Below are 171,640 nucleotides of genomic sequence, written 5' to 3' on the forward strand. Positions count from 1 at the left end.
CTGGTCGGCGAGGGCCTGCTTGGCATCGGCGTACCGGGTGACCAGCCACGCCTCCACACCACTGGGCAACCGCGTCCTGCGCACGGGCGCGTGCTCGCGGAGCCAGGCGTAGGCGGGGTAGGGGTCGGTGGCGAACTCCCAGGTGAAGAGCTCTGGTGCGACTGGCCCCTGGGCCTCGGACACGTGGACCCCTGCGGGGCAGGCTGCGGGGGCCGGCGGCTGGTCTTGCATGGGACGACGTTATCCGCCGCCACCCTCACCGGCTCCGCCGAGTTCGTCCTCAGTCGCCGGACGGGCTGACAGATGTCAGCCCGTCCGGCGACTGAGGACATCTTGTACGGGGGTCCAGGGGGTGGAGCCCCACGGTTTCGGGAAGGGGCGGGATTGGGGAAAGCCCCGCAGGGACCGCTTGGGCCAGTGGCTCAGGCGCCGGGCGGGGTGAGATTCGCTTCCGCCGACAGGACCGCGTCCCGGTAGGCCCGAGCCGCCGCTCTCAGGGCCGCCTCCGGGTCCACGCCCTCCGCCTCCGCGCGCAGGGCCAGCGTCAGGAGTTCGTAGCCGATGCCCTCGCCCGTCAGGGTCGGCACCTCAAGGCCCGCCGTCCGTACCCGGGACGCCAGTTTCGCCGCGAGGGCCAGGCCCGGCTGACCGAGGGGGATTCCCTCCGTGACCGATGAGCGCTGCTTCTCCTCCGCCTTCGTGCGGAGCCAGTGCGCCTTGACGTCCTCGGGGGTGTCCGCCGAGTCGTCGCCGAATACGTGCGGGTGGCGGTGGATGAGCTTCTCGACGATCGTGCCCGCCACGTCGTCGACGGAGAAGGGGGACTCCTCGTCCTCCTCCGCGATGCGGGAGTGGAAGACCACCTGGAGCAGGACGTCGCCCAGCTCCTCGCGCAGCTCGTCCCTGTCACCCTCCTCGATCGCCTCGACCAGTTCGTACGCCTCCTCGATCGCGTACTTCGCCAGGCCCTTGTGCGTCTGCTGGGACGACCACGGGCACTCGACCCGGATCTGGTCCATGACCTGGACGAGGTCGAGGAGGCGCGCGCCCGGCAGGTCGTACGACGCCGGGAGCAGTTCGAGGTCGGGCATCGCGACACGGCCCGAGCCCGCGAGCCTCGCGAGGCCGTCCGTCAGGGCGCTGTCGCCCTCGGCCGTGGCGACGACGAGGACCGTGCGGCCGCCGGCGCAGGCGTCCACCAGCTCCTGGGCCGTGGGCGAGGTCTGCTCCACGCGGACGCCCGCCTCACGCAGGTACGGCAGTTGGGGGTGCGTGGCGTCGGCGCACAGGACCTCGTCGGCCCCGTGCAGGGCCTGCCACGCGGGCCAGGACAGCAGACCGGGGGCCACGCGGTGGCTGGTGGTGAGGAGGATGACGCGGCCGGGGGCGTCGGCCGGGGGCGTGGTTGCGTTCACCCGTCGAACGTAACCCACGCCGCCGACGGCCCCCGACCGGCGTCCTTACGCCTGCTTGGGGGCCGCGGCGCCGTCCCCGGACACCTCGCGCACCCACGGCGTCTTGCTGTCGGCCCGCTTGCTCTTCTCCACGTCCCACGTGCCGTAGCGCGGGTTCAGGTCCACGTCCAGCCTCTTGGAGGCCTTGGAGAGCTCCTTCCAGAAGATCGCCTGGCCCTCCGGGGCGTTCATGTCCACGCCCAGTTTCCTGGCGAGCTTCTGGGCCTCGATCTCCGTGCGGAGGCTGTTCTCCAGCTGGGACGGGGCGACGCTGTACTGCTGGAGCCAGCCCTGTTCGAGCTGCTTCTTGCCGCCCGCCTGCTGCTCGAGGCCCGCTTTCATCGTCTGGATGTCGCGGCGTGACACGTCCACCCCGGCGTCGACGGCCGCGCGGTGCAGCACCTTGTCGAGGACCATCGTGTGCAGCGTGCTGCGGGTGAGGCCGCCGGACTTGGCGATGGCCTGCTCGTACTGCTGCTCGTCCGGGATGGCGGCGCGCTGCGCGGCGCGCACCTCGTTCACCCGGCCCTCCAGCTGCGAGACCGTGATCCGGTCGTTGCCCACGACGGCCGCGGCACCCGGATGGGCCTCGGCGCCGCAGGCGGTCAGGAGGGGGGCCGCGGCGATGGCCGCGGTGGAGAGGGTGAGCGCGGTGCGACGGCGGCGGTGCAAGTGAGCCTCCCGGTCGAGAGATTGTGCGGCGGTGCACAAAGTCTTGCGGTGATCGATGTTAGGCAGTGGCCGGTGTCTCGGCCACCCATTCGACCAACGATTCGAGGCAAGTTGGGGTACGTTCCCGCGTTCAGCCCCGCACCTGGCCCAGCCACTGCAACGTACGCCGGATCTCCGCCGGGAAGGGGTGGCCCACCCCGTGCATGCGCTCGGCGTCCATGAGCAGCCGTGCCAGCGTGTCGTGGGCCGCCGCGCGGTCGCCGAGGGCGAGGAGCAGGTGGCCGATGCGGCGGCGGATGTCGAGAGGGCGTTCGCGGTCGTCGGAGGCGTAGCGGTTCTCGTAGTAAGGGAGGAGCGCCCTGTACTCCGCGAGGGCCGCCGCCGGTTCGCCCAGTTGCTCCAGGCACTGCGCCGCCTCGTAGCGGAACTGGAGGGAGTGGGGGTCGGCCTGGCCGGATTCGGCGGCGCGCTCGTCGGCGAGGCGGCGCAGTTCGGGCAGGGCGCGGCGGTACTGGCCGTCGTCCATGAGGGTCGCCGCGTACTGCTTGCGCAGGGAGCGGACCACCGGGGAGTGCTCGCCGTGCTTGGCGGCGGCCGCGGGCAGGATCGAGCCGAGGATGTCCACGGCCTGGGTGATGCGGCCCTCGCCGAGGAGCCGCTTGACCTCGTCGACCGCGTGCACGACGTCGGTGTGGCTGCCGGGGGTCTGCCGGTGGTCGGTCCGGTCCGGCTGGATGGCGGGGGCGGGCGCCGGTGTCGTCGCGCGGTCGGGCCACGGGGCGTGCGGGCGCAGGAAGGGGCGGGTGGGGTCGAGCGGGCCGCCGGTCGGTATGCCGCGCGCGGGGAGCAGCGGGACCAGTTCCTCGTAGACCTCCTGGGCGCTGGCGTGCCGGTGCTGGGGGTCCTTGGCGAGGAGCCGGAGCACCAGGGCTTCGAGTGCCTCGGGGACCTCGGCTCGCAGGCGGCGGACCGGGAGCGGCGGTTCGTAGAGGTGGCGGTGCAGGACGCCGAGGGCGGTGGAACCGGAGAACGGCACGTCTCCGCTGAGGAGTTCGTGGAGAAGGACACCCAGGGCGTACAGGTCGGTGTACGGGCCTACCGCGCCGCCCATCGCCTGCTCGGGGGCCATGTACGCGGGGCTGCCGATGGGCGAACCGGTGTGCGTGAGGCGGGTGGTGTCGGTGTCCATGACCGAGGCGATGCCCAGGTCGAGGATGCTGATCGTGCCGTCCTGCTTGACCATCACGTTCCGCGGCTTGAGGTCGCGGTGCACGATCGGCACGGCGTGCACCGCGGAGAGCACGGCGCACAGCTGCGCGGCGATGGCGACGGCCCACTGCCACGGGTAGGGGTCGTGCTCGGCGAGGTGGTCGCCGAGGTCCGCCCCGTCCACGTACTGCATGACGAGGTAGAGGTCCTCGCCCTCCGTGCCCGCGTCGTGGACGGTGACGAGGCCCGGGTGGTCGACCTGCGCCGTGACGCGGCACTCGCGCACGAAGCGGCGGCGCAGCTCGTCGGCCTCGGCGCCCGCGACGCGGTCGGGGCGCAGGAGCTTGACCGCGACCCGGCGGTCGAGGCGTTGGTCGTACGCCGTCCAGACCTGGCCCATGCCGCCCTGGCCGATGAGCGTGGAGAGTTCGTAGCGCCCTGCGATGACACGGCCGCCGCGGCCGCCCGCCCCCGGTGACGTCCCCGATGACACGTTCAGTTGCCGCCTTCCTGCTTGCGCAGGTAGTCACTGAGCTCGTCGAGCTCGGCCTGTACTTGGTGGATGCGGGCCGGTGCGGGGCGCGTGGGCGGGGGCGGCGTCTGCTGGACCGGCGGCTGGTGCAATTGGGTGGGCTGGAGGTGGACGGGGGCGGGACCCTGCTGCTGCGGGTAGCCGTACGCGGGCTGCGGTCCCGCGTAGCCCGGGTACTGCTGGCGGTAACGGCTGAAGTGCCTGATGTCCGCGAACAAGTAGTAGGCGACGGCGGCGAGGAGCGTGGTCAGGAGGATGATCATGCCCGCGTTGCCCGGTCCCTGGAACTCCTCGTCGCCCGGGTCGATGCCGACGAGCACGAGGGCCGTCACGTCGAGCGCGGTCACGAGACCGAAGAGCACCCAGTCGTACGACTTGCGGGTCACGATCGCGAGGCGCAGCATCGGCGCCCAGGCGAGCAGGCCGCAGGTCACGACGGCGAGGACCACGAACAGCACGCGCAGCGTCACATGGGTGCCGCCGGAGTTCGGCGGCGGTTGCTGCGGCGCATAGCCGTGGCCGTGCATGGCTGCTCCTGGTGCCTGATGCGGCCGTACGTTCCCGCGGGGGCACGCACGGCCGAAAGTCGAAATACGAACTGATGCTGATTCGAGCGTATAGGCCGACACGTGGAAGCGGCCCGGGGTTGTACCGAACCGTTGCGGTACTGGTCACGTCCTGATCGCGGACCGATCCCGCGCCCGGCCGGAACCCGGTCGGCTCATTCCGGCGGAAGCGTGCCGTCCGTCAGTCCGTCGTGCAGACCCCGCACCAACTGCTCGCCCAGCCTGCCCGTCAGACGCAGGGCGTCCTCGAAGGCGGCGAGTGCGCGAAACCGCTCGCCGTAGCCGCGCTGTCCCTCCAGCGGCAGGCGCGGCAGCCGCAGTCGGCGGACGTCGAGCCGGGCCGCGGTGGAGGCGTAGCTGCTCGCCTGGCGGTTGTTGGCGGTGCCGCGCAGGAAGCCGGCGAGGAACCACGGGTCGAGGGCGGCGGGGTCGGGGCGCAGGAGGGTGAGCCCACGGCCGAGCGCGGCGCCCGCGGTGCTCTCGTCGATGACGCGGGCCGCGGTGCCGCCGCCGGAGACGGGGATGACGACGTCACCGGGGCGGGTCACCACGGGACTCTCCTGTGCCGGATCGGCCCCCGGATCGGACGATGGGTCGAGCGTGCCGGAGGGCTCCGTCCCGGCCAGCACGTCGTGCTCGGTGAGGACGCGTGTGACGCCGGGGGCCGCAGCCCCGGGCCCCGCCCCCGTCCCCGTCCCCGTCCCCGTCCCCGTACGCAGCAACAGGGCGCCCGCGCGGGCCAGTTCGCCCACGGTGGTCACCGGCCAGCGTTCCGCGTCGCCCGGCTTCGCGGGCGGCGGCATGAGATCCCCGGTGCGCCGCACGGCTTCGCCGAGCCGCTCGCGGACGGCTGCCAGCTCCTCGGCCCCGCCACCCGTGGCCGGTGGCGGCAGACGGCGGGCCGGGGCCAGATCGACCTCGTCGTCGAGGAGTTCGAGCACCGGCACACAGCGGGCGAGCCCGGGGCGTTCGTCGACCGTGCCGTGCCGGTCGAAGCTCCGCCAGACGTCGACGACGGCGTCCTGCACCGGACGCCATGCCTGCCGGTCCCTGCCGTCGGCGGCGGAGAGCCCCGCCGTCTCGACGAGGAGCAGCTCGGGCGGGGTCTTCGCGCCGGGCGTCGGCCTCTTCAGGACCCAGACGTGCAGCGGGATGTTGTACGGGGGTGCGGCGCCCGCGGGCAGCGCGATCACGGCGCGCAGGGCGCCGCGGCGCAGGAGGTCGGCGCGCACCCGGCGCCCGGAGCGGCGGGACGCGGCGGCGGGCGGCATCAGGAGGACGGCGGTGCCGCCGTCCCGGAGGCGGGCCAACGCGTGCTGGACCCAGGCGAGTTCGGACTCCGTACGGGCCGGGAAGCCGTACTCCCAGCGGGGGTCGTAGGCGAGTTCGTCGTGCCCCCAGTTGCGTTCGTTGAACGGCGGGTGGCAGAGCACGGCGTCGGCCCGCTCCTCGCCGAAGGCGTCCGCGCGCAGGGTGTCGGCGGTCGCGGCGCGCACGGTGGCGTCGGAGTGCAGGGCGAGGCGCAGCGCGGCGAGGGCGGCGAGTTCGGGGGCGCTGTCCTGGCCGTGGAGGCGCTGGTCGGGGCGGGGGGCGACGGCTCGCAGCAGGGCGCCGGTTCCGCAGGCGGGGTCGAGCACGGTCGGGGCGGGGCCCGCGAGCGCGGCCATCAGGTCGGCGGGACCGGCCGGAGTGAGCGTGTACTGCCGGGGGTTGGCGTCGATGTACCGCCCGATCAGGAACTCGTACGTCTGCCGGGCCCCCAGCTCGGAGGCGAGCTCGGCCGCGCCGCGCAGCAGCGGGACGGAGGGCAGGAGTTGTCCGGCGTCCGGGACGCGCACCGCCGCTCGATGCGGGCCGGCTCCGTCGGCCGGGGGTCGGCCGAACCGCGGGGTGACGACCTGGTCGATGGCCGCCGGGAGCAGGCGCGCCATCCGCTCGTCCGACACCGCGCTCACCTTGAGCCAGTCCGGGTGGCGGTCGTGCACGAGGAGCAGCGCGCAGCCCGCGTGGAGGAGTGCGGTGACGGGGCCCGCGGGGTGGCCCGCGAGGTGCTGCCAGACGCGTTCCTTCAGCGGCACCTCACCGAGCGCGCCCAGCTTGCCCTGCACGCGCAGCCACTCCTCGACCTCCGCGAGCGCGAAGGAGGGGCTGGTCTCGGTGCCTCCGACGGGCCTGGGGAAGTCGGGGTGGCGGCGGCGCCAGTTGCTGACGGCCGCCCGGCCGACACCGGCGAGCCGGGCGATCCCGGCGGCGGTCACCTCTGTCGCGCTGTCCCGCGCCGATTTGTCCCGCACCGACTGGCTCCTCTCGGTCCCGCTGGCCGCGCCGTGCACGGCCCTGGCGCGGCGCTGTGGCGCCGAGCATACCCACCGCATGCCGCACGCCCGCATTCACGGGCGTCAACCGACTATCCATGTGAACTCGTGTTGACTCGGTTCACAAGCTCTGCTGAGATGGTGACAGCGGGCAGCACCTCAAGCTCCACGCGCTCCGAGCTCTAAGTTCCAAGTTCCTGTGGGGGGATCTTCATGCGTCGTACCACTCTTGCCGCTGTATGCCTGGCCACCGCCGCGGCCGTCGGCCTCACGGCCTGCGGCACCGACACAGGCGGCTCCAAGAAGAGCGAGGGGAAGGTGACGGAGGCCAACAAGGAAGCCAACGAGGAGACCAAGAAGGAAACCGGCCCCTTCCCCGGCATGTCCGGGCCGGACATCGTCGACAAGGCCGTGCAGGCGACGACCGACGCCTCGTCCCTGAAGGTGAAGGGCAGCGTCCCCGACGAGACCGGCACCATCGAACTGGACATGGCCTTCGACACCAAGGGCCAGTGCGCGGGCACGATGGGCATGGGCGGGGAGGGTTCGCTCGACCTGATCACGACCGCGCGCACGGTCTACATGAAGTACGACGAGGAGTTCCTGCGCGCCCAGGGCAAGGGCCAGCCCGCGGCCGAGACCGAGGCCGCCGTGGACATGCTCGCGGGTCGGTGGGTGAAGACCTCCGCGACCGGCGCCGACGCGAAGGACATCGCCTCGTTCTGCGATCTGGACGTGCTGCTCGCCGAGTTCAAGGACGTCAACTCCGCCGCGCGCAGGGGCAAGGCGACCACGGTCGACGGCACGCCCGCCCTCACGCTCACCGAGAGCGACGGCGCCGACCGGTACACCCTCTACGTCGCCACGGAGGGCAAGCCGTACCTGCTGAAGGTCGTGAACGAGACCGCCAGGACGCCGGAGAGCCTGGCGTTCAGCGAGTTCGACGAGCCGGTCGACGCGACACCGCCCGCCGGCGACGTCATGGACATCGACAAGCTCGCGGGCTGACCCGCCCGTCCGACGCCGGCCGCGGTGCGGCCCGAGCTCACAGCACGTGCCGCACCCACACGTTCGGCTCCACGTACACCGCGTACCCGCGTTCCGGCTCGCAGAGCACCGGCACCAGCGCGCCCGGCACCTCGACGGGGCCGGCGGTGTCGAACGGCAGCCCGGTCCAAGACCGCCACTGCGCGAGCGAGCCGGACACCGTCATCGACGCGTGCGCCACCTTCTCGATGGTGCCGCCCGCCCGCACGTGCACCCGCAGCCACGGGTCGGCGGGCAGCCCGTCGTCCCGCTTGCGGACCGCGTACGAGTCGATCAGCGCGGCCGGTTCGAGGTGCTTGGCGTTCGGGCGGACCGGGGCCACGACCTGCGCGAAGCCACGCGCGCGGGCGTTCTCGCGCATCGCGGCGAGCATCCGCCCGGAGACGCCCTGCCCGAGGTACTCCGTCGCCACGGTGATCTCGATCGCGCTCACTGTGTCCGGCTTCCTGCCGTGCCGCAGGTCCGAGAACGCCCAGAGCATGACCTGGTCCCAGCCGCCGTCCGGCAGTTCCCCGCGCCCGGCGGCGTCCAGCGCGAACGGCACGCTGAACGCCTTGGCCGCGACCGCGCCCCGCTCGTCCGTGGCGACCAGGACGTACTCGGGCAAGTCCTTGACGATCCGCCCGATCATCGACCACGCGATGGGGTCGTTGCCGATGAACTCCGGCCAGGTGTCGTCCATCGCCCAGAGCGGCCCGGCGAGTTCGGGGCGCTCGGCCAGCGTCGTGATCTTCAGGTCCATGCCGCGGACGCTAGCGGGCGCGGGCCCGCCTGTTAAGTCGTTTTCCGCGCCCGCGCAATCGCTCAGCGCGCGTGGAACCGTCCGGGTGCGGCTGTCGGTCCTTCGCCCACCGGCAGCTTCTCCCGCGGACAGCCTGACAGGACCCGCTTCATCGCGTCCCGTTCGGCGCCCGTCACCCACACCTCGTACTTCTTCTTTACCGCCACCTGCCGCGCCACATAGGCACACCGGTAGCCCTTGTCCGGCGGCAGCCACGTGGCCGTGTCGCCGTCCCCCTTGCCGCGGTTGGGGCCCGCGTCGACCGCCAGGAGGTTGAGCGGGTCGTTGGCGAAGGCGATGCGCTTGCTCGGCTCCCACGTGCCCGCGCCCTTCTGCCAGGCGTCCGAGAGGGCGACGAGATGGTCTATGTCGACCTGGCTGCGACCGCGCACGAACGTGACGTCCTTACCGGTGTACGGGTCGGGTGAAAGCTCACCGGAGACGACCTCGCAGTCGCCGTCGCGGTACTTCACGTTCTCCAGGTCGCGTTTGAGGATGTCGTCGCGGGTCCCGCAGCTGTTGGAGTCCGTGTCGGCCCAGGGGCTGCCGAAGCGGTCGCGGTCGTAACCCGTCCTGGGTGCGCGGCCCTTGACGGTGAGCGTGTCCACCGCGGCGAGCGCGGGGCCCGCCTCGGTGCCGGGCCCGGAGGAGCCGCCGGGTTCCTCCTCCAGGGAGCAGCCGGTGACCGTTCCCGTGACGGCGAGCGCGAGCAGCAGCGCGGCCCGGACTCCCTTGCCGGGAGCGCTCACCGGACGGTCACCTCCGCGCCGAGTGCGAGCGTGCCGGGCGTCACGACGTCCGCGTACACACCGATGCACATGCCGCGCGAGGCGGTGAGCGTCTTGAGGATGCGGTTGTCGGCCGGGAGGCCGCGCTGGGCCTGGGTGGTCATGACGCAGCGCTCGATGCGCTTGACGACGCGCAGCCGCAGGTCGCCGTCGAAGGCGATCTCGCGTCCCACCCAGTCCTCCTCGACCCATGGCTCGTCGGTGCCGACCACGATGTTCTTGCGCAGCCTGCGCACGTCGACGGGGTCGGAGTCACCGAGCAGCTCGCCGAGCGCGCGCAGCGACGCGGTGCCGACGAGGGAGACGGCGCCCGCGTCCTGATGGCTCACCTCGCCCTCGCGCGCCAACTCCACTCCCGCGCCGAAGAGTTCACCGATCCGCGGATCGCCGGGCCGCAAGGTCTCGCCGTCCGGGGTGGTGACGACAGGGTCGTCGCCGTCGCCCTCGTACGCGGCGGCGTACTCCAGCATCCCGGGCGTCCGCCGGAACCGGCGGCTGTTCTTGCCGCTCCCCAGCTTCCCGTCCTCGTGCCGCAGGGCCCACAGCCGGTCACCGGCCACGCCCCGCTCGTCGATGACGAGCCGCTCGCACTCCTCCGCCAGCATCGACTTCACCGGAAAACAGCCGAGCCCCACAACGACCCCAAGCCCCACGGCACTTCCCCTCCCCTGGCCCACGCGCTCGCGCCTCTCACCGCCACCGTACCGAGTGACTGGTTTAGACCATAACGTCCCGGCCGGGCGGAGAGGCGGAAGGGCATCGTCGTGCGGCATTACCTCCGGCGTAATCGACCCCTGCGCAACCTCGCGGAAGTATCTGCCGTACCGCAGGGAAGCCGACCGAGGAGCAGCAGATGACCGTCACACCCTCCACCGAGGACGCCACCCGCGCCGCCGTCCAGACCTTCCTCCAGTGCAGGCTGACGGGCGACGCCGAGGGTCTCACCGCGCTCTTCGGCGACGACGTCGACTGGATGCTCGCCGAGAACCCGGGCGTGCCGTGGATCCGGCCGCGGTCCACCGCCGCCGAGTGCGCCGCCCAGTCCGCCGAACTCGCCGCGCACACGGTGCCGGAGAAGGCCGGTGCCACGGTCGACACCCTGCTGGTCGACGGCACCGACGCCGTGATCTTCGGACGGCTGTGGGGCACCGTGCGCGACACCGGCAAGTCCTTCGAGGGCCCCTTCGCCCTGCGCCTGACCGTCGAGGACGGCCGGGTCACGCGGCACCACCTCTACGAGAACAGCCGCTCGATCGCCGACGCCTGCGCCCCCTGAGACCCAGGTTTTACGGGTGCGCTGTCCCTACTTGGCGCGCGTGAGGTTCAGCGTCGCCTCCAGGAGGCGCTCCAGGTCGGCCGCGGAGTCCGCGTCCGCCGCCGAATCCTCCTTGCCGTCCCCCATCACCAGGTACCGCTGCGAGAGGCTGTCGGGCGGTACAACCCGCTTGAAGAGCGCGGGGGCTTCGCCTCCTACGAACCCAGGATCGACGTCAAGAACTCCCCAACCCAGCCGAGCAGTTCACGCCCGACCAGCGGCTTCCCGCCGACCTTGGCCGTCTTCGGGCGGGGGACCAGGAGCTGGTGGGCGTTCGCCTTGATGACCGTTCCCGGGTAGAGGCGCTTGAGGCGCAGTTCCTGCGACTCCCGCAGTTCCGCAGGGACGAACCGGATGTTGTTGCCCTGCAGCACGATCTCGCCGACCCCGCACGCACGCGCCAGCATGCGCAGGCCCGCCACCAGGAGCAGGTTCTCCACGGGTTCCGGCAACTTGCCGTAGCGGTCGGTGAGTTCCTCGCGTACGGCCTTGACGTCCTCTTCGCTGCTCGCCGAGGCGATCGAGCGGTAGGCCGCCAGGCGCAGCCGCTCCCCGGGGGCGTAGTCGTGCGGGACGTGCGCGTCGACCGGCAGCTCGACCTTGACCTCCAGCGGCGGCTCCTCCTCCACGCCGCCCTCCAGGGACGCGCGGTAGTCGGCCACCGCCTCGCCGACCATGCGGACGTACAGGTCGAAGCCGACGCCCGCGATGTGGCCCGACTGTTCGCCGCCCAGGAGGTTGCCCGCGCCGCGGATCTCCAGGTCCTTCATCGCCACGTACATGCCCGCGCCCATCTCCGTGTGCTGGGCGATGGTGGCGAGGCGCTCGTGGGCGGTCTCCGTGAGGGGCTTCTCCGGCGGGTAGAGGAAGTAGGAGTAGCCGCGCTCGCGGCCACGGCCCACGCGCCCGCGCAGCTGGTGGAGCTGGGAGAGGCCGAAGTTGTCGCCGCGTTCGACGATGAGGGTGTTGGCGTTGGAGATGTCGATGCCCGACTCGACGATGGTCGTCGAGACGAGCACGTCGTACTTCTTCTCCCAGAAGTCCACCACCACTTGTTCCAGGGCCTGTTCGGACATCTGGCCGTGCGCGGTGGCGATGCGGGCCTCGGGGACGATGTCCCGCAGGCGGGCCGCCGCGCGGTCGATGGACTCGACGCGGTTGTGGATGTAGAAGACCTGGCCCTCGCGGAGGAGTTCGCGGCGGATGGCCGCGCCGATCTGCTTCTCCTCGTAGGGCCCGACGAAGGTCAGGACCGGGTGGCGCTCCTCGGGCGGCGTGGTGATCGTCGACATCTCGCGGATGCCGGTCACGGCCATCTCGAGCGTACGGGGAATGGGGGTGGCCGACATGGTCAGCACATCGACGTTGGCGCGGAGCTTCTTCAGCTGCTCCTTGTGCTCGACGCCGAAGCGCTGCTCCTCGTCGACGATGACCAGGCCGAGGTCCTTGAACTTCGTCTCGGAGGAGAAGAGGCGGTGCGTGCCGATGACGATGTCGACCGAGCCGTCGCGCAGACCCTCCAGGGTGGCCTTGGACTCGGTCTCCGTCTGGAAGCGGCTCAACGCCCGCACCTTCACCGGGAATTGGGAGTAACGCTCGCTGAACGTGCCGAAGTGCTGCTGCACGAGCAGCGTCGTCGGGACGAGGACCGCGACCTGCTTGCCGTCCTGCACTGCCTTGAAGGCGGCGCGGACCGCGATCTCCGTCTTGCCGTAGCCGACGTCGCCACAGATCAGGCGGTCCATCGGGACCGTCTTCTCCATGTCCTCCTTGACCTCGGCGATGGTGGTGAGCTGGTCGGGCGTCTCCACGTACGGGAAGGCGTCCTCCAGCTCGCGCTGCCAGGGGGTGTCGGGGGCGAAGGAGTGGCCGGGGGCCGCCATGCGGGCGCTGTAGAGCTTGATGAGGTCGGCGGCGATCTCCTTGACCGCCTTCTTCGCGCGCGCCTTCGTCTTCGTCCAGTCGGCGCCGCCCAGGCGGTGCAGCGTGGGGGCCTCGCCGCCGACGTACTTGGTGATCTGCTCCAGCTGGTCGGTGGGGATGTACAGCCGGTCGCCGGGCTGGCCGCGCTTGGCGGGGGCGTACTCCACGACCAGGTACTCGCGGGTGGCGCCCTGGACGGTGCGCTGCACCATCTCGATGTAGCGGCCGACGCCGTGCTGCTCGTGGACGATGTAGTCGCCGGCCTCCAGGGTCAGCGGGTCGATCGTCTTCCTGCGGCGTGCCGGCATCCGCTGGCCGTCCTTGCCGGCCGCCTTCTGGCCGGAGAGGTCGGTCTCGGTGAGGACGGCGAGCTTGAGCGCGGGGTCGATGAAGCCGTAGTCGATGGAGCCGCAGGAGACGTGCACCAGCGAGGGCGTGAGTTCGCCCAGCTCGCCGTCCAGGCGGGCCGCGATGCCCTCGCCGCCCAGGACCTCGACGGTGCGGGCGGCCGGGCCGTGGCCCTCGGTCACATAGACGGTGCGCCAGCCGTCGGCGAGCCAGCCCTTGGTGTCGGCGAGTGCCTTCGCGGTGTCGCCGCGGTAGGTCTCGGTGGCGTGCATGCCGAGCTTGAGGGTGTCGCCCGCCGCGTCAGCGGCAAATGTCGCGGTGAGATCCTCGTCGACGGCGAACGGGGAGACCGACCACCACATCATGCCGAGGTCGCTCGCGTGGTCGCGGACGTCCGCGATGCCCCACAGGGAGGCCGCGCCCACGTCGATCGGGGCCTCTCCGCCCCCGGCGGTCGCGGCCCAGCTGGCCTGCAGGAACTCCTGCGAGGTCGCCACCAGATCGGCGGCGCGGGTGCGCACGCGCTCGGGATCGCAGACCACGGCCATGCTCTGCTCCGGCATGACGTCGAGCAGCAGCTCCATGTCGTCGACCAGGACCGGCGCGAGGGACTCCATGCCCTCGACGGCGATGCCCTCGGCGATCTTGCCGAGCAGCTCACCCAGCTCGGGGTGCGCCTCCGCAAGCGCGGCGGCCCTCTCCCGTACGTCGTCGGTGAGGAGCAGCTCGCGGCAGGGCGGGGCCCACAGGCCGTGCTCGGCGACTTCCAGGGAGCGCTGGTCGGCGACCTTGAAGTAGCGGATCTCCTCGACGTCGTCGCCCCAGAACTCGACGCGGAGGGGATGCTCCTCGGTCGGCGGGAAGACGTCGAGGATGCCGCCGCGCACGGCGAACTCGCCGCGCTTCTCGACCAGCTCCACGCGGGAGTACGCGGCTGCCGCGAGGGCCTCGACGGTCTCGTTCAGATCCACGCTCTCGCCGGTGCGCAGGGCCACGGGCTCCAGGTCGCCCAGGCCCTTGACCTGCGGCTGGAGGACCGACCGCACGGGGGCGACGATGACGGAGACGGGGCCCGTCTCGGGGTCGTCGGGGCGCGGGTGGGCGAGGCGGCGCAGGACGGCGAGGCGGCGGCCGACCGTGTCGGAGCGGGGCGAGAGGCGCTCGTGCGGGAGGGTCTCCCAGGAGGGGTACTCGGCGACGCCGTCCGGCGGAATGATCGTGCGCAGGGCTGCCGCCAGATCCTCGGCCTCACGCCCTGTCGCGGTCACGGCGAGGACGGTGCGCCCGGTCTCGCGGGCGAGGGCCGCGATGGCGAAGGGGCGCGCGGCAGGCGGGCCGACCAGGTCCACGTGGGCGCGGTTGCCGTCGGCGGCGGCCTTGACCGCTTCGGCGAGTGCGGAGTCCTTGACGACAGCATCGAGCAGACCGTGCAGGCTCATGTGGGCTTTCGCTTTCCGTCCAGGTACGAGGGCGCGCGAGGGCAACGCGAACCGCCCGGCAACGTCATACGGGCCGGGGGATCTCCAGCGTACGACTACGCACTGACAGCCGCAGGACGTCGAGGCCGAGAGGCAAGATCAAGCCCGGGTGGCTTCAGCCCCATGTGGCAGTCAGGTCCGCACAGCGCACCCTGATCGTTGCGTCAGTCAGTTCGATCTCGTGCACGATGCCTTCCTCCGTCGGCAGGATTTCGTCCAGCAGCACCGTGATGGCTTCCATCCAGTCGATGGACGACTCGTAGTCGACCGAGAAATGCGTGACACCGGTGTACACGATGCGCAGCCCTGCGGCGTGCTTCCACTGATTCGGCCGGAAGGTGATCGCGGCTGTGCCGGTCCCGCCCCTCGTGGATGTGGGCAGGGAAACGTCCGCGAGTTCCAGGTCCTTGACGCACCGCTCGGCGGTGTAGTCGTAGTGTCCGGCGTCGGACGCGAACGCGAGAGCTCCTTCGGGAAGGGAACCTCGCAGCTCGGGAAGGACCGCAAGGTAATCACGCGCGTCGGTCCGGAACCCGCGGTACTCGGGGTCCCAATCAACCTTCACGTATTTCATCCGCATGATCCCTTCAGGCGAGGCCGCTTCCACTTGTCACCGGAAATGTCTTCGGTTCCACGAGGTCCGATCCGCCCGGTCCGGCGCATGAACTTTACTGCTTCGCCCTTGAGGCGGCTTTCCACGCTCTGCGGCACCTGCACATCGGAGCTCAAGCGGTGTTTGTCGAACCAACCGTTGCTTCCGTACAGGCCGACCTCACGACCGTTCTTGTCGTACACGTGCATTTCGAAGTCCGTGGCATGTCCGATGTCGAAGGTGTCCATCCGCCCCCGATATCCCTCGCTGAGGTTGATCGGATCCTTCGGGCCCCGGCGGGCGAGGCCCAGCGGATCCTGCCAGGTCAGTGGATTCGGTACGTAGCCGTGGTGATTGGGAGCCGGCTCGAGGCCGAGTGGATCGGCGGAGACATACCGGGCCGCTTCCGGGTCGTAGTGCCGCGCATAGTTGTAGTTCAGTCCGGATTCCGCGTCGTGGTACTGCCCGGGGAAACGCAGCGGGCATGCGACGGCACCTGTCTCCGCGTGCGGGAGCTCCACACCCCACAGGGTGGTGCGGGCCTGCCAGGCGATCTCGCCGCCTGTCGTGACGAGTTCCGTGGGGGTGCCCACGAAATCGGTGACGATGGCGTGGAACGTCGCATCGTGGTCGGCGTGGGCGCCATCGGTCTGGGCCAGAGGCCGGTGAGAACCGGGTTCGTAGTCCCAGGACGTCACCATGCCGTCCTCGGCGGCCCGCTCCGCGAGCAGACTGCCGTCCCACGCGAACGTGGTCTGTTCGGCCACCTCCCCGTCCGGAGTCAGTAGGTGCTTGGCGACACGACGCCCGAGAGGGTCGTACACGTAGCGCCAGACCGCACCGTCAGGAGTCTTCACGCCGGTGAGTCGGTCCTCGGCGTCCCAGGCATAGGTCCATGTCTTTCGCTGCCCGTTTAGAAGCCGGCGGCTGCGCCGGACCAGACGCCCCTGCGGGTCATGCTCATGTCGGGTGCGTCCCGACCTGTGCACGAGGGTCCCGGTCGCCTCCCAGGCGCTCGGGACGGCCACCGGCGGGGCACCGGCAGCGGTCGTCTCGTCGCCGCCGGACTCGGCGACGAGGGGCGTCTCACCGTGGGTGAGGTTGCCTGCGCTGTCGTATGCGTAACGCTCGCTCCAGCCGGCGCCGTGCAAACCTGTGACCCGGCCGACCGTATCCAGGGTGAATCGTCGACTGCACGTGTCCGACCCACGGACCTCGGTCAGGTGCCCATCGGGCCTGTAGCTGTACGAGCGGCGTCGCAGGACTCTGCCGGCCGCCTCGGTGTGCCTACTGATCGTCTGGTCGGCCAACCTTCCGGCGACGTCCCAGCTCTGTGTGAGCGCGACCCCGTCTCCGTACAGGCGACCCGTTTCGTATCCGACGGCATTGTGCCGGAACTCCATCTGAGTACCGGCCATGACCAATGAACTGGGCCGGTCAGCCGCGTCGTACTCCCACCTGGACTCTCTTCCGGAAGGAGTACTACGAGTCGTCCGCCTTCCGGCGAGATCGTAGGTGTACGACATCACTGCCCCATTGACGCTCTCCCGCACGACCTGGCCCTGTGCGTCATAGGCCAGCTCGACCTCCGCGTCCCGGTTGGCGGTGCGGATCAGCCGGCCATAGGCGTCGTAGGCGTAGGAGGTGACCTCGCCGTCATCCGCGCGTGCCACCACCGCCTGCCCGAAGACGTCCCGCTCGTACACCGTGGTCTCACCCGCGCCATTCGTACGGGAAGCGAGCCGGCCCGCCGCGTCATGGGTGTAGGCGAGGCAACGCTCGTTGAAGTCGCTCTCGGCGACGAGGCGCCCTGCTGCGTCAAACGTGTAACGCCAGGTGAGCTGTTGCGGGTTCACCACTGCCGTCAGCTGGAGCTCGGTGTCGTACGCGAAGGCGTGGACCGTGCCGTCCGGGTCCTGGCGGCTCGTCGGCAACGCGAAGTGTGTGTAGGCGTGATGTGTGGTGTGTCCAGCAGCATCGACATGCGCAAGTACGTTGCCCTCGCCGTCCCTCTCCCAGGACTCGACCGCTCCGTTCGCCTCTTCGCGCCGTGTGAGGAAACCTTCGACCGTCCACGTGAGGCCGGTGACCGCTCCGGACGCATCCATGACGGAACGGATACGTCCAAATGCGTTCCGCCTGACCTGGGTTGTCTGCCCCAGTGGGTCAGTCACCGAAAGCACCAGCCCGGCCGCATCGCACACGGCGTGCTGGGTCCTGCCGAGCGGGTCGGTGACGGTGAGTGGACGCCCGGCCTCGTCGTACCCGAAGTGTGTATCGGCGCCCGCCGGGTCGGTCACCGTGAGCCGGTTGCCACGATCGTCATAGGCGTGCGACCAGACCAGACCGTCCTGATCGGTGATGGTCAGCGCCTGATGAAGTTCGTTGAAGACCGCGGTGGTGGTATTGCCGTCCGGCTGCGTGACGCCGGACAGGTTCCCTGCCTCGTCGTATGTGTACCGAGTGGTGTGGCCGAGCGGGTCGGTCCGTGACAGGAGCCGGTCCCGGTCGTCCCACGCGCTGCGGGTGGTGTTCCCCAGCGGGTCGGTCTCGGCGGTGAGCTGCAATCGGTCGCTGTACTCGTAGCGGGTGGTGTGGCCGAGCGAATCGGTGTAGCGGGTGGTGTGGTTCTCGGGGTCGTAGCCGACGGTGCAGTCAAGGAAGCCCCCTGCGCCCTCACCCCTTGTGCAACGGTCCTGGTCGTCGTAAGTGAAGCGGTACCAGGAGCCGTTGCGGTCGGTCCAGGAAGTGATGCGGCCCCTCTCGTCATAGGAGAACTCGAAGGGCAGCCCGGAGGAGTTGTAGATCCCGCTCAGATTGCCGTCGTTGTCGTACCGGTAGCGCAGCAGGGTGGTCCTGCCGTCCGGACCTGCCGCGGGGTCGCGCAGACGCAATCCGTGCACACGGCCACCGTCGGTATCGACGTCGATGTGGTACCCGCCGGAGTGGCGTACGGCCTGGGGGATGCCGTCAGGGGATCGGTCGACGTCGATGCGGTGACCGTTGCGGTCGGAGATCGCGGCCAGGTGCATGGTGAAGGCCTCGTCGGCGGCAGCAGCCCTGCCGGCCGGCGCGAAGTGACGGGTGTGGCCGGTCGCCGGGTCGGTGATGCGGATAGGGGCGCCAGGGGCTCCGTTCCAGTCCAGTGGCCGGCACGGGCCTTCAAGGGGCATGACGGAAGCGCCGGGCTGGGGAACCGGATAGCTGAGGATCATGCCGTCCTCGGTCGCGAACAGGGCGCCGTCGTGATCGAGTTCGAGTCGCTCATCCAGCGTGGAAGCCCACGAAGGGCCGAACCAGCGGCCTGACGCGTAGGTCGACAGGTGTGTGCGCCGCAGGATCAGCGGCAGCAGGCCCGGCAGTTCGACGTCCGTCGCTTCCATGATCATCTCGCCGGAGACCATGTCGATGGGGTCGCCGTTCTTGCAGCGGCCCTTGGCGGGCTTGCTGGTGGCCGCGTCGTCGGCGCCGCGCCGCAGACCGTTCTTGAGGCCATTGCCCAGCCCCTTGAGCCCTGCCTTGAGACCCTTCATGCCCTTGGCGAGGCCGCGGAGGCTGGTGAGGGCCTTCATTCCGGGGATGCAGTCCAGGGCGGCGAAGGCGACGTCGAGCAGCCCTGCTTCCCCGTTGGCGTATTTGTTGAGGGTGTCGGCGAGGACGACGAGGGCGGCGATGAGGACGATGGCGCCGAGGATCGGGCCGCCGACGATCAGCGCGATGACGCCGAGCACGGCCACGACGACCTTGCAGACGGCGACGATGGTGTCCCAGTTGTCGGTGACCCAGTCGCCGACCTCTTCCCACCACTTGCGGTTCTGGATGCCCGCGTCGGAGGCCTCTTCGAGCTTCTTCTTCGCCGTCCCGGCCGCGTTCTCGCGCATCTTGCGGGCGTCCTCGGCCATCTTCTTCGCGGCATCGAGGTTGCTCTTGGCAGCGGAGACATCCGACTTGGCGGCCGTCTGGGCCTTCTCGGCGGAGTCGGCGTTGCGGGTGGCGGCCTTGACCTTGTCCGGGTCGGGTTTGGGGACGTCCTTGCCGGCCTTGGTACCGCCGTCGTCATCCTTGTACTTGTCGGCTTCCTTGCCCGCGCGGTCCATCCAGGAGTCTGCTGAGGTCAGCCGGGACTGAGCGGCGGAGAGGCTGGTCTGCGCCTCGCGGCCCTGGGCCAATGCCTTGTCGGCCAAAGCCTGGGAGCGTTCCAGCTCCGGCCAGTACGTCGACAGGGCGTCGCCGGCCATCTCGTAGCTCTTCTTGAGCTTCTTCAACTTGCCCGGCGCGTCCTCGAACTCCGCCGTGAACGACTCCGCCGTCTTGCCCGCCCAAGTGAGGATCGCGTCCTCACCCGCCATGCCCTTGATGTCACGAAGGACCTTCGAGACGTCGTCGGCGAAGTCGTGCAAGTTCTTCGCCAGATTCCGGACTCGGTCCGGATCACCGGGAGTTGGGTCCTTGTCCAAATCAAGGACATGCCAATCCGCCGGACGATTCCCCGCCATGCCGCAACCCCCGCCGCTTCCGCCCCACAAGTACCCGTACGCACATGCGAAGGTAACGGATGTGACATCCGCCGCGTGCACGATGGTTCCCGAGCCGACGTCCAGTAACGGCATGACAGCACCGCGGCGCCTCGTCGGAAGTGGTGGTGGCCGGCCCGGCGAGCCTGCCACCACACTGCCGACGAGGCGCCGCGGCCCCGTCTCCCGCACCCCGTAGCGGGAGCTATTCCGTCGCGATGGCGTTCAGGACGTTCATCCGGCCCGCCCGGAAAGCCGGGACCAGCGCCGCGAACAGACCCACGAAAGCCGAGCCGATGAAGACGGTGATGATCGTCGGCCAGGGGATCTCCAGGACCTTCAGGCCCTCCAGGGCGAGCAGCTTCTGGGCCGTCGCCCCCCAGCCCATGCCGAGCCCCAGGCCGAGGAGGGCGCCGAAGAGGGCGATGACCACCGACTCCAGGCGGATCATGCGGCGCAGCTGTCGGCGCGAGAGGCCGATGGCCCGCATCAGACCGATCTCACGGGTCCGCTCGACCACCGAGAGGGCCAGGGTGTTCACCACACCCAGGATCGCGACGATGATCGCGAGACCGAGCAGGCCGTAGACCATGTTCAGCATCTGGCCGACCTGGTCCTTCAGCGTCTGCTTGAAGTCGGTCTGGTCCATGACCTTGTACTGCGGGTAGTCGGCCATGGCCGCCTTCAGCGACTTGTACGCCGCGTCCTGCTTCCCCTCGTCCGCCTTGGCGAACATGATCTCGTTCGGCGGCATGCGGTCGGCGGGCACGTACTTCGCGGCGGTCGAGATGTTCACGTACATCGCGCCCGAGTCGATCGAGGTCTCGCTCGACGTGATGGCCCGGACGGTGATGTCAGCCGTCCTGCCGTGGTCGAAGGCGAGCTTCACCTTGTCGCCGAGCTTGATGCCGTGGTCCTTGGCGAAGTCCTCGCCGACCGACATGGAGTCCGGCTTGTAGGCGTCGGCGAGCTTGCCGGCCACGGTCTCACTGCGCAGGTCCTCGGCGTACGTCGCGTCGGCGGCGCTCAGCCCCACCTTCTTCGCGGTCTTGCCGTTCGGCCCCGTCAGGTCCGCCCTGACGTCCTTGTACTCGGTGATGTGGGCGATGTGGTCGGCCTTCTCCAGCGACTTCGCGGCCTTCGGGGTGATCGCCTGGGTGTTGTTCGACTCGATGATGAAGTCCGCGCCGACCGACTTGTCGAGCTCGTCCGTGGCCGAGGCGACCATCGAGGAGCCGACCACCGAGAGGCAGGCGACCAGGGCGAGGCCGATCATCAGGGCCGCCCCCGTGGCGCCGGTGCGGCGCGGGTTGCGCAGGGCGTTGCGCTCGGCCATGCGCCCCACAGGGCCGAACCACCGCAGCAGTACGGCACTGATGACGCGGACCACGCCGTTGGCGAGGACCGGGCCGATGACGACGAAGCCGATGAGGGAGAGGACCACGCCGCCGCCGAGGAAGAGCGAGCCCTCGCTCGCCTTGTCCGCCTGCGACGCGGTGTAGAGGCCGAAGGCGCCGGCGCCGGTGAGGACCAGGCCGATGATCGAGCGCAGGACGCTCGCCTTGCCGTCGGCCGGTGTCCCGGCGTCGCGCAGGGCCGCCATCGGGGAGACCTTGGCGGCGCGCCGGGCGGGGAGGTAGGCGGCGAGGACGGTGACGACGATGCCGAGGACCATGCCGACCACCGGCGTCGTCCACTTCACCGTGAGGTCCTGCGTGGACAGTTCCATGCCCATGCCGGACATGAGCTGCATCAGGCCGACCGCGAGCCCGACGCCCGCGCCGACCCCGAGGACCGAGCCGATGACGCCGAGAAGGAGCGCTTCGACGAGCACGGAGCGGTTGACCTGCTTGCGGCTGGAGCCGATGGCGCGCATCAGGCCGATCTCGCGGGTGCGCTGGGCGACCAGCATCGAGAAGGTGTTGATGATGAGGAAGATGCCGACGAGGAAGGCGATCCCGGCGAAGCCGAGCATCGCGTACTTCATCACGTCCAGGAAGCCGCTGACGCTCTCGCGGCCGTCGTCCGAGGTCTCCTGCTGCGTCCTGACCTTGTACGCGGAGGCCTCGGCGCCCATGGTCTCGGTGACGTTCCGCTTGAGCTCCGTGTCACTGACACCGGCGGCGGCGACCACGTTGACCTGGGTGAACTTGCCCGTGGAGCCGATGAGTTCGCGCTGCGCGGTCGCCGTGTCGAAGTAGACGATCGCGGCCCCGGGGTTGGTCACCTTGAAGGTGGCTATGCCGGAGATCCTGGCGGTGTGGTCGCCGGAGACGGCGATGGTGCGCAGCTCGTCACCGATCTTGAGGTGGTGCTTGTCGGCGGTGTCGGAGTCGATCATCACGTCGGTGGGGCCTCGCGGGGCGTGCCCGGAGGTGATGTCCATCGAGCGCTTGTCGTTGTGCGTCCAGTTGCCGGCGATGGTCGGGCCGCCGCCGGTCGGACCCACGTTCTCCTTCTCGGAGTTGACGACGGTGACGGCGGTGCTGCTGACCGCGCCCTCCGCGGACTTGACCCCTTCGGCCTTCTTCGCCTGCTCGACGACCGAGGCGGGCAGCGACTCGGGCTTCCCGCTGTCGGGCGTCTCCCCAGAGGTCTCGGCGTTCTTGTCGGTGACGGTGACGTCAGCTGACGTCGCGGCGAAGAGCTTGTCGAACGTCGTGTTCATCGTGTCGGAGAAGACGAGCGTGCCGCAGACGAACGCCACCGACAGGACCACGGCCACGGCGGAGAGCGCCATGCGGCCCTTGTGCGCGAAGAAGTTGCGCATCGAGGTCTTGAGGACGGTCATGACGTGCGCCCCCGGGCGTCGAAGTCCTTCATGCGGTCAAGGACGCTCTCGGCGGTGGGCGAGTACATCTCGTCGACGATCCGGCCGTCCGCGAGATAGAGGACCCGGTCCGCGTACGAGGCGGCCACCGGGTCGTGCGTGACCATCACGATGGTTTGGCCGAGCTCGGTCACCGACTTGCGCAGGAAGCCCAACACCTCAGCACCCGCACGGGAGTCGAGGTTCCCGGTCGGCTCGTCACCGAAGATGATCTCGGGGCGCGCGGCCAGCGCGCGGGCCACGGCGACGCGCTGCTGCTGGCCGCCTGAGAGCTCGGTCGGGCGGTGCTTGAGGCGGCCCGCAAGACCGACGGTCTCCACGACCTGGTCCAGCCAGCCGCGGTCGGGCTTGCGGCCCGCGATGTCCATCGGGAGCGTGATGTTCTCGATGGCGTTGAGCGTGGGCAGGAGGTTGAACGCCTGGAAGATGAAGCCGATCCGGTCCCGGCGAAGCTGCGTGAGCTTCTTGTCCTTCAGGCCGGTGATCTCGGTCTCGTCGAGGTAGATCTGCCCGGAGGAGACGGTGTCGAGGCCCGCGAGGCAGTGCATCAGGGTGGACTTGCCGGAGCCGGAGGGGCCCATGATCGCGGTGAACTGCCCGCGGGCGATGTCCACATCGATCTCGTCGAGCGCCACGACCCGGGTCTCCCCGGTCCCGTACGCCTTCACGACCTGGCGCGCCCGTGCCGCCACGGCCGTACGCCCTCCAGTGCCCCCGTGCCTGGGAATGGTTACAGCCGTTGTCACGGTTAGTCTCCTAAGTCGGTTACGCGGTAGATCAGGTGTGCTCGGACGTGTTCGCTACGCATAAAGATTCTGGTCGTCCGACGCCCCAGGCGCGCTGGTGCCCAGCGCAGTCTTTTGCTGGGGAAAACCCCACCCCCGAAGGTGTGGCTGGTCCGACCCGGGAGCCCCCCGGTCCGCCCCGTCGGTCCGCCCCGTCGGCATAAAGCCAATCTAAGAAGCGCCCGGGGCCTTCTCGTCCTCCGGCAGTACGAACGCTCCCCGGTCCGTAGTACGGAGGTTCCCCTAGGGGATCTCCACCTCCCGGGGGAGCGGCTCTCGGGGTTGCTCCACCCTCCTGCCGATCGGACACCGGCCCACCTGCCGGGATGCTCTGCACCCCTGCCCCGCGGCCCACCCGGGTGAGAAGGTGGCCGGAAGCAATTAGATGCAGGGGGAAGGAATCTCGGTGGGCGGCACGGGCACGGGCGGCACAGACGGCACGGACGGCATACCTTCGGCCACGCAGGACACCCGGCGGCGCGGCCCCGTCGTGGCCGCCCTCATGCTCGCCATGGCGCTCGCCGCTCTCGACGCCACGATCGTCTCGACGGTCATCCCCCAGATCGTCGGTGACCTCGGCGGCTTCTCCGTCTTCTCCTGGCTCTTCTCCGGCTATCTGCTCGCCGTCACCGTCACCCTGCCCATCTACGGCAAGCTCTCCGACACCTTCGGCCGCAAGCCCGTCCTCATCGCGGGCAGCATCCTCTTCCTCATCGGCTCGGCCCTGTGTGCCGTGGCCTGGAACATGGGTGCGCTCATCGCCTTCCGCGTCGTCCAGGGCCTGGGCGGCGGCGCGCTCCAGGGGACGGTGCAGACACTGGCCGCCGACCTCTACCCGCTCAAGGAACGCCCCAAGATCCAGGCCAAGTTGTCCACCGTATGGGCCGCCTCGTCGATCGCGGGACCCGCGCTCGGCGGTCTGATCGCCGCGTACGCCGACTGGCGCTGGATCTTCCTGATCAACCTGCCCATCGGGGCGGTGGCCCTCTGGCTGATCGTGCGCCACCTCCACGAACCGCAGCGCGAGAAGGTGACCCGGGGGCGCACCGACTGGGCGGGCGCGCTCGCCGTCTTCGCCTGCGGCGGCGTCCTGCTCACCGCGCTCGTGCAGGGCGGCGTCGCCTGGGGCTGGCTCTCCGCGCCGTCGCTCGCGCTGTTCGCGGGCGGGCTGCTCCTCGCGGCGGCCGTCGTGGTCGTCGAGCGGCGCGCGGCCGAGCCGATCATCCCCGGCTGGGTCTGGCGCCGGCGCACCATCGCCGCGGTGAACCTCGCCCTGGGCGCCCTCGGCCTCCTGATGGTCGCGCCCACCGTCTTCCTGCCGACGTACGCCCAGTCCGTACTCGGCCTCGCGCCGATCGCCGCCGGGTTCGTGCTCTCCGCCATGACCCTGAGCTGGCCCGTCTCCGCCGCCCTGAGCCAGCACGTCTACCGCAGGCTGGGCTTCCGCAACACGGCGCTCATCGGCATCGGCGGTGCCGCGCTCTTCCTCTTCGCGTTCCCCTTCCTGCCCTATCCGGGGCAGGCCTGGCAGCCGGCGCTGATCATGCTGCTGCTCGGCGCGGCACTCGGCCTCTTCCAACTGCCGCTGATCGTCGGGGTGCAGTCCACCGTCGGCTGGTCCGAGCGCGGCACGGCCACCGCGTCCATCCTCTTCTGCCGCCAGATCGGCCAGACCCTGGGCGCCGCGCTCTTCGGCGCGGTCGCCAACGGGGTCCTCACCGCGCGGCTCGGCGGCGCGGGCTCCCTGGACTCGGTGGCCCACGCCCTCGAGGACCCGGCCTCGGTCGCCGACCCCGAACGGCTGCGGCGCGCCGTCGACTCGGCGGTCGACACGGTGTACGTGGGGGCGGGGTGCGCGGCGGTGCTCGCACTCCTCGTCCTGGTGTTCCTCGCGCCTCGGCGGTTTCCGGTAATCGGGGCAGACACCCCGGAAAACGGGGAGGTCAGCGCCCCGGAGAGCGGTACGAACAGCGAACTTGCCCCGCGCGAAAGCCCCGTGAACAGACCGGCGGACTAGACCGACCAACCAGTATGGGCAAAACCCTTCGCGGCTCTACTACTTACAAGTAACGTGCTCGATCCTCACCTCTCGCTCCCTGCGGTCCCGCACCGGACCGACGCCGCGCAAGGAGAACCGGGATGCCCTACCCTCACCAGCCCCAAAACCCGCACCACCCACAGCACTCCCCGCACCCGCAAAGCCCGCCGAACCCGCAGTACGGCCCGTACCCGCAAAACCCGCCGAGCCCCCAGCACCCGAAGTCCCCACAAAGACCCCAAGCCCCGCAGCAGCCCTCACAGCACCCCCCGGGCCTGCACGCCCCCTCGTACCCCACCTACCCCTGGCAGCCGGTCGCGCCACCACCTCCCCCTCCACCCCCACGGCTCCCCCGCCACCCCGCCCTCGGCCGCCACAGCGACCTGCGCCACCTGCGCAGCGCCTACCGCTGGCAGCGCCGCGTCGCCACCCTCACGGCCCTCGGCTACTTCACGCTCTTCCTGATCCTCTCCGCCTTCGCCCCGTCCCTGATGACGGGCACGGTCTCCGGCGGCCTCACCACCGGACTGCTGCTCGGCCTGTGCCAGGTGCCCGTCACGCTGCTCGCCATAGGGCTGTACGAGTACACGGCCCGCCGCAGGGTCGACCCGATGGCCGAACGGCTGCGCAAACTGGCGCAGTTGGAGGCCAACCGATGAGCCCCTCCGCTCTGCCGGTGAGCCCCGGCATCAGAAGCGGCGTCACACTGGCCGCCGACTCGGCCCAGGCCATGTCCCTGGTGGCGTTCACCGCCGTCGTCACCCTCACGCTGCTCCTGTGCGTGATGACGGGCCCCGACCGCGACAACCTCGGCGAGTTCTACACCGGCTACGGCGCCCTCTCCCCCATGCGCAACGGCCTTGCCATCGCGGGCGACTACATCTCGGCGGCGACCGTGCTCGGCACCGGCGGCATCATCGCGCTCCTCGGGTACGACGGCGTGGTCCTGGCCCTGAGCACCGCGCTCTCCCTGATGCTCCTGATGTTCCTGCTGGCCGAACCCCTGCGCAACGCGGGCCAGTTCACCATGGGTGACGTCCTGGCACGCCGGATGCCCGGCCGGGCCGTACGCATCACGGCCTGCGCGGCGACACTCGCCGCGCTGATCCCCCTGATGCTGGTGCAGCTTGCGGGCGCGGGTGACCTGCTCTCCTTCATCCTCGGATTCTCCGGCGAGGGAGTGAAGACGGCATGCGTCGTCGCGCTCGGCGCACTCATGATCAGTTACGCGGCGATCGGCGGCATGAAGGGCACCGCCCTCATCCAGATCCTGAAGATCGTGATGCTGCTCGGCTCCGGCGCGGTCATCGCCGCCCTGATCCTGCGCCGCTTCGACTGGGACCTGGGCGCGCTGCTGGCAGCCGCCGAGCAGGGCAGCGGGGTGGGCCCCGCCTTCCTCCAGTCCGGACTCCAATTCGCGGGCGGCCCCAACCCCGGCCTGGACATGATCAGTTCGGAGCTGACGGTGGTCCTCGGCGGCGCATGCCTCCCCCACGTGACGATGCGCATGTACACGGCCCGCAGCGCGCCCGAGATACGCCGCTCGATGTCCTGGGCGGTGTCCTTGGTGGCACTCTTCGTCCTCATCATCACGATCGTCGGCTTCGGCGCGACGGCGATGATCGGGCGCGCGGCAATCGCGCAGGCGGACCCCCAGGGCAACACCGCCTACCTCCTGGGCTCCAAGGCGGTCTTCGGCGCGAACGCCTCGACCTTCGAGACCCTCATCTTCACGACGGTCACCACGGCGATCTTCCTCACGCTGCTCGCCTCGGTCGCCGGAATGATCCTCGCCTGCGCCAACTCCCTGGCCCACGACGTCTTCGCGCATCTGCGCCTGCGCAGGGAGCTCACCCCGCGCCGCGAGATGACACTGGCCCGCGTCTCGGCGCTGGCCATAGGGGGCCTCGCGATCGTCCTCGCGGTCATGGTCCAGCACCACAACCTGCAACCGCTGGTCACCCTCTCCTTCTGCCTGGGCGCATCGGCCCTCGCCCCGGCCCTGGTCTACAGCCTCTTCTGGCGCCGCTACACCCGCCGGGGCCTCCTGTGGACCCTGATCGGCGGCACCCTCGGCTCGATCATCCTCATGACGGGCACCAACCTGGTCTCGGGCTCCCCCACCTCAGCGTTCCCGGACCACGACTTCAACTGGTTCCCTTTCACCACCACAGGCATCGCCTCCATCCCCCTCGGCTTCCTCCTGGGCTGGCTGGGCACGGTGACGTCGGGCCCCGGAGAGTCGGACGAGCAGCGCAGAAGGTACGAGGCGGTGGAGGGCTGGATCCTGGCGGGGGTGACGAGAAGGTAGAAGGGCGCGGGGCGGATCCGGGGTGCTCGGGTGGGTGGGCGGGAAATGATCCGCCGCGGAGCGGCGGCCTAGGACACCCGGCCGGTCAGCGCGGCGAGGCTGCTTCGGACGTGTTCCATGTGTGCCCGCACCTCGTCCCACTCCTCGCCGTGCTCCCGCAGCATCCGCTCCGTGTCCCGGGCGATCCCTTCCTCCCGCACCCCCGCCGCAGCCACCAGCTCCGCGCCTCGCGCCTCCGCGTCCTCCTGCCCGTGCCGGGCGGACTCCTCCGCCTCCGCGAAGGCCCGCTTTGCCTCGGACAGGCGGGCCTCGGCGGCGGCCACGAGCGAAGCCTCGTGAGCCTCCGCCTCGGCCTCCCGCAGGGCGATCTCCCGCTCGGCGGCATCCCACCGCTCGGCGTGCTCCTTCTCCTGCTCCTCCAGGAGCGCGGCACTGCGCTCCCGCGTCTCCCGCAGCGCCGCGAGGGCCTCGCCCCGCCACTCCTTCACGTCACGGCGGGCCGCGATCCGCGACTCGTCGGCCGAAGCGCGGCAGGCGAGCAGCCGCTGCCGGGACCGTTCCTCGGCCTCGCCGAGGATCTCGTCGGCGTACGCGCGAGCGGCCTCGCGGACCTCCCCGGCCTCCGCGTCGGCCGCCTCCGTCGCGCGCCGCGCATCGGCCTCGGCCTCCTCCCGTACGGCCGCGGCCTCCGCCTCGCTCAAGGCGAGGACGTTCCGCGCGCGCTCGCTCAACGTCTCGTACGTCTGAGGGGCGAGCCGCGAGACCACGTCCCGCAGCCGCTCCGCCTCGGCCTCCATCTCCTTGGCGAGGACGGTGAGCCGGGCGGCGCGTTCCCACGCGTCGTCGCGGTCCCGGGACAGATCGAAGGCGTACGCGTCCACCTGCTCGGGACGGTAGCCCCGGCCGCGCACGGCGACGAAGCCGTGCTCCGACGCCGTAGAACCGCTGCTCATCCTTGAATCCCTCCTCCGACGCACCACGCGCGTACTGCGCGATTGGCGCACATCTTGATGGATCAAGCGGAAGCGCTCATAACGCGACACTCCGCGCATCTCATCCGCTCAAGGATGCGTCATTTGCAAGCAGAAGCCGGAATCGGGGTTCCCGGGGTTGAGTGCCGCGGGGCAATCGGGTGGGTGGGCGGGGAAAAGTCGCCGCGAAGCGGCGGCCAGGACGACGCACGAGGCCGCGGCCCGAGAACGCACGAGGCGCCCGACCCAGACGATGGGTCGAGCGCCTCGCACACCGCAACGGAGCGGGGGCTGGGGCCGTGGCGGGGGTTACAGCAGGCCGTCCCACATCTGCTCGAGCAGCACCGACCACCAGCTCTCCGGCGACGCCAGCGCTGCCGGGTCCAGTGCCGCCAACTGGCTCTGGAAGTCCACGGTCCAGCGGCCCGCCTGCTCCTGGTTCAACCCGTACCGCAGCCGCCACATACGACCGAGCAACGCCAGGCAACGCGCGAACTCCGGCAGACCCGTGTTCACGAACTGCGGTGGCACCGGAGCACCACCCGGGCCGGACTCCACCGGCACGGCGACGATGTTCGCCGTGCCGTACTGGACGCAGATCGCGCGGCCGAAGTCACTGCCCATCACGAGATACGAACCGGCGTCCGACGCCGGCTGCACCCCTCGCTCCTGCGCCGTCTCGGCAAGCGTCGGCACCGGGCGGCCCGGCTGCGCCTGCGCCCAGAAGAACGGCCCGAAGTCGACCGGCAGACCCGCCACGACGAGCGTGTGCGCCACGAGATCGGGCACGCCCTGCCGGGAGACCGCCCGCTGGTCGAAGCGGAAGATGCCGGGCCCGAACGCACCCACCAGCTCCTGCGCCACTCCCTCCGGCGGAATCGGCGGCGCGGGCTGCACCTGCGGCAACGGCGCGCGTACCGGCGCGGGGCGCGCCGGACCGTCCGCGACCTGGTGCAACTCGGCCTGGTGCGCGATGAGCTGCTGCATGCCGCCCTGCCGGGACCCGTGATCCCTGCCGTACGGGGCGATGCTCGTGATCCGCGCCTGCGGCCAGGTCTCCCGGATCATGCGGGCGCAGTACGCGCCGGGCAGCTCGCAGGACTCCAGCTCGGTGTGGAGTTCGAGCACCTGCTGCGGCGGCACGTTCATGCCGCGCAGCTCGTGCAGGATCTGCCACTCCGGGTGCGGCGTGCCGGGCGCCGAGCGGCGGATGAGCTGCTGCTCGGAGCCGTCCTGCGCGCGATAGCGGAGTACGGCCTGATAGCCGGGGCCCACGGTCGGCTGACCGGTGGGCGGCTGCGGGTAGCCGTAGGGCTGACCGGGACCGGGCTGACCCGGCGCGGGGGGCGGCATGCCGGGGGCGCCCGGAGCGCCCGGAGCCTGCGGCGGCATCGGCGCACCGGGGCCGCCGACCGCGGGACCGGCCAGCATCGTCGCGGCGTGGTGAACACCGCCGCCGGGAGCGCCGGGAGCACCCGAAGCCGCCGGCGGCTGGGGCGCACCAGGAGCACCCGGAGCGCCGGGCGGACCGGGAGGCTGCGGGGCACCCGGAGCACCAGGAGCACCCGGCGGCTTGATCCCACCGGGACCGCCCAGACTCGGGTCCGCCAGCATCGTCGCCGCATGGTGCACACCACCGGGAGGCGTACCCGGAGCACCCGGAGCGCCGGGCGGGCCAGGAGGCTGCGGGGCACCCGGAGCACCCGGCGGCTTGATCCCGCCAGGGCCACCCAGACTCGGGTCCGCCAGCATCGTCGCCGCATGGTGCACACCACCAGGAGGCGTACCCGGAGCACCCGGAGCACCGGGCGGCTTCGGCGCGTCCGGAGCCGCGGGCGGCTGAGGTCCGTCGGGGCCGAGCGCCGACACGAACTGCGTCGGGACGTAACCGCCCGCGGGGGTGCCCGGAGCACCGGGGCCCGACGGCGGCGGCGTACCGCCCGGCGGCATGCCGGGAGTACCCGGGGCACCGGGAGGCGGCGGCGTACTCGCACCACCGCTGCCACGCGCACCACGCGGCGGCGCCTGCGCCTTGCTGGTCGCGGCGTCGGCGATGTCCCCCGCGCCGGGCGGCACGGGACCCTGCGGGTAGCCGTACGCGGAGGGGTCGGGGGCGCTCACGCCCGGAGGCGGCGGCATGTTCACCGCGGCACCGGCGGGCGGCGGCGGCATGTTCGGCCCCGGAGCGGACGGCGGCTGCGCACCGGGCGTACCGGGAGCACCGGGCCCCTGCGGATAGCCGTACGCGGACGCGTCAGGAACACCGGCACCAGCGGGCGGCGGCGGCATGTTCGGCCCCAGAGCGCCCGGCGGCTGCGTACCAGGAGCGCCCGCACCCGGAGGCGGCGGCATGTTCGGGCCGTCAAGCGCGGGTGCCACCGTCGTCGACGGAAGGCCGCTGCCGCCGTGCATCAGCGCGGTCTTGGCCTCCGGCGCCACACCGGGCGGCGGAGTGTCGTCGTCGTCACCGCCGACCAGCGGCGGCGCGAACACCGTCGCGGGCGCGGGCACCGAACGGTCGTCGCCGGAGTCCGCGTTGGTGTCCGTACCGGCCCACGGGGTGGCCCCGGCAGGCTCGCCGCTCGACCCACCGGCAGCGGGCCACGGCGTACCGCCACCCGGCGCCTCGGGAGAAGCGGACGCGGCGGGAGCCACGGGCGCCGCGTCCGACGGACCCGCGGCGGCCGGGACCGCATCCGAGGGACCCGCGGACGCACCCGCGGACGACCCCCCCCTGCGATCCGGGATGCCCAGCTTGTCCGCCGCCTCCTGGAGCCACTCCGGGGGGCTCAACAGGAACGACGTCTGATTCAGGTCGACCCGCTCCGGCGGGGCCGGCGCCGCGTCCTGCGGCGCCGTCTCCGGAGCGCCGTACTCCTCCTCGTACCGGCGGATCACCTCACCGACCGGCAGACCCGGCCAGAGCGTGGCGTCGCCGCTGTCGCGCGCGATGACGAGCCGCTGGCGGCCGCCGTCGGACACCGGACCGTCCTCACGGTCCTCCGCCCACACGACGAAACCCAGCTCGAACTCCCGTACCCGCACCGCACGGTGCTGGTAGCCGGGCACATCGCCGTTGATCCATTCCTCGGCGCGCTCCTGCGCCTGCGCGAAGGTCACCATCGAGAAGTCACTCCCCCACCGGGACGGCGCGCGCGAAGCCACCGTCCACCATCAGGTTCGCCACGGTCTCCAACTCAGGCGGATTACCCGCCAGCCGGGACAAGAACGCGTCGAAGTCGTCACCGCACGGCAGCAGCAGCCGCTGCACCCGCTCGGCGGGCTGCCAGCCCGCCGTCTCCGATACGTCCCGTGCGTCGTCGTACGCGCAGAACCACACCGAGCCGATCCGGTCACCCTTGACCTTCACGGCCAGGATGCCGCCCTGCACGAAACCGACCCCCAAGTAGTCCTTGGTGAGATGGTCGCGCAGGCATTTGTTCACGTACACCAGGTCGTTGACCGCGGCCTCGTCCCGCACCGTGAAGAACGGCTGGTCGATCAGGAGGCCCAGCTCCGCGTCGAGCGCCGTACCCACCGGCGCGCAACCGCCCGCCGCCTTAAGGAACGAACGGTAGGCGCCGGGCAGCCGGTAACCCAGCTCCTCCTCCGCGCCGAGAATCTCCTGCTCGCTCACCGCGACCGCCGACTTCGGCAGCGCGAGATGCGCGGGGCGGGTCTCCTGGAGCGGGCGCGTGCCCCTCTTGTCCTGGTCCACCGGCGTCGTGGCGAGCCCGCCGTGGTGCCGCAGGAGCGCCTTCACCTCCACCGGGACCAGCTCGAGACGCCGGCCGCCCGGCACGTGGTGCCAGGTCCAGCCGTGCGGGGTCGCCACCGGCGGAATCGTGTCCCACAGGTCGTGGTCCGCCGCGGCCATCGCCGCGTTCGCGGAGACGTAGTCCGTCAGGCGCAGCTCGTCTACGCCGAAACCCTCCGGGGGCTCGGCGATCTCGGCGGCCGCACGCGCGTAGGCCGAGAAGTCCGGATAGCCGTGCTCGTCCACCCGCACGCCTCTGGGATGGCGCGTGGCCCGGACCGGGTCCGGGAAGTGCACGACCTGCCCGGCGTAGGCCGCGTTCGGCGGTGCGGCTTGCTGCCCCAGCCGACCTGTCGTCATGGCGGTTGCCCCCTGCGGCACTGTTAATGGTTTCGCGGATCGGTGTGCGTGAATCGTGTGCGGGATCGATGTGCGTGGATCGTGTGCGTTGATCGATGCACGTGGGTCGATATGCGTGGGTCGATATGCGTTGATCGTGCGACTTCGTCCTGCGTTCCGCGGTCTGCGGATGTCGACAGCCTATGCGCAAGGACGACACCGGTCACCGGGCCTCCGGTTCCATGACCAGCAGCCACCGGACCGTCACCGTGCGACGAAAGCCGGGCGTGTCGCGGTGCCCCAGCTTCCGCACCACCCGCCCCATTTGGCAGGCTGTCCCCGCAACGCGGGGGCGTGGCACACGCGGTCACCGCCGCGAGTTGCGGGGAGGGAAGCACCACCATGCACACGGCACAGACCGGTACGGCCCACAACACAGCGGCCACGACGGCACCCTCGGCGACCGCCGAGCACACCGCCGAAGCAGGAGATCCACGCGTCGGCTGGAGCAGCGCGTCCGCGCGCGCACCCATGCTGCGCCAACGCCGCGACGGGATACTTCCCACCGTCGCCGCCGCACTCTCCGTCCGCGGCGCCACCCTCACGAGCACCGCGGGCCGCGGCGAGGAACCTCCCGCACTGCACCCACTCGTACAGGACTTCCTCGACACCCTCACAAGCGGTCAGCGCGAACGCTTCACCGGGCGGTGCGCCGAAGCCATCCTCATCTCGCGCCACCTCACGACGGCCGACACGAGCCGCTCCAAACGCGCGGCACGAAAACCGATGACCAACGGCGAGGCCCGCAAAGCCCTCAAGCACGCCAAGCTCACCACCCGCCGCATCCGCGAGGACGGCGACCCGCTGCACGGCGGCTTCGCCCGCCCCTGCCGCTCCTGCACCGCCCTCACCGCGCACTTCGGCGTACGGATCGTGGAACCCGCCACACCCGAATCCTGATCCCCACCACCGAACCGCACACCGCAACTGCGCACCGCGAACCGCAACGAGGGCCGCCCATGCACGCCGAACAGCACACCGAAAACCCCGCGCACGCCAACCCGACCGCCGCGGCACCCCGCTTCCCCGTCCCCGTCGACGCCGCCCTGCGCGCCGCCGGGTGGACACCCGGACGGTGGGACATAAAGCAGGCGGAGATCTGGGCCGACGTCCTGCGCCGCCACACCTCACCCGCGGGACACCAGCACGCCGTCTTCCCCGCCGCCGTCGAGGCCTGGGCCGAATTCGGCGGACTGCACATCACCCCGCAGGGCCCCGGCCGCCACATAGCGCCCGCCGCCGTGCACCTGGACCCCCTCTACGGCCTCCACCTCGCCCGCACCCTCGGCGACCTGGGCCGCGCACTCGACACCGAGGTGTGCCCCATAGGAGAGGAGACGGAGACCCAGGCACTCCTGGCCATCGACGCGGAAGGCCGCGTCTACAGCCTCGACCACAGCGGCGACTGGTACCTGGGCGCCCACATCGACGAGGCCCTCGCCACCCTGGCCTCCGGCACACAACCGGAACGCCTCAAGGCGGGCTGAGACACCCCACCGGCGACCGCCCCCCCTCGGCAACGGCCACCATCCTGGCGAACGGGCCCCGCGACAACAGCAGCAACCATCGGCGACATCAGGCCGGGCAGGCCGAGAAACCACCCGCCGACTGCGCCCCTCCGAAGGCAGGCCGCGGACCTCCGCAAGCCGGCTGCGGAGGAGCCCCGCGGCCATACGACCTAGGCCGCCGCCGGCAGCACCGCCGACACCCGGAAGCCGCCCGCGTCCGTCGGGCCCGACACGAAGACGCCGCCCAGCGCGACGACCCGCTCCTTCATGCCCACCAGGCCATTGCCCCCACTCGGCAGCCGGGCGTCCCCGGGACCCACCTCCGGCGGCGGCTCGTTCTCCACCTGCATCGCGATCTCCGCACCGCGGTGCGCGAGGCGGACGTACGTCTTGGCACCCGCGGCATGCTTGTGCACGTTGGTCAACGCCTCCTGGACCACCCGATACGCGGTCTGCTCGACGTCCGCCGCGTACGCACGGGACTCACCCTCCACGGAGAGATCCACCGCCATCCCCGCCGCACGGGACTGCCCCACCAACTCGTCCAGCTCCGCCAGACGCGGCCCCTCCTCGTCCACCGCACGCGAGGCGGCGGCGGCCGCGGCGAAACCCACGGCGGCCAAGGGCACCGCATCCGACACCGAACCATGCCGGCCCCCCGCCACCGGCGTCGGCTCCCCGGTCCGCAACACACCCAGCATCTCGCGCAACTCCGTCAGCGCCTGCCGCCCCATGTCACCCACCAGAGCCGCGTTCTTCACGGCCTTCTCGGGATCCTTCCGCGCGACGGCCTGCAACGCGGCGGCATGCACGACCATCAGACTCACCCGATGCGCGACCACATCATGCATCTCCCGCGCGATCCGGGTCCGCTCCTCGTTACGCGCCCACTCCGCCCGCTCCTCGGCCCGCTCGGCAAGCAGCTGCAACTCACCCTTCAGGCTGTCGGCACGCTCCCGCAGACTCTCCATGAGCCGCCGCCGCGCCCCGATATACAGCCCCAGCAGAATGGGCGGCGCGGTCAGACCGATGGACGTGGTGATCGCGATGAACGGTATGAACCCCTCCGCGAACCCCAGATCCCCGCTCTCCATGTCCTGCCGGGTCCGCACGAGCGTCACGATGAGCGTCCCCAGCAAGGACATCCCGGCGAGCGACCCGATGATCCGCCGGGGCAATTCAGAGGCGGCCAGCGTGTAAAGCCCGACGACAGTCAGGAAGATCCCCATCTGTGCAGGCGTGATCGCGATCGAAATGAGCACCACGGCGATCGGCCACCGCCGCCGCAACACCAGCGAAGCCCCCGCCAACACCCCGAACACGATCCCCACCCCCGTGGGAATCCCCGTGTCCCCCGCGAACGTGATCCCCTCGGCCCCGCACTCCGCCGCCGAGGCCAGCGCAAGCCCCACATCCAGCACGGCACTACGCCGCCGCTCCCACCACCACGGCCCGCTCAAGGCCGCACTGTGGCTCTCCCCCGTCGTGGTCATACCTTCCAGCCTACGGGCGACAACCCCTCCTTTTCCGGCGAGTTTCCGGCCCAGTGATCGAACGCACGCGTCGTTCGTCGTCGCGTGGAAGGCACTCGGTACGGCATAGTGTTGGGTGCCGAAACGGCGACCTGGCCAAATGTCCGGTTCAGGTTGCTTCATTCCCCCGTGGTGTAATTGGCAGCACTGTGGCTTTTGGTGCCATCTGTCCGGGTTCAAGTCCTGGCGGGGGAGCTTCTCTCGGGTCCTGACCTCAAGGTCAGGACCCGCCCTCATTTCCGCCCCGCAACGCCCCGGTATCCTGCGGATGTCCACTCCCCGCACATCCGAAGCCGAAGGGCACCCCCGTGAGCGCCAACAGCCCGGCAGCCGTCGTCGTCCTTGCAGCGGGTGAGGGCACCCGTATGAAGTCGGCCACTCCCAAGGTCCTGCATGAGATCTGTGGGCGTTCCCTCATCGGGCATGTGCTCGAAGCCGCGTACGCGCTGAGCCCGGAGCGGCTCGTCACCGTCGTCGGGTTCGCCCGCGAGCAGGTCATCGCGCATCTGGGGACGATCGCTCCGGACGTGCGCACGGCGTACCAGAGCGAGCAGAAGGGCACGGGCCACGCGGTCCGCATCGGTCTGGACGAGCTCGGCGGTGCCGTGGACGGGACCGTCATCGTCGTGTGTGGTGACACCCCGCTGCTGACCGGTGCGACTCTGCAGAAGCTGGCCGAGACGCACACCGGTGACGGCAATGCCGTGACCGTGCTGACCGCCGAGGTTCCGGACGCGACCGGTTACGGGCGGATCGTGCGGGACGGTGAGAGCGGCGCGGTGACCGGCATCGTGGAGCACAAGGACGCCACCGAGAAGCAGCGTCTGATCCGTGAGATCAACTCCGGTGTGTTCGCGTTCGACGGGCAGCTGCTCGCGAAGGCGCTGGGCAAGGTGCGTACGGACAACAGTCAGGGCGAGGAGTACCTGACCGATGTCCTGGGGATCCTGCGGGAGGCGGGGCATCGTGTGGGCGCGGCCGTCACCGGTGATCACGAGGAGATCGCGGGGATCAACAACCGCGTGCAACTGGCCGAGGCCCGCCGCACCTTGAACGACCGGCTGCTGACCGAGGCGATGCTGGCGGGTGTCACGGTCGTGGATCCGGCGTCCACGTGGATCGACGCGACGGTGACGTACGAGCAGGACGCGCTCGTGCACCCCGGCACGCAGCTCCACGGCGCCACGCATCTCGGTGAGGGTGCCGAGGTCGGGCCCAACACCCGCCTGACGAACACGAAGGTCGGTGCGGGGGCCCGGGTGGACAACACGGTGGCGTACGACTCCGAGGTGGGGGAGCAGGCGAGCGTCGGTCCGTTCGCGTATCTGCGGCCGGGCACCAGGCTCGGTCTGAAGGCGAAGGCCGGCACGTTCGTGGAGATGAAGAACTCGAAGATCGGTGAGGGGACGAAGGTTCCGCACCTGTCGTACGTGGGTGACGCGACGATCGGTGATTTCACCAACATCGGTGCTGCCAGCGTCTTTGTGAACTACGACGGTGAGGCGAAGCACCACACGACGGTGGGGTCGCACTGCAAGACCGGTTCGGACAACATGTTTGTGGCTCCTGTCACTGTTGGGGACGGGGCTTACACGGCGGCGGGTTCGGTCATCACGAAGGATGTTCCGGCGGGTTCGCTGGCCGTTGCCCGTGGGCAGCAACGGAATATCGAGGGTTGGGTGGCGCGTAAGCGTCCGGGCAGCGCGGCCGCGAGGGCGGCGGAGGCGTCGTCCGGGGAGCCCGGGAATCCGGCAAGCGGGAGCTGACCGGAAACAGGTGCGTCGGACACGGCGTACCGTGATAGATGCACACCATTTCGGCCGACTCAGCGCATCGGGACTGTGAATTTCCGGGGCGTGCGAGGACGGCAGCGGGAAGAACTCGTCTGAGGAGACTAGTGCTGTGACCGGGATCAAGACGACCGGCGAGAAGAAGTTGATGCTCTTCTCCGGCCGCGCCCACCCCGAGTTGGCCGAGGAGGTCGCACACAAGCTGGGTGTCGGCATCGTGCCGACGAAGGCCTTCGATTTCGCCAACGGCGAGATCTACGTGCGGTATCAGGAGTCGGCTCGTGGCGCGGACTGCTTCTTGATCCAGAGCCACACGGCTCCGATCAACAAGTGGATCATGGAGCAGTTGATCATGATCGACGCGCTGAAGCGTGCGTCGGCCCGCTCCATCACCGTGATCGTGCCGTTCTACGGCTACGCGCGCCAGGACAAGAAGCACCGCGGTCGTGAGCCGATCTCGGCCCGCATGGTGGCGGACCTCATGAAGACGGCGGGCGCGGACCGCATCCTCACGGTGGACCTGCACACGGACCAGATCCAGGGCTTCTTCGACGGCCCGGTCGACCATCTCTTCGCGCTGCCGATCCTCGCGGACTACGTGGGCGCGAAGGTCGACCGCTCGAAGCTGACCGTGGTCTCCCCCGACGCCGGCCGCGTCCGCGTCGCCGACCGCTGGTGCGACCGTCTGGGCGCGCCGCTGGCGATCGTGCACAAGCGCCGTGACAAGGACGTCGCCAATCAGGTCACCGTCCACGAGGTCGTGGGTGAGGTCGAGGGCCGCGTCTGCGTCCTGGTCGACGACATGATCGACACGGGTGGCACGATCTGCGCCGCCGCCGACGCGCTGTTCGCGCACGGTGCGGAGGACGTCATCGTGACGGCGACGCACGGTGTGCTCTCCGGTCCGGCCGCGGACCGTCTGAAGAACTCCAAGGTGAGCGAGTTCGTGTTCACGGACACGCTGCCCGACCCGGGCGACCTGGAGCTCGACAAGATCACGGTGCTCTCGATCGCGCCGACCATCGCGAACGCGGTGCGTGAGGTCTTCGAGGACGGTTCGGTGACGAGCCTCTTCGACGAGCAGGCGTAGTCCTCGCGGGCTTACTGAAGATCGATTTCTGGGGCGGCCTCCCCGCCGGGTAGACTCACGGAGTTGCTCGGCGAGGGAGGCCGTACTCATTGAGGTACGGCTGTCCGTTATCGACGCGCTCTTCGTAGCAGGCCGCCAGTCGTGGCCGGGTGACCGTCTTTTCCGTCACCACTTTTACGAGGAGTGCACATGTCCGAGGTGAAGATTTCCGCCGAGCTCCGCAGCGAGTTCGGCAAGGGTGCCGCCCGCCGTCTGCGTCGCGCCGACAAGCTCCCCGCCGTTGTCTACGGCCACGGCGACGAGCCGATCCACATCGCCCTGCCGCACCACGGCACCCTGATGGCGCTGAAGACCCCGAACGTCCTGATCAACCTGGACATCGAGGGCAAGAGCCAGCTGGTCATCCCCAAGGCCGTCCAGCGTGACGCCGTGCGCACCGGCATCCTCGAGCACGTCGACCTGCTCCTCGTCCGCAAGGGCGAGAAGGTCAACGTCGACATCTACGTGCACACCGAGGGCGAGCTCGCCCCGGGTGGCAACCTGCTCGAGCACGTGCTGAACGCGCTGCCCGTCGAGGCCGAGGCCACGCACATCCCGGAGTCGGTCACCGTCTCCATCGCCGGTCTTGAGGCCGGTGCGACCGTTCTCGCCAAGGACATCACGCTGCCCGAGGGCACGACCCTGGCCGTCGAGGAGGACACCGTCGTCCTGCAGGTCCTGGCCGCGCAGGCCGAGGAGGCCTCCGACGCCGAGGCCGAGGGCGACGCCGCCGCCGAGGCCTGAGCCTCGGCCTTGCTCGACTGAGCTCCGTTGGGCTCGACTCTGCCGACCGCCGCTCCGCGCTCCTGCGCGGGGCGGCGGTTGGGCTATGAAGGAGACATGCAGATGACGACGGACCCCAGTGCGCCCTGGCTGATCGTGGGTCTGGGCAATCCAGGCCCTGGGTACGCCATGAACCGGCACAACGTGGGTTTCATGGTGGCCGATCTCCTCGCGGAGCGGATCGGTGGCTCGTTCAAGCGGAGTGGGCGTGCGCAGGCGCAGGTCCTGGAGGGGCGGATCGGTCCCGCGGGTCCGGGGAGCCGCCGTGTCGTCCTTGCGAAGCCGATGTCGTACATGAACGTGTCGGGTGGTCCGGTGACGGCGCTGCGCGATTTCTACAAGGTGCCGACGGCGAACATCGTGGCGGTCCATGACGAGCTGGACATCGACTACGGCACGTTGCGGCTGAAGCTGGGCGGTGGCGACAACGGCCACAACGGTCTGAAGTCGATGACGAAGGCGATGGGGTCCGACTATCACCGGGTGCGGTTCGGGATCGGGCGTCCGCCGGGGCGGATGCAGGTCGCGGACTTCGTCCTGAAGGACTTCTCGTCGGCGGAGCGCAAGGAGCTCGGCTATTTCGTGGACCGGGCCGCGGATGCGGCTCAGGCTCTGGTGATCGAGGGCCTCGAGCGGGCGCAGAGTTCGTACAACTCCTGAGCGGTGACCCGGGACGGTTGACTGAGCGCATACCCATGGCCAAGGATCGCCGCCATGAACGCGCTGCTTCTCCTCCGCCGGGCGGCGATGGGCGTGCTCGCGGTGCTGTTGCTCGTCGCGGGTTTCTGGGCATCCTGGGGCACGGCGCAGCACGTGATGCTCACCGACGACCGTGAGCGGGGCACGATGCGGGTGACGCGGTGCTCCTCCGACGACTGCTTCGGGTCGTACGTCTCCTCGACCGCCGGTTTCCCGTCACGCGAGAAGGTCGTGATCGACCGCTCGATCGCCGAGGAGAAGGGGTCGAGAATTCCGGTGGCCGTGAAGCCCGGCACCGACGAGGTCGTCCGCACGGGTGGTCCCGGGTTCCTCCACGCGTGGCTGCCGCTGGGCGGCGCGCTGCTGCTGGCCTCGGTGGTGGTGGCGGGGGGCCTGCGCCTGCCCCGCACGGCATGGTCCCTGGCGTTGGCGGGCACGGCCCTCTTGACGGCGTCCTTCGCCACGCTGGCGTTCTGACGCCACCCACCCGTTTGCCCCGCGTCGTGACGCGGGGCAAACGGGTGGGTGGGTGGGAGACATCCGCCGCGAAGCGGCGGCGCAGGCCCCCGGCAAGGACGCCCCACCAGAGCAAGGCGCCCCGCCAGCGAAAATCAGCCGGTGTTGCGCAGGCCCGCGGCCACGCCGTTGACGGTGAGGAGGAGGGCGCGGCCCAGCAAGGGGTCCGGCTCCTCGCCCGCCGCTGCCGCGTCACGCTGCCGCTTCAGGAGCGCGACCTGGAGGTACGAGATCGGGTCCAGGTAGGCGTCACGGATGCCGAAGGTCTGCTGGAGCTCCGGGTGGGAGTCGAGCAGCTTCGTGCCGCCGGTGATCCGCAGGACTTCCTGCACCGTCAGGGCGTGCTCGGCCTCGATGACGTCGAAGACGTGCTTCAGCTCGTCGGGGACGAGCGTGTCCACGTAGTGGCGGGCGATCCGCAGGTCCGTCTTCGCGAGGGTCATCTCGACGTTCGAGAGGAAGTTGCGGAAGAAGTGCCAGTGCTCGTGCATCTCGCCGAGCACGGTGTCCAGACCGGCTTCCCGCAGCGCCTTGAGGCCGGAGCCGACGCCGAACCAGCCGGGCACGATCTGCCGCGACTGGGTCCAGCCGAAGACCCACGGGATGGCGCGCAGTCCGTCGAGCGAGACGCCCGAGCCGGGGCGGCGTGAGGGCCGCGAGCCCAGGTGCAGGTCGGCGAGCTGGTCCACCGGCGTCGACGCGAGGAAGTACGTCGGCAGGTCCGGGTCCTCGACGAGCCGCCGGTAGGCGGAGTGCGCGGCGTCCGAGACGACGTCCATCGCGGCGTCCCAGCGGGCCAGTGCCTCGTCGGACTGGCGGGGTGAGGTGTGCAGGGCGGATGCCTGCAGCGTCGCCGCCACCGTCAGTTCGAGGTTCTCCCTGGCCAGGGACGGCACGAGGTACTTGTCGGAGATGACCTCGCCCTGCTCGGTCACCTTGATCTCGCCCTCGAGGGTGCCCCACGGCTGCGCGAGGATCGCGTCGTGCGAGGGGCCGCCGCCACGGCCGACGGTGCCGCCGCGGCCGTGGAAGAGGCGCAGGCGCACCCCGTACCGGTGCGCGACGTCACGGAGCCTGCGCTGGGCGCGGTGGATCTCCCACTGCGAGGTGGTGATGCCGCCGAACTTCGAGGAGTCGGAGTAGCCGAGCATGACCTCCTGGACGTCACCGCGCAGCGCGACGAGCCTGCGGTAGGAGGGGTCGGCGAGCATCTCGTCGAGGATGACGTCGGCGGCGCGCAGCTCGTCGGTCGTCTCCAGGAGCGGCACGATGCCGATCTTCGCCCAGCCGGCGTGCAGGTCGATCAGGCCCGCCTCGCGGGCGAGGACGGCAGCTGCGAACACGTCGTCCGCGCCCTGGCACATCGAGATGATGTACGACTCGATGACCTCGGGTCCGAAGACCTGCAGGGCCTTCTTCACGGTGAGGAAGACGCCGAGGGTCTTCTCCCCGGCGGCGTCCAGCGGGGCCGGCTGCGGTCCGAGCGGCCTGCGGGAGCGCAGCTCCTTGGCGAGCAGCTTCTGCCGGTACTCGCGCGGCATGTCCACGTAACGCCAGGACTCCTCGCCCAGACGGTCGAAGAGCTGGCCGAGCGCGTGGTGGTGGGCGTCGGCGTGCTCCCGTACGTCCATGGTGGCGAGCTGCAGGCCGAACGCGGCGAGCGTACGGATCGTGCGGTTCATGCGGCCGTCGGCGAACAGGGCGCCCTTGTGCTCGCGCAGCGAGGACTGGACGAGGGTGAGGTCGTGCAGGAGCTCACCGGTGCCGAGGTAGTCGCGGCCGTCCTCGTGGGCGGTGCCGCGGGCCAGGCGCTCCTTGGTGTTCTCCAGCTTCTGCCGGATGCAGGTGGCCTTGAGGCGGTAGGGCTCCTCGGCGTTCAGCCGCTTGTAGCGGGGGCTGATCTCGGGGAGCCGCTCCAGGTCGAGCTGGAGGGATGCCTTGAGTTCCTCGGTGGCTCCGGTGTAGCGGATGGAGTTGGAGAGGAAACCGCGCAGCTCGTCGACGAGGGCGAGGGCGTCGTTGATGCCGTGCTCGTGCTGGAGGATCAGGACGTCCCAGGTGACGGCGGGCGTCACGTTCGGGTTGCCGTCCCGGTCGCCGCCGATCCAGGTGCCGAAGGTGAGCGGCCGGGTGCCTTCCGGCAGCTGGACGCCGACCCGTTCCAGCTCGGCGGTGAGGTCTTCAAGGACGTCGCCGACGGCGCCGGCGTGCAGCTCGTCCAGGTAGTAGATGGCGTTGCGGGCCTCGTCCGCGGGTTCCGGACGGACGACGCGCAGCTCGTCGGTCTGCCACACCAGGTCGATGCTCTCGGCCAGGCGGGTGTCGTGGCGGCGCCGGTCGGACTCGATGACCGGGGTCTCGAGAAGCTCGGCGATGCGGCGCAGCTTGTTGAGGACGGAGCGGCGGGCGGCCTCCGTGGGGTGCGCGGTGAAGACGGGGCGCACGTTCAGGTGCTCCACGGTCTGGCGCAGGTGCTCGGGGTCGGCGTCCTTGAGCCGGTCGGCGGTACGGGACAGGAGCCCGCCCTCGGCGGCCCGGCGGGCGCGCAGCTCGCGTCCGCGGTGGACCTGCTCGGTCACGTTGGCCAGGTGGAAGTACGTGGAGAAGGCGCGGACCAGCTTGGCCGCGGTCTCCAGTTCGGTGCCACCGAGCAGGCGCGCGGCGGCCTCGCCGTCCTCACGGGTCAGGCGGCGGACCTTCTCGACCAGTTCGAGGAGCTCTGAGCCCTCCTGACGTACGAGGGTCTCGCCCAGCAGATCGCCGAGGCGGCGGATGTCGGCGCGCAGCTCGGTGCTGGCTGTGGTGGTCTGGTCGTCGGCACTGCTCACAGGTGCGGCTCCTTGCAGTGTTGAAGCACGTCAGGTCTGGGAGGGGGGTCCCCGGCAGGATATGAATCCGTGTTCCGGGGGAACTAGAGAGAGCGGACCGCGCTGTCCGACCGATTCCAAGGATAGGTGTCACATCGCGGCACGGACTCGCGGCCTCTTGCCGCCGGGTTCCGCGCTGCCATACTTACGTCGCCGTAGGTTACGGGACCGTAGCTAACGCGGGACCCGTGATCGTGCGCCCGTCGCACCCGCGCCGTGACCCTCACCCTCGACCCCACAGGGGACGTGCCCATGACCACATCTTCCGATGCGTATTCCGACACCGATGTGATCGAAGACGCTTCGCCCTCCCCCACCCCCGCCGGCTCCCCCGTCCCCTCCGCGACGCTGGGCGGTGAGCAGAAACGTTCGCTGGAGCAGCTCGCGCTGCTGCTCTTCATCACCGTCCCGTTCCTCGCCCTGCTCGCGGCGGTGCCGCTGGCCTGGGGCTGGGGAGTGAGCTGGCTGGACCTCGGCCTGCTGGTGTTCATGTACTACCTGGGCTGCCACGGCATCACGATCGGTTTCCACCGGTACTTCACGCACGGTTCCTTCAAGGCGAAGCGTCCGCTGCGGATCGCGCTCGCCGTGGCGGGGTCGATGGCGGTCGAGGGTCCGCTGGTGCGCTGGGTGGCGGATCACCGCAAGCACCACAAGTTCTCCGACGCGGAGGGCGACCCGCACTCCCCGTGGCGCTTCGGCGAGACGGTCCCGGCCCTGATGAAGGGTTTGTGGTGGGCGCACATCGGATGGATGTTCGACGAGGAGCAGACCTCGCAGGAGAAGTACGCGCCGGACCTGATCAAGGACCCGGCACTGCGCGCGATCTCCCGCCAGTTCCTGCTCTGGACCATCGTGTCCCTGGCGATCCCGCCGCTGGTCGGCGGACTTGTGACGATGTCGTGGTGGGGTGCCTTCACGGCGTTCTTCTGGGGCTCGCTGGTCCGGGTCGCCCTGCTGCACCACGTGACGTGGTCGATCAACTCGATCTGCCACGCGGTCGGCAAGCGCCCGTTCAAGTCCCGTGACCGCTCCGGCAACGTGTGGTGGCTCGCGGTCCTGTCCTGCGGCGAGTCCTGGCACAACCTCCACCACGCCGACCCCACGTCGGCGCGGCACGGTGTGCTGAAGGGCCAGGTCGACTCGTCGGCGCGGATCATCCGCTGGTGCGAGCAGTTGGGGTGGGCGACGGATGTCCGCTGGCCGTCGGAGTCCCGTATCGACTCCCGCCGGAAGCAGACGTCCGTCGGCCCGGCATGATTGACGACGTGGCGACCGACTCCAGCAATTCCAGCCCCTCCAGCAAAGAGAAGCAGCCCCGGCGTGCGCGCCGGACCCGGATGACGGGTGCCGAGCGCCGGGAGCAGTTGCTGGACATCGGCCGCACCCTCTTCGCCGCCAAGGGCTTCGAGGGCACGTCGGTGGAGGAGATCGCGGCGAAGGCCGGGGTCTCCAAGCCTGTCGTGTACGAGCACTTCGGCGGCAAGGAAGGTCTGTACGCGGTGGTGGTGGACCGCGAGATGCGGGCGCTGCTCGACGGTGTGACGGGGGCGCTGACCGCAGGCCATCCGCGTGAGCTCCTCGAACAGGCGGCGTTCGCCCTCCTCGACTACATCGAGACGTACACGGACGGTTTCCGCATCCTGGTCCGTGACTCGCCGGTTGCGCAGTCGACGGGCACCTTCGCCTCGCTCATCTCGGACATCGCGACGCAGGTCGAGGACATCCTGGGCCAGGAGTTCAAGACGCGGGGCTTCGACCAGAAGCTGGCCCCGCTGTACGCGCAGGCGCTGGTCGGCATGGTCGCGCTGACGGGCCAGTGGTGGCTGGACGTCCGCAAGCCGAAGAAGGCGGAGGTGGCGGCGCACCTGGTGAACCTGGCATGGCACGGCCTGGACGGCCTGGAGCCGAAGCCGCGCCTGATAGGCCACCGCAAGAGTTAGCACCCCCGTCCCGGGCTACGGCTGCTCCGGTTCGAGGAATTCCAGGCGGTTGCCCACCGGGTCGTCGGCGTAGCAGCGCAGGTGTCCCGGCAGGGCGTCATCCCAGGTCACGGGGACACCCCGCGAGGCGAGGTGTTCCGCGTACGCGGCGATGTCCCGTACCCGCAGCGCTGGGTGCGCCTTTCGGGCCGGGCGGAAGTCGGACTCGATGCCGAGGTGCAGCTGCACGGCCCCTGTCCCTTTACCCGCCTGGAACCAGCAGCCGCCCCGCGCGGCCAGCGCCGGTGGCTTGGGGATCTCCGTCATGCCGAGCACATCGCCGTAGAAGACCCGCAGCTCGGGCTCGCTGCCGGGTGGCGCAGCCAGTTGTACGTGGTCGATGGCCACCAGCATCAGGCCCCGCCCTTCCGGGCCACCCCGAAGACCCTCCGGAAGGGGAAGACGGTGCCGCCGGTCCCCGCCGGGTACGCCTTGCGCAGCAGCTCGCGGTACTCGGCGAGAAATGCCTCCCTGGCCTCCGGGTCCTCCTCCAGTGCCGTGAGGACCGGCCGCAGGCCCGTTCCCTTCACCCAGTCGAGGACCGGGTCCTCGCCCTCAAGGAGATGCAGGTACGTCGTCTCCCAGACGTCCGCCTCGCAGCCGAGCGCCACCAGCCGCTCCAGGTAGGCCGTCGGTGTGAGCACCGCGTCCGCGTGCCGCAGCCGCCCGCCGAGCCGGTCCCGCCACCGCTCGGACTCGCTCAGCTCCCGCATCAGTACGTGGCTGGGGGCGTCGAAGTTGCCGGGAACCTGGAAGGCGAAGGTGCCGCCGGGGGTCAGGGCCGCGGTCCAGGCGGGGAAGGAGTCGGGGTGGCCGGGGACCCACTGCAGGGTCGCGTTGGACAGGATCAGGTCGTACGTCCCCTCGGGCGGCGCCCAGTCGCTTGCGTCCGCCGCGGCGAAGTCGAGGTGGCCGCCGCCGGACGTGGGGCCCGCCAGGCGCTCGGCCTGCTCCAGCATCTGGGGGGAGTTGTCGAAGCCCGTGATGTGCGCCGCGGGCCAGCGTTCGGCGAGGAGGCGGGTGACGTTGCCGGGGCCGCAGCCCAGGTCCGCGACGCGCGGCGGGCGGCTGCCGGTGGCGGGGAGTTCGGGGATGCGGGCCAGCAGGTCCACGAAGGGGCGGGCGCGGTGCCCCGCGTGGCGCAGGTACTGGCCGGGGTCCCAGGTGGGAGCGGGGGCTGTGGGCATGGAGCGGGACCTCCTCGATTCGCGGACCTCGACGTCGTACGTGGCCGCTGAAGCTCTGCTCCGCACGACTTCGTAAAGCTGCGTACGGACGCCGTTCCGCCATACTCAACCCCGAAGTATCTTGACGTCAAGAGACTTCACGTCGACAGACCCCCTACACTGATCGTCATGGAGGACGAGGTCGACCGTCTGGTTGCAGCATGGCGCCGGGAGCGCCCCGACCTCGACGTGGAACCACTCGAGGTGCTCAGTCGCGTCAGCAGGCTCGCGCGGCATCTCGACAGGGCCCGCAGGCTCGCGTTCTCCGAGCACAATCTGGAGCCCTGGGAGTTCGACGTGCTGACATCGCTGCGGCGTGCGGGCGCGCCCTATCAGCTCTCCCCCGGCCAGCTCCTCACCCAGACCCTGGTCACGTCCGGCACGATGACCAACCGCATCGACCGGCTCGCCAAGAAGGGCCTCGTCGAGCGGCTGCCCGATCCGAGTGACCGGCGGGGCGTGCTCGTGCGGCTGACCGAGGAAGGGCAGGACCGCGCGGACCAGGCCCTCGCCGGACTCCTCAAGCAGGAGCGGGCGATCCTCGCCGAGCTCTCACGCGGACAGCGCGGCGAACTCGCCGGGCTGCTACGCCAGTTGACCGCCCCGTTCGACAACATCCCCGGCTAGGTCGACCGGACCGACCCCTGCCCTGCGCGCAAGCGCCACGGCCGCGAGCGTGGAGTGGACACCCAGCTTTCCCAGCACGTTCTGCATGTGCGTACGCACCGTGTGCGGGGAGAGGAAGAGACGCTCGGCCACGGCCTTCCTGCCCAGGCCCGCCACCATGCAGCGAAGGACCTCCCGCTCGCGCGGGGTCAGCGACTCCACCAGGCGCTCGGATTCCGTGCGGTGCTTCCGGGCGGCGGTCAGCTCGCGCAGGACGCCGGTGAGCAGCGCGGGCGGCAGATGGGTCTCCTCCCGCAGCACTCCCCGTATGACCGTGAGGAGCCGGGAGAGCGAGCAGTCCTTGGCGACCCAGCCCGAGGCGCCGGCCTGCAGCGCGAGGGCGGCCCTGCGGGGGTCGTCCTTCTCGGCGAGCACGACGGTGCGGACCATCGGCTGGCCCGAACGGACCCCGGCCACCAGGGAGATGCCGTCCACCAGGCCGTCCGCGTTGCCATCCTGCACGGAAGGCGCGGGGCGGACACCCTGCATGGCGCTCGCGGACGCGCCCAGATCGGCGTCGACGAGCAACACGTCGTATCTGCGCCCCTCGGCTATCGCCCGCTCCAGGCAGCGCAGTGCGGCCGGGCCGCTGCCCGCCGCGGACACGTCGACGTCAGGCTCCGCCGCCAGTGCCGCCGCGAGCGACTCGGCGAAGATGCGATGGTCGTCGACGACCAGGACTCGGATACGAACCACTGAAACCCCCTCCCCCAAGCTCTCCTCGAAGAGCAGGGGATACCCCCGTCACAAATGACGTCGGAGGACGTACGGTGCGGGCACGACACCCGGAACGGGGGTCGCCGCAGTCGCACGGCCGCCGCCGAGCTGTGACCGCCACCCCCACGCCGGGTGCCGTACCCGACTGCCTCGCCCCCTGATCGGTGCCGGCCCCCACCGGCACTGCCACTCAGAGTAGGGCCGCACAGCAGGAGCGGAAGGTAATTTACAGAACTGACTGGCCAGCGCGTTTAGGGTGAGCCGTATGTTTCGTATGGAGACAGGAGTCGACAAAGAGCGGTTCGCTCTGCTCCTCGCCGGTCTTGAGGACGCGAACTCCGCGGCCTCCCCCGTGATCCGCTCCCTGCGCGGCACCCCGCAGGACCGCGAAATACCGCTGGCCGTCTGGCTCATGGAACAGACCGAAGGCCTCGTCGGCGGCCTCGCCGGACACACCTGGGGCCGCTGGCTCCACGTGAACTATCTCTGGGTCAGCGACCGGCACCAGGGCGCGGGCCTCGGCGCGGGCCTCCTGGCCGAAGCGGAACGCATCGCCCGCGAGGAACGCGAATGCGTCAACTCCCGAGTGGAAACCTGGGACTTCCAGGCCCCGGGCTTCTACCGCGGCCAGGGCTACGAGGTGGTCTCGGTGATCCCCGACTACCCGGAGGGCGCAAAGGAGTTCACCCTGACGAAGAAACTGCCCCTCACAGCTCCTTGAGCGCCTCGACACTGATGTCGACGTCGATGTCGTACGGAACGGAGGTCTTGAGCCGGTCGTGGTGGATGCCGGTGAGCGCGTATGTCTTGGACAGCGGATCGAGTTCGTAGATCCGCACCACGGGGTGCTGGTTCGCGTCCGTCATCTCGACCAGCCAGAAGTTCGGGATCCCCGCGGCGGCGTACTTGCGGGGCTTGGTGTCCCGGTCACGGGCCTCCGAATCGGGCGAGACGACCTCGATCGCGAGCAGGACATCGGCGGCCGCGAATCTCGTCTGCTCCATACCGGTGACGGCCTCGGCCCGGACGAGGCTGACGTCGGGCTCGGGGCCGTTGCGCGAGTCCAGGACGACCGTCATCTCCCGTACGGCCTTGAGGGCCCCGGGGACAGTGCGACGCAGACCGGCCATCAAAAGATCGATCATCTTGCTGTGGAAATACCGCTGCGGACTCACAAAGACCAGGCTCCCGTCGATCAGCTCGGTGTGCGGCGGGAGGCCGGGCAGAGTGAACAGGTCGTCCACGGTGTACCCGTCCTGCGGCGGCACCGGCCAGCGACAGCCCTGCTCCGGCTCGGGCTCGGGCGCTGCGATCGGCTCGGCGGTCATGGTTCCTCCCATGGACGGGATTCTCGGCCTGCACCACAACGGTAGCGGCCGGCTCCGATGATCGTCATCACAACGGGTGACAGGCCGGGCTTGTGCCTTCGGCCCTGCCTGCCCGTACGTCACTCACCGCAGCGACCGCCGCCCGCGCGAGCCGATCAGACCTCCCGCCGCGCCCCAGCCGAAGGCACCGCCGGGAACACCCTCGGGGTCGTGTGGCCCGCCGTGGTGAACGCGTCCAGGATCGACTTCGTCACCGGTTCCGCGTCGGCCTCCTCCACCAGGACGATCGCCGAGCCGCCGAAGCCGCCGCCCGTCATCCGGGAGCCCAGTGCGCCTGCCGCGTTCGCGGAGGTCACCACCAGGTCCAACTCCTCGCAGGAGATGCGGAGGTCATCCCGCAGGGACAGATGGCCCTCGGTCAGTACGGGGCCGATCGCCCGCACCTCCCCCGCGTCGAGCAGGCCGATGACCTGCTCCACCCGGTGGTCGTCCGAGACGACGTGGCGGACGTAGCGGCGGATCCGGTCGTCCGGAAACTTGGCCAGGGCGGCGGGGAGTTCCGCGTACGGGACGTCCCGCAGGTGGGTGACGCCCAGGATGCGTGCGCCCTCCTCGCAGCCCGCCCGTCGTTCCGCGTACGCGCCGTCGCCCAGTTCGTGCTTGACCCGCGTGTCGACCACCAGGAGCTGCAGGCCGTGTGCCGCCAGGTCGAAGGGCACCTGACGTATCGACAGGTCCCGGCAGTCCAGGTGCAGGGCGTGGCCCGCCTCGCAGCACGCGGACGCCATCTGGTCCATCACTCCACAGGGCACGCCCACGAAGGCGTTCTCTGCGCGCTGGGCCAGGACCGCCAACTCGGGTCCGGGCAGGCCCAGTTCGTACAGGTCGTTCAGGGCGAGTGCCGTGACGACCTCCAGTGCGGCGGACGAGGACAGGCCCGCTCCGGTCGGCACGGTCGACGCGAGGTGGATGTCCGCGCCGCCGGACACGTCATGGCCCGCGTCCCGCAGGGCCCACACCACGCCCGCCGGGTAGGCGGCCCAGCCGCCCTGCCCGTATTTCGACAGGGGGGTCAGGTCGTCGACCCGCAGTTCGGTGACCGGGGCGTCGATGTCCGCCGAGTGCAGGCGCAGGACACCGTCCGTGCGGCGCGCCACCGCCGCCACCGCCGTGTGCGGCAGCGCGAGCGGCATCACGAAGCCCTCGTTGAAGTCCGTGTACTCGCCGATGAGGTTGACCCGGCCGGGAGCCGACCAGACCCCGTCCGCCGCGTACCCGTACAGATCGGCGAACTGCCCCGCTACGTCCATCAGTTACCCCTTGTCCCCAATTACCGCTGAGCGAACGCCCACGCGTCCGCGACGATGCCCGCGAGGTCCGCGCGGGACGGGTTCCAGCCGAGCTTCTCGCGCGCGGTGGCGGCGGAGGCGACGAGGATCGCCGGGTCGCCGCCGCGGCGCGGGGCCATGACCTCGGGGATCGGGTGGCCGGTGACCTCGCGGACGGTCTCGATGACCTCGCGCACGGAGAAGCCGTTGCCGTTGCCGAGGTTGCAGATCAGGTGCTCGCCGGAGGTGGCGGCCTGCACGGCGAGGAGGTGCGCCTGGGCGAGGTCCGCGACGTGGATGTAGTCGCGGACGCAGGTGCCGTCCGGGGTCGGGTAGTCGTCACCGAAGACGGAGATCGCCTCGCGCTTGCCCTGGGCGACCTGGAGGACGAGGGGGATGAGGTGCGACTCGGGGTCGTGGCGCTCGCCGAACATGACATTCGAGGACGCCCCGTACGCGCCCGCCACGTTGAAGTAGCGCAGCGACACCGCGGCCAGGCCGTGGGCCACCGCCTCGCCCGTGATCATGTGGTCGACGGCGAGCTTCGACGCGCCGTAGGGAGAGGTTGGGGCGGTCGGGTCGGCCTCCGTGATGGGGGTGCTGACCGGCTCGCCGTACGTCGCCGCCGTGGAGGAGAAGACCAGCCTTCGCACGCCCGCGTCGCGCATCGCGGCGAGCAGCGCCATCGTGCCGCCGACGTTGTTGTCCCAGTACTTCTCGGGCTTCACGACGGACTCGCCGACCTGCGAGAAGGCTGCGAAGTGCAACACGGCGTCGAAGGAGGAGTCCAGCCACTTGGCGGCATCCCGGATGTCGCCCTCGATGAACGTCGCGTCGGCCGGGACGCCCTCGCGGAAGCCCGTGGAGAGGTTGTCCAGGACGGTCACCTCGTGCCCGGCCTCGATCAGATGCTGGGCCACCACGCTTCCCACATAGCCCGCCCCGCCGGTGACCAGGTACTTACCGCTCATGAACTCGCTACCTCTCGCAGTCGCTGGGCCGCGGCTTCCGGCGGCACGTCGTTGATGAACACGCTCATGCCGGATTCGGAACCCGCGAGAAACTTCAGCTTGCCCGAAGTGCGGCGAATGGTGAAAAGCTCGAGGTGCAGGGCGAAGTCGTCCCGGTTGACACCGTCATGTCCCTCCAGAGTGCCGAAGGGCGCCTGGTGCCACGCCGCGATGTACGGCGTGGACCGTTCACCTTCGCCGAAGATCCGGTCGAAGCGCCTCAACAGTTCCAGATAGACCTGGGGAAACTCTGTGCGCGAGGCTTCGTCGAGCCCGAGCAGGTCCGGCACCCGGCGCTTGGGGTAGAGGTGCACCTCGTACGGCCAGTGCGCGGCGTACGGGACGAACGCCACCCAGTGCTCGGTCTCCAGGACCACACGCTTGCCCGCCCGCTCCTCTTCCACCACGTCGTCGAAGAGGTTGTGGCCGGTCGCCTCCTTGTGCGCGGCGAGCGACCTCAGCATCAGGGACGTACGCGGGGTGACGAAGGGATAGGCGTAGATCTGCCCGTGCGGGTGGCCCAGGGTCACGCCGATCTCGGCCCCGCGGTTCTCGAAGCAGAACACCTGCTCGACGGAGGGGAGGTGTGAGAGCTCGGCGGTCCGGTCCGTCCAGGCGTCCAGGACGAGGCGGGCCTGGTCCTCGGTGAGGTCGGCGAAGGACGAGTCGTGGTCGGAGGTGAAGCAGACGACCTCGCAGCGTCCCGCGTCCCCGGCGAGCGAGGGGAAGCGGTTCTCGAAGACCACCACGTCGTACGAGGAGTCGGGGACCTCGCTCAGCCGCTCTCCCTCGGAGGGGCAGAGCGGGCACTCGTCGGCCGGCGGGTGATAGGTGCGGCCCTGGCGGTGCGAGGCGATGGCGACCGCGTCACCGAGGAGCGGGTCCCGGCGGATCTCCGATGTGGTGGAGATGGGGTCCAGGGGCCTGCGGTCCACGGCCTCGCGCACCGCGTCGTCGCGCGAGTCGTAGTAGATGAGCTCACGACCGTCGGCGAGACGGGTCGAGGTCTTCTTCACGTCCGGGGCTCCTCACCAACACCCATCCAACATAACCGCACATAACAAATCACAAGCCAACAGCATCGTCAATGGCGCGGCTGGAGCGGGGCGCGAATCAGGCCCACCTGGGCGTTACCTATGCGTCCGATCACAATCCAACAAAGAACACCAACAGAAGTCTTCAGTTCTTGAAGCGAGAAGCGTAGGTTCCGGTCTGATTCAGTTCGCGCAACGAAGCGAGTTCCCCATGCAGTCCCCCACACAGACCCTGGCCGAGGGGCTTCGGCTGCCCACCAACGGCCTCGACTACGCGATCCTCGCGATCTACTTCATCGTGGTCCTCGGCATCGGCTTCGCCGCCCGCCGCTCCGTGAAGACCAGCCTCGACTTCTTCCTCTCGGGCCGCTCACTGCCCGCCTGGGTCACCGGCCTCGCGTTCGTCGCCGCGAACCTCGGTGCCACCGAGATCCTGGGCATGGCGGCGACCGGCGCCCAGTACGGCGTCGCGGTCGTCCACTGGTACTGGATCGGCGCCATCCCCGCGATGGTCTTCCTCGGCCTCGTGATGATGCCGTTCTACTACCGCAGCAAGGTCCGCTCGGTCCCCGAGTACCTGCTCCAGCGCTTCGACAAGTCGGCACATCTGCTCAGCTCGGTGCTCTTCGCCTTCGCCGCGATCCTCATCGCGGGCGTGAACCTCTACGCCCTCTCGATCGTCGTCGAGGCGCTCCTGGGCTGGCCGCAGTGGGTGGCCATCGTGGTCGCCGGGTTCTTCGTCCTGGCGTACATCACGATCGGCGGCCTCTCCTCGGCGATCTACAACGAGGTCCTCCAGTTCTTCGTGATCCTGGCCGCGCTGATACCCATCTGCGTCATCGGCCTGAAGAAGGTCGGCGGCTGGGACGGTCTGAGCGGCTCGATCGAGAAGTCGCACGGCGCCGATTTCATGAGTGCGTGGGGCGGCACCGGCATCGGTGACGCCAACCCGCTGGGCGCGAACTGGCTGACGATCATCCTCGGCCTCGGCTTCGTGCTCTCCTTCGGCTACTGGACGACCAACTTCGCCGAGGTGCAGCGCGCCCTGTCCGCGAAGAACCTCTCCGCCGCCCAGCGCACCCCGCTGATCGCCGCCTTCCCGAAGATCTTCATCGTCTTCCTGGTGATGATCCCGGGCCTGGTCGCGGCCGTGCTCGTGCCGAAGATCGGCACCGCGGGGTCGGACCTGACGTACAACGACGCGATCCCTTACCTGATGCAGGAGTTGCTGCCCAACGGCGTGCTCGGCATCGCGGTGACCGGTCTGCTCGCGGCGTTCATGGCGGGCATGGCGGCGAACGTGTCGTCCTTCAACACCGTCTTCACGTACGACATCTGGGCGAAGTACGTGGTCAAGGACCGCGAGGACGGCTACTACCTGAAGTTCGGCCGTCTGATCACCGCGATCGGCGTCCTGGCCTCGATCGGAACGGCCTTCATCGCCTCGTCGTTCTCGAACATCATGGGGTACCTGCAGACGCTGTTCTCCTTCTTCAACGTCCCGATGTTCGTGGTCTTCATCATCGGCATGTTCTGGAAGCGCGCCTCCATGAAGTCCGGTGTCTGGGGCCTGCTCGCGGGCACGACCGCCGCGATGGTCAACTACTTCTGGATCTACAAGCAAGGCGTCATCGACATCCCGACCGACCAGGGCGCCAACTTCGTCTCGGCGATCGTCGGCTTCGTCGCGGGCGCCGTGGTGATGGTCGCGGTCACCCTGTTCACCGCCCCCAAGCCGGAGGCCGAACTGGCCGGTCTGGTCTACGGGACGACCGCCCCGGACCTCGACGAGCCGCCGGCCGAGGGCGACGATGCCTGGTACCGCAAGCCCGCGCTGCTCGGCTGGGGAGCGATTGTGCTCGCCGCGCTCTGCTACCTGCCCTACTCGCTCTAATCCCGATCGGAGGTCCGTAAGAACATGTCTGAACTGCGAAACGAAGTCTCCGCACTGGAGCGCAAGTCCGCCACGGCGGCCCGTCTCTTCGACATCCGGCGGATCATCGGCGGTCTGTTCGTCGTCTACGGAATCATCGTGACGATCGCCGGAATCTCCCCGTCCGACGCCGACATGAAGAAGGCCGAGGACATCAACATCAACCTGTGGACGGGCCTGGCCATGCTGGCGCTCGGGCTCTTCTTCCTCGCCTGGCTCTGGCTGCGGCCCACTCCGCCGCCCACCGAGGCGGCGGAAGAAGACAAGTAACACCCGCAGACGGGGCCCGAGTTCACCGTTCCGGTGGCTCGGGCCCCGTCGGCGTCTCCGTGTCCTGCGAGTAGGCCGCGACGGGCCGTTCCGCACGGTCGAGCAGGCCCGTCCGCGCGGCGAGCGCCGCCGCCTCCAGGCGGGAGCCGACGCCCAGCTTCATCAGGACGCGCTGCACGTGCGTGCGCGCCGTGCTGGGCGCGATCCCCATTCCGGCGGCGATGAGGCGGGTGTCCTCGCCGTCCGCGACCCGCACCAGGACCTCGACCTCGCGCGGCGTGAGCATCTGCAGCAGCCGCTGCCCCTCGTCGTCGGGCTGCGCGGCCGGATTGAGCAGCTCGCTGAACGCGCCCTGGAGCAACTGCGGGGCGACGGCCGCCTCGCCGGCTCTCGCCTTCATGATGGCGCGCTCGACACCCTCGATGCGCTCGTCATGCCGTACGTACCCGGAAGCACCCGCGGCGAAGGCCGCGGCGATGCCGCGCGGGCTCGGCACCGGGCCGAGCACCACCACGGCCACCTGCGGCCGCTCCCGCTTGATCTTCACGACCGGATCGAACATGCCGGTCTCCGCGGGTGTCGCCGTGCCGAGCAGGCAGACCTCGGGTGCCCGGCTGATGACCAGCTCCGCCGCCCCGGCCGCGGGCGCGGCCGCGGCGAGCACCCGGTGCCCGCGCAGTTTCAACGCCGAGGCGAGTGCCTCCGCGAGCAGTCGGTGGTCGTCGACCACCATGAGTCGCACACCCATCGAGCAGCCCCCCACTTTCCCCCACGGAACCCCCACGGATCGAGGGCCCCCCGGCCCCACGCCCACTCATCCCCCGGAAGCTACACGCTTGTTCGACGCTGCGCGCCCCCTCCCGGCGATAAGCGGCCCGGAATGCCGAAATCCCGGCCATATTCGAGTGAGAGGGAGTACGTGCGTACGGAATGGCGCACACGCGTGCACAGAACGGCCCCGCTCCTTTTCAGGAACGGGGCCGTCCGGCGTGTACTCGGAGGTCAGAGGGCTTACTGAGCGACGAAGCCCAGGGCCGTGTACTCCTTCTCGTCCTTCGAGTACGGCTTGCTGATCAGTTCCTTGCCGAGGTACAGCCTGCCGTCGGCGTAAAGGAGTTCGTTCGATTTCGGGACCATGCCGCTGATGGCGCTGCCGACGGACTCGGCCGCGGGGGTCTCCAGGAGCTTGGTCTCCTTCATCGTCTTGCCGTTGAGGGAGACGACCTGGGCGCCCTTGTCGTAACCGGCGTCCTTGTAGGCCAGGATGTTGCCGCCGTCCATGCGGATCGGGAACATCTCGCCGTTCTCGCCCGCGTCGGCACGGTCACCCGTGGTCTTGCCGGTGGCCAGCGAGAACGAGATGATCTCGTTCGTCTGGCTGTAGCCGTCGCCGCCGCCGTCGTGCTGGCGGGTGGGGACGTAGAGCTTGTCGTTGCCGACGGTCAGCGAGGAGCAGGCGTAGACGACGTTGACCTCGCAGTCGTGGTCGTACTTGCCGTCGGGCAGCGAGATCTTGGCGCGGAGCTTGCCCTGGTCGTCGATCGAGAAGGCGTCCGTGACGCCGCTCGCGGTGATCTCCTGGGTGTCCTGGCCGAAGACGACCGGGCGGGTCGAGATGATCTTGGCGTTGTCGACGCCCGGTGTCACCGGGTACGTCCACTTGACCTTGCCGTTCTTGGGGTTGAGGAGCTGGACCTTCAGCTTCTCGTCGCCGTAGTCGCCGCACTTCTGGACGGCGACGAGCTGCTCGCCGCCCGCGTAGCCCTCGTCCTGGCACTCGTCACCCGGGTTGGGCTCCCACAGGTGGTCGCCCGACGTGAGGTCGAAGGCCGCGCCACCGGCGCTGGAACCGGCCGCGACGGTGCTGCCGCTGATGGTGACCTCCTGGACGCGGGCGTCCATGCTGCCCTCTTCGATGGTCTCCGTCCAGAGCTTCTTGCCGTCCTTCAGGTCGACCGCGGAGATCTGCGAGCAGGTCTTGTGGTCAGCCTTCTTGGTCCGCTTGCCGTCTTCGTAGGCGACCGCGACGATGCCGTCCTTGGTGACCTCGCGCGATCCCGCGCAGGTCTGGCCCTTCAGCGGCAGCGTCCACAACTCCTTGCCGTCGGACGGGTTGTACCCGACGATCTCGTTGACGCCCGCCTTGGCGTAGACGTCCTCGGTGAGCCAGGAGCCCTTGATGCTCCAGACGTCGTCCTTGGGCACCTCGGGCTGCGGGAGCTGCATGGAGACGGTGGCGCTGGTGTTGGCCGGGACCTTCTCCTTGCCGGGACCGCTCGGGCCCTGCTCGCCTCCGCCGCCCTTCTTGTCCTCGCCGCCCTTGCCGCCGGTCGAGCCCCCGGAGCTCGCCTCGGTGTCCTCCTTCTGCGTCGAGGCGTAGTAGACACCGCCGCCGACGATCAGGGCGATGGCGACGACCGCACCGATGATGATCTTCATCTGGCCGCTGAGCTTCGACCCGCCCGAACCGCCGGGCACACCCGCCTGCGGAGCCATCGGCATCGTGCCGGGCTGCTGGTAGGCGCCGTACGGAGGCTGCTGGCCGTACGGGGCCTGCTGGCCGTACGGCTGCGTCGGCTGGTTGTACGGCTGCGTCGGCTGGCCCGGGTAGCCGTAGCCCTGGGGCTGGCCGGGGGGCGGGGTGCCGGGAGCCTGCGGTGCCTGCGGGTAGCCGTAGTTGGGCTGGCCCTGCGGCGGCGTCGGCGGCTGGGCAGGCGGCGTCGGAGGCTGCGCGGGCGGCGGGGTCTGCGGGTAGCCGTAGGACGGGTTATTCGGCTCGGGGGCCTTGCCGAACCCGCCGGGCGGCGGGTCCTGCGGCGCGCCGAACCCGCCCTGCGGGGGCTCGTTGGGCGGCTGGGGCGGCTGGGTCATGACGTCGATTCCTTGGGGACGAGAGATGAACTGAGCGACGAAGAGAACGCGGACGCTTGCCCGACGGAGAAGGTCACTTGCCGTAGGCCAGCATCAGCTTCTCCTGGCCCTGTGCGCTGCCCGAGAGCCGCGTGGTGGAGATGTAGAAACGACCGTCCACGAAGTCGACGTCCTTCGAGAAGAAGCCGCTCTCGATCTCGGAGGTCCCCTCGGGGTTCTTCAGGAGCGTCTTCGGCTTGTGCGAGCCCGACAGCGGGATCGAGACGACCCGGCCGCCGGCGTCGTACGACGGGCTGACGTAGGCGATCAGCTCACCGCCCTCGATCTTCATCGGCAGCATCGATTCCTCAAGGGGCGACTTCACGCGCCAGGCCTCCTTGCCGTTGGCCAGGCTGATCGCCACGACCTCGTTGGCGCCGGAGGTCGCCTTGGTCGGCAGGTAGAGGTTCTTGTCGTCGGTCGTCGCGCCGAGGCAGCCCTGGATGCTGCCGCCGAGGAACGTCGAACCGCCGCACTCCGGCGCGAAGTCCTCGTCGACGCCGACCTCAGAGCGGGTCTCGCTGCTGTTGGGCTTCAGCGTGGTGATGTTCCACTGCTTCTTGTCCTCGTTGGTGAGGTAGACGATCGTCGGGCTCTCGGAGTAGATCCGGCCGATCCGCCAGCCCTTCTCGAACTTCCTCGTCCACACGGCCTTGCCGGTCTTCGGGTCGATCTGCTGGAGCTCGTCGTGCTCGGTGGGCGAGCTCGCGCCGCACGAGAGGGCGCGGAGCATCTTCTTGCCGCCGGTGAAGCCGCTGGGGAAGCAGGTGCCCTCGTCCTTCTTCCCGGACACGAAGAGCTCCTTGCCGTCGCTCATCCGCAGGGCCGTGCCGGACTGGGAGCGGCCGACCATCAGCGTGTCACCGGTGATGGAGAGGTCGACGTCGCTGGAGAAGTCGAAGAGCCCCTCCTCCTTGACCGGCTTCGTCCAGCCCTTGCCGCCGGTCTCCAGGTCGACGACCCGGACCTGACTGCACTTGGCGGAGTCCTTCTGGCCGTCCTTGTACGCGACGACGATCTTGTTGTCCTTCGTGACCTGCGGGGTCGTGCCGCAGATCTTCTGCGGGAACTTGATCGTCGGCCAGGCCTCGTCGCCCGTCTTGACGTTGTAGGCGGTGATCTCCTTGTACGCCGCCTTGATGGCGACGTCACCATGGATCCACATGCCCTTGGCGTCGGCGCCGGAGCCGGGCACCTTGGGCGCTTCCTTGTACCAGAGCACCTTCGCCTCGCCGGGTTGGCGGCCCGCGTTGAGGTCTTCCTGCTTCTCGCCGTCACCGCTGCCGTCACCCGGGTTGACCGGCGCGGACCCGCTGGCCTTGGGGTCGTCGCTCTTGCCCGCGACCGGCTTCTTCTTCTTGCCGCCGTCGTCACCGCCGACGACCGCCCAGGCGACGCCGCCGATGATGAGCGCCGCGGCGGCCACGGCCGCCACGATCAGACCGGGCTTGCCCTTGAAGGGGTTCTTGCCGCCGCCACCGCCGACGCCGGGCGGATGGGTGCCGGGCACGCCGGGGGGCGGGAACTGCTGCTGCGGGTAGCCGTACTGGGGCTGCTGGGCGTAGGGGCCCGGCTGCGTGGGCTGGCTGTAGGGACCAGGCTGACCGGGCTGCGTGGGCTGGCCGTACGGTCCGGGCTGGTTGTACGGGCCGGGCTGCTGCGGGTAGCCGTAACCCGGCTGAGGCGCGGGCGGCGTCTGCGGGTAGCCGTAGCCGGGCTGGGGCGCGGGCGGCGGGGTCTGCGGGGCTCCGGACGGCGGGGCCGGCGGCTGGCCCGGTGGCTGCGGTGGCTGGCCCGGTGGCTGCGGCGCGGCTCCCTGCCGTGGATCCTGCGGAGCTCCGAAACCGCCGGACGGCGGCTGGTTGGGCGGCTGAGTCATCAGCGCTTCCCCCTTCACTGATTTTCGGCACGCCAAGTGGTGCTCAGGCCGCCCTTTCTATCACCCTGCGGCACTAGCACAACTGACCGGTCCGTCCCCTGTTCCCAAGGGAGGACCGGCCCGTGATGCGTCTGTTACGAGACCTCTACGCGCTCTCCGCGAGCTCCAGCCAGCGCATCTCCAACTCGTCGCGCTCGCTCACGAGTTCACGCAACTCGGCGTCCAGTTTGGCCACCTTTTCGAAGTCGGTGGCGTTATCGGCGATTTGGGCGTGCAGCCACGTCTCCTTCGTCGACATCTTGTCCAGCTGCCGCTCGATCTTCTGCAGTTCCTTCTTCGCGGCGCGTGCGTCGGCGGAGGAGACCGCCGCCTTCTGCGGGGCCGCGGACGGCGCCGCGGACGTGGCAAGGGGCGCCGACGGGACGCCCGCTTCCGCCATCCGCTTGCGCCGCTCCAGGTACTCGTCGATGCCGCGCGGCAGCATCCGCATCGTGGCGTCGCCGAGCAGCGCGAAGACCTTGTCGGTGGTGCGCTCCAGGAAGAACCGGTCGTGGGAGATCACGACCATCGACCCCGGCCAGCTGTCGAGCACGTCCTCGAGCTGCGTCAGGGTCTCGATGTCGAGGTCGTTCGTCGGCTCGTCGAGGAAGAGGACGTTCGGCTCGTCCATCAGGAGACGAAGGAGCTGGAGCCGCCGCCGCTCACCACCGGAAAGGTCACCGACGGGCGTCCACTGCTTCTCCTTGTTGAACCCGAACGTCTCGCAGAGCTGCCCGGCGGTCATCTCCCGGCCCTTGCCGAGGTCGACCCGCTCGCGTACCTGCTGCACGGCCTGCAACACCCGCAGCGTCGGGGAGAGTTCGGCGACCTCCTGCGACAGGTAGGCCAGCTTCACGGTCTTGCCGACGACCACTCGCCCCGCCTCGGGCTGTACGTCGCCGTCGGAGCGCTGTGCCTCGGCCATCGCCCGCAGGAGCGAGGTCTTGCCGGCTCCGTTGACACCGACCAGGCCGATGCGGTCACCGGGACCGAGCTGCCAGGTCAGGTGCTTGAGGAGCACCTTGGGTCCGGCCTGCACGGTCACGTCCTCAAGATCGAAGACGGTCTTGCCGAGCCGGGTCGTGGCGAACTTCATCAGCTCGCTGGAGTCACGCGGCGGCGGCACGTCGGCGATGAGTTCGTTCGCGGCCTCGATGCGGTACCGCGGCTTGCTGGTGCGCGCGGGCGCGCCGCGCCGCAGCCAGGCCAGCTCCTTGCGCATCAGGTTCTTGCGCTTGGTCTCCTCGGTGGCCGCGATGCGCTCACGCTCCGCGCGCGCGAAGACGTAGTCGGAGTACCCGCCCTCGTACTCGAAGACGGACCCGCTCTGTACGTCCCACATGCGCGTGCACACCTGGTCGAGGAACCAGCGGTCGTGCGTGACGCAGACGAGCGCCGAGCGCCGCGTCCGCAGGTGCCCGGCGAGCCAGGCGATGCCCTCGACGTCCAGGTGGTTGGTCGGTTCGTCGAGCACGATCAGGTCGGGCTCGCCGATGAGCAGCTTCGCCAGGGCGATACGGCGCCGCTCGCCACCGGAGAGCGGCCGGATCACGGTGTCGAGGCCCTGCGGGAAGCCCGGCATGTCCAGGCCGCCGAAAAGGCCGGTCAGCACGTCACGGATCTTGGCGTTGCCCGCCCACTCGTGATCGGCGAGGTCGCCGATGACCTCGTGCCGCACGGTGGCCTCGGGGTCGAGCGAGTCGTGCTGGGTCAGCACGCCGAGCTGCAGCCCGCCGTTGTGCGTGACCCGCCCGGTGTCCGCCTCCTCCAGCTTGGCGAGCATCCGGATGAGGGTCGTCTTGCCGTCTCCGTTGCGCCCCACGACGCCGATCCGGTCCCCCTCGGACACGCCGAGGGAGACACCGTCGAGCAGGGCACGGGTGCCGTACACCTTGCTGACTGCCTCGACATTGACCAGGCTGACGGCCATTAACGCTCCAGGGAAGGGGATCGATCGACCTCCAGCGTAGTCGGAGACGGCGACCACCTGCCCGGGGGCCGGTCGGGGCCCCGGATCAGCAGGACCGCACCCCTGGGGCCCCGCCTCGCACCCCCCGGCCCGCCCGCTCGACCAGCAGCCATCCGGCCAGGGCCATGCCCACCGCCACCGGCGCCGTCACCCGCACCGCGACGAGCATCGCCGTACGCCCTTCGAGCAGTCCCCCCGAAGCCGACCATGGAGAGGCCGAGGACCCCGAAGAGGCAGAGCGCGACGCCCACGGCGGCTGCCGGGCCCGCACCCGGCGCACCCGTCGACTCCCCTGCCGCGACCGGCTTCTCGAAGCGGCGGAAGGCGGCGACCAGCAGGGCGGTGAGCACCATGGCGGCCGCCATCCGCAGCGGAACCTGCGTCCACCACTCCCCCGTGGCGGGCTCGGGCAGCCGCACGTCCGCCGCGATCAGGACCCCGTACACCCCGAGCATCGCCGTCAGGTGCCACAGGAACGCCGTCATCGAGACACCGTTCGCCGCCACCACGCCCCGCCACACCCGCGGCCGTGCCAGCCACCGGGTGGCGGGTCCCCGAAGCAGCTCCACCGCGCCCACCAGCCACATGCCGTGGCAGAGCAGGGCGAAGGTCGGCGGAGCCATGTTCGAGACGCGCTCGCCGGGCATGCCCACCATGGAGAGGGGGTACGGGCCGAGGGCCACCAGGGCCGCGGCTCCCGCGAGCCCCGCCCCGGCCATGGCCGCCGGCATCCGCAGCCTGCCGTCCGCCCGCAGGAAACCGAGCTGATGCACGGCGAGCCACACGAAGGCGAAGTTCAGGAACTCCACGTACGGGACGCCGAACGCGAAGCGTGCCAGGTCCACCGCCCCCGCGGCGAGCACAAGCCCCCCGAACGCGCCCCAGCCGTACCGCTCGTGCAGCCTCAGGAGCGGCGGCGTGAACGCCACCATCGCCAGGTAGATGCCGATGAACCACAGCGGCTGGGCGACGAGGCGCAGCGTCACGTCCAGCAACGCGCCGCCCTCACCCGCCAGTTGGACCGCCAGGGCGGCGATGCCCCACACGCCGATGAAGACCATGGTCGGCCGCAGCAGCCGCTGCAGCCGTGCTCGCAAGAACGCCGAGTAGACCGAGCCGCCGCCCTCAGGGGCCTTGCGGCTCAGGGAGCGGTACGACAGCGCGTGCGCGAAGCCGCCGACGAAGAAGAACACCGGCATGATCTGCAGCGCCCAGGTGAGCAGTTGCAGGTCGGGCACGACGGCGAGGAGGTTGCCGACCTCGGTGCGGCCGTCGTCCCCGACGGTCACCGCCGCCATCAGCCAGTGACCGATGACGACCGTGCCAAGGGAGGCGACCCGCAGCAGGTCGACGTACCGGTCGCGCCCGGTGGGCGTCTTCTCGGCCAGTTCACGAACGCTTGATCCCATGTACGTACGGTCGCGCGCACCGCACGTCCGGCATCAGCGCGCACGTACTCAGATCGGCGTCTGAGTACGTGCCCCCTCTACGTGCCCTTAGCCCTGGAGGATCGTCGCGCCCGGCGCCGGGGAGTCGGCCACCCGGGCAGCACGGCAGGTACCGGAGGCCGAGAGCGCTTCGGCGACCCGTCGCGCGGACTCCGCGTCCGCGGCCAGGAACGCCGTCGTGGGCCCGGAGCCGGAGACGAGCGCGGCCAGGGCGCCCGCCCCGGTCCCCGCGGCGAGGGTGTCGGCGAGGGAGGGGAACAGCGAGAGCGCCGCGGGCTGAAGATCATTGGTCACGGCACCCGCGAGGGCTCCCGCGTCGCCCTCGCGCAGGGCGTCGAGCAGTGCGGGGGACGCCTCCGGGGCGGGAGCGTCCGGGGTGAGCCGGTCGAACTCGCGGTAGACCGCGGGCGTGGAGAGCCCTCCGTCGGCCACCGCGAACACCCACTGGAAGGTGCCGCCGACCTCCAGGGTCTCCAGCTTCTCCCCCCGCCCGGTGCCGAGCGCCGCCCCGCCGACCAGGCTGAACGGCACGTCGCTGCCCAACTCGGCACAGATGTCGAGCAGTTCGTCCCGCGATGCCTCGATTCCCCACAGCGCGTCGCACGCCACGAGCGCGCCCGCGCCGTCCGCGCTGCCACCGGCCATGCCGCCGGCGACGGGGATGTCCTTGGCGATGTGGATGTGCACGTCTGCGGTACGCCCGTGCCGCGCGGCGAGCAGTTCCGCGGCCCGCGCCGCCAAGTTCGTCCGGTCGAGGGGCACTTGATCGGACCCGGGTCCCGAGCAGGTGATCCGCAGCTCTTGCGCGGGCGTCACCGTGACTTCGTCGTAGAGACCGACGGCGAGAAAGACATTGGCGAGGTCGTGGAAGCCGTCCGGCCGCGCGGCGCCCACCGCGAGCTGCACGTTGACCTTCGCGGGAACGCGGACGGTCACTCCGGCGTTCACAGGCCCGCGCCCTTGTGCTCGGCGATCCGCGCGAACTCCTCCACCGTCAGCGCCTCGCCGCGCGCCTGCGGCGACACCCCGGCGGCGACGAGCGCGGCCTCGGCGGCGGCAGCGGAGCCCGCCCATCCGGCGAGGGCGGCCCGCAGGGTCTTGCGGCGCTGGGCGAAGGCCGCGTCGACGACGGCGAAGACTTCCTTCTTCGAAGCGGTGGTCTTCACCGGCTCGGCGCGCCGCACGAGCGAGACGAGACCGGAGTCGACGTTCGGGGCGGGCCAGAAGACGTTGCGCCCGATGGAACCGGCGCGCTTCACGTCGGCGTACCAGTTCGCCTTCACGGAGGGCACGCCGTACACCTTCGAGCCGGGAGCGGCGGCGAGGCGGTCCGCGACCTCGGCCTGCACCATCACGAGCGTGCGCTCGATGCTGGGGAAGGTGTCGAGCATGTGCAGCAGGACCGGCACGGCCACGTTGTACGGGAGGTTGGCGACCAGCGCGGTCGGGGCGGGGCCCGGCAGCTCGCGCACGAGCATGGCGTCGCTGTGCACCAGCGCGAAGGACGCGGCCTTCGCGGGGAGGCGGGCCTCGATGGTCGCCGGAAGCGCCGCCGCGAGCGTGTCGTCGATCTCGACCGCGGTCACGTGGTCCGCGGTGTCGAGGAGTGCGAGGGTCAGCGAACCGAGCCCCGGGCCGACCTCGACGACCACGTCCTCCGGTCCGACGTCCGCGGTGCGGACGATGCGGCGGACGGTGTTGGCGTCGATGACGAAGTTCTGGCCGCGCTGCTTGGTCGGGCGTACGCCCAGGGCAGCGGCCAGCTCGCGGATGTCGGCGGCGCCGAGAAGGCTGCCGGGCTCAGTGTTGCTCACCGCACCAGATTACGGGTCCTGGCCCCTGGGCCCCCACCAGCCGCCGGGGCCCCGCGGCCACCCTGCCCGAACAAGCCTCTCCCACCCACCCGCCCGTTCACCCCGCATCCGAACGAACGAGCTTTCCCGCCCACCCGCCCGATTGCCCCGCAGCGACCACCTAACAGCCGCGGTCGGCGACGCTCGCGAGGGGACGTGCCGGTATGTCTGCCCGGAGCACGGTTTCCGGCGCTCCCTCGCCGAAGCATCGACGCGGCCGCCGGACGACACCGCACCCCGCCCCAGCCCCGCAGGGACCCGCAGGGCCCCCTACAACCGCCCCCCACAATGCGGCCAAGGACTAGCCCCCCGCTGCACGTACAGCTTCTTCGCGCGGAACGTCTGTTCTTCCGATGACGCGTCCTGGGGGCGGCCCGAGCCGCCCAGGCCCTGCCAGGTCCGGGTGTCGAACTGGTACAGGCCGCCGTACGTCCCCGACGCGTCCACCGCGTTCGGGCGGCCACCCGACTCGCAGTGGGCCAGCGAGCCCCAGTTCAGGCCCTCCGCCCCCGCCACCGAACTCGGCCGCTGCTTCGTGCCCACCTTCACGATCTGCGTCTGCGGCTCCCGCACGATCTCCGACCGCAGCCGCCGCGGCTTCTGCTTGACGCCGTTGACCGTCCGCAGCGCGTACGTCACCCGCCGAGACCCCTGGTGCCCCTGCCGCTCCACGACCTCCGTACCGACGAACAGGGACGGGTCCTCGGTCCGCCGCACGTTGAACGGGATCGGCTCCTCCCGCACCTCCTTGCGCCCGGAGATCCGCATGACGGTGACCGTCTGCCCGTCGCGCGGGAAGCTGTCGGGCGCGACGGAGGTCGTGTCCTGGCCGTTCAGGGTGATCCCGGACTCCTCGACCGCCTCCCGCACCGTCGCCGCGTTCGTACGGATGGTCCGCTCGCGCCCGTCCGCCATGATCGTCACCGTGCGCTCGGTCCGTACGTCGAGATCAAGACCGCCCCGGTCGATCCGCTTGCTCCGCGAGGCCGACAGATAGGCGCCCTCGGCCCGCACCCCGAGCTGCCGCAGCGCCCCGTCCACCGTGCGCGCCGTCGTCCACACCTCGCGCCGCTGTCCGTCGAGGGTGAGCTCGACCGGCCGGCCGTAGCGGACGGCGATCTCGTCGCCGCTGGCCAGGGCCGTGCTCGCGGTCGGCGCCACGATGTCGTGGGCGCCGAAGTCCACGCCCTCGTCCTCGAGCAGCTCACCGACGTCGTCCGCGAAGGTGTGCAGGGTGCGCGTCTCGCCGTCGACGCTCAGCTCGATGGCCTTGTCGTCGGCGACGAAGGCCGAGGTTCCGCCCGCGAGGAAGGCGACGACCAGCGCCTGCGGCAACAGTCGCCGCAACGTCTCGGGCCGCTCCGACGAAGCCGGGGCGTCCTGGGTCCTCGACCTGGACGGCGGCTTCGACTGCGACTTCGGCTGCGCCTTCGACTTCGGCTTCTTCCGGCGAGCCGCCCGCCGCGCCTCGGCACGCCCGCCGTCGGGGATGACCACGGTGGCCTGCTGGGGAAAGAACTCCGGCTCCGGCTCATAGGTCGTGCCGCCCCCATAAGACGTCTCGTACTGCGGCGCATGACTCACGACGACGCTCCAGCGTTCTCGTTCTGGTCCGGATCGGGCGAGGCGGACCAGAACCTAGCGGAGCAGCCGTCACTCTCCAAAGCAGCGCGACTACGCAGTGTCGTGACGTTGCCCTGAACCGCGGGGTATGGGCGTTATCGGTCAGTAATCAAAGGCGCGTGCCGTGTTGGCCGAGATCGCCTCGGCCATGGCGTCCTCGTCGATCCCCCGCACCTCGGCCATGGCCCGCAATGTGACCGGAATGAGATACGGCGCGTTAGGCCGTCCGCGGTAGGGGGCGGGGGTGAGGAAGGGGGCGTCGGTCTCCACGAGGACCAGTTCGAGGGGGGCCACGGCCAGCGCGTCCCGCAGACCTTGCGCGTTCTTGAAGGTCATGTTGCCGGCGAAGGACATGAAGTAGCCGTTCTCCGCGCACACTTGGGCCATCGCCGCGTCTCCCGAGTAGCAGTGGAAGACGGTGCGCTCCGGAGCCCCCTCCTCCTTCAGGACCCGCAGCACATCCTCGTGCGCCTCGCGATCGTGGATGACCAGGGCCTTGCCGTGCCGCTTGGCCATCTCGATGTGGGCGCGGAAGGACCGCTCCTGGGCGGCCTTGCCCTCGGGCCCGGTGCGGAAGTAGTCGAGTCCGGTCTCGCCCACGCCCTTGACGTGCGCAAGGGCGGCAAGGCGGTCGATCTCGGTGAGCGCGGCGTCCAGTGCCCCGTCGCCGCCCGCCTGGCGCGCGCCCTGCCGGGACCAGCCGTCGGGGTCGCCGTGCACGATGCGCGGCGCCTCGTTGGGATGCAGGGCAACAGTGGCGTGCACGCTCTCGTGCGCGGCGGCCGTCTCCGCGGCCCAGCGCGAACCCGCCACGTCACAGCCCACCTGAACCACCGTCGTCACTCCGACCGACGCGGCCTTGGCGAGCCCCTCGTCCACCGTCCCCGACTGCATGTCGAGGTGGGTGTGGGAGTCGGCGACCGCCACCCGAAGGGGTTCGGGCAGCGGCGGCGCGGCGTTCTTGGCGTCGGCGTTCTTCGGGTCGGCGTTCTTGGAAGGCATGCCCCCGATCCTACGAAGGGGACGTCATCCCGCCTTGCGGTGGTGGAAGGGATGCAGCAGCGCCGACAGATGCCAGTGGTGGTGCTTGGGCTCGCGGGGCTCCGGCACCCCGGCGCCGGACTCGTCCCCCGTCGCCTTCCCCGCCCCGGCCGCCGCCCGCGGCGCGTGGTGCCGCTGCATCAGGTCCAGGACCGACGACACCTGCCCGGCCCGCATGATCCGCACGACATGTCCGTCGCAGTTCAGGCACGTCGGCCGGGTCAGGGGCGACGGCACCTGAAGGCCGTCCGCCTTGTACACCACGAATTCCTTGCCCTTGCCGTCCACGTGATGCTCGATCTCGTAGGACTGTTCCCAGCCGTGCCCGCACCGCATACAGGCGAATGCATAAGACTCGTGAACGGTATTGGTCGCTTGTGTCGCACGCATCGCATCGGACGCCGTGGTGGGGTGACCGGTGTCGGCGATCTCACTCATGCCAGCTCCTCTTGTCCGCTGGACAAGCGCTGCCGGGCCGGGGTTCTCCTCCCGGCCGGAAGCGTGGGGACGGGTGCGTCCCCTTTGACCAGTGGACGCCTTTCCCGAGGCGAAAGCATCAGACCTGTCGACAGTTGAAGGCGATTTGGCCTTTCCTTAGCCTTCAGGCCCGGTGCGCGGCCCGCACTTTGCTTTTCACGATAGTCCTTTGCCTTCCGATGGGGCGCTCCGAGCCGCATTCTTTGCCGCCACGACGGCATCGAACACGTCACGCTTGGGCAGCCCCGCATCGGCCGCGACGGCGGCGATCGCCTCCTTGCGCCGCTCCCCCGCCTCCTCTCGCACCCGCACCCTGCGCACCAGCTCGTCCGGGCCCAGGTCACCGGGGCTCTTCTCCGGTGCTCCCTCGACGACGACGGTGATCTCACCGCGTACGCCGTCGGCGGCCCACTCCGCGAGTTCCTTCAACGAACCGCGCTTGACCTCTTCGTACGTCTTCGTCAGCTCGCGGCAGACCGCGGCCCTGCGTTCGTCGCCGAACGCCTCGGCCATCGCGACGAGGGTGTCGTCGATCCGGTGCGGTGCCTCGAAGTAGACGAGAGTGCGACGGTCGTCGGCCACCTCGCGCAGTCGCGAGAGCCGCTCGCCCGCTTTGCGCGGCAGGAAGCCCTCGAAGCAGAAGCGGTCCACCGGGAGGCCCGAGAGGGCGAGCGCGGTGAGCACCGCGCTGGGTCCCGGCACGGCGGTGACCCGGATGTCCTTCTCCACGGCGGCGGCGACGAGCCGGTATCCGGGGTCGGACACCGACGGCATTCCGGCGTCCGTCACGAGCAGCACCCGCGCGCCGCCGACCAGGGCCTCGACCAGTTCGGGCGTCCGCGCGCTCTCGTTGCCCTCGAAGTACGAGACGACCCGGCCACCCACCTGCACGCCGAGCGCCTGGGTGAGCCTGCGGAGCCGGCGGGTGTCCTCGGCGGCCACCACATCGGCCGACTCCAGCTCGGTGGCGAGCCGCGGCGGAGCGTCCGCGACGTCCCCGATGGGCGTGCCCGCGAGGACGAGGGTTCCGAAGGACGGGTTTCCGGTGGACGGGCTGTCGGGAGAATCTGCGCTTCCTGTCACCGTTCCATCCTCGCAGGGGCCGGGGAGGGCCCAGGAGCGGGACTCACACAGTCGGGTTCCCTACGATGGCGCGGTGACCAGTACCGCGTCTTCCCCGGACACCCGCCAGGGCCAGGCAGCCGAGGAGCAGCAGCCGTCGTGGCAGCACAGGCTGCGCCGCTTCGGTTACGTGGCGCGGCCCGGCGGGCCCACGGCCGATGTCCGGGCCCGGCTCGTGCCCGCGTACACCGAACCGAGCCCGCGGCTGTGGGCGACGATCGGCCTGCAGAAAAGCTCCGCCGACCTGCTGGTCCGGTGGTCGGGCTGGATCGGCCCGCTGCTGATCACACTGGTCGCGGGGCTCACCCGGTTCTGGAATCTCGGCAGCCCGAAGGCCGTGATATTCGACGAGACGTACTACGCCAAGGACGCCTGGGCGCTGATCCACCGGGGCTACGAGGTCAACTGGCCCGAGAAGATCAACCCCGATGTCCTGAAGCAGGGATCGGACATCACGATCCCCACGGACGCCGCGTACGTGGTGCATCCGCCGGTCGGCAAGTACGTCATCGGCATCGGTGAGTGGATCTTCGGCTTCGATCCCTTCGGCTGGCGCTTCATGACGGCGGTGCTCGGCACCCTGTCGGTCCTGATGCTGTGCCGGATCGGCCGGCGGCTGTTCCGCTCGACGTTCCTGGGCTGTCTGGCGGGCGGGCTGCTCGCGGTGGACGGGCTGCACTTCGTGATGAGCCGCACCGCGCTGCTCGACCAGGTCCTGATGTTCTTCGTCCTCGCCGCGTTCGGCTGCTTCCTGATCGACCGGGACAAGGCGCGCGCGAAACTCGCGGCCGGCCTTCCGGCCGACGAGGACGGGCGGATCCGCCCCGACGCGTACGTCGCCGAGACGTTGCGCCTGGGGTGGCGTCCCTGGCGCTGGGCGGCCGGTCTCTGTCTGGGACTGGCCTTCGGCACCAAGTGGAACGGCCTCTACGTCATGGTCTTCTTCTGCTTGCTGACCGTCCTGTGGGACGTGGGCGCCCGGCGCGTCGCGAGCGCCGAGCGTCCCTACCGCGCGGTCCTGAAGCGGGACGTGTTCCCCGCGTTCGTCTCGACGGTGCCGGTCGCGATCGGCGTGTACGTCCTGTCCTGGCTCGGCTGGATCCTGTCCCCGACCGACGGCACGGGCGGCTACTACCGCAACTGGGCGGCGACGGAGGGCAAGGGCGGCTCCTGGACGTTCCTGCCGGACTGGCTGCGCAGCCTGTGGCACTACGAACACGCGGTCTACGACTTCCACGTGGGCCTCTCGTCGCCGCACACCTACCAGTCGAACCCGTGGAGCTGGATCGTCGACGGCCGCCCCGTCTCGTACTTCTACGAGTCGCCGCTGCCCGGCAAGGACGGCTGCCCCTCCGACACCGCGGAGAAGTGCGCCCGCGAGGTCCTCGCGCTCGGCACGCCGATGCTGTGGTGGGCGGGTGCCTTCGCGCTGCTCTACGTGCTGTGGCGGTGGGTGTTCCGCAGGGACTGGCGTGCGGGCGCGATCGTGTGCGGGATCGCGGCGGGGTATCTGCCGTGGTTCATGTACCAGGAGCGGACGATCTTCTTCTTCTACGCCGTCGTCTTCGTGCCGTTCCTGTGCCTGGCCGTGGCGATGATGATCGGCGCGATCCTCGGTCCGCCCGGTTCGAGCGAGCGGCGGCGGGTCGTGGGGGCCGCGGCGTCGGGCGTCCTGGTGCTGCTGATCCTGTGGAACTTCATCTGGTTCTGGCCCATTTACACCGGCCAGGCCATTCCGATCGATTCCTGGCGGGCCCGCATGCTCCTGGACACGTGGGTCTAGACATCTGGCTGTAGTGGGCACCTAGGACACCTTCGGATAACAGCTCCCTCGTTCGTCACCTCCTCCGCTTAGGGTTCGCTTCGAACCACCTTTCCGGACATACATTCGGGAGGGCTCCTGGGGAGGGGGCGTGGAATGCGCAAAGGGGTAAAGGTCACTTTGGTGGGGGGCGTGTTCGCCGTCATGGTCGGGGGCGCGGGGTATGGCGCCTACAACTTGGTGAACGGCGTGACCGGGGGCGGCGGTTCATCGGCGTCGGGCCCGCACACGGTGAAGACGGGGCCGCCGACGAGCGGCGAGATCAGCGAGACGACGGAGAGGTTCTTCGCCGCGTGGGCGAAGGGCGACGCCGAGCAGGCCTCGCACTACACGAACAACGCCGAAGTGGCCTCGCGGGTCCTGACCGGCTTCCGCGAGGACGCCCACCTGACGAAGGTGAAACTCACGCCGGGCAGGGCCACCGGCACGACCCTGCCGTTCTCGGTCGAGGCGACGGTGTCGTACAAGGGGAAGAGCAAGCCCTTCGCGTACGACTCCGAACTGACGGTCGTGCGCGGCAAGACCTCCGGCAGTGCGCTCGTCGACTGGTACCCCTCGGTCGTCCACCCGGACCTCAAGAGGGACGACACCCTGGAGACCGGCGAGGCCGCCGTGCCCCCCATCGAGGCCGTCGATCGGCACGGCACTGTCCTGGACAAGAAGAGCTACCCCTCGCTCGGCCCGGTCCTCGACCAGCTGCGCGCGAAGTACGGCGACAAGGCGGGCGGGACGCCCGGCGTCGAGCTCTACGTCCGGCACGCGGACGAGAACGCGGGCACCAAGACGCTGCTCACGCTCGCCAAGGGCAAGGCGGGGCAGCTGAAGACGACGCTGAGCGCGCCCGCGCAGCGCGCCGCCGAGAAGGCGGTGACCCGGCACGCGGACTCCTCCGTGGTCGCCGTGCAGCCGAGTTCCGGCGAGGTCCTTGCCGTGGCCAACAACCGCGAGGACGGGTTCAACGCGGCCTTCGAGGGCAAGATGGCCCCCGGCTCGACGATGAAGATCGTCTCGGCGGCGATGCTCATCGACAAGGGCGTGACGAAGGCGAGCGGCCCCGCGCCCTGCCCCAACACCGCGACCTGGCAGAGCAACACCATCCAGAACCTGCCCGGCCTCGCCCCGAACGAGAACGCGACCCTGGCGGACAGCTTCGCGCGCTCGTGCAACACCGCGTTCGTGAAGCTCGTCGACGAGGACGGCGTCACGGACGCCTCCCTCACCGAGGAGGCGCAGAACGGCTTCGGCCTCGGCCTCGACTGGCAGGTGGGCGTCCGCACGGTGGACGGCTCGGTCCCCGCGTCCCCCGGCCCCGACCGCGCGCAGAACATGATCGGCCAGGGCCAGGTGCAGCTGAACCCGCTCAACATGGCCTCGGTCACGGCGACCGCGATGACGGGAGCCTTCCGGCAGCCGGTGATCGTGGACCCGTCGCTGGACGACCGGGAGCTGGCCACGGCACGCGGCCTGCCCGCGTCCACCGTCCAGCAGCTGCGCCAGATGATGAACGCCACGGCGGTCAGCGGCACCGGCGCCCCCGCCATGTCCGGGCTGAGCGGCAGCATCGGCGCGAAGACGGGATCGGCGGAGGTCGCGGGCCAGGAGAAGCCCAACAGCTGGTTCGCCGGATACCGCGGTGACGCGGCGGCCGCGGCCGTGGTGGAGCGAGGCGGCCATGGCGGCGACGCGGCCGGCCCTATCGTGGCGGCGGTGCTTGCCGCAGGCAGTTGAGGTGATTGGTAGGGGGCTTCATGAAAGCCCCCTAGTGTGGGGCCTTCCGGTGCGGAACCTGGGGGTTCTGTGATCTGGGATCTGCGGAGGGTCAGTGGGTAAGCGAGGGCGCGCCAGCGAGCGCAAGGGCATCAGGAACATCACCGGCACATCGGGCGCCAGGAGCGCCAAGGTGCACCCCGGTGTGCTCGGCGGCGCCGCCGCCGTGGTCGTGTGCGGCGTGGGCATCGCCGCGTACAGCCTGATCGGTGGCTCCGGTGACGGTGACGGACCGACGGTCGACGAGAAGCCGGTGGCCGCGGGCCCGCCGACGGCCGCCGAGGTGCGTGCCACCACGCGGGACTTCCTCGCAGCGTGGGAGAAGGGCGACGTCTCGGGTGCCGCGGCGCTCACGGACGACCGGGCGACGGCGAAGACCGCCCTCACCGCGTACGCCAAGGACTCCCACCTGACCAAGGTGAAGCTGACGCCGGGCAAGCGCGCGGGCGCGAAGGTGCCGTTCTCGGTCACGTCCACGGTCTCGTACGAGGGAACGAACAAGCCCTTCGCGTACGAGTCCGAGCTGACCGTCGTACGAAGAAAGCACGACGGCAAGACGCTGGTCGGCTGGCAGCCCTCCGTCGTGCACCCGGACCTGAAGGCCGGCGACCGCCTGGTCACCGGTGAGGCCGGGGACCCACCGATCAAGGCCGTGGACCGGGACGGCGGCGAGCTGACCAAGGCGAAGTACCCCTCCCTCGGCACGGTGCTCGACAGCATGCGCGAGAAGTTCGGCGACAAGGCCGGCGGCAAGGCGGGCGTGGAGCTGCGGGTCGTGCGCAAGGACAGCGCGAAGGACGCCGAGAAGTCGGCGACGACGAAGGACGACGCGAAGGCGACGCCCGACAAGACACTCCTGACGCTCTCCCCCGGCACCCCCGGCACCCTGAAGACCACCTTCGACGCCTCGCTCCAGGCGGCGGCGGAGAAGGAGACGGGCAAGCGCAAGCAGGCCTCGGTGGTCCTGGTGAAGCCGAGCACGGGCGAGATCCTCGCGGCGGCCAACTCGAACCCGACCGGCTTCAACATCGCCTTCCAGGGCTCGCTGGCCCCCGGCTCGACGATGAAGGTCGTCACGTCGTCCCTGCTCCTGGAGAAGAAGCTCGCGGGCGTCGACAAGAAGCACCCGTGCCCGAAGTACGTGACGTACGGCGGCTGGAAGTTCCAGAACGACGACAAGTTCCAGATCAAGGACGGCACGTTCCGCGCGAGCTTCGCCCGGTCCTGCAACACGGCTTTCATCAGCCAGGCCAAGAAACTGCAGGACGACTCCCTGACCAAGCAGGCGCAGGAGGTCTTCGGCCTCGGCCGCGACAACTGGTCGATCGGCGTCCCGTCCTTCGACGGCGCGATCCCGGTGCAGAGCGACGCGCAGATGGGCGCCTCGCTGATCGGCCAGGGCGGGGTGCGCATGAGCCCGCTGAACATGGCGTCGGTGGCGGCCACGGTGAAGTCCGGCACGTTCAAGCAGCCGTATCTGGTCTCCCCGGACGTCGACAAGCGCACGCTCGCGACGGCGCCCCGGACGATGTCGGGTGCGACGGCGTCGGCGCTGCGGGACCTGATGCACTACACGGCGGTGGCGGGTACGGCGGTCAAGCCGATGTCGGGCCTCGGCTCCGACATGGGCGCGAAGACCGGCTCCGCGGAGGTCGACGGCCAGAAGAAGCCCAACGGCTGGTTCACGGCGTACCGCGGCGACCTGGCCGCGGGCGCGGTGGTGCAGGAAGGCGGCCACGGCGGCGACTCGGCGGGGCCGCTGGTGCGGGCGATGTTCCTGGCGGCGAAGTAGTCGGTCGCCGCCCAGCGGGCCAGCTGTCCGTCATGCGGATACGTGGTCGCGTGCCTGGTACACGGACCGCTAGCGTGCGGCGCATGACGGCAACAGATTCCCGCGCCAACCCCCGTTTCGCCGAGGCCCTGCACCAGCTGGGCCTCGGCGAACTGATCTCAGAGGTCCGCAGCTTCCCGGAGGGAACTCGTACCGCCCAGGAGGCTGCGGCGGCCATCGGCTGCGAGCTCAGCCAGATCTGCAAGTCGCTGATCTTCGCGGCGGACGGCGTCCCGGTCCTGGTCCTGATGGACGGCGCGTCGCGGGTGGATCTGGAGCTCGTGCGGTGGGAACTGTGCGCGGCGAAGGTGACGCGCGCGAAGGCGGACATCGTCCGCGAGACCACGGGATACGCGATCGGTGGCGTACCTCCCTTCGGTCACGCGACGAAGACGCGGGTCCTTGCGGACCGCTCCCTCCTCGACCACGAGGTGGTGTGGGCGGCGGCAGGCACCCCCTACGCGGTCTTCCCCATGGCGCCCAAGGACCTGATCCACCACGCGAACGGCACCCTGGTGGACGTGCGCGAGCTCGCCAAGTGACGCCGCTGGTCGCGTCGGCGGTGCTGCTCGCCGCCGTCACGCACGCGTGCTGGAACGCGATCGCGCACCACATCACCGACAAGCTGGTCGGCTTCACCCTCATCTCCGGTGGCGGGCTGCTGATAGGCGTACTCATCGCCCCGTTCGTGGCGATACCGGCGGCGGGTGCGTGGCCGTACCTGGTGCTTTCCGCGGTGATCCACATCGGCTACTACGCCCTGTTGATGAAGTCGTTCCAGCTCGGCGACTTCGGCCAGGCGTACCCGATCGCGCGGGGTACGGCGCCGCTGGTGGTGACGGTCCTCGCCGCGATATTCGCGGGCGAGATCCCGGACGGCTGGCAGGCGGCGGGCGTCGCGGTCTCGTGCGCGGGCCTGACGGGGTTGGCGCTCTGGGGCATACGCGGCTCGGGCCGGCGCCCCGACTGGGCGGCGATCGGCGCGGCGCTCGCCACGGGGGTCTCGATCGCGGCGTACACGGTCGTGGACGGCCTCGGCGTCCGCGCCTCGGGCTCCTCGATGGGCTACATCGCGTGGCTGATGATCCTGGAGGGCATCGCGATTCCGGTATACGCGGCGTACCGCTGGCGGGGCGAACTGGTGGGCCGGTTGCGCCCGTTCGCGGCGGTGGGGCTGGTGGGGGCGGCGCTGTCGGTGGCGGCTTACGGCCTGGTCCTGTGGGCCCAGACGAAGGCAGAACTGGCCCCCATCTCGGCACTCCGCGAGTCCTCGATCATCGTGGGCGCGGCGATCGGAGCGGTCTTCTTCAAGGAGAAGTTCGGGGCGCCGAGGTTGGTGGCTGCGGGGTTGATGGTGGCGGGGATCGGGTTGATGTTGCATGCGGGGTGAGGCGGGTGAGGTGGCTTCAGCCCTGCGTCGCGTGGGTCGCGTACGAGAGTGATTAGCGTGGTTGCTGCTGGTGGGGGGCTGAGCGAGCCTCCATCCCGTGTGGGCCCACTCGGGTCGGTGGGGGCTGGCTTTCGTCGCCTGATGTTCGAACGGGGCCCGGGGTTGGACACCGGGGTTCAGAGGCGGCCACGGAGGAGTGCGGCCGTCACCCGACCGCCCCTCGACATCTCCATCGACCAACCGTCCCCACCGTCGGCCACCCGCCCCGACGTCGATGCCGACGAACGCCCGTTGCAGGAAAATCCCACCCCTTCGACCGTCAGCTGGGGTTTCGCGACGAGAGGGTGGGACCTTTCTGCAATCGGCCCCGTGAGGCGCCCTTCGCGCCCGCGTACCCCGCCCCACCCGCCTCGCTCACCCCACCCACCCCATCCCTGTTGCTGCTGTCTTTTGGTCGGTTGGTTGGGTGTTGTGAAGAGGGTTGCTGAATCTGGGCCCGTACGTAGATCAGCCGACGAAAGTCAGCCCCCACCGACCCGAGTGGTCCCACATGGGATGGAGGCTCGCTCAGCCCCTCACCCACAGCAACCACGCCAATCAATGAAGTGAAGCCCCCGGCGCGCCTACGCCTGGCGGTTTGCTGCGGCTGCCTTTGGGTCGAAGCCGAAGGGGAGTTCCAGCCGGTGCGCGGCCATCAAGTCCTCGTCGGCGAGCAGCTCGCCCGTCGGGCCGTCCGCGGCGATCACGCCCTCGCTCAGGATCAGGGCCCGGGGGCACAGTTCGAGCGCATACGGCAGGTCGTGCGTGACCATCAGGACCGTCACGTCCAACGAGCGCAGGATGTCGGCCAGTTCGCGGCGCGAGGCCGGGTCCAGGTTCGAGGACGGTTCGTCGAGGACCAGGATCTCCGGCTCCATCGCGAGGACCGTCGCCACCGCGACCCGCCTGCGCTGGCCGAAGGAGAGGTGGTGCGGCGGGCGGTCCGCGAACTCCGCCATGCCCACCTGGGCGAGGGCCTTGTGGACCCTGGCCTCCAGTTCCGGGCCGCGCATTCCCGCCGCTGCAGGGCCGAACGCCACGTCCTCGCGCACCGTCGGCATGAACAGCTGATCGTCCGGGTCCTGGAAGACGATGCCGACCCGGCGCCTGATCTCGGCCATGTGCTTCTTGCCGACGGGGAGGCCCGCGACGGTGACCGTGCCGGCGCCGCCGGTCAGGATGCCGTTCAGGTGCAGGACGAGCGTCGTCTTGCCCGCGCCGTTCGGGCCGAGCAACGCGACCCGCTCACCCCGGCCGATCGTCATGTCGACGCCGAAGAGCGCCTGGTGCCCGTCGGGGTAGGCGAAGGCCAGTCCGGCCACTTCGAGCGAGGGTGCGGCAGTCACAGGGTCCATCCCAGCAGGCAGACGACAAGAGCGGCGCCCGGCAGGGCGAAGGCGTAGGTCCACTGTGCACGGGAGGCGGTGACCTCGTCGATCACCGGCATCGAACCGGCGTACCCCCGGCTGACCATGGCCAGGTGCACCCGCTCGCCTCTCTCGTACGAGCGGATGAAGAGCGCGCCGGCGGACTTCGCGAGGACGCCCCACTGCTTCACGCCCCGCGCCTCGAAGCCGCGCGACTCGCGTGCGATCTTCATGCGGCGCATCTCGTCCGTGATCACGTCGCCGTACCGGATCATGAACGAGGCGATCTGGACGAGCAGCGGCGGCAGCTTCAGGCGTTGCAGGCCCAGGAGCAGTGAGCGCAGTTCGGTGGTCGAGGCGAGGAGGACCGATGCCGCCACGCCGAGCGTGCCCTTGGCCAGGACGTTCCAGGCGCCCCAGAGGCCGTTCACGCTGAGGGACATGCCGAGCACGTCGACCCGCTCGCCCTCCGCCACGAACGGCATGAGCACCGCGAACGCCACGAACGGGACCTCGATGAGCAGCCGCTTCAGGAGGAAGGGGAGGGGGACGCGGGACGCGTACGCCACCGCGCCGAGCAGCACCGCGTAGCCGCCGAACGCCCACATCGCCTCGCGCGGCGTGGAGACCACGACGACCACGAAGCAGAAGACCGCGGCCAGTTTGGTGTGCGGGGGCAGGGCGTGGACGGGTGAGTGGCCGTGCCGGTAGAGCCGGTGGGCGTGGCCCGCGCCCATGTCAGGCTTTCTCGGAGATCTCGGAGACGGAAGCCGTGGACGCCGGGTCCGTGTCCGCCGTACGGCGGCGGCGCAGCGCCCAGAAGACCGCCGAGCCCGCGACGACGGTGACGCCGACGCCGATCACGCCCGCGAGGCCGCCGGAGAGGCGGGTGTCGGTGATGTCCTTGACGCCGTAGTCGGCGAGGGGGGAGTCCGAGGTGGCGTGCTCCTCGGTCTTCTTGTCGATGCCCTTGTCCGCGGCGACCTTCTCCAGTCCGTCGGGGTTCGCGGAGGCGTAGAAGCTGACGAAGCCGGCGAGGACGAGGGAGGTGACGAGGCCCGCGATCCAGACCTTGCGGTGCGAGCGGGCTGCCACGGGGGCGGGCGCCTCGGCCGGCTCCGGGACGTCGACGAGCTCACCCCCCACCCGCAGCTTGAGCTTCTGGGTGAGGCCTCGGGCGCCGTACACGAGGTCGGGGCGTACGGCGATGACGGCGCCGACGGTGAGCGCGGTGATCGCCGCCTCGCCGATGCCGATGAGGACGTGCACGCCGACCATGGCCGTGGCGACCTTGCCGATGGAGACGTCGGTGGTGCCGCCGAGCGCGTAGAGGAACGTGAAGGCGACCGCGGCGGCGGGCACCGAGATCAGCGCGGCGACGAAGGAGGAGGCGGTGATGGAGCGGCGGGTGCGGGGGAGGATTTTCACCAGGCCGCGGAAGGTGAGATAGGCCACGACGGTCGTGACGATGGCCATGTCCGTGATGTTCACGCCGAGCGCGGTCAGGCCGCCGTCAGCGAAGAGGACACCCTGCATGAGGAGCACGACGGACACGCACAGGACACCCGTGTAAGGGCCGACGAGTATCGCGGCGAGCGCGCCGCCGAGCAGATGTCCGCTGGTCCCGGCCGCGACGGGGAAGTTCAGCATCTGCACCGCGAAGATGAACGCGGCCACGAGTCCGGCCAGCGGCGCCGTCCGCTCGTCCAGCTCACGCCGTGCGCCGCGGAGGCTGACGGCGATCGCTCCGGCGGCGATGACCCCGGTGGCGGCGGAGACGGGTGCGTTGATGAAACCGTCGGGGACATGCATGCGCGCGCTCCTGGGCAGGACAGGAAGAGGAAGGCAGAGCAGATCGCTCGTGAACCGTTCAATGATAGTGCTCTGTTGCGAACGGTTTGCAAGAGCGGTGACTGCCCAGTTATCCCGGTCACATCTGAGCAGGAATCGGAATATATGGGACATTAGAGGGCAGAAAGCGCGTGATGGTGAGCGTGATGGTGAGGAGTTCGGCGATGTCCGCAGTAGAGCAGTTCGCACGTGCCCACGTCGTCACGGACTCCCCTGACGACCAGCTCACCGTCCCCGCCGTCCTCCGGTACGACCCGGAGGCCGACCCGCTCTCGGTGCGGATCGGCCTCCCTGGTTCACCCGAGGGTTCCCACGAGTGGACCTTCGCCAGGCAGCTGCTCGAACAGGGCCTGCGGGCCCCGGCCACCAGCGGTGACGTACACATCTGGCCCTGTGGGCGGGTCCAGACGGTGATGGAGTTCCACTCGGCGCACGGGGTGGCGGTCGTGCAGTTCGACGCGTCGGCGCTCATCCGCTTCCTGCGCCGCACCTACGCGGCCGCCCCCGTGCCCCACTGACACGTCAGACGCGTTCAAGCTCCCGGTCCTCGTCGCCCCGGCCGCCGCCCGCCTCATCGGCGTCCCGCAGGGCCTCGCCCTCGACGTCCACGTTCGGCAGCGCGCGGTCCAGCCACTTCGGCAGCCACCACGCCTTCTTGCCGAGCAGCGCGAGCACCGCCGGGACCAGCGCCATGCGCACGATGAACGCGTCGAAGAAGACGGCGATCGCGAGACCGAAGCCGATCATCTTCACCATCTGCTCCGACGAGCCGATGAAGCCGGCGAAGACGGCGATCATGATGACGGCAGCCGCCGAGACCACGCGGGCCCCGTGCCGGAAGCCGGTCACGATCGCCTGGCCCGGCCGCTCCCCGTGGACGTACGCCTCTCGCATGCGCGTCACGAGGAACACCTCGTAGTCCATCGCGAGGCCGAAGACGACGCCCACCATGAAGATCGGCATCATCGACATGATCGGGCCGGTCTGCTCGACGCCGAAGAGCGAGCCGAGCCAGCCCCACTGGAAGACCGCGACGACCGCGCCCAGGGCCGCGAGGACCGAGAGCAGGAAGCCGAGGGCCGCCTTGAGCGGGACCAGGATGGAGCGGAAGACGATGATCAGCAGGAGGAAGGCGAGGCCGACGACGAGTGCCAGGTAGGGCAGCAACGCGTCGTTCAGCTTCTCGGATACGTCGATGTTCATGGCCGTCGAGCCGGTGACCATGACGCTCGCGCCGGTGTCGGACTTGATGTCGGCGCCCGCGTCACGGATCGCGTGCACGAGGTTCTCGGTCTCGATGCCGCTGGGCTTCGAGGACGGGACGACGCTGATGATCGCCGTGTCGCCCGCCTTGTTGATCATCGGCGGTGCGGCCGAGTGGACGTCGTCGAGCCCGGAGATCGTCTTCTGGATCTCCCCGGCCGCGACCTTCGGGTCGTCGGCACCCTTGAGGTCGGCAACCGCCATCAGCGGGCCGTTGAAGCCGGGGCCGAATCCGTCGGAGACCAGGTCGTACGCCTTGCGCTGGGTCGTGGACGTCGGCTGCGAACCGTCGTCCGGGAGGCCCAGTTCGAGGGAGGAGACGGGCAGCGCCGCGGCACCGAGGCCGATGACGCCGACCAGCAGGACGGTCAGCGGGCGGCGCACGACGAAGCGCGCCCAGCGCGTGCCGAGGTTGTCCTTCTTTTCCGTGACACCCTCGGTGGCCGCCGCCTTCTTGCCGCCGCCGAGCACCTTGCTCTTCTCGCCCGTGGGCTTGACCTTCCTGCCCGCGTAACCGAGCAGCGCCGGGATCAGGGTGAGCGCGATGAGTACGGCGATGACCACCGTGCCGGCCGCCGCGAAGCCCATCTTGGTGAGCATCGGGATGTTCACCACGGCGAGGCCGACCAGCGCGATGACCACGGTGAGCCCGGCGAAGACCACGGCCGAACCGGCGGTCCCGACAGCGCGGCCCGCCGCCTCCTCGCGGTCCCGCCCGTCGGCGAGTTCACCGCGGTAGCGGGAGACGATGAAGAGCGCGTAGTCGATGCCGACCGCGAGGCCGATCATCATGGCGAGCGTCGATGTGGTCGTCCCCAGGTCGAGCGCGCTGGCGAGCGCGGTGATCGAGGAGACGCCGATGCCCACGCCGATCAGCGCGGTGAGCAGCGGAAGCCCCGCCGCGATCAGCGAGCCGAAGGTGATGACGAGGACGACGGCCGCGACCGCGATGCCGATGATCTCGGTGGCCCCGGTCTCGGGCATCGCCTGCAGCGCGTCACCGCCGACCTCGACCGTGAGCCCGGACTCCCGCGCCTGGTCGGTCGTCTTCTCGAGCGCTTCACGGCTGTCCTCGGTCAGCTCCATCGAGGTGACCTTGTACGAGACCGACGCGTACGCCGTGGAGCCGTCCTTGCTGACCGTCTTGGCCTGGAAGGGGCTGTCCGCCCTCGCGACCTCGTCCGAACCGGACTTGAGGGCGGCGACGGTCTTCTCGATCTCGGCCTTGTTGCCCGCGTCGGTGACCTTCTCGCCGTCGGGCGCCTTGAAGACGACCCGGGCGCTCGCGCCGTCGGCACTGGCTTCGGGCACACGCTCTTCGAGCAGGTCGAAGGCCTTCTGGGCCTCCGTACCGGGAATGGAGAAGGAACTGGAGGCGGCGGTGGGCGCGGACGCGGCGCCGACTCCGGCGAGCGTCAGGAGCGCCACCCATATCAGGGCGACGAAGTGCCGTCGCCTGAAGGCGAGTCGGCCCAGTTTGTACAGGAAAGTGGCCACGGGGGCGTACTCCCGGTCAGGTCGTGGTGTCTACAGGGCAGGGGGGATCAGCCCGACGACGTGAGCGGTCGCGTCAGGTGCAAAAGAGGGATGGCAAAGGGGAGTTGGATCAGACGCCGAGAGCGGGGAGGATCACGGCGTTGATGTAGGAACGCAGGAACTCACGGTCGACCGTGCGCTCCTCGATCAGGTCACGGGCGACGAAACCGCCGACCATCATGTGGATGACGAAGCCCAACGCGGGGTTGTCCGGGGACACTTCGCCGCGTTCCACCGCCCTGCGCAGCAGCGCGTTCAAGCCGGTGATCTCCGGCTCGATGAGCACCTGCCGCAGCGCGTGGTGGAGTTCGGGATTTCCGTGGATGACGTGGAACAGGCTCCGCATCAGCGCGGCGTCCCGTTCCATCTGGCAGTCGTCCGAACGCTCGACGGTCTCCAGGAGGTCGCCGCGCAGGGAACCGGTGTCGATGTCCTCGATGGACACCGGCTTGTTGTGCCGCAGCGCCCTGGCGATCAGCTCGGGCTTGCTCCCCCACTGGCGGTAGAGGGTGGCCTTGCTGGATTTCGTGCGGGCCGCGATGGCGTCCATGGTGAGCGCCTCGTACCCGACTTCGCGGAGCAGGTCGAGCGCGGCCGCGTAGAGCTCGGCCTCACGCTCGGGTGTGATCCGGCTGCGCCGCACCGTTGCCGCCTCAGCCATGATCCCTCCGCCCCTCGTCGCGAACGTTCGGTGCTGTTCCGTACGCCATGACTGTACCCGGGGGCTTAACGAAACGAAACCGTTTCGTACGTGTGCTGCGTCACGCGCCGCCCTGACCCGCGGTACGCGCCGCGTCGCGCGCCCCTTTCACCCCACGTACGAGTTGCCGGGCCCTGCGCCGCGGAAAAGCATGGTGAAGTGACCGACGCGCGCGATGAAGCCCATGCTGACCACGCCTACCTGCGATTTCCGCACCTCAGCGGCGACCGTCTCTGTTTCGCGGCCGAGGACGACCTCTGGGTGGCGCCGCTGAGCCCGGACGGCGCACCCGCGGGCCGGGCCTGGCGGGTGACCGTCGACCGGACCAAGGTGAGCCATCCGCGCTTCTCGCCGGACGGCCGCCACATCGCGTTCACGACCTGGCGCAGTCTCGACCCGGAGATCCATCTGGCCCCGGTCGACGGCGGCCCGGCCCGGCGCCTCACCTACTGGGGGAGCACGGACACCCGGGTCTGCGGCTGGTCCCCCGACGGCGACATCCTCGCCGTCTCCTCGCACAATCAGCCCTTCTCGTACTTCTGCTGGGCCTACAGCGTGCCGACCGACGGATCACCCGGCGGCAAGCTGCCCTGGGGCCCGGTGTACGACATCGCGGTCAACGACATCGAGGGCGAGCGCAAGACGCTCCTCCTGACCGGGAAGCCGCCGCACGAGCCCGCCGCGTGGAAGCGCTACCGGGGCGGGGCGACCGGCCGCCTGTGGCTGCACGGCGACCAGCTCCTTCCCGACCTCGACGGCCACCTGGACTCCCCGATGTTCGTGGACGGCAGGATCGCCTTCCTCTCCGACCACGAGGGCGTCGGCAACCTCTACTCCTGCCTGCCGGACAGCTCCGACCTGCGACGGCACACCGACCACGACGCGTTCTACGCCCGGCACGCCTCCAGTGACGGCGCCCGCGTCGTCTACCAGTGCGCGGGCGACGTCTGGCTGGTGGACGACCTGTCCCCCGGCTCCGTGCCGCGCCGCCTCGACGTACGCCTGGGCGGGCCGCGCGCCGGACGGCGGATCTATCAGGTGCCGGCCGCGCAGCACGTCGACTCGCTCTCCGTGGACGCGACCGGCCGGGCCAGCGCCGTCGTCGTACGCGGCAGCCTGTACTGGCTCACGCACCGGGACGGGCCCGCCCGCACCATCACGGACACCCCGGGCGTGCGCGTCCGGCTCCCGGAGATGCTCGGGAAGGGCGGGCAGGTCGCCTACGTCACCGACGCGGAGGGCGAGGACGCCGTCGAGATCGCCTACCTGCCGCGCGCCAGCGGCGACCGCGCGCCGCGCAGGCTCGCGCAGGGGCAGCTCGGCCGGGTCCTCGAACTGCTCTCCGACCCCGAGGGCGAGCGGCTCGCGATCGCGTCGAACGACGGGCGGCTCCTCCTGATCGACGCGTCCGAGGAGTCCGAGGGCGAGGAGTCGGCAGGCGAGGAGTCGGCAGGCGAGGAGTCCGAAGGCGAGGTCACGGAGCTGATCCGCTCCGAGAACGGCCCGGTGCGGGACCTGGCCTTCTCCCCGGACGGGGCCTGGCTGACCTGGTCGCATCCGGGCGTCGGCCGCTCCCTGCGGCAGATCAAGATGGCCCGCATCGAGGGCCCCGGCCGCCGCATCATCGTCGACGTCACCAACGGCCGCTTCGAGGACGAGAACCCGGTCTTCACCAGCGACGGCCGCTATCTGGCCTTCCTGTCCTGGCGCGGCTTCGACCCGGTCTACGACGTGCACACCGGCGACCTGTCCTTCCCCCTCGGCTGCCGCCCCTACCTGGTCCCCCTGTCGTCGGCGACCCCCTCGCCCTTCGCGCTCTCCCCCGACGGCCGCCCGGCGGCGGGCGGGCTCGACCCGGCCGACGGCCTCTCCCCGGCCGGCTCCGCCATCGTGGAGGTGGAGGGCCTGGAGAGCAGGGTGACGCCGTTCCCCGTCTCGGCGTCGAAGTACTCGGCACTCTCCCCCGTCAGCGGCGGCGGCCTCGTCTGGATGCGCTGGCCGATCTCGGGCGCGCTCGGCGAGACCTTCGCCAACCCGTCGGACACCTCCGGGCGCCCCACCCTGGAGTACTTCGACATCACCAAGGGCAAGAAGTCCGAACTCGTGGGCCACCTCGACTGGTTCGCGCTCAGCGGCGACGGAACGCGACTCGTGGTGGTCGACGAGGGTGATCTGCGGGCGGTCCCCTCCACGGAGTCCGGCGACGGCGACACGACCGTCTGGATCGACCTGCGCCGCATCCTGCACGAGGTCGACCCCGCGGCCGAGTGGCGCCAGTCCTACGACGAGGCGGGCCGCCTCATCCGCGCCTACTTCTGGGAGCCGCACATGTGCGGCATCGACTGGCCCGCGATCCTGGACCAGTACCGGCCGCTGGTGGAACGGGTCGCGTCCCCCGACGAGTTCGCCGACCTGCTCCGCGAGGTCCTCGGCGAGCTGGGCACATCGCACGCGTACGTCTCCGCCGCCCGCCGCAACGAAGGCCCGCCGCACTACCAGCGGGCGATGGGCCTGCTCGGTGCCAACCTGGTCTGCCGGGACGACAGTTGGATGATCAAGCGCATCCTGCCCGGCGACTCGTCCGACTCCAAGGCGCGCTCACCGCTCGCGGGCGCGGGCATCCGCGAGGGCGCGATCCTCACGCACATCGACGGCCGCCCGGTGGACCCGGTCACGGGCCCCTTCCCGCTGCTCGCGGCCGCGGGCGGCACCACGGTGGAGCTGACGTTCCAGCCGGCCGAGGGGGAGGGAAGATCGAGGAGGGTGGCGATCGTCCCCCTCATCAACGAACGCCCCCTGCGCTACCAGGACTGGGTGGCCAAACGCCGTGACGTCGTACGGGAGTTGAGCGGGGGCAAGTGCGGCTACCTGCACATCCCCGACATGGGCGGCTCCGGATGGGCCCAGTTCAACCGGGACCTGCGCCTTGAGGTCTCCCGCCCGGCCCTGCTCGTGGACGTACGCGGCAACGCCGGCGGGCACATCAGCGAGCTGGTGGTGGAGAAGCTGACGCGGAAGATCCTGGGCTGGGACCTGACGCGCAACGCCCAGCCGGTGTCGTACGCGTCGAACGCGCCCCGAGGCCCCGTGGTGGCCCTGGCCGACGAGGCGACGTCGTCCGACGGCGACATGATCACGGCGGCCTTCAAGCTGCTCGGCCTCGGGCCCGTGGTGGGCCAGCGCACGTGGGGCGGCGTGGTGGGGATGACCGGGCGGCACGTGCTCGGTGACGGGACGGTCATCACGGTGCCGATGAACGCGGGGTGGTTCGACGAGTACGGCTGGTCCGTGGAGAACCACGGCGTGGCCCCCGACCTGGAGGTGCTCCGTACGCCGCTTGACTGGGCGGAGGGGCGGCACGCGCAGCTGGACGACGCGGTGCAGGTCGCCCTCGACCTCCTGGAACGGCAACCCGCGGTGACGCCGCCGGGCCTCGACGACGTACCGGACCGGCGGCGTCCGAAGCTGCCGCCGCGGGGCTGAGGAGACGGCTCCCCAGTCCGTGATCACTGCCCGTCATTGATCGAAATGCGAGGAAAGTCGCCCCATGTAAGTCTGGTCGAGGCCCCTCCCACCTCACCCTCTAGGAGTGAACAAGCATGGGCATCAAGGACCAGTTCCAGGACAAGGCCAACGACCTCGCCGGCAAGGCGAAGGGCGCGATGGGCGACCGCAAGGACGAGGCGAGCGAGCGCGCCTCGCAGGGCCGCGAGGACATGCAGGAGCGCGGACGGCAGGCCCAGGAGCAGGCGCGCGACCGGTCGGCCAAGTCCCCGGACGAGGCGAAGCGGGCCGCGCAGGAGCAGCAGGACAAGTTCAACCGCGACTACGACGCCTGACGTTGCGCCGCGCTTGACCGCGACGAGGCCCCCGGGACGCCGGGGGCCTCATCGCTGCGACGCCAACTACCGCCCGGTACGGGCCTGTTCGTCGGCGGAGCCGCCCGCGCCCACGAGCCCCGTGGAGACCGAGCCCAGCCGGGGTTCAAAGCGCCGCATCTCGCGCTGCCCGACCGTGCCGATGAGCGCCGGCAGGTACCCCCGGATGCCCTGCATCCCCCGCAGCCACCACTGCGCGTACACATGGCTCGACCGCCGCTCGATCCCGGCGACGATCCGGTCGACGGCCGGACCCAGCGGGTACGTCTTGTTGGACGGCCACGGAAGGCGCTGCCGCAACTCCCGCATCACGTCGTTCTCGTCCGCGCCCCGCACCATGTCCGTGTCCGTCCAGGACAGGTAACCGACGCCCACCTTCACGCCCTTGTAGCCGACCTCGGCCCGCAGACAGTGCGCGTACGCCTCGACGCCCGACTTCGACGCGCAGTACGCCGTCATCATCGGCGCCGGCGTGATCGCCGCCAGCGAGGCGATCTGCAGGAGATAGCCGCGGCTCTCCATCAGGACCGGCAGGAACGCCCGTCCCGTCACCGCGCTGCCGATGAGGTTGACCTCGATCACCCGGCGCCACGCCTCGGGGTCGGACTCGACGAAGGGGCCGCCGTTGGCGACGCCCGCGTTGGCGACGACGATGTCGACCTTGCCGAACCGTTCCTTGATCTCCTGGGCGACCCGGGCCATCGCGGCATGGTCCGTGACGTCCGCGTGCCACGCCTCGGCCTCGGTGTGCAGCCGCCCCGCCACCTGCTTCAACTCGTCCGGCTCCAGGCCGACGAGCGCGATCTTCGCACCCCGCGCCGACAGCTTGCGCGCGAGCAGCTCCCCCACACCACGCGCCGCCCCGGTGACGACCGCGACCTGACCCTCAAGGCTGACCTTGCTCATGCGCTGCTCCCTTCGAGCCCCTGAACCTGAACCTGGACGTGCTGACCGGCCACCCCTACGTACCTCTCCACGAGGCCCCTGATCCCCGCCGTGACCGCTTCCGGCGCCTCGACCGGCGTCATGTGGCCGATCCCCGGCAGCTCGGTGAGGCCGAGGGACTCCGGCAGCATCCCGGCCAGGCGCCGCGCGAGCGTGACGGGCGTCATCCGGTCGGCGGTGCCCGCGATGATCGCGGTCGGCACGGTCAGCTCCAGGACGCCCGTGTCGAGTGCGAGCTCGTCCAGGACGTGCGACCAGCGGTAGCGCACCACCCGCGGGCAGCCGTGCACGATCCGCGCGCACACCTCGACCCGCTCCGGGGACGAACCCGGGCCCATCGTGGCGTACTTGAGGAGCCGACGGGCCAACGGCGTGACGGGTCCCAGCGGCGCCTTCGCCCCGAGCACCGAACGCGTCAGGCGCGTCCGGACCCGCCCGGCCCGCAGCGGCACCACGGTCGACGCGGCGACGAGCCCGGCGCTCCCGGTGCTGCACAGCAGGACGGCGGCCGTGTGCTCCCGGAACCCGGGACGCGTACTCGCCGCCATGATCGTCATGCCGCCCATGGAGTGCCCGGCGAGCACGGCCTGCTCCCCCGGCTCCAGCGTCGCCGCGAGCACCGCTTCGAGGTCGTCGGCGAGGGCGTCGGTGCTGTACCCCTCCACCCCGTCCGGCGCGACACTGCGCCCGTGCCCCCGCTGGTCGTACGCGATCACCCGGTGGTCGACGGCGAGTTCACGTATCTGCGCCGCCCAGAAGGCCGTCGAGCAGGTCCACCCGTGCGCGAGCACCACCGCGGGCGCGCCATCGGGTCCGTGCACCTCGGCGTGCAGCCGCGCGCCGTCCGCCGACACGACGGTCAGCTCCCGTGCGGCAGCAGGCGGCGCGAACGGCCCGCTCGTCACATGCGTCAGCCTGCTCATGCCCCTGCCTCGACCTTCTTCGCCTTGCCGGACTTCGGCGCCACCACTTCCGCGCTCACCTTGGGGGGCCGCACCACCTCGTACTCGGCGAGATCGACCCGCCGGGTGGCGGCGCGGAACTCGCTCGTCGTGCCCGGCCAGATCGTCGTGTTCACGCCGTTCTCGTCGAGGTACCAGCTGTTGCAGCCGCCGGTGTTCCACACGGTGCGCTTCATGCGCTCCTGCACCTTGTCGTTCCAGGCGTCCACGGCGCTGGTGCGCACGGCGAGCGCGGCCCGGCCACCCAGCACGTCCAACTGCCGCATGTAGTCCGCGAGATAGTTCAGCTGGGACTCGATCATCAGGATCATCGAGGAGTTGCCGAGGCCGGTGTTCGGGCCGATGACCGTCATGAAGTTCGGGAAGCCCGCGGCGGTCGCGCCGCGCAGGGACTTCATGCCGTCCTTCCAGGACTCCATCATCGTCCCGCCGTCGGCGCCCACCACACGGTCGGCGATCGGCATGTCCGTCACGTGGAATCCCGTGCCGAAGATGATCGCGTCGACCTCGGTCTCGGTGCCGTCCGCGGCGACGACGGTGTTCCCGCGCACCTCGCTGAGCCCACTGGCGACGACGTCGACATTGGGCTGCGCGAGCGCCGGGTAGTAGGTGTTGGACAGCAGGATCCGCTTGCAGCCGATGCGGTACGACGGTGTCAGCTTGGCCCGCAGGTCCCGGTCCTTGACGGCGCGGGCGATGTTCCGCTTGGCCAGCTGCTCGACCGCGCCCAGCTCGTTCGGCCGCTTGGTGAACGCCTGGACCTGCAACTCCCGTATGCCCCACAGGATTCCGCGCCGGGCCTGCGTGGTGAACGGCAGCTGACGGTGCACCCAGCGCTCGGCCTTGCTGATGGCACGGTCCATGCGCGGCATCACCCAGGGCGGGGTGCGCTGGAAGAGGGTCAGCCTGCCGACCTCGCGCTGGATCGCCGGCACGATCTGGATGGCGGAGGCGCCGGTGCCGATCATCGCGACGCGCTTGCCGCGCAGGTCGTAGTCGTGGTCCCAGCGCGCGGAGTGGAAGACCTTGCCCTCGAAGGTGTCGAGGCCGGGGATGTCCGGGAGCTTGGGGTCGGAGAGCGGCCCGGTGGCGGACACGACGACATCGGCGGTGAGCGTGCCGTTGCTCGTCTCGACCTCCCACCACAGCTGCTCCGCGTCCCAGCGCAGCTGCTTCACCTCGGTGGCGAGGCGGATGTGCGGGCGCAGCCGGAAGGTGTCGGCGACTCGCTCCAGGTACTCCTGGATCTTCTCCTGGCCCGAGAAGGTGCGCGGCCAGTCGGGGTTGGGCGCGAAGGAGAACGAGTACAGGTGCGAGGGCACGTCGCACGCGCAGCCCGGATAGCTGTTGTCCCGCCAGGTGCCGCCGACGGCGTCGGCCCGCTCCAGGACGACGAAGTCGGTAATGCCTTCGCGGCGCAGCCGGACCGCGGCCCCGAGCCCGCCGAATCCGGTCCCGATCACCGCCACCCGCACGTGTTCGCGTTCGCGCTCCTGCTGGCGCTCGTCCTCGGCCATGCCGCCGCCTCCCGAACTGCTTCACGACTCTGCCAGTGACCACTGGCGCAATGGGGAGACTAGAACACCTGCTTACTGATGGGTAGGGGTCTGGCGTACCGAGTTACCGCCGGTAGATCTCGACCGAACGCACGCGCGATCCGGCAGCACATAGGCTGCTGCCGTGGCAGAGACACGCGAGTACCGCATGGAGGAGCTGGCCAGGGCGGCCGGCATCACGGTGCGCACCGTGCGCTTCTACCGGGAGCGCGGCCTGATCCCGCCACCCCGCCGCGAGGGCCGTATCGCCTGGTACGACGACCACCACCTGGCCAGACTCCGCACGATCGCCGCCCTCCTGGAGCGCGGCCACACCCTGAGCGGCATCGCGGAACTCGCGGAGGCCTTCGAGAACGGCCGGGACGTCGGCGAACTCCTCGGCATCGGCGAACCCACCGAGGAGACGCCGGTCCGCCTCACCCCCGAAGAACTGGCCGACCACTTCGCGGGCGAGGTCACCCCCGAGAACCTCGCCGCGGCCCTCGACCTCGGCTACCTGGGCACGGACGGCGAGGAGATCGTCCACGTCAGCCGCCGCCTCCTGGACGTCTCCTCGACCCTGGTCCGCGAGGGCATCCCACTGGCTGCGGTCCTGGAGGCGGGCCAGCGCGTACGCGAACACGCGGACGCACTGGCCGAGTTGTTCATCACGATCATCCGCGCGCACACGCCGCCCGAGGCGGGCAACGTCAGCATCGACCGCCTGCGTCCGCTGGCGAAGAGCGTGGTGGAGGCGGAACTGTCGATGGCGCTGGACCGCCGCTTGGCATCGGAGAAGCCGGAGGAGAACTGAGGCCATTCAGCCCGTCCGGCGTTTGAGGACATCTTTTCGGGGGTCCAGGGGGCGGAGCCCCTTGGTTTCGGGAAGGGGTGCCCGCGCGCGGAGCGCGCTAATGGGTGCAGCGGGGGAAGCCCCGCAGGGCCGCCCTCACCGCGGCAGGAACCACCGAGCCTTGTAGATCCCGCCCCCGACCAACTCATACTCCCCCCGCGGCCGATGGACACTCACCTTCGTCGTCCACCAGGTCTCCTCAAGCCCGCCCTCCGGCACGGTGGAGATGACCTGCCCCGTACGCGGATCGTCGCCGACCCCCTTCACCGACTTCCGGGAGATCTCCTCGGCCCCGGCGAAGTCCTGCACGAACGCCTTGCCCCGGATGTCGTACTGGAAGACGGACGCGTTCGTCGTCACCCACAGCCGCCCCCGGCGCCCGGCCACGGGGAAGAGATCATGCCCGCCGGGAGTCTTGCCCGGCGTCCCGACCGGAAGCCCGACCGAGGACCGGAGCCGCAACGTGGGCCTGGCCCGCGTCCCACCCACCTCGTACGTGACCAACTCATCGTCACCGATGGCCCACAGCACCTCGCGCGTACCGTCCCAGTGCAGCCCGTGCGCACCCTTCAGCTCCGCCTCGGCGAACCGCGAGGCCCGCGGCCCCTGCGACGCCGCGTACAGCCTGACCAGCGCACCCGTGCTGCACGCCACCGCGACATTGCCGTCCGGCAGGATCTCCGCGCTGTGCGGATTGAAGAGGTCGTCGCCCGGCCCGATCGCCGCACCCCAATACCGCTTCCCCGAGGGGTAGTCGACGACGGCGACGAAGCCGAAGGACGCGGTGGTCAGGACGTACGTACGCTTCTTGTGTCTGCGCACCTTCGACTCGCTCGGATACACGAAGCTGTCGTCGGGCCGCAGATCCTCGTACCCCTCGCGCTCCCGGGGCGAGAACGCCCACCGCACGACGGACGGATTCTCCTCGGGGTCCCAGACCCTGCGCCGCGGGTCGAGCACGAGGATCTGCTGGGTCGCCTGCTCGGTGAGGAGCACGGGCGGTGTCCGCCGAGGAACCCCTCCGGCACCTCCACCGTCACCGGCTGCGGCGGATGACCCCGCCGCCACCGGCAGACCCGCCCCGATCCCCGCGCCCAGAGCCCCGAGCAGCACACCCCGACGAGACGGTCTCGACATACCGGACATGAAGTTACCCCCACACGGCTGACAGTTGAGACATTGTCAGGTACGCGCTCGCAACATGCCATGGCGCCGCGCGGCATCACATGTCGTAGACCACCGTGACGGGCGCATGGTCCGACCACCGCTGCTCGTGACTGGCCGCCCGCTCCACGAAGCCCTTGACCGCACGCTGCGCGAGCCCCGGCGTCGCCACGTGGTAGTCGATCCGCCACCCCGTGTCGTTGTCGAAGGCACGCCCCCGGTAGGACCACCAGGAGTACGGGCCCTCGACGTCGGGATGCAACGCCCGCATGACATCGACGTACCCGGCCTCCCCCTCGAAGACCTCGCTCAGCCAGGCACGCTCCTCGGGCAGGAAGCCGGAGTTCTTCTTGTTGCCCTTCCAGTTCTTGAGGTCGGCCTCCTGGTGCGCGATGTTCCAGTCACCGCAGACCACGACCTGCCGCCCCTCGGCGGCCGCCCGCACCTTGAGACCCTTCAGGTACGTGAGGAACTCATCCATGAAGCGGATCTTCTCGTCCTGCCGCTCCGTGCCGACCTCACCCGAGGGCAGGTACAGGCTCGCGACCGTGACGCCGGGCAGGTCGGCCTCGACGTAGCGCCCGCTGCCGTCGAACTCCTGCGACCCGAATCCGATCTGCACACGGTCCGGCTCACGGCGCGTATAGAGGGAGACACCCGCGCGCCCCTTGGCGGCGGCCGGCGCGTGGACCACGTGCCAGCCCTCGGGCTCCCGCACCTCGGCCGGCAGCTGCTGGGGCTCGGCCCGCACTTCCTGGAGGCAGACCACGTCGGCGGAGGTCTCGGCCAGCCACTCGACGAAGCCCTTCTTGGCGGCGGCGCGCAGCCCGTTCACGTTCACACTGGTCACTTGGAGCATCCCGGAACGATACCGGCACACTTGATGGACACCCGCACACGTAAAAATGCACACCCACACGTCACCGCATAGAAGTACGATGTTTCGCATGAGTATTCAGTCACCGGCGCACCGGGCCTCCGTCGAGCTGCGCCCCACCCCCTTCGACCACCCCGACGCGGTCAGGCTCAACGACCGCGTGCAGCTCGAATACGCGGAGCGGTACGGAGATGAGGGCGACGTCACACCCCTCGACCCGGCCATGTTCACCGTCCCGCGCGGCCTGTACCTCCTCGCGTACGACGAGAGCGGCACCCCGGTGGCTACTGGCGGCTGGCGCGGCCACGAGGAGAACGACGAGGGTTACGCGCACGGCGACGCCGAGATCAAGCGCATGTACGTCACCCCGGAGGCCCGCGGCCTGGGCCTGGCCCGGCTCATCCTGACGGCCCTGGAGAACGACGCGAGGGCGGCGGGCCGTACGCGCATGGTCCTGGAGACGGGCACGAAGCAGCCGGAGGCCATAGCCCTCTACACCTCGACCGGCTACACCCCGGCCCCCTCGAAGTTCGGCCACTACCGCTTCGAGGACCTGAGCCGCTGCTTCGCGAAGCCGCTGTAGACGGCGCGCGGGGCGCACGCAAAGATCCCGCCCGGTTCGAAGAACCGGACGGGATCTCATGTGCAGTGGACCTGTGGGGATTTGAACCCCAGACCCCCTCGATGCGAACGAGGTGCGCTACCAGACTGCGCCACAGGCCCTTGCAACGAGTGAAACTCTAGCATCCCGATCCGGGTGCTTGGAAATCCGTTCCTGGCCGGTCCCTCGCTGGTCAGGCATCACTCGTTGGCGGCCCGCGGCCGCTCCCCGTCGTCGTACTGATCGAAGAGGGGCGTGCGTCCGCGTTCGCGGGCCCTGCGCGCGGACGCGGCCCGGCGTGCGTCGCTGCGGCCACCGCCGCCGTCCGCGCTGTCGGCGCCTTCCGCGGCCTCGGCGTAATCGGCGTACTCGCTCTCGGCGGCCTCGCCCCGTGCCTCGTCCGCGCTGGGCTCCACGGAGCTGGACCGTGCCGAGCTCCAGGCGTCAGGAGCGCCCAAGTCGACGTCACCGGTGGCCCGCGGGGCGACCGGCGCGGTCACGTACGTCGGCAGGGGCACCGGCACCGGGTCCCAGCTGTCGCCGTGGCCGGGGCGGCGCTGGCGCTCGCGCTGCTGGTCCACCCACTCGGCGTGGTCGGTCTGCTCGACCAGGGCGCGGCGGTCGGCGGCGAGCGCGGAGAGGCCGGTCTCCGTCTCGGGGCCCGGTCCTTCCTCCGGTTCGTCGACGACCGCGTCCGCGCCGCCGCCCGGCGCACGCCTGCGTGGCTGGCGCTCGCGCAGGCGCTGGGCGGCGACCTCGGCCCGGCGCCGGTCCATGGTGTAGGTGTAGCGGCGCCGCTCCTGGCCCCGCAGATACACGATGTACGCGCTCAGGAGCGCGGCCGGCGCCGCGGGCGCCCAGAGGAACGCGAGCCCTCCGACGGCGGCGACGACCGTGCCGGCGGTGAAGGCGATGAACAGCATCACCGTCGTACGCCGTCGGCGCGCGAGCACCTTCGTGCGCCGGGCGCGCGCGGCGGCTTCCGCCGACGCGGCTCGCCGGGCGGCCGACTGCGGGGACCGGGGTCCGGTCGGGGCCGGGGTGGGGGCCGGGGTGGGGGCCGGGGTCGGAACCGGGGCCGGTGTCGGGACCGGGGCCTTCACGGAAGGCTTGGCCGGGGGCTTCGCCGCGGGCCGCTCTTCCTGGGCGCCCTGTCGATGCGGGGGCGCGACGAAGGCCCGGACGTCCACCGCGCCGGTGGCGTCGTCCGGGTCGCGCGACTCCTCCTCTTCAGGCGAGCGCGCTTGCAGGTCCTTGGCGTACCGGCGCTCCATCCCCGCACGTCCGGACAGGAGCCGGATGGCGGTGCTGAAGCGTTCCGTCGGACGGGCTTCATTGAGCTCGTCCTGCCTACGGAGCCACATCGGCACCAAGTAGGCGGCCCAGGCCCCGACGATGACTGCGTAGATGAGGCCGCTGCTGCTCACGCCTCACACGGTAGAGGGGTTTGCTAGAGGCCATCTGCCAATTGAGCCGGTGTGTCGCACGATCTGGCTGATATCTCGAACTTTTTTTGTGACTGATGCGATCAACAGGCCACCGGGACCGTGAAATTAATGCCTCAGAGGGACCAAGTCGGGCCTCAGGCGGTCGATCACGGAAATATTTCAAACACTTATTCTATTTACGCGGTGTTCCGAGGTCGTGCCTGGTGCCAGCGCCGCAGCAACCCTTCCGGTACCTCTTCCGCGGTGAGCGCGAAGACAAGATGGTCACGCCAGGCGCCGTCGATGTGGAGATAACGTGGACGGAGCCCCTCCTCGCGGAATCCGAGTTTCTCCACGACCCTGCGACTCGGCCCGTTCTCGGGGCGAATACAGACCTCGATACGGTGCAGCCCGACCGACCGGAAGCAATGATCGACCGCGAGAGCGACGGCGGTCGGCATCACACCGCGGCCCGCGACCGACTGGTCGACCCAGTAGCCCACATGGCCCGAGCACATCGATCCCCAGGTGATCCCGGCGACCGTCAACTGCCCGACGAGCCGCCCCTGGTACTCGATCACGAAGGGCAGCATGCGCCCGGCGTGCGCCTCGGCGCGCAGATGCCGGACCATCTGCCGGTACGTCGGGCGGTGCACGATCGGGCCGCTCGGCGTGGGCGGCGGAATCGTCGCCTCCCAGGGGCGCAGCCAGTCCCGGTTGCGCCGGTTGACCTCACGCCAGGGCCGCTGGTCGCGCATCTTTATCGGACGGAGGGCGACGTCGCCGTCCGTCAGCTCGACGGGCCAGGAAGGGCTGTTCAGCTCGCACCACCCGGGGGTCTTGGATGGTCGCCGCCCCGCAGCTGCTCGACGGCGTGCGTGAGGAGAGGCTCCAGTACGGCGATGCCGTCCCGTACGCCGCCGGTGGAGCCCGGCAGGTTCACGATGAGGGTGCGGCCCGCGACCCCGGCCAGACCGCGGGACAGCGCGGCCGTGGGGACCTTCTCCCTGCCGTACGCGCGGATCGCCTCCGGGATGCCGGGCACCTCGTGGTCGATGACGGCGCGGGTGGCCTCGGGGGTGCGGTCGGTGGGCGAGATGCCGGTGCCGCCTGTGGTGAGGATCACGTCGAACCCGGCGTCGGCGCCGGCGCGCAGGGCCTGCTCCACCGGGTCACCGTCCGGGACGACTTGCGGGCCTTCGACCTCGAAGCCCAGGGCGGTGAGCGCCTCGGCGATGAGCGGCCCGCCCTTGTCGGCGTAGACCCCGGCGGCCGCGCGGTTGGAGGCGGTGACGACCAGTGCGCGGTAGGCGGTCATGCTCCGGCTCCTTCGCGGCTCCAGTCCCCGGACTTGCCGCCGGTCTTCTCCTCGACGCGCACGTCCGTGATGACCGCGCCCTTGTCGACGGCCTTGACCATGTCGATCACCGTGAGGGCGGCGACGCTCACCGCGGTGAGCGCCTCCATCTCGACGCCCGTACGGTCCGTCGTCTTCACCGTGGCGAGGATCTCGACGGCGTCGTCCGCCACGGAGAGGTCCAGTTTCACCCCGGAGACGGCCAGCGGATGGCAGAGCGGGATCAGGTCGGGCGTGCGCTTGGCGCCCATGATGCCCGCGATCCGCGCGGTGGCCAGGGCGTCACCCTTGGGGACGCCTTCCCCGCGCAACAGCTCGATCACGCGGGGCGAGACCAGGACGCGGCCACTGGCGCTCGCGGTGCGCGCCGTCACGTCCTTCGCGGATACGTCGACCATGCGGGCGGCGCCCGCTTCGTCGATGTGCGTCAGTCGCTGCTCGGTACTCATGTGCTGTGGCGCTCCCGGTCCGGGCCCTCCGGCGGTGCGGCGCAAGGGGGCCTATGTGCGCGACACCGTACCGCGCGGACGCGCCTCTCAGCCGAGCAGGACCACTTCGACGTCCGTACCCGGCTCCACCGATGTGATGTCCTCCGGGACGACGATCAGCGCGTTCGCGTGGGCGAGGGCCGCGACGAGGTGGGAGCCCGCACCGCCCACGGGCCGCACGTCGCCCGTCTCGGCGTCGTACTGCCCGCGGAGGAACTGCCGCTTGCCCTCGGGTGAGGTCAGCGCCTTGTCGGCGGTGAGCTCCGCGCGCGCCGTGGGCCGGTGGACGTCCGGGAGGCCCATCAGGGCGCGCACCGCGGGACGCACGAAGATCTCGAAGGAGACGTACGACGACACCGGGTTGCCCGGCAGGGCGAGCAGCGGGGTGTGGTCGGGGCCGATGGAGCCGAAGCCCTGCGGCTTGCCGGGCTGCATGGCGAGCTTGCGGAACTCGATGCCGCTGCCGTCCTCGTCCTCGTCCCCCACGGAGGAGAGGGCTTCCTTCACGACGTCGTACGCCCCGACGCTGACGCCGCCCGTGGTGACGATGAGGTCGGCGCGGATCAGCTGGTCCTCGATGGTGGAGCGCAGCGTCTCGGCGTCGTCGGCGACGGCGCCCACGCGGTAGGCGATCGCTCCGGCGTCGCGGGCCGCGGCGGTCAGGGCGAAGCTGTTGGAGTCGTAGATCTGGCCCTTGGCCAACTCCTCGCCGGGCTGGATCAGTTCGCTGCCGGTGGACATGACGACCACGCGGGGGCGGGGGCGCACCTTCACCGTGCCCCGGCCGATCGCGGCGAGCAGGGCGATCTGCGGGGCGCCGAGGACCGTGCCCGCGGTCAGCGCGCGGTCGCCGGCCCGGACGTCGCTGCCCTGCGCCCGCACGTGCGCGCGTGCTTCCGCGGGGCGGTGCACGCGGACCTCGCCGGAGGCTCCTTCGGGGGCGCCGCTGTGCGCGCGCATTCCGGAGACGGGGCCTTCGCCGAGGCCTCCGTCGGTCCACTCCACGGGGACGACGGCCTCCGCGCCGGGCGGCAGCGGGGCGCCGGTCATGATGCGGGCGGCCTGGCCCGCGCCGACCTCCGGCTGCTCGGTCTGGCCTGCGGCCACGTCGCCGATGACCGTGAGGACGGCGGGGAACTCCTCGCTCGCGCCCGTGATGTCGGCGACCCGGACCGCGTAACCGTCCATGGAGCTGTTGTCGAAGGGCGGCAGCGAGACGGGCACCGTGACGTCCTCGACGAGGACGCAGCCCTGGGCGTCGAGGAGTTGGAGCTCGATGGGCTCCAGGGGGCGGACGGATCCGAGGATGTCGTCCAGGTGCTCGCTCACCGACCAGACGTGTTCCTGGCCGGTGACTTCGGTCGTCGCGCTGCTGCTCAAAGTGCTACATCTCCTCGGACACGTAACTGCGAAGCCAGGCCTGGAAGTCCGGGCCCAGGTCTTCACGTTCGCACGCGAGTCTGACAATGGCACGCAGATAGTCGCCCCGGTCGCCGGTGTCATAGCGGCGGCCCTTGAAGACGACGCCGTGCACGGGGCCGCCGACCTTCTCGTCCGCGGCGAGCTGCTGGAGGGCGTCGGTGAGCTGGATCTCGCCGCCGCGGCCCGGCTCGGTCTTGCGCAGTATGTCGAAGACGTGGGGGTCGAGGACGTAACGCCCGATGATGGCGTAGTTGCTGGGGGCGTCCGCCGGGTCGGGCTTCTCGACCAGGCCCGTCACCTTCACGACGTCGCCCTCGTCCGTGGCGTCCACGGCTGCGCAGCCGTAGAGGTGGATCTGCTCCGGGGCCACCTCCATGAGGGCGACGACGCTGCCGCCGTGCCGTTCCTGGACCTCGACCATGCGGGCGAGGAGCGGGTCGCGCGGGTCGATCAGGTCGTCGCCGAGGAGCACCGCGAACGGTTCGTTGCCCACGTGCGGGGCGGCGCACAGAACGGCGTGACCGAGTCCCTTGGGGTCGCCCTGGCGTACGTAGTGCATCGTGGCGAGGTCGCTGGACTCCTGGACCTTCGCCAGTCTCGCCTCGTCGCCCTTCTTCAGGAGGGCCGATTCCAGCTCGTAGTTGCGGTCGAAGTGGTCCTCAAGGGGGCGCTTGTTGCGGCCCGTGATCATGAGGACGTCGTCGAGGCCGGCGGAGGCGGCCTCCTCGACCACGTACTGGATCGCCGGCTTGTCGACGACCGGCAGCATCTCCTTGGGAGTGGCCTTGGTCGCCGGCAGGAACCGGGTTCCGAGACCTGCTGCGGGAATGACAGCCTTGCTGATCCGCGGGGGGTGAGACTCAGTCATGTCCGTAACCATAACCGGTGAGTATGTGCGGAATCTGTGGCTCCGGGCACTTTGTTCTCATATGAGCGCACCTGGAAGGATTTGTGAGCACGTCATGCAAGAAACCGGCTCGGACCAACCAACCAAGCGCACCTTGCGCGGAGAAATCCTCGCGGTGAGAAGCCGGTTGACTAGGGATGACGCGCAGAAGGCCGCCGCGGTTCTCGCCGACCGCGCATTGGGGCTGCCGGAACTCTCCGGGGCGCGCACGGTCGCCGCGTACGTCTCCGTGGGGAGCGAACCGGGGACGCGCGCCCTCCTTGACGCCCTGCACGCGCGCGGGACGCGGGTCCTGCTGCCGGTGCTCCTCGATGACAACGACCTGGACTGGGCGGCCTACGAGGGCGATGGCTCGCTGGCCCCCGTGCAACACCCGGGAAAGATCCGGCTCTTGGAACCCTCGGGGCCACGCCTCGGCCCCGACGCGGTCGTGGCGGCCGACGTCGTGCTGCTGCCGGGCCTGGCCGTGGACGCGCGCGGGATGCGCCTGGGGCGCGGCGGAGGGTCGTACGACAGGGTGCTCGCCCGGCTCGGGCGGGCAGGGGCCGATCCGGCCCTCGTGGTGCTCCTGTACGACACCGAAGTCGTCGCCCACGTCCCCCGGGAGCCGCACGACAAGCCGGTGCACGCCGTCGTCACCCCGTCGGGAGCACGCCACTTCCGCTGAGGCCCCCGATGACGGAAAGGGCCCTCCACGCGCGCGTGGAGGGCCCTTTCACTGCTGCGTGCGGCGGTTCAGGGCCGCAGCACCAGGGTGTCGTTCGTGCTCTTCTTCACGGCGTCGTCCGAGAAGGACCACGGCAGCAGCTCGCCCTTGACCCACTTGCTGGTCTGGTCGGTGTAGTGCGCGCTGTAGGCGTGCCCCGAAGCACCGGTGAGGTTGATCCACTTCGACTTGTCGAGGTCGTCGAGGTTCACCACCATGCGCATCGAAGGCACCCACTGCACTCCGTAGCCGCCCGCCGCGTTCCAGCCGGTCGCGTTGACCGCCGCCTCGCCGCCGCCCAGCTTGAACGGGCCGCGGTTGAGCATGAACTGGAGCCAGCCGGGGCCTTCAACGCCCAGGGTCTGGTTCTTCAGGGTCAGCCGGTGCAGGCGGCCCCAGCTCCAGGTGTCGACGTCCTTGCCGAGCTTGGCCGTCAGGTCCCAGCGCGCGTCCTCCAGCGCCCGGCCGAACAGCTGGTCGCGGGTCTTGGTCTCGGCGTCCGTGCGGGTCTTGGGCGACTTCCACCAGTCGTTGTCCTGGTCGTCCATGATCGACCGGATCACTTCGTAGTAGCGGTCGCCGCCGTCGGGCTGCGCGGATTCCGCGTCACGCTGGCCGCACTCGCGCACTGGCTCGGCCTCGTCGGCGGGACCCGTGTTCCCGGCCGGCTCGACGTTCAGGCACTGGCCCTTGACCCTCAGCTCCTTGGGCAGCTTGTTGCCGATGGAGAGCTTGAGGATGTTGCGCCAGACCGAGTTGAAGTACGCGGCCGCCGCCGAATCGGGGTCCTGGGTGTAGTCCCAGCCCTCGAGCAGCTTCTGCGCCTCACGGACGTAGCTGTCCTTGACGTCGATCTTGAGCAGCTTGGGCACCAGCAGCTTGGCGATCTCGCTGCTGTTGTCCATCTGCATCGTGCGCATGTCCTCGGTGGAGACCTTCCCACCGTCCTTGATCTTCGACTGGATCAGGTCGGTGATGCGCTGGCTGCGCGCCCCGTAGCCCCAGTCCGACGTGAGCTTGTACGGGTAGTCGGACTTCTCGTCGTCGATGACGGCCTGGTTGGCGGTCACGATGTAGCCGCGCTTCGGGTCGTACTCGTAAGGCAGCGCGGCCTGCGGGATGTAACCGGTCCAGCGGTAGTCCGAGTCCCAGCCGGGCGCGGGAAGCGCGCCGTCGCCCTTGCCGCGGACCGGGATCTTGCCCGGCGCCTGGTAGCCGATGTGGCCCTTGGTGTCCGCGTAGATCAGGTTCTGCGAAGGCACTTCAAAAGAAGAGGCGGCCTTGCGGAAGTCCGAGAAGTCCTTGGCCTTGTTGAGCTCGAAGACGGCGTCCATCGACTTGCCCGGCTGCAGCGCGGTCCAGCGCAGCGAGACTCCGTAGCCGTCGCCCCGGTCGGGGGCGGCGCTGTCGACGGTGGCCTTCTTGCCGACCTTCACCAGTTCGTCGTCGCGGTCGGACAGCAGGGGTCCGTTGCCGGTCTCCCGGACGGTGATCTTCTTGGAACTGCCGCCGGCGACCTTGATGGTCTCCGTGCGCGTCTTGAAGGGCAGCACCTTGTCGTCGTACTCGTAGCCGTCGCCCTCGAACTTCTCCAGGTAGAGGTCGGTGACGTCGGCGCCCAGGTTCGTCATGCCCCAGGCGATGTCCTGGTTGTGGCCGATGACCACGCCGGGCATGCCGGCGAAGGTGTAGCCGGAGACGTCGTACTGGCAGTCCTTGGAGACCGTCCGGCAGTGCAGGCCCATCTGGTACCAGACGGACGGCAGCTGCGGTGACAGGTGCGGGTCGTTGGCGAGCAGTGGCTTCCCGCTGATGGTGTGGTCGCCGGAGACCACCCAGGAGTTGGAGCCGATGCCGTTGCCGTTCGGGCCGAGGCCCGCGTCCGGGACGCTGTCCAGGATGTCGGAGAGGCCCGACAGCTGGGACTGCAGGCCGTCGGGGGCCTGGGCGTTGCCCGCGAGGCCCGTGCCCGCGGCGCCGCCGGTCTGGGACTGGCTGCCCGTGCTGCTGCCCTTGCCGTCGTACTCCTTGGTGACGCTGTTGAAGGCGCCCTCCTGGACGATGGGCTTGTTCCGCGCGTACGGGTACTCCGGGTACAGGTCCTTGATCTGCGACGGGCCGAGGCGGCTGGTCATCAGGGAGCGGTCGATCTCGTCCTGCATGTTGCCGCGCAGGTCCCAGGCCATGGCCTTGAGCCACGCCACGGAGTCGACGGGGGTCCACTCCTGGGGCTCGTAGTCGTTGGTGAAGCCGAGGGCGGCGTACTCCAGGGAGATGTCCTTGCCGCTCTTGTCCTTCAGGTAGGCGTTGACTCCCTTGGAGTATGCCTGGAGGTACTTCTTCGTCGCGGGCGAGAGCTTGGTGTCGTATTCCTTCTGCGCCACGCGGTGCCAACCGAGCGTCCGCAGGAACTCATCGGTCTTTACTTGGCCCTTGCCGAACATCTCGGAGAGGCGACCGGAGGTCATATGGCGGCGGACGTCCATCTCCCAGAACCTGTCCTGCGCCTGGACGAAGCCCTGGGCCATGAACAGGTCGGCGTCGGACTCGGCGTAGATCTGCGGGATGCCGTTGCCGTCGCGCTTCACGTCGACGGGCCCGGCGAGGCCGTCGAGCTTGATCGTCCCCTTGGTCTGCGGGAAGGAGGCACGCACCGTACTGACGCTCCAGTACGCCCCGTAGCCGATGCCCGCCACGATGGCCAGGACCAGGACGATGACGAGGAGGCGGGCTCGGCGCCCCTTCTTCTTGCCGGACTTATGACCGGAAGAGGCGGTGGTATTCGAGGGCATCGCTGTCCTTGCTGTCCTTACGCGAGCGGCAGGGCTGGCTGGGCGGTGGTGGGAGCGCTGGAGCAACTGTAGGCGCAGGGCACTGCGGCCTCGGACGCGGAGTCAGGAACCTACATGGCGACGCCTCGTACGAGAGTTCGACGGCGTCAAGGAAGCGTTAACAATTAGGTAAGGTAACGAAGTACCTGGCTCGCGCGGAGGAAGGAACGGCCCCTGACTGTCCACGACCTCAACCAGCTTCTGCTCATCTGCTCGCTCGTCCTGCTCGTCGCTGTCGCGGCGGTCCGCATCTCGTCGCGCAGTGGGCTCCCCAGCCTGCTCCTCTACCTCGGCATCGGCATTGCCATGGGCCAGGACGGCATCGGCAACGTCACCTTCAACAATGCCGAGTTGACGCAGGTCATCGGCTATGCGGCGCTCGTCGTGATCCTGGCCGAGGGCGGCCTCGGCACGAAGTGGAAAGAGATCAGACCCGCGCTGCCCGCGGCCGCCGTCCTGTCGCTCGTCGGCATCGCGGTGAGCGTCGGCGTGACGGCCGCCGGTGCCCACTATCTGGTCGGCCTCGAGTGGCGGCAGGCACTCATCATCGGCGCGGTGGTCTCCTCGACGGACGCGGCTGCGGTCTTCTCCGTGCTGCGGAAGGTGCCGCTGCCCTCACGCGTGACGGGCATCCTGGAAGCGGAGTCGGGGTTCAACGACGCCCCTGTGGTGATCCTGGTCGTGGCCTTCTCCATGGCGGGCCCCGTGGAGCACTGGTACGTCCTGCTCGGCGAGATCGCCCTGGAGCTCGCGATCGGCGCCGCGATCGGCATCGCGGTGGGCTGGCTCGGCGCCTTCGGCCTGCGGCACGTGGCACTGCCCGCGTCCGGTCTCTATCCCATCGCCGTGATGGCCATCGCCGTCGCCGCCTACGCGGCCGGAGCCATGGCGCACGGCAGTGGATTCCTCGCCGTCTATCTCGCCTCGATGGTCCTCGGCAACGCCAAACTGCCGCACTGGCCCGCGACCCGGGGCTTCGCCGAGGGGCTCGGCTGGATCGCGCAGATCGGCATGTTCGTCCTGCTCGGCCTCCTGGTCACCCCGCACGACCTGCTTGACGACATGTGGCCCGCGATCATCATCGGCCTGATCCTGACCATGGTCGCCAGACCCCTCGGGGTCGTCATCAGCCTCGTGCCGTTCCGCCTGCCCTGGCAGGAGAAGGCCCTGATGTCCTGGGCGGGCCTGCGCGGAGCCGTGCCCATCATCCTGGCCACGATCCCGATGGTGAACGGCGTCGACGACAGCCAGCGGATCTTCAACATCGTCTTCGTCCTGGTCGTCGTCTACACCCTCATCCAGGGTCCTACGCTGCCGTGGCTGGCCAGGAAGCTGCGTCTGGGCGACTCCTCGGGCGCCGCCGACCTGGGCATCGAGTCGGCGCCCCTGGAGCGCCTTCGCGGGCACCTGCTCTCGGTGGGGATCCCCAAGGGATCGCGGATGCACGGCGTCGAGGTGGGGGAACTGCGGATGCCCGCGGGCGCCGCGGTCACGCTCGTCGTTCGCAACGGCGAATCATTCGTGCCGCAGCCCACGACCGTGCTGCAGCGCGGGGACGAGCTCCTGGTGGTCGCGACGGATCCGGTGCGCGACGCGGCGGAGCGGCGACTGCGGGCCGTCGGACAGGGCGGAAAACTGGCCGGATGGCTGGGAACCGCTGGTCAGGACGCAGATGATCGGAGTAATCGCAGGTGACGGGCGCCTCATTCTCCGTATTCACAGGTCCCCTCGCCCCATTCCCTGTACGATGAAGGCACACTTCTTCTGTACCAACTGATCGAACCAACTCTGTCTGAAGCAGAGCTGGCGCCGACCGTATGGCGGCCGCATGCCCTCGCAGTGGGCAACCGGCATCTACCGCAGTTCCGCGCAAGAGGACAGCTCTCGGCACCGTCCCCCTGAACAAGGGGGCCGCGCTACCAGGCGGCAGAAAGGCACGGGCCGTGGCATCCACGGTCACCTCCCGCCCCGGATACGGACAGCTGCTGCGCACCCGCGGCGCCTGGACGTTTCTCCTGCCCGGCTTCGCGGCACGCCAGCCCTTCGCGATGCTGACCATCTCCATCGTGCTGCTCGTGCAGCACACCACCGGCTCGTACGGCGTCGCCGGCGCCGTGTCGGCCGTCACCGGCGTCTCCATGGCGGTGTTCGCCCCCTTCGGCGGCAAGCTCGCCGACCGGTTCGGCCAGCGGGCCGTTCTGGTGCCCGGCGTCCTCATCCACACCGTCTCGGTGCTCTCCCTGACGGTGCTCGCGCTCTCGGACGCCCCCTTGTGGGCCCTCTTCGTCGCCGCGGTGCCCACCGGCGCCTCGCAGCCGCAGATCAGCCCCATGGTGCGGGCCCGCTGGGGCGTCAAGCTCCAGGACACCCCGCTCGCCGGCACGGCTGCCGCCTTCGAGTCGGTGACGGACGAGCTGACGTTCGTCCTCGGCCCGCTCTTCGCGACCGCGCTGTGCACGACCATCGACCCGGCGGCCGGTCTCTTCACGGAGGCCGGACTGACCCTGGTGGGCGGCCTGCTGTTCGCCGCGCAGAAGAGCACCCAGCCCAAGCCCGCCTCCCGCGAGGAGCACGCGCGCGTGGAGCACACCTCGGCGCTGCGCATCCCCGGTGTGCGGGTCCTGATCGTGACCTTCCTGGGCATCGGCGCCGTCTTCGGCGGCATGCAGGTCTCGCTTGCCGCCTTCACCGAGTCCATCGGCGAGCCCGGCCTGAACGGCGTCCTGTACGGCACGTTCGCGGCCGGCAACATGCTCTCCGGGCTCGTCTGCGGCGCCATCGCCTGGAAGATCGCCCCGCAGCGGCGCCTCCTCGTCGGGTACGCGGCGCTGACCCTGATGGCCTCCGGGCTGTGGGCCGCGCACTCCGTGGTGCTCCTCGCCGGGCTCGGCCTCCTGGTCGGCGTCTGCATCGCGCCCGCCCTGATCACCGGCTACACCTTGGTCGACCGTCTCGTGGACCCCTCCGGCCGCACCGAGGCGTTCACCTGGCTCACCGGTGCCGTCGCGCTCGGCCAGGCCGCGGCCGTCACGGTCGCGGGACAGCTGGAGGACCGCTTCTGGGACGGCGCCGGATTCCTGGTGCCGCTCGGCGGTACGGCCCTGGCTCTCGCGGTGCTCGTGACCCTGCGCTCGCGGCTCGTTCCGCGCTCGGTCGGACGCACCGTGGCACGTGGCGTGGGTCACCGCGAGCCGGTCACGGTGGACTGATCTCGCGGAATAGGTCACTATGGATCGTCGTTAGCACTCATCGAGTGAGAGTGCCAGGAGGAAGCAAGTGCCGACGTACCAGTACCAGTGCACCGAATGCGGCGAGGGCCTCGAGGCGGTGCAGAAGTTCACGGATGACGCTTTGACCGTGTGCCCCAGCTGCGACGGACGCCTCAAGAAGGTGTTCTCGGCCGTCGGCATCGTCTTCAAGGGCTCCGGTTTCTACCGCAACGACAGCCGCGGTTCGTCGTCGAGCAGCACGCCGTCGACCGCGAACGCGTCGAAGTCCTCGGACTCCAAGGACTCGAAGTCGTCGGACTCCAAGTCCACCGCGAGCGCTTCGGCGTCCTCTTCCTCGTCGTCGGACTCGAAGTCGTCGGGCTCCTCCTCGGGGTCGTCGGCCGGCTCCTCGAGCTCGTCGGCCGCCTAGTTTCTCTTTCCGGGTCCCCGCTGTCGTACGGCAGCGGGGACCTCGGCATTTCCCGGCCCGGCTACTGTGCTCGGCATGGTGAATACGGCGAACGCGAACACGGCGAACGCGACGCGGGCCGAGATCGGTGTCATCGGCGGCTCCGGCTTCTACTCCTTCCTCGACAACGTGACCGAACTCCAGGTCGACACTCCCTACGGGGCGCCCAGCGACTCCCTGTTCGTCGGGGACCTCGCCGGGCGGCGGGTCGCGTTCCTGCCCCGGCACGGCCGCGGACACCATCTGCCGCCGCATCGCATCAACTACCGCGCCAACCTGTGGGCGCTGCGCTCCGTGGGTGTGCGGCAGGTGCTCGGTCCGTGTGCGGTGGGCGGGCTGCGGCCCGAGTTCGGGCCGGGGACTCTGCTGGTGCCCGATCAGCTCGTGGACCGCACCAAGTCGCGTACGCAGACGTATTTCGACGGGGTTCCGCTGCCGGATGGGAGCATTCCGAACGTCGTGCACGTGTCGCTTGCCGACCCGTACTGCCCCGCCGGGCGCAGCGCCGCGCTGAAGGCGGCCCGGGGGCGGGAGTGGGAGCCGGTGGACGGCGGGACGCTCGTGGTGATCGAGGGGCCACGGTTCTCGACCCGGGCCGAATCGCTCTGGCACGCGGCGCAGGGCTGGTCGGTGGTCGGCATGACCGGGCACCCCGAGGCCGTGCTCGCCCGTGAACTGGAGCTCTGCTACACGTCGTTGACGCTGGTCACGGACCTGGACGCGGGTGCGGAGAGCGGCGAGGGCGTCTCGCACGAAGAGGTGCTCCAGGTGTTCGCGGCGAATGTGGACCGGCTGCGGACGGTGCTGTTCGACGCGGTGGCGGGGCTGCCCGCCGAGGGTGAGCGGGACTGTCTGTGCGCGGGGGCGCTGGGCGGGATGGAGCCGGGGATTCCGTTGCCGTGAGGGGCCCGCATCGCCTGCCTAGGCCGGAAGTTGGGCCGGAACGTAGGCCGGAACTTCCCCTTCGGGTGACGGAGTTGTCCACAACCGGCGAGTAGTGCACGGGGCTCAGCGGGATTCGGCGCGGGCCTGCATCGTGAGAGCGGAAGGCAAGATCCGCAGCTCTCCCGAGCTCCCGAACTCTCCGCAGGTGGTGGCCGACATGCCGCAGGTTTCCTCAGACATCTCCTCCCCTTCACCTCCCCCGCCGTGCCCGGTCCCGCACTTCTCTCCCGTACGGGTACGGGGCGGGCACCGGCGCCTGCGAAGGCTGCTGCGTCACAGGCGGCGGGCCATGGCCGCGGGGCTGGCCGTGACCGCTGCGGCGCTCGTGGCCGCCGGACCGCGTGATGCCGGGCAGGTGCGGGCGCAGGGGCCTCCGACCGCTGCCGCCGCCGCGCCTTCGCGGGCCGAGCAGCCGCGGGCCGCCGCCATGGTGACGGCGCCGGTGCGGATCGCGGACGCGGAGACGGTGCGTCTGCTGCACCGCGGCGACCGGGTCGACGTCGTGGCCTCGGACGGATCGACGTCGCGGGTGGTGGCGGCCGGGGCGAGGGTGACCGAGGTGCCCGAGCGTCAGGCGGGCGATGCCGAAAGCGCCGCCGAGGCAGGGGCGTTGCTCGTGCTCTCCGTGCCACGGGCGACGGCGACGCGGCTCGCCGGAGCGGGCGCGGGCATGCGTCTGGCGGTGACCCTGTGCTGACTCACGATGTGTGCGACTGCACCGATCTTCTGTCAAGTCGCTCGTTCGGCTTACCCAATTGGACAGTCCTACCAGGCCCTGACGTAGTTTGCGAAGCTGTCTGTTTCACGAACTGCATGTGCAACGAAAGGCCTCGTGGTGAGCGAGAAGAACGAGCCGAGTCTCTGGGAGGGCTTCAAGGCCTTCCTGATGCGCGGCAATGTCGTCGACCTGGCGGTCGCGGTGGTCATCGGAGCCGCGTTCACGAACATCGTGAACTCCGTGGTGAAGGGTGTCATCAACCCGCTGGTCGGCGCCTTCGGGACGAAGGACCTCGACCACTACAGCTCGTGTCTTCAGTCGCCGTGTGTCGTGAAGGCGGACGGCACCGTCGAGAGCGGCATCCCGATCATGTGGGGTTCCGTCCTCAGCGCGACCCTCAGCTTTGTGATCACCGCGGCCGTCGTCTACTTCCTGATGGTGCTGCCCATGGCGAAGTATCTGGCGCGGCAGGCCGCGCGGAGGGCCGAGAAGGAGGGCACTCAGGAGGTCATCGACATCACGGAGCTGGAGGTCCTCAAGGAGATCCGCGACGCCGTGGTGGCGCAGCGCGGCTCGGGGCACGACGAGCGCTAGCGCGCGCTCAGAAGTGGTGGGGCGGCTTCTCGTCGAGGAAGCGCGCCAAATCGGCGGCGCTGTCGCCGCCGGCCGAAGGCCGCTCGCCCCACCCGCGGTCCGTGTCGTCCGAGGACTGCTGCGACAGCGGATCGTCGAAGACCAGAGCGCTCTTGGGATTCCGCAGCTTCTTCGGCGCCTCGGAGTCCTTCGGGGTCTCCGGGGTCTCCGGGGTCTCCGATCCCTTCGGATCGCGCGGTTCGGGGGTGGGGGCGGTGCTCATGCGTCCAGGGTACGTCGGTGGGGCATCGCAGCGTCCTTCAGACGGCTGTGAGCCCTTGAGCTGCGAAGATCTCCCTGGCGGCGGCCACCTGCCCGGGGGTCGGCGAGGGGGTGTCGCGCAGGGTGAAGTCCTTGCCGAGGGCGTCCCACTTCGCCTCGCCCAGCTTGTGGAAGGGCAGCACGTCGACGCGCGAGACGTTGCCGAGCGAGGCGGCGTAGCGGGCGACGCCCTCGATGTTCTCCGGGTCGTCGGTGAGGCCGGGGACGAGGACGAAGCGCACCCAGACGTCCTTGCCGAGGTCCGCGAGACGGCGAGCGAAGTCGAGGGTGGGTCGCAGCGGCCGCCCGGTGACCCTCTTGTACGTGTCGCGGTCCCAGGACTTGATGTCCAGGAGCACGAGGTCGACGTCACGCAGCAGGGCGTCGGTGGCGCGCACGCCGAGGAAGCCGGAGGTGTCCAGGGCGGTGTGCAGGCCCAGTTCGTGCTTGAGGCGGTGCAGCAGTTCGCCGGTGAAGACGGGCTGCAGGAGGGGTTCGCCGCCGCTGACGGTGGCTCCGCCGCCCGCCGCCGCGATGAACTTGGTGTACTTGGCGGCTTCCTTGATCACGTCGTCGGCGCTGGTCCGCTTACCGTTCCGCATCCGCCAGGTGTCGGGGTTGTGGCAGTACAGGCAGGTCAGCGGGCAGCCCGAGAGGAATGTGACGAAGCGGGTCCCGGGGCCGTCGACGCCGGTGGACAGGTCCCAGGAGTGGAGGGACCCGTTGACGGGGCGCCGGGTGACCGCGGCCGCCGGGGTCTCCGGTGTCGCCGTGTCGAGCAGAACAGCCATGGCAAGACTCCCGGACTGCTGAGGGGCTCAGAGGGAGCCGTGGAAGGTGCGGTTGATGACGTCGAGCTGCTGGTCGCGGGTCAGGCGGACGAAGTTGACCGCGTAACCGGAGACCCGGATGGTCAGCTGTGGGTAGTTCTCCGGGTGCTCCATGGCGTCCTGGAGCGTCGCCTTGTCGAGCACGTTGACGTTCATGTGGAAGCCGTCGCTCGCCATGTAGCCGTCGAGGACTCCGGAGAGGTTCCGGACCCGCTCTCCTGGGGTGCGGCCCAGGGCGTCCGGCGTGATGGTGTTGGTGAGCGAGATGCCGTCCTCGGCGTCGTCGTAGTCGAGCTTGGCGACCGACAGCGCGGAGGCGATGTAGCCGTGCTGGTCACGGCCGTTCATCGGGTTGGCGCCGGGGGCGAACGGCTCGCCCGCGCGGCGGCCGTCGGGGGTGTTGCCGGTCTTCTTGCCGTAGACGACGTTCGAGGTGATCGTCAGGACGGACTGGGTGTGCACCGCGTTCCGGTAGGTCGGGTGCTGCCGGATCTTGCCCATGAAGTCCGAGACGATGCGCCGGGCGATGTGGTCGGCACGCTCGTCGTTGTTGCCGTAGGCGGGGTATTCGCCCTCGATCTCGTAGTCGACGGCGAGGCCCGTCTCGTCGCGGATGACCTTGACCTTCGCGTGCTTGATGGCGGAGAGCGAGTCGGCGGCGACGGACAGGCCCGCGATGCCGCACGCCATCGTGCGCAGGATCTCCCGGTCGTGCAGCGCCATCTCGATGCGCTCGTAGGCGTACTTGTCGTGCATGTAGTGGATGACGTTCAGCGCGTGGACGTACGTCTTGCCGAGCCAGCCGAGCATGGCGTCGTAGCGCTCGACGACGGTGTCGTAGTCCAGGTAGTCGCCCTCGATGGGCTCGAAGCCCTCGACGACGCGCTTGCCGGTCTTCTCGTCGCGGCCGCCGTTGATCGCGTAGAGGAGGGCCTTGGCGACGTTGACACGGGCTCCGAAGAACTGCATCTGCTTGCCGACGGCCATCGCCGAGACACAGCAGGCGATGGCGGTGTCGTCGCCGTACTTGGGGCGCATCAGGTCGTCGGACTCGAACTGGATGGCCGAGGTGTCGATGGCGACCTTGGCTGCGAAGTCCTTGAAGCCCTTGGGCAGTTCGCGTGCCCAGAAGACCGTCAGGTTCGGCTCGGGGGCGGGGCCCAGGTTGTAGAGGGTCTGCAGGGCACGGAACGTGGTGCGGGAGACGAGCGGGCGGCCGTCCTCACCGATGCCGGCCATCGACCAGGCGACCCAGGTCGGGTCGCCGGAGAAGCCCTCGTTGTACTCGGGGGTGCGCAGGAAGCGGACGATGCGGAGCTTGATGACGAAGTCGTCGATGAACTCCTGGGCCTCGGTCTCGGTGATGCGGCCGGCCTCGATGTCGCGCTGGAGGTAGATGTCGAGGAAGTTGTCGATGCGGCCGATCGACATGGCCGCGCCGTTCTGCTCCTTCACGGCGGCCAGGTAGGCGAAGTACAGCCACTGGACGGCTTCGCGTCCCGAGGTGGCGGGGCCGGAGATGTCGTGGCCGTAGGACAGCGCCATGGACTTCAGCTCGCCGAGCGCCTTGATCTGCTCGGAGGTCTCCTCGCGGGCCCGGATGACGTCCTCGGTGGCCCATTCCTCGGCAAGGAGGTCCCTGTCGGCTTCCTTCTCGGCGATGAGGCGGTCGACTCCGTAGAGCGCGACGCGGCGGTAGTCGCCGATGATGCGGCCGCGGCCGTAGGCGTCGGGCAGGCCGGTGATGATGCCCGAGGAGCGGCAGGCGCGGATCTCGGGCGTGTAGGCGTCGAAGACACCTTCGTTGTGGGTCTTGCGGAGGTAGGTGTAGATGTCCTTGACCTCGGGGTCGGCTTCGTAGCCGTAGGCGTTGAGCGCGCCCTCGACCATCCGCCAGCCGCCGTTGGGCATGATGGCGCGCTTGAGCGGGGCATCGGTCTGAAGGCCGACGATCAGGTCGCGGTCGGCGTCGACGTAGCCGGGCCTGAAGGCGTCGATGCGGGACGGGGTCGTCACGTCCACGTCGTGGATGCCGCGCTCGATCTCCGCGGGGAACATCGCCAGGAGCTTCTGCCAGACCTGGGTGGTGCGTTCGGTCGCGCCGGTCAGGAAGGAGCCGTCGCCCTCGTACGGGGTGTAGTTCTGCTGCACGAAGTCGCGGACGTCGACGGCGTCCCGCCACAGGCCGCCCTTGAAACCGTCCCACGCCTCGCCGTGCACCGTTGCTTCCGCAGGAGTGGCAGTCATGGTCCGCACCTTTCGTATCGCTTCGTCGCTACACCTCCATTCCACTCCGGTTTGATCGATCAGGGAGGCCGCAATGGTCCTCGATCGAGGGCTGAAAGTCCCCTTTCTTCCCGTCTAGGGCCCCACAGAAGCGCCGGGACCGGAAAACGAGGGTGGGCCGAGTGCTCCCACACTCGGCCCACCCGGACCACACAGCTCACGCCAACCGAGGCGTCAGCTCGGGGACTCCGCGCCCTTGCGGGCGTAGAACCACCAGCAGACCGCGATACAGCTGACGTAGAAGGCCACAAAGCCCCACATCGCACTGGTGACCGCGAAGTTGGCGAACATCGCCGGGATGAAGAAGAAGCCGTAGGCCGCGATGGCGGAGGTGAATCCGGTGACGGCGCCGGCCTCCATCTCGGACTGCTTCAGCGCCTTCGTGTAGGCGGGGGTGCCCTCCGTCAGGCCCTTCAGGTGCTGGGCGCGGAAGATCACCGGGATCTGGCGGAACGTCGAGCCGTTGCCGATGCCCGAGAAGAAGAACGCGCACAGGAAGCAGACGAAGAAGCCCCAGAAGTTGCCGTTGTCGCCGCCGGAGGGGAGGAAGTTGATCACGCCGATGATCGAGAGCGCCATGCCGACGAACGAGATGATGGTGACCCTGGCCCCGCCGATCTTGTCCGCGATCCAGCCGCCGGCCCAGCGGGCGAGCGCGCCCACGGCCGGGCCCATCCAGGCGTACGTGGCCGCGGAGTAGGCCGCGTCGAGCGGCGTGAACGTGGTCTTGATGAGCATCGGCAGAGCTGCCGCGAAGCCGATGAAGGAACCGAACGTGCCGACGTAGAGCCAGGTCATCAGCCAGTTGTGCTTGCGCTTGAAGATGATCTTCTGCTGGCTGAAGGGGGTCGATGCGACCTTCAGGTCGTTCTGGCCGAACCACGCGACGGCGGCCAGGATCACCAGGACGGGCACCCACAGGAACGCGGCGTTCTGCAGCCACACGGGCGTGCCGTCCGCCTTGTGCTGGGCCGAGCCGACCGCGAGGACCGAGCTGGTGATGACGATCGGGGTGGCCAGCTGGACGACGGAGACACCGAGGTTGCCGAGGCCGCCGTTGATGCCGGTGGCGTTGCCCTTGTCGCGCTTGGGGAAGAAGAAGCCGATGTTGGCGAGGGACGAGGCGAAGTTCGCGCCGCCGACACCACAGAGGGCCGCGATGGCGATCATCACGCCGTACGACGTGTTCGGGTCCTGCACCGCGATGCCGAGCCAGATCAGCGGGATGACCAGGACGACCGTGGAGAGCGCGGTGAAGCGGCGCTGGCCGATCATCGGGCCGAGGAAGGTGTAGAGGACGCGCGCCGTGCCGCCGGTGATGCCGGGGACGGCCGTCAGCCAGAACAGCTGCGAGGTGGAGAAGCCGAAGCCGACGTCCTTGAGGTTGGTCGCCGTGACCGACCACACCTGCCAGACGACGAACGCGACCAGGAGGGCGGGGACCGCGATCCACAGGTTGCGGACGGCGACCTTCTTGCCGATGGACTTCCAGAAGAGCTCGTTCTCCGGCTCCCAGTCGGTGATGGTCTTGCCGGGGCGGTACTGCGCGGGGTCGTACGTACTGCCCGCTGGCGCGGTCCGCGTTTCTTGGGCGGCAGGCGATGTCATGTTGGATCCCAGTTCGCTACGGGTCCCGACCTTGCTCCGGGGCCTGACATATCCACCGTCGCGTGCGCGGTTCTTCGGGAGCAGAGGCGTAGGACATGCGTCGACCGGCCCAAAGACACGAAGATCAGAGGGCCTTCGGACGTTCGGGCCTCGGCTGCTTCTGACGGATCTCCGGGGCTCGGGTTCCCCCGCGTGATACGCAAGTCGGCATGGCTTCCTCGAACTCCTCCACCAGGCCGCGCACCAGCTCCCTCTCCGATGTCGCCGGTCTCCGCGTGGGCCATGCCACCCGCGTCGCGCCCACCCACGCGGGCCACCTCACCGGATGCACCGTCGTGCTCGCCCCGGAGGGCGGCGCCGTCGTGGCCGTGGATGTGCGTGGCGGCGGACCCGGCACCCGCGAGACGGACGCCCTGGACCCCCGCAATCTGGTCCAGCGCGTCGAGGCCGTGGTGCTGACCGGCGGCAGCGCGTACGGCCTGGACTCCGCGACCGGCGTGATGGCGTGGCTGGAGGAGCGGGGCCGGGGCGTGCGGGTCGGCCCCGATCCCGCTCACGTCGTCCCCGTGGTCCCGGCCGCCTGCGTCTTCGACCTCGGCCGGGGCGGCGACTTCGCGGCACGCCCCGACGCCTCGACGGGCCGCGCCGCGGTGGAGGCCGCCGCGGGCAGCGAGCCGTTCACGCCCGTCGAGGAGGGGAACGTGGGCGCGGGCACCGGAGCCGTGGTCGGAAAGGTCAAGGGAGGTGTCGGCAGCGCGAGCGTCCGGCTGGACTCGGGCATCACCGTGGCCGCCCTGGTCGTGGCGAACGCGGCGGGCTCGGGGGTCGACGCGGGGACGGGGGCGCTGTACGGGCGGTTCTTCGAGGGCCGGCGGGTGGCCTACCCCGCCCCTGAGGTGCACGAGGAGGCCGCGCGCCGCCTCGCCGAAGTTGCCGCCAAGAGCGGGCCGCCGCCGCTGAACACCACCTTCGCCGTGGTCGCCACGGACGCCGAACTCACCAAGGCCCAGGCGCAGAAGCTCGCGGGCACGTCGCACGACGGCATGGCGCGCGCCGTGCGCCCCGTCCACCTTCTCAACGACGGGGACACCGTCTTCGCCCTCGCGACCGGCGAGCACCTCTTGGCCGCCGACAGCCCCCTCGCCCTGAACGAAATCCTCGCGGCGGGCGCGGACATGGTGACGGCGGCGATCGTCAGGGCGCTCCTGGCCGCGGAGTCCGTCGAGACGCCGGGCGGCATCTTCCCCTCGTACCGCGACCTTTACGGCGGCCTCGGCAGCGAGCGAGCCGAGTAGTTGCCGAATGGCCGCGGAGCGAGGCCTGTTGGGCAGCCGGCGGGCCATGTCCATGTGCCCGCGCTCACATCAAGCGGAAGGAACCTCTCCGCCCGTGAGCCGCTCTTAACCCTTACTGGATCAGAACGCGCACTTCGCACAAAGATGGAGCAGCCCGTGACAACGTCGCACATAGCCAAGCCCCGGCGACGCACCCTTCTGGCGGCCACCGCACTCGCCGCGGTCGGTGCGCTCACCCTCACGGCCTGTGGCGGCGACGCGGATGCCGATGGCGACAGCGACGGCAAGAACGGCAAGAACAAGACCCAGGGCGCCGACATCACCATCTCGGCGAAGGACGGCTCGACCGGCGCGTCCATCAACGCCACCGGCGTCAAGGTCGAGGGCGGCAAGCTGACCGAGGTGAAGATGACCCTGGTCTCCACCGGGGCGGCGGTCGACGGCACGCTCTCCGCCGACGGCTCCAGCTGGAAGCCCAAGGCCCAGCTGGAGCGCGGCATGAAGTACAAGATCACCGCCGACGCGAAGGACACCAAGGGCAAGGAGGCGACGGAGAACTCGATCTTCACCACCGTCTCCAAGGACAACAGCTTCATCGGCAGTTACACCCCCGACGGCGGCACGAAGGTCGGCGTCGGCATGCCGGTCTCCTTCAACTTCGACAAGGCGATCACCGAGAAGCAGTCCGTCCAGTCGCACATCAAGGTCACCACCGACAGCGGCCAGAAGGTCGTCGGCCACTGGTTCGGCGACCAGCGCCTGGACTTCAGGCCCGAGGAGTACTGGAAGGCCGGCGCCAAGGTCACGATGAAGATCGACCTGGAGGGCGTGAAGGGCGCGGACGGCGCCACCGGCGTACAGAACAAGACGGTCAGCTTCACCGTGGGCCGCGCGCAGGTCTCCACGGTCGACGTGAAGGCCAAGAAGATGACGGTCGAGCGCGACGGCAAGGTCATCAAGACCATCCCGATCTCCGCGGGCAGCCCGTCGAACCCCACGTACAACGGCAAGATGGTGATCTCCGAGAAGTTCACCCAGACCCGCATGAACGGCGACACGGTCGGCTTCGGCGGTGAGTACGACATCAAGGACGTCCCGCACGCCATGCGCCTGTCGTCGTCCGGCACCTTCATCCACGGCAACTACTGGGGCTCGCCCTCGATCTTCGGCAGCGCCAACACCAGCCACGGCTGCGTCGGGCTGCGGGACGCGCAGGGTGCGGGCGACTCCAGCACGCCGGGCGCGTGGTTCTACGACAACTCCCTCATCGGGGACATCGTGACGGTCAAGGGATCCCCGGACGAGACCATCGCCCCGGACAACGGCCTGAACGGCTGGAACATGTCCTGGAGCGAGTGGACGGCAGGCAGCGCGGGCTGATTCCGGCCGCCGCCCCTGCCCCTCCCCCAACCCCTCTCACCAGCCCCAACACCGCGAGCCGCACGGGAACTTGCCGTGCGGCTCGTCCGTTTTCCAGTTCCCGGACATGATGTCCGACCCAGGGGCTACGGTATGCACTCACAAGGTGACATGCAGCAACGCCGGGAGAGACCTTGAGCGTTCCGTACGAGTACGAGACGGCGTACGAGCCCCAGTCTGCCGAGCAGAATTCTCCGCACTCCCCGCAGGAGCATCTCGAGCGGCTTCTTCGCCGCGCCATGAACTCCTTCGACCTGCCGGACGACACGATAGGGCGTCTGGACTCGGCCCTGGCGTACGACAGTTCGCTGCACTCCGCGCATCACAGCGCGGGCCTGCACCGCGAGACGTACCGCCACACATGGCTGCTCGCCGACGCGGACGCGCTCACCCTCTGGGAGCTCGTGCACAACACCGGCCCCGGCAGCCACCCCCAGTACGAGGTGTACGCGGACGAGGAGGAGGCCGGGGTCGCCACCTCGCGTCTGCCGCTCCCGCCCGACACCCTCTCCGCCGCCTGCGAGCAGCCCGTCGTGCTCCAGCTCCCGGTCGCCGACGAACCCCGTCATACGTACGTGCCGGACGACTCCGCGGATCATGGCCGCCGGCTGCTGCGCCGCGCGGAGAACTCGGTGAGCGAGGGGCGCCCCGGCGAGGACCTGGAGCGGTTATTGCGCTCGGCGTTCGCGCACCAGATCACGCAGGCCTTCGGCCGCCCCTGCCTGGTCGGCGAGGCGCGCCTCTGCTTCTCGCTCTACGAGCACGCGTTCCTGCTCTTCGACGGCAGCGAGCTCAGCCTCTGGGAGGTCGAGCACACGGTCACGCCCGACAAGCGGCACCGCTGCGAGGTGTACGCCTCCGAGGAAGCGGCCCGCGCGGCGATGGAGCAGCGCGCCAGGAACATTCCGCAGCAGCGCACGAAGTAGGGGCTGCCCGCGCACGAGGCGAGGTTCAGGGGCGGCCGTCGCCGAACTGCCGCACCAGACCGGCGAAGGCGGCGCGCTCGTCCGCCGTCAGCTCGACCGTCTCGGCGCGCGGCGGGCCCGTCTGCGCGGGCACCGCACCCAGCGCACGGGACGTGCGCCAGACATCCACGTCAGCCTGGTCGCGCCGCATCACCCGCACCAGGCCCACGGCCCAGACGACGGTCGCCGCGGCCAGGACGGCCACGCCTGCCTGCTGGAGGATCGAGACATTCTGGAGCATGCCGCACAGTAGACAACACGATCCGGGGCTTACGACAGGGGTGTTGTGGGACTTACGTCCTGAAGTGATGCATGTCGCACAACACCCCTCATAGGGGCCGAACCCTCCGGGACCAGAGGCCAAACCCTCCGGGACTCGGTCAGCCGGGCTCAGCGGTCAGCCGTTCTCAGACGGCCGCCGGCACCCGCTTCTCCGTCACCGCTTCCTCGCCCGTGCTGCCGCTCTCCGAAGGCACCGCCTTCCGGGTGCCCTTGAGCAGGATGACCGCCACGGTCGAGACGCCGACTCCGGCGGCGATCGCCACCAGGTACAGCAGCGGCTGGCCGATGAGCGGCACCACGAAGATGCCGCCGTGCGGGGCCCGCAGCGTGCAGCCGAAGGCCATCGACAGGGCGCCGGTGACCGCGCCGCCCGCCATCGACGCCGGGATCACCCGCAGCGGGTCGGCCGCGGCGAACGGGATCGCGCCCTCCGTGATGAAGGAGGCGCCCAGGAACCAGGCCGCCTTGCCGTTCTCGCGCTCGGTCCTGGTGAAGAGGCGTCCGCGGATCGTGGTGGCGAGGGCCATGGCGAGCGGCGGGACCATGCCGGCCGCCATCACCGCGGCCATGACCTTGAGGCTGCCCTCGGTCGGGTTGGCGAGGCCGCCGACGGCGAAGGCGTACGCGACCTTGTTCAGCGGGCCGCCGAGGTCGAAGCACATCATCAGGCCGAGGATGACGCCCAGGATGATGGCGTTGGCGCCGGACAGGCCTTCCAGCCAGTCCGTGAGCGCGCTCTGCAGCTCCGCGATCGGCTTTCCGATGACGAGGAACATCAGGAAACCGACGACCGCGGACGAGATCAACGGGATCACGACCACAGGCATGATCCCGCGCAGCACGGCCGGGATCCTCACGCGCTGGATGCCCATGACGACCGCGCCCGCGATCAGGCCCGCCGCGAGGCCGCCCAGGAAGCCCGCGTTGATCGTGACGGCGACGGAACCGCCGACGAATCCGGGGACGAGCCCTGGCCGGTCGGCCATTCCGTACGCGATGTAACCCGCGAGGACCGGCACCAGGAAGGCGAAGGCGAGTCCGCCGATCTGGAAGAGGAGCGCGGCCCAGCTCGTGGTGTCCGTCCACACGAAGTGCTCGGCGACGGACGGCGCCTTGTCGATCTTCCAGCCGCCGATGGCGAAGCCGAGCGCGATGAGGAGGCCACCGGCCGCGACGAACGGGACCATGTAACTGACGCCGGACATCAGCCACTTGCGCAGCTTGGTGCCGTAACCGTCCTCGCTGTCACCGGTGTTGTCGACGGGGCTGGGCCCGACGTCCGCGGTGATCTCGCCGCGGGCCGCCTTCGCCCGCACCTCGGCGATGAGCTCGGCGGGCCTGCTGATACCTGCCTTCACCCCGACGTCGACGGTGGGCTTCCCACCGAATCGGTCCTTGTCCCGTACGGGGACGTCGTGCGCGAAGATGACCGCGTCCGCAGCGGCGATGACGGCCGGGTCGAGGCGGGTGAAGCCCGCTGACCCCTGAGTCTCCACCGTCAGCTCTACGCCTGCCTCGCGGGCCGCGTTCTCGAGGGACTCGGCGGCCATGTACGTGTGCGCGATGCCCGTCGGGCAGGACGTGACGGCGACGATGCGGAACGGCTGCTCCGGAGTGGGGGTGTGCTCCGGGGTGGGGTCGTCGTTCCCGGGGGTCGGGTCCGTGGGTTCTTCCGCCGCGCCGGTGGCAGCGGACTCCCCGCTGATCAGAGCTGCTGCCGTCTGCGCGTCCTCCGCCGCCCGCAGCGCGCTCGTGAACTCCTCGTCCATCAACTGCCGTGCCAGCGAGGAGAGAATCGTCAGGTGGGCGTCGTCCGCGCCCGCCGGGGCCGCGATCAGGAAGATCAGGTCGGCGGGGCCGTCCGGAGCCCCGAAGTCGATGCCCTCGGCCGAGCGGCCGAAGGCCAGGGTCGGCTCGGTGACGTGGGCACTGCGGCAGTGCGGGATGCCGATGCCGCCGTCGAGGCCGGTCGGCATCTGCGCCTCGCGGGCCGCCACGTCGGCGAGGAACCCGTCCAGATCGGTCACCCGGCCCAGGGCCACCATGCGCTCGGCGAGGGCACGGGCCGCCGCTTCCTTCGTTGTGGCGGACCGGTCGATTTCGAGGTCGACCAGTTCCGCGGTGATCATCTCGCTCATCGCGGGCTCCTTCGCACGCGTATCGCCCGGAGGGCGGGGGTGGGGACGGGGGTGCTGCGGGTGGGGACAGGGGTACTGCAGGCGGGGACGGGGGAGCTGCGGGGAGTTCGGGACGTCATGACGCCGGCTCCGTCAGTACGCGGTCCAGGGGGACCTCCGAGGTGACGGTGACGGCGTCGGGCGCGAGGTCGGCGGGGGTCGGCATCGCGCTGCCGGGGAGCTGGACCGCTGCCGCGCCGTGCGCCACGGCCGAGGCGAGGGCGGTGACGCCGGTGCCGCCCGCGACGAGGAAACCGGCGAGCGATGAGTCACCGGCTCCGACGTTGCTGCGTACGACGTCGACCGGCGCGCAGGCGAAGTACGCGCCAGAGTCGTCCACCAGGAGCTGGCCGTCCGCGCCGAGGCTGGCGAGCACGGCCCGCGCGCCCAGCTGCCGCAGTTCCTCGGCCGCCTTGACCGCGTCACCGACGGTCGCCAGCGGGCGGCCAACGGCTTCGGCGAGCTCCTCCGCGTTCGGCTTGACGACGTCGGGGCGTCCGGCGAGGGCGGCGAGCAGGGCGGGGCCCGAGGTGTCGAGGGCGATACGGGCGCCGGCGGCGTGCGCGCGGGCCACCAGGTCGGCGTACCAGGAGGGGGCGAGCCCGCGGGGCAGGCTGCCGCAGCAGGCGATCCAGTCGGCGCCGACGGAACGCTCCCGTACGGTGGAGAGCAGCAACTCGGCTTCGGCAGCGCTCAGTTCGGGACCGGCCGCATTGATCTTGGTGAGCGTTCCGTCCGGTTCGGCCACGGCGATGTTGGAGCGGGTCTGGCCGGCGACCGGGACCGGCGCGACCTGGATGCCCTGCTCGTCGAGGAGCTGGGCCACGAGTGCGCCGGGCGCGCCGCCGAGGGGCAGGACCGCGAGCGTCGTCGCGCCCGCCGCCGCGACCGCCCTCGACACGTTGACGCCCTTGCCGCCCGGGTCCATGCGGTCACCGGTGGCCCGGATGACCTCGCCGCGGTCCAGCGAGGGGACCTCGTAGGTGCGGTCGAGGGAGGGGTTGGGGGTGACGGTGAGGATCATGCGCGTACGTACCGTTTCCTTGCTGACCTGCGTGGTGTCGCTCTTGGGTGTGTCCGCGCCGCTCATGCTCGGATCACCTCCGTGCCGCCGCTCTCGATCGCCGCGGCGTCCTCGGGGCTGAGGCCGCTGTCGGTGATCAGCAGATCCACGTCCGCCAGGTCACCGAAGCGCGCGAAGTGCTCCTGCCCGTGCTTGGTGGAGTCCGCGAGGAGCACCACACGGCGGGCCGCGCCGATCGCCGCGCGCTTGACGGCGGCTTCGGCGAGGTCGGGGGTGGTCAGACCGGCCTGTGCGGAGAAGCCGTTCGCGGCGACGAAGAGGACGTCGGCGCGGATCTCTCCGTACGCCCGCAGCGCCCACGCGTCGACGGCGGCGCGCGTACGGCTGCGGACGCGGCCTCCGATGAGGTGGAGCTGGATGCCGGGGTGGTCGGCGAGGCGCGCTGCGGTGGGCAGGCCGTGCGTCACGACGGTGAACGTCGCTTCCAGCGGGAGGGAGGCCGCGAGGCGGGCGACGGTCGAACCGGCGTCGAGGATGACGCTGCCTTCGGCGGGGAGTTCGGCGAGGGCGGCGTGGGCGATGCGGTCCTTCTCGTCGGCCGCCGTTCCCTCGCGCTCGGCGAGGTCGGGCTCGAAGTCGAGGCGCCCGGCCGGTATGGCACCGCCGTGCACCCGGCGCACCATGCCCGCGCGGTCGAGGGCCTTCAGGTCGCGCCGGATGGTCTCGGCGGTGACCTTGAACTCCTCGGCGAGCGACAGGACGTCGACCCGGCCGCCGTCGCGCGCGAGCCGCAGGATCTCCTGCTGCCGCTCCGGTGCGTACATGTCCGTTTGCCTCCGCCGGATGCCCGAGTGTGTGGTTTCCCCTGCAGAGTACGACTGCTTTCCCGCAAAGTCCACAGGTCCGGACTCAGTACGGACATAAACGGACTTCGCAGATCATGAACGCGGCCCGGTCAGAGCCTGAGCTCCGACCGGGCCGCGCCCCGCCACTCCCGCGCTCAGGAGGTCAACGCGGGCTCCCGCTTGCCGAGTTCATCACCGGATTCCTGGACGGCCGCGTCCTCGGTGCCACCGCTTCCGTCACCGCCCTCCACGTGCTGCCGCGGCTTCGACGGCAGGGCGAACATCAGCAGGAAGATGGCGACAAGCACGCCGACGACCCACCACAGCGAGTTCTGGAACGCGCCCACGATCTCCATGGGCATCTCGCTCCGCGCCGCCTTCTCGTTGATCACGCCGAAGAACACCACCGAGACCAGGCCGAGCCCGAGCGCCGTACCCATCTGCTGCACGGTGTTGAGCAGCCCGGACGCGGACCCGGAGTGCTCACGCGGCACGTCCGACAGGATGGCGTCGGTCAGCGGCGCGACGATGAAGCCCATGCCCGCGCCCATCACGAGCAGCGGCAGCGCCATCTGCCAGGACGCGATGCCCGCGCCGTACCGGTCCGCCTCCCAGATGTAGAGCAGCACCCCGGCGGCCATGAGGAGCGCGCCGCCCTGCAGCACCTTGCGCCCGAACCGGGGTACGAGCTTCTGCACGGACATACCGGCCGCCACCGAGACGGCGATCGAGAACGGAATGCCGGTCGTGCCGGCCCGCAGCGCGGTCCAGCCGAGCCCCGTCTGCATGTAGAGCGTCCAGACCAGGAAGAAGATGCCCATCGTGACACCGAACACGGTCTGCACCGCGATGCCCGCGGCGAAGCTCTTCACCTTGAACAGGGAGAGTTCCACGAGGGGCGAACCGTCCTTGGCCGCCTTCGCCTTCTCGTACGCGATGAGCGCGCCGAAGACGACGAGTCCGCCCGCCATCATCGCGTAACCCCACAGCGGCCAGTCCAACTCCCGCCCACGGGTGAGCGGGTAGAGGACCATCAGCAGGCCGAGCGTGACGAGGACGACGCCGACGAGGTCGAGCTTGAGGGCCTTCGGCGCCTTGGACTCGGTGATGAACTTGCTGCCGAGGATCAGCCCCGCGATCCCGACCGGCAGGTTGATGAGGAAGATCGGCCGCCACTCGAGCCCGAAGAGGTTCCACTGGGTCAGCAGCGCGCCGAGCAGCGGTCCCGATACGGCGCCGAGCCCCACGATCATCCCGAAGAGCCCGAAGACCTTGCCGCGCTCGTGCGCGGGGAAGGTGGCGTGCACGATCGACAGGACCTGAGGCACCATCATCGCGGCCATGCCGCCCTGCAGGATCCGGGACGCGACCAGCATCTCCGGGTTGGCGGCGAACCCGCAGAGCGCGGAGGCGACGGTGAAGCCGCCGATCCCTATCAGGAACATCCGCTTGCGCCCGTGGATGTCACCGAGTCGCCCGCCCGTGATGAGCCCGGCGGCGAACGCGAGCGCGTAGCCCGCGGTGATCCACTGGATCTGGCTGTAAGAGGCGCCTGCTTCCTCCTGGATGGACGGGATCGCGATGTTGACGATGGTGACGTCGACGAGGTCCATGAACGCCGCCGTCATCACGATGGCGAGGGCGAACCAGCGGCGCCGGTCGGCTGCGGCGGCGTCCGATCCGGGGGGTGTGGTGGCGGGGCTGCTGTAAGTCATGGGAGGAGACTAGAAGTCATATAGGCCAGACTGTGTCCTAGATGGGCGGCATCCTGAGGAACATGACTTCACTTTCGGGCACGACTTCGGAAAGGTCCGGCTCCGGGTCCGGGGGCGGCTCCGGCTCAGGGGGTACGGACACCCCCGCTCGGCTGCTGCAGCTCCTCTCCCTCCTCCAGACCCCGCGCGAGTGGCCGGGCGGGGAGCTGTCGGACCGGCTCGGCGTCAGCCGTCGCACGGTGAGGCGCGACATCGACCGGCTGCGGGACCTCGGCTACCCGGTACAGGCCAGCCAGGGGGCGACCGGTGGCTACCGCCTGGTCGCCGGCAAGGCGATGCCGCCGCTCGTCCTTGACGACGAGGAGGCGGTGGCGATCGCGGTGGGGCTGCGGGCCGGGGCGGGGCACGCGGTGGAGGGCGTGGAGGAGGCGTCGGTCCGGGCCCTGGCGAAACTCGAACAGGTCCTGCCCTCCCGCCTGCGCCACCGCGTCCAGACCCTCCAGATCGCGACGACCCCGCTGACCAGCGGCGACGGCGCGAGCATCGCGCCCGAGACGCTCACGGTCATGGCGTCCGCGGCGGCGGGCCAGGAGCGCCTGCGCTTCGCGTACCGATCCGGTGACGGCACGGAGTCCCGCCGTCTGACGGAGCCGCATCGTCTCGTGTCGACGGGACGGCGCTGGTATCTCGTGGCGTACGACATCGACCGCGACGACTGGCGCACGTTCCGGGTGGACCGGGTGTCGTCGCCCTTCGCGACCGGCGCCCGCTTCGTGCCGCGGGAGCTGCCCACGGGGGACGCCGCGGAGTTCATCCGCCGGTCGATGTGGCGGGGGCAGCCTTCGTACGCGATCGACGTGACGTTCGAGGCGTCCGCGGAGGCCGTCGCCGGGGCGTTCCCCTCGGCGCTGGGTACGCCGGAGCCCCTTTCGGCCACGAGGTGCCGCCTCCGCTCGGAGGTGACGGACTCCATCGAATGGCTCGCGCTTCGCCTTGCCACGGCCGGCTGCGATTTCGTGGCCCATGGCCCACCGGAACTCATCACTTCCCTCCGGGAACTGGGCACCCGCCTGACGCGAGCGTCGTCCCCCTGACCGGCCCCATGCCGCCCACGGCCTTGACGCCTTACGGCGGCTCCGCGCGACGGCCCGCACGGCCGCGCTTCGCGCCAGCGCCTGCAGGCCGTGGGGGGACGATCCTGAACCGCGCTCCGCGCGGATCTCTCCCACCCACCCACCCGATTGCCCGGGGGTGACGGACGGGTGGGGCCCCGGGGCGACCAAGGAAGGCAACCCGGGGTGACGGGCGGGTGGGCGGGAAACATCCGCGCGGAGCGCGGTACAGGTTTGCGCGGAGCGCAGGAAGCCGGGGCGAGGGGGACACCCCGGGCCGGCCGAGGAAGGCAACCGGGTTGACGGGTGGGTGGGCGGGAGAAAACCGCGCGGAGCGCGGTACAGGTTTGCGCGGAGCGCGGGGAGCCGGGAGCGTCCCGGCACCAAGAGAGCCCCGGTGCCGGGGGGGAATGGCACCGGGGCTCAGCTGAGGGGCGGCTTTGCGGGCCGCCAAAGGCCTACGCCGCTGCGTCGAAGCCCGTGTCCCGAGCCAGCTTCTTCAGCTCGAGCAGCGCATGCTTCTCGATCTGGCGGATCCGCTCCCGCGTCAGACCATGCTGCTTGCCGACCTCCGTAAGCGTCCGCTCGCGGCCGTCCTCGATGCCGTACCGCATCTTGATGATGGAGGCCGTGCGCTGGTCGAGGCGGCCGATCAGGTCGTCAAGCTCCTCGCTGCGCAGCAACGTCAGGACGGACTGCTCGGGCGAGACCGCGGAGGTGTCCTCGAGGAGGTCACCGAACTGCGTGTCGCCGTTGTCGTCGACGCCCATGTTGAGCGAGACCGGGTCACGCGCCCAGTCCAGGACGTCCGTGACACGCGCGGGCGTGGAGTCCAGCTCCGCCGCGACCTCTTCCGGCTCGGGGTCGCGTCCGTTCTTGCGGTTGAACTCACGCATGACCCGGCGGATACGGCCCAGCTCCTCCACCAGGTGGACGGGCAGCCGGATCGTGCGGGACTGGTCGGCTATGGAGCGCGTGATGGCCTGACGGATCCACCACGTGGCGTACGTGGAGAACTTGAAGCCCTTGGCGTAGTCGAACTTCTCGACCGCGCGGACCAGGCCCGCGTTCCCCTCCTGGATCAGGTCGAGCAGCGGCAGACCACTGCGCGGATAGCGGCGGGCCACGGCGACGACCAGACGCAGGTTCGACCGGATGAAGACGTCCTTCGCCCGCTCGCCGTCGGCGACGAGCGCCTCGAGCTCCTCGCGGGACGCGGAGGCGCCGGGGACGGAGTCCTCGACGTCGCCGTCGAGTATCTTCCGGGCATAGACACCGGCCTCGATGATCTGGGACAGCTCGACTTCCTTGGCGGCGTCGAGCAGCGGCGTACGCGCGATCTCGTCGAGGTACATGCCGACCAGGTCGCGGTCGGCGATCTCCCCGCCTACGGCGCGAACACTGCGTGCCGCGTCGGTCTCGCCGGTGGAGGCGGACTTACGACGGGCGACGGCACGGGTTGCCATGCGTGCTCCCTTGCGTGTGGAGGTCCTGGTCGGCCCTTTTCACGGGCCTCTGTGGTGGAAACCACACCCTTCCGGGTGCCCTGCTTCCGATGGAAACAACGACTGGAATCCGGACAGAATTCCCAAGCCGCGTAACTATTTTCCTGACGTTGCAGTACCCTGTGCCGCCACAAAGGGAGGCCGGATGCCGTCGGAGCGTAACGAGGTGCAGGTCAGGCCGGGCTCGGAGGCCGATCTGGGGGCCCTGACCGCCATCTACAACCACTACGTACGCGAGACGGCGGTCACATTCGACACGGCCGTCTTTCTGCCGGAAGAGCGCCGCCCTTGGCTGCTCTCCCACCCTGAAGACGGCCCCCACCGCCTCTTGGTTGCCCAGGAGCGGGATTCCGGCCTGATCCTCGGGTACACCACGAGTTCTCCTTTCCGGGTCAAGCCCGCGTACGCCACTTCGGTGGAAGTCAGCGTCTACTGCGCTCCGCATGCCGCGGGCCGCGGCATCGGCACCCTGCTCTACAAGGCGCTCTTCGAGGCCCTCGAAGGCGAGGACCTGCACCGCGCCTACGCCGGGATCGCCCAGCCGAACGACGCCTCCGGCCGCCTCCACGAACGTTTCGGCTTCCGGCACGTCGGCACGTACCGCGAGGTGGGCCGCAAGTTCGGCCGGTACTGGGACGTCGCCTGGTACGAGCGTCCCCTCGGCCCCCGGCACCGAAGCGGGTCCTAGGTCCCGACCCGGCCCGCCCTAAGCCCTGACCTAGGCCTCACCTAGGCCGCAAGGCCGTTACGCCCGCACCCCGGCCCGCCTACCGTGCCGCCATGGACACCACCGGCACCCTCGACGAAGCCCTGCAGCGCCTGCACGCCTCGGGCCCCGAGCGGCTCGGACGGCTCACCAACCACGCCCCGATGGCCGTCGAGGCGCTCGCCGCGCACGGCCACTCCGGTGCGGTCCACCGCTGGCTCGAGCTGTACGCGCCGAAGTTGGAGGAGTACCCCGGTGCGGTCGGAACAATCACCGACGACAACTGGCGCGAGGCACTCGGCGATCCGCGCCGGGCGGCGGACTGGATCGCGTACTTCGGCCGGCAGGTCGGCGAACGCCCGTGGCGCGAGGTGCTCGCCGCCTGGTGGCCGCTCCTGCTGCCCGGCCTGTACGGCGGCTCCACGCACCCGGTGATCCGCGTCGGCCACGCGGTCCGCACGCTCCTGTCCGGCGAGGCGACCGGACCCCGCGTCACGGAACTCGCCCACGGCCTCGGCTACTGGGCCGCCCGCCACCACCCCGTCACCGGCATCACGCTCCTGCCGCCGGGCGCCGGCACCGCTGCCGCCGCCCTGGACGCCGTCGAGCCGATCACGGACAGGGAAAGCGGTGGCTTCCCCGCCAGGCTGGGCCGGGTCGTGGGTCTGCCCGCGTGGGCGGCCACAGTGACGGACCCGGACGCGGCGCACCGCGCACTCACCGAGCTGGTGCACGCGGCCACCCACCGGTACGCCACCCACGGCCACGGCGAGGCGACCATGCTGGTGCACGCGGCGACGGCCCCCAACGCCGTGCTGCGCGCCCTGCCCGCGCTGCCCCGCACCCTGTGGGCGCCGAGCCTGCACGCGGCCTGGACGGCGTCGGCCGCCGTGACCTCGATGTACGCCCCGGACGCGCCGGTCACGTACACCGCACCCGGCACCTTCGCCCCCGAGGAGGTCTTCGAGCGGGCCCTGGCGCACGGCGACGAGCACGTCATCAAGTTCACCGACACGGCACTGGACGTGGGCGACGAGCGCGCCCTGGCGGCGGCCCTGCGCGCGATCGAGATCAGCGAACCGCTCGCCTAGGGCCTTCAGCGGTCAGCCGAACTGCACCGACCTCTTCGCGAGCCCCATCCAGAACCCGTCGATCACACTGCGCTGCCCGCCGAGGTCCCCCGCGGCCTCCGCGGCCCCCAGCGTCACGAAAAGGGGCGCGAAGTGCTCCGTGCGCGGATGTGCGAGCTCGCCCGCCGGAGACTTGTGCCGGAAGTCGAGGAGACCGTCGATGTCGCCCGCGTCGAGCGCCTCGTGCCCCCACGCGTCGAACTCCACCGACCACGACGGCGTACCGCGGTCCAGTTGCCGCAGCGCGGCCAGGTTGTGCGTGAAGAAGCCGCTGCCGACGATGAGCACACCCTCGTCCCGGAGCGGCGCGAGCTTGCGGCCGATGTCGAGGAGGCGGCGCGGGTCGAGGGTCGGCAGGGAGATCTGGAGCACGGGGACGTCCGCGTCGGGATACATCTCGACGAGCGGGACATACGCTCCGTGGTCGAGCCCGCGGTCCGGGATGTCCTGCACCGGCATACCCGCCCCGCGCAGCAATTTGCGTACGGAATCGGCCAGTTGGGGGGCACCCGGGGCCGCGTACGTGACCTGGTAGTAGTGCTCGGGGAAGCCCCAGAAGTCGTACACCAGCGGCAGCGTCCGCGTCGCGCCGATGGCCAGCGGGGCCTCCTCCCAGTGGGCGGAGACCATGAGGATGGCCTTGGGGTGCGGCAGCTCTGCCGACCAGGCGCGGAGCTGGTCCGGCCAGAGCGCGTCGTCGGCCAGTGGCGGTGCGCCGTGACTGAGGTACAGGGCGGGCATGCGCTCCTGGGTGGCGGTCATGGCGGCACCTCCGAGAACGTACGAGGGACGGTTTGTTCACACTGAAGCTTTTGCTTTAACTCTCAAGCTTTTCCGACGATGACCCTACTCCCTCATTGTTTAACTTTCAAGGAAGGGCTGCGTACAGTGGAGTACATGGACACGGCACCCACTTCTTCCCCCGACCTTCCCGACGGGGAACCGCGCTGGCTCGATGACGACGAACAGCGCACCTGGCTCGCGTATCTGCAGGCCACCACGCTCCTGGAGGATCACCTCGACCGCCAGTTGCAGCGTGACGCCGGCATGCCGCACATCTACTACGGCCTCCTGGTCCAGCTCTCCGTCGCCCCGCGGCGGCGCATGCGCATGACGGAGCTGGCCAGGAACACCAAGATCACCCGGTCCCGTCTCTCGCACGCCGTCGCGCGCCTGGAGAAGAACGGCTGGGTGCGCCGCGAGGACTGCCCCTCCGACAAGCGCGGCCAGTTCGCGATCCTCACCGACGACGGGTACGAGGTGCTGCGCAGGACCGCGCCCGGCCATGTCACCGCCGTGCGCCAGGCACTCTTCGACCGGCTCACCCCGGAACAGCAGAAGTCCCTCGGCGAGATCATGGTGATCGTCGCCGAGGGACTTCAGCCGAAGGAGGCGGGGGCGGACCTGCCCTGGCTCCGCTAGGCCCCTTGCCGAACCGGGTCAGTGCGCGACCACCGGAATCCTGATCTCGTCCTCGACACCCTCGCCGTCGCCGGAGCCCGACGCGGCCGGAGCGCCGCTCTGGGAACCGGTGTTGATGAGGGCGAAGGCGATCGCCGCGGCGGCGGCCAGGATGCCGACGGCCCACCAGATCGCGCTGGTGTAGCCCTCGACCATGGCCTGCGCCTGGACCAGCTTCTGGGCCGCGGGAGTCGTCGCACCCGCCGCGTGGTCCGCGATGTACGCGGTCGTGGCGGAGGCGGCGATGGTGTTCAGGAGAGCGGTGCCGATGGCGCCGCCGACCTGCTGCGAGGTGTTGACCATCGCGGAGGCGACACCCGAGTCACGCGGCTCCACACCGTGCGTGGCGAGCGACATGGCGGGCATGAACGCCGTACCCATGCCGAGGCCGAGCAGCAGCTGGCCGGGCAGGATCACACCGGCGTACGAAGTACCGACGTCGAGCTGCGTCAGGAACAGCATGCCCACGGCGGCGACCAGGAAGCCCGGACCCATGAGCAGCCGCGGCGGGACGCGGGTCATCAGGCGTGCGCCGATCTGCGTGGAGCCCGTGATCATGCCGACGATCATCGGCAGGAACGCGAAGCCGGTCTTCACCGGCGAGTAGCCCTGGACGATCTGGAGGTAGTACGTGAGGAACAGGAACAGGCCGAACATCGCGATGATCGCGAGGCCGAGCGAGAGGTAGACGCCACCGCGGTTGCGCTCGGTCAGGACGCGCAGCGGAAGCAGCGGCGACTTGACCTTCGCCTCGGTGAGGACGAACGCGGCGAGCAGGACGGCGGAGCCGACGAACATGCCGATGGTCAGGGAGTCCGACCAGCCGGCCGACTCGGCGCGCGTGAAGCCGTAGACAAGGGAGACCAGACCGAGGGTGGACAGGACCACACCCGGGATGTCGAGCGGCGAGCGGTTGCGGGCGCCGGCCGGCTCACGGATGACGAAGTAGGCGCCGAGTGCGGCGATGACGGCGAACGGGATGTTCACGAAGAACGTCCAGCGCCAGTTCAGGTACTCGGTGAGGAAGCCGCCGAGGATCAGGCCCACGGCGCCACCACCACCGGCGATCGCACCGTAGATGCCGAACGCCTTGGCGCGCTCCTTGGCATCGGTGAACATCACGGCGAGCAGCGAGAGGGCGGCGGGCGCGAGCAGCGCGCCGAACACACCCTGCAGGGCGCGGGCGCCCAGCATCATGGCCTCACCGGTGGCGGCGCCGCCGAGCGCGGAGGCCGCGGCGAAGCCGATCAGTCCGGTCACGAAGGTGCGCTTGCGGCCCCAGAGGTCGGCTATGCGGCCGCCGAAGAGCAGCAGGCCACCGAAGGCCAGGGCGTAGGCCGTGATGACCCACTGGCGGTTGCCGTCCGAGATGCCCAGGTCCTGTTGGGCGGAGGGCAGCGCAATGTTCACGATGGTCGCGTCGAGGACGACCATCAGCTGCGCGAGCGCGATGAATATCAGCGCTTTCCAGCGCCTCGGATCTGTTTCTGACATGGGAGTAGCCACCTAGCGGTACGTGTGGTGAAAAAGTGACGGAAAAGCGATGCGTTCGAGCGGCCCGGGTCAGGCGGGGCTCAGGACTGGCGGAGGTCCTCCAAGGTCGCCGCCTCACCGGGCAGCTCGGAGCGGGCAGGCGCCATCAGGCCGTCCAGGAACAGCTGCAGATGACGGTGGACGAAGCGGTCCATGTTCGGGCACGCCGTACCGGGCAGCGGCCTCGTGAGCTGGGAGAGGGCGACCATCAGGTCCCCGACGGCGATGTCGGTGCGCAGCTGCCCGGCCGCGCGCGCCCGTTGCATGAGCCCGTCGATCACGGCTTCGAGCCGCTCACGGGCATCGACCAGATCCGGGTGATCGGGGTCGAAGGCCGCCTGGAGGATCGGGCACAGGGCACCGATGCGCTCGTCGGCGGAGGCATGGACGAACCGGCGCAGGACGTCGAACGCGACACTCGGGTCGGCGTCCGCGGCCACGATCGCCGCCTCGGCGTGTGCCGAGACGCGGTCGGTGACCATCAGGACGACCTGGTGGACCAGTTCGGAACGGTCGGAGAAGTGCCGGTAGACCGTGGCGTTGCCGACGCCGGCCCGGCGCGCGACCTCGTCGAGCGGCACGTCGGGGCCGAACTCGACGAACATCTCGCGTGCGGCGGCGACGATCCGCTCCCGGTTGCGCAGGGCGTCGGCCCGCGGGCGGGGCGTGCGGCGCTGCGCGGCGGTGGCGGTTTCCACGGCGGCTCTCCTCAAGTCTGGGGTGAGTCTGCGGTCGAGCCTCCGGACGATGCCGGAGCCTCGGATGCGCGATGCGGGGAATCACTCCCCGTTTCGCTCGGACACAGGTCTAAACGGGGAGACAGTCCCCGGATATTTCCCTCTCCCCGACTTTCTTCGCGTGACCCGCGTCACACCTAAATGAACAAGAAACCCACGATCGGTCGCACCCAGCGAGCGCCCGCGCACCCACCGGCACAGGGTGATCGAAAGGGTGCAGCCAGGACCGGCGGCTGCCGCTACGGGAAGGCCCACGCATGCAGCAGCCGACCTGGAGGCAGATATGCGGAGCGCGACGTGGCGCTGCACTCGCCACCTGCGCCGTCCTTGCTTTCACGGTCACCACGTCGGCGAGCACCGGGCGCCTGATGGAGGAGTCCCCCACGGCGGCGGGCCCCTCGTCCCTGGCCCGCGCGACCACGCTCAACCCGTGCATGATCAGCGGCACGATGGGCGTCCAGATGTCGGAGGGCATGCCCACCCCCACCGGCTACTCCCGCTCCACCGGCACCGTCCGGGCCCTGAACCTCATGGTCGACTTCTCCGACGCACCCGGTGAGGGCACCGCGCTCGACCGCCTCGCGGAGTTCTTCCCGCAGACCTCGGACTGGTTCCGCACCAGCTCCTACGGACGGCTCGACTACCGCCCGGAGTCCCCGGTCTCCGACTGGCTGCGGATGCCCAAGAGCTTCAAGGAGTACGGGATAGAGCGCGGCGCCCCCTTCGACCCCGGCTACCGCGAGCTGGTCACGGACATCGTGGCGGCGGCCGACCCGGACGTGGACTTCCGGGAGTACGACCTGGTGAACATCCTCATCACGCCGAACGCGGGCCCTTCCGCGCTCGACACCGTCCTTTCGGTGACCTTCGCGGGCAACACCGAGGCCCCCGTCGCGGACGGCGTCCCCGTCTCGAACGCGTCCTTCGTCTACAGCAGACAGGACGACGGCTCGGGAACCTACCGCGAGACCGGTTACCGCGTGCTCCCCCACGAGAACGGCCACGTCTTCGGCCTGCCCGACCTCTACACGCAGGAGGGCGGCGGCGCGGTCGGCCACTGGGACATCATGAGCGAGGACTGGGGCGCCAACAACGACCTGGTGGCCTGGCACAAGTGGAAGCTCGGCTGGCTCGGCGACGACCAGGTCAGCTGCGCGTCGAACTCCGGCACCACCGAGCACACGCTGAGCCCGCTGCCGACGGAGGGCGGCACCAAGCTCGCCTTCGTGCCGCTGAGCGAGCGGACGGGGTACGCCGTCGAGGTGCGCACCCGCGGCGGCAACGACGACGCGATCTGCAAGCCGGGTGTCCTCGTCTACCGGGTGGACGCGGAGATCGACACCGGCCACGGGCCGATCACGGTCGCCGACTCCACGAAGGACAGCGGCGGCTGCACGCGCCGGCCGAACGTCCACGCGGAGCTCTCCGACGCGACCTACGAGCCCGGACAAACCTTCACGGACAAGAAGACGGGCGTACGCATCACGGTGACGGACATCGACGAAGCAGGCCGCTACCGGGTGCACGTCACTCGGCCGTAAGGCCATGCCTCAGCCGCCGTTGACCTTCGCGGACCCGGCGCCGGGCACGGTCTGCTGCACCTGCCGCAGAAAAGCGAGATTGTCCGGGGTCTTGCGCAGGCGCTCGATCAGCGCCTCCAGGTTGCTCTGCGCGTCGCGGCCGTGCAGGGCACGCCGCAGGCCGCGTACGGCCGTCAACTCGTCCGCGGGCACCAGGAGTTCGTCGCGCCGCGTGCCGGAAGGGGTGACGTCGACGGCGGGGAAGACCCGGCGTTCGGCCATGCCACGGTCGAGGCGGAGCTCCATGTTGCCGGTGCCCTTGAGCTCCTCGAAGTAGTAGTCGTCGGCGCGCGATCCGGTCTCCACGAGCACGGTGGCGAGCATGGTCAGGGACCCGCCCTCCTCCGCACACCGCGCGGCCCCGAAGAGGCGCTTGGGACCCTGGATGGCGGCGGCGTCGACACCTCCGGAGAGAGTACGGCCGCCACTGGACGCCGCGTTGTTGTACGCGCGGCACAGCCGGGTGAGGGAGTCGAAGAGCATCACGACGTCCTTGCCCTCCTCGGTGAGCCGCTTGGCGCGCTCGACGGCGAGTTCGGCCAGGGCGATGTGCTGCTTGGCGGGCCGGTCGAAGGTCGAGGCGAGCACCTCACCCCGTACGGAACGCTTCATGTCCGTGACTTCCTCGGGCCGTTCGTCGAGCAGCACGACCATGAGGTGGGCCTCGGGGTGGTTCGCGCTGACGGCGGCGGCGATCTGCTGGAGCAGGACGGTTTTGCCGGTGCGGGGCGGCGCGACGATGAGGCCGCGCTGGCCCTTGCCGACGGGGGCGACGAGGTCGATGAGCCGGGTCGCGACACTGCCGCCGCCGCTGCTGCCGGGCGTATTACCGCCGGGCGTCTCCAGGCGGAGCCGCTCGCGGGGGTGCAGCGGGGTCAGGTCGGCGAACCGCGTGCGCCTGCGCAGGGCTTCGGCGGAGTGTCCGTTGACCCGCTCGACGCCGGTCAGGGTGCGGGCCTTGCCGCAGACACCCTCGACCAGGTCACCCGCGCGCAGGCCGAGCCGGCGGATGAGCGCGGAGGGGACCTGTACGTCGTTCGGGGTGGGGAGGCAATCATCCGTACGGAGATGGCCGTTGGCGTTGTGACTCACGTCGAGGATGCCGGAGGCGGCGACGACGGGGGTCGCGGGGGCCGCTGTGGCGGCCGTGGTGGTGGTCTTGTCGCGGGTGATGGTTGCGGTACTCACGATGGGGTTCCTTTCGCGGGCATGCGAATGAAGGGGCCCGGCGGAACGGTGTGTTCACGTCCCGTACGACGGGCGGAGGGAAGAACTGCGGCAGAAGGATTCGCGAAGAGACGCGAACCAGGGAGCCGCTGGACTACGAGAGCCTCGACGAGGCGGAAGAAAAGAAGAATGGCACCGGCGCCGCATAAGGCGGCGTACACACGTGCTGTTCGCAAGGTAGCACAGCTCGCCGCGCTTCGAACGTGACGTGGGTCACCAGGGACGGACGAGGACGGCCGCACCCGGCCACATGAAGCGCTCCCCGGTTATGTGGGCCCCACACATGGGATCCCCGCCCGGCGCACCCTTACGTTTCCGGCCATGACGAGCCCCATTCCCCGCGGTGTCACCCCCGCAGACCTCGCCGGAACCGACCTCACCGGCCGCACCGCCCTGGTCACCGGCGGCGCCAGCGGCATCGGGCGGGCCTGCGCCGTGGCCCTGGCCGGCGCGGGCGCCTTCGTCCATGTCGTGGACCGGCACGCCGACGCGGCCAAGAACGTCGCCGACGAGATCGACGGCGAGGCACACGCCGTGGACCTCGCCGACCCCGCCGCGGTGGACACCCTGCCCACCCACGTCGACGTCCTCGTCAACAGCGCCGGGCTCCAGCACGTCGCCGCCATCGAGGAGTTCCCCCCGGAGCGGTTCGACCTGATCCAACGGGTCATGGTCACCGCGCCGTTCCTCCTGCTGCGCAGGACGCTGCCCCACATGTACGCCCGCGGCTGGGGCCGCGTCGTGAACATCTCCAGCGTGCACGGGCTGCGCGCCAGCGCCTTCAAGTCCGCCTACGTCACCGCCAAGCACGCACTGGAGGGCCTGAGCAAGGTCACCGCCCTGGAAGGCGCGACGCACGGCGTCACCAGCAACTGCCTCTGCCCCGGCTACACCCGCACGCCCCTCGTCGAGGACCAGATCAGCGCCCAGGCCGCCGCCCACAACATCGCCCCCGAGCAGGTCCTCACCGACGTACTGCTGCGGCGTTCCGCGGCCAAGCGGCTCATCGAGCCCGAGGAGATCGCCGCCGCCGCGCTCTGGCTCTGCGGCCCGCACACCGGCTTCGTGACCGGCACCTCGCTGCCCCTGGACGGCGGCTGGACCGCCGGCTGAACTCCCGCCCCCCTCCAGCCAACTCCCGCCCCCACAACGGCTTTTCACCACACGTCCCCATCGAGAAACGGATCACGCCATGGCAGCCGCAACGCCGCGCGCCCCGGGCAAGAACCCCGGCAAGACCCCGGGCACGCCGGGTATCGCCCGCATCATCAGCGCAAGCCTCATCGGCACCACCATCGAGTGGTACGACTTCTTCCTCTACGGCTCGGCCGCCGCCCTCGTCTTCAACACCCTCTTCTTCCCCAACAGCGACCCGTTGGTCGGCACCCTCCTCTCCTTCCTCACGTACGCGGTCGGCTTCGCCGCCAGGCCGCTCGGCGGCGTCGTCTTCGGCCACTACGGCGACAAGATCGGCCGCAAGAAGCTGCTCGTGCTGAGCCTGATGATGATGGGCGGCGCCACCTTCGCGATGGGCCTGCTGCCCACCCACGCCACCCTCGGCGTCGGCGCCCCGATCCTGCTCACGGTGCTGCGCCTGATCCAGGGCTTCGCGCTCGGCGGCGAGTGGGGCGGCGCCGTCCTGATCGTCTCCGAGCACGGCGACGACAAGAACCGCGGCTTCTGGGCCTCCTGGCCGCAGGCGGGCGCCCCCGGCGGCAACCTCCTGGCCACCGGCGTCCTCGCGCTCCTCGCCGCCGTCCAGTCCGACGAGGCGTTCCTCGCCTGGGGCTGGCGCATCCCGTTCCTGCTCTCCGGGGTGCTCGTGATCATCGGCCTGTGGATACGGGTCTCGGTGTCCGAGTCGCCGCTGTTCCTGGAGGCGCAGGCCCGCGCGGAGGCCGCAGCGGCTTCCGGGGAAGCCGCCAAGGAAGAAGCGCCCGTCGTCGAGGTCTTCCGGCACAACTGGCGCGGCGTCCTCACCGCAATCGGCACCCGGCTCGGCGAGAACGTCTCGTACTACATCCTCACGGCCTTCGTCCTCGTCTACGTCACCGTGCACCTGGAACTGCCCAAGAGCACCGCCCTGAACGCCGTCCTCATCGGCTCCGCCGTGCACTTCGTGACGATCCCGCTGTGGGGCGCACTCTCGGACCGCATCGGCCGCAGGCCCGTCACCCTGATCGGGTCGGTCGGCATGGCGGCGTGGGCGTTCGCGTTCTTCGCGCTCGTCGACAGCAAGTCCTTCACGGTGATCACCCTCGCGGTCACCGTCGGGTTGCTGCTCCACGGCGCGATGTACGGGCCGCAGGCCGCCTTCATCTCCGAGATGTTCGACACGAAGGTGCGCTACTCCGGCGCGTCGATGGGCTCGCAGCTCGCGTCCATCATCGGCGGCGCACTCGCGCCCATCATCGCGGTGGAGCTCCTCAAGGACTTCGACTCGGCGACGCCGGTGGCGCTCTACGTCTGCGTGACGGTGATGATCACGACGCTCACGGTGCTTGTGGCGAAGGAGACCCGGGGGCGTTCGCTCTCCTCTCCGACCGAACAGCCGTCCGCTTCCGAGGGTGCGACCGGCGCGGCCTCGGCGACAATCGGAACCCGCACCTGAACCGCACCACCCGTACGCGCACCCCGCTCCCGGAGGCGACCCGTCGTATGACCAGCTCCCCAGACGCCGCCCGCCGGGAGCAGGTGTGCACCGCCGCCCTGCGTGAACTGCTCGACCTGCTCGCCCAGGACGCGCCGGCCGAGCAGTTCGCCCGGCCGGCGGCCACGGCCCGCGCCGCGGGGGCGAGCGGCGCCCAGCTCGCGGCGGTCGACGAGGCCACGCAGACCGCCCTGCGCGTACGCCGCACCCTGAACCAGCACCAGCGCAGAGAAGCCGAGCTGACCGCGCTGTTCGACACGGCGGGCGACCTCGCAGCGCTGCGCGACCTGGACGCGGTGCTCCGCGCCATCGTGCACCGGGCCAAGCTGCTGCTCCGCACGGACGTCGCGTATCTGTCCCTCAACGACCCGGTGGCGGGCGACACCTACATGCGCGTGACGGACGGCTCGGTCTCCGCCGCGTTCCAGAACCTGCGCCTGGGCATGGGCGAGGGGCTCGGCGGCCTCGTCGCCCAGACCGCCCGCCCGTACGCCACCGGGGACTACGAGGTCGACCCCCGTTTCCAGCACACCGCGCCCATCGACAACGCCGTACTGGAAGAGGGCCTGCACGCCATCCTCGGCGTACCGCTGCGGCAGGGCACCCACATCATCGGGGTCCTCTACGCCGCCGACCGCACCGCCCGCGCCTTCACGCCGGACGAGGGCGCGCTGCTGTCCTCGCTCGCCGACCACGCGGCCATCGCCATCGACAGCGCGCGCCGCATGGAGGAGACGAGGGCCGCGCTCGTCGACCTGAACGAGGCGTCGCAGACGATCCGCGCACACAGCGAGGCGCTGCGCCGGGCGGAGGACGCGCACGACCGCCTGACGGATCTCGTGCTGCGCGGCGGCGACTTCACGGAGGTCGCCACGGCCATCGGCGCCCTCCTGGACGGCGGCACTCTCATCCATGACGCGGACGGGACGGAGCTGGCTCGGGTGGGGGGTGGGGGCGCCGCCGATCAGGAGGGCGCCGGTTTCCGTCGGCCCGCGGCCAAGGCCGTCGCCGCCTCGCGCGCCAGCGGCCGGGCGGTGCCCCTCGACGGGACCTGGGTGTGCGCGGTCCTCGCGGGCCCTGAACTCCTCGGCAGCATCGCGCTCACCGGCCGGCCCGACCTGGGTGAGGCCGACCGCCGCCTCTTCGAGCGCGCCGGGGTCGTCACCGCGCTGCTCCTGCTGCTGCGCCGTTCGGCCGCCGAGGCCGAGGACCGCGTACGCGGTGAACTCCTCGGCGACCTGCTCTCCCTCTCCGGCACCCCGGGCCGCCTCACGGCCAGGGCCCGCCGCCTGGACGTGGATCTGACGCTCCCCCACGCGGTTTTCGTCGCCCACAGCGAGGCGGCTTCCCGTCGGCTCCTGCTCTCGTCGGCCGCGCGCGCCGCCCGCGCCCACCGCGGCCTTTCCGGCCTGCACCACGACCACGTGGCCCTGGTGATCCCGGCCGACGACACGGGCTCCCGGGCCCGCGCGCTGGCCGCCGAGCTCACCCAGGCCGCCGGGGCGCCGGTCACGGTCGGCGCCGCGGGCCCCGCGGTCGGCCCCGAGGCCCTCTCGCTGGCCCACGCGGAGGCGTTGCGGTGCCTCACCGCCCTGCGCGCGCTCGGCCACACCGGGCGGGGCGCGGACCTCCCCGACCTCGGCTTCCTCGGCGTACTCCTCGGCGAGGACACGAACCTGAACTCGTACGTACGCCGCACGCTGGGCCCCGCCCTGGACTACGACGCCAAGCGAGGCACGGAACTCATCCACACTCTGCGGGCCTACTTCGCCTGCGGCATGAGCCAGTCCAAGGCGAAGGACTCCCTCCACGTACACGTGAACACCGTGGTCCAACGCCTCGACCGCATAGGCCACTTGCTCGGCGCCGACTGGCAGTCGCCGGAGCGGGCGCTGGAGATCCAGCTGGCGCTGCGCCTGCACGCGTACACGTCTGCTTCTGCTTCTGCTTCTGCGCCGGTTTAGGGGGCTCACGGCAACCAATCCGCCCGGTGGTGGCGACTGCCCTGCGCAACGCACACCAACGATCGCCTGGGCGGATGAGACATATGAGCCACATGAAGGACCCGAGGTACACGGGAGCGACGCAACAGCGGCACCGCAGGCGGCGGCTGATCGGCATGCGACTCGGCATTCCGGTGGCTGTGGTGGCCGCGGCGGGTCTCGCGTACGGCACGGCGTTCGGCGTATTCGGCGAGGACGCCCAGCCGAGGGCATCGGCGGCGTCGGCGGCATCGGGTTCCACCGCATGGGCGGCGGACGTGGCCGACGGTTTCGCCTCGGTCAACGCGCTCGGCCAGAAGGGCACATACGGCGGACGCGACGGAAAGACGGTGACCGTCAAGACGCTCGCGGACCTGGAGAAGTACGCGACGGCCTCCGATCCGTACGTCATCGTGGTCGCCGCAACAATCACGATGAACCCCAAGGGCAAGGAGATCAAGGTCGCGTCCGACAAGACGATCGTGGGTTCCGGAACCTCGGGCCAGATCGTCGGGGGCGGCTTCTTCCTGGGCCAGGGCGTGCACAACGTGATCATCCGGAACCTCACGATCCGGGACTCGTACGCGGGCACATGGAACGACAAGGAGCACGACTTCGACGCCGTGCAGATGGACGGCGCGCACCACGTCTGGATCGACCACAACGACTTGCGACACATGGCCGACGGACTGATCGACAGCCGCAAGGACACCACGTACCTGACGGTGTCCTGGAACAAGCTGAGCAACAACAACAAGACCTTCGGCATCGGCTGGACCGAGAACACGACGGCCGACATCACGATCCACCACAACTGGATCCGCGAGACCGAGCAGCGCAATCCGTCCACCGACAACGTGGCCCACGCGCACCTCTACAACAACTACCTCCAGGACGTAGCAGGCACAGACATCAACTCCTCCTACGGGAACTACTCACGCGGCAACACGAAGATGGTCCTGGAGAACAGCTACTTCGAGGGCATCAACAACCCGGTGATGAAAGACAGTTCGGCGTCGGTCGTGCAACGCGGCAACGTCTTCGTGGGCACCGGCGGCCGCAACGAGAGCGGAGGAACGGCCTTCGACCCGAAGAGTTTCTACGCCTACACGCTGGACAAGGCGGCGGACGTCCCGGCAAAGCTGAAGGCGGGGGCGGGCCCGCGTGCGACGCTCGGTGTCTCATCGACAAAGGGCGCGGCGGCGAGCACTCTCACGGTGGCGAGGGACGGCAGCGGCCAGTACAAAACAATCCAGGCGGCGGTGAACGCCGTACCCGCGAACAACCCGTCGCGGGTCACGGTGTCCATCAAGCCGGGCACGTACCGCGAGACGGTCAAGATCCCGTCCAACAAGCCGCACGTCACGCTGCAGGGCACGGGCGGGAGCCGCAAGGACACGGTCATCGTGTACGACAACGCGGCGGGCACGCCGAAGCCGGACGGTTCCGGAACCTACGGCACCTCGGGCAGCGCGACGGTGGCCGCGGAGGCGGACGACTTCCAGGCCCGGAACCTGACGATCTCCAACGACTTCGACGAAAAGGCGAACCAGGACATGTCCGGCCACCAGGCGGTGGCCCTGCGCACGGCGGCCGACAAGGCGTTCCTCGACAGCGTGATCGTCGAGGGTGACCAGGACACACTGCTCCTCGACACGGCGGCCAAGGCGAAACTGGGCCGCGCGTACATCAGGAACTCCTACATCATCGGCAACACGGACTTCATCTTCGGCAGAGCGACGGCGGTGGTGGACCGCTCGGTGATCACCCTCAAGAAACGCTGGGACGGCTCCTCGCAGGGCTACGTCACCGCGCCGAGCACGGCCCCCGACCGCAAGGGCTTCCTGATCACGAACACCACGGTGACCGGCGACGTCTCCGCCCGCAGCTTCTACCTGGGCCGCAACTGGCACGCGGGCGGCGACGCCACCCTGGACCCGCAGACGACGGTCCGCGACTCCTCCCTCAGCGCGGCCATCAAGCCCACGCCGTGGACGGACATGGGCGGCTTCTCCTGGAAGGACGACCGTTTCGCGGAGTACAAGAACACGGGCGCGGGCGCGGGCCCGGCAAGCAGCGACCGCCCCCACCTGACGGACACGCAGGCCACGGGCCAGGAAATCGCCGACTGGCTGGGCAACTGGACCCCGGCAGCCTGACAACCCCACCCCGGCCCCGCACCGCCGCCCCACCCCGATCCGCTACCCTGTCTGGAACCGCCATCCGTGGCGGCGCCACCTTGCCTTCGTAGCTCAGGGGATAGAGCACCGCTCTCCTAAAGCGGGTGTCGCAGGTTCGAATCCTGCCGGGGGCACGACGCGTTACCGCTCTGTCCTGGGGTTCACCCCCAGGGAAGGGCGCTCCTCAGCCTCGGGCTCTTCGTCCGGGGCTGTTTTGCGTGCGCTCCGGGTGCGCCGGGCCTGCAGCCGCCACGCGCGGCCGGACGGATGGCGGACAGTACGCTGAATCCAGCGGGATCGAGCCCGCGGCGCGGTGTCCGGGAGGTGTTTCATGACGGCCGAGATGGTGGCCCCCGCATGGATGCATGAGCAGATCACGGCGGAGCAGTACGAGTCCTGGTCCGAGGAGCAGTGCGCCGGCATCGAGATCGTGGACGGGATGATCGTCGTGAGTCCGAGCGCGTCCAAGCGGCACCACCGGTTGGCCCGCATTCTGGCCAACGCCCTGGATGCCGCCGCGGGCCCGGAGTGGAATGCCGACACGGACTTCGACGTCCGGCTTCAGGACGTCCCACTCACCAATCGCCGCCCGGACGTCGTCGTGTACCGCGCGGACACGATCGACATCACCCCGACTCGCCCCGAGCACGTGCTGCTGGTCGCGGACCGTGGTGTCGCCGGGCTCTGAGACCACCGACCGGATCGTGAAGGTCGACCAGTACGCCAAGGCGGGCATCGGCTTCTACTGGCGGATCGAGCAGGCCGCGACGGGCGTTCCTCTCGTCTACACGTACGTTCTCGACCCCGCGACGAAGACCTACCGGGTCGGAGACGTGTTCACCGGCGTCCTCAAGGCCGTGGCCCCCTTCCCGGTGGAGATCGACCTCGGCCAGGTGTGCCCCCCCCGCCGCGGGTGCCCGCGGCTGTGCCCGGGAGGCCTACGACGGGGGAATGATGTCTTCGTCGCTCGCCCTTGTCCCGGTTTCGGGCTCGTCCGCTGCGTATGGGTGGACGTAGCGGTCCCTGTTGAAGGGGGTGAACCAGTTGGTGATGGCCAGGGGGGTGATGCCCAGGGCCTCGCCTGCCTCGCTTTCGTCTATGCCGTCCATCGCGTCGTCGTAGAGCCACTCGTGGTCCATGTCCTCGTAGACCAGCTTGGCGAAGCATTCCAGTGCCGACGCGACGCCCTCGTCCAGCAGGCCGAAGGTGTCCAGCGTGACCTCGGCCTCGCGCAGCAGCAGTCTGAGCGCCAGTTCCTCGGCCACGCAGCTCAGCTGCCGGAAGCTTCCCTCGGTCAGGCGCGTCGTCAGGGCGATCGCCGTCACCAGGAAGCGGCGGGCGAAGCGGGCGTCGTACTGCAGGGCGTAGCGCGGGGGCAGCTCGTCCAGGAGCCACATGGGGCCGTCGCACTCGGCGACGTTCGTCGCCTCCCGGTCGAGGGCGTGCGCGTCCTGGAACAGCTCGTCCAGGAGGACATCCGTACCCCAGATCAGCGCTCCCGCGGCCAGCTCGGCGTCCTCGGTCCCAACCCCCGAGTCGGAGGAGGGGGTGGCGACTGAAGTGGGTGCGTTCTTCGATTCAGCGGCGCCCTTGGTCTCTTCCTCCTCTGGTACGCCGAACATTCCCACCCCGAACGCCGCCAGCCGCGGGGCCATGGCGCGGATCTTGGAGCGGATCGCGTCGGTCTCGGCCGTCGTCCCTGCCGCATGAGGGGACGCCGCTTCACCGGCCAGTCCCATCAGGCGTGCGCGGCGGGACGCTACGTCGTTCGGCGGGGCGTCCGGGCCGTCGGCCGCGTCCAGGCTCTCCTTCGCCTGGTCCGGGTGCAGCTCCACCTGGCACCGCTCGACCGTCCAGTCCGCGAGCAGCTCCGTACGCTCCAGGAGTTCCTCCACGAGTTCGCGGACGGCCTCCTCGGCGAGTTCCAGCGCCGGGGCGTCCACGAAGACCTTCAGGAGCGCTCCGCCGGGGTACACGCCCACAAATGTGTCGCGGAGCCTGATCTCCGTCCCGTCGGGTCCCGCGATCTCCTCCACGGACTCGAAGCCGTCCTCGAGGAGAGCACCGACGCCGATCCGCTGCAGCTCATCCATCTCCTGGGTACCGGCCGCTATCCGGGCGTCCACACTCACTGCATACGTCACGCACCACAGCCTCGCAGGCGAGAGCACCGCTTGCGCCCGCAACGCCTGCATCCCACCCCTCCCGGGCCCGCCCCGCAGCCTTCGCATATTTAACCTGTGTCGTCCGGCCCGCCCTGGGAACACGGGATGAGAAGCGGTGGCTTCGGGGTGTGAAGGGCGTCGTTCGCGCCGTGCCGCAGCCGCAGCAGTAGCCGTCGCTCTTGAGCTCCCATGGAGGTCGGCGCACTCCCGCGTCGCCGACCCCGTGGTAGAGGCGGGCCGGCCGTGGCCAAGGGGAGCTGCCGCGGCCGGGCCCTGCCAGAGGCCCTCAAGGGGTCTGTTACGTCCCCCTAATACGTCCTCGGCCAACCCTCACCCACGCCGCTCCCCTCTCCCCCACCATGGGGACACACAGTCAGGGAAAGCCGACGCGCAAGCCATGCCGTCGCCGCAGCCGCAGTCTCAGCCGTCGCCGCCTCGTCGACTACCCCCGGCACGGCAGACGCGGACCGTGGCGGTGGGTTCCCTCCTGGCGTCACATGCTTGGAGGGTTCGCGTTTCTCGTTGTCGGGCTTGGGTGCCTCTTCGGGCTCGTGTACGCCTCCGTCGACATTCCCGACGAGAACGCCGCCGCCCGGCGCGAAGCCAACGTCTACTACTGGGCCGACGGCACCCAGATGGTGAGCACCGGTGACGTGAACCGGCAGAACGTGCGGCTCTCGGAGATTCCCGACGCCGTCGAGAACGCCGTCATCGCCGCCGAGAACGACACCTTCTACAGCGACTCCGGTGTCTCGCCCAAGGGTCTGGCCCGCGCCGCCGTCAACATGGTCCGGGGGCAGGAGACCCAGGGTGGGTCCACCATCACTCAGCAGTACGTGAAGAACACCTACCTCTCCCAGGACCAGACGGTGACGCGGAAGGTCAAGGAGTTCGTCATCGCGCTGAAGGTGGACCAGAAGAAGAGCAAGCGGGAGATTCTTCAGGGGTATCTCAACACCAGTTGGTTCGGGCGCGGCGCTTATGGAATTGAAGCCGCCGCCCATGCCTACTACGGCATCCCCGCCCGGCAGTTGGACCCCAGCCAAGGCGCCGCACTCGCCGCCCTGCTGAAGGGTGCCGAGCAGTACGACCCCTCCGTGAGCGCGGTCAACCACCACCGCTCCGAGGCCCGTTGGAAGTGGATCCTCGACCGGCAGGTCAAGGCGGGACTGATGACAGCCCAGGCCCGTGGGAAGTTCACCACCTACCCCGAGCCCCACAAGGAGTCCCGGGCCACCAGCCTCGGCGGGCAGACCGGCTATCTCGTGGATGTCGCGAACAAATACATCAAGCAGCACACCTCCCTCACCGACAAGGACCTCGCGCTCGGCGGCTACCAGATCCACACCACCTTCGACCGGAACAAGGTGCGGCGCCTGAAGGACGCGGTCGAGAACGTGGTCGACCGCGAGATCGACCCGAAGAAGCGCGCCGCCGACAAGGGCGTGCAGGTCGGCGCCGCCTCCGTGCGCCCTTCCGACGGCGCCATCGTCGCCCTCTACGGCGGCGTCGATGCCACCAAGCACTTCACCAACAACGCCGACACCTCCGGCGTCCCCGTCGGCTCCGCCTTCAAGCCCTTCGTCCTCGCCGCCGCCCTTGAGCACGGCATCAGCACACGCTCGGGCGGACGCGGTACGCCGTGGCAGTCCGTCTCCCCCGGGAGCTCCTACGACGACAACGGCCGCCTGCGGGAATCCACCGTGCCCGCCCTCGCGAACGACATGAAGAACGGCACGAACAGCACGGACAGCTCCCACCCCACCCTCCGCCAAGCCCTCGCGAAGGGCGGCAACGCCACCTACGTACGCCTCGGCAAGGACGTCGGGTGGGAGCGGGTGCGGCGCACCGCCGTCGCGGCCGGGCTGCTCGAAGGCAGCATGGCCCGCCTGGAACGGACCTTCCCCATCGGCACCTCGACCCCCAGCGCGATCCGCATGGCCAACGCCTACGGCACCTTCGTCAGCCGCGGCCTGCGGCACGACCCGTACTCGGTGACCGAGGTCGTGAAGGACGACGAGACCGTCGATGGGCTCGCACGGCCGGGTGCGCGGCGCGCGCTGGATCCCGATGTGGCCGACGAGGCCGCCGACGCGATGCGGGGCGTCGGCACCTCAGCCGTCGGCCGGCCCGTCGTCGCCGGCCGCACCGGCGACCAGGACCGCCTCCGCTCGGCCTGGTTCACCGCCACCACCGAGGAGTTGTCGACCGCCGTGACGATGTTCCGGACGAGCCCGGGCAAGCCGCAGTTGCTGCCCATGTCGGGTGTGGGCGGGGCGGGTTCACGGCACGGGAACGTCTTTCCGGTCCAGATCTGGCGCGATTACGTGAAGTCGACCGGCGACAGCGGCGACAGTGACGGCGGCGCCAGCAGCCGTCAGCCATAGTCCGACCCGGGGGACAGCACCCTTCCCCAACCCCCGCCAGGCTGTCATCGTTCCGATATGTATCCCTATGGGCCACCTCCCGGGCCGCCGCCCCGCATCGACGCGGGGCAACTGCGGCCCCGGCGGCGGTGGTTCGTCGTCGCGGCGGTGATCGCGGCGGTCTGTGTGGGCATCGGCGTCGCGAGCTTCCTGCTGACGCTGACCTCGACGGTGGACTCCGTCGAGGACGACAAGGCGTTCACAAGCGGGCAGTCCGTCACGCTGCGGATCGGGCCCGACGATGACGCCGCCATCTACGTGCGCAGCCCCTTCGCCACCCGCGCGCGCTGCGAGGTCGTCTCCGGCCCCGCCGGCTCGTCGCCGCGCGTGACCACGCCCGAGAGCACCTTCACCGTCACCAAGGGCAGCGTCGAATGGGAGCGGGTGTTCGTGCTCAAGGCGGACACGGCGGCGGACTACCGCGTGACGTGCGACGACCCACGTGGCGCCCTCACCTTCGCCCCCGGCGACGACGCCGACTTCGCGTCGTTCGTCGGCGGCATCGTCGTGACCGTCGTCGTGCCGCTCCTCGGCCTCCTCGCGGGCTCCGGCATCGCGATCATCGTCGGGGTACGGCGCGGCAGGCACCGCCGCTGGTTGGAGGCGCAGGCGTATTACGGCCACCGTTGACCTTGCCGGCCACCGCTGACCTTCCCGCTCACCGCCGGCCTCCCGGCCACCGCTGACCTCCCGCTCAGCGCACGCTCTCCCGCAGTTCCTCGGGGCAGGCGGTGCCGCGCGGGAGCTGGTAGGGCGCGCCCAGGCGGTAGACGCCGGGGCCCGGGGCGAGGAGTTCGGTCCACTTGTCGCCCTCGGCGTCCTCCTCGGCCTCCATCAGGCAGCCGTTGACGTTGTCGAACTGCTTGGGGCGGTCCTCGTCGGTCTCGCGCAGCCGCTTGGACTCGTCGGTCTCCTTCGGGCCCTCGACGCCCTTTCCGTCGGCGTCGACGAGGCTGAGCCACGGCGAGTACGGGACGCGGATCAGGACGCGGCCCGCCTCCTTCACCTCGATCGTCATCCCGCCCGCCTCGGCGCGGTCGACGACCGCGGGCGGGTCGGCGAGCGGGGTCGGGTCGGTGACCTCGTACAGCTGCCAGTTGGAGTCCACCCACACCTGCTTCAGATACGGCAGGCCCCGCTCGACCAGCGCGGCCTCGCGCTTGCCGCCGTCACCGTCGGGCTCGCCCTTGGGCAGCACGACGTAATGCACGGACCAGCGCTGCAGCCACTCGTGGTAGTTCGCGGAGTTCAGGGTGTCGTCGTAGAAGAGGGGGTTGCGCTCCATGTCCGCCTGGCGGTTCCAGCCGCGGGCGAGGTTCACGTACGGCGCGAGTGCGGAGGCCTCGCGGTGGCTGCGCGCGGGGACGACCTCGACGCGGCCCTTCTCGGCGCCGACCTCCTGCAGTTCGTTGACGAGCGGCGCGAGCTCCCGCGTCCAGGAGGCCTGGGGCGTCGTGTGCACTATGTCGTCGATCGCCTTGAAGCCGACCCAGCCGGTGAAGGCGACGAGGGCCAGGACGATCGTGTACCACTTGCGGGACTTCTTCACCGCGAACGGCAGCGCGGCGAGCAGCACGACGCCACCGAAGGACATCGCGAGGCGGGAGATGTTGGAGCCGATCTGCGAGCTGATCAGCCAGACACCGAGCACGAAGGCCGCGTACACGGCGGTGGTGATCCGCACCGTCTTCCACTCCCTCGGCACGAGGAAGTAGACGAGGCCGGAGCAGATCAGGGGCAATGACGCGGACCCGAAGGACATCGGCTGCGTGCCGGAGAACGGGAAGAGCCACGCGGAAAGGCCCACGACGATGGCGGGCGCCACCCCGAGGGCGTACGCGCCGGGGTAGCGCTTGCTGAGGAACAGCGCGACGGCGACCAGGCCCACGAAGAGCCCGGCCACCGGGCTGCCCATCGTCGCGAGAGCGGCGAACGGCGCGGCGACCAGCGCCTTCGCCCACCGCTTGTAGCGCCAGCGGTAAGGCCAGCAGAAGACGGCCGCGACGGCCATCAGCGCGAACATCTGGCCGAGGCCGTACGTCACGCGGCCCGACACCGCGTTGCAGAACAGCGCGAAGACACCCGCGAACGCGGGCCACAGGGGCTGCTTCACCGCGCGGCTGCGGACCAGGATCATCGTGAGGAGCGCGGCGGAGACCGTACCGGCGATCATCATCGTGGTCCGGACGCCGAGCACCGACATCAGATACGGCGAGACGACGCTGTACGACACCGGGTGCATCCCGCCGTACCAGGCGAGGTTGTACGCGGAGTCGGGGTGCCGTCCGACGAACTCGGCCCAGGCGTCCTGCGCGGCGAGGTCACCGCCGCTGTTGGCGAAGGTGAAGAACCACACGACGTGCAGGACGGCCGCGGTGACGGTCGTGATGGTCACCGGGTGCCGCAGGACCCGCTCCCACCGGGGAGCCTGTTCGGGTGTCACGGGGCGCGCTCCGCGCTGGGCGGGCAGCTGTATTCGCGCCCCGGTGCGGGTGCCGCCACCGGTGCCGGGCTCAGGATCGGCGTCGTCGGCTCGCGTCGGCTCCGCTGTGGCCACTTGCGGCACTCCCCGTGTCGTTCTGTCCGTCCGGGGGGCGCGCCAGGGGGTCCGTCCCGGAACACCCCGTCGCTCAGCCCCGGCGTACTGCTCCCCGAACTTGTGACGCTAGCACGCACGGCGCGCACGGAGCCTGGGGCGGGGGCTCCGCGCGCGAGGGGCCGGCCGGCTGCGGCCAAGGCGCGGGCACGGGCGGCGGCTTGCGCCTGCGCCCATGCCCACTCCCCTCTGTACGTCGCGCTGTCCTTGCCTCTGTACGTGCCGCTGTCGCTGCCTCTTGTACGTTCCGCCGGCCCTGCCTCAGCCGACGCGCTGGAGCTTGGCTCCGAAGCCCGGCTCCGCAAGGTCCTTCTGGAGCGCGACGGGCACCTCGACGGCGCCTTCCTTCCCGTCGCCGACGCTCAGCACACCCACCGTCGTACCGGCCTTCGCCGAGTGCGGGATCGTGACGCCGGCCTTCTCGCCGAGCTTCAGCTTGACCGTCAGGCCCGACCAGCCCGCGGCGGCGACGTCCTTGGTGGCGACGACCGGGGTCGTGCCGCCGAGCCCGTCGTCGACCTGGCCCACGACGTCGCCCTTCTTCACGATCGTCTTGGCCTCGAGCTCATCCTGACCGGCCTCGATGAGCTTGCGGGTGACGCCGGTGACCTGGTCGATGTTGGCCACGCCGTTCTGCCCGTACTGCCCGAGGGCGGCGCCGATGATCGTGCGGGTCTCGCCGCCGACCTTCTTCTCCGCGGCGAAGAGGATGTTGCCGCCCGCCGCGGTGGTGGTGCCGGTCTTGATGCCGATGGCGACCGTCGGGACGAGCCCGAAGAAGTTGTTCTGCTTGTCGTTGTTGAGGTCCTTGTAGCTGGGCTGGCGGGAGATCTCGTTGAAGACCGGGTCCTCCATCGCGGCCCTGCCCAGCTTCACGAGGTCCTCGGCGGTGGAGACGGTCGTCTTGTCGAGGCCGCTCGGGTCCGTGTAGTTGGTGTTCTTCATGCCGAGTTCCTTGGCGGTCTTGTTCATCTTCGCGACGAACTCGTCCTCAGAATCGCTCTTGGTGTCCCAGCGGGCGAGCAGCTTCGCGACGTTGTTCGCGGACGGCAGCATGACCGCCTGGAGCGCCTCGTACTGGGTGATCTTCTGGCCCTCGGTGACCTTGACGACCGACTCGTTGTCCGCCTTGCCGGTCGTGTAGTGCTTCTCCGCCGCGGCGTCGACCGGGATCTTCGGGCCCGGGTTGCCCTTCTTCAGCGGGTGGTCGCGCAGGACGAGATAGACCGTCATGACCTTGGCGATGCTCGCGATCGGCACGGGCTTCTGGTCGCCGGAGGTGCCGAACGTGCCGATGCCGTTCACGTCCATCGCCGCCTGGCCCTTGGCGGGCCACGGCATGGACGGCTTGCCGCCCTCGAAGGTGACGGTCTCCTTCGCGGTCAGCGCGAGGGTGGGGGTCGGCAGCGGACGCACGGCCTGTACGACTGCAAAGACGACGACCAGGAGCAGCACCAGCGGCGTCCAGATCTTCACCCTCCGCACGGCGGTGCGGACCGGGGTCTCCGGGGGCGGCGGAGTGTTGGTCAGCTCGGCGAGAAGGTCGAGCGGCGGCCGCGGGGGCAGCGGCTGCTGGGTGGTGCGCTCGGGGCCTACGTTGGCCTTTTCGGGCGTGGCCTTCTCTGGCGCGGGCGCCTTGGCCGGGGGCTTCGGGGCGCCGGGTGCCGCGTCATCCAGGGGCTTGAGCGCGACGAACTTACTGGTGCGCTCAGCGTCCCCCTCGGGCTTCGCGGCAGGCTTTGCTTCGGGCTTTGCGTCCGGCTTCTTGGCCCCGGGCTTGTGGTCGCCCAGCTTGAGCATGGTGGTCGGCTGATCGACGGCCTTCGGCGACAACGCCTTGAAGACGGCGGTGGCCTGGTCGACACCGCCGGTGGGGGCGTCGTCGGAGGGCTTGTCGCCGGTGCCGGATTCGGCACCGGCCTTGGGAGCGCCGGTGGTCTTGGCCTTGCCGGTGGTCTTGCCACCGGAGGGCTTGTCGGCAGCTGCGGCTGCGGCAGCCGAGGGGGCGGTGTCGACCTTGGGCTTGGCGCCCGGCTTGGACTCGGTGGACTTGGCGTCAGGCTTGGGCTCGGTGGACTTGGCACCCGGCTTGGGCTCGGTGGACTTGGCACCCGGCTTGGGCTCAGCGTCAGCCGTGGGGTCGGCGGACTTGGCGTCGGCCTTGGACTCGGTGTCAGCTGCGGGCTCGGTGAGCTTGGCGCCGCCCTTGGGCTCGGTGTCAGCTGCGGGCTCGGCGGGCTTTGCGTCGGCCCTCGGGTCGGCAGGCCTTACGTCAGCCTTGGGCTCGGCGCGCCCAGCGTCAGCCGCGGGCTCGGGGTACTTGGCGTCCGCCTTGGGGTCGGCAGGCTTCGCGTCCGACCTGGGGTCGGCGGGCTTCGCTTCCGTCCCGGGCTCGGCGAGCTTCGCTTCCGTCCCGGGCTCGGCGGGCTTCGCGTCCGACCTGGGCTCGGCGGGCTTGGCGTCCGTCCCGGGGTCGGCAGGCGCACCGTCAGCCGTGGACTCGGCACGCTCAGCGTCCGCCCTAGAGTCGGCAGACTTGGCGTCCGCCACGGGGGATGCGGACTTTGCGTCCGCCGTGCGCCCGGCAGACTTGGCGTCCGCCTTGCGCTCGGCAGGCTTTGCCGCCGCCGTCGGGTCGATGGACTTGGCGTCCGCCTTCGGGCCGACAGGCTCAGCGTCAGCCGTGAGCTCGGTGCGCTTGGCGCCCGGCTTGGGATCGACAGACTCAGCGTCAGCCGTCGGTTCGGCGGGCTTGGCGTCCGCCTTGGGCTTCGCAGGCTTTGCGTCAGCCACAGGCTCGACGGCAGCCTCGGCGTCGCGGGAGTCGCCCGCGTTGCCGGACGGGTCGTCCTCGCTCGCAGCCGCGTCGGCCTGCGCGGGCTCATCGGAGCCGACTGCGGCGCTCGCGGAACCAACCGTGCCCGCAGGCCCGGAGGCGCTGGCGGCCGCGTCCGCTGAGGCAGAGGCGGTGGCCTCACCGGAGCCGTCGGCGGCGTCCGCGTCACCCGCGGAGGCGTTCGCCTTCGCAGGCTGGTCGGCCGCCTCGGACTCGCCAGAGCCAGCGGCCTCGTCAGCCGCATCGGCGGCGTCGTCGGAGCCGTCCGAACCAACCGCGTCGCCCACAGCGCCGGCGGAACTCGCCGCGTCCGAAGCCCTGCCCGCGTCCGAGGTTGCCCCCTCGGCGCCCGCTGCGTCCGTCTCCGCGGCCCTGGGGGCCTCCTCGTCCGCCGAGGCCACCCACGCCGCCACAGCGGCCCGCAGGCGCGCGTCACCGGGCTCGGGAGCCGCCGAGGACTCCGCACGCTCCTCCGGGCCGGAGGCCACCCCCTTCGTCGAGAAGACCGCCGTCGCCTGGTCCTCCCGCTCCGAAGACTCCGAAGACTCCTCCCGCGCCGCGGGGACCTCCCGGGCCACCGCGAGACGCGGGTCGCGTTCCTCCGGCGCCGGTGCCGGCACGGACGGTTCTGCCCCAGTCGGGTTCCCCGACGACTTCCGCTGCTTCGACCTGTCGGGGGTCTCGCCCGCCACCGATGCCTCCTCGTACGCCATGCCGCTCGCGTTGCCGTTGCGCCAAAACCACGGCCGGACCCGCTGTCCGAACCATGTACCAGTGTCCTGTGTGAGGGCTTAACCCCCGTGGTAGACGAGAACGACATACCTACTGGTTCCCGTACGTACCGGTCACGCACTCTCGACAGACCAATGTGAGAGGGGTCACCCTGTCATTCATCCACGCGGGGAGGCATGGATGGGCAGGAGCCGCAGAACAATTCCGGAGGAGCTTCTGCTGCTCGCTTTGGACCCGGCCACGGGTACCACAGCGCAGCCGCAGTCGCTCGACCTCGGTCTGGCCGGAGCACAGCTAGTGGAGCTGGCGCTGGCCGGACGGATAGCCCCAGACGGGGATCGTATCGCCGTGGTGATGCCACGGCCGACCGGAGATCCGACTCTGGACTCCGCACTGGAACTGCTGCGCAGGCGCGGCAGCCCGGTTCGGGCGGTCCACTGGATTGGCGGGCCCCGACTGGGGCTGCGCCAGATCTACCTCGCGCACCTGGAGCGGTGCGGCATGGTGCATGCCGTATCGGGCCAGATGTGCGGAGTACTGCCGACGACTCGCTACCAAGCGACGGACACGGCAATCAGCCGGGACATCAGGTCCCGACTGGACAGCGCGATCCGCACCGGCGTACCCCCGGACCCGCGGACCGCGGCGCTCGCCGCGCTCGCTCACGCAGTGGGACTCGGCAAGCACCTCTACCCCGGCAACGAAGGGCGTTCATCGCGCTCCCGTCTCCGGGACCTGATCAGGCACGACCCGATGGGCGGCCTCGTGGCGCACGCCGTGATGGACGTCCAGAACGGTGTGGCCGCTCAGCCACGCCGCAGCCCGGCCCCAGCGGGCCCGGGTGGACCGGGTGGACCAGGCGGTGGCCGACAGCCGGCCAGGACCGTGCCGGAACCCGGTGGGGTTCCGATGCAGCCGCGCCGCGGATCCATGGCACGTGCCGTGGCCCACTGAGCCCGGTCAGAGATGTAGGGAAGCAAGGACTCACCCCGTAACAAAGGACTCACACGCACCAAAGGACTCACCCGTAGTACCGGCAACAGCAACGCCGCACCGCAGTCCCCCAGACCCGGTTCGGGAGCCGCTGGGCCGCGCCCCCCCCCCCCCCCCCCCCCCCCCCCCCCCCCCCCCCCCCCCCGGCCGCGCATCTGGCTCCGCACGGCCGGGCCGCACCCCTCACACCAGCCCTCATGACCGTCTTCGCGTCGCATGCATGGCAATGCAATGCGGTTCCCACCGCACATCGGCTGTTTCCCAGCGGTGCGCGACGCGTTGGTGGCACTCTGCTGAACAGCAGATACGCAAAGTAGAGGCATGTAAGTCGGAGGTGCACGTCCGTGGCGTCCAATGTCAATCCCACCGTCAGGCGACGCCGGTTGGGCCAGGAGCTCCGCAGGCTCCGTGAGCTCAAGGGCATGACGGCCGAGGAGGTGGCCGAGCGCCTGCTGGTCTCGCAGTCGAAGATCAGCCGCCTCGAGAACGGCCGCCGTTCGATCAGTCAGCGCGATGTACGCGACCTCTGCGGGGTCTACGAGGTCGAGGACCACCGCATCGTCGACTCGCTCATGCAAATGGCCAAGGACTCGCGCCAGCAGGGCTGGTGGCACTCTTTCGGCGACATCCCGTACAGCGTCTACATCGGCCTGGAGACGGACGCCGCGTCCCTGCGCGTGTACGACCCGCAGGTCGTCCCCGGACTCCTCCAGACCCGTGCGTACGCGGAGGCGCTCATCACCGGCGCGCTGCCGGAGACCACGCCGACGGACATCGAGAAGCGTGTCCAGGTCCGTGTTCGCCGCCAGGAGCGCATCAACGCCCCGGAGAATCCTTTGCGCTTGTGGACCGTCCTGGACGAGTCCGCCCTGCGCCGCGTGGTCGGCTCCCGGCATCTGATGCGCGACCAGCTGGAACATCTCGTGGAGCAGTCCCAGCTGCCGCACGTGACCGTCCAGGTGATTCCCTTCGAGATGGGCGCGCATCCGGGCCTCAACGGCCAGTACGCGATTCTTGAGTTCCCGGACGCGGCGGACTCCAGCGTCGTCTACATCGAGGGCGTCACGAGCGACCTCTATCTGGAGAAGGCCAACGACGTGCAGCAGTACAGCGTGATGTACGAACATCTGCGGGCACAGGCACTGAATGTGGATCAATCGCGCCAACTCATCGCAGACATCGCGAAAGAGTACGCACGCTGAGGCATACATCTCGTATGCGACCGCCTCGCGAGGGAAAGCGCCGCACGGTACACCTACCACTCGGCGAGGCGGAAGACCCCACTGGAATATGCCATCCGGTCGAGTGAACGCTCCCTTCACTCGGCGATGTTGGCGAGTAGCGTCATTCACGCCATCAAGCAACATCTGCTGGCGCAACCGCTGTTGGCGGTGACCGCAACTCAACAACTGGGCGAACCGGAGTAACCATGGCAATTCATCAGGGCGCTACGAATACGTGGGTCAAGTCCTCGTATTCCACGGGAAACGGCGCATGTGTCGAGGTCAAGTCCCCGATCGTCGCCGCGATCTCGGTCCGGGACTCGAAGGTCACCGAGGGTCCCGTCCTCGCCTTTCCCGCCGACTCATGGCGCGCATTCGTCTCCGAGGTCGGCCGGGAGAAGTAACGAGAGATCAACACTTGCATAAGCAGTACCGATTGAGCCCTCTCGACTGGCCCGCCGTCCCGGCCGAGGGGGCTCGGCCTTTTGCCGGCCGCACCGATCGGCTACCGGAGCTGGTCGACGTACGTATCCGTTCCCGGCACCGTGGGAATGAACGGGGCCACCAGCTCCACCCTCCCCATCCCCGATTCCGCCACCGCGTCCGCCCGCCCGGCGAAATGCTCCTGCCAGCACTCCCGCGGATCGGCCTGCAGGAACCAGAGCAGCGTGAGGCGGGTATCGACTCCCTCCACCTGCTTCACGTACGTCATCCGGTCCCCCGGCAGCGGAGTGGGCCGGAAGATGGTCACCATCGCGGCCGGAGACCCGGCGAGGGCACGCGGCAGCTGCCTGGACCGCAGCCACTCCAGCAACTCCGCCCGTTGCGCGCCCGACTCGGCGTCGATGACTTCGAGCACCAGGCCCTGGTAGGGGTGGTCGAGCGCGTGGAAGTCTCGGGGCCCCGCCGCGCCGTCGCGGTAGACGGTGGCCTCGTGGTCCTGGAAGGCCGTGAACACGTGCGTGCGGTCCTGATAGACGCGGCCGTCGCGGTTCAGGCGCTTGTTGATGCCGACGGTCCACTTCATGTGCTCGTCGTAGCGGCCCTCGGTGACCCAGTAGGTGGAGAGGTAGCAGCCGGCGGTCACGGGTTCGGCGACCGCCGACTTTTCGGGGTGGCGCAGGAGTTGGAGCTCGCGGGGAGCGACCCAGCGGCGGCCCGCGTACATCCAGGGCATCGCCATCGCGCCGGCGTAGTAGTGGTCGTCCTCGTACCAGCGGTTGTACGCGTGCTCGTGGCCCGGGTGCGGCTCGACCATGGTGATCAGGGCGTGGCCCGGGTGCACGCCGTACGGGCCGACGGCGGCCAGCTCGCCGTAGACCTCGCTGCGGGTGTCCTCGCTGCGGGTGTCCTCGCTCATGAGTCTTCCTTCCTCCGGTGGTCGCCCATACTCTGACGCCCCGTCAGCAAAACTGCCAGAGCCGGGAGGCGCCCCATGCGCTCGCTCCTCGAAGGAAAGACCGTCGTCGTCTCGGGGGTCGGCGCGGGCCTGGGCCACCAGGTGGCGGCCGCCGTCGTACGGGACGGGGGCCGGGCCGTGCTCGGGGCGCGCACGGAGGCGAACCTCGCCAAGTCGGCCGGGGAGATCGACCCCGAGGGCACGCGGACGGCGTACCGCCCGACCGACATCACCGACGAGGCCCAGTGCGAGGCACTCGCGGCCCTGGCGCGGGAGCGGTTCGGCGGGATCGACGCGGTGGTTCATGTGGCCGCCTGGGACAGCTACTTCGGCGGGGTGCAGGACGCGGACTTCGCCACCTGGCAGCAGGTCATCGACGTCAATCTGCTCGGCACGCTGCGGATGACGCGGGCCTGCCTGCCCGCGCTGAAGGAGCGGGGCGGGTCGGTGGTGTTCATCGGCACGCAGTCGGCCGTCGCGGCGCCCTCGCAGGTGCGGCAGGCGGCGTACGCGGCGTCGAAGGGGGCACTGACGTCGGCGATGTACTCCCTGGCGCACGAGGTGGGTCCTGATCGGGTCCGGGTGAACACCGTCCTTCCCGGCTGGATGTGGGGTCCGCCGGTCGAGGCGTACGTCCAGTTCACCGCGCACACCGAGGGCGTGCCGGAGGAGGAGGTACGGGGTCGCCTCGCGGCGCGGATGGCGCTCCCGGAACTGGCGACGGACGGGGACGTGGCGGACGCGGCGGTGTTCCTGGCGTCGGACATGGCGCGGGCGATCACGGGGCAGTCGCTGCTGGTGAACGCGGGTGAGCTGATGCGGTAGAGCGCTCGGCGGAACAGGCGACGGCTGTACGGGACTTGGGTCCCGTACAGCCGTTTTCGCGCGCTCAGGGCACTCGGGGCGCTCGGACAATCGCCCTGAAGCCCTGCGATCTCGGATCAAGGATGTGAACACAGGTCAGCAAACAGAACGATTTTACTCGCTCTTGACCTTACTGCCGGTTGTCGGCAGCGCACGCCCGAACCCACGATGAGCGGGCACTTCAAGGCCGCCCAGGTCCGTATGTCACGAAACTGGCGAAGTGCACGGCATTTCAGCGCAGTTCACAAGGCGGACCCCTGGAGGGGGCACATGAACAGTCTCGACTGGGCCGTGCTCATCGGCTACTTCGGCATCATGGTCGCGATCGGCGTCTGGTCCCACAAACGCGTGGACAACGTGAGCGACTTCTTCACCGCGGGCGGCAAGATGCCCTGGTGGCTGTCCGGCATCTCGCACCACATGTCCGGCTACAGCGCCGTGATGTTCACCGGATACGCGGGCATCGCGTACACCTACGGCGTCACGTCCTTCGTCACCTGGTCGTTCCCGATCGCGCTCGGCATCGCCATCGGCTCCAAGCTCTTCGCGCCCCGCATCAACCGCCTGCGCGGACGCCTGCACGTGGCGTCGCCGCTCGAATACCTCAAGAACCGCTACAACCTGAAGACCCAGCAGGCCCTCGCCTGGTCGGGGATGCTCCTGAAGATCGTGGACGTGGCCGCCAAGTGGGCCGCCATCGCCACCCTGCTCTCCGTCTTCACCGGCATCTCGATCAACCAGGGCATCCTGATCACCGGCGTGATCACCGCCATCTACTGCACGATCGGCGGCCTGTGGGCGGACGCGCTCACCGAACTCGGCCAGTTCATCATCCAACTCCTCGCCGGTATCGCGATGTTCGTGGCCGTGGTGTCGAAGCTGGGCCCGCACGGCGGCTTCTTCGGGGTCTGGGACGAGCCCGAACTCGACGGCCACGCGCAGCCCTTGGTCGGCCCGTACGGAACGATCTTCCTGCTCGCGTTCCTCTTCATCAAGCTCTTCGAGTACAACGGCGGCATGCTCAACCAGGCCCAGCGCTACATGGCCACGTCGAGCCCCAAGGAGGCCGCGCGCTCGGCCCGGCTCTCGGCGATCCTGTGGCTGGTGTGGCCGGTCATCCTCTTCTTCCCCATGTGGATGTCCCCGCTCCTGGTGGACGCGAAGAAGCCCGACGGCTCGGACTCGTACGCCCTGATGACCGAACAGCTGCTGCCGCACGGCCTGTTGGGCCTCGTCATCGTCGGCTTCTTCTCCCACACGATGGCCATGTGCTCCTCGGACGCCAACGCCATCGCCGCGGTCTTCACCCGGGACGTGGCGCCGGTGATCTCCCGGCAGGCCAGGCTCTGGAACGAACGCTCGGGCCTGCTCGCCGCGCGTCTGACGACCGTCGTCTTCCTCGGCCTCTCCATGGCGGTGGCCACACAGGTCAACTCGCCCGCGTTCAAGGACATCATCACGGTCGTCATCAAGTGGGTGGCGGGTCTGATGGGTCCGATCGCGATCCCGATGATGCTGGGTCTGCTGCGTACGTTCCGCAAGTCGGGTCCGACCGCGGCGCTCACCAGCTGGTCGATGGGTCTGCTCGCCTTCTGGCTGGTCAACTACCCGATCAACTGGAGCGTCGAGGGCGGCGTGCCCCTGGAGTACCAGGTCTCGATCCCGCTGGCGGTCTCGCTGATCCTCTACATCCTGGTCGGCTACCTGAAGCCGGAGGACACGCCGGAGCGGGACGCGATCATCGAGAAGATCAATACGGATGGGGATGGCTCCGCCGGTGCAGCAGTTGTTCCGCCCCCGGCTGGGGAGGCTGACGAAGTAGCCACCCCGCAGGGCCGGTTGCCGTAAATCACCGGCTTCGCCGAGTTCGTCCTCAAACGCCGGACGGGCTGGAAGATCCCCGGGCAGGGTGTCTTCTGGCCCGTCCTCTGTTTGAGAAACCCCTCAAGCCCGCGGATACCTCGCAAGCCACCCCGGCGACGAGACCGCAGGACCGTGCAGCGCGGGCCCCTGCGTCATCTCCATCGCGAAGTCGTCCGCCAGCTCAAGGATCGTGGCCCGCCCCTCCAGCTCGGTGAGCCAGGCGGGCGGCAACGCGGTCTCGCCGTGCAGCGCTCCGAGCAGCGCCCCGCACAGGGCGCCCGCGGCAGCCGACGAACCGCCGTGGTTGACCGCGAGCCGCAGCCCGTGGCGGATGTCCTCGCCCACCAGAGCGCAGTACACGGCGGCGGCAAGGGCGCCCTCGGCGCCGCCGTCCCCCATCAGCTCCTCCACCCGGGAGGGAGTGGGCATCCCCTGTCGCACGGCTCCCAGGGCGTGCTTCAGCGCGTCGGTCACGGGCTGGTGTCCGGGCCGGGCGGCCAGCAGGGCGAGCGCCCGCTGGATGGCTCCGTCCAGGGAATCCCCGCGGGCGAGACCGTGGACGAGGATGGTGTGCGCGCCGGCGGCGAGATAGGCGGTGGGGTGCCCGTGCGTCTGTACGGCGCATTCCACCGCGAGCTGGAGCACCAGCTGCGGCTCCCAGCCGACCAGGAGCCCGAAGGGGGCGGACCGGGTGACGGCCTCGGCGCCCTGCTCGCCCGGATTCTTGGGGGCTTCGAGCGTCCCCATGTTCTCGTCCCCGAACCCGGTCAGGCAGGCGCGGGCGGGCGAGCGGCGCGAGTAGAGCCACTCCTCGCGGGCCAGCCAGCCGTCTTCCTTGCGCCGCTCGTCGGGCCCCCAGTCGCTCTGGGTGGCCGCCCAGCGGCGGTAGGCGCGGTGCAGGTCGGTGGGCGGGTGCCAGGCGCCGGTGTCGCGTCGCACCTGGGCGCGTATGAGTCCGTCGACGGTGAAGAGGGTGAGCTGCGTCGCGGCGGTGACGGCGCCGCGTCTGCCGTGCGCGGGGGCGGGTTCGGTGAGGCCTTCGGCGCCGTGGGCCTCGCGTATCTCGTCGAGGCTCAGCGTGTCGACGGGCGCACCCAGCGCGTCCCCGACGGCGGCTCCGAGGAGGGTGCCGCGCACCCGGCTACGGAAGTCCTGCTGCTCGGCGCGCCCCCAGACTCCGGTGGCTGCTGCGGTGCTCACGGCACCTCCTCCCCTGGCTCGCCCCCTGCACTTCCGCACATGTTCTGCGCAGCACTGTAATCGACCGGGAACGGTCGGTTCGGGGTCGATGCGATTTCTAAGGAGACGCCCCGCAGATCACTTTTGACCGGCCTTCACCAGGGCTTTCAGTGATCTCCGCAGGACGGCTGCGAGCTCCACCGCTCACGGAACGCGTCCCTTGCCGCGACCACCCTGGCCAGGCGTGGGGCCAGGCGGGCACGGTCCGCGCCGGGGGCGTGGAGGAGTTCCGTGAGGAGGCCGGCGAGTTCGGCCAGGTCGTCCCATTCCACGTCCGGCACCGGAGCCCCCAGCACCCGGGCCAGGCACGCGTCGAGCGTCGCCCAGTCGGCCGTGGCCGCGCCGGACACCACGTACAGACAGTCGAGGAAGCGTGGCCGCAGCCCCTCGGTGTGCCGGAGAAGGGTGGCCTCCTGCCACAGCGGGGCGGCGGCCCGCACCCCGTCCGCGCCGCTCGCCGCCAGCGCCAGTGCGAACGCCCCGGCCGTCGCGTCCTCCGCGCGGAGCGTCCACGCCGCCTCGCGTGCGCGGTCCCACCGGCCCGTCATGCGGCAGGCCTTGGCCAACTCCTCGGCGTCGTCCGGGTTTCCACCGGCGGCCTCGGCCTCCAGCACGAGGAGCGCCTGCTCCGGGCGGCCGGTCCACAGGTGGATCTGGGCGGTCTTATGGCGCACCCAGTCCGGGTCCTGTCCGATCTCCGCATAGCGCGCGACGTCGGCCAGGCCCTGCTCCCAGTGCCCCATGGCCAGGCGGGTGATCGCCCGGACGATGACCGCCCAGCCATTGTCCGGCTCCGCCTCGACGGCACGGGAGAGGTCCGCCGACGCCTCCTCATAACGGCCCAGTTTGAGCAGTACGGAGCCACGCATGACCCGCGCGAGCCGGTGTTCGGCGTCCATGTGGAGGACCTGGTCGAGGCCGGAGCGGGCCTCCTCGTACCGCTTCAGGTCGTTCAGCGCCGCCGCGCGCTGATACAGGGCCCATTCGTTGTCGGGCCACAGCACACTCACCTGCTCGGCGTCGGCGAGCGCGCTCTCGAGGTCCGACAGGCCCCGGTGCACATAGGCCCTGCGGGACAGCGCCCAGGCGTTGGCGGGCTGAAGGTCGAGGGACCGGTTCAGGTCGGCCAGTGCCTCCTCGCGCCGCCCGAGGTCGTCCAGTGCGGCTCCGCGGCTCGCGTACGCGGACGCGTACGTGTCGTTGAGCCCGATCGCACGGTCGTACTCCGCCAGAGCCTCCTGCGGCTTTTCCGCCGCGCGCAGGGCATCACCCCGCTCGCATGCCACGAACGCCGACTGCGGCGAAAGACCGGCCGCGCGGTCGAGGTCCGCCATCTGGTGCGCGTGCTCTCCGCGGGAACGGCGTACCCGGGCACGACGCGCCAGTGCCCACACGTACTCGGGGTCGAGTTCCACCGCACGGTCCAGGTCGGCGAGAGCCGCGTCGTCCTGTCCCAGGCCGTCCCGCGCGGCACCTCGGGACGCCCAGGCGAACGCGTCCGACGGATCGAGCTCGATCACCCGGTCCAGGTCACCGACCGCCTCCTCCCACTGACCGAGCATCCGGTGCGTCTCGCCCCGCTCGCTGAGCGTCAGAAGATCGTCCGGTGTGATGGCGAGGGCCCGGTCGAACTCGGAGACCGCCGCCAGATGATCCCCCTGCCGCGCCCGGGTCACCCCTCTGCCGTAGTAGGCCCGCGCCAGCTCCGAATCCAGGGCGAGGGCGCGGTCGTACTCGGCCAGCGCCTGGTCGTACGCCCCGCTCTCCCGCAGATCCCGCCCCCGCAGCATCCGCGCGACCGCCTGCCCCCGTACGTCGAGCCCGGCCCGGTCCGCCAAGAGCCCCAGGGCGTCGACGCACGCGTTCTCCGTCAGCGCGGCCAGCAGATCGCGCCCCCACTTCCCGGCAGCCGCCCCGCCCGCGTCGTCCCCTGCGTCCACCAGGACCTGCGCCCAGCGCCGGGCCACGACCTCGCCCATGTCACAGGCGTCGACGGCATCCCGCAGGACAGCGGGCAGCGCACCCCGCTCCCCCGCGCACAGCAGGTGGTACGACTCCGCGAGCCGCAGCTCACGCCAGGCCTCCGACTCCCACAACTCATCGGCTTCCACACCCGCTTCCGCCTCCGACCGCCACCCCGCGAAGGTCTCCGCCAAGCGTCCGTGCGCCTCCGCCCACCCCCGCGGCGACGCCTTGCGCTGCGTCCGGAGCATCGGCGCCCGCACCACGTCGTGATACTGCACCCGGTCGGTCCGGTCGCTCACGAACGGCAGCCCCCGCAGCCACCCGAAGAGGCCCGGCACCTCCGCCTCGGCGCAGATCCCTTCCACGGCCGCCCGGAACACATCCGCGTCGAGCCGCCTCGGCAGCGCGCACGCAAGGGCCACCGCCCTGCGCACGGGGTCCCTTTCCCACTTCAGGAAGCGCTCCACCGCGGTGGCGCTCGGGTCGCCCACGTCGTCCGGGGCCGCGGGCCTGCCCTCGGCGAGGGTGGAGACCAGGACGGGCAGGCCGCCGGAGAGCCGCAGGACCTCCTCCACCACCGGCTCGGACACCACACCCTTTCCGGCGAGCAGCCCCCGTGCCTCCAGCTCCGTGAAGGGGCCGAGCGGCACATCCATGACGAAGTCGCCGTAGCCGCCCCACCGGGCCGTGTCGAAGGGCTGCTGCCCGGCCGTCACCACGATCACGTGGGCGGGCAGCGCTCCGTGCCGGTCGGTGAGCATCACGTCGTGCAGCCAGCCGTCCAGGAACGGCGCCGTCCTCTCGTACGTGTCGAAGAAGAGGACGATCCACGGCGCGTCCTTCGCCGCGTCGGCCAGTTCGTCCAGGAAGACCGGCGTGAGGACCCGCTCCGGGGAGAGGACCAGCTGGACGTCGTCCTGGTTGCCGAGGCGCGCACTGAGCCCGGCACGCAACCTGTCGGCACCTTGCGCGAGTTGGGCCGGGTCCACCGCCCCCGCGAGGGCCCCCACCCCCGGCAGGAAGCCGAGCCCGACCAGGCTCGCGCGAGCGGCGGTCATGCTGCCGGCGGAGGGCGCGGGCCCTCCCGCGGGTCCTCCCCCGGGCCCGGACTCCTGGCCCGCGGCCTCGAACATCGCTGCCGCCGAGGCCGCTTCGGCTTCGTGACGGCGTTCGCGGTGGGTCGCCAGAAGCCGGGTGAGGTCCTTGCAACGGCGGCCCCGCAGAGCGAACTGGGCGGCGATCGCCGCCATCGCCTCGGGCACACTGCCGACCGCTTCATCGACGTACGCGGTCAAGGCACCGCGCTCCCGTGCCAGTTGTTCCCACTCCCGCACCAGGGAGGTCTTTCCGACGCCGCCGATCCCGTGGACGTGGAACAGGAAGCGGTGCCGTTCGTCGTCCGGCGGTACGTCGAAGTTCGCCCGGAAGGCGTCGAGTTCGCCTCTGCGCCCGACGAACCCCGCCCGCCTGCGACGGCGTATCAACTCCTGCATGGACGGCTGTTCCGCCCCCGCCGACACCACCACAGGCTCCACCCTCCCCGCGAAACGGACTGCCCTGCGCCCAGTGTTCCACCGGTCCCAGCACGGCGGGCCGAAACCGCGTGGCGGGAAACGGAGGGCAACGTCACGGGAATGTCCGGGCGTCGTAACAAGAAACCTGCGGGGTACAACCACTTCACCGATGGGCCTGTCTTCCCTGGTGTCACAGCAGTTACCCCACAGGAGGACCAGTGCGTCGCTCACTCATAGCCGCCGTCGCGGTGACCGCGCTCGCGACCCCGTTCGCCGTCGTCGTCACGGCCGGTTCCGCCGCCGCGGCCCCCGCCGCGGCGAGCAAGCCCGTGACCGACTTCAACCATGACGGATACGCCGACCTCGCCGTCTCCGCGTACCGCGGCGCCGTGAACGGCACGGACGGCGCCGGCTACGTCTCGATCGTGTACGGATCGCCGTCGGGCGCCGACACCGCGCACGCCAAGCGGATCGACCGCACCACCGCCGGCGTACCCGGCGACCCCGAGGAGGGCGGCGGCTTCGGTGCGAGCACCGAGGCGGCCGACCTGGACGGGGACGGATACACCGACCTCACCGTGAACAACGGCGCCAAGCACGTCGTGATCTGGGGCTCCGCGAACGGCCTGACCCAGGGCACCGAGCTGCCCGGCGAGTACGTGAACGAGCTGAAGGCCGGTGACTTCAACGGCGACGGCAAGACCGACCTCGTCGCCAACTCGCAGAGCACCCTCAAGGTGAACTACGGCCCGTTCACCCGTGACGGGAAGCCCGCCTCCACCTCGTCCGTCGAGAACGGCGACGACGGCCCCCAGGACGTCATGGTGGGCGACGTCACCGGTGACGGCGCCGACGACCTGGTGACCGGCCACGCCATGGAGGAGATGCAGCACTCCTCGCGCCTGTGGAAGGGCACCGAGGACGGCCTCTCCACGACGTCGACGCCGACCAAGAAGTTCACGACGAACGGCGTCATCGCCGACGTGGACAAGGACGGCTACGGCGACCTCGTGGCCCACGAGGTGGACGAGGTCTCCGAGACCCAGGTGTACGACGCGGGCGCGATCCGTGTCGTCTACGGCTCCAAGTCCGGCTTCTCCACCCGCACCGCGAAGATCGACCAGGACACCGCGGGCGTCCCGGGCGCCAGTGAGGCGGCGGAGATCAACGGTCCCGAGAGGGGCGACCAGTTCGGGTACTCCCTGTCGGCGGGTGACGTCACCGGCGACGGCTACGCGGACATCGTTGTCGGCGTGCCCGGAGAGAACCTCGGCAACGTCGCGGACACCGGTGCGGTCGTCCTGCTCAAGGGCGGCGCGAGCGGCCTGACCGGCACCGGCGCCCAGGCCTTCAACCAGGACACGGCGAACGTCCCCGGTGTCTCGGAGAAGGGCGACAACTTCGGTGAGGCGGTCCAGCTCACCGACGTGAACAAGGACGGCCTCGCCGACCTGACCGTGGGCGTGCCCCAGGAAGACGGCACGACCAAGGACTCCGGCGCCGCCTGGCTGTTCCGCGGCGCGAAGACCGGCCTGACGACGACCGGCATCACGTCGTTCAGCCCGTCCTCGCTCGGCACCCCGGAAGCGGGCGCCCGGTTCGGCGGCGAGCTCGCCTGACCCCGCCCCCGAAGGGCTGACCTTTCCCCCGAGTCAGTCCAGGACGGGAAGCAACTCCGGGAGGTGGCCGTCCGAAGCGGCGGCCGCCTCCTGGCGCTCCACCGGCACCTCTCCGTACAGGGTCGTGCGCGGCTTCGCCGGACGCCCCGCCTCCTCCGCGATCGCGATCAGATCCTTCACGGAGCGGTACGAGCCGTAACTGGAGCCCGCCATCCGGGAGATGGTCTCCTCCATCAGCGTGCCGCCCAGGTCGTTCGCGCCCGAGCGCAGCATCTCCGCCGCGCCCTCCGTGCCCAGCTTCACCCAGCTGGTCTGGATGTTCGGGATGTACGGGTGCAGCAGGAGCCGCGCCATCGCCACCACCGCGCGGTTGTCGCGGGTGGTCGGCCCCGGCCGCGCGATGCCCGCCAGATAGACCGGCGCGTTCGTGTGGATGAAGGGCAGCGTCACGAACTCCGTGAATCCCTCCACCCCCTTGGCCAGCGCGTCCCGTTGCATTCCGGCCAGCGTGCGGAAGTGCCCGAGCCAGTGCCTCGGCTGGTCCACGTGCCCGTACATCATCGTGGACGAGGAGCGGATGCCCAGCTCGTGGGCCGTGCTCACGACCTCGATCCACGTCGCCGTCGGCAGCTTGCCCTTCGTCAGGACCCAGCGCACCTCGTCGTCGAGGATCTCCGCGGCCGTGCCGGGGATCGAGTCCAGGCCCGCCTCCTTCGCGGCGCTCAGCCAGTCCCGTATCGAAAGTCCCGTCCTGGTCGCGCCGTTCACGACCTCCATCGGCGAGAACGCGTGCACGTGCATGCCCGGCACGCGCTCCTTCACGGCCCGCGCGATGTCGAAGTACGCGCTGCCTGGCAGGTCCGGGTGGATGCCACCCTGCATGCACACCTCGGTGGCGCCGACCTCCCACGCCTGCTGGGCCCGGTCCGCGACCTGGTCCAGGGAGAGCGTGTAGGCGTCGGCGTCCGTGCGGCGCTGGGCGAAGGCACAGAAGCGGCAGCCGGTGTAGCAGACGTTCGTGAAGTTGATGTTGCGCGTGACGATGTACGTGACGTCGTCGCCGACCACCGACTTGCGCAGGTCGTCCGCGACCCCGCACAGCGCGTCCAGGGCGGGCCCGTCCGCGTGCAGCAGCGCGAGGGCCTGCTCGTCCGTCAGGCGCGTCGGGTCGTCGGCGGCCGTCTTCAGGGCCGCCCGCACGTCACCGTCGATGCGCGAGGGGACCATGCCGGGCGCGGCCTGCTCCCGCAGGGCCTCCCAGTCTCCGTACACCTCGTCGAAGTCGTCGCGCCGGTCGGACGTGCGGCCCGTCGTGTCGATCGTGCGGTGCAGGTCCGTGCGGCCGGACGAGGCGACGTACCCCTCGTCGGGTTCCTGCCAGGGCAGGCCGCTCGGCCGGGCGTCGGGGTTGGCGAGGCCTGTCTCCGGGTCGACGAGCGCGCGCACGTGGGGAAGGAGCCGCGGGTCGAGCCAGGGCTCGCCGCGCTCGATGAACTCCGGGTAGATCGTGAGGCGTTCGCGCAGCTCGAAGCCCGCGTCCGCGGTCTTCCCGGCCAGCTCGTCGATGTGCGGCCAGGGGCGCTCCGGGTTCACGTGGTCGGGCGTCAGGGGCGAGACGCCGCCCCAGTCGTCGATGCCCGCGCCGATCAGGAGGGCGTACTCGGCGTCCACCAGGTTCGGCGGGGCCTGGATGCGGGCGCTCGGGCCGAGGATGTGCCGGGACACCGCGATGCACGCGGCCAGCTCCTCCAGCTCGGCGTCCGGCATGCCGCGCATCGCCGTGTCCGGCTTGGCGCGGAAGTTCTGGACGATGACTTCCTGGATGCCGTGGTACGAACGCTGCGTCGAGCGCAGCCGGAAGAGCGCGTCCGCCCGCTCCTCGTACGACTCGCCGATGCCGATGAGGACACCGGTGGTGAAGGGGACGTTCGAGCGGCCCGCGTCCTCGAGGACGCGCAGCCGGACCGCTGGCTCCTTGTCGGGCGAGCCGTGGTGCGGGCCGCCCGGCTCGCTCCACAGCCGGGTCGCGGTCGTCTCCAGCATCATGCCCATGGACGGCGCGACGGGCTTGAGCCGCTGGAGGTCGGTCCAGGTCATGACGCCCGGGTTGAGGTGCGGGAGCAGGCCCGTCTCCTCCAGGACGCGGATCGCCATCGCGCGGACGTAGGCGAGGGTGTCGTCGTACCCCTCCGCCTCCAGCCACTCGCGGGCCTCGGGCCAGCGGTCCTCGGGCCGGTCGCCGAGCGTGAACAGGGCCTCCTTGCAGCCCATCTCGGCGCCGCGCCGCGCGATGTCGACGACCTCGTCCGGCGAGAGGAACATGCCGTGGCCCTCGCGCCGCAGCTTGCCGGGGACGGTCACGAACGTGCAGTAGTGGCACTTGTCCCGGCACAGCCGCGTCAGCGGAATGAAGACCTTCTTCGAGTACGTGATGACACCGGGCCGCCCGGCCGCCGCGAGGCCCGCGTCACGCACCCGCGCGGCAGACGCGGCGAGGTCCTTCAAGTCGTCGCCGCACGCCTGGAGCAGCACGGCGGCTTCGGCGGTGTCGAGCGCGACGCCGTCCCTGGCGCGTTTGAGCGCGCGACGCATGGCGTTCGCGGTGGGCCGTGCCGGCGCCGGCGTCGGCCCCTGGGGTGCTTTGTCCTGCGGCGCGCTGTTGGTCATGCGTCCGAGCATACGAGCGACCGCGCGGAGAAACAGCTACAGGTCAGTGCGGGTTCTCGGGGGCAGGTGTGAGGTGCACGTATCGCTGGAATCCGTCGAGCGCACGCAGCACCTCCGCCTCCCCGCGCGCCGGGAGCTGCACGATGACCTCGTCCACGCCGAGCTCCGCGTAGTGGGCGAGCTTGCCCTCGGTCGGCTCGACGGCGGAGAGCGCGACGTACAGGCCGGCGGGGTCCCGGCCCGCGTCCGCCCAGGCGGTGCGGAGCGCGGGGAGCGCCTCGCGCAGACCGCCGCCGCCGATGGGCAGCCAGCCGTCGGCGTACTCCGCGATGTGCGCGAACAGCTTGGGCCCGGCGGATCCGCCGATGAGGGTGCGGGGGCCGTACAGGGGGCTTTTCATGCGCGGCCGGGTACGGGGAGCGCGCACCGGCTTCGGGTGCGCCTCGCTGGCGCGCACACTCCCGAACTCCCCCTCGTACGCCGTCGGCCGCTCGGCCCACAGGGCCCGCATGACCGCCATCCGGTCCCGCACGAGCGCGCGCCGTGTGCGCCACTCGACGCCGTGGTCGGCGGCCTCCTCCTTGTTCCAGCCGTAGCCGACACCGAGGGTGAACCGGCCGCCGGAGAGATGGTCGAGGGTCGCGATCTGCTTGGCCAGGTCGACCGGGTCGTGCTGCCCGACGAGCGTGATGTTCGTGCCGATCCCCAGCCGCTGCGTGACGGCGGCGGCCTGGGCGAGCGCGACGAACGGGTTCAGCATCCGGGCGCACTCGGGCGGCAGTTCACCTCCGGGGTACGGGGTCTCGCGGGACACCGGGATGTGGGAGTGCTCGGGCAGGTACAGAGCCGCGAAGCCCCGCTGCTCAAGCTCCTGGGCCAGGCGGATCGGCGTGATGGTCTCGTCGGTGAGAAAGAGGGTGGCGGCAACTCGCACGGGAGGGCCTCCTGTTGTCACTGCTGTCACTGGCGGGGCTCACTTACTAGCCGTCAGCGGCGCAGGAGTCCATGCCGTGCCCGCACCTCGCGTCCGCCGCTTGTAGTACGCGGCCGTCACCGCGAGGAGCAGCGGAGCCCACAGCAGCAGCGGCGCGTAACAGGCCACGAGGAGCGTCTGCTTGGCCATGCTGTCCGTGACGCCGGGCCCCAGGTCCGCGAACGCGGCGTACACGAACCAGCCCGTGATCAGGAAAAGACCGGCGGCCCCGAGCAGCGCCGGGATCACCGCGGCGAGCGGCCGCACCCGGCGTCCGCCGAGCAGCGGTATCCACCCCGGCACGACCTCGCCCCAGCCTCGCACCAGGCCGAGCGTCAGCAGGGCGAGCAACTCGGAGACGACGCTGAGCCCCAGGACGTAAGCCATCTCGCCCCCGCCCTCCACGGGCATGTCGGCCACCGGAAGCCCGGCGACCAGGGCGACGCGCCACAGCCCCGAGGGCAGGGTGGCCAGCGGTACGGCGTGGGCGGCGATCACGGCCCACCGGGGGACCTCGGGGAGAGCGCTCATCTTCAGCATGGTCCTCATGCTGGCCGTGGGCGCGGGCCCGTCACATCGGCGTACGGGCCGATCAGAGGCACCGGGCCTCCGCCGCACGGGGGAGCGGAAAATCCGACCACCTCGCGCGGCTCCCGAACTACCCTGGCGCCCGATGAGCAGAAGACGACGCAAGAAACAGACACAACAGCTGGTCATGGCAGCACAGTCAGGCTGCACCACTCGGGTCAAGGCGCTGCTGCGGGCCGGAGCCAACCCCAGGACCCCCGACCCCGACGGCACGACTCCGCTCTACGGCGCGTCCGTCCACGGCGCGACGCCCATCGTCCGGGCACTCCTGGAGGCGGGCGCCGACCCCGACGTGGAGAGCGGGCACGGAGACCAGGGGACGCCCCTGTGCGGGGCGGCGTGCTGGGGTCACACCGACGCGGTGCGCGAACTGCTCGCCCATGGAGCGGACCCCAACCTCCGCGAGGACCACGGCACCGGGATCTCCCCGCTGCGCTGGGCGACGCAGGGCTCCCATACGGAGACGGCGGCCGTGCTGCGGGCCGCCGGCGCGAGCGCCTAGGCGTGGGGCTCCCGGTGGCCTAGGATCCGCCAGAACCGGGGTATTCCGGCGAGTTCCGGGGGAATTGGGGGGCTCCATCATGCGACTCCGTCTGGCGACCGTCCTGCTGCTGCTCGGCGCGCTGCTGGGAGGCACGGCTTCCGCGGGGGCGTACGCGGCCACTCCGCGGGCCGTGTCGGTCTCGGACACGGCTGCTGCCGCTTCTTCTTCGACGGCGTACGGGACAGGATCCGTCACCGTCCGGGCGGACTCCAAGGCGGCCGACGAGGCGCAGTCCAAGCCAAGGAAGAAGAAAAAGAAGAAGTCCAAGGGCGGGCTCGGGCTGATCATCGGGGTCATCGCCGTCATCGCGATCATCGTCATCGTCCTGATCGCCGTCCGCCGCGTGCGCAAGGCCCGACACCGGGCGTAAGTCTGTCAATTGCCTTCCCTTGGCGGGAAGTTCACGGCTCAATACCAGGGTTGCCCTGCAGTCCCTTCCGACACCCTGGGGAGCCGACACATGTGCGAGGACGAACACCACCGGGCAAGATCCGCGGACACACCCCTGAACCGGCGTGGTCTGCTCGTGACGGGAGCCGCCGCCGCACTTACGTTGAACAGCGTGAGCTTCGCGAGCGCCGCAGGGCGTGACTCCAAGAGTGGCGACGAGACCAAGGTGGTGCGCGGCACGCTGCCCACCGGGTCACCCGACTTCGTGTACCTCCCGGTCGAAGTCCCGGACGGCGTACGGGAGATCCACGTCGCGTACACCTACGAGAAGGTCACGGTCCCGGCGGGCACGCAGGGCAACGCGCTCGACATCGGTGTCTTCGACCAGCGCGGCACCGCACTCGGCGGCACGGGCTTCCGTGGCTGGTCGGGCGGCGCGCGCACCGAGTTCTTCATCCGCGCCGACGAGGCGACCCCCGGCTACATCCCGGGCCCGGTCAAGGCGGGCACCTGGAACATCGCGCTCGGCCCGTACACGGTCGCACCGCAGGGCCTGCCCTACGAGGTCACGATCACCCTCAAGTTCGGGGCACCCGGCAAGACGCCCAGGCCCACCTACCCGCCGGAGCGGGCGAAGGGGCGGGGCCGCGCCTGGTACCGCGGCGACTGCCACCTGCACTCCTGGCACTCGGACGGCAGGCGCACCCCGGCCGAGATCGCGGCGCTCGCGCGCGCGGCGGGCCTCGACTTCATCAACTCCTCCGAGCACAACACCCACTCCGCGCACGCCCATTGGGCCGACGCGGCGGGCGACGACCTCCTGGTGATGCTGGGCGAGGAGGTCACCACGCGCAACGGCCACGTGGTCGCCCTCGGCACGGACCCCGGCACATTCGTCGACTGGCGCTACCGCGCCCGCGACAACCGCTTCGGCAAGTACGCCCGCGAGATCCGCGACGCGGGCGGCCTCGTCGTCCCCGCCCATCCGCACGCCACCTGCATCGGCTGCAACTGGAAGTTCGGCTTCGGCGAGGCGGACGCGGTGGAGGTGTGGAACGGCGCGTACACCCCGGACGACGAGATCTCCCTCGCCGACTGGGACAGCACGCTGGTCGCCGCCGTCCGTGGCCGCAAGCCGTGGATCCCCGCCATGGGCAACAGCGACGCCCACCGCGACCCCGACCCCATCGGCACCCCGCAGACGGTGGTCCTCGCGGAAGCCCTGACCCGCGACGCCATCCAGGCGGGCATCCGCGCGGGCCACAGCTACGTGGCCGAGTCCAGACACGTCTCGCTCAAGTTCACCGCCACCGGCGGCAGGGGCAAGCAGGCGGGCATCGGCGACCGCCTCCACGTCGATGAGGACGCCCCCGTCACGGTCCGCCTGGACGTCACGGGAGCCCCCGGCTGCACGGTCCGCTTCGTCACGGACCAGGGCGTGCTCTTCACGGCTCCCGCGCTCCCCGCCTCCGGAACCGGCGCGGCGGAGTGGCGGACGACGCCTTCGTACGCCGCATACGTACGAGCAGAGGTCCGCCACCCCGCGACGGTGCCGACCCTCCCGGGCCCCCTGACGGCCTTCACGAACCCGATCTTCCTGGGCCGGAGTTAAAAGGTCTCCCGCGCGGGATGGGACCCCCCCTGTCCCGGGGATAGGTCCTCCCCCCCGGGCGTCTGTCCACACGGTTCTTCTCCCCCCCACCCCCTCCCACACCGTTTTCCTTCCCCCCCCCCCAC

The 171,640-nt window shown here is 70.3% G+C and carries 134 protein-coding genes, 3 tRNA genes and 2 pseudogenes (1 of these 139 only partly in view); 61 read left to right on the top strand and 78 right to left on the bottom strand.

Annotation, left to right across the window (positions count from 1 at the left end; all coding sequences use genetic code 11):
- From ACZ5U5_RS21540 to ACZ5U5_RS21565, 6 genes are all read right to left on the bottom strand, one after another.
- Positions 1–231: the 5' end (the start) of a cytochrome P450 family protein gene (locus ACZ5U5_RS21540; RefSeq protein ID WP_469024001.1), read on the bottom strand. 1,074 nt of this gene lie to the left of the window's left edge; the window shows 231 of its 1,305 coding nt (coding positions 1–231); its start codon is at positions 229–231; its stop codon lies off the left edge, out of view.
- Positions 232–422: 191 nt separating this feature from the next.
- Complete coding sequence (locus ACZ5U5_RS21545; RefSeq protein ID WP_469024003.1) at positions 423–1,415, bottom strand: nucleoside triphosphate pyrophosphohydrolase; 993 nt, start codon at positions 1,413–1,415, stop codon at positions 423–425.
- A gap of 45 nt (positions 1,416–1,460) precedes the next feature.
- Positions 1,461–2,126, bottom strand: a complete 666-nt coding sequence (locus tag ACZ5U5_RS21550; protein ID WP_469024005.1) for a SurA N-terminal domain-containing protein — start codon at positions 2,124–2,126, stop codon at positions 1,461–1,463.
- Between the two features lie 130 nt (positions 2,127–2,256).
- A complete protein-coding gene (locus ACZ5U5_RS21555; RefSeq protein ID WP_469024974.1) occupies positions 2,257–3,780 on the bottom strand; it encodes a protein kinase domain-containing protein in 1,524 nt (507 codons plus the stop codon).
- A gap of 50 nt (positions 3,781–3,830) precedes the next feature.
- On the bottom strand, positions 3,831–4,394 hold the full coding sequence (locus ACZ5U5_RS21560) for a hypothetical protein (RefSeq protein WP_469024007.1): 564 nt from the start codon (positions 4,392–4,394) through the stop codon (positions 3,831–3,833).
- Between the two features lie 194 nt (positions 4,395–4,588).
- Positions 4,589–6,727, bottom strand: coding sequence for an N-6 DNA methylase (locus ACZ5U5_RS21565; RefSeq protein ID WP_469024011.1), 2,139 nt, complete (start codon positions 6,725–6,727; stop codon positions 4,589–4,591).
- 234 nt (positions 6,728–6,961) lie between these two features.
- On the opposite strand from ACZ5U5_RS21565, the gene ACZ5U5_RS21570 reads away from it, so the two are divergent.
- Positions 6,962–7,756, top strand: a complete 795-nt coding sequence (locus ACZ5U5_RS21570; RefSeq protein WP_469024014.1) for a hypothetical protein — start codon at positions 6,962–6,964, stop codon at positions 7,754–7,756.
- A gap of 37 nt (positions 7,757–7,793) precedes the next feature.
- Here ACZ5U5_RS21570 and ACZ5U5_RS21575 read toward each other — a convergent pair whose 3' ends face one another.
- From ACZ5U5_RS21575 to ACZ5U5_RS21585, 3 genes are all read right to left on the bottom strand, one after another.
- Complete coding sequence (locus tag ACZ5U5_RS21575; protein ID WP_469024016.1) at positions 7,794–8,537, bottom strand: N-acetyltransferase; 744 nt, start codon at positions 8,535–8,537, stop codon at positions 7,794–7,796.
- Positions 8,538–8,599: 62 nt separating this feature from the next.
- Complete coding sequence (locus ACZ5U5_RS21580; RefSeq protein ID WP_469024018.1) at positions 8,600–9,325, bottom strand: HNH endonuclease family protein; 726 nt, start codon at positions 9,323–9,325, stop codon at positions 8,600–8,602.
- On the bottom strand, positions 9,322–10,137 hold the full coding sequence (locus ACZ5U5_RS21585) for an MOSC domain-containing protein (protein WP_469024021.1): 816 nt from the start codon (positions 10,135–10,137) through the stop codon (positions 9,322–9,324). The genes ACZ5U5_RS21580 and ACZ5U5_RS21585 overlap by 4 nt, the downstream gene beginning before the upstream one ends.
- 80 nt (positions 10,138–10,217) lie before the next feature.
- On the opposite strand from ACZ5U5_RS21585, the gene ACZ5U5_RS21590 reads away from it, so the two are divergent.
- Complete coding sequence (locus tag ACZ5U5_RS21590; protein WP_469024023.1) at positions 10,218–10,640, top strand: nuclear transport factor 2 family protein; 423 nt, start codon at positions 10,218–10,220, stop codon at positions 10,638–10,640.
- A gap of 194 nt (positions 10,641–10,834) precedes the next feature.
- Here the strand turns inward: ACZ5U5_RS21590 and mfd are convergent, their stop codons facing one another.
- From mfd to ACZ5U5_RS21615, 5 genes are all read right to left on the bottom strand, one after another.
- Positions 10,835–14,389 (bottom strand): transcription-repair coupling factor, encoded by a 3,555-nt coding sequence (mfd, locus tag ACZ5U5_RS21595; protein WP_469024025.1) that lies wholly within the window; start codon positions 14,387–14,389, stop codon positions 10,835–10,837.
- Between the two features lie 154 nt (positions 14,390–14,543).
- Positions 14,544–15,035, bottom strand: a complete 492-nt coding sequence (locus ACZ5U5_RS21600; RefSeq protein ID WP_469024028.1) for a hypothetical protein — start codon at positions 15,033–15,035, stop codon at positions 14,544–14,546.
- Positions 14,999–19,516, bottom strand: coding sequence for a DUF6531 domain-containing protein (locus ACZ5U5_RS21605; protein WP_469024031.1), 4,518 nt, complete (start codon positions 19,514–19,516; stop codon positions 14,999–15,001). Before ACZ5U5_RS21605 ends, ACZ5U5_RS21600 begins: the two co-directional genes overlap by 37 nt.
- 223 nt (positions 19,517–19,739) lie before the next feature.
- On the bottom strand, positions 19,740–22,325 hold the full coding sequence (locus ACZ5U5_RS21610) for an ABC transporter permease (protein ID WP_469024033.1): 2,586 nt from the start codon (positions 22,323–22,325) through the stop codon (positions 19,740–19,742).
- On the bottom strand, positions 22,322–23,110 hold the full coding sequence (locus ACZ5U5_RS21615; RefSeq protein WP_365821253.1) for an ABC transporter ATP-binding protein: 789 nt from the start codon (positions 23,108–23,110) through the stop codon (positions 22,322–22,324). The genes ACZ5U5_RS21610 and ACZ5U5_RS21615 overlap by 4 nt, the downstream gene beginning before the upstream one ends.
- Before the next feature lie 424 nt (positions 23,111–23,534).
- Here ACZ5U5_RS21615 and ACZ5U5_RS21620 point away from each other — a divergent pair, with 424 nt between their 5' ends.
- From ACZ5U5_RS21620 to ACZ5U5_RS21630, 3 genes are all read left to right on the top strand, one after another.
- Positions 23,535–25,166, top strand: a complete 1,632-nt coding sequence (locus tag ACZ5U5_RS21620) for an MFS transporter (RefSeq protein WP_469024035.1) — start codon at positions 23,535–23,537, stop codon at positions 25,164–25,166.
- 296 nt (positions 25,167–25,462) lie between these two features.
- Entirely contained in the window at positions 25,463–25,846 is a 384-nt protein-coding gene (locus tag ACZ5U5_RS21625; protein ID WP_469024976.1) for a DUF485 domain-containing protein, read from the top strand.
- A gap of 71 nt (positions 25,847–25,917) precedes the next feature.
- A complete protein-coding gene (locus ACZ5U5_RS21630) occupies positions 25,918–27,498 on the top strand; it encodes a sodium/solute symporter (protein WP_469024978.1) in 1,581 nt (526 codons plus the stop codon).
- Between the two features lie 68 nt (positions 27,499–27,566).
- Here ACZ5U5_RS21630 and ACZ5U5_RS21635 read toward each other — a convergent pair whose 3' ends face one another.
- The 3 genes from ACZ5U5_RS21635 to ACZ5U5_RS21645 form a co-directional block, all read right to left on the bottom strand.
- Positions 27,567–28,451: a cellulose-binding protein gene (locus ACZ5U5_RS21635; RefSeq protein WP_469024036.1), complete on the bottom strand. Its 885-nt coding sequence runs from the start codon at positions 28,449–28,451 to the stop codon at positions 27,567–27,569.
- Between the two features lie 327 nt (positions 28,452–28,778).
- Positions 28,779–31,592, bottom strand: a complete 2,814-nt coding sequence (locus tag ACZ5U5_RS21640; RefSeq protein WP_469024038.1) for an SUKH-4 family immunity protein — start codon at positions 31,590–31,592, stop codon at positions 28,779–28,781.
- A gap of 7 nt (positions 31,593–31,599) precedes the next feature.
- A complete protein-coding gene (locus ACZ5U5_RS21645; RefSeq protein WP_469024040.1) occupies positions 31,600–32,586 on the bottom strand; it encodes an SMI1/KNR4 family protein in 987 nt (328 codons plus the stop codon).
- A 381-nt stretch (positions 32,587–32,967) separates the two neighbouring features.
- Here ACZ5U5_RS21645 and ACZ5U5_RS21650 point away from each other — a divergent pair, with 381 nt between their 5' ends.
- Both ACZ5U5_RS21650 and ACZ5U5_RS21655 read left to right on the top strand, forming a co-directional pair.
- Positions 32,968–33,525 carry a YwqJ-related putative deaminase gene (locus tag ACZ5U5_RS21650; protein WP_469024043.1) on the top strand — a complete coding sequence of 186 codons (558 nt, stop codon included), beginning with the start codon at positions 32,968–32,970 and terminating at the stop codon, positions 33,523–33,525.
- Between the two features lie 59 nt (positions 33,526–33,584).
- The gene (locus ACZ5U5_RS21655; RefSeq protein ID WP_469024045.1) at positions 33,585–34,112 is read left to right on the top strand and encodes an SUKH-3 domain-containing protein; all 528 of its coding nucleotides are present in this window, start codon (positions 33,585–33,587) and stop codon (positions 34,110–34,112) included.
- 191 nt (positions 34,113–34,303) lie between these two features.
- On the opposite strand, the gene ACZ5U5_RS21660 is transcribed toward ACZ5U5_RS21655, so the two are convergent.
- Positions 34,304–35,626: a sensor histidine kinase gene (locus tag ACZ5U5_RS21660; RefSeq protein ID WP_469024047.1), complete on the bottom strand. Its 1,323-nt coding sequence runs from the start codon at positions 35,624–35,626 to the stop codon at positions 34,304–34,306.
- Positions 35,627–35,788: 162 nt separating this feature from the next.
- Between ACZ5U5_RS21660 and ACZ5U5_RS21665 the strand changes: the two genes are divergently transcribed.
- From ACZ5U5_RS21665 to ACZ5U5_RS21690, 6 genes are all read left to right on the top strand, one after another.
- Positions 35,789–35,860 (top strand) — tRNA-Gln (locus ACZ5U5_RS21665).
- 113 nt (positions 35,861–35,973) lie between these two features.
- Positions 35,974–37,431 carry a bifunctional UDP-N-acetylglucosamine diphosphorylase/glucosamine-1-phosphate N-acetyltransferase GlmU gene (gene glmU, locus ACZ5U5_RS21670; protein ID WP_469024050.1) on the top strand — a complete coding sequence of 486 codons (1,458 nt, stop codon included), beginning with the start codon at positions 35,974–35,976 and terminating at the stop codon, positions 37,429–37,431.
- Between the two features lie 136 nt (positions 37,432–37,567).
- Positions 37,568–38,545, top strand: a complete 978-nt coding sequence (locus tag ACZ5U5_RS21675; RefSeq protein WP_451214631.1) for a ribose-phosphate diphosphokinase — start codon at positions 37,568–37,570, stop codon at positions 38,543–38,545.
- Positions 38,546–38,734: 189 nt separating this feature from the next.
- Positions 38,735–39,328, top strand: coding sequence for a 50S ribosomal protein L25/general stress protein Ctc (locus ACZ5U5_RS21680; protein WP_469024053.1), 594 nt, complete (start codon positions 38,735–38,737; stop codon positions 39,326–39,328).
- A gap of 96 nt (positions 39,329–39,424) precedes the next feature.
- On the top strand, positions 39,425–40,027 hold the full coding sequence (gene pth, locus ACZ5U5_RS21685) for an aminoacyl-tRNA hydrolase (RefSeq protein ID WP_469024055.1): 603 nt from the start codon (positions 39,425–39,427) through the stop codon (positions 40,025–40,027).
- Between the two features lie 54 nt (positions 40,028–40,081).
- A complete protein-coding gene (locus ACZ5U5_RS21690; RefSeq protein WP_469024058.1) occupies positions 40,082–40,543 on the top strand; it encodes a hypothetical protein in 462 nt (153 codons plus the stop codon).
- 134 nt (positions 40,544–40,677) lie between these two features.
- On the opposite strand, the gene ppc is transcribed toward ACZ5U5_RS21690, so the two are convergent.
- Entirely contained in the window at positions 40,678–43,410 is a 2,733-nt protein-coding gene (ppc, locus tag ACZ5U5_RS21695) for a phosphoenolpyruvate carboxylase (RefSeq protein WP_469024061.1), read from the bottom strand.
- A 291-nt stretch (positions 43,411–43,701) separates the two neighbouring features.
- Here ppc and ACZ5U5_RS21700 point away from each other — a divergent pair, with 291 nt between their 5' ends.
- Together ACZ5U5_RS21700 and ACZ5U5_RS21705 are read left to right on the top strand one after the other, a co-directional pair.
- Positions 43,702–44,709: an acyl-CoA desaturase gene (locus tag ACZ5U5_RS21700; RefSeq protein WP_469024064.1), complete on the top strand. Its 1,008-nt coding sequence runs from the start codon at positions 43,702–43,704 to the stop codon at positions 44,707–44,709.
- On the top strand, positions 44,706–45,392 hold the full coding sequence (locus ACZ5U5_RS21705) for a TetR/AcrR family transcriptional regulator (protein ID WP_363211715.1): 687 nt from the start codon (positions 44,706–44,708) through the stop codon (positions 45,390–45,392). The genes ACZ5U5_RS21700 and ACZ5U5_RS21705 overlap by 4 nt, the downstream gene beginning before the upstream one ends.
- A gap of 15 nt (positions 45,393–45,407) precedes the next feature.
- Here the strand turns inward: ACZ5U5_RS21705 and ACZ5U5_RS21710 are convergent, their stop codons facing one another.
- Together ACZ5U5_RS21710 and ACZ5U5_RS21715 are read right to left on the bottom strand one after the other, a co-directional pair.
- The gene (locus ACZ5U5_RS21710; RefSeq protein WP_469024067.1) at positions 45,408–45,785 is read right to left on the bottom strand and encodes a VOC family protein; all 378 of its coding nucleotides are present in this window, start codon (positions 45,783–45,785) and stop codon (positions 45,408–45,410) included.
- Positions 45,785–46,618: a trans-aconitate 2-methyltransferase gene (locus ACZ5U5_RS21715; protein WP_469024070.1), complete on the bottom strand. Its 834-nt coding sequence runs from the start codon at positions 46,616–46,618 to the stop codon at positions 45,785–45,787. The genes ACZ5U5_RS21710 and ACZ5U5_RS21715 overlap by 1 nt, the downstream gene beginning before the upstream one ends.
- Positions 46,619–46,786: 168 nt before the next feature.
- Between ACZ5U5_RS21715 and ACZ5U5_RS21720 the strand changes: the two genes are divergently transcribed.
- The gene (locus tag ACZ5U5_RS21720) at positions 46,787–47,284 is read left to right on the top strand and encodes a MarR family winged helix-turn-helix transcriptional regulator (RefSeq protein WP_160505514.1); all 498 of its coding nucleotides are present in this window, start codon (positions 46,787–46,789) and stop codon (positions 47,282–47,284) included.
- On the opposite strand, the gene ACZ5U5_RS21725 is transcribed toward ACZ5U5_RS21720, so the two are convergent.
- Positions 47,243–48,019, bottom strand: a complete 777-nt coding sequence (locus tag ACZ5U5_RS21725) for a response regulator transcription factor (protein WP_361832528.1) — start codon at positions 48,017–48,019, stop codon at positions 47,243–47,245. The genes ACZ5U5_RS21720 and ACZ5U5_RS21725 overlap by 42 nt on opposite strands.
- A 286-nt stretch (positions 48,020–48,305) precedes the next feature.
- Here ACZ5U5_RS21725 and ACZ5U5_RS21730 point away from each other — a divergent pair, with 286 nt between their 5' ends.
- Positions 48,306–48,761 (top strand): GNAT family N-acetyltransferase, encoded by a 456-nt coding sequence (locus tag ACZ5U5_RS21730; RefSeq protein WP_469024074.1) that lies wholly within the window; start codon positions 48,306–48,308, stop codon positions 48,759–48,761.
- Here the strand turns inward: ACZ5U5_RS21730 and ACZ5U5_RS21735 are convergent.
- The 4 genes from ACZ5U5_RS21735 to galT all read right to left on the bottom strand — a co-directional run bounded on the left by ACZ5U5_RS21735 (position 48,748) and on the right by galT (position 52,722).
- Positions 48,748–49,368 carry a Uma2 family endonuclease gene (locus ACZ5U5_RS21735; RefSeq protein WP_469024981.1) on the bottom strand — a complete coding sequence of 207 codons (621 nt, stop codon included), beginning with the start codon at positions 49,366–49,368 and terminating at the stop codon, positions 48,748–48,750. The genes ACZ5U5_RS21730 and ACZ5U5_RS21735 overlap by 14 nt on opposite strands.
- Positions 49,369–49,523: 155 nt before the next feature.
- Entirely contained in the window at positions 49,524–50,678 is a 1,155-nt protein-coding gene (galK, locus tag ACZ5U5_RS21740; RefSeq protein ID WP_469024076.1) for a galactokinase, read from the bottom strand.
- Between the two features lie 20 nt (positions 50,679–50,698).
- Positions 50,699–51,667, bottom strand: coding sequence for a UDP-glucose 4-epimerase GalE (gene galE / locus ACZ5U5_RS21745; RefSeq protein WP_469024079.1), 969 nt, complete (start codon positions 51,665–51,667; stop codon positions 50,699–50,701).
- A complete protein-coding gene (gene galT, locus ACZ5U5_RS21750) occupies positions 51,664–52,722 on the bottom strand; it encodes a galactose-1-phosphate uridylyltransferase (RefSeq protein ID WP_469024082.1) in 1,059 nt (352 codons plus the stop codon). The genes galE and galT overlap by 4 nt, the downstream gene beginning before the upstream one ends.
- 229 nt (positions 52,723–52,951) lie before the next feature.
- Between galT and ACZ5U5_RS21755 the strand changes: the two genes are divergently transcribed.
- On the top strand, positions 52,952–54,634 hold the full coding sequence (locus tag ACZ5U5_RS21755) for a sodium:solute symporter family protein (protein WP_469024085.1): 1,683 nt from the start codon (positions 52,952–52,954) through the stop codon (positions 54,632–54,634).
- A gap of 24 nt (positions 54,635–54,658) precedes the next feature.
- Positions 54,659–54,943 carry a hypothetical protein gene (locus ACZ5U5_RS21760; protein WP_469024088.1) on the top strand — a complete coding sequence of 95 codons (285 nt, stop codon included), beginning with the start codon at positions 54,659–54,661 and terminating at the stop codon, positions 54,941–54,943.
- Between the two features lie 22 nt (positions 54,944–54,965).
- Here the strand turns inward: ACZ5U5_RS21760 and ACZ5U5_RS21765 are convergent, their stop codons facing one another.
- The 11 genes and pseudogenes from ACZ5U5_RS21765 to rsmI all read right to left on the bottom strand — a co-directional run bounded on the left by ACZ5U5_RS21765 (position 54,966) and on the right by rsmI (position 69,265).
- Positions 54,966–55,691, bottom strand: a complete 726-nt coding sequence (locus ACZ5U5_RS21765) for a helix-turn-helix transcriptional regulator (protein ID WP_469024090.1) — start codon at positions 55,689–55,691, stop codon at positions 54,966–54,968.
- Between the two features lie 263 nt (positions 55,692–55,954).
- Entirely contained in the window at positions 55,955–57,814 is a 1,860-nt protein-coding gene (locus ACZ5U5_RS21770) for an outer membrane protein assembly factor BamB family protein (protein WP_469024092.1), read from the bottom strand.
- A 73-nt stretch (positions 57,815–57,887) separates the two neighbouring features.
- Positions 57,888–59,732: an outer membrane protein assembly factor BamB family protein gene (locus tag ACZ5U5_RS21775; protein ID WP_469024095.1), complete on the bottom strand. Its 1,845-nt coding sequence runs from the start codon at positions 59,730–59,732 to the stop codon at positions 57,888–57,890.
- Between the two features lie 145 nt (positions 59,733–59,877).
- Complete coding sequence (locus ACZ5U5_RS21780) at positions 59,878–61,701, bottom strand: ABC-F family ATP-binding cassette domain-containing protein (protein ID WP_469024098.1); 1,824 nt, start codon at positions 61,699–61,701, stop codon at positions 59,878–59,880.
- An 85-nt stretch (positions 61,702–61,786) separates the two neighbouring features.
- A pseudogene (locus ACZ5U5_RS21785) lies at positions 61,787–63,149 on the bottom strand (acyltransferase family protein).
- An 87-nt stretch (positions 63,150–63,236) separates the two neighbouring features.
- A complete protein-coding gene (locus ACZ5U5_RS21790; protein WP_469024100.1) occupies positions 63,237–64,136 on the bottom strand; it encodes a 4-(cytidine 5'-diphospho)-2-C-methyl-D-erythritol kinase in 900 nt (299 codons plus the stop codon).
- Positions 64,133–65,002: a 16S rRNA (adenine(1518)-N(6)/adenine(1519)-N(6))-dimethyltransferase RsmA gene (gene rsmA / locus ACZ5U5_RS21795; protein WP_469024103.1), complete on the bottom strand. Its 870-nt coding sequence runs from the start codon at positions 65,000–65,002 to the stop codon at positions 64,133–64,135. The genes ACZ5U5_RS21790 and rsmA overlap by 4 nt, the downstream gene beginning before the upstream one ends.
- A gap of 309 nt (positions 65,003–65,311) precedes the next feature.
- The gene (locus tag ACZ5U5_RS21800) at positions 65,312–66,625 is read right to left on the bottom strand and encodes a ubiquitin-like domain-containing protein (protein WP_469024106.1); all 1,314 of its coding nucleotides are present in this window, start codon (positions 66,623–66,625) and stop codon (positions 65,312–65,314) included.
- Between the two features lie 141 nt (positions 66,626–66,766).
- The gene (locus tag ACZ5U5_RS21805) at positions 66,767–67,666 is read right to left on the bottom strand and encodes a TatD family hydrolase (RefSeq protein ID WP_469024109.1); all 900 of its coding nucleotides are present in this window, start codon (positions 67,664–67,666) and stop codon (positions 66,767–66,769) included.
- Between the two features lie 24 nt (positions 67,667–67,690).
- Complete coding sequence (locus ACZ5U5_RS21810) at positions 67,691–68,143, bottom strand: hypothetical protein (protein ID WP_469024112.1); 453 nt, start codon at positions 68,141–68,143, stop codon at positions 67,691–67,693.
- Positions 68,144–68,338: 195 nt separating this feature from the next.
- Complete coding sequence (rsmI, locus tag ACZ5U5_RS21815) at positions 68,339–69,265, bottom strand: 16S rRNA (cytidine(1402)-2'-O)-methyltransferase (protein ID WP_469024115.1); 927 nt, start codon at positions 69,263–69,265, stop codon at positions 68,339–68,341.
- Positions 69,266–69,338: 73 nt separating this feature from the next.
- On the opposite strand from rsmI, the gene ACZ5U5_RS21820 reads away from it, so the two are divergent.
- The 5 genes from ACZ5U5_RS21820 to ACZ5U5_RS21840 all read left to right on the top strand — a co-directional run bounded on the left by ACZ5U5_RS21820 (position 69,339) and on the right by ACZ5U5_RS21840 (position 76,114).
- The gene (locus ACZ5U5_RS21820; RefSeq protein ID WP_469024117.1) at positions 69,339–71,087 is read left to right on the top strand and encodes a dolichyl-phosphate-mannose--protein mannosyltransferase; all 1,749 of its coding nucleotides are present in this window, start codon (positions 69,339–69,341) and stop codon (positions 71,085–71,087) included.
- A gap of 135 nt (positions 71,088–71,222) precedes the next feature.
- Positions 71,223–72,854 (top strand): penicillin-binding transpeptidase domain-containing protein, encoded by a 1,632-nt coding sequence (locus ACZ5U5_RS21825; protein WP_469024120.1) that lies wholly within the window; start codon positions 71,223–71,225, stop codon positions 72,852–72,854.
- A gap of 94 nt (positions 72,855–72,948) precedes the next feature.
- Positions 72,949–74,685, top strand: a complete 1,737-nt coding sequence (locus ACZ5U5_RS21830) for a penicillin-binding transpeptidase domain-containing protein (protein WP_469024123.1) — start codon at positions 72,949–72,951, stop codon at positions 74,683–74,685.
- A gap of 83 nt (positions 74,686–74,768) precedes the next feature.
- Positions 74,769–75,266, top strand: a complete 498-nt coding sequence (locus ACZ5U5_RS21835) for a YbaK/EbsC family protein (protein ID WP_469024126.1) — start codon at positions 74,769–74,771, stop codon at positions 75,264–75,266.
- The gene (locus ACZ5U5_RS21840) at positions 75,263–76,114 is read left to right on the top strand and encodes an EamA family transporter (protein ID WP_469024129.1); all 852 of its coding nucleotides are present in this window, start codon (positions 75,263–75,265) and stop codon (positions 76,112–76,114) included. The genes ACZ5U5_RS21835 and ACZ5U5_RS21840 overlap by 4 nt, the downstream gene beginning before the upstream one ends.
- A 623-nt stretch (positions 76,115–76,737) precedes the next feature.
- Here the strand turns inward: ACZ5U5_RS21840 and ACZ5U5_RS21845 are convergent.
- The 3 genes from ACZ5U5_RS21845 to ACZ5U5_RS21855 are packed head-to-tail and all read right to left on the bottom strand — an operon-like array spanning position 76,738 to position 79,332.
- Positions 76,738–77,508, bottom strand: coding sequence for an energy-coupling factor ABC transporter ATP-binding protein (locus ACZ5U5_RS21845; protein ID WP_469024132.1), 771 nt, complete (start codon positions 77,506–77,508; stop codon positions 76,738–76,740).
- Positions 77,496–78,257 (bottom strand): cobalt ECF transporter T component CbiQ, encoded by a 762-nt coding sequence (gene cbiQ / locus ACZ5U5_RS21850; protein WP_469024135.1) that lies wholly within the window; start codon positions 78,255–78,257, stop codon positions 77,496–77,498. Before cbiQ ends, ACZ5U5_RS21845 begins: the two co-directional genes overlap by 13 nt.
- Before the next feature lies 1 nt (position 78,258).
- Positions 78,259–79,332, bottom strand: coding sequence for an energy-coupling factor ABC transporter permease (locus tag ACZ5U5_RS21855; protein WP_469024137.1), 1,074 nt, complete (start codon positions 79,330–79,332; stop codon positions 78,259–78,261).
- A gap of 203 nt (positions 79,333–79,535) precedes the next feature.
- Between ACZ5U5_RS21855 and ACZ5U5_RS21860 the strand changes: the two genes are divergently transcribed.
- Complete coding sequence (locus ACZ5U5_RS21860) at positions 79,536–79,889, top strand: SsgA family sporulation/cell division regulator (RefSeq protein WP_469024138.1); 354 nt, start codon at positions 79,536–79,538, stop codon at positions 79,887–79,889.
- Positions 79,890–79,893: 4 nt separating this feature from the next.
- Here the strand turns inward: ACZ5U5_RS21860 and ACZ5U5_RS21865 are convergent, their stop codons facing one another.
- Together ACZ5U5_RS21865 and ACZ5U5_RS21870 are read right to left on the bottom strand one after the other, a co-directional pair.
- A complete protein-coding gene (locus ACZ5U5_RS21865; protein WP_469024141.1) occupies positions 79,894–82,131 on the bottom strand; it encodes an MMPL family transporter in 2,238 nt (745 codons plus the stop codon).
- Between the two features lie 109 nt (positions 82,132–82,240).
- On the bottom strand, positions 82,241–82,831 hold the full coding sequence (locus ACZ5U5_RS21870) for a TetR/AcrR family transcriptional regulator (RefSeq protein ID WP_363211749.1): 591 nt from the start codon (positions 82,829–82,831) through the stop codon (positions 82,241–82,243).
- A 198-nt stretch (positions 82,832–83,029) separates the two neighbouring features.
- Here ACZ5U5_RS21870 and ACZ5U5_RS21875 point away from each other — a divergent pair, with 198 nt between their 5' ends.
- Positions 83,030–86,353 (top strand): S41 family peptidase, encoded by a 3,324-nt coding sequence (locus tag ACZ5U5_RS21875; RefSeq protein WP_469024143.1) that lies wholly within the window; start codon positions 83,030–83,032, stop codon positions 86,351–86,353.
- A gap of 116 nt (positions 86,354–86,469) precedes the next feature.
- Positions 86,470–86,709, top strand: coding sequence for a hypothetical protein (locus tag ACZ5U5_RS21880; RefSeq protein WP_469024146.1), 240 nt, complete (start codon positions 86,470–86,472; stop codon positions 86,707–86,709).
- A gap of 66 nt (positions 86,710–86,775) precedes the next feature.
- Here the strand turns inward: ACZ5U5_RS21880 and ACZ5U5_RS21885 are convergent, their stop codons facing one another.
- From ACZ5U5_RS21885 to ACZ5U5_RS21895, 3 genes are read right to left on the bottom strand one after another with little or no spacing between them, the layout of a single operon-like run.
- The gene (locus ACZ5U5_RS21885) at positions 86,776–87,654 is read right to left on the bottom strand and encodes an SDR family oxidoreductase (protein ID WP_469024148.1); all 879 of its coding nucleotides are present in this window, start codon (positions 87,652–87,654) and stop codon (positions 86,776–86,778) included.
- Complete coding sequence (locus ACZ5U5_RS21890) at positions 87,651–88,616, bottom strand: alpha/beta fold hydrolase (protein ID WP_469024150.1); 966 nt, start codon at positions 88,614–88,616, stop codon at positions 87,651–87,653. The genes ACZ5U5_RS21885 and ACZ5U5_RS21890 overlap by 4 nt, the downstream gene beginning before the upstream one ends.
- Positions 88,613–90,172 (bottom strand): flavin-containing monooxygenase, encoded by a 1,560-nt coding sequence (locus ACZ5U5_RS21895; protein WP_469024153.1) that lies wholly within the window; start codon positions 90,170–90,172, stop codon positions 88,613–88,615. The genes ACZ5U5_RS21890 and ACZ5U5_RS21895 overlap by 4 nt, the downstream gene beginning before the upstream one ends.
- Before the next feature lie 187 nt (positions 90,173–90,359).
- Between ACZ5U5_RS21895 and ACZ5U5_RS21900 the strand changes: the two genes are divergently transcribed.
- Complete coding sequence (locus tag ACZ5U5_RS21900; RefSeq protein ID WP_469024983.1) at positions 90,360–91,004, top strand: MerR family transcriptional regulator; 645 nt, start codon at positions 90,360–90,362, stop codon at positions 91,002–91,004.
- 135 nt (positions 91,005–91,139) lie between these two features.
- On the opposite strand, the gene ACZ5U5_RS21905 is transcribed toward ACZ5U5_RS21900, so the two are convergent.
- Both ACZ5U5_RS21905 and ACZ5U5_RS21910 read right to left on the bottom strand, forming a co-directional pair.
- Positions 91,140–92,039, bottom strand: coding sequence for a DUF6528 family protein (locus tag ACZ5U5_RS21905; protein ID WP_469024155.1), 900 nt, complete (start codon positions 92,037–92,039; stop codon positions 91,140–91,142).
- Positions 92,040–92,265: 226 nt separating this feature from the next.
- Positions 92,266–93,066 (bottom strand): exodeoxyribonuclease III, encoded by an 801-nt coding sequence (locus ACZ5U5_RS21910; protein WP_469024157.1) that lies wholly within the window; start codon positions 93,064–93,066, stop codon positions 92,266–92,268.
- 88 nt (positions 93,067–93,154) lie between these two features.
- On the opposite strand from ACZ5U5_RS21910, the gene ACZ5U5_RS21915 reads away from it, so the two are divergent.
- Entirely contained in the window at positions 93,155–93,667 is a 513-nt protein-coding gene (locus ACZ5U5_RS21915) for a GNAT family N-acetyltransferase (RefSeq protein ID WP_469024160.1), read from the top strand.
- Between the two features lie 66 nt (positions 93,668–93,733).
- On the opposite strand, the gene ACZ5U5_RS21920 is transcribed toward ACZ5U5_RS21915, so the two are convergent.
- The 7 genes from ACZ5U5_RS21920 to galU all read right to left on the bottom strand — a co-directional run bounded on the left by ACZ5U5_RS21920 (position 93,734) and on the right by galU (position 99,247).
- Positions 93,734–93,807: transfer RNA gene (locus ACZ5U5_RS21920), tRNA-Ala, on the bottom strand.
- A 78-nt stretch (positions 93,808–93,885) separates the two neighbouring features.
- A complete protein-coding gene (gene sepX / locus ACZ5U5_RS21925) occupies positions 93,886–95,112 on the bottom strand; it encodes a divisome protein SepX/GlpR (protein ID WP_469024162.1) in 1,227 nt (408 codons plus the stop codon).
- Between the two features lie 197 nt (positions 95,113–95,309).
- Positions 95,310–95,933 carry a GNAT family N-acetyltransferase gene (locus ACZ5U5_RS21930; RefSeq protein WP_272902883.1) on the bottom strand — a complete coding sequence of 208 codons (624 nt, stop codon included), beginning with the start codon at positions 95,931–95,933 and terminating at the stop codon, positions 95,310–95,312.
- Positions 95,930–96,430 (bottom strand): MogA/MoaB family molybdenum cofactor biosynthesis protein, encoded by a 501-nt coding sequence (locus tag ACZ5U5_RS21935; RefSeq protein ID WP_469024165.1) that lies wholly within the window; start codon positions 96,428–96,430, stop codon positions 95,930–95,932. The genes ACZ5U5_RS21930 and ACZ5U5_RS21935 overlap by 4 nt, the downstream gene beginning before the upstream one ends.
- Positions 96,427–96,918 (bottom strand): cyclic pyranopterin monophosphate synthase MoaC, encoded by a 492-nt coding sequence (gene moaC, locus ACZ5U5_RS21940; RefSeq protein WP_469024167.1) that lies wholly within the window; start codon positions 96,916–96,918, stop codon positions 96,427–96,429. The genes ACZ5U5_RS21935 and moaC overlap by 4 nt, the downstream gene beginning before the upstream one ends.
- 87 nt (positions 96,919–97,005) lie before the next feature.
- Positions 97,006–98,337, bottom strand: a complete 1,332-nt coding sequence (gene glp, locus ACZ5U5_RS21945) for a molybdotransferase-like divisome protein Glp (protein ID WP_469024170.1) — start codon at positions 98,335–98,337, stop codon at positions 97,006–97,008.
- Positions 98,338–98,341: 4 nt separating this feature from the next.
- A complete protein-coding gene (gene galU, locus ACZ5U5_RS21950; RefSeq protein ID WP_363211763.1) occupies positions 98,342–99,247 on the bottom strand; it encodes a UTP--glucose-1-phosphate uridylyltransferase GalU in 906 nt (301 codons plus the stop codon).
- A gap of 94 nt (positions 99,248–99,341) precedes the next feature.
- Here galU and ACZ5U5_RS21955 point away from each other — a divergent pair, with 94 nt between their 5' ends.
- Entirely contained in the window at positions 99,342–99,953 is a 612-nt protein-coding gene (locus tag ACZ5U5_RS21955) for a 5-formyltetrahydrofolate cyclo-ligase (RefSeq protein ID WP_469024172.1), read from the top strand.
- Positions 99,954–100,021: 68 nt separating this feature from the next.
- Here ACZ5U5_RS21955 and ACZ5U5_RS21960 read toward each other — a convergent pair whose 3' ends face one another.
- Positions 100,022–102,784, bottom strand: a complete 2,763-nt coding sequence (locus ACZ5U5_RS21960; RefSeq protein WP_469024175.1) for a penicillin acylase family protein — start codon at positions 102,782–102,784, stop codon at positions 100,022–100,024.
- A gap of 213 nt (positions 102,785–102,997) precedes the next feature.
- Here ACZ5U5_RS21960 and ACZ5U5_RS21965 point away from each other — a divergent pair, with 213 nt between their 5' ends.
- The 6 genes from ACZ5U5_RS21965 (at position 102,998) to mscL (ending at position 108,758) form a co-directional block, all read left to right on the top strand.
- Positions 102,998–104,518 carry a potassium/proton antiporter gene (locus tag ACZ5U5_RS21965; RefSeq protein ID WP_469024986.1) on the top strand — a complete coding sequence of 507 codons (1,521 nt, stop codon included), beginning with the start codon at positions 102,998–103,000 and terminating at the stop codon, positions 104,516–104,518.
- Positions 104,519–104,766: 248 nt separating this feature from the next.
- Entirely contained in the window at positions 104,767–106,032 is a 1,266-nt protein-coding gene (locus ACZ5U5_RS21970) for an MFS transporter (RefSeq protein WP_469024177.1), read from the top strand.
- 67 nt (positions 106,033–106,099) lie between these two features.
- The gene (locus ACZ5U5_RS21975; protein WP_469024180.1) at positions 106,100–106,462 is read left to right on the top strand and encodes an FmdB family zinc ribbon protein; all 363 of its coding nucleotides are present in this window, start codon (positions 106,100–106,102) and stop codon (positions 106,460–106,462) included.
- A gap of 75 nt (positions 106,463–106,537) precedes the next feature.
- Positions 106,538–107,404 (top strand): S-methyl-5'-thioadenosine phosphorylase, encoded by an 867-nt coding sequence (locus ACZ5U5_RS21980; RefSeq protein WP_469024182.1) that lies wholly within the window; start codon positions 106,538–106,540, stop codon positions 107,402–107,404.
- Between the two features lie 331 nt (positions 107,405–107,735).
- Entirely contained in the window at positions 107,736–108,143 is a 408-nt protein-coding gene (locus ACZ5U5_RS21985) for a hypothetical protein (protein WP_469024185.1), read from the top strand.
- Between the two features lie 135 nt (positions 108,144–108,278).
- Positions 108,279–108,758, top strand: coding sequence for a large conductance mechanosensitive channel protein MscL (gene mscL, locus ACZ5U5_RS21990; protein ID WP_469024187.1), 480 nt, complete (start codon positions 108,279–108,281; stop codon positions 108,756–108,758).
- Positions 108,759–108,765: 7 nt separating this feature from the next.
- Here mscL and ACZ5U5_RS21995 read toward each other — a convergent pair whose 3' ends face one another.
- The 4 genes from ACZ5U5_RS21995 to ACZ5U5_RS22010 all read right to left on the bottom strand — a co-directional run bounded on the left by ACZ5U5_RS21995 (position 108,766) and on the right by ACZ5U5_RS22010 (position 113,782).
- Complete coding sequence (locus tag ACZ5U5_RS21995; RefSeq protein WP_469024189.1) at positions 108,766–109,020, bottom strand: hypothetical protein; 255 nt, start codon at positions 109,018–109,020, stop codon at positions 108,766–108,768.
- A 37-nt stretch (positions 109,021–109,057) separates the two neighbouring features.
- The gene (gene pflA / locus ACZ5U5_RS22000) at positions 109,058–109,849 is read right to left on the bottom strand and encodes a pyruvate formate-lyase-activating protein (protein WP_469024192.1); all 792 of its coding nucleotides are present in this window, start codon (positions 109,847–109,849) and stop codon (positions 109,058–109,060) included.
- A gap of 27 nt (positions 109,850–109,876) precedes the next feature.
- Positions 109,877–112,135, bottom strand: coding sequence for a formate C-acetyltransferase (pflB, locus tag ACZ5U5_RS22005; protein WP_469024194.1), 2,259 nt, complete (start codon positions 112,133–112,135; stop codon positions 109,877–109,879).
- Positions 112,136–112,348: 213 nt separating this feature from the next.
- Positions 112,349–113,782, bottom strand: coding sequence for a NarK family nitrate/nitrite MFS transporter (locus ACZ5U5_RS22010; protein ID WP_469024197.1), 1,434 nt, complete (start codon positions 113,780–113,782; stop codon positions 112,349–112,351).
- Between the two features lie 209 nt (positions 113,783–113,991).
- On the opposite strand from ACZ5U5_RS22010, the gene ACZ5U5_RS22015 reads away from it, so the two are divergent.
- The 3 genes from ACZ5U5_RS22015 to ACZ5U5_RS22025 all read left to right on the top strand — a co-directional run bounded on the left by ACZ5U5_RS22015 (position 113,992) and on the right by ACZ5U5_RS22025 (position 117,422).
- Positions 113,992–115,077, top strand: coding sequence for a P1 family peptidase (locus tag ACZ5U5_RS22015; protein ID WP_469024199.1), 1,086 nt, complete (start codon positions 113,992–113,994; stop codon positions 115,075–115,077).
- 144 nt (positions 115,078–115,221) lie between these two features.
- Positions 115,222–116,457, top strand: a complete 1,236-nt coding sequence (locus ACZ5U5_RS22020; RefSeq protein ID WP_469024201.1) for a L,D-transpeptidase — start codon at positions 115,222–115,224, stop codon at positions 116,455–116,457.
- A gap of 173 nt (positions 116,458–116,630) precedes the next feature.
- Positions 116,631–117,422: a DUF6227 family protein gene (locus tag ACZ5U5_RS22025; RefSeq protein WP_469024204.1), complete on the top strand. Its 792-nt coding sequence runs from the start codon at positions 116,631–116,633 to the stop codon at positions 117,420–117,422.
- 25 nt (positions 117,423–117,447) lie between these two features.
- Here the strand turns inward: ACZ5U5_RS22025 and ACZ5U5_RS22030 are convergent, their stop codons facing one another.
- From ACZ5U5_RS22030 to ACZ5U5_RS22050, 5 genes are all read right to left on the bottom strand, one after another.
- Complete coding sequence (locus tag ACZ5U5_RS22030; protein ID WP_469024207.1) at positions 117,448–117,702, bottom strand: hypothetical protein; 255 nt, start codon at positions 117,700–117,702, stop codon at positions 117,448–117,450.
- A 166-nt stretch (positions 117,703–117,868) separates the two neighbouring features.
- Positions 117,869–119,881, bottom strand: a complete 2,013-nt coding sequence (locus tag ACZ5U5_RS22035; RefSeq protein WP_469024210.1) for a PTS fructose transporter subunit IIABC — start codon at positions 119,879–119,881, stop codon at positions 117,869–117,871.
- A gap of 115 nt (positions 119,882–119,996) precedes the next feature.
- Positions 119,997–120,944 (bottom strand): 1-phosphofructokinase, encoded by a 948-nt coding sequence (gene pfkB / locus ACZ5U5_RS22040; protein WP_469024989.1) that lies wholly within the window; start codon positions 120,942–120,944, stop codon positions 119,997–119,999.
- A gap of 62 nt (positions 120,945–121,006) precedes the next feature.
- A complete protein-coding gene (locus ACZ5U5_RS22045; protein ID WP_453447830.1) occupies positions 121,007–121,768 on the bottom strand; it encodes a DeoR/GlpR family DNA-binding transcription regulator in 762 nt (253 codons plus the stop codon).
- A gap of 176 nt (positions 121,769–121,944) precedes the next feature.
- On the bottom strand, positions 121,945–123,504 hold the full coding sequence (locus ACZ5U5_RS22050) for an MFS transporter (protein ID WP_469024213.1): 1,560 nt from the start codon (positions 123,502–123,504) through the stop codon (positions 121,945–121,947).
- Between the two features lie 62 nt (positions 123,505–123,566).
- On the opposite strand from ACZ5U5_RS22050, the gene ACZ5U5_RS22055 reads away from it, so the two are divergent.
- A complete protein-coding gene (locus ACZ5U5_RS22055) occupies positions 123,567–124,598 on the top strand; it encodes a helix-turn-helix transcriptional regulator (protein WP_469024216.1) in 1,032 nt (343 codons plus the stop codon).
- Between the two features lie 476 nt (positions 124,599–125,074).
- On the opposite strand, the gene ACZ5U5_RS22060 is transcribed toward ACZ5U5_RS22055, so the two are convergent.
- Entirely contained in the window at positions 125,075–126,082 is a 1,008-nt protein-coding gene (locus ACZ5U5_RS22060) for a sigma-70 family RNA polymerase sigma factor (RefSeq protein ID WP_453689076.1), read from the bottom strand.
- A gap of 184 nt (positions 126,083–126,266) precedes the next feature.
- Here ACZ5U5_RS22060 and ACZ5U5_RS22065 point away from each other — a divergent pair, with 184 nt between their 5' ends.
- Together ACZ5U5_RS22065 and ACZ5U5_RS22070 are read left to right on the top strand one after the other, a co-directional pair.
- Positions 126,267–126,809 carry a GNAT family N-acetyltransferase gene (locus ACZ5U5_RS22065; RefSeq protein WP_469024220.1) on the top strand — a complete coding sequence of 181 codons (543 nt, stop codon included), beginning with the start codon at positions 126,267–126,269 and terminating at the stop codon, positions 126,807–126,809.
- 92 nt (positions 126,810–126,901) lie between these two features.
- Positions 126,902–127,918 (top strand): questin oxidase family protein, encoded by a 1,017-nt coding sequence (locus ACZ5U5_RS22070; protein WP_469024223.1) that lies wholly within the window; start codon positions 126,902–126,904, stop codon positions 127,916–127,918.
- A 12-nt stretch (positions 127,919–127,930) separates the two neighbouring features.
- Here the strand turns inward: ACZ5U5_RS22070 and ACZ5U5_RS22075 are convergent, their stop codons facing one another.
- The gene (locus ACZ5U5_RS22075; protein WP_469024225.1) at positions 127,931–128,719 is read right to left on the bottom strand and encodes a dioxygenase family protein; all 789 of its coding nucleotides are present in this window, start codon (positions 128,717–128,719) and stop codon (positions 127,931–127,933) included.
- A 135-nt stretch (positions 128,720–128,854) separates the two neighbouring features.
- On the opposite strand from ACZ5U5_RS22075, the gene ACZ5U5_RS22080 reads away from it, so the two are divergent.
- Positions 128,855–129,379, top strand: a complete 525-nt coding sequence (locus tag ACZ5U5_RS22080; RefSeq protein ID WP_469024228.1) for a MarR family winged helix-turn-helix transcriptional regulator — start codon at positions 128,855–128,857, stop codon at positions 129,377–129,379.
- A gap of 18 nt (positions 129,380–129,397) precedes the next feature.
- Here ACZ5U5_RS22080 and ACZ5U5_RS22085 read toward each other — a convergent pair whose 3' ends face one another.
- Together ACZ5U5_RS22085 and ACZ5U5_RS22090 are read right to left on the bottom strand one after the other, a co-directional pair.
- A complete protein-coding gene (locus tag ACZ5U5_RS22085; protein ID WP_469024230.1) occupies positions 129,398–130,912 on the bottom strand; it encodes an MFS transporter in 1,515 nt (504 codons plus the stop codon).
- A gap of 80 nt (positions 130,913–130,992) precedes the next feature.
- Positions 130,993–131,649 (bottom strand): TetR/AcrR family transcriptional regulator, encoded by a 657-nt coding sequence (locus ACZ5U5_RS22090; protein ID WP_469024233.1) that lies wholly within the window; start codon positions 131,647–131,649, stop codon positions 130,993–130,995.
- Between the two features lie 296 nt (positions 131,650–131,945).
- Between ACZ5U5_RS22090 and ACZ5U5_RS22095 the strand changes: the two genes are divergently transcribed.
- Entirely contained in the window at positions 131,946–133,229 is a 1,284-nt protein-coding gene (locus ACZ5U5_RS22095) for a M6 family metalloprotease domain-containing protein (RefSeq protein WP_469024235.1), read from the top strand.
- A gap of 9 nt (positions 133,230–133,238) precedes the next feature.
- Here the strand turns inward: ACZ5U5_RS22095 and rho are convergent, their stop codons facing one another.
- Positions 133,239–134,441: a transcription termination factor Rho gene (gene rho, locus ACZ5U5_RS22100; RefSeq protein WP_469024992.1), complete on the bottom strand. Its 1,203-nt coding sequence runs from the start codon at positions 134,439–134,441 to the stop codon at positions 133,239–133,241.
- 375 nt (positions 134,442–134,816) lie between these two features.
- Here rho and ACZ5U5_RS22105 point away from each other — a divergent pair, with 375 nt between their 5' ends.
- The 6 genes and pseudogenes from ACZ5U5_RS22105 to ACZ5U5_RS22130 form a co-directional block, all read left to right on the top strand.
- On the top strand, positions 134,817–135,608 hold the full coding sequence (locus ACZ5U5_RS22105; protein WP_469024238.1) for a 3-hydroxybutyrate dehydrogenase: 792 nt from the start codon (positions 134,817–134,819) through the stop codon (positions 135,606–135,608).
- 79 nt (positions 135,609–135,687) lie between these two features.
- On the top strand, positions 135,688–137,106 hold the full coding sequence (locus ACZ5U5_RS22110; protein ID WP_469024241.1) for an MFS transporter: 1,419 nt from the start codon (positions 135,688–135,690) through the stop codon (positions 137,104–137,106).
- Positions 137,107–137,153: 47 nt separating this feature from the next.
- Positions 137,154–139,109: a helix-turn-helix domain-containing protein gene (locus ACZ5U5_RS22115; protein WP_469024244.1), complete on the top strand. Its 1,956-nt coding sequence runs from the start codon at positions 137,154–137,156 to the stop codon at positions 139,107–139,109.
- Between the two features lie 92 nt (positions 139,110–139,201).
- The gene (locus tag ACZ5U5_RS22120) at positions 139,202–141,286 is read left to right on the top strand and encodes a pectinesterase family protein (protein WP_469024994.1); all 2,085 of its coding nucleotides are present in this window, start codon (positions 139,202–139,204) and stop codon (positions 141,284–141,286) included.
- Between the two features lie 82 nt (positions 141,287–141,368).
- A tRNA-Arg gene (locus tag ACZ5U5_RS22125) sits at positions 141,369–141,441 on the top strand.
- A gap of 197 nt (positions 141,442–141,638) precedes the next feature.
- Positions 141,639–142,197, top strand: a pseudogene (locus tag ACZ5U5_RS22130) (Uma2 family endonuclease); the annotation flags it as partial.
- A gap of 48 nt (positions 142,198–142,245) precedes the next feature.
- On the opposite strand, the gene ACZ5U5_RS22135 reads toward ACZ5U5_RS22130, so the two are convergent.
- The gene (locus ACZ5U5_RS22135) at positions 142,246–143,451 is read right to left on the bottom strand and encodes a hypothetical protein (RefSeq protein ID WP_469024247.1); all 1,206 of its coding nucleotides are present in this window, start codon (positions 143,449–143,451) and stop codon (positions 142,246–142,248) included.
- A 572-nt stretch (positions 143,452–144,023) separates the two neighbouring features.
- On the opposite strand from ACZ5U5_RS22135, the gene ACZ5U5_RS22140 reads away from it, so the two are divergent.
- On the top strand, positions 144,024–145,859 hold the full coding sequence (locus tag ACZ5U5_RS22140; protein ID WP_469024250.1) for a transglycosylase domain-containing protein: 1,836 nt from the start codon (positions 144,024–144,026) through the stop codon (positions 145,857–145,859).
- A gap of 57 nt (positions 145,860–145,916) precedes the next feature.
- Complete coding sequence (locus ACZ5U5_RS22145) at positions 145,917–146,528, top strand: serine/arginine repetitive matrix protein 2 (RefSeq protein WP_469024253.1); 612 nt, start codon at positions 145,917–145,919, stop codon at positions 146,526–146,528.
- A 64-nt stretch (positions 146,529–146,592) separates the two neighbouring features.
- Here ACZ5U5_RS22145 and ACZ5U5_RS22150 read toward each other — a convergent pair whose 3' ends face one another.
- Together ACZ5U5_RS22150 and ACZ5U5_RS22155 are read right to left on the bottom strand one after the other, a co-directional pair.
- On the bottom strand, positions 146,593–148,455 hold the full coding sequence (locus tag ACZ5U5_RS22150) for an MFS transporter (RefSeq protein ID WP_469024255.1): 1,863 nt from the start codon (positions 148,453–148,455) through the stop codon (positions 146,593–146,595).
- Between the two features lie 300 nt (positions 148,456–148,755).
- A complete protein-coding gene (locus tag ACZ5U5_RS22155; RefSeq protein WP_469024258.1) occupies positions 148,756–152,043 on the bottom strand; it encodes a D-alanyl-D-alanine carboxypeptidase in 3,288 nt (1,095 codons plus the stop codon).
- A gap of 199 nt (positions 152,044–152,242) precedes the next feature.
- Between ACZ5U5_RS22155 and ACZ5U5_RS22160 the strand changes: the two genes are divergently transcribed.
- The 3 genes from ACZ5U5_RS22160 (at position 152,243) to ACZ5U5_RS22170 (ending at position 154,682) form a co-directional block, all read left to right on the top strand.
- Entirely contained in the window at positions 152,243–153,016 is a 774-nt protein-coding gene (locus ACZ5U5_RS22160) for a GOLPH3/VPS74 family protein (protein ID WP_365821351.1), read from the top strand.
- A gap of 383 nt (positions 153,017–153,399) precedes the next feature.
- Entirely contained in the window at positions 153,400–154,257 is an 858-nt protein-coding gene (locus ACZ5U5_RS22165) for a helix-turn-helix domain-containing protein (protein WP_363211805.1), read from the top strand.
- A gap of 227 nt (positions 154,258–154,484) precedes the next feature.
- Positions 154,485–154,682 carry a DUF397 domain-containing protein gene (locus ACZ5U5_RS22170; RefSeq protein ID WP_469024261.1) on the top strand — a complete coding sequence of 66 codons (198 nt, stop codon included), beginning with the start codon at positions 154,485–154,487 and terminating at the stop codon, positions 154,680–154,682.
- Between the two features lie 101 nt (positions 154,683–154,783).
- Here the strand turns inward: ACZ5U5_RS22170 and ACZ5U5_RS22175 are convergent, their stop codons facing one another.
- Positions 154,784–155,638: a hypothetical protein gene (locus tag ACZ5U5_RS22175; RefSeq protein ID WP_469024264.1), complete on the bottom strand. Its 855-nt coding sequence runs from the start codon at positions 155,636–155,638 to the stop codon at positions 154,784–154,786.
- A gap of 75 nt (positions 155,639–155,713) precedes the next feature.
- Between ACZ5U5_RS22175 and ACZ5U5_RS22180 the strand changes: the two genes are divergently transcribed.
- Complete coding sequence (locus ACZ5U5_RS22180; RefSeq protein ID WP_469024266.1) at positions 155,714–156,502, top strand: SDR family oxidoreductase; 789 nt, start codon at positions 155,714–155,716, stop codon at positions 156,500–156,502.
- Between the two features lie 309 nt (positions 156,503–156,811).
- Positions 156,812–158,389 (top strand): sodium:solute symporter family protein, encoded by a 1,578-nt coding sequence (locus ACZ5U5_RS22185; protein WP_469024267.1) that lies wholly within the window; start codon positions 156,812–156,814, stop codon positions 158,387–158,389.
- A gap of 96 nt (positions 158,390–158,485) precedes the next feature.
- Here ACZ5U5_RS22185 and ACZ5U5_RS22190 read toward each other — a convergent pair whose 3' ends face one another.
- On the bottom strand, positions 158,486–159,604 hold the full coding sequence (locus ACZ5U5_RS22190) for an ADP-ribosylglycohydrolase family protein (protein WP_469024270.1): 1,119 nt from the start codon (positions 159,602–159,604) through the stop codon (positions 158,486–158,488).
- A gap of 146 nt (positions 159,605–159,750) precedes the next feature.
- Positions 159,751–163,101, bottom strand: a complete 3,351-nt coding sequence (locus ACZ5U5_RS22195) for a tetratricopeptide repeat protein (RefSeq protein WP_469024272.1) — start codon at positions 163,099–163,101, stop codon at positions 159,751–159,753.
- A gap of 239 nt (positions 163,102–163,340) precedes the next feature.
- Here ACZ5U5_RS22195 and ACZ5U5_RS22200 point away from each other — a divergent pair, with 239 nt between their 5' ends.
- Positions 163,341–164,741, top strand: coding sequence for an FG-GAP-like repeat-containing protein (locus tag ACZ5U5_RS22200; RefSeq protein ID WP_469024274.1), 1,401 nt, complete (start codon positions 163,341–163,343; stop codon positions 164,739–164,741).
- 33 nt (positions 164,742–164,774) lie between these two features.
- On the opposite strand, the gene ACZ5U5_RS22205 is transcribed toward ACZ5U5_RS22200, so the two are convergent.
- From ACZ5U5_RS22205 to ACZ5U5_RS22215, 3 genes are read right to left on the bottom strand one after another with little or no spacing between them, the layout of a single operon-like run.
- A complete protein-coding gene (locus ACZ5U5_RS22205; protein ID WP_469024277.1) occupies positions 164,775–167,408 on the bottom strand; it encodes a bifunctional FO biosynthesis protein CofGH in 2,634 nt (877 codons plus the stop codon).
- A gap of 43 nt (positions 167,409–167,451) precedes the next feature.
- Complete coding sequence (locus ACZ5U5_RS22210) at positions 167,452–168,342, bottom strand: LLM class F420-dependent oxidoreductase (protein WP_469024279.1); 891 nt, start codon at positions 168,340–168,342, stop codon at positions 167,452–167,454.
- Between the two features lie 39 nt (positions 168,343–168,381).
- Positions 168,382–168,912, bottom strand: a complete 531-nt coding sequence (locus tag ACZ5U5_RS22215) for a hypothetical protein (RefSeq protein ID WP_469024281.1) — start codon at positions 168,910–168,912, stop codon at positions 168,382–168,384.
- Between the two features lie 142 nt (positions 168,913–169,054).
- On the opposite strand from ACZ5U5_RS22215, the gene ACZ5U5_RS22220 reads away from it, so the two are divergent.
- From ACZ5U5_RS22220 to ACZ5U5_RS22230, 3 genes are all read left to right on the top strand, one after another.
- Positions 169,055–169,471, top strand: a complete 417-nt coding sequence (locus ACZ5U5_RS22220) for an ankyrin repeat domain-containing protein (protein ID WP_469024283.1) — start codon at positions 169,055–169,057, stop codon at positions 169,469–169,471.
- A gap of 79 nt (positions 169,472–169,550) precedes the next feature.
- On the top strand, positions 169,551–169,883 hold the full coding sequence (locus ACZ5U5_RS22225) for a hypothetical protein (protein WP_469024285.1): 333 nt from the start codon (positions 169,551–169,553) through the stop codon (positions 169,881–169,883).
- 90 nt (positions 169,884–169,973) lie between these two features.
- A complete protein-coding gene (locus tag ACZ5U5_RS22230; protein WP_469024288.1) occupies positions 169,974–171,515 on the top strand; it encodes a CehA/McbA family metallohydrolase in 1,542 nt (513 codons plus the stop codon).
- Positions 171,516–171,640 lie beyond the last annotated feature (125 nt).

Source organism: Streptomyces sp. NPDC033177 (assembly GCF_055577715.1).

What these genes read in the sequence shown, in the direction of transcription:
- ACZ5U5_RS21575 (WP_469024016.1), bottom strand. Translation starts at nt 8,537, where the DNA reads ATGGACCTGAAGATCACGACGCTGGCCGAGCGCCCCGAACTCGCCGGG.
- ACZ5U5_RS21560 (WP_469024007.1), bottom strand. Translation starts at nt 4,394, where the DNA reads ATGCACGGCCACGGCTATGCGCCGCAGCAACCGCCGCCGAACTCCGGC.
- ACZ5U5_RS21915 (WP_469024160.1), top strand. Translation starts at nt 93,155, where the DNA reads ATGAGTATTCAGTCACCGGCGCACCGGGCCTCCGTCGAGCTGCGCCCC.
- pth (WP_469024055.1), top strand. Translation starts at nt 39,425, where the DNA reads ATGCAGATGACGACGGACCCCAGTGCGCCCTGGCTGATCGTGGGTCTG.
- ACZ5U5_RS21775 (WP_469024095.1), bottom strand. Translation starts at nt 59,732, where the DNA reads ATGACTCAGCCGCCCAACCAGCCGCCGTCCGGCGGTTTCGGAGCTCCG.
- ACZ5U5_RS21705 (WP_363211715.1), top strand. Translation starts at nt 44,706, where the DNA reads ATGATTGACGACGTGGCGACCGACTCCAGCAATTCCAGCCCCTCCAGC.
- ACZ5U5_RS22170 (WP_469024261.1), top strand. Translation starts at nt 154,485, where the DNA reads ATGGCAATTCATCAGGGCGCTACGAATACGTGGGTCAAGTCCTCGTAT.
- ACZ5U5_RS21855 (WP_469024137.1), bottom strand. Translation starts at nt 79,332, where the DNA reads ATGCATGTCCCCGACGGTTTCATCAACGCACCCGTCTCCGCCGCCACC.
- ACZ5U5_RS21960 (WP_469024175.1), bottom strand. Translation starts at nt 102,784, where the DNA reads ATGCCCTCGAATACCACCGCCTCTTCCGGTCATAAGTCCGGCAAGAAG.
- ACZ5U5_RS21635 (WP_469024036.1), bottom strand. Translation starts at nt 28,451, where the DNA reads ATGAGCAGCGGTTCTACGGCGTCGGAGCACGGCTTCGTCGCCGTGCGC.
- pflB (WP_469024194.1), bottom strand. Translation starts at nt 112,135, where the DNA reads ATGACTGCCACTCCTGCGGAAGCAACGGTGCACGGCGAGGCGTGGGAC.
- galE (WP_469024079.1), bottom strand. Translation starts at nt 51,667, where the DNA reads ATGAGCGGTAAGTACCTGGTCACCGGCGGGGCGGGCTATGTGGGAAGC.
- ACZ5U5_RS21935 (WP_469024165.1), bottom strand. Translation starts at nt 96,430, where the DNA reads ATGACCGCCTACCGCGCACTGGTCGTCACCGCCTCCAACCGCGCGGCC.
- ACZ5U5_RS22185 (WP_469024267.1), top strand. Translation starts at nt 156,812, where the DNA reads ATGAACAGTCTCGACTGGGCCGTGCTCATCGGCTACTTCGGCATCATG.
- ACZ5U5_RS21700 (WP_469024064.1), top strand. Translation starts at nt 43,702, where the DNA reads ATGACCACATCTTCCGATGCGTATTCCGACACCGATGTGATCGAAGAC.
- ACZ5U5_RS21835 (WP_469024126.1), top strand. Translation starts at nt 74,769, where the DNA reads ATGACGGCAACAGATTCCCGCGCCAACCCCCGTTTCGCCGAGGCCCTG.
- ACZ5U5_RS21655 (WP_469024045.1), top strand. Translation starts at nt 33,585, where the DNA reads ATGCACGCCGAACAGCACACCGAAAACCCCGCGCACGCCAACCCGACC.
- ACZ5U5_RS21805 (WP_469024109.1), bottom strand. Translation starts at nt 67,666, where the DNA reads ATGCCTTCCAAGAACGCCGACCCGAAGAACGCCGACGCCAAGAACGCC.
- cbiQ (WP_469024135.1), bottom strand. Translation starts at nt 78,257, where the DNA reads ATGGGCGCGGGCCACGCCCACCGGCTCTACCGGCACGGCCACTCACCC.
- ACZ5U5_RS22230 (WP_469024288.1), top strand. Translation starts at nt 169,974, where the DNA reads ATGTGCGAGGACGAACACCACCGGGCAAGATCCGCGGACACACCCCTG.
- ACZ5U5_RS21995 (WP_469024189.1), bottom strand. Translation starts at nt 109,020, where the DNA reads ATGAGCACCGCCCCCACCCCCGAACCGCGCGATCCGAAGGGATCGGAG.
- ACZ5U5_RS21630 (WP_469024978.1), top strand. Translation starts at nt 25,918, where the DNA reads ATGTCCCTGGTGGCGTTCACCGCCGTCGTCACCCTCACGCTGCTCCTG.
- galK (WP_469024076.1), bottom strand. Translation starts at nt 50,678, where the DNA reads ATGGACGTAGCGGGGCAGTTCGCCGATCTGTACGGGTACGCGGCGGAC.
- ACZ5U5_RS22055 (WP_469024216.1), top strand. Translation starts at nt 123,567, where the DNA reads ATGACTTCACTTTCGGGCACGACTTCGGAAAGGTCCGGCTCCGGGTCC.
- ACZ5U5_RS22105 (WP_469024238.1), top strand. Translation starts at nt 134,817, where the DNA reads ATGACGAGCCCCATTCCCCGCGGTGTCACCCCCGCAGACCTCGCCGGA.
- ACZ5U5_RS22065 (WP_469024220.1), top strand. Translation starts at nt 126,267, where the DNA reads ATGCCGTCGGAGCGTAACGAGGTGCAGGTCAGGCCGGGCTCGGAGGCC.
- ACZ5U5_RS21720 (WP_160505514.1), top strand. Translation starts at nt 46,787, where the DNA reads ATGGAGGACGAGGTCGACCGTCTGGTTGCAGCATGGCGCCGGGAGCGC.
- ACZ5U5_RS22225 (WP_469024285.1), top strand. Translation starts at nt 169,551, where the DNA reads ATGCGACTCCGTCTGGCGACCGTCCTGCTGCTGCTCGGCGCGCTGCTG.
- ACZ5U5_RS21640 (WP_469024038.1), bottom strand. Translation starts at nt 31,592, where the DNA reads ATGGTGACCTTCGCGCAGGCGCAGGAGCGCGCCGAGGAATGGATCAAC.
- ACZ5U5_RS21910 (WP_469024157.1), bottom strand. Translation starts at nt 93,066, where the DNA reads ATGCTCCAAGTGACCAGTGTGAACGTGAACGGGCTGCGCGCCGCCGCC.
- ACZ5U5_RS22060 (WP_453689076.1), bottom strand. Translation starts at nt 126,082, where the DNA reads ATGGCAACCCGTGCCGTCGCCCGTCGTAAGTCCGCCTCCACCGGCGAG.
- ACZ5U5_RS21610 (WP_469024033.1), bottom strand. Translation starts at nt 22,325, where the DNA reads ATGACCGTCCTCAAGACCTCGATGCGCAACTTCTTCGCGCACAAGGGC.
- ACZ5U5_RS22180 (WP_469024266.1), top strand. Translation starts at nt 155,714, where the DNA reads ATGCGCTCGCTCCTCGAAGGAAAGACCGTCGTCGTCTCGGGGGTCGGC.
- moaC (WP_469024167.1), bottom strand. Translation starts at nt 96,918, where the DNA reads ATGAGTACCGAGCAGCGACTGACGCACATCGACGAAGCGGGCGCCGCC.
- ACZ5U5_RS22115 (WP_469024244.1), top strand. Translation starts at nt 137,154, where the DNA reads ATGACCAGCTCCCCAGACGCCGCCCGCCGGGAGCAGGTGTGCACCGCC.
- ACZ5U5_RS21730 (WP_469024074.1), top strand. Translation starts at nt 48,306, where the DNA reads ATGTTTCGTATGGAGACAGGAGTCGACAAAGAGCGGTTCGCTCTGCTC.
- ACZ5U5_RS22120 (WP_469024994.1), top strand. Translation starts at nt 139,202, where the DNA reads ATGAAGGACCCGAGGTACACGGGAGCGACGCAACAGCGGCACCGCAGG.
- ACZ5U5_RS21605 (WP_469024031.1), bottom strand. Translation starts at nt 19,516, where the DNA reads ATGGCGGGGAATCGTCCGGCGGATTGGCATGTCCTTGATTTGGACAAG.
- ACZ5U5_RS22110 (WP_469024241.1), top strand. Translation starts at nt 135,688, where the DNA reads ATGGCAGCCGCAACGCCGCGCGCCCCGGGCAAGAACCCCGGCAAGACC.
- ACZ5U5_RS21980 (WP_469024182.1), top strand. Translation starts at nt 106,538, where the DNA reads ATGGTGAATACGGCGAACGCGAACACGGCGAACGCGACGCGGGCCGAG.
- ACZ5U5_RS22205 (WP_469024277.1), bottom strand. Translation starts at nt 167,408, where the DNA reads ATGACCAACAGCGCGCCGCAGGACAAAGCACCCCAGGGGCCGACGCCG.
- ACZ5U5_RS21645 (WP_469024040.1), bottom strand. Translation starts at nt 32,586, where the DNA reads ATGACGACAGGTCGGCTGGGGCAGCAAGCCGCACCGCCGAACGCGGCC.
- mfd (WP_469024025.1), bottom strand. Translation starts at nt 14,389, where the DNA reads ATGAGCCTGCACGGTCTGCTCGATGCTGTCGTCAAGGACTCCGCACTC.
- ACZ5U5_RS22070 (WP_469024223.1), top strand. Translation starts at nt 126,902, where the DNA reads ATGGACACCACCGGCACCCTCGACGAAGCCCTGCAGCGCCTGCACGCC.
- ACZ5U5_RS21810 (WP_469024112.1), bottom strand. Translation starts at nt 68,143, where the DNA reads ATGAGTGAGATCGCCGACACCGGTCACCCCACCACGGCGTCCGATGCG.
- ACZ5U5_RS21660 (WP_469024047.1), bottom strand. Translation starts at nt 35,626, where the DNA reads ATGACCACGACGGGGGAGAGCCACAGTGCGGCCTTGAGCGGGCCGTGG.
- ACZ5U5_RS21890 (WP_469024150.1), bottom strand. Translation starts at nt 88,616, where the DNA reads ATGAGCAGGCTGACGCATGTGACGAGCGGGCCGTTCGCGCCGCCTGCT.
- ACZ5U5_RS22175 (WP_469024264.1), bottom strand. Translation starts at nt 155,638, where the DNA reads ATGAGCGAGGACACCCGCAGCGAGGACACCCGCAGCGAGGTCTACGGC.
- ACZ5U5_RS21845 (WP_469024132.1), bottom strand. Translation starts at nt 77,508, where the DNA reads ATGGACCCTGTGACTGCCGCACCCTCGCTCGAAGTGGCCGGACTGGCC.
- ACZ5U5_RS22050 (WP_469024213.1), bottom strand. Translation starts at nt 123,504, where the DNA reads ATGACTTACAGCAGCCCCGCCACCACACCCCCCGGATCGGACGCCGCC.
- ACZ5U5_RS21590 (WP_469024023.1), top strand. Translation starts at nt 10,218, where the DNA reads ATGACCGTCACACCCTCCACCGAGGACGCCACCCGCGCCGCCGTCCAG.
- ACZ5U5_RS22010 (WP_469024197.1), bottom strand. Translation starts at nt 113,782, where the DNA reads ATGACATCGCCTGCCGCCCAAGAAACGCGGACCGCGCCAGCGGGCAGT.
- ACZ5U5_RS21680 (WP_469024053.1), top strand. Translation starts at nt 38,735, where the DNA reads ATGTCCGAGGTGAAGATTTCCGCCGAGCTCCGCAGCGAGTTCGGCAAG.
- pflA (WP_469024192.1), bottom strand. Translation starts at nt 109,849, where the DNA reads ATGGCTGTTCTGCTCGACACGGCGACACCGGAGACCCCGGCGGCCGCG.
- ACZ5U5_RS21825 (WP_469024120.1), top strand. Translation starts at nt 71,223, where the DNA reads ATGCGCAAAGGGGTAAAGGTCACTTTGGTGGGGGGCGTGTTCGCCGTC.
- ACZ5U5_RS22075 (WP_469024225.1), bottom strand. Translation starts at nt 128,719, where the DNA reads ATGACCGCCACCCAGGAGCGCATGCCCGCCCTGTACCTCAGTCACGGC.
- ACZ5U5_RS21955 (WP_469024172.1), top strand. Translation starts at nt 99,342, where the DNA reads ATGCAAGAAACCGGCTCGGACCAACCAACCAAGCGCACCTTGCGCGGA.
- galU (WP_363211763.1), bottom strand. Translation starts at nt 99,247, where the DNA reads ATGACTGAGTCTCACCCCCCGCGGATCAGCAAGGCTGTCATTCCCGCA.
- ACZ5U5_RS21895 (WP_469024153.1), bottom strand. Translation starts at nt 90,172, where the DNA reads ATGGCCGAGGACGAGCGCCAGCAGGAGCGCGAACGCGAACACGTGCGG.
- pfkB (WP_469024989.1), bottom strand. Translation starts at nt 120,944, where the DNA reads ATGATCCTCACCGTCACCCCCAACCCCTCCCTCGACCGCACCTACGAG.
- ACZ5U5_RS21780 (WP_469024098.1), bottom strand. Translation starts at nt 61,701, where the DNA reads ATGGCCGTCAGCCTGGTCAATGTCGAGGCAGTCAGCAAGGTGTACGGC.
- ACZ5U5_RS21860 (WP_469024138.1), top strand. Translation starts at nt 79,536, where the DNA reads ATGTCCGCAGTAGAGCAGTTCGCACGTGCCCACGTCGTCACGGACTCC.
- ACZ5U5_RS21870 (WP_363211749.1), bottom strand. Translation starts at nt 82,831, where the DNA reads ATGGCTGAGGCGGCAACGGTGCGGCGCAGCCGGATCACACCCGAGCGT.
- ACZ5U5_RS21710 (WP_469024067.1), bottom strand. Translation starts at nt 45,785, where the DNA reads ATGCTGGTGGCCATCGACCACGTACAACTGGCTGCGCCACCCGGCAGC.
- ACZ5U5_RS21735 (WP_469024981.1), bottom strand. Translation starts at nt 49,368, where the DNA reads ATGACCGCCGAGCCGATCGCAGCGCCCGAGCCCGAGCCGGAGCAGGGC.
- ACZ5U5_RS22145 (WP_469024253.1), top strand. Translation starts at nt 145,917, where the DNA reads ATGTATCCCTATGGGCCACCTCCCGGGCCGCCGCCCCGCATCGACGCG.
- ACZ5U5_RS21570 (WP_469024014.1), top strand. Translation starts at nt 6,962, where the DNA reads ATGCGTCGTACCACTCTTGCCGCTGTATGCCTGGCCACCGCCGCGGCC.
- ACZ5U5_RS21755 (WP_469024085.1), top strand. Translation starts at nt 52,952, where the DNA reads ATGCAGTCCCCCACACAGACCCTGGCCGAGGGGCTTCGGCTGCCCACC.
- ACZ5U5_RS21765 (WP_469024090.1), bottom strand. Translation starts at nt 55,691, where the DNA reads ATGGGTGTGCGACTCATGGTGGTCGACGACCACCGACTGCTCGCGGAG.
- ACZ5U5_RS22220 (WP_469024283.1), top strand. Translation starts at nt 169,055, where the DNA reads ATGAGCAGAAGACGACGCAAGAAACAGACACAACAGCTGGTCATGGCA.
- ACZ5U5_RS21770 (WP_469024092.1), bottom strand. Translation starts at nt 57,814, where the DNA reads ATGACCCAGCCGCCCCAGCCGCCCAACGAGCCCCCGCAGGGCGGGTTC.
- ACZ5U5_RS21900 (WP_469024983.1), top strand. Translation starts at nt 90,360, where the DNA reads ATGGAGGAGCTGGCCAGGGCGGCCGGCATCACGGTGCGCACCGTGCGC.
- ACZ5U5_RS22045 (WP_453447830.1), bottom strand. Translation starts at nt 121,768, where the DNA reads ATGTACGCACCGGAGCGGCAGCAGGAGATCCTGCGGCTCGCGCGCGAC.
- ACZ5U5_RS21650 (WP_469024043.1), top strand. Translation starts at nt 32,968, where the DNA reads ATGCACACGGCACAGACCGGTACGGCCCACAACACAGCGGCCACGACG.
- ACZ5U5_RS22155 (WP_469024258.1), bottom strand. Translation starts at nt 152,043, where the DNA reads ATGGCGTACGAGGAGGCATCGGTGGCGGGCGAGACCCCCGACAGGTCG.
- ACZ5U5_RS21880 (WP_469024146.1), top strand. Translation starts at nt 86,470, where the DNA reads ATGGGCATCAAGGACCAGTTCCAGGACAAGGCCAACGACCTCGCCGGC.
- ACZ5U5_RS21715 (WP_469024070.1), bottom strand. Translation starts at nt 46,618, where the DNA reads ATGCCCACAGCCCCCGCTCCCACCTGGGACCCCGGCCAGTACCTGCGC.
- ACZ5U5_RS21885 (WP_469024148.1), bottom strand. Translation starts at nt 87,654, where the DNA reads ATGAGCAAGGTCAGCCTTGAGGGTCAGGTCGCGGTCGTCACCGGGGCG.
- ACZ5U5_RS22080 (WP_469024228.1), top strand. Translation starts at nt 128,855, where the DNA reads ATGGACACGGCACCCACTTCTTCCCCCGACCTTCCCGACGGGGAACCG.
- ACZ5U5_RS22160 (WP_365821351.1), top strand. Translation starts at nt 152,243, where the DNA reads ATGGGCAGGAGCCGCAGAACAATTCCGGAGGAGCTTCTGCTGCTCGCT.
- ACZ5U5_RS22035 (WP_469024210.1), bottom strand. Translation starts at nt 119,881, where the DNA reads ATGAGCGAGATGATCACCGCGGAACTGGTCGACCTCGAAATCGACCGG.
- ACZ5U5_RS21985 (WP_469024185.1), top strand. Translation starts at nt 107,736, where the DNA reads ATGGCCGCGGGGCTGGCCGTGACCGCTGCGGCGCTCGTGGCCGCCGGA.
- ACZ5U5_RS22085 (WP_469024230.1), bottom strand. Translation starts at nt 130,912, where the DNA reads ATGTCAGAAACAGATCCGAGGCGCTGGAAAGCGCTGATATTCATCGCG.
- ACZ5U5_RS21620 (WP_469024035.1), top strand. Translation starts at nt 23,535, where the DNA reads ATGCAGGGGGAAGGAATCTCGGTGGGCGGCACGGGCACGGGCGGCACA.
- ACZ5U5_RS22015 (WP_469024199.1), top strand. Translation starts at nt 113,992, where the DNA reads ATGGCTTCCTCGAACTCCTCCACCAGGCCGCGCACCAGCTCCCTCTCC.
- ACZ5U5_RS22195 (WP_469024272.1), bottom strand. Translation starts at nt 163,101, where the DNA reads ATGCAGGAGTTGATACGCCGTCGCAGGCGGGCGGGGTTCGTCGGGCGC.
- ACZ5U5_RS22095 (WP_469024235.1), top strand. Translation starts at nt 131,946, where the DNA reads ATGCAGCAGCCGACCTGGAGGCAGATATGCGGAGCGCGACGTGGCGCT.
- ACZ5U5_RS21760 (WP_469024088.1), top strand. Translation starts at nt 54,659, where the DNA reads ATGTCTGAACTGCGAAACGAAGTCTCCGCACTGGAGCGCAAGTCCGCC.
- ACZ5U5_RS21585 (WP_469024021.1), bottom strand. Translation starts at nt 10,137, where the DNA reads ATGCCGCACGACGATGCCCTTCCGCCTCTCCGCCCGGCCGGGACGTTA.
- ACZ5U5_RS22020 (WP_469024201.1), top strand. Translation starts at nt 115,222, where the DNA reads ATGGAGCAGCCCGTGACAACGTCGCACATAGCCAAGCCCCGGCGACGC.
- ACZ5U5_RS21690 (WP_469024058.1), top strand. Translation starts at nt 40,082, where the DNA reads ATGAACGCGCTGCTTCTCCTCCGCCGGGCGGCGATGGGCGTGCTCGCG.
- ACZ5U5_RS22215 (WP_469024281.1), bottom strand. Translation starts at nt 168,912, where the DNA reads ATGAGCGCTCTCCCCGAGGTCCCCCGGTGGGCCGTGATCGCCGCCCAC.
- ACZ5U5_RS22030 (WP_469024207.1), bottom strand. Translation starts at nt 117,702, where the DNA reads ATGCTCCAGAATGTCTCGATCCTCCAGCAGGCAGGCGTGGCCGTCCTG.